Annotated in this window: 162 protein-coding genes, 6 tRNA genes, 1 pseudogene and 2 riboswitches (1 of these 171 cut by a window edge); of the genes and pseudogenes, 47 read left to right on the plus strand and 122 right to left on the minus strand. The window is 52.0% G+C overall.

Going from position 1 to position 173,700, the window contains the following annotated elements:
- The 3 genes from RSX24_RS05910 to RSX24_RS05920 form a co-directional block, all read left to right on the plus strand.
- On the plus strand, positions 1 to 535 hold the 3' portion of the coding sequence (locus tag RSX24_RS05910; RefSeq protein ID WP_343259958.1) for a DUF4179 domain-containing protein. Its footprint begins 1,187 nt before the window's first position; the window shows 535 of its 1,722 coding nt (coding positions 1,188-1,722); its start codon lies beyond the left edge, outside the window; it ends in the stop codon at positions 533 to 535.
- Positions 536 to 786: 251 nt separating this feature from the next.
- Positions 787 to 1,596 (plus strand): threonine/serine exporter family protein, encoded by an 810-nt coding sequence (locus RSX24_RS05915; RefSeq protein WP_438286773.1) that lies wholly within the window; start codon positions 787 to 789, stop codon positions 1,594 to 1,596.
- A gap of 17 nt (positions 1,597 to 1,613) precedes the next feature.
- A complete protein-coding gene (locus RSX24_RS05920; protein WP_343259960.1) occupies positions 1,614 to 2,066 on the plus strand; it encodes a threonine/serine exporter family protein in 453 nt (150 codons plus the stop codon).
- Positions 2,067 to 2,207: 141 nt separating this feature from the next.
- On the opposite strand, the gene RSX24_RS05925 is transcribed toward RSX24_RS05920, so the two are convergent.
- From RSX24_RS05925 to RSX24_RS05975, 11 genes are all read right to left on the minus strand, one after another.
- A complete protein-coding gene (locus RSX24_RS05925) occupies positions 2,208 to 4,055 on the minus strand; it encodes a transglycosylase domain-containing protein (RefSeq protein ID WP_343259961.1) in 1,848 nt (615 codons plus the stop codon).
- Between the two features lie 5 nt (positions 4,056 to 4,060).
- A complete protein-coding gene (locus tag RSX24_RS05930; protein WP_343259962.1) occupies positions 4,061 to 4,744 on the minus strand; it encodes a HAMP domain-containing protein in 684 nt (227 codons plus the stop codon).
- Between the two features lie 90 nt (positions 4,745 to 4,834).
- Positions 4,835 to 5,947 (minus strand): sensor histidine kinase, encoded by a 1,113-nt coding sequence (locus RSX24_RS05935; protein ID WP_343259963.1) that lies wholly within the window; start codon positions 5,945 to 5,947, stop codon positions 4,835 to 4,837.
- Positions 5,948 to 6,009: 62 nt separating this feature from the next.
- Complete coding sequence (locus tag RSX24_RS05940) at positions 6,010 to 6,753, minus strand: response regulator transcription factor (protein ID WP_339276744.1); 744 nt, start codon at positions 6,751 to 6,753, stop codon at positions 6,010 to 6,012.
- Complete coding sequence (locus RSX24_RS05945) at positions 6,740 to 7,678, minus strand: aminoglycoside phosphotransferase family protein (protein WP_343259964.1); 939 nt, start codon at positions 7,676 to 7,678, stop codon at positions 6,740 to 6,742. Before RSX24_RS05945 ends, RSX24_RS05940 begins: the two co-directional genes overlap by 14 nt.
- A 387-nt stretch (positions 7,679 to 8,065) precedes the next feature.
- Positions 8,066 to 8,524, minus strand: a complete 459-nt coding sequence (locus RSX24_RS05950) for a DinB family protein (RefSeq protein ID WP_339276743.1) — start codon at positions 8,522 to 8,524, stop codon at positions 8,066 to 8,068.
- A 183-nt stretch (positions 8,525 to 8,707) separates the two neighbouring features.
- Positions 8,708 to 9,640, minus strand: coding sequence for a YwqG family protein (locus tag RSX24_RS05955; protein WP_236415001.1), 933 nt, complete (start codon positions 9,638 to 9,640; stop codon positions 8,708 to 8,710).
- A 235-nt stretch (positions 9,641 to 9,875) separates the two neighbouring features.
- On the minus strand, positions 9,876 to 11,156 hold the full coding sequence (locus tag RSX24_RS05960) for an ammonium transporter (protein ID WP_343259965.1): 1,281 nt from the start codon (positions 11,154 to 11,156) through the stop codon (positions 9,876 to 9,878).
- On the minus strand, positions 11,153 to 11,572 hold the full coding sequence (locus RSX24_RS05965; RefSeq protein WP_339276741.1) for a hypothetical protein: 420 nt from the start codon (positions 11,570 to 11,572) through the stop codon (positions 11,153 to 11,155). Before RSX24_RS05965 ends, RSX24_RS05960 begins: the two co-directional genes overlap by 4 nt.
- A gap of 431 nt (positions 11,573 to 12,003) precedes the next feature.
- On the minus strand, positions 12,004 to 12,507 hold the full coding sequence (locus RSX24_RS05970) for a GNAT family N-acetyltransferase (protein ID WP_236415006.1): 504 nt from the start codon (positions 12,505 to 12,507) through the stop codon (positions 12,004 to 12,006).
- A gap of 116 nt (positions 12,508 to 12,623) precedes the next feature.
- Positions 12,624 to 13,706, minus strand: coding sequence for a peptidoglycan DD-metalloendopeptidase family protein (locus RSX24_RS05975; RefSeq protein ID WP_343259966.1), 1,083 nt, complete (start codon positions 13,704 to 13,706; stop codon positions 12,624 to 12,626).
- A 225-nt stretch (positions 13,707 to 13,931) separates the two neighbouring features.
- Here RSX24_RS05975 and RSX24_RS05980 point away from each other — a divergent pair, with 225 nt between their 5' ends.
- The 3 genes from RSX24_RS05980 to thrS all read left to right on the plus strand — a co-directional run bounded on the left by RSX24_RS05980 (position 13,932) and on the right by thrS (position 18,906).
- Positions 13,932 to 14,693, plus strand: a complete 762-nt coding sequence (locus tag RSX24_RS05980; RefSeq protein ID WP_339278346.1) for a response regulator transcription factor — start codon at positions 13,932 to 13,934, stop codon at positions 14,691 to 14,693.
- Positions 14,690 to 16,465 carry a sensor histidine kinase gene (locus RSX24_RS05985; RefSeq protein WP_343259967.1) on the plus strand — a complete coding sequence of 592 codons (1,776 nt, stop codon included), beginning with the start codon at positions 14,690 to 14,692 and terminating at the stop codon, positions 16,463 to 16,465. The genes RSX24_RS05980 and RSX24_RS05985 overlap by 4 nt, the downstream gene beginning before the upstream one ends.
- A 455-nt stretch (positions 16,466 to 16,920) precedes the next feature.
- Positions 16,921 to 18,906 (plus strand): threonine--tRNA ligase, encoded by a 1,986-nt coding sequence (gene thrS, locus RSX24_RS05990; protein WP_343259968.1) that lies wholly within the window; start codon positions 16,921 to 16,923, stop codon positions 18,904 to 18,906.
- Between the two features lie 15 nt (positions 18,907 to 18,921).
- On the opposite strand, the gene RSX24_RS05995 is transcribed toward thrS, so the two are convergent.
- The gene (locus RSX24_RS05995) at positions 18,922 to 19,785 is read right to left on the minus strand and encodes an SDR family oxidoreductase (protein ID WP_343259969.1); all 864 of its coding nucleotides are present in this window, start codon (positions 19,783 to 19,785) and stop codon (positions 18,922 to 18,924) included.
- 125 nt (positions 19,786 to 19,910) lie between these two features.
- Here RSX24_RS05995 and RSX24_RS06000 point away from each other — a divergent pair, with 125 nt between their 5' ends.
- Together RSX24_RS06000 and RSX24_RS06005 are read left to right on the plus strand one after the other, a co-directional pair.
- Entirely contained in the window at positions 19,911 to 20,456 is a 546-nt protein-coding gene (locus RSX24_RS06000) for a hypothetical protein (protein WP_343259970.1), read from the plus strand.
- A gap of 59 nt (positions 20,457 to 20,515) precedes the next feature.
- Complete coding sequence (locus RSX24_RS06005; RefSeq protein WP_343259971.1) at positions 20,516 to 21,253, plus strand: MBL fold metallo-hydrolase; 738 nt, start codon at positions 20,516 to 20,518, stop codon at positions 21,251 to 21,253.
- Between the two features lie 157 nt (positions 21,254 to 21,410).
- On the opposite strand, the gene RSX24_RS06010 is transcribed toward RSX24_RS06005, so the two are convergent.
- Entirely contained in the window at positions 21,411 to 23,939 is a 2,529-nt protein-coding gene (locus RSX24_RS06010) for a hypothetical protein (RefSeq protein ID WP_343259972.1), read from the minus strand.
- A 147-nt stretch (positions 23,940 to 24,086) separates the two neighbouring features.
- Here RSX24_RS06010 and RSX24_RS06015 point away from each other — a divergent pair, with 147 nt between their 5' ends.
- Positions 24,087 to 25,175 carry a M24 family metallopeptidase gene (locus RSX24_RS06015; protein WP_343259973.1) on the plus strand — a complete coding sequence of 363 codons (1,089 nt, stop codon included), beginning with the start codon at positions 24,087 to 24,089 and terminating at the stop codon, positions 25,173 to 25,175.
- A 117-nt stretch (positions 25,176 to 25,292) separates the two neighbouring features.
- Here the strand turns inward: RSX24_RS06015 and RSX24_RS06020 are convergent, their stop codons facing one another.
- Together RSX24_RS06020 and RSX24_RS06025 are read right to left on the minus strand one after the other, a co-directional pair.
- Complete coding sequence (locus RSX24_RS06020) at positions 25,293 to 26,021, minus strand: queuosine precursor transporter (protein ID WP_343259974.1); 729 nt, start codon at positions 26,019 to 26,021, stop codon at positions 25,293 to 25,295.
- Positions 26,022 to 26,299: 278 nt separating this feature from the next.
- Positions 26,300 to 27,697, minus strand: a complete 1,398-nt coding sequence (locus RSX24_RS06025) for an L-cystine transporter (RefSeq protein ID WP_343259975.1) — start codon at positions 27,695 to 27,697, stop codon at positions 26,300 to 26,302.
- Positions 27,698 to 28,033: 336 nt separating this feature from the next.
- On the opposite strand from RSX24_RS06025, the gene RSX24_RS06030 reads away from it, so the two are divergent.
- Complete coding sequence (locus RSX24_RS06030) at positions 28,034 to 29,734, plus strand: methyl-accepting chemotaxis protein (protein ID WP_343259976.1); 1,701 nt, start codon at positions 28,034 to 28,036, stop codon at positions 29,732 to 29,734.
- 213 nt (positions 29,735 to 29,947) lie between these two features.
- Here RSX24_RS06030 and RSX24_RS06035 read toward each other — a convergent pair whose 3' ends face one another.
- The 11 genes from RSX24_RS06035 to cobD all read right to left on the minus strand — a co-directional run bounded on the left by RSX24_RS06035 (position 29,948) and on the right by cobD (position 41,186).
- A complete protein-coding gene (locus RSX24_RS06035) occupies positions 29,948 to 31,525 on the minus strand; it encodes a cobyric acid synthase (RefSeq protein ID WP_343259977.1) in 1,578 nt (525 codons plus the stop codon).
- Between the two features lie 30 nt (positions 31,526 to 31,555).
- Positions 31,556 to 32,455 carry an adenosylcobinamide-GDP ribazoletransferase gene (cobS, locus tag RSX24_RS06040; protein ID WP_343259978.1) on the minus strand — a complete coding sequence of 300 codons (900 nt, stop codon included), beginning with the start codon at positions 32,453 to 32,455 and terminating at the stop codon, positions 31,556 to 31,558.
- A complete protein-coding gene (gene cobU / locus RSX24_RS06045) occupies positions 32,452 to 33,012 on the minus strand; it encodes a bifunctional adenosylcobinamide kinase/adenosylcobinamide-phosphate guanylyltransferase (protein ID WP_343259979.1) in 561 nt (186 codons plus the stop codon). The genes cobS and cobU overlap by 4 nt, the downstream gene beginning before the upstream one ends.
- Entirely contained in the window at positions 33,009 to 34,094 is a 1,086-nt protein-coding gene (gene cobT / locus RSX24_RS06050; RefSeq protein ID WP_343259980.1) for a nicotinate-nucleotide--dimethylbenzimidazole phosphoribosyltransferase, read from the minus strand. Before cobT ends, cobU begins: the two co-directional genes overlap by 4 nt.
- A gap of 66 nt (positions 34,095 to 34,160) precedes the next feature.
- The gene (locus RSX24_RS06055) at positions 34,161 to 34,958 is read right to left on the minus strand and encodes an ABC transporter ATP-binding protein (protein WP_343259981.1); all 798 of its coding nucleotides are present in this window, start codon (positions 34,956 to 34,958) and stop codon (positions 34,161 to 34,163) included.
- Positions 34,955 to 36,001 carry a FecCD family ABC transporter permease gene (locus RSX24_RS06060; RefSeq protein ID WP_339276715.1) on the minus strand — a complete coding sequence of 349 codons (1,047 nt, stop codon included), beginning with the start codon at positions 35,999 to 36,001 and terminating at the stop codon, positions 34,955 to 34,957. The genes RSX24_RS06055 and RSX24_RS06060 overlap by 4 nt, the downstream gene beginning before the upstream one ends.
- The gene (locus RSX24_RS06065; RefSeq protein ID WP_438286759.1) at positions 35,998 to 36,996 is read right to left on the minus strand and encodes an ABC transporter substrate-binding protein; all 999 of its coding nucleotides are present in this window, start codon (positions 36,994 to 36,996) and stop codon (positions 35,998 to 36,000) included. Before RSX24_RS06065 ends, RSX24_RS06060 begins: the two co-directional genes overlap by 4 nt.
- A gap of 214 nt (positions 36,997 to 37,210) precedes the next feature.
- Positions 37,211 to 37,364: riboswitch (cobalamin riboswitch) on the minus strand.
- 138 nt (positions 37,365 to 37,502) lie between these two features.
- On the minus strand, positions 37,503 to 38,195 hold the full coding sequence (locus RSX24_RS06070) for a histidine phosphatase family protein (protein ID WP_343259982.1): 693 nt from the start codon (positions 38,193 to 38,195) through the stop codon (positions 37,503 to 37,505).
- Positions 38,186 to 39,166 (minus strand): adenosylcobinamide-phosphate synthase CbiB, encoded by a 981-nt coding sequence (cbiB, locus tag RSX24_RS06075; RefSeq protein ID WP_343260069.1) that lies wholly within the window; start codon positions 39,164 to 39,166, stop codon positions 38,186 to 38,188. The genes RSX24_RS06070 and cbiB overlap by 10 nt, the downstream gene beginning before the upstream one ends.
- A gap of 41 nt (positions 39,167 to 39,207) precedes the next feature.
- Positions 39,208 to 40,008 (minus strand): adenosylcobinamide amidohydrolase, encoded by an 801-nt coding sequence (locus RSX24_RS06080; RefSeq protein ID WP_343259983.1) that lies wholly within the window; start codon positions 40,006 to 40,008, stop codon positions 39,208 to 39,210.
- Positions 40,005 to 41,186: a threonine-phosphate decarboxylase CobD gene (gene cobD / locus RSX24_RS06085; RefSeq protein WP_497198212.1), complete on the minus strand. Its 1,182-nt coding sequence runs from the start codon at positions 41,184 to 41,186 to the stop codon at positions 40,005 to 40,007. The genes RSX24_RS06080 and cobD overlap by 4 nt, the downstream gene beginning before the upstream one ends.
- Positions 41,187 to 41,546: 360 nt before the next feature.
- Here cobD and lplA point away from each other — a divergent pair, with 360 nt between their 5' ends.
- The 3 genes from lplA to RSX24_RS06100 all read left to right on the plus strand — a co-directional run bounded on the left by lplA (position 41,547) and on the right by RSX24_RS06100 (position 44,071).
- Positions 41,547 to 42,548 (plus strand): lipoate--protein ligase, encoded by a 1,002-nt coding sequence (gene lplA, locus RSX24_RS06090; RefSeq protein WP_236415038.1) that lies wholly within the window; start codon positions 41,547 to 41,549, stop codon positions 42,546 to 42,548.
- Between the two features lie 87 nt (positions 42,549 to 42,635).
- The gene (locus RSX24_RS06095; RefSeq protein ID WP_343259985.1) at positions 42,636 to 43,439 is read left to right on the plus strand and encodes a Cof-type HAD-IIB family hydrolase; all 804 of its coding nucleotides are present in this window, start codon (positions 42,636 to 42,638) and stop codon (positions 43,437 to 43,439) included.
- Between the two features lie 296 nt (positions 43,440 to 43,735).
- Positions 43,736 to 44,071: a DUF3139 domain-containing protein gene (locus RSX24_RS06100; RefSeq protein WP_343259986.1), complete on the plus strand. Its 336-nt coding sequence runs from the start codon at positions 43,736 to 43,738 to the stop codon at positions 44,069 to 44,071.
- 99 nt (positions 44,072 to 44,170) lie between these two features.
- Here the strand turns inward: RSX24_RS06100 and RSX24_RS06105 are convergent, their stop codons facing one another.
- Complete coding sequence (locus RSX24_RS06105; RefSeq protein ID WP_343259987.1) at positions 44,171 to 45,103, minus strand: DMT family transporter; 933 nt, start codon at positions 45,101 to 45,103, stop codon at positions 44,171 to 44,173.
- A 139-nt stretch (positions 45,104 to 45,242) separates the two neighbouring features.
- Between RSX24_RS06105 and RSX24_RS06110 the strand changes: the two genes are divergently transcribed.
- Positions 45,243 to 46,646 carry an aminotransferase-like domain-containing protein gene (locus RSX24_RS06110; protein WP_438286774.1) on the plus strand — a complete coding sequence of 468 codons (1,404 nt, stop codon included), beginning with the start codon at positions 45,243 to 45,245 and terminating at the stop codon, positions 46,644 to 46,646.
- A gap of 100 nt (positions 46,647 to 46,746) precedes the next feature.
- Here RSX24_RS06110 and clpP read toward each other — a convergent pair whose 3' ends face one another.
- The 8 genes from clpP to cysT all read right to left on the minus strand — a co-directional run bounded on the left by clpP (position 46,747) and on the right by cysT (position 53,788).
- Complete coding sequence (gene clpP / locus RSX24_RS06115; RefSeq protein WP_236415048.1) at positions 46,747 to 47,328, minus strand: ATP-dependent Clp endopeptidase proteolytic subunit ClpP; 582 nt, start codon at positions 47,326 to 47,328, stop codon at positions 46,747 to 46,749.
- A gap of 18 nt (positions 47,329 to 47,346) precedes the next feature.
- Entirely contained in the window at positions 47,347 to 48,276 is a 930-nt protein-coding gene (locus tag RSX24_RS06120; RefSeq protein WP_343259989.1) for an RNA polymerase sigma factor, read from the minus strand.
- Positions 48,277 to 48,368: 92 nt separating this feature from the next.
- Positions 48,369 to 49,163, minus strand: coding sequence for an MBL fold metallo-hydrolase (locus tag RSX24_RS06125; RefSeq protein WP_343260070.1), 795 nt, complete (start codon positions 49,161 to 49,163; stop codon positions 48,369 to 48,371).
- A gap of 177 nt (positions 49,164 to 49,340) precedes the next feature.
- Positions 49,341 to 49,787, minus strand: a complete 447-nt coding sequence (locus RSX24_RS06130; RefSeq protein ID WP_236415050.1) for a hypothetical protein — start codon at positions 49,785 to 49,787, stop codon at positions 49,341 to 49,343.
- A gap of 164 nt (positions 49,788 to 49,951) precedes the next feature.
- Complete coding sequence (locus tag RSX24_RS06135) at positions 49,952 to 51,019, minus strand: sulfate ABC transporter substrate-binding protein (protein ID WP_343259990.1); 1,068 nt, start codon at positions 51,017 to 51,019, stop codon at positions 49,952 to 49,954.
- 93 nt (positions 51,020 to 51,112) lie between these two features.
- Positions 51,113 to 52,177: a sulfate/molybdate ABC transporter ATP-binding protein gene (locus RSX24_RS06140; RefSeq protein ID WP_236415052.1), complete on the minus strand. Its 1,065-nt coding sequence runs from the start codon at positions 52,175 to 52,177 to the stop codon at positions 51,113 to 51,115.
- A gap of 1 nt (position 52,178) precedes the next feature.
- Positions 52,179 to 52,976, minus strand: coding sequence for a sulfate ABC transporter permease subunit (locus RSX24_RS06145; protein ID WP_343259991.1), 798 nt, complete (start codon positions 52,974 to 52,976; stop codon positions 52,179 to 52,181).
- Entirely contained in the window at positions 52,973 to 53,788 is an 816-nt protein-coding gene (gene cysT, locus RSX24_RS06150) for a sulfate ABC transporter permease subunit CysT (protein ID WP_236415054.1), read from the minus strand. The genes RSX24_RS06145 and cysT overlap by 4 nt, the downstream gene beginning before the upstream one ends.
- 311 nt (positions 53,789 to 54,099) lie before the next feature.
- On the opposite strand from cysT, the gene RSX24_RS06155 reads away from it, so the two are divergent.
- Entirely contained in the window at positions 54,100 to 54,501 is a 402-nt protein-coding gene (locus RSX24_RS06155; protein WP_343259992.1) for a secondary thiamine-phosphate synthase enzyme YjbQ, read from the plus strand.
- Positions 54,502 to 54,651: 150 nt separating this feature from the next.
- Here the strand turns inward: RSX24_RS06155 and RSX24_RS06160 are convergent, their stop codons facing one another.
- The 7 genes from RSX24_RS06160 to RSX24_RS06190 form a co-directional block, all read right to left on the minus strand.
- A complete protein-coding gene (locus tag RSX24_RS06160) occupies positions 54,652 to 55,254 on the minus strand; it encodes a TetR/AcrR family transcriptional regulator (RefSeq protein WP_236415056.1) in 603 nt (200 codons plus the stop codon).
- 5 nt (positions 55,255 to 55,259) lie between these two features.
- Positions 55,260 to 55,892, minus strand: coding sequence for a YigZ family protein (locus RSX24_RS06165; protein ID WP_236415057.1), 633 nt, complete (start codon positions 55,890 to 55,892; stop codon positions 55,260 to 55,262).
- A gap of 167 nt (positions 55,893 to 56,059) precedes the next feature.
- Positions 56,060 to 57,415 (minus strand): glucose-6-phosphate isomerase, encoded by a 1,356-nt coding sequence (locus tag RSX24_RS06170; protein WP_236415059.1) that lies wholly within the window; start codon positions 57,413 to 57,415, stop codon positions 56,060 to 56,062.
- A gap of 176 nt (positions 57,416 to 57,591) precedes the next feature.
- Positions 57,592 to 57,909 carry a pyrimidine/purine nucleoside phosphorylase gene (gene ppnP, locus RSX24_RS06175; RefSeq protein WP_236415061.1) on the minus strand — a complete coding sequence of 106 codons (318 nt, stop codon included), beginning with the start codon at positions 57,907 to 57,909 and terminating at the stop codon, positions 57,592 to 57,594.
- A gap of 53 nt (positions 57,910 to 57,962) precedes the next feature.
- Positions 57,963 to 60,005: a transketolase gene (gene tkt, locus RSX24_RS06180; protein WP_236415063.1), complete on the minus strand. Its 2,043-nt coding sequence runs from the start codon at positions 60,003 to 60,005 to the stop codon at positions 57,963 to 57,965.
- Between the two features lie 476 nt (positions 60,006 to 60,481).
- Positions 60,482 to 61,375 (minus strand): formyltetrahydrofolate deformylase, encoded by an 894-nt coding sequence (purU, locus tag RSX24_RS06185; protein WP_236415065.1) that lies wholly within the window; start codon positions 61,373 to 61,375, stop codon positions 60,482 to 60,484.
- Positions 61,376 to 61,396: 21 nt separating this feature from the next.
- Entirely contained in the window at positions 61,397 to 62,524 is a 1,128-nt protein-coding gene (locus RSX24_RS06190) for a deoxyribonuclease IV (RefSeq protein ID WP_236415386.1), read from the minus strand.
- A gap of 170 nt (positions 62,525 to 62,694) precedes the next feature.
- Between RSX24_RS06190 and RSX24_RS06195 the strand changes: the two genes are divergently transcribed.
- Together RSX24_RS06195 and RSX24_RS06200 are read left to right on the plus strand one after the other, a co-directional pair.
- Positions 62,695 to 63,162 carry a DUF2621 domain-containing protein gene (locus RSX24_RS06195; RefSeq protein ID WP_236415388.1) on the plus strand — a complete coding sequence of 156 codons (468 nt, stop codon included), beginning with the start codon at positions 62,695 to 62,697 and terminating at the stop codon, positions 63,160 to 63,162.
- Between the two features lie 175 nt (positions 63,163 to 63,337).
- Positions 63,338 to 64,237: a TIGR01777 family oxidoreductase gene (locus RSX24_RS06200; RefSeq protein WP_343259993.1), complete on the plus strand. Its 900-nt coding sequence runs from the start codon at positions 63,338 to 63,340 to the stop codon at positions 64,235 to 64,237.
- On the opposite strand, the gene RSX24_RS06205 is transcribed toward RSX24_RS06200, so the two are convergent.
- From RSX24_RS06205 to RSX24_RS06255, 11 genes are all read right to left on the minus strand, one after another.
- Positions 64,229 to 66,031, minus strand: a complete 1,803-nt coding sequence (locus RSX24_RS06205) for a DUF6382 domain-containing protein (RefSeq protein WP_343259994.1) — start codon at positions 66,029 to 66,031, stop codon at positions 64,229 to 64,231. The genes RSX24_RS06200 and RSX24_RS06205 overlap by 9 nt on opposite strands.
- Positions 66,032 to 66,062: 31 nt before the next feature.
- On the minus strand, positions 66,063 to 66,566 hold the full coding sequence (locus tag RSX24_RS06210; protein ID WP_343259995.1) for an A24 family peptidase: 504 nt from the start codon (positions 66,564 to 66,566) through the stop codon (positions 66,063 to 66,065).
- Between the two features lie 18 nt (positions 66,567 to 66,584).
- On the minus strand, positions 66,585 to 67,658 hold the full coding sequence (locus RSX24_RS06215; RefSeq protein ID WP_343259996.1) for a pilus assembly protein: 1,074 nt from the start codon (positions 67,656 to 67,658) through the stop codon (positions 66,585 to 66,587).
- Between the two features lie 27 nt (positions 67,659 to 67,685).
- Complete coding sequence (locus RSX24_RS06220; RefSeq protein WP_343259997.1) at positions 67,686 to 69,797, minus strand: hypothetical protein; 2,112 nt, start codon at positions 69,795 to 69,797, stop codon at positions 67,686 to 67,688.
- Between the two features lie 95 nt (positions 69,798 to 69,892).
- The gene (locus RSX24_RS06225) at positions 69,893 to 70,567 is read right to left on the minus strand and encodes a TadE/TadG family type IV pilus assembly protein (RefSeq protein ID WP_343259998.1); all 675 of its coding nucleotides are present in this window, start codon (positions 70,565 to 70,567) and stop codon (positions 69,893 to 69,895) included.
- Positions 70,551 to 70,739 carry a Flp1 family type IVb pilin gene (locus RSX24_RS06230; RefSeq protein ID WP_339276676.1) on the minus strand — a complete coding sequence of 63 codons (189 nt, stop codon included), beginning with the start codon at positions 70,737 to 70,739 and terminating at the stop codon, positions 70,551 to 70,553. The genes RSX24_RS06225 and RSX24_RS06230 overlap by 17 nt, the downstream gene beginning before the upstream one ends.
- An 11-nt stretch (positions 70,740 to 70,750) precedes the next feature.
- Positions 70,751 to 71,620 carry a type II secretion system F family protein gene (locus tag RSX24_RS06235; protein ID WP_236415081.1) on the minus strand — a complete coding sequence of 290 codons (870 nt, stop codon included), beginning with the start codon at positions 71,618 to 71,620 and terminating at the stop codon, positions 70,751 to 70,753.
- Positions 71,621 to 71,633: 13 nt separating this feature from the next.
- Positions 71,634 to 72,395, minus strand: coding sequence for a type II secretion system F family protein (locus tag RSX24_RS06240; protein WP_339276673.1), 762 nt, complete (start codon positions 72,393 to 72,395; stop codon positions 71,634 to 71,636).
- Positions 72,396 to 72,443: 48 nt separating this feature from the next.
- Complete coding sequence (locus RSX24_RS06245; protein WP_438286760.1) at positions 72,444 to 73,718, minus strand: TadA family conjugal transfer-associated ATPase; 1,275 nt, start codon at positions 73,716 to 73,718, stop codon at positions 72,444 to 72,446.
- Entirely contained in the window at positions 73,711 to 74,949 is a 1,239-nt protein-coding gene (locus RSX24_RS06250; protein WP_343259999.1) for a nucleotide-binding protein, read from the minus strand. Before RSX24_RS06250 ends, RSX24_RS06245 begins: the two co-directional genes overlap by 8 nt.
- 170 nt (positions 74,950 to 75,119) lie before the next feature.
- A complete protein-coding gene (locus tag RSX24_RS06255; protein WP_236415087.1) occupies positions 75,120 to 75,503 on the minus strand; it encodes a VOC family protein in 384 nt (127 codons plus the stop codon).
- 354 nt (positions 75,504 to 75,857) lie between these two features.
- On the opposite strand from RSX24_RS06255, the pseudogene RSX24_RS06260 reads away from it, so the two are divergent.
- Positions 75,858 to 75,977, plus strand: a pseudogene (locus RSX24_RS06260) (excalibur calcium-binding domain-containing protein); the annotation flags it as partial.
- Between the two features lie 353 nt (positions 75,978 to 76,330).
- On the opposite strand, the gene RSX24_RS06265 reads toward RSX24_RS06260, so the two are convergent.
- The 5 genes from RSX24_RS06265 to RSX24_RS06285 form a co-directional block, all read right to left on the minus strand.
- A complete protein-coding gene (locus tag RSX24_RS06265) occupies positions 76,331 to 77,197 on the minus strand; it encodes a DUF6612 family protein (protein WP_343260000.1) in 867 nt (288 codons plus the stop codon).
- 68 nt (positions 77,198 to 77,265) lie between these two features.
- Positions 77,266 to 77,688: a thiol-disulfide oxidoreductase DCC family protein gene (locus RSX24_RS06270; protein WP_236415091.1), complete on the minus strand. Its 423-nt coding sequence runs from the start codon at positions 77,686 to 77,688 to the stop codon at positions 77,266 to 77,268.
- A 126-nt stretch (positions 77,689 to 77,814) separates the two neighbouring features.
- A complete protein-coding gene (locus tag RSX24_RS06275) occupies positions 77,815 to 78,093 on the minus strand; it encodes a hypothetical protein (protein WP_236415093.1) in 279 nt (92 codons plus the stop codon).
- 162 nt (positions 78,094 to 78,255) lie between these two features.
- Positions 78,256 to 78,501: a zinc ribbon domain-containing protein gene (locus RSX24_RS06280; RefSeq protein WP_236415095.1), complete on the minus strand. Its 246-nt coding sequence runs from the start codon at positions 78,499 to 78,501 to the stop codon at positions 78,256 to 78,258.
- Between the two features lie 177 nt (positions 78,502 to 78,678).
- A complete protein-coding gene (locus RSX24_RS06285) occupies positions 78,679 to 79,098 on the minus strand; it encodes an organic hydroperoxide resistance protein (protein WP_236415097.1) in 420 nt (139 codons plus the stop codon).
- A gap of 428 nt (positions 79,099 to 79,526) precedes the next feature.
- Between RSX24_RS06285 and RSX24_RS06290 the strand changes: the two genes are divergently transcribed.
- A complete protein-coding gene (locus tag RSX24_RS06290; protein ID WP_343260072.1) occupies positions 79,527 to 80,819 on the plus strand; it encodes an Nramp family divalent metal transporter in 1,293 nt (430 codons plus the stop codon).
- Positions 80,820 to 80,925: 106 nt separating this feature from the next.
- Here RSX24_RS06290 and RSX24_RS06295 read toward each other — a convergent pair whose 3' ends face one another.
- A complete protein-coding gene (locus tag RSX24_RS06295) occupies positions 80,926 to 81,609 on the minus strand; it encodes an HAD family hydrolase (protein ID WP_236415099.1) in 684 nt (227 codons plus the stop codon).
- A gap of 222 nt (positions 81,610 to 81,831) precedes the next feature.
- Positions 81,832 to 82,227 carry a hypothetical protein gene (locus RSX24_RS06300; RefSeq protein WP_236415101.1) on the minus strand — a complete coding sequence of 132 codons (396 nt, stop codon included), beginning with the start codon at positions 82,225 to 82,227 and terminating at the stop codon, positions 81,832 to 81,834.
- A gap of 120 nt (positions 82,228 to 82,347) precedes the next feature.
- A riboswitch (cyclic di-AMP (ydaO/yuaA leader) is annotated at positions 82,348 to 82,508 on the minus strand.
- 313 nt (positions 82,509 to 82,821) lie between these two features.
- Here RSX24_RS06300 and RSX24_RS06305 point away from each other — a divergent pair.
- Positions 82,822 to 83,301 (plus strand): glutathione peroxidase, encoded by a 480-nt coding sequence (locus tag RSX24_RS06305; protein ID WP_236415104.1) that lies wholly within the window; start codon positions 82,822 to 82,824, stop codon positions 83,299 to 83,301.
- 201 nt (positions 83,302 to 83,502) lie between these two features.
- Here RSX24_RS06305 and RSX24_RS06310 read toward each other — a convergent pair.
- Positions 83,503 to 83,585, minus strand: a tRNA-Leu gene (locus tag RSX24_RS06310).
- Between the two features lie 389 nt (positions 83,586 to 83,974).
- Here RSX24_RS06310 and RSX24_RS06315 point away from each other — a divergent pair.
- The 3 genes from RSX24_RS06315 to RSX24_RS06325 all read left to right on the plus strand — a co-directional run bounded on the left by RSX24_RS06315 (position 83,975) and on the right by RSX24_RS06325 (position 85,862).
- Positions 83,975 to 84,676, plus strand: a complete 702-nt coding sequence (locus RSX24_RS06315) for an urease accessory protein UreF (RefSeq protein ID WP_339276665.1) — start codon at positions 83,975 to 83,977, stop codon at positions 84,674 to 84,676.
- Between the two features lie 263 nt (positions 84,677 to 84,939).
- A complete protein-coding gene (locus RSX24_RS06320) occupies positions 84,940 to 85,143 on the plus strand; it encodes an XRE family transcriptional regulator (protein ID WP_236415107.1) in 204 nt (67 codons plus the stop codon).
- Between the two features lie 62 nt (positions 85,144 to 85,205).
- Positions 85,206 to 85,862, plus strand: coding sequence for a PAS domain-containing protein (locus RSX24_RS06325; RefSeq protein ID WP_343260001.1), 657 nt, complete (start codon positions 85,206 to 85,208; stop codon positions 85,860 to 85,862).
- Positions 85,863 to 85,887: 25 nt separating this feature from the next.
- Here the strand turns inward: RSX24_RS06325 and urtE are convergent, their stop codons facing one another.
- The 5 genes from urtE to urtA all read right to left on the minus strand — a co-directional run bounded on the left by urtE (position 85,888) and on the right by urtA (position 90,718).
- Positions 85,888 to 86,583, minus strand: a complete 696-nt coding sequence (urtE, locus tag RSX24_RS06330; protein WP_236415110.1) for an urea ABC transporter ATP-binding subunit UrtE — start codon at positions 86,581 to 86,583, stop codon at positions 85,888 to 85,890.
- The gene (urtD, locus tag RSX24_RS06335) at positions 86,561 to 87,370 is read right to left on the minus strand and encodes an urea ABC transporter ATP-binding protein UrtD (RefSeq protein WP_236415112.1); all 810 of its coding nucleotides are present in this window, start codon (positions 87,368 to 87,370) and stop codon (positions 86,561 to 86,563) included. Before urtD ends, urtE begins: the two co-directional genes overlap by 23 nt.
- Entirely contained in the window at positions 87,333 to 88,424 is a 1,092-nt protein-coding gene (gene urtC / locus RSX24_RS06340) for an urea ABC transporter permease subunit UrtC (protein ID WP_339276661.1), read from the minus strand. Before urtC ends, urtD begins: the two co-directional genes overlap by 38 nt.
- Before the next feature lie 20 nt (positions 88,425 to 88,444).
- The gene (gene urtB, locus RSX24_RS06345; protein WP_236415116.1) at positions 88,445 to 89,350 is read right to left on the minus strand and encodes an urea ABC transporter permease subunit UrtB; all 906 of its coding nucleotides are present in this window, start codon (positions 89,348 to 89,350) and stop codon (positions 88,445 to 88,447) included.
- A 147-nt stretch (positions 89,351 to 89,497) separates the two neighbouring features.
- Positions 89,498 to 90,718, minus strand: coding sequence for an urea ABC transporter substrate-binding protein (gene urtA / locus RSX24_RS06350; RefSeq protein WP_438286775.1), 1,221 nt, complete (start codon positions 90,716 to 90,718; stop codon positions 89,498 to 89,500).
- Between the two features lie 287 nt (positions 90,719 to 91,005).
- Here urtA and RSX24_RS06355 point away from each other — a divergent pair, with 287 nt between their 5' ends.
- The 6 genes from RSX24_RS06355 to RSX24_RS06380 all read left to right on the plus strand — a co-directional run bounded on the left by RSX24_RS06355 (position 91,006) and on the right by RSX24_RS06380 (position 95,835).
- Positions 91,006 to 91,308 (plus strand): urease subunit gamma, encoded by a 303-nt coding sequence (locus tag RSX24_RS06355; RefSeq protein WP_236415119.1) that lies wholly within the window; start codon positions 91,006 to 91,008, stop codon positions 91,306 to 91,308.
- Between the two features lie 18 nt (positions 91,309 to 91,326).
- The gene (locus RSX24_RS06360; protein ID WP_339276657.1) at positions 91,327 to 91,713 is read left to right on the plus strand and encodes an urease subunit beta; all 387 of its coding nucleotides are present in this window, start codon (positions 91,327 to 91,329) and stop codon (positions 91,711 to 91,713) included.
- 5 nt (positions 91,714 to 91,718) lie between these two features.
- Positions 91,719 to 93,428, plus strand: a complete 1,710-nt coding sequence (ureC, locus tag RSX24_RS06365; protein ID WP_438286776.1) for an urease subunit alpha — start codon at positions 91,719 to 91,721, stop codon at positions 93,426 to 93,428.
- Between the two features lie 71 nt (positions 93,429 to 93,499).
- Complete coding sequence (locus RSX24_RS06370) at positions 93,500 to 94,195, plus strand: urease accessory protein UreF (RefSeq protein ID WP_343260003.1); 696 nt, start codon at positions 93,500 to 93,502, stop codon at positions 94,193 to 94,195.
- 40 nt (positions 94,196 to 94,235) lie between these two features.
- Positions 94,236 to 94,958: an urease accessory protein UreG gene (gene ureG, locus RSX24_RS06375; protein WP_236415125.1), complete on the plus strand. Its 723-nt coding sequence runs from the start codon at positions 94,236 to 94,238 to the stop codon at positions 94,956 to 94,958.
- Positions 94,897 to 95,835, plus strand: coding sequence for an urease accessory protein UreD (locus RSX24_RS06380; RefSeq protein WP_343260004.1), 939 nt, complete (start codon positions 94,897 to 94,899; stop codon positions 95,833 to 95,835). The genes ureG and RSX24_RS06380 overlap by 62 nt, the downstream gene beginning before the upstream one ends.
- A gap of 107 nt (positions 95,836 to 95,942) precedes the next feature.
- On the opposite strand, the gene RSX24_RS06385 is transcribed toward RSX24_RS06380, so the two are convergent.
- The 4 genes from RSX24_RS06385 to RSX24_RS06400 all read right to left on the minus strand — a co-directional run bounded on the left by RSX24_RS06385 (position 95,943) and on the right by RSX24_RS06400 (position 96,983).
- On the minus strand, positions 95,943 to 96,359 hold the full coding sequence (locus tag RSX24_RS06385; RefSeq protein ID WP_236415127.1) for a helix-turn-helix domain-containing protein: 417 nt from the start codon (positions 96,357 to 96,359) through the stop codon (positions 95,943 to 95,945).
- Between the two features lie 196 nt (positions 96,360 to 96,555).
- Positions 96,556 to 96,638: transfer RNA gene (locus tag RSX24_RS06390), tRNA-Leu, on the minus strand.
- Positions 96,639 to 96,655: 17 nt separating this feature from the next.
- Positions 96,656 to 96,731: transfer RNA gene (locus tag RSX24_RS06395), tRNA-Lys, on the minus strand.
- Positions 96,732 to 96,911: 180 nt separating this feature from the next.
- Positions 96,912 to 96,983, minus strand: a tRNA-Glu gene (locus tag RSX24_RS06400).
- 281 nt (positions 96,984 to 97,264) lie between these two features.
- Between RSX24_RS06400 and RSX24_RS06405 the strand changes: the two genes are divergently transcribed.
- Both RSX24_RS06405 and RSX24_RS06410 read left to right on the plus strand, forming a co-directional pair.
- A complete protein-coding gene (locus RSX24_RS06405; RefSeq protein ID WP_236415128.1) occupies positions 97,265 to 98,041 on the plus strand; it encodes a DeoR/GlpR family DNA-binding transcription regulator in 777 nt (258 codons plus the stop codon).
- 2 nt (positions 98,042 to 98,043) lie between these two features.
- Positions 98,044 to 98,931: a Cof-type HAD-IIB family hydrolase gene (locus RSX24_RS06410; RefSeq protein ID WP_236415129.1), complete on the plus strand. Its 888-nt coding sequence runs from the start codon at positions 98,044 to 98,046 to the stop codon at positions 98,929 to 98,931.
- A gap of 13 nt (positions 98,932 to 98,944) precedes the next feature.
- Here RSX24_RS06410 and RSX24_RS06415 read toward each other — a convergent pair whose 3' ends face one another.
- Positions 98,945 to 99,616 (minus strand): MgtC/SapB family protein, encoded by a 672-nt coding sequence (locus tag RSX24_RS06415; protein WP_236415130.1) that lies wholly within the window; start codon positions 99,614 to 99,616, stop codon positions 98,945 to 98,947.
- A gap of 170 nt (positions 99,617 to 99,786) precedes the next feature.
- Complete coding sequence (locus RSX24_RS06420) at positions 99,787 to 100,437, minus strand: flavin reductase family protein (protein ID WP_343260073.1); 651 nt, start codon at positions 100,435 to 100,437, stop codon at positions 99,787 to 99,789.
- Between the two features lie 156 nt (positions 100,438 to 100,593).
- On the opposite strand from RSX24_RS06420, the gene RSX24_RS06425 reads away from it, so the two are divergent.
- The gene (locus tag RSX24_RS06425; protein ID WP_343260074.1) at positions 100,594 to 101,286 is read left to right on the plus strand and encodes an ArsR/SmtB family transcription factor; all 693 of its coding nucleotides are present in this window, start codon (positions 100,594 to 100,596) and stop codon (positions 101,284 to 101,286) included.
- 86 nt (positions 101,287 to 101,372) lie between these two features.
- On the opposite strand, the gene RSX24_RS06430 is transcribed toward RSX24_RS06425, so the two are convergent.
- The 3 genes from RSX24_RS06430 to RSX24_RS06440 form a co-directional block, all read right to left on the minus strand.
- Positions 101,373 to 101,461: transfer RNA gene (locus tag RSX24_RS06430), tRNA-Ser, on the minus strand.
- Positions 101,462 to 101,468: 7 nt separating this feature from the next.
- Positions 101,469 to 101,544, minus strand: a tRNA-Asn gene (locus RSX24_RS06435).
- A gap of 143 nt (positions 101,545 to 101,687) precedes the next feature.
- Entirely contained in the window at positions 101,688 to 102,155 is a 468-nt protein-coding gene (locus RSX24_RS06440; RefSeq protein WP_339276648.1) for a SprT family protein, read from the minus strand.
- Between the two features lie 117 nt (positions 102,156 to 102,272).
- On the opposite strand from RSX24_RS06440, the gene RSX24_RS06445 reads away from it, so the two are divergent.
- Both RSX24_RS06445 and cmpA read left to right on the plus strand, forming a co-directional pair.
- Positions 102,273 to 102,629 carry a hydrolase/acyltransferase gene (locus tag RSX24_RS06445; RefSeq protein ID WP_236415134.1) on the plus strand — a complete coding sequence of 119 codons (357 nt, stop codon included), beginning with the start codon at positions 102,273 to 102,275 and terminating at the stop codon, positions 102,627 to 102,629.
- A 267-nt stretch (positions 102,630 to 102,896) separates the two neighbouring features.
- Complete coding sequence (cmpA, locus tag RSX24_RS06450; protein ID WP_343260075.1) at positions 102,897 to 103,040, plus strand: cortex morphogenetic protein CmpA; 144 nt, start codon at positions 102,897 to 102,899, stop codon at positions 103,038 to 103,040.
- 124 nt (positions 103,041 to 103,164) lie between these two features.
- Here the strand turns inward: cmpA and RSX24_RS06455 are convergent, their stop codons facing one another.
- The 6 genes from RSX24_RS06455 to RSX24_RS06480 form a co-directional block, all read right to left on the minus strand.
- On the minus strand, positions 103,165 to 105,387 hold the full coding sequence (locus RSX24_RS06455; RefSeq protein ID WP_438286761.1) for a Tex family protein: 2,223 nt from the start codon (positions 105,385 to 105,387) through the stop codon (positions 103,165 to 103,167).
- A 274-nt stretch (positions 105,388 to 105,661) separates the two neighbouring features.
- The gene (locus tag RSX24_RS06460; protein ID WP_343260005.1) at positions 105,662 to 107,851 is read right to left on the minus strand and encodes an alpha-galactosidase; all 2,190 of its coding nucleotides are present in this window, start codon (positions 107,849 to 107,851) and stop codon (positions 105,662 to 105,664) included.
- Between the two features lie 197 nt (positions 107,852 to 108,048).
- Entirely contained in the window at positions 108,049 to 108,399 is a 351-nt protein-coding gene (locus RSX24_RS06465; RefSeq protein WP_236415139.1) for a type II toxin-antitoxin system PemK/MazF family toxin, read from the minus strand.
- A 3-nt stretch (positions 108,400 to 108,402) separates the two neighbouring features.
- On the minus strand, positions 108,403 to 108,684 hold the full coding sequence (locus RSX24_RS06470) for a CopG family ribbon-helix-helix protein (RefSeq protein WP_290371439.1): 282 nt from the start codon (positions 108,682 to 108,684) through the stop codon (positions 108,403 to 108,405).
- 267 nt (positions 108,685 to 108,951) lie between these two features.
- Positions 108,952 to 110,139, minus strand: coding sequence for an alanine racemase (alr, locus tag RSX24_RS06475; RefSeq protein WP_343260006.1), 1,188 nt, complete (start codon positions 110,137 to 110,139; stop codon positions 108,952 to 108,954).
- Between the two features lie 519 nt (positions 110,140 to 110,658).
- Complete coding sequence (locus RSX24_RS06480) at positions 110,659 to 111,894, minus strand: DUF4367 domain-containing protein (protein WP_343260007.1); 1,236 nt, start codon at positions 111,892 to 111,894, stop codon at positions 110,659 to 110,661.
- 241 nt (positions 111,895 to 112,135) lie between these two features.
- On the opposite strand from RSX24_RS06480, the gene RSX24_RS06485 reads away from it, so the two are divergent.
- Positions 112,136 to 113,638 (plus strand): serine hydrolase, encoded by a 1,503-nt coding sequence (locus RSX24_RS06485; protein ID WP_343260008.1) that lies wholly within the window; start codon positions 112,136 to 112,138, stop codon positions 113,636 to 113,638.
- Positions 113,639 to 113,770: 132 nt separating this feature from the next.
- Here the strand turns inward: RSX24_RS06485 and RSX24_RS06490 are convergent, their stop codons facing one another.
- Positions 113,771 to 115,603, minus strand: coding sequence for an ABC transporter substrate-binding protein (locus RSX24_RS06490; RefSeq protein WP_343260009.1), 1,833 nt, complete (start codon positions 115,601 to 115,603; stop codon positions 113,771 to 113,773).
- Positions 115,604 to 115,739: 136 nt separating this feature from the next.
- Here RSX24_RS06490 and RSX24_RS06495 point away from each other — a divergent pair, with 136 nt between their 5' ends.
- A complete protein-coding gene (locus RSX24_RS06495; protein WP_343260010.1) occupies positions 115,740 to 117,005 on the plus strand; it encodes an MDR family MFS transporter in 1,266 nt (421 codons plus the stop codon).
- 151 nt (positions 117,006 to 117,156) lie between these two features.
- Positions 117,157 to 119,304 (plus strand): serine hydrolase domain-containing protein, encoded by a 2,148-nt coding sequence (locus RSX24_RS06500; RefSeq protein ID WP_343260011.1) that lies wholly within the window; start codon positions 117,157 to 117,159, stop codon positions 119,302 to 119,304.
- A gap of 167 nt (positions 119,305 to 119,471) precedes the next feature.
- Here RSX24_RS06500 and RSX24_RS06505 read toward each other — a convergent pair whose 3' ends face one another.
- Both RSX24_RS06505 and RSX24_RS06510 read right to left on the minus strand, forming a co-directional pair.
- On the minus strand, positions 119,472 to 120,533 hold the full coding sequence (locus RSX24_RS06505; protein ID WP_236415148.1) for a hypothetical protein: 1,062 nt from the start codon (positions 120,531 to 120,533) through the stop codon (positions 119,472 to 119,474).
- Between the two features lie 7 nt (positions 120,534 to 120,540).
- Complete coding sequence (locus RSX24_RS06510) at positions 120,541 to 122,373, minus strand: HSP90 family protein (protein WP_339278338.1); 1,833 nt, start codon at positions 122,371 to 122,373, stop codon at positions 120,541 to 120,543.
- Positions 122,374 to 122,705: 332 nt separating this feature from the next.
- On the opposite strand from RSX24_RS06510, the gene RSX24_RS06515 reads away from it, so the two are divergent.
- The 3 genes from RSX24_RS06515 to RSX24_RS06525 all read left to right on the plus strand — a co-directional run bounded on the left by RSX24_RS06515 (position 122,706) and on the right by RSX24_RS06525 (position 125,414).
- On the plus strand, positions 122,706 to 123,668 hold the full coding sequence (locus tag RSX24_RS06515) for an ABC transporter ATP-binding protein (RefSeq protein ID WP_343260012.1): 963 nt from the start codon (positions 122,706 to 122,708) through the stop codon (positions 123,666 to 123,668).
- Complete coding sequence (locus tag RSX24_RS06520; RefSeq protein WP_343260013.1) at positions 123,661 to 124,506, plus strand: ABC transporter permease subunit; 846 nt, start codon at positions 123,661 to 123,663, stop codon at positions 124,504 to 124,506. The genes RSX24_RS06515 and RSX24_RS06520 overlap by 8 nt, the downstream gene beginning before the upstream one ends.
- Before the next feature lie 113 nt (positions 124,507 to 124,619).
- Positions 124,620 to 125,414, plus strand: a complete 795-nt coding sequence (locus tag RSX24_RS06525; RefSeq protein ID WP_343260014.1) for a MurR/RpiR family transcriptional regulator — start codon at positions 124,620 to 124,622, stop codon at positions 125,412 to 125,414.
- Here the strand turns inward: RSX24_RS06525 and RSX24_RS06530 are convergent.
- Together RSX24_RS06530 and RSX24_RS06535 are read right to left on the minus strand one after the other, a co-directional pair.
- Positions 125,405 to 126,388 (minus strand): Gfo/Idh/MocA family protein, encoded by a 984-nt coding sequence (locus RSX24_RS06530; protein ID WP_236415399.1) that lies wholly within the window; start codon positions 126,386 to 126,388, stop codon positions 125,405 to 125,407. The genes RSX24_RS06525 and RSX24_RS06530 overlap by 10 nt on opposite strands.
- A gap of 34 nt (positions 126,389 to 126,422) precedes the next feature.
- The gene (locus RSX24_RS06535) at positions 126,423 to 127,436 is read right to left on the minus strand and encodes a Gfo/Idh/MocA family oxidoreductase (RefSeq protein ID WP_343260015.1); all 1,014 of its coding nucleotides are present in this window, start codon (positions 127,434 to 127,436) and stop codon (positions 126,423 to 126,425) included.
- A 239-nt stretch (positions 127,437 to 127,675) separates the two neighbouring features.
- Between RSX24_RS06535 and RSX24_RS06540 the strand changes: the two genes are divergently transcribed.
- Together RSX24_RS06540 and RSX24_RS06545 are read left to right on the plus strand one after the other, a co-directional pair.
- Complete coding sequence (locus tag RSX24_RS06540) at positions 127,676 to 128,962, plus strand: DUF5050 domain-containing protein (protein WP_236415158.1); 1,287 nt, start codon at positions 127,676 to 127,678, stop codon at positions 128,960 to 128,962.
- A gap of 159 nt (positions 128,963 to 129,121) precedes the next feature.
- The gene (locus RSX24_RS06545) at positions 129,122 to 130,738 is read left to right on the plus strand and encodes a helix-turn-helix domain-containing protein (RefSeq protein WP_343260016.1); all 1,617 of its coding nucleotides are present in this window, start codon (positions 129,122 to 129,124) and stop codon (positions 130,736 to 130,738) included.
- 49 nt (positions 130,739 to 130,787) lie between these two features.
- On the opposite strand, the gene RSX24_RS06550 is transcribed toward RSX24_RS06545, so the two are convergent.
- Entirely contained in the window at positions 130,788 to 131,363 is a 576-nt protein-coding gene (locus RSX24_RS06550) for a GbsR/MarR family transcriptional regulator (RefSeq protein WP_236415160.1), read from the minus strand.
- Positions 131,364 to 131,856: 493 nt separating this feature from the next.
- On the opposite strand from RSX24_RS06550, the gene RSX24_RS06555 reads away from it, so the two are divergent.
- Both RSX24_RS06555 and RSX24_RS06560 read left to right on the plus strand, forming a co-directional pair.
- Positions 131,857 to 133,056 carry a quaternary amine ABC transporter ATP-binding protein gene (locus RSX24_RS06555; protein ID WP_236415161.1) on the plus strand — a complete coding sequence of 400 codons (1,200 nt, stop codon included), beginning with the start codon at positions 131,857 to 131,859 and terminating at the stop codon, positions 133,054 to 133,056.
- A complete protein-coding gene (locus tag RSX24_RS06560) occupies positions 133,053 to 135,656 on the plus strand; it encodes a glycine betaine ABC transporter substrate-binding protein (RefSeq protein ID WP_343260017.1) in 2,604 nt (867 codons plus the stop codon). Before RSX24_RS06555 ends, RSX24_RS06560 begins: the two co-directional genes overlap by 4 nt.
- Before the next feature lie 252 nt (positions 135,657 to 135,908).
- Here the strand turns inward: RSX24_RS06560 and RSX24_RS06565 are convergent, their stop codons facing one another.
- From RSX24_RS06565 to RSX24_RS06615, 11 genes are all read right to left on the minus strand, one after another.
- Positions 135,909 to 137,294, minus strand: a complete 1,386-nt coding sequence (locus RSX24_RS06565; RefSeq protein ID WP_343260018.1) for an ABC transporter substrate-binding protein — start codon at positions 137,292 to 137,294, stop codon at positions 135,909 to 135,911.
- 242 nt (positions 137,295 to 137,536) lie between these two features.
- Complete coding sequence (locus RSX24_RS06570) at positions 137,537 to 138,361, minus strand: carbohydrate ABC transporter permease (RefSeq protein WP_343260019.1); 825 nt, start codon at positions 138,359 to 138,361, stop codon at positions 137,537 to 137,539.
- Positions 138,358 to 139,323, minus strand: coding sequence for a carbohydrate ABC transporter permease (locus RSX24_RS06575; RefSeq protein ID WP_343260020.1), 966 nt, complete (start codon positions 139,321 to 139,323; stop codon positions 138,358 to 138,360). Before RSX24_RS06575 ends, RSX24_RS06570 begins: the two co-directional genes overlap by 4 nt.
- Positions 139,324 to 139,626: 303 nt before the next feature.
- Entirely contained in the window at positions 139,627 to 141,444 is a 1,818-nt protein-coding gene (locus RSX24_RS06580) for an APC family permease (RefSeq protein ID WP_339276614.1), read from the minus strand.
- Between the two features lie 329 nt (positions 141,445 to 141,773).
- A complete protein-coding gene (rhaD, locus tag RSX24_RS06585; RefSeq protein ID WP_236415168.1) occupies positions 141,774 to 142,625 on the minus strand; it encodes a rhamnulose-1-phosphate aldolase in 852 nt (283 codons plus the stop codon).
- A 316-nt stretch (positions 142,626 to 142,941) separates the two neighbouring features.
- Positions 142,942 to 143,511, minus strand: a complete 570-nt coding sequence (locus RSX24_RS06590; protein ID WP_343260021.1) for a GNAT family N-acetyltransferase — start codon at positions 143,509 to 143,511, stop codon at positions 142,942 to 142,944.
- Positions 143,512 to 143,644: 133 nt separating this feature from the next.
- On the minus strand, positions 143,645 to 144,340 hold the full coding sequence (locus RSX24_RS06595; protein ID WP_343260022.1) for an MORN repeat-containing protein: 696 nt from the start codon (positions 144,338 to 144,340) through the stop codon (positions 143,645 to 143,647).
- A 165-nt stretch (positions 144,341 to 144,505) separates the two neighbouring features.
- On the minus strand, positions 144,506 to 144,793 hold the full coding sequence (locus RSX24_RS06600; RefSeq protein ID WP_236415172.1) for a hypothetical protein: 288 nt from the start codon (positions 144,791 to 144,793) through the stop codon (positions 144,506 to 144,508).
- 182 nt (positions 144,794 to 144,975) lie between these two features.
- On the minus strand, positions 144,976 to 145,464 hold the full coding sequence (locus RSX24_RS06605) for a DinB family protein (protein ID WP_236415173.1): 489 nt from the start codon (positions 145,462 to 145,464) through the stop codon (positions 144,976 to 144,978).
- 472 nt (positions 145,465 to 145,936) lie between these two features.
- Positions 145,937 to 147,163, minus strand: a complete 1,227-nt coding sequence (locus RSX24_RS06610) for an MFS transporter (RefSeq protein WP_343260023.1) — start codon at positions 147,161 to 147,163, stop codon at positions 145,937 to 145,939.
- Between the two features lie 699 nt (positions 147,164 to 147,862).
- Positions 147,863 to 148,105 (minus strand): hypothetical protein, encoded by a 243-nt coding sequence (locus tag RSX24_RS06615; RefSeq protein ID WP_343260024.1) that lies wholly within the window; start codon positions 148,103 to 148,105, stop codon positions 147,863 to 147,865.
- 106 nt (positions 148,106 to 148,211) lie between these two features.
- On the opposite strand from RSX24_RS06615, the gene RSX24_RS06620 reads away from it, so the two are divergent.
- Positions 148,212 to 148,424, plus strand: coding sequence for a helix-turn-helix domain-containing protein (locus RSX24_RS06620; RefSeq protein WP_343260025.1), 213 nt, complete (start codon positions 148,212 to 148,214; stop codon positions 148,422 to 148,424).
- A gap of 372 nt (positions 148,425 to 148,796) precedes the next feature.
- On the opposite strand, the gene RSX24_RS06625 is transcribed toward RSX24_RS06620, so the two are convergent.
- A complete protein-coding gene (locus tag RSX24_RS06625; RefSeq protein ID WP_343260026.1) occupies positions 148,797 to 149,132 on the minus strand; it encodes a YolD-like family protein in 336 nt (111 codons plus the stop codon).
- Between the two features lie 184 nt (positions 149,133 to 149,316).
- On the opposite strand from RSX24_RS06625, the gene RSX24_RS06630 reads away from it, so the two are divergent.
- Both RSX24_RS06630 and RSX24_RS06635 read left to right on the plus strand, forming a co-directional pair.
- On the plus strand, positions 149,317 to 149,541 hold the full coding sequence (locus RSX24_RS06630; protein WP_343260027.1) for a type II toxin-antitoxin system HicA family toxin: 225 nt from the start codon (positions 149,317 to 149,319) through the stop codon (positions 149,539 to 149,541).
- Between the two features lie 62 nt (positions 149,542 to 149,603).
- Positions 149,604 to 149,951, plus strand: coding sequence for a type II toxin-antitoxin system HicB family antitoxin (locus RSX24_RS06635; protein WP_343260028.1), 348 nt, complete (start codon positions 149,604 to 149,606; stop codon positions 149,949 to 149,951).
- Between the two features lie 75 nt (positions 149,952 to 150,026).
- Here the strand turns inward: RSX24_RS06635 and RSX24_RS06640 are convergent, their stop codons facing one another.
- The 23 genes from RSX24_RS06640 to RSX24_RS06750 all read right to left on the minus strand — a co-directional run bounded on the left by RSX24_RS06640 (position 150,027) and on the right by RSX24_RS06750 (position 173,607).
- Positions 150,027 to 150,758 (minus strand): N-acetylmuramoyl-L-alanine amidase, encoded by a 732-nt coding sequence (locus tag RSX24_RS06640; RefSeq protein ID WP_343260029.1) that lies wholly within the window; start codon positions 150,756 to 150,758, stop codon positions 150,027 to 150,029.
- On the minus strand, positions 150,751 to 151,215 hold the full coding sequence (locus RSX24_RS06645) for a phage holin family protein (RefSeq protein WP_343260030.1): 465 nt from the start codon (positions 151,213 to 151,215) through the stop codon (positions 150,751 to 150,753). Before RSX24_RS06645 ends, RSX24_RS06640 begins: the two co-directional genes overlap by 8 nt.
- Positions 151,216 to 151,281: 66 nt before the next feature.
- Entirely contained in the window at positions 151,282 to 155,703 is a 4,422-nt protein-coding gene (locus tag RSX24_RS06650; protein ID WP_343260031.1) for an LPD38 domain-containing protein, read from the minus strand.
- 14 nt (positions 155,704 to 155,717) lie between these two features.
- On the minus strand, positions 155,718 to 156,362 hold the full coding sequence (locus tag RSX24_RS06655) for a VgrG-related protein (RefSeq protein WP_343260077.1): 645 nt from the start codon (positions 156,360 to 156,362) through the stop codon (positions 155,718 to 155,720).
- On the minus strand, positions 156,338 to 158,143 hold the full coding sequence (locus tag RSX24_RS06660; protein WP_343260032.1) for a hypothetical protein: 1,806 nt from the start codon (positions 158,141 to 158,143) through the stop codon (positions 156,338 to 156,340). Before RSX24_RS06660 ends, RSX24_RS06655 begins: the two co-directional genes overlap by 25 nt.
- Before the next feature lie 53 nt (positions 158,144 to 158,196).
- Positions 158,197 to 158,703, minus strand: coding sequence for a stalk domain-containing protein (locus RSX24_RS06665; protein WP_343260033.1), 507 nt, complete (start codon positions 158,701 to 158,703; stop codon positions 158,197 to 158,199).
- 85 nt (positions 158,704 to 158,788) lie between these two features.
- Positions 158,789 to 159,511 (minus strand): hypothetical protein, encoded by a 723-nt coding sequence (locus RSX24_RS06670; protein ID WP_343260034.1) that lies wholly within the window; start codon positions 159,509 to 159,511, stop codon positions 158,789 to 158,791.
- Between the two features lie 9 nt (positions 159,512 to 159,520).
- On the minus strand, positions 159,521 to 160,918 hold the full coding sequence (locus RSX24_RS06675; protein WP_343260035.1) for a hypothetical protein: 1,398 nt from the start codon (positions 160,916 to 160,918) through the stop codon (positions 159,521 to 159,523).
- Positions 160,918 to 161,472, minus strand: coding sequence for a phage adaptor protein (locus tag RSX24_RS06680; RefSeq protein WP_343260036.1), 555 nt, complete (start codon positions 161,470 to 161,472; stop codon positions 160,918 to 160,920). Before RSX24_RS06680 ends, RSX24_RS06675 begins: the two co-directional genes overlap by 1 nt.
- A gap of 41 nt (positions 161,473 to 161,513) precedes the next feature.
- The gene (locus RSX24_RS06685; protein WP_343260037.1) at positions 161,514 to 161,657 is read right to left on the minus strand and encodes an XkdX family protein; all 144 of its coding nucleotides are present in this window, start codon (positions 161,655 to 161,657) and stop codon (positions 161,514 to 161,516) included.
- A complete protein-coding gene (locus RSX24_RS06690) occupies positions 161,650 to 162,195 on the minus strand; it encodes a hypothetical protein (RefSeq protein ID WP_343260038.1) in 546 nt (181 codons plus the stop codon). The genes RSX24_RS06685 and RSX24_RS06690 overlap by 8 nt, the downstream gene beginning before the upstream one ends.
- A gap of 12 nt (positions 162,196 to 162,207) precedes the next feature.
- On the minus strand, positions 162,208 to 164,910 hold the full coding sequence (locus tag RSX24_RS06695; protein WP_343260039.1) for a hypothetical protein: 2,703 nt from the start codon (positions 164,908 to 164,910) through the stop codon (positions 162,208 to 162,210).
- A 3-nt stretch (positions 164,911 to 164,913) separates the two neighbouring features.
- Positions 164,914 to 165,495, minus strand: a complete 582-nt coding sequence (locus tag RSX24_RS06700; protein ID WP_343260040.1) for a phage adaptor protein — start codon at positions 165,493 to 165,495, stop codon at positions 164,914 to 164,916.
- Positions 165,496 to 165,507: 12 nt separating this feature from the next.
- Entirely contained in the window at positions 165,508 to 165,927 is a 420-nt protein-coding gene (locus RSX24_RS06705; protein ID WP_343260041.1) for a hypothetical protein, read from the minus strand.
- 136 nt (positions 165,928 to 166,063) lie between these two features.
- Entirely contained in the window at positions 166,064 to 167,026 is a 963-nt protein-coding gene (locus tag RSX24_RS06710; protein WP_343260042.1) for a Mu-like prophage major head subunit gpT family protein, read from the minus strand.
- 30 nt (positions 167,027 to 167,056) lie between these two features.
- Entirely contained in the window at positions 167,057 to 167,476 is a 420-nt protein-coding gene (locus tag RSX24_RS06715) for a hypothetical protein (RefSeq protein ID WP_343260043.1), read from the minus strand.
- Between the two features lie 14 nt (positions 167,477 to 167,490).
- The gene (locus RSX24_RS06720; protein ID WP_343260044.1) at positions 167,491 to 168,453 is read right to left on the minus strand and encodes a hypothetical protein; all 963 of its coding nucleotides are present in this window, start codon (positions 168,451 to 168,453) and stop codon (positions 167,491 to 167,493) included.
- A 58-nt stretch (positions 168,454 to 168,511) separates the two neighbouring features.
- Positions 168,512 to 170,587: a portal protein gene (locus RSX24_RS06725; protein ID WP_343260045.1), complete on the minus strand. Its 2,076-nt coding sequence runs from the start codon at positions 170,585 to 170,587 to the stop codon at positions 168,512 to 168,514.
- Positions 170,584 to 170,805 carry a hypothetical protein gene (locus RSX24_RS06730; protein WP_343260046.1) on the minus strand — a complete coding sequence of 74 codons (222 nt, stop codon included), beginning with the start codon at positions 170,803 to 170,805 and terminating at the stop codon, positions 170,584 to 170,586. Before RSX24_RS06730 ends, RSX24_RS06725 begins: the two co-directional genes overlap by 4 nt.
- Before the next feature lie 222 nt (positions 170,806 to 171,027).
- Entirely contained in the window at positions 171,028 to 172,479 is a 1,452-nt protein-coding gene (locus RSX24_RS06735) for a terminase large subunit domain-containing protein (RefSeq protein ID WP_343260047.1), read from the minus strand.
- On the minus strand, positions 172,472 to 172,951 hold the full coding sequence (locus RSX24_RS06740; RefSeq protein ID WP_343260048.1) for a transposase: 480 nt from the start codon (positions 172,949 to 172,951) through the stop codon (positions 172,472 to 172,474). Before RSX24_RS06740 ends, RSX24_RS06735 begins: the two co-directional genes overlap by 8 nt.
- Before the next feature lie 51 nt (positions 172,952 to 173,002).
- Positions 173,003 to 173,218, minus strand: a complete 216-nt coding sequence (locus RSX24_RS06745) for a hypothetical protein (RefSeq protein ID WP_343260049.1) — start codon at positions 173,216 to 173,218, stop codon at positions 173,003 to 173,005.
- Positions 173,219 to 173,250: 32 nt separating this feature from the next.
- A complete protein-coding gene (locus RSX24_RS06750; RefSeq protein ID WP_343260050.1) occupies positions 173,251 to 173,607 on the minus strand; it encodes an Acb2/Tad1 domain-containing protein in 357 nt (118 codons plus the stop codon).
- Positions 173,608 to 173,700 lie beyond the last annotated feature (93 nt).

The raw sequence follows: 173,700 nt of genomic DNA on the forward strand, positions 1-173,700 counted from the left end.
CTGGGAAGCCCCCGATCAAGGGGAAGCCGCGGCATGGTATACCATTGAAAACGGTGCTTCCATCAAGGGCAAGCTAACCCTGCGCATCGGATCATATCCGATGAAAACAGTTCCCCGTTTTCGCTGGATATTCCACTGGAATAACAAAACTTACACAATGTACGCCCAATCACCTTTATATAGGCGAATGCATATGCTGAAGCAGGAACCCATTACGAGGAAGAGGTGTGCATTATGTCCGAAACGCCATCCACGCCGACAGCAGTCATTGTGTATCAGGCCCATACGCCATTGCTTCAATCGGTTCAACAGACGCGAAATGCGCTTCATCAGACCGTTCGCCAGTATACCGGTCGGAAGGTTCAAGTCCAGAACATTGACGGGCAAGTCTGGGAAGGCGTCATTGTCAGCGCCGACCGCGGCATCCTTTACCTTCAGGTTACGCCCATGCATGGATATCCGGAGCCGCGCGCGTTGTTCGGTCCAACCATCCTGCCTCTGGTGCTGTATGAGCTGCTGGTCATTACGTTGCTGATGTAATTGATGTGACGCCGTTTCTCCCCGACACGCCAGTCCGATCGCTCCGTCTCCGAAATGCAGCATTTCGGAGACGGGGCTTTTGGGGATGTAACAGCTGCTCAATCCTTCGGACAATCCCCAAGGATCAAACAAGGGGATGCAAAGCAGGCGCACGCATTCTTGGTTCACGCTTGAAATATGGTACAATAAGGTCGGCAACAGCCTCCTTATCCTATCCAGAAACGGAGCTTGATCCCGTTGAAATATATGCAATCAAAGCCTGAAACGTCTCTTTCAAATCCAAGGGAATCTACTCCCCCTGCTAATCATGCTGCAGAGCAGTCGCGCGTTATCGCCATATGCCTGCTTGCGGGCAAAATCATGCTGCAAAGCGGAGGCGAAACCTACCGGGTGGAAGATACGATGAAACGTATGGCGGCGGCACTGGGACTGCCCCATTCCCATAGTTATGTCGTGCCGACAGGCATTTTTTTCTCGGCGGACGCCACCGAACCGGCCAAGCTGATTCGCATTTCGGAACGGACGACCAACCTGTACAAAGTGTCTGAAGTGAATGCCGTCTCCCGCCGCATCGGCCAAGGGGAATTGACAGTGGAGGAAGCCTATGAGCTGCTGCAGCGGATCGAAGGACAACCTTCTTCTTATTCCACGGCCGTACAGTTAGCTGCTGCAGCGTTTTCCAGCGGTTGTTTTACAATTATGTTCGGCGGCACATGGGGCGATTTCCTGCCTGCCCTCTTGTGCGGCGGCGTCGGTTATGCCGCAGTCATCGCCTTTCATCGGCTCGTATTGGTCAAATTTTTCGCCGAGCTTAGCGCCTCGTTTGTCGTTGGCTTGCTCGCCTTTCTGCTGGTGTACATCGGCGCCGGACATGAGCGGGACAAAATCATTATCGGTTCGGTCATGCCGCTGGTACCGGGTCTACTCATTACAAATGCCGTGCGCGATCTGATGGCCGGACATCTCGTATCGGGATTGTCCAAAGGGGCCGAGGCGTTCCTGACCGCCTTTGCCATCGGCACGGGCATCGCAGTCGTATTTTCATTTTGGGCGTAACACGGAGGAATGCACGTATGCTTCAAGTTTTGGAACAAGCGCTGACCAGTTTTATCGCGTCCGCTGCGTTCGGCATCATTTTCAATGCGCCACGGCGCATGCTTCTCCACGGCGGCTTCGTCGGCATGATCGGCTGGCTAATCTATGTTGCGCTGGAATATGCCGCAGATGCCGTACCCGCAACGCTTGCGGCCACCATCGCGGTCGGCGTCATCAGCCAATGGTTTGCCCGGATGTTCCGGTCTCCCGTCATTATTTTCAGCGTCGCAGGCATCATCCCGCTCGTCCCAGGGGGGCTTGCCTACAACGCCATGCGCAATTTCGTGCAAAACGACTACAACACGGCCATGGAGATGGCCGCCAAAGCGTTGATGTTGTCAGGAGCGATTGCGGTAGGACTCGTATTATCCGAGGTGCTGAATCAAACCATCCGGCGGTTGTCCTCCAGGTCTGCGCACGCCAAACGATAATGTTTTTTTCGAAGCTTCACGCATGTCGAACAGCCCATACGAACAGATTGCCTTTCTGTTCGTATGGGCTGTTGTTGCAGCGGAATCTGTACAACAGGTTCAACACGGCACGAGAATCTCCTAATTTATGAAAAACGCGTTTTACGGCAGCGCACGCTTCATGACTGCCGCGAAGAGCTCTGCCGCATCGCCGCTGCCGGCCGTCATGTAATGGTCGCGATCCGTATGATCAAACCCCATCCATACAGCGGCTGTCCAACGATCCGTATAACCCGCAAACCACAAGTCCCGGTTCGCTCCCTGCCCGGCTCCGGAAACCCCCGCCTGAGTCGTTCCCGTTTTGCCTGCAACCGGATGACCGATTAGCCGGGCCCGTTTCCCTGTGCCCTGGCTGACTACGCGTTGCAGCATCTTCGTCATTTCCGCAGCAGTTCGGGAAGAGATCACCGATTTGTTTTCAGGCCGGTACTCAACCACTTTCTTTCCCTGAGCATCCGTAATATCGCGAATCAGATGCGCCGTATTGAATTTGCCTCCATTGGCAAATACGGCATAAGCTTGGGCCATCTTCAACGGTGATACCCCCTTATGGAGTCCACCGAGTGCAATGGACAGGTTCCGGTCCTCATTTCCCAGTGCGATGCCTAGCCGTTCAGCGAACTGTCGCGATTCATCCAGCCCGTTTTCGTTGACCAGCCATACTGCCGTACTGTTGATCGACTTCTCCACCGCTTGCATCATGGTCACGCTCCCGCGATAATGCCCTCCCGGGTTGCGGGGCTGGTAGCCGCCGTAACGAAGAGGTTTATCGGGCAGCATGCTGTTCGGCGAATACCTCCCGGATTCGAGCGCTGGACCGTACGCAATCACGGGTTTGAAAACAGAACCTGGTTGCCTGACATCCGCCGTGGCACGGTTGATGCCCCCTGCGACCGGATCGCGGCCCCCCATCATGGCTTTTACTTCCCCATTATGTTGATCCACGATAACCATACCCGCTTGCACCTGTTCATCCGCCCGGTCGTCCCGAAAACGGGACGAGTCCTGAAACACGCTTTCCATCGCAAGTTGGGCCGTATCGTCCAGGCCTGTGCGAATCGTCCATCCGGCATTCTGAATCTGTTCCTTGCTTTTGCCCGTCAACTGCGATGCTTCCTCCAATACCGCATCCAGAGCAGATATGTAGGCCGGTTCCCCATCCTCGTCCATTGCCGCCTTCGATGACGACGTTTCGTATTCGGCACGCTTTGCTTCTTCCATCTCTCTCCTTGTAATCAGGCCTTGCTCGTGCATAATGGTCAAAACGACGTCCCTTCTTTGCTCCGATCGCCGAGGGTCATCGACAGGATTGTAAATCGAAGGACCTTTGGGCATTCCAGCCAACGAGGCAATCTGTCCGATGCTGAGCTCGTTCAAATCCCTTACCCCGAAATATCTCCAGGCAGCAGCCTTCACGCCGTACTGCTGGCGACCCATATAAATGCGGTTCAGGTACATTTCCAGAATGTCATCCTTGGCATACCTCTTTTCGAGCGCAAAGGCAATGGACGCTTCATTCACTTTGCGAATGAGCGTTTTGTTGCCATTCAAATATAGGTTCCTGGCCAGTTGTTGGGTAATGGAACTCCCGCCCTGACTCATATCCATATGCAGCGTATTTTGCAGCAGCGCCCTGCCAATTCCGATGACGTCCATTCCATGATGACTATAGAAGCGCCGATCCTCCGTGGCAAGGAACGCATCGATGAGCAGTTTCGGCATTTCCTCCAAACGGGCATACTCCGCATATCCCTTATAGCCGGTACGCAGCTTCGCTACTTCTTCATCCTCCGCGTTAAGGATCGTCGTTGAAGAAACCTTGGATAATGCGGGCGGATTGCCGCGCACCACCACCTCACCGTAAATCAACATATAGGCGCAAGCCATCGCCATCAAAAACACGATTAGAACGGATACATCATAAATCCGGTACAACCAACGCTTGTGCATTCGTTTCAACATCCCGTGTCCCGATGCAGCGATCGTTCGCGAGCCATATCGTCTGCCCCCTGCCGCTCCGCGTCTTCCAGCGCATGTTGAAGCAGCACGCTCTGCTCATAGGCCAGCCGGACCCAATGCTGGATCTCCGCCTCATCACGACAACGTCCTTCCAACACTTCGGAGAGAGATGATCGAATTCCGTACAACGTAAGCTGCACAGGGACATTTGTCGTAGGGCCTGCATCCGCTACCGCGTCAACATGTTCAATTGGAGATGTATCCTCTGCATGAAAAGCTCCTTGCTCCTCTTGCAACCGATAAGCCACTTCATTCAGATCGGCGGCGATTTGCCGAAGCTCTCCTCCGCTCATCACTTCGATCGTCTTGGGCATCCTGCCGTGCGCCATATCGTGCGTGCCCCGGGCAATTTGCTCCAGATCGGCGCTAACCTTCTGGGAACGAATCCAAAAAAACAGCATAAACAGAACTGCCCCGCCTACAAAAAGAAACGGAGTTCTCCCGATGTGATTGATCACCCAGTGAACGATGCGGGACAACGATCCGTCCCCGACAAGTACATGACGATAAATGAATTCAAACGTTTGAGCCATGACAAACAGGAGCGCCGCACTGAGAAGTGCACTCGCTCCGCAAATGTATGCATACCTGCTCCTTACGCTGTCCATCCGTCTGTTCATTCAGGTATCCTCCTCCATAGCGTAGTCATTTACAACTCATGGATATAAAGATACCGGATGTTTCTTAACGAAGAAGCGGGGAACTTCTTATCATTTTCTTAAAACGAGCGGAAAACGGGTAACAAAATCCGTTCGACCGTTCTCGCTTGTCGCCATAATCGTGCCATGATGCAGCTCGACCATCGATTTGGCAATCGCGAGCCCAAGTCCTGTCCCACCCGTTTCACGCGAGCGGGATTTGTCCACCCGATAGAACCGTTCAAACAGACGAGGCAAGTCCTGGGCAGGAATCGGATCGCCATAATTGCTGATTCGCACCACGGCTTCGTTCTCTTTGGCAGCAATCGCGATCTCCACAAGTTTCCCTCTTGCCCCGTAACGTATCGCATTGCTGAGCAAATTCTCATATGCGCGCACCAACTCTCCCGGGGCCGCCTCAATCCATACCTCTTGCTGGTCGCCAACAAAGCTATAGGTCATGCCCGCCTCTTCCAGCATTGGCGCGAATTCTTCCGCAAGCTGCATCAAAAAAGGCCAAAGGTTAAGCGGAACAAAGGATAACGGCAATCCTCCCCCGCTTACGCGAGTATACTCGAACAAATCGTCAATCAACTTGCGCAGCGTCAACGATTTGTCGTATGCAATGCTGACGTAGTGACGAAGCTCAATTTCGTCCCGATAACGATCCTTCTCAATATACTCCAAAAATCCGAGAATGGACGTCAGCGGTGTCCGCAGGTCATGGGAAATGCCAGTAATCAGCTCATTTTTGGCAGCAACGGCGCTGCGTTCCTCCTGCAGCGACTTTTCCAGCCGCTCAGCCATCTGATTGATACTTGCAGCAACCACGCCGAACTCATCCGACGTCTTCACCTCAATCCGGTGGGCCAATTCTCCCTTGGCGACTTCCTGAATGCCTTCCGTAATCTCGTCCAGCACAAGCATAATTCTGCGCGTCAACAGAAAGAAAAACAACACAAAGCCGAGAACGCCAACCACAATCATGAGCGGGACGGACCCGATGTAGTTGATCAACCACCGAATTCCCCGTGCGGGGGCAGAATAGTTCGGATATGTTTGCGCTGCAAGTATGGATTGCACAATCAGGTTTCCCCCGTACAAAATGGCTGCTGTTAGAATGCCGCTCAGCAAAAAGGCATAGATGAACTTCCAGCGTACCGTATTTATCAACTTTGAATTCATGATGCAACTCCCTGCGCGTACCATTCACGCAACATTATACAAGCGACGGACGTGCCATTGTTTTATTGTGGTTTGATCATTTTATAGCCGACGCCCCACACCGTCTGGATGAATTTCGGATTTTTTTTGTCCGGTTCAATCTTTTCGCGAATTTTGCGGATATGTACCATCACCGTATTGCTTGATTCCATGTATTCTTCTTTCCAGACCTGTTGGTATATTTGCTCCATGCTGAGCACAGAGCCTTGGTGACGGGCCAACAATTCGAGTACCGCAAACTCGCGCGGCGTAAGATGAACCGGCTGTTCATCGACCCACACTTCATGCGTATCGGTATTGATGACCAATTCGTCGATGGTGAGCTCATGCTTCCTTTTTTCCCGGCCTTCATTAAATTGGTAGTATCTGCGCAGCTGCGATTTTGCCCGAGCCACGAGTTCCAACGGATTAAACGGCTTCGTGACATAATCGTCAGCTCCGATGCTCAGCCCCATGATTTTATCCATATCCATGCTTTTGGCGGAAAGCATGATGATCGGCATTTTTTGTTCCTCGCGGATCTTCATGCAGGCTTCAATACCGTCCATGTTGGGCATCATCACGTCCAGAACGATAAGATCCACCCGCTCTTTTCTTAGTTGCTCAAGCGCTTCGACCCCGTCATGGGCCGTAAGAATGCGGTACCCTTCGTTACCGAAATAAATTTCCATCAATTTGATGATTTCATGCTCGTCATCCACGAGCAAAATGGTTGCTGGCTCTGCCACGTCACTATTCCTTTCGTTCCACGATTCATGATGATTCATTATACCACCGGGGAACGATTCTGCGAAAATCGTCATGTTCCTCGCGAACCCGCTCGATCTTGGCCATCATGTCATCTGTTTCCTCCGGCTTCACTTGTTGAATCCAGACCACCGAGGAGACAAGCGCCATCGCCAAGTACAACGAATACAACGCCCAGAACGTCTCATCATGCCGGTTCCCCCCACAATAACCTTGCACTTGTCCAATGGCATAGGGAATGCTGGCTTCTACCCCGAACAATCCCAGTTTCAAAAACTCGTGTATCGGGTCGCCTTGATCAAAACGGCTAAAGTCGATGATCCCGGCTAATCTGCCATCCTTTACGATCAGGTTTCCAGGATGAAAATCATCGTGCTGAAACCGATCCGGACGATGTTTCATCAAATGCAAGCGGCTGTCAATAAAGGCCAGGATGGATTCATCCCGTTTCATCACGATGGGGCATTGAACATACTTCTCCATATAGCGTCGATGCTTTTTGCTTTTGCGGACAAACCATGATTCGGGCTGATCCCGAACCTGAAGGCGATGGAGCATTCTCAACTGCGCGCCGGCCTGCATTCCGATATCCCGTTGTACTTTCTCCGATAACCGGGGGAGTACGTCAGAAGCATCCTCGCCTTCAATATAGCTCAGTACCATATACCCTTGTCCCTCATCCAGCCTCCCCATCGCTACGGGTAACTGACTCATCACACCTATCTGCCTGGCACCGTGCATCCATTGAAATTCGGCCTGTTTCTTCGACTCTTGGCTCGAATCATAGGTACGTACAAGATACTGGCCCTGCGAGGGAACAGTCACTTTGAACTTCCGGTCCGGCGAGTACCCTTTCAAAATCGGCTCAATCGCCGTGGCCTGCCGTAATTCCGGCACAACCCTTAGCGCATCCAGCAATCGGTCATGTGAATTGCCCAGTTCCAAATCGATTTCCTCCCAACTCCGTTATGGTTCATTCAAACCCAATATATCTGCATCCTTGCCTATATAAACCGCAATAATGAATCACATCAAGGCACTGCGAGTGCAGTACCATTTCCGATCGTTGTTATCCCTGGATTTTCCAATCCCCTTTTTCTAAGGGAAAATCCGGTGAAAAGCCTACGCTTCCGAAGCAGCTTTCTTTCAGAAAGCTTTTAGACCGCTCCGCTTCTTCAGATTGGTTCTGCCTCTCCGTTAACGTGTGTATGTTTTTTGCGGTTTATATATGTACCAAATGATGTACCAACGTTATGTATTTACCTTTTCAAAATGAACGAATTCCCCTTTTCCGGAAGACCGAGAACTCCATTCCTCAAAAGACCAAGTTATTCATTGAAGAACCGCCACTTTCTGTTCCTTGCCGGTCAAAGCAAGCATGGTGTACAGCTGCCCCCTATGATGATAAAGGTGGCCCATGATTTCAAGCAGCCACTCCAGACGGCTATACGAGGCTCCCCAATACGATTCTGTGACCTTTAACAGGTCTTCGGTCGTAAATCGGCAGTATCTCAAGTGCAAATATGTCCTGTTATGCAAAAACGCCTTCTTGATCTCGTCGATTGTACGCGGGGAATTCGTTTCATAAAACGATTGCATCTGCGCAAGGGAGGCCCCTTCGGATATGTATAAGTCTGCTCGGCAGATCAAGGACATATGCGACAACAGCTCTCCCAAAGACCGCTTTCCTTCGATCGGAGTCATGGCCAGCTCTTCCTCTGACAGTTGATCGCAGATGTCAAGCAGCGAGTCTATTGCAGCATCAATATGTTTGAACACGGATTCTATCAACGCAAACACTTCCTTTTGTTACATTATACAGAACATACGATCGCATAACAATCAAAAATATCCCTCCTTTTTATATAAACAAAATCGCTTCGTTAAACACAAAGCCGGCAAAAAAAGCACCCCTCTCCCGTTAGACGGGATTAGGGGCGCTTTTGTTTCTCATTTCCGCTACGCCGCTGCACATCAGCTGGAATAAATCGAACAGTACGTACGTTCAAAACGGCCTGCCAGCAAATCTTCCTTGCGAATATAGAATTGAAGCTCGCCGCAGTCCCACCACTGAAAGCCGATGCCGTCATGGGTATCCATCTTCAGCAGCAGCAGCGTATCGTCCAACTCGCGTGCTACGCGCTGTTCGTCTCCATCAAAATGCGCCTTCAGCTTGCGCATGCATTCCTGCTCGTTATAATCGTACTCTTCTCCCAACAAAATTTGCAGCAGCGCCTGATGCTCCGCATCCGGATGCTGTCCGTCAGGATACCCGAACATGCCTCCCCAAGTCTGGTCGCTCGGGTGGTTCCAGTCGGATTCGAATTCAATGTACCTGTTAAACAGCTCCTCGCCCGCATCATCCTGACCGGATGACGGAACCGCAAGCGCGTTCAGCGCTTTCGTATCCACATAGGCATATGTAGGTAGTTCAAGATTAGGCAGCACGGTGACGCAGTGGGGCTCGAATTCAGTGTCCAGCGCGGTTTTCCCTTCCGGTGTGCGCCGATTCAAATCTTGAGTATTCGGCTCGTAAATGACACGATGCTCGATATTGTATGCCGGCTCATCCACGCCGATAAAAAAGTATAGCATCCCGCGCTCCGGCAAGCTCCCCCGCCCGTTATTCGGCGTATAGGGTGTAAGATCCACCAGATTCAACTGGGCCAAAAAAGTCATCGGAATTCCATCCTTGGTCACCGGCCACTCCATATCGTCCGGCAAATCAGGGTCACCTCCGGCACGCGAGTTCCCGGTTCTCCGGTACTCGTCCGGCGCGTTTGCATCGAGGCGAATTCCCCAACGTCCAGCGGACAACAAAAGATCAGCAGCGGCATCAAGACCGTAGTCCCCCAGCACTTGACGTGCTTTGCGGTTCAGACGCTCACATTGTTCAGGTTTAATCATTATGCTCCTCCTCCTCAGACTCAGACAAAGACATCCCTGGTGAGACGTATTCGGATTCCTACATGTATATTCTGGAGATTGCGTTTTTTTCCCTGCCTGGAGCAAAAAAAAGACCAACATCTATGAACTTCTCTATATACGCAGATGTGCCACAAGATTGGTCTTCTGTCAGAGAGCTCATTCGGACATTGGTCTTGGTTTCATTTCATGTATGTTCGGGCGCTATGTCTCGTCTTCAATCGGTCCGCCCGTTCCGATAACCGATAATATGTTCCTCTCCGTCCAGGAATTCATGCGACTGGTGAGCAGCCATGACGCCATGGTAGCTGATGTCCAGTCCAAGCTCCTCCTCCTCCTCGGTCGAGCGAACGGGAACAAGTTTACCGATCAGCTTCAGTCCAAGCCAGGTCATGATGAATCCCCATAACACCAAGGCGACTAGACCCAATGCCTGTACGCCAAGAAGCTTCCAGCCTCCGCCTGTAAAAAGGCCGCCTTCCGTGGCAAACAATCCGACGGCAATCGTGCCCCACATGCCTGAAACGGCATGGACCGGAAAAGCGCCCACCGGATCGTCGATCTTTCGCCGATCCAGCCAACTCGTGGCCGCCATCATAAGCAGGCCGGAGACCGCGCCGATCAGAATGGCGGCCAGATCGCCAACGAAAGCGCACCCTGCGGTTATGCCGACCAGCCCGGCAAGGGAGCCGTTGATGACCGAGGGGGCATCCGAACGGTTATAGCGGAACAGCGTGTAGAGCAGCGTTGACGCCCCGCCTGCCGCTGCGGACAGCATCGTCACGATGGCAATATGGCCGATGCGCACGTCCGTGGCGCTCAGCGTGCTGCCGGCATTGAAGCCGAACCAGCCGAACCACAGCAGAAACGCGCCGACGGAAGCCAGCGGCAAATTGCTCGGCAGCGCGATGGCACTTACGCCCTGTGCCGTATATTTGCCTTTGCGCGGGCCGATGATCATTGCTGCCGCCAGTGCCGAGAACCCGCCCAAGGCATGGATGACCGCCGAACCCGCAAAATCCTGCATGCCGAGGCTGCTCAGCCAGCCTCCGCCCCAGGCCCAATGACCGCCGATCGGATAGATCACTGCGGTCATCAGAATGATGTACAGCAGATATGCCCTGAAATGGATCCGTTCAGCCACCGCACCGGACACGATGGAAATGACTGCAATCGTGAATGCCGCCTGAAACAGCCAAAATGTCTCCAGCGATACAGGAACTTCCAGGTGAGAAAGATCGCCGTTCAGGAAAAAACCGGTGATACCCACAATGCCTCCGGCATCCGAGCCGTACATCAACCCGAACCCGATCGCATAGAACAGCAGCGTGCCGATCGTAATGTCAGCAAACACCTTCATAATAATGTTCACGCTGTTTTTATATCGGACAAAACCTGCCTCAAGCAGGGCAAACCCGCCCTCCATAAGCAGTATCATGGCCGCGCTGAGCACGACCCAAATCGTATTAAGGCCCGAGCCCAATATCTCTATCGTCATGCCTGTGCATCCTCCGTTTCCCTAAGCTGCAGAATTTCTCGGATCAAGTCGGGAGCAAGCTCGATTTCGTCCCGCTCGATGATGTCCGGATGCGCAATTTGCCCGGCAATTCGATCCAGTTCGCGGATACGCCGTTTGATTTGTTCCATCTTGCGGAACCGTTCCTTCACCTGTACCATATATTCGACAGCCTGGTGATGGGAGGCCGGCCTGCCCGTAAACCACTTGCGCACAGGAGAGAGGGATTGGTAAGCTATTTCCTCGGCCCGCCGTTTCTGTTCGAATTGCTCGATTTTAAGCTTGAGTGAGTCAATCTCATTTTCCTTTTTGACCTTAAGCCTTTCGATAAGGTACAATAAATCGGACGATGATATTTGCAATGCTGTATGGTGGTATACCTCATCAATTACTAACATGTCATGTCAGAACTCCTCACATATCAAGTCACTTGCTACCGATTATAAAATGCATAGACCTTACCGTCAATCTTTTTTTAGAGATGGTTTTTTTGTCGTTCCATGATTTTCTTGGATTTTTATATATCAAGCAGCACTCACTACAGGTAACAAGGTGAAATCGATGCTATATTGCTTTTCGTTTTGAGATTGCCCATAACTGCTCAAAATCTTCCACTTCAGACCGACCGCATAAAAGCTGACATACCTTCTCCCCTGTACTCTGTTTAAAGGCCTGAAAAACTCCAACATAACTTGCCTGTGATTCGGTAGGAACGGACGCATCTAACCTGTTTAACAAAGCAAATTCAGTACACGCAAAAAAGGCCACCGATCTCGGCGACCCTTCTTCCATGTTTATTTATCAACACCCCTCAGCGAGGGTGTCCTGCTTAAATCTTTTTGCCTAGAATCGCCAGATCCCGCTTCACGCCGTCCAGCACCGCAACCTCGGGATAATAGCCCCACTGCTCAAAACCATACTTGCGAAGCAGTCCCAGGCTTGGCTCATTATGACCAAAAACAAAACCGAGAATCGTTGTAATGCCCAATCCAGGGCACGCATCAAAAACCGTATTCAACAACCTGCCGCCAGCACCCAGACCACGGCTTTTCTCGTCCACATATATGCTAACCTCAACCGTACCATCATACGCCGGGCGTCCGTAAAACGAACTCAGGCTTGCCCATGCGACGACTTCACCATTGTGCTTCATTACCCATAGGGGGCGACGATCAGGGGTATGCTCCTCGAACCAAGGAATGCGCTGTTCTACCGTTACCGGCTCCAAATCGGCCGTGACCATACGGCTCTCAATGGTCGAATTATAAATCTCCACGATCCTCGGCAAGTCCTCAAGGCGCGCATATTCAATCTGCGCATGTTCCAGCTTCATCTCTACTCCTCCATCGTTCCAAATCAAACCTCTGATTATAGAGGATATTATAACGGAGAAAAGAAGCCGACGTCACCCTTAATCATCGGGACAGTGAACAAACGAATTTATCGAATTTACTCGGGCAGCCCCTGCACTGTGTTTCCCCGGGTCATCTGCTGACTCTGGTCTGCCCAACGAATGTTGATTGAACGAGAGGTAAACAGATCCGGACCGTCCGATACCTGAAAATGCAGATGAGCTTCACTGGAGTTGCCCGAGTTGCCAAGCTCGCCAATCTGGTCTCCCTGCTTGAGCTTATCTCCTTTTTTGACCGATATGCTGCCTTCCTTGATGTGTGCGGTGATGCTGTATTCTCCATGTCCATGGTCGATGACCACATAATTGCCCGCAGGCTCCTCAGCATTCATCACGCCCGGCGAGTTATCGGGAATATCGTTCTTGACTTCAACGACAGTACCGTCTGCAGCCGCGTACAGCGGCTCACCAAAAGCATAGTAGTTCTCGTTTACCGCTGCATCGCCTTGATAACTTAATTGATCTTTCATGCGCACAACGTCCAGCGCGTAGCGCTGTGTTTCATGCTCATAGTGGTAGTTGGACAAAACGTTGCTGCCTCCCCAGAAAACAAACCACTCCCCCTTTAACGGGAATTGAAACACAGTTTTGGTAAATTTAACGTCGGTATCCTCATGGGTTTCCAGCGGCAGAATGACCAAGCCAGCAATCTGGTTGTCCGCTGTAAAACTCACCTGTACCCCTTTGACCCCTGCCTTGTCCATCCAGGCACACTCCGTTAAATGGTCTATTTTTGCATCGACTACCTGATCCCAAGATGTCACCCCCTCCAGAAAGCTTTCGGCAGACGCCTTGAACTGCTCCAAGGTTACGACTTCCTTCATTTCAGGGGTAAACTGGTTATAAATTGCGTCCTTCGAACCGTTCATCAATAGTTCTATGAAATTGTCTGGCGTTACCATGGCGTCCCCTCCCGGATTTGCAGTCTGTTCCTGATTGATTTTTTCACTTGATTCATTCGGCCTGGATGTCTGTTCAACTGTTGGCTGCTCCGCCTGTTCGACCTGTTCGGACGTTACCGAATGACCGCAGGCAGACAAAATCAAACAACCTCCAAGCGCTATGGCAACCAACCCCCGGCTCTTGCCGTTCTTAGGGTACCCTTTGCACAACATGTTCATTGAGCTTGCAACCTTCCTTTCCGCTAATCAATCTACGTTTACGTTAAGTGTACAAAATGAATCTTATCCTTCGTCTAACTCTTCCTTACATCCAGCTAAACTCGTCATGCTTCCGACGTTTCATAATTAAGGTTCCGTTAAGACAGGAGGCAGCCCAAGAGGTCTTCCGAATGGTATGATTAGCAGTAAACGTCTTGAAAGTACGAGGAGGTCATTCATTCCATGATGAATCATGTCTCATTACTGCTTGTGGATGACGAACAAGCTATTCTGCATATGCTCAAAACCGTTCTGCTTAAAGAGCAGTTTCTGGATATCGATACCGTAACGACAGGCGAAGCCGCATTGGAAGCATGCAGCAGCAAGACCTATCATTGCATCGTGCTGGACATCATGCTCCCCGGCAAAAGCGGGCTGGAAATCTGTCCTTTTCTGCGGCAGGTCACCGATGCTCCCATCCTGTTTCTAACAGCCAAAACCACCGATTATGACAAATTAACCGGGTTCGCCGTCGGGGGCGATGATTACGTCATCAAACCGTTTAACCCTCTCGAAGTGGTGGCCCGAATCAAATCATTATTGAAGCGATACTTGCCTTCAAAAACAGCAGCAATTCCGGAACAAGGCGATTCTGACGTAATTGCGTCGTCTCCCGATATTCCAGAGGGGGTATATGACTTTGGACGATTTCAGGTGCTCGAACTGGCTGGCGAGCTTCAGGTTGAAGGACAAGCGGTATCCTGTCCGGCACTTGTTTTTCAACTGCTGCTCTTTTTTTGCAAACATCCCAACCGCATCTTCACCAAATCGGAACTATATGAACGGGTATGGGGCTCGGAAGCCATAAGCGATGATAACACCGTTATGGTTCATATCCACCGCATTCGGGAACGGATCGAAGCCGACCCTTCCAATCCTGTGTTTCTCGTCAATGTCCGCGGCCTGGGTTACAAACTGATTCAGCCGGACAATGGATCTCGTCCATGAGCATTCGCCGCAGGTTAATGACCCGATTTATCGGGATGCTTGCCGGGACGGTCGTTCTTATTATCCTGCTTGGTTCATTGGCCACGTACTGGGTCGTGCAGAAGGTAAATGAAGTGAATCTGGCGGATGATTTTGCATACAGCGGTCTTGACCAGTTGATCGACACCGCAGAGTTCATGCCGGATGGTACGATAAAGTATGATCCCAAGCTGCTGGAGCAGGTCGACAAAAATCAAGGATGGCTGCAAGTCCTGGACGAACAGGGCTACGCCATTGACGATTACCACACCCCGTCCGACGTGCCTGCTCACTATAAACCGGGAGAATTGATTGCATATTGGGAAGCCGAAAAACCGTTTCCTTATCAGCTCACCATCCTGATCCGTGAAAAAAACGGAAAGAACTTCACCCTGTTATACGGCGAACGGAATTCGGCCAGAGCCTTGCTGGATCAAATACGGCCAGATCATTCCTACACTAGCGGGAAGCTGGTTCTCAAACCCGATGCGCAGGAACTCATTTATTCCGCTAACGCTTACCTTCAAGTATTGGACGCGAGCGGACGCGAGCTCGTCTCCTATAACAAACCGGCCATGGGCGTGCCCAGCCAATACAGCCTTCAGCAATTGATTCTGCTTGTCCGTTATCCCGGTCGATCAGGCATATCCATGGCAACCTGGTACGATGAACAGAATGAAACCACCTGGCTGATCGGCGTACCCGGCGACCCATCATTGCCAGGCGACCAGAACCCCTACAATTTCATATTGGAGCCCACTTTGATCGTCTTGATCCTGTCCGTCATCGTTTTACTCATGTTGCTTGCCTTTTGGTATGCAAATCGTTTCGGTTCCCCCATGCTGCATATGCTCCAATGGCTGCAGCGCCTGGAGCGGGGACATTACGAAGAACCCACTGGAGCCTTGGGAGTGCCCCGGAGCCAACGCCGCAACGGAAAGTGGAAACGAAAATACCACGTGTATGCTGAAGTGCTTCACTCCATGCAGGCTTTGTCCCATACGTTGAAGCAAGATGAAGAACTTCGCAAACAGACCGAGTCGCTGCGGGAGGAATGGATTGCCGGCATCACGCACGATCTCAAGACCCCCCTCTCCTCCATTCAGGGGTATGCCCATATGCTTGAGGCAGAAAAGTATAACTGGACCGAGGAGGAAGTCAAGGAATTTGCGGGGATCATGCTGGATAAATCCATGTATATGGACAGGCTTGTGAATGACCTTGCAATGACCTATCGATTGCGCAGTGGGGGGTACCAACCTGACGTGGAGAATACTGACGTAAATACGTTGCTTCATGATCTCATCCAGCGCGCTGAACAAAACCCGGCATACGGGGAGGATCGTATCACATTCCAACCTTCCGAAGTGCCTGTGCATGGCCTTGTGCATATCCCTTCGTTTGAACGAATCGTGGATAATCTGACTGCCAACGCCCTTCTCCATAATCCGCCCGAGACCAAGCTCGTCGTTACTGTGCATCCCGGGGAACATACAGGTGCATTCAGCATCCAGTTTGCCGATAATGGACGAGGCATGAACCCGGAGACGGTATGGAAGCTGTTTGAACGTTATTATCGCGGTACGGACACAGGTACATCGGATGTCGGATCAGGTCTTGGCATGGCGGTAACCAAAGGGTTGATCGAAGCAATGAAAGGCCGGATCGAGGTACAGTCCGCTCCTGGTGAGGGAACGATCATTTGGTTAATATGGGACGAAAAATCAAAAAACAAATCGAACATTGCCCCTTGACCTTTCCATTTTCAGTCTATATAATCGACACTCAATAACACCTGTTCCAAAAAATTGAACCACATTCATCCCATGACCGACTTCGTCATGACCTGAATATATGGCAATGACCGGAGACATGATTTCGATTGCGTGCTGCCCAGAGAGAGAAGGGATTGGTGAAACCTTCTTCAGCGAACGGATCGAAGTTACCCCTCCGCAGCCGCGAGCTTGAACCCCGGCCTTTCTTCCGGAGCCTTCCGCAAGATCCAGCCGGCCGCCAGTAGAGTTCGCCGTCTGATCCCCGATAACGGATCCAATGAGGGTGATGAATAGACCTTGCTTGCGGCGGCTGGCCGCGGCGGGAGTTCATTGCCGAATCAGGGTGGAACCACGAGCCGAGCGCACTCGTCCCTTTTTCCGGGACGGGTGTTTTTTTGCGCTTCCAATTCTAATAAAATGGAGTGTGTTTCCACATGAGTCATTCACAAAAACAAGGCAATTCCGCCAGCCATTCACCGTCTTCGCTTTCTTCCAGCCCATCAGAGGGCCGCATCGAAATATATCTCAACCAGGCCGAGAGTCGCGTCTTTGAAGCAGGCGTTTCCGTCGGGGGCGTGGCCGCTTCCATCAGCACAAGCCTGGGCAAACAAGCCATCGGCGGGATCGTCAATGGTCAACATGTCGACCTGGACTATGTCTTGGCGCACCAGGATCGACTTGAAATCGTAACCTTGGACAGCGAAGAAGGACTTCGCCGGTATCGCCACACTACAGCCCACGTTCTCGCTCAGGCGTTGAAACGCCTTTATGGCGCAAGCCAAGTTAAATTGGGTATCGGTCCGGTAATTGAAGACGGATTTTATTATGACATTGATCTGGATCAAACGTTGTCCGTAAGGGATCTGGCCGATATCGAAAAGGAAATGCACGCCATTGTCCGGGAAAACCTGGACATCAAGCGCCGCGTGATGGATCGGGAACAGGCCCTCCGCTTGTTCGAGGAACATGATGAGCCTTATAAACTGGAGCTGATTCGTGACTTGCCCGCAGATATAGAGCTGTCGATTTACGAACAGGGAGAATTTTCGGATCTGTGCCGGGGACCGCATCTGCCTTCGACTGGCCGGATCAAAGCCTTCAAATTGCTGAGCGTGGCGGGGGCATACTGGCGGGGCAGCTCGGACAACAAAATGCTGCAGCGCATTTACGGCACTGCTTTTCCGAGCAAGGCCGCGCTGGAGGCCCATTTGGAAATGCTGGAGGAAGCCAAGAAGCGGGATCACCGCAAGCTCGGCAAAGAGCTGGAGTTGTTCATGTTCTCCGAGGAAGCGCCGGGGATGCCCTTCTACCTGCCCAAAGGCATGACGATCCGTACTGAATTAGAGCAATTCTCGCGCGAACTGCAGCTGCAGGCCGGATATCAGGAAGTTCGCACGCCATTGATGATGAACAACAGGCTTTGGGAACAATCCGGCCACTGGGATCATTATAAAGACAACATGTATTTCGCGGATGTGGACGATGACACATTTGCCCTGAAACCGATGAACTGTCCGGGTCATATGCTCATTTTTAAAAATCAACTGCACTCGTACCGCGAATTGCCCATTCGCCTGATGGAATTCGGCCAGGTGCATCGCCACGAATTCTCGGGAGCGCTGAACGGCATGATGAGGGTGCGCACATTCTGTCAGGATGACGCCCACCTCTACGTCCTGCCGGAGCAGATTGAAGACGAGATCAACCAGGCGATTTCGCTGATCGGGCGGATGTACGACATTTTCGGCTTCGATTACGCGATCGAGCTGTCCACAAGGCCCGAAGATTTCATGGGATCGCCCGAGCTGTGGGATCAAGCCGAACAAGCACTGCGAAACGTATTGGAACGCCGCGGCGTGAAGTACCGCCTGAACGAAGGAGACGGCGCCTTCTACGGCCCCAAAATCGATTTCCACATCCTCGATGCGCTGAAGCGCAGCTGGCAATGCGGGACGATCCAACTGGATTTCCAGATGCCCGAAAAATTCGACCTGAGCTATGTCGGCGAAGACGGCCAGAAGCATCGTCCAGTGGTCATCCACCGTGCGATCTACGGCTCCATCGACCGCTTCATCGGCATACTGACAGAACATTATGCCGGCGCGTTCCCGCTGTGGCTGGCTCCCGTTCAGGTAAAGCTGCTCCCGGTGTCCGACCATTATGCAGGCTATGCCATGGAAGTGCTGCAGCGGCTGCGGGGAGCCGGCATTCGGGCCGATGCGGATTTGCGCAGCGAGAAGCTGGGTTACAAACTGCGCGAAGCGCAGCTGCAAAAAGTGCCTTATTCGCTTATCGTAGGTGAGCAGGAAAAGCTGGCATCGGCGGCCTCCGTCCGTATTCACGGCCAAGGCGATCAAGGCATGCAAGACATCGAAGCCGTCATTCAGCAGATTCAGGCAGCCGTTCGCGCCAAAGCCTGATACGCCGCCGCACGGTTACAGCCGTTCTTCCGGCCCAAGGCCAACTTGCTGCTCGCTCCATGTCCAGAAGCGTTCGGCTTCCGCATCATTTAGGACGTGGGGCTTCAGCTCCTGTTCCTTTTCGCGGTAGAAATAAGCGCCAGAAATGCCCTGGACATCCAGGCTTGTTGCCAGATAGATCGCCGTTCTGGCCCCCTCTGCTGGCGTAAGGAAAAAGGGCAGTTTGCCCATAAAAGCCATGATGCGTGTGCCGAATCCGGTGTTCCGATTCACGCCGATGCGTGTGCCTACCGCGCCGGGATGCAGGCTGTTCGCCGTAATCCGGGTATGCGACAGCTTCCTGGCCAGGATGCGCGTGAACAGAATGTTCGCCAGTTTGGACTGGGCGTAACTTTTAATTGGATTAAACCCTTGGAGCAGATGAGGATCGTCCCAATGGATTTTGCCCGCCTTATAGGCACCGGAGGAAACATTGACGATCCTTCCCTGTTCCGCGGCCTTAAGCGGTTCGATGAACAGCAAGGTCAGCAGAAAATGCCCTAAATGGTTGATGCCGATGCATCGTTCGAAGCCATCCTTCGTTTCTTCGCGCTTCATCATGACTATGCCCGCGTTGTTCACCAGCACGTCAAGGGTGTCGTAGCGTTCGCGGAAGCCTCGGGCAAACCGACGAATGCTATCCAGCGATCCCAGATCGCACAGCATCAGCTCAATGTGGGTGGAGCCGGATTCGCGCAATGCTTCCTGAAGCGCCTGTCGGCCCCGCTCTTCGCTGCGGCAAGCCATGACAACGCGGTAGTTTTGTTTGGCCAGTTCAATCGTGGTCGCGAGTCCCATGCCGGAATTGGCACCGGTGACGATCGCCGCTTTTATGGACATGATTCGTGTACCTCCTGACCCCGAAGGTCTTATCGATTTGGCATAGCTTTATGCGGGATAGGCATTCGTAAGAACAATATGAGATAATGGAAGCATCGCATCCGGTTCATATGGGAGGACATGACATGCTGAGCAAAGAACAATTCAAAAAAATCAAAAAAGAAGCCAAGCTTGAGTTGAAACGACTGGAAAAGGAATACGCAAACCTGCGGCATACGGCCGAATCCCCCTTGCCTGCACGACAAGACGATTGGACGAACGAAGAGCTCCGGGAAATGGCCCGAAGACGTTTGCATCGCAGATATGCTTCCATCACCATCGAGTGCTGTACCATTGTCGAACACATGCTGCATGAGTTGTACCAGCAATCGTACCAACAGCCTTTCAATTCGGTCCAATTGATGAAAACTCCTGCCTACCGTTCCCGATCCAACATCGAGATCCTTCAGGCCGAATTGAAAAAGCAGCATATCTCCCCGGTACCGAAGCAGGAGTCGGAACGGCCGGATGAAGCCATCGTCCAGGTGTTTCAGTTGAGAAACAAGCTGATGCTTGAACATTTTGAATTCGATGCCGTCATGAAAGATGACCACGATGCCTCCCGAACCCTGGAGTGGATTCTCGATACGATGAAGGCATACAGGAAACAATTGAAATACCGGCCGGCATAACCGACGGCAGACTATAAACCTAACCAAGGAGGTGTGCCGGACCCCGCTCCGGAGAATCAATGAACAAACCCATTCCATCCCTGACCGTGCTTCAACTTCATATTCCTACTCCGGCAGGCCTCAATCCGATCCATCCTGTCCTGCTGCGCGACAATGACGGAATTACGCTCATCGATACGGGCATGATCGGACAATTCGCGGAGCTGCAAGCTGCGCTGGAACTGGAAGGCGTGCAGCTGTCGGATATCAAACGCGTTATCATTACCCATCAGGACATCGATCACATCGGCAACCTTGGCGCTCTGCTGGACGCCGTTCCCGGCTTGGAAGTGTTGGCACATGCGGAAGAAGTCCCTTACCTGAACGACGAATTGCCGTTGATCAAATTCACGCCGGAACGCATAGCACTGCTGCCTGCACCGATAGCCGAACTCGCTGATCAGCTGCTTGCGCAGCTGCCCGAAATTCAAATCTCCCGCGTCCTGCAGGACGGGGACATACTGCCGCTTCAGGGCGAGGACGGGATTCAGGTCATCCATACGCCAGGACATACGCCAGGGCACATCTGCCTGTATGTTCGCGATCAACATCTCCTTCTGGCGGCCGACGAACTCCGGGTGGTGGACGACGAACTGGTCGGCCCTGCGCCGACGGTTACCCCGGACATGCCTGAAGCGCTGCGCAGCTTGAACCGCCTGACTGGCCTCAAGCTGGACAAGGTACTGTGTTATCACGGCGGGGAATATACCCAAGACCCAAGCGGGCGCATCAAAGCTCTGGCCGAGGAAGCGCGGTAATCATCGCTTCGGCCAGACGATTTTATACGAATCGATCTGCGCATCTGCCGAAGAAGCCAAGTCCTCTATGGAGGGCTTGGCTTCTTCGCATAGTGCCGCCGCGCATAGGCAATAAAAATCCTACGTCGATCTGTCCCTGAAGGCGCAAATTCCGAAACTACAAGTCGTCCAGCGGCCCCTCTTCAGAATGTTCATCATCTTTGGCAAACTCGTCGTGAATTTCAATCAATTGTTTACCCAGTTCACTTTCTGCCCAATCCTCTCCCTTCTGCTCAACATATGTGTTATAAGCCCGGGTATACAGATCAGGGTTTTCCTGAATAAGTTTCATAATATTATTCCGGTAATGTTCTTTTGGCTTTTCCACCTCTGCAGCAATAATGTCCTCCAGAGCATCCTTCTGTCTGCCCAAGTATTGATAGAGCAAAGCCCGGTTATAGTAATTTACATCTTTTTTATTCTTTTTCATTTCAATAGACTTGCTAAATGCTTCCAGCGTCCTCTGAACCAAATAGTAGCGGTCTTCTTTGGAATCCTCGACATATTGGAGTTGTCTAATCAACGCAAGTCCCAGCATATTGTAGTCAGTGCCTCTAAGCTCACTTTTACCATTTTGAACGGTGTATTCGGCGGTATGAAGCATTTTTTTGGAAAGGCGCCGCTTCATTTGGGCATCTTCGCTTTGCGAATAAAGTCGTAACAAAGCCCTAGACCAATTTCTGCGGTACTCCATACATAACTGATCGGTCAAGTTAAAGCCTTTTTCGTAATATTCCGAAGCCTGCAAATACTTGCCCGTCTCAAACCACGCCTCCGCTGGAACGAAATAACAATCCGGATCGATTTCTATCGATTCCGAGGCTTGCTGCAATTTGGAGTCATAGGTTCGGACCTGGTCATCCCCCACTCTCAAATCAAGGATATCGTCGGCATAAGCCCGCACGAACTGTCTGAGCGATCTTTCCGTAACAGGTTCGGGAATAAGATCCACGAGACCGTCTTCTGAAATGATGGCAATAATGCATCCTGAATCCTTATGTTCCTTTTTCAAATGTTCAAGGTAGCGGTATGCCGAATTAAAACGCGCTCCCCGGCTGGAGTCACCTATATTTTCGTTGGCCACACCATCCAGAATAACGCCGATTGCATGACAGTAGGCTTCCGTATCACAATAAATGGCTCCATCAATCGCGCTCAAGTATTTAATGTATGCAGGCTCAAGTTCGGTTCGTAGAATGGGCGTAGATTGCTTTCTCAGACGTTTGACTTCCAATGTTGCAACAGCAGGCGCGGTAATCACAATCATCGTGCCGCTCTGCTGCTGCGTAGCTTCCAGGATGATACTGCCAAGTTTATCGATGCGCTCATCGTTGTGCTCAAATCTCTCATTCGGAAACACCGAGCGCACGATTCGCTCGAACGATTCAGGATCAAACTTTTCTTGCCGAAGCTCCGGATTTTTAAAGGATACACTTAGCAGTTTGACCGGAGTGACATGGTAATCCTGAGTCCGTTTAAACGTTTGGACCTTATGATCAAATACCAGATCATGATCCGTTGTGTCTCCCTTGCCAAGACGAAGCAACGAAAGCTCGTAGCTTGAAAGACCCTTGAACTCCAGTTTATATACCATATCCCTTAATTTTTTATCAGCATAAGCGCCCCAATTCACCCTGCCGATGCCATATATTCCTTCTCCATCCGATATCAAGTATAAGTCTTCTTCCTGGTTGGTGATCTCAAGCAACTTTCGAATGCGTCTGCCATCCTGCAGCGATATGCCCGTTTCCTCTTTAAACCGAATAACATAATTGATCAGTCCGGCATGTTGGCCCAACATCGAAGCCCTTAGCAGAAGCATGCAGCCGAAAGGGCTCTCACCCTCGTAAGTTTTATTGGAAATCTCCTCTATTCGGTCGATAAGCGTATTCATATAATACAACGGGTTGGGGACATCTTCCTCCAAAGAGGCGTCAGCATCATCTTCTCCCCCCTGAATTGCATTAAATATCTTCCCGATATACACTCGGCTCATTCTATGCAAAAACGAGATGACATTTTCGTTGTATTTCGATTGCAGCATGTCATTGTTCTTATACGGAATGGATACATTATAATAATCCGCAAAAAAATACTTCAGGGTCATATGCAGCATGGACTTCTTGGGAAAGTCGTAAAAAGACTCCCAAAGATGTCGACTGACATAATGGATGCTGGCTACGTAGATAAATCTGTAGAGTACCCCTTCCCATTGAAAATAAAGCTGTCCTGGATATAATATACGATTTGATGGATGGGAAGCATATGTCACCGGATCGGGGTTCGAATCTCCTTGTTCATCCATGGCAACTGACAGCAATTCCTCTTGCTCCAATTCCAGCAATTGATGTTGCCCGTCTTGAACGCAGACGGATTCCAAAAGCCACTGGAATAAATCTTCATTCTCATCCCAGGCCGTTACATTGTGCCCCAGTTTAGAGATCAACCCATCAATCCCGCCCAAGTCTTCCACCGACACTTTAGCATTATAATTTCTTTTAACCCGGCTAAAGTTCCATGCACTCTCTTCATCCTTCTGCACCATGGCGAATAATTTCAGTTCCAGATTGCTGTCCAACTTCTGCAAGATTTGTTCTAACTCTACATAAACCTTCTCGTGGATTCCGACTGTAAACGTTTTTCGCATATGTACTCCTTCACGCTTGTTATAGGCTCAACTCTAGTTTACCATAATATTTTTGCGCCCTTTCCCCATTGAAAGCAACTATTTGGGAATTTTGCGAACATCTCTTATAATAAAACGATGTACATATGAAAGGTGGACGTTCTAATCATGACATCAACCCCATTATCCCGCCTGGAAGCTGACCTGTCGGCGAACGGCCTTGATGCTGTCCTGATCACTGATCCGAAGCATATTTATTATTTGACCGGCTTTGCAAGCAATCCGCATGAACGCTTTCTCGGCCTGGTGCTCGCCCGCGGCGAGGAGCCGCTGCTGATCGTGCCTGCCCTGGATGCGGATGCCGCATCAGCCGCTTCTTCGGTCAAAAACATTGTAACGCACTCGGACACGGACAATCCATATCACCTGCTGCAACGTTATCAAGGCAGGCTGGAACGGATCGGTCTCGAAAAAGAATACATGACGGTATCCCGTTACGAGCAGTTGGCCGCCGCTCTCGGCTCGACCCGCTTCGAAGACGTCGGTTCGCTGCTGCGTGCGCTGCGCGTGAAGAAATCGCCGGAAGAAGTGGCCCGGATGCGCCATGCCATTCATCTGATCGAAGAGGTGCTGCGCCAAGGTCTCTCCCACGTACGTGCGGGCGTTACCGAAATCGAGCTGGTCGCCGAGATGGAATATCAAATGAAGAAACTGGGCGCCGACGGCCCATCCTTCGACACGATGGTATTGACCGGTCCCAAAACGGGACTGCCGCACGGCACGCCAGGTGACCGTAAACTCCAGCACGGAGACCTGCTGATGTTCGATATGGGCGTATATGCCGGGGGTTATGCATCCGATATTACCCGTACTTTTGCCTTTGGCGACATCTCGCCGGAGCTGAAAACCATCTATAATACGGTGCTTGCAGCCAACGAAGCGGCCATTCGTGCCGTGAAACCCGGCATTACCTGCGCAGAAGTGGACTGTGCCGCCCGCCAAGTCATCGAAGAAGCAGGATACGGCGAACGGTTTATGCACCGCGTAGGACACGGTCTCGGCATCGACGTACACGAATATCCATCCCTGCATGGACAGAACCAGGACATTCTGCAGGAAGGAACGGTGTTTACGATCGAGCCTGGCATTTATGTCAGCGCTGGCGGCGTGCGCATTGAAGATGACGTGCTCGTGACCGATACGGGGATTGAGGTGCTGACCAGCTATCCGAAAGAACTGCAGGTGCTCACGGACTAAAGCCTGATCGGCCCTTGACTCACTGGCGCAATCTGCATGCATTTCGCGTCAAATTGAAAAAGTGCCGCCAAACGACCGAATGCGTGGCATTCATCGTCTTGCGGCACTTTTTATGTTTTAGAACATGCGCGTGTCGTTCATGTCCTTGGTTTGAACCGGTGCAACCGGCTCGTCCTTGAACACGAAATTTCTGGCAACGTACAAGAACGGCGTCCCCACGGCGGTCAGCACGAATTTGATGACATACGTCGTCAGGAAAATCTCGATCCATACGTCCCATGTATAGATAAACGCAAACGCGATGGTGCAGAACACCAGCGTATCCACGAAAGAGCTGATGATCGAACTTCCGTTGTTGCGAATCCACAGCTGATTCCGTCCCGGAAACAGCTTGCGCAGCCAGGTATAAAGCCGCACGTCCAGGAATTGGCTGATAAAGTAGGCCGTCAGGCTTCCAAGCGCCAATCGCGGCAGCAATCCGAACAGGATCTCCATCGGTTTCTGGGCAAAATCCGTCGATGCCGGATCAAAGAACAATACCATTTGCATCAATACCGTGGTCATGATCAGCGTAAAAAATCCGAACCACACCGCTTTGCGCGCCTCGCCCGGACCATACCTCTCATTCAACAGGTCGCTGGTCAGGTACATGCTGACATACATCGTATTGCCTAAGGTCAGCACGATCCCCATAATATCAATCGTCTTCGTCACCTGAATGTTGGCAATGACCGTCGCTACGCCGATCCAGGCATACAGCCCTTTTTTGCCGAACAAACGATAACATAACAGGAAAAATCCATAAGTCACGAGAACGAACAGCGCTCCCCACCCTAAATTAAACATACTATTTACACTGCCTTCCTAGTTTTGATTACGCGGGATGGTTACGAACCGCGGCCCTGACCCCTTTGGCCAAAACATGAATTACTCTAACACATTTCTCCCGACTTGAACAGACTTAAATTCAACCAGCCCTTCCCTGCCGAACATCCTTGCGAAAAAAGCCGCCCTTCGGGACGAGTCCGAAAGACGGCTTGCTAACCTTGCATTCATGCAGCTGCGGTTTAACCTGAAGAATGGACTTGCCGATGATGCAGGCCTTCTTTATCGATTGATCCGGATCAGGCCTGAACGGCCGTGTCCAGATCTTGACCGCGATCGTTGTACGTGTTCTGATCGTTCTCTTTCAGAATTTTGCTGGATACGAGACCGGCGGTCATCGAATCGTTCACGTTCAGCGCCGTACGGCCCATATCGATCAGCGGCTCTACGGAGATGAGCAGGCCTGCGAGTGCAACAGGCAGATTCATCGTTGACAGCACGATCAGGGAAGCGAAGGTGGCTCCGCCGCCTACGCCGGCTACCCCGAAGGAGCTGATGACAACGACGAGAATCAATGTAAGGATGAAATCCCAGCTCATCGGGTTAATGTTCATCGTAGGCGCGATCATGACGGCAAGCATCGCCGGATAGATCCCGGCGCAACCGTTCTGTCCGATCGTTGCTCCGAAGGTCGCCGACAGGTTGGCGATGCCGTCCGATACGCCAAGTTTCTTCGTTTGAGTTTCCACGTTCAGCGGAATCGTTGCCGCGCTGGAACGGGACGTAAACGCAAATACAAGCGTTGGCAGCACTTTTTTCACATACGTGACAGGGTTGAAACCGAAGAGCGAAATAATGATGAGATGAATGATAAACATCACGATCAACGCCACGTAAGATGCGATGACGAACTTGAGCAGCTTCAAAATTTCATCCGGGTTCGTCGTCGCCGTCACCTTTGTGATCAACGCCAAAATGCCGTACGGCGTCAATCGGAGCACCAGCGTAACGATCCGCATGACCACGGCATACACCGCGTTGACCATGCTGCGGAACGTTTCCGCCTGCTCCGGTTTTTTGCGATCCAGCCCAAGCACCGCCACCCCGATAAACGCGGAGAAGATGACGACAGCCAGCGTCGATGAACGGCGGGCTCCCGTCATATCCGCGAACGGATTGGACGGAATGAACTCCAGCACTTGCTGCGGAATCGTCTGGTCCTGCACATCCACCAGTCGTTCTTCCATCTTCTGGCCTTGAGCAATCTCTTTCTCGCCGCCCTGAATGTCGATCGCCTTCAGATCAAAGGTGAGGCTGGTCACGATGCTGACGCTGGCCGCGATCGCCGTCGTGATCAATAGAATCGCGATGATGGAAAAGCTCATTTTGCCCAGGTTCTGCTTGCCCTTCAAATTCATGATGGCCGAGATGATCGACACCATGATCAGCGGGATAACGACCATTTGCAGCAATCGAACATAACCCGAGCCGACCAGATTGAACCAATCGACCGATTTGGCGATGACGTCAGAACCGGAAGGGTAGATCAACTGCAGCGCTACGCCGAATACGACCCCGAGCCCAAGTCCCGCAAAGACCCGCTTGGTGAAGGAAATATGTTTCTTTTGCATCCAGATCAGGACGCCCAGAAGAACGAGCATAACCGCTACGTTCAGAATGATTTGAAAAGTATTCATGGCTTGAATCCTCCCTTGAAAAATAATTCATTGCCGGGCAACCCGGCTAAGCTTCATGAAGCGGCGTAATCCATCATACTACAAAACAAACTATTCTGGTAGGTTTTTATTATTTAAATGTAACATGTATGTAATTAATCCCGTTATTTCTGAAAAAAAGTTGATCGATGATGAAAATTAGTATATTCAACCTCCGGTTAATTATGTAATATAGGTATATCCGCTTATTCCCATGATGTCCCAACTCAAACTTTAGGCCTTTTTTTATTAGGAAGAAGGTCTTGACCATACGGAAGAGCGTTTGTGTCAAAGAACATGACGTGAAAGGATGATCTTATGTTTCGAAATCGCACCGTTGCCGGGAAAATAAGAAGTACCCTGTTCCTTGTATTGCTGGTTGCTTCTTTGTTGTTCAGCATCAGTTTTTATTTTGTTTCCATGAACATTATCCAAAGCTACGTGATGCCTCAGTTCGACAAGGTGCTGGATACGTCGGTCCATGATATATATAAAAACACGTCGGCCTCCAAACTGTCGCAAATCCAAAGCGGGGGCTCGGGCTCGGACGGCGCAGCGTTAACGGTCGAATCATTCCTGACCCAAAAAGCCAAAGAGCATAATCTGGACGCGGCCTACGTCGTTGCCTTGAAAGATGGCACGGCAACGGTCGTTATCGCCAATACGGCATCGGGTATGAAAACAGGGGATTCGGTCAACGTCGTCAATGCCATGGAAGAGGCGGTGCAGAACAAGGACGTTGCCATCAGCTCCGTATATAACGATGCCTTTGGCGTACATAAAGCAGCATTCATTCCGATCTCGGGCGGTAATATGGTCATGGCCGTCAGTATGGATGCCGAGTTTATCCAGAGCAAGATCTCCCAAATTTTCTGGCTGTGCCTGGGCATTACCGCACTTGTCATCGTTCTGGGATGGCTCATTTCCAGCAGCCTGATCAAAAGAATCACGACGCCGATCATCAAGCTCGTTCAGCACAGCAAACAGGTAGCGCAAGGCGATCTTACGACAGAGCTCAACATCAAAGGCAGAGATGAAATTGCCCAATTGGCTGCAAGCTTCCAGGTGATGACCCATAATCTGAAAGAAATGATCAGCCATGCGCTTGCGACTTCCTCCGAAGTCGTCGACGGCTCCAACGACCTGCTGCAGCGGGTCGAGTCCATGTCAGGCATGGTCAAAAACTCCAGCCGCTCTGCGGTGGAAGCCGAGAAAGGCAGTGAGAGCATCGCTTCCAGCGCCTCCGAAAATGCACGGGCCATGGAAGAAATCACGCAAGGCATCATGTATATCGCATCATCGTCTGCCGAGGTTTCCGAACAGATCGGCGATGCGGCCGGCGAAGCCGTCAACGGAAACCGGCTGGCTCAGGATGCGGTCGAGCAAATGGAGCGCGTAGGCCAGACCGCTACCGAATCGCTTCGTTACGTCGAAACCGTGAATGAACGTTCCATCGCAATCGGTACGATCGTTACCTCGATCTCGGTCATTACGAAACAGATTCAGATGCTGGCCCTCAACGCTTCCATCGAAGCGGCGCGCGCAGGCGAGCACGGGCGCGGATTCGCCGTCGTTGCCGGCGAGGTCCGCAAGCTTGCCGAGCAATCGAAACAAGCCACGGAGGAAATTTCGGATTACCTGGCTACCATTCGGGAAGATGCCGAGCGTTCGGTGAATGCCATGAATCGCGTGACGGAAGAAGTCGGATCGGGAACGCAAGTCGTGCAGCAGGCAGGGGCCGCATTCAAACAACTGAACGAATTGATCCAAAACGTCAATTTGACCATCCAGAACGTTTCTTCCTCTACCCAACAGGTATCTGCAGGAGCTGAAGAAGTCAGCGCCTCCGTGGAAGAAACGGCACAAATTACGTCGAGAGCCCGTCAGAGCATGCAGCAGATCGCTGCCACGGCGGAAACCCAGCTCAGCGAGATGGATTCCCATGCCAATACGGTTCGTCATCTGCATGAACAGGCTGTCGAACTGCAGGCTGCCATGAAGAAATTCAAAATCGACTAACTCTCTATAACTCACCCTGTCGGTTCATTGCTGAATCATATGAACCAGTATAGTCGGATATGCAACTATAAACACCCCCATGGGAGGCGCTTGCCTGCAAGGCAGCGCCACCTATGGGGGTGTTTTTTTCATTAAGATTTATATACTTCCGTGCATTTCACATTAAATACCGTTATGATTGCGAGAAAATGATCATGCCCGATCTTCAACCAGTCAGACCTTCTCTCCCATGCCCATGATTTCATAAACCCGCTTCATGTCCAAAGCCGAACGCACCGAGTCTGCGACCCGATCAAATTCCTTTTCCTTCTGCTCCCTGGCGCTATAGGTCTTCTCCAGCGATTCGAGCCCTTTGGCTTCGCGCAGCCCGTTCAGCCAGGCTCGCCGGAAGCGGTCGCTCTCGAACAGGCCGTGAAGATACGTTCCCCACACTCTGCCGTCCTTCGTACCCCAGCCCTCCATGAATGGTTGACCGTCGGCATGTTGGATTTCAAACAATGCGGTGACCTGATCAGGCCGGTTGCATTCAGTGACACCCATATGGATCTCATACCCCTCAACCGGCAATGCGGTATCCGTACTTTCATGGCTCGCAAGTCGAATGGGATGCTGTTCCAGCACCTGTCCCGCTGCCCTTACCGTCTGTTTCCGCTGGAGGAACGTGGTCGACAACGGCAACCATCCGAGTCCCTTTGCTTCCTGTACCTGCCCCGCTTCAACGGCGAACGGGTCCTTGAGATGCTCACCCAGCATCTGGTACCCGCCGCATATGCCTACAAGCTGTCCATGCTCGCGCGTTACGTGACGGGCAATGGCTTGCTCCAAACCCGATTCGCGCAAAAACTCCAGATCGCCAATCGTGTCTTTGGTGCCTGGCAACAAGATCGCGTCAGGCTGTCCAAGTTCCTCCGGAGAAGTCACGAACCTGACATTGACGTCCGGCTCTTTCGACAAGGCATCAAAATCGGTAAAGTTGGAAATGCGCGGATAACGGATCACTGCAAGATCCAGTTCCTTGTGCTCCGATTTGCCGTGGCGCAGCGAATCGAGCACCACCGAATCCTCGGCCTCGATCTGAATGTCCCTGACGTAAGGCAGCACGCCGAGCACCGGAATGCCTGTCCGCTCTTCCAGCCAGTCCAGTCCCGGCTGCAGCAGGGACAAATCGCCGCGGAACTTGTTGATGATAAAGCCTTTGATGCGCTGAACTTCGTGAGGCTCGAGCAATTCCAGCGTGCCCACGATCGAAGCAAACACGCCGCCGCGGTCGATATCCGAGATCAGAATGACCGGGGCATCCGCCCAACCTGCCAGATTCATGTTGACGATATCCCGGTCCTTCAGGTTGATTTCCGCCGGGCTGCCTGCGCCTTCCATCACGACAATGTCGTAAGCCGAACGCAAACGATCAAGTGCCTCCAGCACCGTCCGCTTGGCTTCCGGCAAAAAGTGCTGCCGATAATCCGAAGCGCTCATCTGCGCAAAAGGCACGCCATGAACCACGATCTGGGAATGCATGTCCCGAACCGGCTTGATCAGAATCGGATTCATGTCGGTTGTAGCTTCGATTCCGCAAGCCTCGGCCTGCGCCCCCTGCGCCCGCCCGATCTCTTTGCCGTCGTGCGTGACGTAAGAGTTCAGCGCCATATTCTGCGACTTGAACGGTGCCGGACGGAAACCGTCCTGCTTGAAAATGCGGCACAATGCCGTCGTAATGACGCTTTTGCCCACATCCGAGGCCGTTCCCTGCAGCATGATGACCGGCGCTGTATGTACCTCTTTTTCTACCATCTTTCCCACCCCGGCTTTCATCTTGATCAATCAGTTTGCAAGCGAAGCCCAGAACAAGCCCTGCAGCAGGCTTAATACAATCAAAAGCGCCGTCTCCAGCAATTCGTTCATCGCTCCGTACGTATCCCCGGTCAAACCGCCCAACCGATCGCTGATCCGCCCGGCAACCCATCTTCCGAGCAGATGACACGCCAGTGGCAACAGCATGGCGGCGAGCACCGGATAAAGCCACCACGAATGTCCCGACATGCCGCCACCGATCAGGCCATGATGAGGCTGAGTATACCACGCGGCGACAAGCGCAATTAAACCTGCCACAACGGTTAGCCAAGCAGCACGCGCCGTTGCCCGCCGAAGTTCTCTCCGTTCGCCCAAGCCGGCAAACAATGCGGCCAAGCCGTCATCAGCTCTGGCATTCGGCCAGCCCGATATCGCACATACCATGAACCAACGGCTCCAAATCATGGGCAAAATCAATAGCGGCACGTATGCCCAGCGGCCTTGGGCAATGAAATCGGCCAGCAGCGCCGCTTTCATCATCAACAGCAGCACGCAGGCAATGACACCCATGGCACCGACGCGGCTGTCCTTCATGATCTCCAGCATGCGTTCGCGGCTGCGATAACTGAGCAGCCCGTCCGCCGTATCCATCCAGCCGTCCAGATGCAATCCGCCAGTGAGCCACACCCACAGCGTCAAGGTCAGCACAGCGGCGGGCAGGGCCGGCAGCACTGTGCCGAACAAGGCTCCGCCAAGCCAGACGGCAAGGCCGATCGCCGCCCCGACGAGCGGGTAATACACCACGCTTTCCCTTAACAAAGGAGGAGCAAAATCAAGCTGCATCCGGACGGGAAAACGGGACAGAAACTGAAAAGCGGCGGCGGCCGCCTGTTTTTTGCCATATGGATTGGCGCTGCTGCCTTTGCTCATAATCGGTACTCCTTGCTTTTCAACTCAACGGCAATACCTACGGTAACCAGGAACACCTCGCGGCAAATTGCGGCAACCCGCTGATTCAATATGCCCGCCAGATCCCGGTATCTTCGCCCCAAGGGATACTCCGGCACGATGCCGTCGCCGACTTCGTTGGTTACCAGCACAAGCAAGCCGGGATACGCGCGAATCGCCTCTACCAGGGCATCCATTCGTGCCTGCAGCACTTGTTCGGGTTCATGCTCATGAGCAAGCAGCTCGTTCGAAAGCCACAACGTCAGGCAATCCACCAACACAGTTGGCGCGGAAGTACCTGCACGGGACTGGCCCATCTGAGAGATCCATTCGGGCAAATCCAGAGGCGCCTCCACCGTATGCCATAAATACCCGGCAGCCTCGCGTTGCTTCTGATGCATGCGGATGCGTTCCCGCATCTCGTCATCATAGGCTTGGGCCGTGGCGACATACCAAGCTTCCGAAGAGCGGTGCATGACGAGACGCTCCGCAAACGAGCTTTTGCCACTTCTTGCGCCGCCTGTCACAAGAACGCTCATCGTGTTCCCTCTCCTTGAGCTGAAGATCCGTCCGAGACGCCTGCGCTTGCAAAGGTAGCCATCTCATTGAGGATACGGCACGCCGCATCGATCAGATGCAGGCTGAGCACCCCGCCGGTGCCTTCGCCGAGCCGCATGTCCAGGTCCAGCATCGGCTTCAGATCCAATTCGCGCAGCAGTGCCGCATGCCCGTTCTCGTGGGATGTATGGGAGGCGATCATGTACTCCTTGCTCAGCGGAGCCAACCGGCTTGCGATCAGCGCGGCTGCCGTAGAAATGAAGCCATCCACGACGACCGGACAGCCATGGGCGGCTGCCGCAAGAATCACGCCGACAAGTCCGGCGATTTCCAAACCGCCTACTTTGGAGAGCACGTCGAGCGGATCGTCGCCGTTCGGCGCATTCACGCTCAGCGCTTGCCCGACCACGGCCGCCTTGCGCAGTACGCCCGCATCATCCATGCCCGTTCCGCGCCCTACCGCCGCAGCAGGTGCAATGCCGGTCAAGGCACATACAACGGCCGCGCTGGCCGTTGTGTTCCCGATGCCCATCTCGCCGGTAACGAAAAGACGCGAGCCTTTTTCAACCTCCGCATGGACCACGTCCACGCCCGTAATGATGGCCTGAATGGCCTGTTCGCGGGTCATCGCTGCCCCTTTGGCCATATTGGCCGTGCCTTTGCGAATGTTCCGCGAAACGAGACCCGGATGTTTCAGGTCTGCATTCACGCCAATGTCAACACACACGACTTCCGCACCGGCATGGCGCGAGAGCACGTTCACCGCCGCTCCGCCCGCCAAAAAATTCATCACCATCTGCGGCGTCACCTCTGCCGGAAACGCACTGATGCCTTCCTCGACAACGCCATGATCGGCAGCCATAACGATGACGGATCTGCGTTCAAACGAAGGGCGCACCTCACCTGTCATGCCAGCGAGCCGAATGACCAGTTCCTCCAGTTTGCCCAAGCTTCCCGGCGGCTTCGTCAGCATATCCACGTGAGCTGATGCTTTTGCGGCCGCTTGAGCGTCGATCCCTTTGATGTTATTGATGAGCTGCATCAGCAGCTGTTCGTTTTCCATTCCATCCAGCACTTCCTTCTATACTAGAATTAGGACCATGACAGCCCGACTATGATTGCAATGATGCTACTCTGGCTTACGACGCAGCAGCAATTGAGGCAGACCGCTGTCAGGATGCCGGACCATCGCCGGATCGACCCTAAACAGCTTCCGGATGTGATCTTCCGTCATCAGCGCTTCAGGCGTTCCTGCTCCGGCACATGCTCCATCACGCAATGCCAGCATATGATCGCAAAACTGTGCCGCCAGATTCAAATCGTGCAGCACGGCCACGATGGTAATGCGATTCCGTTTACGCCATGCAGACAGCAATTCCATGAATTGCAGCTGGTACTGGATATCCAGAAATGTCGTCGGTTCGTCCAGCAGCAGCAGCCGCGGTTCCTGTGCCATCACTTTGGCCAGCGCTACCCGCTGCCGCTGGCCCCCGCTGAGTGCGTTCAGCGGACGATCCGCCAGTTCCGTCAGCTCCAGCTCAGCAAGCACGCGTTCCACGATAGCATCCCCATCCGCCGAATCGCGTCCCATCCAGTTCTGGTAGGGGTACCGTCCCATCTCCACCACGTCCCTTACAGGATACGAGATCGAGGGCAGCCCGTCCTGCTGCAATACCGCAATCATGCGCGACAGCTCTTTGCGACCGTAAGAGGCAATGTTCTTCCCTTCTAACAGGATGCTGCCCGTATTCGCTTGCTCGGTTCCAGCCACCAGCTGCAGCAGGGTGGATTTGCCGCTGCCGTTCGGACCGACCACTCCCCACCATTCCCCTTCCTGGACGCTCCAGTTCACGTCATGCAGGGCATGATGGGAGCCATAGCTTTTGCTTGCGCCCTTCACTTCGATCAGAGGTTGGTTCCCGCTCACGGCATCATCCCCTTTTGCAGCTTTTTGTTGCGGTGCAGCAGGTAGGCGAAGAACGGTGCTCCCACAAATGCCGTGACGACGCCGAGGGGAATCTCGGTCGGTGCCAGCAAGGAACGGGCAATCGTGTCGGCCCATACCATGAAGATCGCACCGCCTATGGCGGAGAGCGGCACCAGCAGACGGTAATCCGGGCCGACGATCAGCCGCAGCATATGCGGAATGACCAAACCGACAAAACCGATCACGCCCGACACCGAGACGGCCCCAGCCGTCAGCAGCGTACCCACGCCGAGCACCGTCAGCTTCAAACGGTCGACGCGAACGCCGATGTGGGCAGCCTGTCTTTCGCCCAGCGCCAAAATGTTCAATGAACGCGCTTGGCTCCACAGCACGAGCAAACCAAGCAGGAAATATGGGAAAAGGATGGCCGTATACGACCATCCACGCAGTGCCAGACTTCCCATCGTCCAATATATAATTTCGTTAATCGTTTGTTTGGACATGGTGGACAGGAAGGATACGACCGCTCCCAGGAAACTTTGCATCACCACGCCGGCAAGAATGAGGCTGTGCGTCGGGATTTTGCGGCCTTCGCGCGCCAAAGCCAGCACAAACCACAAGGTCAGCACTCCGGTCACGAAAGCAACCAACGGCAGCGTCCAGACGCCGATCAGCGCATATTGCAGGCCGAAAAAGATCAACACGGCTGCCCCCACCGACGCTCCGGACGATACGCCAAGGGTGAACGGGTCGGCCAGCGGGTTGCGCAGTACGCCCTGAAATCCAGCGCCGGCCACGGCCAATGCTGCGCCGACGAGAACAGCGAGCAGTACCCTCGGAAGGCGTACCTTCCATATGATCTGTTCCGCTGCAGTCGTCCAATCCGGAACGATCCGGTCACCCAACCATGGAACGTGATGCAGAATAATACCTGCAATATGCCGGATCGGCAGCGAGACCGAGCCGATGCCGGTGCAGATCAGCACGGTCAGGACAAGCAGCACCATGCCTGCTGTGCCGTACACTGCAAGTTTGCGGCTCATTGGAACAAGTCAGGATAGACCGCCTTGGCCACTTCCTTCAAGCCTTGGGTCACGCGAGGACCTGGACGAGTCAGCAGATTGGCATCCAAACCGATGACCTGATCGTTTTTGACGGCTGTAATTTGATCCCAACCGCTGCGGGCCTTGATGATTTGATCCAGTGTTTTGGAGTCTTCCACCACGTCGTCCGCGTACAAAATCACATCCGGATTGGCGGCGATGATGTTTTCTTCGTTGATTTCATTCCAGCCTGTCATGTCGGAAGCGACGTTCGTAGCACCGGAAAGCGTGATGATTTCATCCATGAACTCGCCCTTGCCCACAGTCCAGCCTGGGGAGAACTCCACATAAACTTTTTTCTTGTCTTCCGGTTTCACCGATTTGACCGCTTCCGTCACGTCAGCCACATCTTGTTTCATCTGTGCGGCCAATTTCTGGGCTTCTGCCTGACGGTCCGTAATTTTGCCGAACGTTTCGATGTTTTTGATTACGTCATCGACCGATTTCGGGTCTGTTTTGAAAATGGTGATACCCAAGTCGCGCAGCTTTTTCACGGCTTCCTCGCTCATCGAAATCCCCGTTACCACGAGATCGGCATCCGCTGCAATGATCGACTCTTCGTTCGGCTTGGACACGCCGCCCATCTTCGGTTTTGTCGTCGCTGCTTCCGGATAATCGTCGAAATCGGATACGCCCACGATCTGCTCGTCCAATCCGAGCGCGAACAGCGATTCCGTTTCGGCTGGCGATACGGAGACGATCTTTGTCGGCGCCTTTTCAAACGTAAACGACTCGCCCGTTGCATCGGTCACCGTGAGCGGATACTGCGTTTTAAGGTCCGTCTGCTCCTGTTCCTGGGATTGCCCCTGTGCCGGCTGCTGCGTGCCTGCGCCTCCTTCGTTGTTCGTTGTTGCCGCTCCGCATCCTGCGAGAGCGAATGTCAGCATCGCTGCGCTCAGCAGGGACGCCATGCCTTTCCATGTCGTGAATCTCATGATTGGATTCTCCCCTTTTTCTGTGTTTGGTAGATCGAAGACTGTGCTTCCGCCCGTGTCTGTCCCTTGAATGGCCGTTTCTTGAAAAAAAATCCCCGATCCTTGCGATCAGGATCAGGGATAACGTCTCGCATATGGCGATCCGCGCACGACAGCACAAGGCCGCATGCATGGAGCATTGCCCGAAACGCTGTCCTTTCCTCGAAGGAACACCGATGGTTAAACGCCCTGGGCAGGCAACCTGACTTTCCACGCCGAATCGGCTGGATTACAGTGGCGGGACCGTGCCGGATTTGCACCGGCTTCCCCTGTTTTACCCGTTTGCCCTCTCCGGATCGTCCGCACGGACGCCGTGATTTTCGGGACTAACGGGTCCCATGGTCGTTAATATTGCATCCCCATTCAAGTGGGTGTGCATCTGCTGCCGAACGCCTTCGCCAGCTCTTGAAACGATGCTTGTACCGAAGCCACACTTCTGTTGTGATTATAGGTGATATCGACCGTGCTTACAACCCGATTTCGGGAAAAGGAAGGCGGATTGCCTTCCGTCCGTTCCGCGAACATTCCAATTGAAGCCGGATCGCTTGCCCCGGAATGACCGAAACGTCCCAGAACGCCTGACCTGGCAGCAGGCGAGTCAGCATGTATCGAATGACCCCGCCATGCGCAATGACCAGATCTTTCGTCTGCGCTGTTGTCGAATCACCAGTTCTCTCATGCCGGGGTTCCGCCCATATTACTTCATTCAAAAAATCATCGATCCGGGCCGCAAACGATGACCACGGTTCCCCGCCGGGCGGAGTTACCGTTTGCGGTGAATCGATCCATTCCCGGTAACGGGCCAAATGCTTCAGTTCCTCATAGGTCCGCCCTTCCCATTCGCCAAAATGGATTTCTCTCAGCCGGGAGTCCATGTGGGCTTGCCCTGCGTGCAAGGGGGCGACCCATTCCAGCGTCTGGCGGCAGCGAAGCAGATCGCTGCTATGGACCGATCTCCACTCGATGCCGACCAAATGCTCGCGCAGTGAGGCCAGTTCCTGCTCCGCTTCAGGCAGCAAACCGATATCGGTATGGCCGAGGTACCTCTTTTCCGTGTTCCACGCCGTCGTGCCGTGACGAACCAACCATAATTCTTTTTCCCATCCATCGTATGTCCCTTGCTGATCTTGTTGTTCTCCCCGTCTTGTCATCATGTCCATAACAACGAGCCTCCGTAGAACCAGATCAGCAGGTTGACCAAAATGCAGAGCAGTACGAACGATCCGGCCGACCAGAACATCAGGCGCGACGTGCGCACGATGTCTTCGGCCTCCATTGGACGAGTGGGCTCACCCATATATGCACGAAACGAAGCTACGCCATGGTAAACATTGTGCCCGCCAAGCCGAATGCCCAGCGCTCCGGCAACAGCCGACTCAGGAAACCCGCTGTTCGGACTTGGATGCAATCGTGCATCCCTGGAGACCATGCGTGCCGACTGCCTTGCGTCCAGCTTCATGACCCAGGCGCCCGCGATGAGCAATAAGGCCGTGATCCGCGCCGGAATCCAGTTGGCCCAGTCGTCAAGGCGTGCCGAGGCCCAGCCGAGATGCATGTACTTTTCGTTTTTGTAACCAACCATCGAATCCAAGGTGTTAACGGCACGATAGGCCATGGCCAGCGGAGCTCCTCCGATCAGCGCGTAGAACAGCGGGGAGACGATGGCATCGACGATGTTTTCGGCCACCGTTTCCACTGTCCCGCGCACGATCTCCGGTTCCTCCAGATGCTCGGTATCCCTGCCCACGATCATGCCGAGCGAACGTCTGGCTCCCGGAAGGTCGCCTTGCGCCAAATGGCGATAAACCTCCATGCCTGCATCCTTCAGTCCTTTGGAGGCAATGGTGGTCGCAATCAACAGGATTTCGGCCAAAATGGCAAGCAGCGGATGAATCAGGCCCAGCACGATGAGCAGCAACCAGGTCAGAATAAAAGCACCGCCGGCAATCACGATCGGGAACCATAATCCGGCCATTTTGAGCCCTTGATCGGAATGAACCTTGGCACGGATCCATCGTTCCAACGCCGTAATGCCCTTGCCCATGCCGATGACCGGATGAGGAATCCAGCGGGGATCACCGATGCAGCGATCGACGATGTATGCCGCCAGCAGCACCCCGGCACCCGTCATGCCGGTCCATACCGGCCAAGAAGCGAACGCGAATATGTTTGTCATCGCGGTTCCCCCTCCTGCCGCCGGTTCCATTTCCCTGCCTCAAGGCTCTCTTTCACCGTGTCATATACCAGTCTGCCGATGGCTGCGCCCATGACCGTTGCCGTACCCGCGTATTGGACCAAAGGTTTGTCTGCATGATCCTGCCGGACGGCGAGCACGATGGCATCCGTCGTTGTCCCCGTCGCCGACAGTCCGTTGTCGGCGTCCCGCACGCCGCAATCGGCCAGCGCCGCAGCTTTTGCTTCCACAGCAGTCTGTACGGCATTGACCATTGCTCCCGGCGTCATGCGCCCGTTCACCCACAACATGATGTTGATGGTGCCCGGCACATAAACGGCGTACCGGATCGAATTCTCCTCCGCTTCGTTACCGCACGCATCAAAGACGAGCCGGTCCGAACCGGCACGGGCAGCATTGGACACACCTGCGGTTGTGCAGCACAGCAGTCCGAAATCCGATCCGTCCCATTCCTGAATGGACGTATGCTGCAGCTTGACCGCTGTCAGCAAACCGGAACACAGATCACGCGGCTCCTGCCATTCGGCCAGCAGCCGTTCGATGTCCCTCAGAGGATCATCACAGCGGTAGTGCTTGTCGACGTAAATGTTGAACACGCGGTCCAGCTCCGTCATGCCTCCGCCAACGATCGCGCTGGACAGGGCCGGCACGGGAGAAGGCACGGACGCTTTGACATGACGCTCATGAATCGTAACGCGGAGGCCCGGCCAAGTCACGGAATCATACGAGGTCCCCTCCGCGGCAAGGTTACCCTCCACATCGCGAAACGGCAATGTCATTGGACGCCCCCCCCCCCCCCCGATTTTTGAACCGGGTCGGGTCCATCTTCGATCTGCTCATCCGTCCCGACCGGTTCCCCCGTTTTCGAAGTTTGGGCGGTTATTATGCAGCCCAGCGCTTCGATCAACCGTTTGTTGGACGGCTCGTCTTTAACCGCAATGCGGACATGACGCTCCGTCAGACCCGGATACATCGCACAACTGCGGATGAGGATGCCCTGCCCGCCAAGCGTCGCCTGCATGGTGGCAGCAGTCCACGGATCGGGCAAACGGACGAGCAGGAAGTTAGCCTCTCCAGGCGTTATCTCACAGCCATATCCTTGCAAAGCATCACTCAGCCGCCTGCGTTCCAGCGCAATCTGCCGCAACGTTTCCCGTTCGAACGACTCTCCGCTGCGCAGGCAGGCTTCCCCGGCAATCAGCGCAAGGCCGTTGACGCTCCACGTCACCTGCTTGGCTGTCATTGCCTCGATCAGTTCAGGCCGTCCCAAGGCATAACCCAAACGCAGTCCGGGTATGGCATAAAACTTGGTCATGGAGCGGATGATGATGACCTGCGGAAAATCATGCAGCCTTGCCGCAAGCGAGTGACGCTTCTCCGCCGGAATAAAGTCCATGAAGGCTTCGTCCACGACGAGCACCGCACCCGTATGCCCAGCCTTGAGAGCCAAACGTTCAAGTACGGCCACCGGATACTGCACGCCGTTCGGGTTGTTCGGCTGGCCCAGGAAGAGCATGTCCACTTGTTCCAGCAATCGTTCGATGTCCTCCGTCTCGGCCCGCCAATCCAGCTCTTGCCGTCCACGAACGCTGATCACTTCTGCTCCGAATTGCCGGGATAGAGCGGCATACTCCGAAAAGCCCGGTTCCACGGTTCCCACCCTGCGGGGAGCCAGTCCAAGCAGCAATAAGGCCATGTTCTCCGCCGCGCCGTTGCCTACGGATATACAATCCGGAGCGACCCCCAGCCTGCTGCCCAAAGCGGATTTCAACGCGCGATGTCCCGGATCGGGATAGCGCAGCACCGCATTCAAACCCTGTTCCAATGCACGGAGCACTTCCGGCGGCGGACCCAGGGGATTGATGTTTGCGCTAAAATCGAGAAAATCGGCGGGATCTCCCCCGAAACGGGATGCGGCCGTCTCCACGTCCCCGCCATGTCCGAAAACTTCAATGATATCGGTCATTCTGTCCGTCATCCTTTCTATGTATCCAGTTTATTATGGCGTCCGGGCAAGGTGTGGTCAACGCCGAATTGTCCGATCTGAGCCTGCTTCTTTGTGTGTTTTTACATGATTCAGTGTAAAATAACAAAATATGATATCTCCGTTCCTCTTCTTTTCGTATGGACCGATGAAGCCGTAAAGAGTATGGCGATTCTTATCGCAACGGCTGTTCAAGAGAAGTTTTCCGGTAATTTCTGAAAGCCATGCGCGGTTTACCATACTTTCTGATATGATAGTAGAGGAGCTTCGGTTCCGCGAGAATCACTACATAAGGGAGATTTCTCCCTCACATACATTAATGGAGGAATGACCATGCTGTTTGTCGACAACCAGGGCATCACGGATCCTTCGGTAAACCTCGCCATCGAGGAATACATCCTGAAGCATTTGCCGATGGACGACAGTTATTTGCTGTTCTACATCAACCGCCCTTCCATCATCATCGGAAAACACCAGAACACGATCGAGGAAATCAACATCGAGTACGTTCAGGATAACAACGTTCAAGTCGTGAGACGTCTGTCGGGTGGCGGTGCCGTTTACCATGATCTCGGCAATCTTAACTTCAGCTTCATCACGAAGGATGACGGCCAGTCCTTCCACAATTTCCGCAAATTCACCCAGCCTGTCGTCGAAGCGCTCCATGAACTTGGCGTCAACGCCGAATTGACCGGACGGAACGACCTGCAGGTGGGCGAACGCAAAATTTCGGGCAATGCCCAGTTCTCCACCCGCGGCCGCATGTTCAGTCACGGCACGCTGATGTTCGACTTGAACCTGGATCACGTACAGGCTTCCCTGAACGTCAATCCCGAGAAGTTCAAATCCAAAAGCACCAAGTCGGTCCGCAGCCGCGTCGCCAACATTCGCGAGTTGATGAGCAGCGACATGACGATCGAAGCGTTCCGCGGCGAATTGCTGCGCCACATTTTCGGTATGGAGCCTAACGAAGTTCCGCAATACCATTTGACCGAGAAGGACTGGGAGAAAATCAACGAAATCTCTGCCGAGCGCTACAAAAACTGGGACTGGAACTACGGCCAATCGCCGGAAAGCAATGTGAAGCATTCCCGCAAATTCCCTGTCGGCATCATCGATCTGCGCATGAACATCAAGGACGGACGCATCGAAGACATTAAAATCTTCGGCGATTTCTTCGGCGTAGGCGACGTGGCGGACATTGAGGACATGCTGCGCGGCAAGCGTTACGAGGAAAGCGACGTGCGGGAAGCTCTCAAGGACCTTGACGTCAAGCATTACTTCGGCAACCTGGAGCTGGAAGATTTCATCGGCCTGATTTTCCTGGAAGAGTAGCACGGAGCAACATTACCCTGCAAAATAAAACGGAATTAACAGATTCGATTCACCTCATCATGCACAGATAAAAAGGAGAGAAACCGGATGACTTACAAACTGATCGCCATCGACATCGATGACACCCTGATCAACGACGACAAAGAAGTGACCCCTGCCACGCAAACCGCATTGGAGCAAGCCGTTGCTCACGGCGTGGTGGTTACGCTGGCCACCGGCCGCGCTTACGCCTCCGCTCAAGCGTTGGCACGCCAAACGAAGCTGAACGTGCCGATCATCACGTATCAAGGCGCACTGGTCAAAAACCTGCTGGATGAGCATGTGCTCTATGAGCGCTATGTTCCGCAAGACGCTTCCCGCAAGCTGTTCGACTACTGCCTGGAGCATAACCTGCACCTGCAAACGTACATCGACGACAAGCTGTATGCCCGCGAAGAGAACGACAAGCTGCGCGATTATGCCAAACTGAATGGCACGCAGTACCACATCGAACCGGACTTCATCAAAGTGATCGAGCAGAAAACGCCGAAGCTGTTGATCATCGACGAGCCGGATTATTTGGATAAGGTGGCCGCAGATCTACGCGAACTGCTCGGACCCGAGGTGCACATCACCAAGTCCAAACCGTACTTCCTGGAAATCATGCATCGCGAAGGAACCAAGGGACATGCCTTGACCTTCCTGGCCGAGCATTTCGGCCACAAGCTCAGTGAGTGCATCGCCATCGGCGACTCGTGGAACGACCACGAAATGCTTGAAGTTGCCGGATTAGGCGTGGCCATGGGCAATGCGATTCCTGCACTGAAAGAACTGGCCGATTACATCACGCTGAGCAACAACGAAGACGGCGTAAAACACGTTATCGAGAAGTTTGTGCTGAACGCGGAATAATTGCCTGGCAGAACATCTTCCCTTTCATGGCCCCGATTGTTTACAGCAATCGGGGCCATTTACTTCATCCAACAAAAACAGCCTGAAATGCGCAGCGGCGCATCAGGCTGTTTCCCCTTTGTAGAGATCTTTTCGGGCCTTATCGATAAAACACGGCGGTCGTAATGACCTGACTGGAATTCAGAATTTCGGAAGGCAGGATATAGGTAAGCCGATCTACGCTTGTACCGCCCCATAGAAGTTCTTTTCCTGTGCCGATTGAACATGTATGATTTATCCATAGAGGTGATAGAGTCATGAAAATCAGCAAAGGAAAATTAGTTATCTTCCTGTTGTTTGCTTTGATTCTCGGAATATTTTCATTTTTATGGAATGTCCAAAGAAGTAGGGAAGCAGAAGTACAAGCCTATCTCGTTGACGTCAAGGGATACAGCAAGGCAGACATTCTAGCCAGTGACACCCATTTCGGCAAAGCGCCGCTCGTTAACACCGAGGTCATATTCAAAGATGAACCAAACGCAAGATATTTCTATAAAAAAGAGAATGGTGCTATATTTCAATATAATAGCGCACCCGTAAATGGGGTAAATCCCGATTATTCATATAAACACCTTGAACCAGTTCAACCTTAGTCAAGCATTGCACCGGAAACGCAGAAGCCCTCTCCTATCTTTGTGAACAAATAGGAGAGGGCTTTTCTACGCGGACAAAAGCTTATAAGGGTTTAACTATCATCCAACCCGTGCTTTGAATTGTACTTTTTGAATCCCTACTCGCAATGCGGACATCACCTTGTCGTTCATGGCAAGCAGGCCGGAAACGATCAGCACGACGCCCGTCCACGTCATCCAGCTGACATGCTCGTTATAGAGCACCGCGCCCAGAACAACGGCGATTGGCGGGGAGATATACAGCCAGGTCGCCGGGAACAGCGGATTGGTGCGCGACATGATCCAGTAGAACAGACTATGCCCCACCATTGAACCGATCACCGTTAAATATAACAGGGACAGGATTGCAGGCTGCCAATCCAATGTGCTTATGCTCATCTTCCAAGGCTCGGTTACAGCCGAGAGTCCCAAAAGCAGCACGCCCCCGTACATCATTTGCACGGCATTGATGGCCACCGGATCGCTGTCACTGAACTGGTTAATGACCTTTTTCGAATATAACGCCCCTGCCGAATAACATAATTCTCCCACCAAAACGGCAATGCAGCCCAAGAGCCACAATGCACCTCCCCCGAACGATATGCCTGGCAGAACGACCAGCACCACCCCGCCAAAGCCGACTAAGTACCCCGCCACGATGCGAAGCGATGTTTTTTGCCGTAACAGCGCGGTTTGCATAATCATGATCATGAGCGGCCCCGTCGCCGACAAAATGGCACCTACGCCGGAACTGACATATTGTTCAGCCCAATACAGCGTCGCAAATGTGCCAAAGGTCAATCCCATGCCTGTTAACAGCATTTCTTTCCGCCACAACAGGGAGAGCTTCACGCGTCCTTTCAGCCACATCCATGCAAACATCAGCGCCCCGGCGGCCACAAACCGCAGTCCTGCGGACAGAAAAGGCGGAAGCCCTGCCTCCACGCCAATTTTGATCGCCAAAAACGTCGTACCGAAAATCAAACACATTATCGCAAATGCTGCCGCTACCATGCCAGCCCCTCCTTCAACTTGTTCACCATCATACCTTACCGTCAACAGAACAGAATGAAGAAAACAGAACAGTGACCTGCCGTTTGGTGTTACAATGGACTGCAAAAGGAGCGTGGGCGGGTTGGGCAAAGCCATTTTGATGTCTGATAACAGTCTGAAACTGTATGAGCAAGTCATGCATTATCTTGTTGTACGCATCGAAGCCGGTGAATGGGCGGAACATGAAAAGATGCCTTCCGTACGCAGCTTGTCCGAACAGCTCGGCGTTCACCGGCTGACCGTGTTCAAAGCCTATCAGGAGCTAAAGGAGCGCGGACATGTATATGTCAAAGACAAAGCGGGTTATTTCGTCAGCCCGACCGATCCCGCTCCGGTGACCGACCAGGCGGATGACCCTGCCGTTTCGGCGTGGCTGCATTGGGATTCGCTGGCACGGGTACAGTCGCTTGAAGCCGACTTCCAGTTTTCCAAATCGCTGATCGATCCGGCCCTTCTCCCTAATCTCTACTGGGGAGAGCTGATGCGGGAGCTGCTGGACCAATATCCGCGGCTGCTCGGAACCTACTCGACCATTCAGGGAGATCTGGAGCTGCGAAGCGCGCTCGCCGCTCATTTGACGGCAAAGGAACGATTCTATGTCTCGGCGGATGAAGTGCTGATTGCGACAGGCGCGCAGCAAGCCATCGACCTGATTGCGCGCAGCCTCATCCGGCCCGGCGACCGTGTCATGGTGGAACGGCCGACCTACGGCCCCGCCATGGAAATTTTTCGCAAGCAAGGGGCGCGGCTGGTTTTTGCGGACATGCATGACGAGGGTTATGATATGGAACAGATCGAACGGCTGATGCGCCAAGAGAAACCCCGGCTGTTCTACCTGACGCCGACGTTCCAGAATCCGACGGGATTGAACATCGGGGCCGAGCAGCGCAAACAGCTGCCGGAATTGGCAGAACAGTACGGCTGTTTCCTGTTGGAGGACGACAGCACCTACGACATCTATTTCGGCGAAAAACCGCCGCCGCCCATTTTCACCTACGATACGACCGGACATACGCTGTACATTCGCAGCTACAGCAAATATGTCGTACCGGGCCTGCGCATCGCGGCCATCATGTGCCGGCCGCGCTTCATGCCCGGGCTGCTGGCCATCAAAACGCTGGCGGATAACGGCTCCCCGCTGCTCAACCAGAAGCTGTTTCTCCGCTATTTCCAATCGCCGCGCATGCACCAGCATCTCTCCAAGCTGCGGACCGCGATCCAGATGCGCATGGAAGTGATGGAGCAATGCCTGCTGGAAACGGATTGGGTATGGACCAAACCGGAAGGCGGGCTTAATATTTGGGCAGAGCTGCCGGAAGGCATCGATACGGGCCGTTTGCTGCACCGATGCATGGAGCATTCGGTGGCATTCGTGCCAGGCACGGTGTTCGACCCTTCTGACGCAAGCGCAAGCCGCAAGCTGCGGCTCTCCTTCTCCTACGCGCACGAACAGCAAATCCGCGAAGGCATGGGTCGGCTCATCGAGCTTGCCCGGAAAGCATGAAACGTCCTGCTTGCGCTGCACGATAAACAAATAACCCGAATGGTCCGGTTATCGCGACCCCTCGGGTTATTGTTATGGTTGAAGCGTCTCCGTTCCTTGATCAGGTTCCGGAAATCACCTTGTCAATCAATCCATACTCCACCGCTTCCGCCGAAGTCAGGAAGTAGTCCCGGTCCGAATCCTTCTCGATGCGATCCAGCGGCTGGCCCGTGCGATCTGCCAGCAGTTGGTTCAAACGCTGGCGGTGCTGGATGATCCGGTTCGCATGAATCAGCATATCCGACGCCTGGCCCCGCGTGCCGCCATGTGGCTGGTGGATCATGATCTCGCTGTTCGGCAAAGCCATCCGTTTGCCTTTGGTGCCTCCGACGAGCAATATCGTGCCAAAGCTGGCCGCCATGCCTGTGCAGATCGTGGAAATATCGGGTTTCACAAACTGCATCGTATCATAAATCGAGAACCCGGCTGTAACCGAGCCTCCCGGACTGTTGATGTACATCTGGATATCTTTGTCTGGATCCTCTGCGGTCAGAAACAACAGCTGTGCCACGATGGCATTCGCCATCTGGTCCTCGATTTCCCCGGACACCATAATAATGCGATCTTTCAACAATCGGGAGTAAATATCATAGCTGCGCTCTCCGCGGGCTGTCTGCTCCACTACATATGGTACTACGTTCATGCCTGTCGCCTCCTCGGTTTATGCAACCATGCAGACGGCCGAGCCTGCCCCAAACATGCGCGGAGCATCCTGGCCATGCAGCACAGGCTGCATCGTTTGAGACGGCAGAGCCTGCAAAATCGTGCCGGCGACGGCCATCGGGTCATCGCTCCGGTTCAGGCACAGATCGATTAGCGCCACAGCATCGCCGGTGCGGAACGCCCTCAAATAGCTGCGCAGCTGCTCTGCGCCTTGCTCATTTTCCCGCAATCCATAACCCGGGCCGGCCGACGGATCGTCGGAACCCGAATCATGCAGCCTTTGCCTGATCTTTGCAAGCGCGGCTCGAGCCCGGCTCAGGGCAGCTTTGACCGCTCCCTCCGTCGTATCCAGCAAATCCGCTGTCTCTGCCGCCGTATATCCCAACAGATCCCTTAACATATAAATGACCCTTTGCCATGGCGGCAGACCGTTTACCAGTAAACGAACCGCCAGCTCCAGGTCTTCAAATCGTTCTTCGTGCTCCGTGTCCGCAAGCAGCGGTTTCAGGCTGTCCAGCTTCCGTGACAAACGTGCACGCTTGCGAAGCTGATCAATCCATGTATTTCGCGCCGTGCGGACCAGATAGGCCTCCCAGTTCATTTCCGGGTTCGCATCCTTCTGCCCGGCATATGGGGAGGACCATGCTTTAAGACACGTTTCCTGCACCAGATCTTCCGTCTCCCAGACGGAACCCGTCAGCGTCATGCAATAGGCATACAATGAACCAAGCGATTCGGTCAGACTTGCCGCTGGCGCTTGGTTTATGCCTGTCTCCTGCTGCGCATTCCCGGTCGAAATTCCCGGATCGCCAGAAAATGCAGACATTGTGACCGGTTTGGTGCCGTGGTTCATATTTCGGTTGGCATTTCGCTTTTGTTCATCAAGTGGTCTGTTGATTCTGCAATCGACGGACTTCACAAAGGCCATGTAAGGGGCCCCCCTTTGTTGGTTCCTGATTGGTCTTACATCTTGTAAACGAACAGCGGTCCGCAAAGGATACGCAGATTAGCGATTTTTTTTCAACAAGGTTCCGTTCCCTTATCCAACGTTATGGTCATTCCTGCACGAGCCAGCGTAATACCGCCAGGCAAGCCGTAATCTTTCCTTAGATCCACATCATGGGACATGTGGGTGAAATAAGCATGCCCCGGCTTTACCTCGCCGAGCAGCTCTTGCGCTTCGCGCATATCGTACACCGAGCGTGTGGAGAATTCCGCCTGCTCATGCACAAAGCTCGTTCCAAGCACCAGCACGTCCAGATCGTGCAGCGGTTCCTTTTCGTTCGGCTTCAAATCGATGGCATCGGAGCAATAGGCCCAGCGGTACCCTTCCCGTTCCAATCGATATGCATAAGAATATCCGTTTTTGCCGTGGCACACTTTCCATGAAAAAATCTTCCATCCACCCAGCTCAATGCCCTCATCCGTTTCCAGAAAGTCCATATGCCTGGACAGCCACGGAAATTGACCTTGAATGACCGCAATAACTTCGCGCGGTGCATACAACCGTCCTTTAACCCCAAGCCAGCGGCATGCATCGGCCCATTCCGGCAAACCTCCGATATGATCAAAATGCGCATGGGTGACCAGCAGCGTATGCACCATTCGGAGATCCAACCCTTCCATCTGGGACCGCCAGTCCGGTCCGCAATCGATCAGGATCCTGCTCTCATCATCTGTACCGTGAAGCAGCACGGAAGATCGCCTGCGTCGGTTGATGCCTGTGCTCCGGGCTTCCATGCAAATCTCGCACTCGCAGTATACGCGCGGAACGCCCATCGCATCACCTGTGCCTATAAATGTCAGCCGATTCATCCAACTCATTCGTATTCCCCTCTCGTCACGTCCATCTTAACTACTGTTGATTATATGTCATCCTCGCTTTTTTGCAAAAAAAGACCACCCTGATGCGGTACCGCTTCCGCATCGGGATGATCCTCTGACTCTTCGCGAATAACCTTGCTATGTATTGCTGCTTGCCGTTACCTGAGACTATGCCAAGGCGCGCAGTTTCAGCGTAAGCTCCTTTCCTGCGGGCACGTCCACGGATTCCGCGACGATCCAATTGCTTGCCAATCGCCGTGCCAGTATTTCGGCTTGTTCCGGCTTCAGGCGCAAACCGGTCACGATGCCTTCTCCTACGGTGAAGTCTTGATCGGCCTTCAAACCAAAGGCTTTCTCCAGCCAAATGCCGAGTCCACCACGAGTATTAAAGGTCATTCGGTACCCGTCCTTCACGGCTTCTTCCAGACGCTCGCCATGCTCTGCAGCATAGGACAGAAACTCGTCGTACACGTAATAATCGTCAGCCACTGTATCGAAGCCGGACGCGTTCTGCGTCCGAATCGCCTCCAGTATGGCCGCATCCGACATGCCGTTGATGCGTGCATGCTCCACGCGGATCGCCGTGCTTTGTGATAATTTGACTTCAGTATTCATTCCATTCACACCTTCCTGTAATAACGCTATGTTCATCGTCCCGATTCATTATAGCCTGTTCGTTCCGTCAGGTACAAAAAATGCCCCGACCGCAGCCAAACGACAAAACCTCCAGCGAGGTGCTGGAGGCTCCATGATGATCCGGTATGATCCGACTGCCGCTTCTATAGGCCTGCCAGCACCTGGTACCATACGCCGCGTTTGGAATACAGCGTATTCCGAACCTCATCCCATCCGCCAAGGTAGTCGATGTCGAACAAACCTTCGGGAACCGGGAATTCGGATGCCGTCTCCGCAAAAACGTCAGGGTCGACCGCACGAAAACCGTGCTTGGCGAAAATGCGCTGCGCTTCTGGTGTACGCAGATAGGCCACAAAAGCTTCCGCCAACTCGCGTTTTCCGTTTTTGTCCGCGTATTTGTCCACGACGACCGCCGGATTTTCGATCAGGATCGTATCTTTCGGCACCACGATATCATACTTTACTCCTTTGGCAATCCGGGCGAGCAGCTCATTCTCGTATGTTACGATGACGTCGCCCACGCCGTATTCGAAGGCTGCCATCGACGACCGGCCGCTCTTGTCCAGCGATTCCACATTTCGATGTACCTTCTCCAGAAACGCCTTCGCGGCCGCCGGGTCTTTCTTGCCTTCCTGCTCCTCCGACTGTTTCAATCCAGCGCCGTAAATGGCATTGATGTCCCACTGGGCTCCGCCTGACGTTTTGGGGTTAGGATACAGCACCTTGACGCCGGGTTTCGTCAAATCTTCAAAGTCCTGAATGCCGAGCGGATTTCCTTCGCGCGTGCCCAACACCACGATGGAACGCGTGATCATGCCGTTGTAAGGTGACTGCTTCCATTCAGGCTCCACCAGATCCGCTTTGACCAGCTTGTCAACGTCGCCTTCCATGGCCAAAAGCGCGACATCCGCCTCGAATCCGCCCACGATGGCTCTCGCCTGTGTGCCCGAAGCCTCGTAGGATTCCTGGAAATGAACGGTTTTGCCCGTCTTGGCCTTCCATTCCTCCTGAAACTTCGGCAGCAATTCCGCCATAGCATCTTTGACGACGCTGTATGCCCCAATGACCAGCGTATCCGATTTCGCTTCTGCGGAGGAGCCATCCGCTGCTTCGCCTGTTTCCTGCCGGTTGCTGCAACCTGCCAGCGCGCAGACCAACAACAATAACAATGCGGCATATACCAGAGCGATGCTTTTTTTCCTGGTCTGCATGTACAGTCCCTCTTTTCAAAATTCAGCTTAGTTGACTGCTCGCAATCACATATGGTTGTCGATCGGTTACTTGAACCGAGCAATCATTCATCCCTAAATCATGACCGGCATCGGATCTTCCTTGAGCGCATTTTCCACAACCCAGCTGTCCGAATCGTTGAACAGATAGGCCCGATGCACCAGCACCCGGATCTCCTGCCCGATCTCCAGCGTTGTTTTCTCCAACGAGCGGTACGTAATGAGCTTGTGGCCTCGCACTTCCACTTCAACCATCCATTCGCTGCCACGGAAATGAAGATGCTTTACGGTACCTTTTTCCGTTGCCGACAGCATCGTGAATTCGTTCTCGAGACCGATCTCGATATATTCCGGACGAATCAGTGCCCGGGTAGCTTCTCCTTGCGCCGCTCGTTCAAAACCTTTAAGCTCGGCAGCATTCTCAACCACGGTCGATTCGCCGATAAACGTAGCCACAAAAGGGGTCTGCGGGTTTTTGTAAATGTCCCACGGCGTGCCCTTCTGCTCGACCCGTCCCTGACTGATGATCATGATCTCGTCCGCCACCTCGATGGCCTCATCCTGGTCATGGGTAACAAAGATGGACGTAATGCCTACGCGCTCGATCAGCTCTCTCAGCCAAGAGCGCAGCTCCTGGCGGATCTTGGCATCGATGGCGGCGAACGGCTCATCCAGCAGAAGCAGCTGCGGCTCCGGCGCCAACGCTCTCGCAAACGCCACGCGCTGGCGTTGTCCGCCGGACAGCTGGTGCGGATAACGCTGCTCGAACCCTTTGAGTCCGGTCAGCTCGACCAGTTCCATGACCCGATCGCGAATTTGCGCTTTGGGCGTCTTTTTGACCTTGAGCCCGAAAGCGATGTTATCGAATACGGTCATATGCTTGAATAACGCGTAATTCTGGAATACGAATCCGATGCCGCGCTCCTGTGGAGGCAAATGATTCACCACGTTTCCGTGAAAACGGATCTCTCCGGAGTCCGGGCTTTCGAGGCCGGCCAGCATGCGCAAAATCGACGTTTTGCCTCCGCCGCTCGGACCGAGCAGGCCGATCAAGTGACCTTTGGCAATATCGAACGAGACATCCTTGACCGCATGAAACTGACCGAAATGTTTGTTCAGATTCCGAACCTCAACATGCATCTCAATGCACTTCCTTTCGCTTCTTGGCCCATTCCATGATGAGCAGTAGTAATGCGGAAAACGTTACGAGAACCAATGCCACCCCGTTGGCGGCCGAAACGTTGAAGTTTTCGACGTCCTGATAGACAAGCGTTGTTGCGGTTTGCGTTTTGTTCATGATATTGCCGGATACGACAAGCACGGCCCCGAACTCGCCGAGAGAACGGGCCACGGTCAACACCAGCCCATAAATGACGGCCCAGCGGATCGAAGGCCAGGTCACGCTCCAGAAGGTTCGCCAGCTGTATGCCCCCAGGGTAGATGCAGCCTCTTCCTGTTGAGAACCCAATTCCTGCAGCACAGGCATCACCTCGCGGACCATGAGCGGAAACGTGACGAACAGCGTCGCAATGACCATTCCGGGGAAAGCGTAGACCACGTTGAAACCGATCCCCTCAAAAAAACCGCCCATGATGCTGTTCGGTCCGAGCAGCAATACAATCATCAATCCGCCGATGACAGGCGATACGGCATATGGCAGGTCCACGATGCTGTTCAGCAAACCTTTGATCCGATCGCTGAGCCATCCTGCACGAACCAGATAGATCGCCATCATGATGCCGAACAACGTGTTCAGCATCGTGACAACGAGCACGACCAGCCCTGTCATCATTAGCGCATGCAGCGCTTCAGGCCGCAGCAGCCCATCCAGCAATCCTCCGAAACCATCTTCGAATGCACCGATGATAATCCGTCCAAGCGGAATAATCAGCAAAATAATGAATACCAGAAAGGTAAGTCCGATCAACAGTCTTCTCATCTTCTTCTCCCCCGCATCTGCACCAGATTGATCAGCCAGAGGATCAGAAATGACAGTGTTAACAGCAGCACCGAGACGGCTGCCGCTCCGGTCGGATTATCGCTCTCGATTTCCCCGTAAATAAATACGGAGGCGGTCAGCGTTCTGCCCGGGATGTTTCCCGCCACGAGTACGACGGCCCCGAATTCGGCAAGGGCTCTGGAGAAAGCGAGCATGCCTCCGCTAATCATGCCCGGCAGCATCGATGGCAGAATCACCTGCATAAAGGTACGGGCCTTGGATGCTCCCATCGTATAGGACGCTTCTTCTTCAGAAGGATCGATTTCCTCCAGCAAAGGCTGGACCGCACGGATGACAAAAGGAAAGGTCACAAACGTCATCGCGATGACGATGGCCGGCTGATGAAATACGATTTGGAACCCGAGCGATTCGGCCAACTTGCCGATGGCGCTTACCGGACCGAGCAGCAGCATGATCATTAATCCGCCCACCGCCGTCGGGAGTGCAAAAGGCAGGTCCACCAGACTGTTAAGCAGCGATCTGCCCCAGAAACGGTAACGCGTGAGCACCCAGGCAACCATCGTGCCGATAACCACGTTGATCAGCGTAGCAATCACCGCCAGCCGTATAGTCAACAGCACGGCTTTCCAGGCAATCGGGTCCATCACGCTTTCCGCAAAATTGGCCCATCCCTCAGAGAATGAGTTCACGTAGACGCCAATGATCGGAAGCACGATCAACACTATGAAATACAACAATACGGTACTGCGGAATCCCCAAGTCCATCCTTTATGACGAAGAACGGTATTCATTACTGCATTCCCTCCCAGCCTCCGGCTTACTCCGGTCGGCGCTCTTTCCGCTGAATACAACGATTTCCCTTAGTTGGTTTTTATTCCTTTAATATTATTCCCATTAGTCTACTTGGTTTTGACTTATCTGATACTTTACCAGTTTACAGTACAGGTCGTCAATGCTTTTTCGAGAAGAATTGCTGGGGTTCAGCGGTTTGTTTCAACGCTCTGGATTAAGGTACAATTTGAGTATGTAATAAAGATGATCTGTCTTATAAGCAAAACCATTTCAAATCGTGGATATGTAAATGAAAAGGAGTGTCACCACCATGCTGCAAACGATGAATCTGTCCACAACAAGACGGGACGAAATGAAGGATATTACGCGCGAGGTTGAGCAGGTTGTCCGCAGAAGCGGCGTGCAGTACGGCACCGTGCTCGTCTACTGCCCGCACACGACGGCAGGCATTGCCATCAACGAAAATGCGGATCCTGACGTAAAACACGACGTGCTGCTGCGCCTGGATGAAGTCTACCCTTGGGAGCATCCGCAATACCTGCATGCTGAAGGAAACACCGCTTCCCATCTTAAATCCATAACGACCGGACCTTCACAAACGATCATCATTCATGAAGGGCGGTTGCTGCTGGGTCGCTGGCAAGGCATTTACTTTTGCGAATTCGACGGACCTCGTTCCAGGGAATATTTTATCAAAATCATGGAGGGCTGAACAAACACGAACAGGCGGTCCGCCCTCATTCGGGCCATAAACCGCCTGCTCTTTTCTTTTCTGCATATTAACTTTCGTAAGATAACGTAATAAAGAATTAATGTTATGACAATTCACCGCCCTGAAGTATGAAGTGTGACGAAAGCGCCATTATTGGACGCCAGGCTGGTGTTGAAGATTGCGGCATAACACTTTTACATGTGTCAGAGCTGCTGCTTCGATCTCGGCAAACGTCAATCGGTCTTGTATATAGTAAGAGATAAATCCATGCATCGACAGAAACAATGTCCTTGGCACACATTGAATGTCTTCCTCCGGGCAGCCTTCCTCTTTCATGTATTGGCGCACAATGGAGGCAAACAATTCGAAGCAGCGTCCCTGCTCCGTCCTGCAATAAGACAATAATTCCTCATCCCGAATCATAAACATGATCTCATACTGATACGGATTTTCCAGCGCAAAACGAATGAACTCCATCATGATCTGCTCCACTTTGGTCAACTCGCTCGTTCTAGGCCTGACCATGGCTTGCAGCAGCAGATGTCCCAAGTGGTTGAAATCTTCAACCACGATGGCATAAAACAGTTCTGCCTTTTCCTTGAAATGGTAATACAGCGACCCATGACTATAGCCCAGATGCTGGCCGATGCTCCGCATCGAAATGGCGCGGTATCCTTTGGTTATAAAAAGATGCCTCGCCGCCTCCAGTATCCGCTCCCTCGACAACTCCTGTTCGACTGCTCTTCTAGCCATATATTTTATTCCCCTTCAATAAAATAAAGCCGCTGTCCCTCCGTGACCCGGGATTGCCCTTGCGTCAAATCCGTGATCCAGGCGATGAATGCCTCGGTCTCACTATCCGGCGGAAGACAAGTCAACGTAACCTTATCGGTAAAACTCGTTTCACCTGTACGGACTTCCCGGCTCCTTAATTCATTCTCCACTTTGCCCAGCCACGTGTAATCCAGCTCTACGAATACTTCGCGATGCAGAACCCGCGTAATTCCTTCTCCTGCTTCGATGGCTGCAACCGCACCATCCGTGTATGCACGGATGAGCCCACCGGCGCCGAGCATGATTCCCCCGAAATAACGCGTGACAACGATGGCCACATTTTTCAATTGCTGGTTCCGGATGACTTCAAGAATCGGCTTGCCCGCCGTACCGCTCGGTTCGCCGTCATCGGACTGCTTCTGAATCTCATCCCGCTCGCCAATCATGTAGGCTGAACAGTTATGCGTGGCATTCCAATGCTTTTTCTTGATTTCATCGATAAAAGCAATGGCCTGTTCTTCAGTCTCCACCGGCATGATATGCCCGATGAAACGCGACTTCTTTATGACGATTTCCTTGTTTCCCGGTCCGCGGACCGTACGATAACGTTCAAGCATGTCGTTCCAACTTTCTGATTTGATCCATTTTACAACAAAGCAGTTCCCCGCGTAAACGCGGACGAACTGCCCTGTGTTCACAACATCGGACCTCGGCAGCCGAAGCTGCCTAAATCCGGAATGCTGTTCCATCCTTTATAACCAATCTATATGAGCAAAACGATGAATTATTCGGAAAGTCTCGCTTCCAGCGCTGCTTTCTCTTCTTCATAGCCTGGTTTGCCCAGCAATGCAAACATGTTTTTCTTGTAAGCTTCAACGCCCGGTTGGTCAAAAGGATTGACACCCAGCAGATATCCGCTAATGCCGCATGCTTTTTCAAAGAAGTATACCAGATAACCGAACGAATATGGAGTCATATCCGGAATGTTGACGATCAGGTTTGGCACTTGGCCGTCCGTATGCGCCAGCAACGTTCCTTGGAATGCTTTTTTGTTGACGAAATCCATCGTTTTTCCTTCCAGGAAATTCAGTCCGTCCAGATCGTCCGGATCGGCTGCGATAGAGATGTGTTCCGCCACTTCAGCAACCTGGATTACGGTTTCGAAGATATTGCGGCTGCCTTCCTGGATAAATTGTCCCATGGAGTGCAGGTCTGTCGAGAAGTCGACGGAGGCAGGATAGATGCCTTTGAAGTCTTTACCTTCGCTCTCGCCGTACAGCTGTTTCCACCACTCGGACACGAAATGCAAGGATGGCTCATAGTTTACGAGAATTTCCGTGCCTTTGCCTTTGCGATACAACGCATTACGAACGGCTGCATATTGGTAGGCTTGGTTTTCGGCTACGTTCGGGTTGCTGTATTCTTTGGAAGCGTCAGCCGCGCCCTGCATCATTTCTTCGATGTTGATGCCTGCAGTCGCGATTGGCAGCAATCCGACAGCCGTCAGCACGGAATAGCGTCCGCCCACGTCATCCGGAATGATGAAGGACTCATAACCTTCTTCATTAGCCAATTTTTTGAGAGCGCCGCGCTCTTTGTCCGTTGTTGCATAAATGCGTTTACGAGCTTCTTCTTTGCCGTATTTTTTCTCCAGTTCAGCGCGGAAGATCCGGAAAGCAATTGCTGGCTCCGTTGTTGTACCGGATTTGGAAATGACGTTCACGGAGAAGTCTTTGCCTTCGATCAGGTCCAGCAGATGGCTCACATAAGTGGAGCTGATGTTGTTGCCTGCAAAATAAACTTCTGGCGTTTTGCGTTTTTCTTTTGGCAAATTGTTGTAGAAGGAGTGTGTCAGCATTTCGATCGCTGCGCGTGCACCAAGGTAAGAACCACCGATACCGATTACGATCAGTACATCGGAGTCGCTTTGGATTTTGGCGGCTGCCTTCTGGATGCGGGAGAACTCTTCTTTGTCGTAAGCGGTTGGCAGGTCGATCCATCCCAGATAGTCGGAACCCGTTCCTGTACCGTTATGAAGCTGCTCATGTGCCAGGCGGATCGGTTCAGCAAAATAATCCACTTCATGCTGGCCTACAAATTGCAGGGCAGTGCTGTAGTCAAAGGTCACTTTTTTAGCCATGATATTAAACCCTCCTGATTATATGTGTTTGGTCCGTTTCAATGAATCAACTTAGCATTAGGATACTGCAAATCCACGGGGCTGACAAGCTTGCGAAACCAACTTTGTCATCCGGCAAACGAAGTAAAAAGGGTAAACCGGACCTTGCTCGCAAGGCCCTGCTTACCCTTATTGTGTTATTCCGCCGGGTACGAGCAGCAATAATCGGTAACGCTGCGTATCTCCAGTTTGAATTTGGAATTGGCAGGCACATGGAATGTGGCTTCGCCTTGAATCTCCAGCCAGTTTTCCTCGCCCGGGAGCAACACTCTCAGGTCGCCGGACAGAATCTCCATGATTTCGCGGGAATCCGTACCGAACTCGTAGCTGCCTGGAAGCATGATGCCCAGAGTGACTTTGCTGCCATCTCCCAAAATTACCGTTCTGCTGGTTACTTGGCCTTCATAATAAATGTTGGCCTTTTTAACAACGCTGACTTGATCAAACTGTGACATTCGTACCCGCTCCCCCTGAAGTTAAATAGACGTTATCTTAAGCGCTGTGGTTATTACAGCAATGCTTTTACGCGGCTAACCACGTTTTCCACAGTGAAGCCGTATTCTGCGATGACGCGGTCTCCAGGCGCGGATGCACCAAATGTGCTGATTCCGAGAATGTCGCCTTGGTCGCCAACGTATTTTTCCCAACCCATCGGGTGAGCCATTTCAATCGCCAGACGTGCTTTGACATCAGGCAGCAGGACGGATTCTTTGTATGCTTTGTCTTGTTTGTCGAACAAATCCCAGCTCGGCATGCTGATGACACGAACTTGAATGCCTTCTTCAGCCAGCGCGGCTTGAGCTTTGACAGCCAGCTGCACTTCGGAACCTGTAGCGATGATTTGAGCAACGGCTTTGCCGTCTTTCGCATCAGACACAACATAAGCACCGCGTTTTACGTTCTCGCGTGCGCCTTCTACCGTTCCTTCGAGGATCGGCAGGTTTTGACGAGTCAGCACCAGCGCAACCGGGTTGTTTTTGTTTTCGAGCGCATAAGCCCATGCTGCGGAAGTTTCATTGCCGTCAGCCGGACGGATGACCGTCAGGTTAGGAATGATGCGCAAGGAAGCCAATTGCTCGATTGGTTCGTGAGTCGGTCCGTCTTCACCAACAGCGATACTGTCGTGAGTCAGAACGTACGTTACAGGCAGACCCATCAGAGCTGCAAGGCGTACAGCCGGACGCAGGTAGTCGGTAAATACGAAGAACGTACCTCCGAATACTTTTACGCCGCTGTGCAATGCCATACCGTTCATCGCAGCAGCCATGCCGAACTCGCGGATACCGAAGTAGATGTTGCGACCGGAGTAATCTTCTGGCGTGAAGTTGGCGATGTTGTTCAGGTGTGTCATTGTGGAGCTTTCCAGGTCGGCAGAACCGCCTGTCAGATAAGGCAGGTTAGGTGCCAGACCGTTCAGGGCGTTACCGGATGCCACGCGTGTGGATACCGCTTTGTCTGTGGCCGCGTATTTAGGCAGATCGCGATCCCAGCCTTCAGGAAGTTCGCCGCTGATTGCCGATTCGAACTGAGCTGCCAGCTCAGGGTATGCTTTTTTGTACTCGGCGAATTTCTCGTCCCAAGCTTTGTTTGCCGCGATGCCGCGCTCTTTCACTTGCGCGAAATGGTCGCGAACTTCAGCAGGCACGTAGAAGTCCTCTTCGTATACCCATTTATAGAATTCTTTGGTCAGTTTGGCTTCTTCCGCACCCAGTGGGGATCCGTGCGTACCGCCGTGGCCGCCTTTACCTTGTTTGTTCGGGCTGCCGTAACCGATCACGGTTTTCACTTCGATCAGTGTAGGACGAATGCTTTCCGCTTGTCCTTCCTGGATTGCTTTTTCAATTGCAGGCAGGTCGTTGCCGTCTTCAACGCGCAGCACTTGCCAGCCGTATGCTTCGAAACGCTTCGCGATGCTTTCGGAAGAAGACAGGTTCAATTCGCCGTCCAGCGTGATGTCGTTGGAGTCGAACAATACGATCAGTTTGCCGAGGTGCAGGCGTCCGGCAAGCGAAGCCGCTTCATGGGATACGCCTTCCATCAGGTCGCCGTCGCCGCAGATCGCATACGTATAATGGTTAACTACATCAAAATTGTCTTTGTTGTAGGTTGCGCCGAGTTGTGCTTCAGCCATAGCCATACCTACAGCCATTGCAATCCCTTGGCCGAGTGGTCCTGTCGTAGCATCAACACCCGCAGTGTGCCCGAATTCCGGGTGACCAGGCGTTTTGCTTCCCCATTGGCGGAATTGTTTCAGTTCTTCCATAGGCAGGTCGTAACCGCTCAGGTGCAGCAAGCTGTACAGCAGCATGGAACCATGTCCTGCGGACAGCACAAAACGGTCCCGATTTACCCATGTCGGGTGAGCCGGGTTATGTGTCATCGTTTTAGCAAAGAGCTGGTATCCCATCGGAGCGGAACCCATCGGCATGCCCGGGTGTCCGGATTTTGCCTTTTCGATGGCGTCAATCGCCAGTGTACGAACCGTCGTGATCGACAGGTTGTCGATTGTGCTGTTTACGTCCTTTTGAATCGCTTCGTTCTTGTCAGTCATGGTTTGTCCTCCTCATGTCTTTAGATAAGTCGGGTGCGCAAGCGAATCCCTCTCATCATACAAGCAAACCGTATATAACAATAAGTAAATCCGCTTGAGTGTTTCATTTTGACTTATTCACTTTTGTATTGTATCACTTGGCGAGGCGCTTTTCCATAACCTCTTTTCGGCGAACAGGGAAATTCGGTCGTTGGAGATCGTGAAAGTGGCTTCCGCTCAGCTTTGGGGCGCAAATTGCCCGCCATATACCAAATTTGCCCAGACCATGCCGATCCCCTTACATTCCTCCACAACTCGGATCGCCCCATGCTTCCATCGGATGAAGTATAACCCGAAACCGGAAAACCATACTCTTTGTGGAACAATGCCATAAAAAAAGACGAACTCCCCTCTCAATGAACGGGAGCCGCCTTCAACAGCCATTATGCATGGCTTTACAATTGCAGATTAATCCTGCACAGCACTAAACTATAAGGTTAAAAAACGACCGTTTTATTTTCGTGAACCAGCACCCGGTCCTCCACATGCCACTTCACTGCCCGTGCCAGCACGACGCGTTCAATGGTGCGTCCGATGCGTTTCAATTCGTTCACGTCGTCACCATGGCTTACACGCTGCACATCCTGCTCGATAATCGGTCCGCCATCCAACTCTTCGGTAACATAATGCGCCGTCGCTCCGATGATTTTTACGCCGCGCTTGTATGCCTGAGCATACGGTTTGCCGCCGACGAACGCCGGAAGGAACGAATGATGAATGTTAATGATCCGGTTGCGATAATGTTCAATGAACGTTGGCGAGATGATTTGCATATAACGCGCAAGAATGATCACGTCGATATCGTCGCCGATGACTTCCAGCTGGCGTTTTTCCGCCTCGGGCTTGGTCTCTGCGGTAACCGGAATGTGATGGTACGGGATACCGAAAGATTCCACGTAATCTTTCATATCCAAATGGTTGCTTACGACCAAGGCGATATCGGCATCCAGGTCCCCGGCCTGCCATTGCCATAACAGCTCCACCAGGCAGTGGTCTTCCTTGGATACAAAAATGGCGAGTTTCTTTTTGCGGCTCACCGCCGTCAACGTCCATTCCATCCGGAACTTGCCTGCCACTTCGGCGAAGTCTGTCTCAAGCTTGTTCAAATTGTCAGACAATTGCGGCAGATCGAACTCGACGCGCATGAAAAACATGCCTCCGGCCGGGTCCATCGTATATTGGTCGGACTGAACGATGTTTGCACCGTGCTGGTGCAGGAAATGCGATACGGCTGCTACGATTCCGGGTCCATCCGGACAGGAAATGAGCATCCGCGCCCGGTCGGCGCGGTTTTGTTGATCAGGACGTAATTGTTTGGCATGAATCTCCATCGGGTACTTTTCCTCCTTAAATTAAGCCGTGACGAGCAGCTCTTTGCCGGCCAGCCAGGCGATCAAACGATGATTCAGTTGTTCCTCGCTCAAATCCGGGAACAGGGCAGATTCCGTCACCATGTCGTACAGGCGCTCCAGCGGCTCGCGCGGATCGGCCTTCTTAGCTTTGGCATCATTTTTGAGCAAGTTCCATACATCGAGAATATAAGAGCGCGGATTGATTTCCTTGCCTTCGAAGAAGTGATGCAGCTGCTCGACTTCAGCCAAAAATGACTGGCCGAAACGGCCGGCAACATCACCGCGCAGCAAAGCGATTTCCACCTCATACATCGGGCGCTGCGTCTTGGCATCTTTGCCGATCCACGGGGTTTCCAGAATGAACGGACGCCCCTGAAGCTTCTCGTGATGCACAACCCGGTTAATCGCTTCGAACCCGATCCATCCCGAGCCGATCGGGGTGTGGCGGTCCTTGCGTGCGCCCACCGGATTTTTGCTGTCATTGATATGCATGACGGCAATGCGATCCAGTCCGACGATGCTGTCGAATTGTTCGAGCACGCCGTCCAAATCTCCCACGATATCGTAGCCTGCATCGTGAATATGGCATGTATCCATGCAGATCGTCAATCGTTCGTTATGCTTGACCTTTTCGATAATCTGTGCGATCTCTTCGAAGCTGCGTCCCATCTCCGTGCCTTTGCCGGCCATCGTTTCCAGAGCGATATTGACATCCGTCTCCTTCACGCCGTCCAACACCTCGTTCAGGCCTTGAGCAATGCGCTCAATGCCGTAATGCGCATCCTTGTCGGTGAAAGCACCGGGATGCAGCACGATATTTTTCACGCCGATGGCATGCGTCCGCCGAATTTCTTCCTGCAGGAAGCTGACGGCCAGCTCGTACGTATTTTCTTTGTAAGAGCCCAGGTTAATGATATACGGCGCATGCACTACGATTTCATCCATGCCCGCAGCCTGCATGGCCTGTTTGCCTTCTTCGATGAACATGGATTCAATGGGCTTGCGGCGCGTATTCTGCGGAGCACCCGTATATATCATAAACGAACTTGAGCCGTACGAGGACGCCTCATTCGTTGCACTCAATAATCCCTTGTCCGAAAAGGACACGTGAGAGCCTATTTTAAGCATCATTCATCCCCCTTTGTTTGAGTTATCCCCTATTCTAACGCGATTATCGAAATAAATCTAGAAATGCGATATAATTCGGAATACAGGCTATTTTTAACAGCATTCCGGAACATGGGTAGCGGAGGGTTTCTTTCGCAAAATTCAATGAACCGAGGTGACCTTTTACAGTGATGTTCGATCCACTTGTTTTGACGCTGGCTAGCAGCTCGCCCAGCAACTGGTTTATGAACACGATCGCATTTTGGACAGTTATCCTGTTAGGCAGCATGTGTATCGGCGGTTTTTTTATGATGCGCAAATTTCTGAAGGTATTGCCCAAAGCGGACGGCAAGTCCAAGCTGGATTGGCAAAATCACTGGGTCGAAACCAGCCGGCATTTATGGACGGACGACGCCAAAGCCTTTTTGGATCAGCTGGTGGAGCCGGTGCCCGGACCGTTCAGGGACATCGCGAAGCATTCCATTGCGGCTGAAATCGGCAGAATCGCCATCGAAAGCAAAGCTTCCGAAGTCACCCGCGACCATTGCATCAAGGGATATATTATCGCCACGCCCAAGCGGGACAATAAGTTTCTTGTCCGTTTTTTGCAAAAAAACGAAATTGATTATTCGCGTTACGAACATTTGATGAACAAATGAAAAAGGATAAGGTTTTAAGAACGTCGCTTTTTGGTGACTCCTCATGATAAACGAATAGAATCCCACACAGGCTCCGGCAGGTCAAGTTTCAGTTCATTCTTACCGATCGGGGCTTTTTTCCAATGATCGTTGTTGTTGAATACCTGCGATAGATACGCAAAAGGGAGTGCCCACTATGAAAATTGCCATCTGCGGCGGAACCGGATTTATTGGAAGCGCATTGACGGATTACTGGCTGAAGTCCAATCACCATATCATGATCATCACTCGAAAGCTGCCGGAAAATAAACGAGCGGCATATCCGAATCTGGAATATGTATCCTGGGAACAGCTTGAAGTTCAGCCGGAACGTATGGAGGGCTTCGATGCATTGGTTAATCTTGCGGGAGAAACGTTGAATCAACGCTGGACGGGCAGCGCCAAGATGCGGATTCTGGAGTCGCGCGTAACGACCGCAGCCAAGGTGGCCCGCCTCGTGTCTTCGCTTGAACGCAAACCGGAGGTGGTCGTGCAGGCTTCTGCCATGGCGATCTATGGAACATCGGCAACGGAAACCTTTGACGAGGACAGTCCCCTTCATGCAGCGGATTTTCCGGCACGCGTTTCGGAACGCTGGGAAGCCGCCTCCAAGGAAATTAAAGGCACAAGGCTTGCCTTCATCCGGATCAGTCTGGTGTTGGGTCACAAAGGGGCTTTTCCACTCATGAAGCTGCCCTACTTGGTTGGATTTGGCGGCAAACTGGGCAGCGGCAAGCAGTGGACGAGCTGGATTCATATTCACGATATGGTGAGGCTTATTGATTTCACGGTGCAAAACAAAGCCATTTTCGGTCCGGTAAACGCGGCTGCACCGCATCCGGTAACGAATGACGAATTTGGAAAAACCATCGGAAAGGTCTTTCGCAGGCCTCATTGGTTTCCGGTACCGGGCTTCCTGATCCAGGCACTGGTAGGGGAAATGTCTATGCTTGTGCTGCAAGGGCAGCGTGTCATTCCCCAAAAGGCGCTGGATCAGGGTTTCCTGTTCACTTATCCGACGCTGCAAGAAGCGTTGGAAGACCTTAAATTACACTGATTGGACCGCTCGGTAGGTGTAGACGGACTCTGCCAAAATGAAGGAATCTCCGTCATGGAGCGGATATTCCTTGTAAGGGGCAAGCAGCTGCCCCTGAAGGACCGTTCCGTTCACGGAACCGAGATCTTTAATGGCATAACCGGTTTTGTTCCTGCTCAGTTCAACATGCGCACGGGATACTCCGACCGCTGCGTCAACCCACTGTACCATGTCTGTCGACCTTCCAATAACAAACGAGGCTCCCCTTATGTCCATCCGCTCGCCCGGCTCCCCTGCAGGGGATCTACGCTCCAAATAATACAGGGGCAGTCCCGTGTCTGCGCCTTTGAAGCCGCCGGCTTCTTTCATGGATTGCAAATTGACGGTAGCTTCTCTGGACACGTCAAAACGCATGCTGTTCTCTGTGGATGCTGCCGAATCCTGTAACTGTTCTTTGTCCGAAAAATGCGGGTGCGGCAAATCCTGTACCATGCTTCCCTGCCGACGATTATACGGCATATCCATGCGATGAACATTCGTGTTCAGATGCGGACCTTCCGGGGCGGCGTCTGACCCCGGCAATGGATCTTGCAACTTGCTGGGGTCATCGCTTCGGCGGGCTGTAAACGGACCTGCATGGCCTGCTTGATTGTTCCAACGCCAGCTTTCCTGAAACATCTCTTCTTCGCCGCCGCTTTCCCGTTGGCGTTTACCCAGGGCAGGAAACGAAAACCTCCCTCGCCCTTTCCACGCCCATACTGCTGCCCCAAGCAGGATGATGCTCAGAGCGGAAGATACCATCATTTCCATCTGTCCGGGCTGTTCCATGTAAATGAATCTCCATATCAAAGCCATGCCTACCATGCAGCCCAAAGCGATGTATGTCACTTTGGCAGACCCCGCATCTTTACTTTCGTCATCCACGTCCGTCTCAAGGTTCTGGTCCTCACCTGAATCCACAGAGCTTCGCTTGAACATCCTCTTCTTCGAGTCATGGTTGGATGGCTTCTCCGATTCTACGGCAGAACGCTCGCCGGATCGCGGCAAAAAGGGCTGCGGCTGTCCCGTTTCCAAAGCTGAAGACATTATGCCTTTGCGTTTGAACAGGAAAGACTCCGGCTCCGATTCCAAACCTTGATGCGTGCCATGGGACACAACATGAAGCTTCGCCTCCATTCCGGACACGGCAGCCGGATGAACGGAGGACGCAGTTGTCTTCTCTGGATCATCCTCGCTTTTTTGCCCGTTCGCATACAATTCCAGCAACAGCTCCCGAAGGTGCCTGATATCCCAGCTCTCTTCATGGCATAACTGGAGCACGCGCTGAATCCCTTCACCCTGCAATTGCTGCACATGGGCCATCAAACGGATAACAAGCTCCCGAAATTGCTGAGGTATATCTGTCTGGACTGCATCCTGGATCGGAACGTAAATCATGCCGATTCCCCCTTGATCGAGCGACCCGTTAACGAACAAATAATCCTCCTGCAGAATAAACTTGCATGACTCCAGCATATATTGCCTGCTCTCCAATAGCGTGTCTGCGATCTGGAACAACAATCCGTACAGCACGTGAAGTTTGATCTTTTCCGTCTTCAACGCATGGGAGAGCATCTTGAATCCCGCGATATCATATTGAAGAGTCACCTTAAGATCCACTTCGCGGATATGGACCGGCAACACTCTTGCAATGCGATTGGAGGCCAGCATTCCGACCTGCACGCTGCTTAACTCGTCCATCCGCAACCCATTGGGCCTCTCCAGCACCATGAACACACCGCCGTTGCGAACAAAATCCCTCGTCAATCCAAACATCGTTCTATTCCTTCCTCCTTCCTCAGCCGATCTACATCAAATATAAATAAGTGCTGACAAATCCGGGCAATACCGCCAGCATAAACGGAAATTTCAGCGTTTTCCCCTTGCCGACCAGCCTGATCGAACCCAATAGGAAGAAGCCGGCCAGGCCGCCAACGATGCTGCGAAATCGCCTTGCCGCATCTTTTCGGAACAACACAATGACAAGCCCGATCGCGCCCGCATACAACACGGAATAAACGACGACATGAATGCCGAACAACAGCCCGGTCCAGGACCCGATTGCTCCGAATAGCTTCACATCCCCCGCGCCCACGGCACCGATGGCATACATCACAAACAGAACTGCAAAACATACGGCAAATCCCGCGGCCGAGAAGAGCAAGCCATCCCAGCCGCCCCAAGCGGCATGTGCCGCCGTCCCCACCAACATCGCAGGCAAGGTGAGACGATTCGGAATCTTCATCGACCGAATATCGGTGACGAAGGCTGCCATTACGACCAGGCCGCAAACCAGATAAAACCATTCCATGCTCCGCCCTCCCTTCAATCATTTGGATGCCACGTCAAAACTGGTTTCGGTCACTGCGCCATCGGCCGTCTCGACCACAAACGTCCATGTGCCTTCCGTCGTCCGGGTGCCGACGAACCAGTTCCATTCGATGACACCATTCTCGTCCGCCGTGGCCCAACCGATGTGTTTGGCCGTGCTCTGGCCGGATTTGTAAAAAATCGTAAGGTTCGCGCTTATCCCGGGGTCCACCTTGACTTTCACCGTGGCTTTGTTGCCAACGTACGCCGGCTCCGGTTTGGACAATACAACCGCTGCTGAACTTGCCGAATTAGCCCCCTCACCGGAGCCGCCAGAGCCTTCTCCCGTATCTCCAATCCATGCACGTTCGGCCGCGGCAGCCTGGATACGTAACGATTTGCCCAAAAAAGGAACCTTAACGGGAAGCTCATAACTCAATTCCACCATAAAATAAGGATTCTGCTTATTGCGAAGATCGGGAAGGGAAATACCGTTCACGTGAATTCGTTCATAATCAAGGACACGTTCATTAATGAAAGGTTTAAGCATCGGTTTTACCGTTGGATCAAGCACCGATTCCAAAACGGAAGTTTTGATTTCCTGTAAAGGCTGTTCGCCGCGGGCGGCTGCCGCTCGAACCCAGTCGTTGAGAGGCTCGGGAAGTGAAGAAGCGTATTTTTCCGCCCACTCCTCCAGAGACAGCCCTGGCAGTTTCCAGCCTCCCCCTTCATCCCCACCTCCGGCCGAATCGCCGGGCGAGAACGCGAGCGAGACCGGATAGATCTGGGCAGCCAATTGCTTCACCGCCTCGCCCGCCGTACTTTGCAATGAAGTGGAAATAAGCGTCATCTGCACGATATATATAAGGAACATGACGAAGAAGAGAAATACCGGCAGCACCAACGAAGCCTCCAAAACGATGCTCCCCTGCTCTTGGGGCAACGGAGCCATTGGCATGTTTGCCCGTAATGATTTCCTTTGATCCTTCTTCCGCCAAATCGTAAGAGTCCAGCGCAAGTGCAGCTTCCCTCTCATTCGCCATGCCTTGCCCGACTGCTGAAATTGCTGCTTTCGATGGAGTTGCTTGTCCATGTTCCCTCCATGGAATCATCATTAAATTTAATAGGAATAATCCGCTCGGCGTTCCACGAACAATCGTCCGTCTTCCACCTGTTCCTCACTGCCCATTACGGCCCCTATGCTTCGCACAACGCCAGGCAAAAACCATAATCTGATACTGCTGCGCGTCGATCCCGCTGCATAGGTTTGCTTTTCCTCCGGATTCACCCCGGTATTCCATCGGATCAAAGCGAGCATTCTGGACATTTTGCGTTCATTGTTGCTATGCATCAACAAAAACAGGCGAAGATGATCCCGGTATGTAAGTTTGATCTTGATCATTTTGGACAACTCTACGCTGCCTTCCTTGGCCAATGTGAGCATGTCTTTGATGGCATGAGTAATGCCATGCAGTATGGCGGCAGACAATACAAGCAGCGGATTCCCAAGCTTGCTGTTTTCGATCAATCCCTCTGCCGTACGAATGGCAAGCCTTATACCGAATATTTCCGCGTATGCCGCAGCGATGTTGCCTGAAGAGTTGTGAAAGCCGTAGATGATATATTCCAACTCCTGATTTTTCAAGTCAAATACGTCGCCCGCTCCTCCATCCCCTTCGGTCCATCCGAGCAATTGCCCGAAATCCGTCGAATTAAAGTAAGCCAAAGCATATTCATTCTGGAACAGCTCATCTCCCAGATTGTCGAGCAAGCCTGACATGCCCCCGAACAAGCTGTCCATGCCGCTCATCGCATTGCCGCCGGACTCGTACGGATCACCTGCGATTTCCGCCTTTTCCGAGGTACTGGCGCCCGCCTGATTAAATGCAATGTTGGCATTGTAAAACTTCTCCAACGATTTGAAAGCCTCCGACGAAGCCGAACCGCCGTTTTCGATCCGCGCCAACACGCGCCGGACCTCCTTCAATTTGCCTTTGGACTCCTTGTCATTGGCTTTGCGCTGCGCATCGGACCCGCGACCGCTCTCCAGCTCGCGTTTGCTCTGGAGAATGACATTGGAAGCGCCATTGCGCACAAAGCTGTCCATATAACGCTCCGTCGCTTGGCTGGCTTGTCTGACTGCCTGTTTAATCGGAACACCGTGCTGGGAAGTCACGTTGCGAAGCTGGTTGTTAAGTTCTACGCCAGCCTGTCTTACTTGAGTAAAGTCAGATGTCTGCGCGCTGACACGCTCACCCAATCGGTCAAACAGACCTTCCTCCCTTACCAGTTCGGAAGCAAGGGAACGTGTATCTCGCGCCTCGTTCCCGTTTCCGGTGGAGCCGGGACTCTGGCCCGGCAAATCGGAATTGCCCACTTTGTCATATTCGGCATTCTGCAGACGATTCTGCCCTTCGGCAATGACCCGTTTCATTTCTTCATTGATGCTGCGGGCCTCTTCGATTTTGGTGATCGCCTCCGGCAAGTTCGTCTGATGCGCTTGGGTCGAGGACTGCAAGCTAGCACTAATCCCCATCACTACATTGTTCACGCCCGAACGATATCGCCCCAACTCCGAGATATATTGCTGTTCCAGAAGCGGCAGCCCTTCATCTGCTGTTTTTTTGCTCCAGAAGTCGGTATAACGTGCTGCTGCCTCGGCGGCAGTAACAGGCGCTTCCTCAAGCATTTCGTCGTAAATGGCCCCGTTTGGCGGATTCATGACAAGTTCCGGCAGGCCCTTCAGCTTCGCCGCGGATTGTTCCTGTATTTCGATGGCCTCGTCCAGCAGTGCCTCTCGCTTGTCGTACAGCTTCTGCAGTTTTTTGAGCAAATCCACCGTATGAGCCGCTTCCTTCATCTCTCCCGACATCGGTTTGAAGCGGTTGATCACTTCGAGGGTAAAGTCGACGGGAGCCCGGTACTTCATGTCTTCCTGGATTTGTCGATTGAAGATGGCATACTTGCCCAATTCTCGTTCCATGCCAAGAGAAGTGGTGTCCCACTGAATATCAAGAATGGGAAAGGCGTCCTTCACCGCCGAAGGTTTCACGCTATCGTTCAGCACTTTGGCCATCATATTTTCCCCGCTGCTATCTCCGTATCCGAATAGCCCGTATTCCCGAAGCGCAGGGTCATATGCCGACATTACAGACCTCATCGCAGCATGCGTCATCCGTTCAACCTGTACCTTGAAAGCCGCAATGCGCGCATAATCGATAAATACCGCCATGAACATATACACCCCCGCCAGAATCAATATTAAAAACAGGGTGACTGCCCCTGATTCGCCATCTCTTTTTCTGAACAGCAGAGCCTCCTCCTTTGCTACTTTTTGCCGTTCCCGAAATGCTGAATGACTTGCCCCGCTTCTGTTGCTGCTTCTGCGGCCGCTCCGCCCCTGCTTTTAAACTTAGCAGCGTAATAGCGGGCCAAATCCACCGTTCGAATAAACTCGACAGGCTCAACCACGGCGGAAGCACCTTCGGTTTGTACCTCATCGCCCGAATCAAAGAGAAAAGAGGGCAACGGCAATGAAATAACCTGGTTAAGACGGACCGTGACTTTCCGCTGCAGCAGCGAATTCGCGTATTCGATCGTGCCGGTCATGCCAGAGGGCATGCTCTGTACGGCTTGAGCCAATTTTTGCTCGGCAAGCCCTTCCCCCTCGCTGGATGGTATGGAAACCTTCGTCACGTTGTCGGCTCCCGCCCAGCCGAATAAAGCGCCCAATAACTGATCATCTTTCAAACGCCAATACAAACCGTCAACATCTGAAACAGCATACTCGCCTGTCAAGGCTTTTTTGTGGCTGTTGTCCCAACTGTAGGCCGCACGCTCCGAAGCGGCATAGGCATGCTGATTCAGAAACGTTCTTTGGTACATGTACATGCCAAAAAACAAGATCAATGCCAACACAAAGAGCAGCACAGGAAAGACCAGGGAGGCTTCGATGGTGAAGCTCCCCTCATCGTTCCTGAATCGTCTATTCGAAAAATTCATTGCTTTTATCGCTGACTTGACCAAGCAGCCTCGTTACCAAAGCTTTGATCTGATCCTTGAAAATCAGAGCGATGATAATAATGACGCCAATAATCAGGATCAGTTCCAACGTCCCCAAACCATCTTCTTCCTTCCAAAATCCTTCGATTTTTCCTCGTGTCCATTCCAGCATGCCGATTCCTCCTACATATTCATCATCATAAAAGCAGGTGCCCCGATCATGACCACGATCGCGAAAAAGATCACCACCATCGGAAACACCAGTTTGGAAGAGGCCTGCTCTCCCCTTGCCCGACTGACTGCCTTACGCTTCTCCCACAGTACGTGTGAAAGATCACGCAGCGCCAACACAAAGTCACCTCCTCCACGCCGGAAATTCAGCAGTACGGTCGTCGTAAAAATCGTGACCTCCTGAACCCCGCAGCGTCGGCTGAACTGCTCGAAAGCCTGGTGAAACGAATATCCGTTATTCCAATCCGCAACGGTTCTGCGCAGTTCGTTATATAAAGGATGATCCCGATTGCCCTGACTGGCTGCGCAATGTACGATGGATCGCTGAACCGTTTCTCCCGCGCCGACCAATAACACGATCCGGTTCAACAGTTCCGGCAGCTCCATCAGCATGTCTTGGTCCCTGCGCTGCACTTTCGCATTCAGGTCTCTGTAGAGCGCAAAGGGCAGCAGCATTGCCATAATCAGTCCACATGCCATTCCCCCGATTCCGATGCCTTCAATCAATGACAACAGGCACCCCAATATGAGCATCAGCCATGCATACGCCAGCATTTCGGCACAATAAAGCATTGTTTTCTCGCCGCTGTGCTGGACGCCGTATATTTTCTGAATGGCATGCTGCATGCGAAACATCAACACAGGCAATCTTCGTACCGCATCGAATCGTTCCAGCAAAAAAAGAAACGGACCATGCAGCTGCTTCAGCCTGATTCCGGGCATGTCCAGCTTGCGCAAATGTCGATACGCCCTTCCCCGGGCACGATCGAGCACGATCCATCCCAAACACAGCGCTCCGCCTGCAAATACGGGTATCAACATTTCGATCTCACCCCTATACCTTGATATCCATAATGCGCGTGATCCACAAATAACAGCCGGCAAGCATCACCAAAGCTCCGGTAGAGATCAGATACCCCATGCCGCTGTAGAGCGGTGCCATAAAGTCCTTGGCGGTGAAATTCAAAAAAAGGAGGAAAATGAACGGTGCGGCGAACATTGCCTTGGATTCAAACCGTTTCTGGGCCACCGCAACCATGATATCCTGCTGGATATCCAGCTTCTCCCCGATCACGGCCGACGTGCGTCTCACCACCTCGACCAGATCGCCGCCTGTCCGCTTGCAAGTAATGAACACGTCCGCAAAATTGGTGATATCCTCGATCCGGGCACGATCGGCAAAGTCCTGCAGCGCTTCTTCGATCGGTTGGCCGTACTCCATCCGGGTGCGCAATATCGTGAATTCCCGAATCAAATCCGTATCCGTTTCCGGATTGAGCATGCGCAAATCTTCGACGGATTCCCGGAAGCCGTTCTCTACCGATTTTCCCGCCGCAAGCGCGGACGACAACGCATACAGCGCTTGTTTAAAGTGCAGGCCGAGCGTCGTTCTTCTGCGGTCCAGCAGCACTTTGGTCCAATAACGGGGCACCCCGAGAGCCCCGACTGCCAGCACAATCCCGGCAATCCAGTGATGATAGAACAACAGACCTACCCCAAAGAACAACAGTCCGCTGATCCCAATACAGCTCCAGCGCTGCCTTCGAGATAACACCAATGTCGTATAATCCGTAAGTGTTTGTTTGGCTTCATCCACCGAAACCACCTCTGATTAGTAGTTTATTTACGTTGTTATATGATCTGTTCAGCCAGGAATCGGGTTTCGCTGTGCGTACTCCTCCAACCATTCTCCATAACCCGCCATCTGCACTTTATGTACTTGCTTTAACTTCCCCACTTGAACAAGACCACCGACAATCTTTCCATCCTGCTCTCCTTTCTCCTGGAAACGGAACAACGGATGAAGCATCACTTCCCCCTCATGCATGCCTGCAACTTCACTGATTTCCGTTACGCGGCGGGAACGGTCGCGAAGCCGGGACAAATGAACAAAAATATCGATGGCCGAGCTGATTTGCTGCCGCACAACGGAAATAGGCAGATCGGCGCCGCTAAGCACCATCGTCTCCAGTCTGCTGATCATGTCAGCCACATTATTCGCATGGGCGGTACTTAAAGATCCGTCATGCCCTGTGTTCATAGCCTGCAGCATATCCAACGCTTCCGCTCCCCGAACCTCCCCAATCACGATCCGGTTGGGACGCATGCGCAGCGACGACTTGATCAAGTCGCGAATCGAAATTTCCCCTTTGCCTTCCGTATTGGCATTGCGCGTTTCAAGCGATACCAGGTTGGGCACGGTCACGATCCGCAGCTCGGCAGAATCTTCGATCGTAATAATGCGCTCATCGGCAGGGATGAACTGGGACAGCGCATTAAGAAACGTCGTTTTTCCCGAGCCCGTTCCGCCGCCGATGAAAATGTTATATTTGCTGCGGACCAATTGCTGCAGCAGTTCTGCGGCTTCTTCATGCAATGCTCCTTTATCGATCAGGTCCGACATGCTCATCGGCTCGCTCGGGAATTTCCGGATCGTCATGGTTGGCCCTTTAAGTGCGATTGGGGGCAAAACGATATTGACCCTTGATCCGTCCTTCAATCTGGCGTCAACAATGGGAGACGATTCATTCACGATCCGGTTGACGCCTGCAACGATCATCTGGATGATATCCTCAAGCCGCTCCGTGGATTCGAATTCCAATGGCACGCGCTCTACCTCTCCGGCTTTTTCCACAAAGATCTCCCTATGGCTGTTAATCATGATTTCCGTGATCTCCGGAGAATCGACCAGCGGCTGCAAAATGTCCAGTCCGCGAAACGAATCATACAGCCGCTTGACCAAGGCATGTTTTTCCCCTGAAGTCAGTTCTTCCAATTGAGCGTCGGACAGCACCCTGCGTTCAATGGATTGCCACAGCTCCTCGTCTCCGGCAGCGGAAGTCAGGTTCAAACCTGCCCTGACTTCATTGCGCATGGCCTGGAACAGGTCTTCACGTTCCGGGACGATCATTTTAACCATGGCGTACCTCCGCCATTGAAGGAGCGAGTCCTTTGATCCGCGAATGGTCATCCTCGTCAGGCAGCAGCATGGCGCATACCTGCCTGATTTCACGCTGGAAGATTGGAGAGCTGAGCAGCACTTCCTCTTGACTGAGCTGTTTCCAGGAAGGAATCCACGGAAGAATCGCGTCCAGTCGTAGATCAGCACGGGGAAGGGCATTTATCATGCGGCCCTGGACCTTGTTGGCAATAAACCTGGCACGTTCCATCACGCTCTCGTAACGTTCCGGATGAATTCGTTCCATATGTCTCATCCATTCTCCCCAGCGGTACAAGGAGGCAAGTTCGTCCTCAACGAGCCATACAAGCGTGTCCGCCGCTTCAAATACAGCCTCGCTGCGCCCATCCCAACCCGAGTCGCCATCCGTGACGATCACGTCATACCGACCGCAATCCACGGCATGCTGCATCAGCGCTTTGGCGTCCTCGCAGGACATTTGCAGCAGTTCTTTGCGGTTGTTCGGCGGCCAAAACATGTCTGCCTTCAATGCGTCATGGCGAAACACATAATCGTCCAGAGCCCCTCCCTGTTTGGCTGAAGCATTCTGCTTCTCCCCTCTAGCCCCGGAATGCTTCTTGCCAGCCTTCAGGTCGTATAACAGCCGCGACAAACCCGATTCCGCTTCGGCATACCGAGGATGGCTCCGCAACAAGCCTTTCTCCAGAAACGGCATGGTGCTGTCCAGCGTCTCCAGATTGAGATACAGCACCGCATATCCCGCAACACCCAATTGTTTGACCAAATGCATCGCTACCGTTGTTTTGCCGCAGCCTCCGGAAGCCGATACCACTCCTGCCAAAAGGGTGCCGCGACCCGCCTTCAGCTGTTTCTTCCGCCGTGGTTGGCGGCAGGCATTCAAGGCCGTATCCAGCAGTGCAGGCAAAGGTTGATACTTTGCCAGAAGCTTCTCTTCCTGTACCCCTTCCTTTCCTTCCCCAAGCATCAACCATGGGATTTCTCGATCATGTTTCGCCCGTTCCAGCCAGGGCTGCAGAAATGCAGGCTCCGCAATGACCAGATCAGGCATCTCCCTGTCTACCTGCTCGTACATGTACTCCCTGAAAGCTTCCTCATTCGAAAACGCCGTAAAACGGATATCCGCGGCATATGCGCTTTCCCGCACATAATCCAGCCAGGCGTCAATATACTCTTTGTCCCCGGAAGCAAGAACCGCCTTCAGAACACCCAATATGCCTTCCCTCCCCGAAAAGCACAAAAAACACCGCCCATACAATTGCACAAACCGCATGCAATGTAAGGACGGTGCTTCCGTCACGTGCTATGAATTTATCGATAATATATCATACAATTTCTGGATGATCAAGTGATTTGTGAAAAACCGGAAATTACGCTTCCCTTTTACGAGCCGTAAGGAGCGCCGAACTCGATAATGTTTCGATCCGGGTCCAATATGAAAATTTGCGCAAATCCGGCAACGCTGTCCGGCCTGGCCTCGTATTCGACCCCCTGTTTCTCAAGCCACTCCAACGTTTCCTTGTGGCTCTTCACCCAAATCGCGAAATGGCCATCCGTCGTATCGATGCCGCCCTCCCGCAGCGTATGCCCCTGCGGATGCTGCAATAGATGAAGCTGCTGGCTGCCGATGGCATACCAAGTGCCCGTTGAACGGAAAGGCGGACGCTCGATCTCCTGCAGTCCAAGCACCTCCGAGTAAAACCGCTTTGCAACCTCCAGGTCGCGCACGGCCAAACTGACGTGGTGAATATGCGAAAAATGAATCATTCCCGTTTCCCCCTCCTCTTTCTTTCCCTTGCCGGATCTCCCTCGGGTTATGCAAACATGATGTTCAAGCCGATACACGAATATACCATAGCATAACATAATGATTCTTCGCCAGAACCGAGGTTTGCTCAAACAACACCAAACACCCCCTGCTGATTGAATAAGTTTCCTTTTTCTTTGTTATAACCTGTAGTTCGATAACCTTCTTTTTGGTAAAATAGCTTTGTAATTCACTTAAACGATGAAGGGAGTATATGAAGGATGAAAAAGAAATTGGTCTTTACCGTGTTAGCTGCTATTCTGGTTGCCAATGTTTCAGTCCAAGCTATGCCTAAAGTTGAAGCGAAAAAAGTGTACTACAAAAACTGTGCTGCCGTGAGGAAAGCCGGGAAAGCACCGCTTTATAAAGGAGAGCCAGGATACCGTAAAGCCCTGGATCGAGACGGAGACGGCGTAGCTTGTGAAAAGAAATAAGTAAACAAGGTCCTAAGTATCCGTCCCCGTTTTTCAGCCTAAAGTTGAAAAACACAAAGAACAAAGCTGGCTTAAGGTTGCACCTGAATACATAGCTGGTCTCAAGCAAGGATAGAAAAACCTCGAACAACTTGTATACTTCTCTAGACGGATCATCGAACGAGAAGCATATACCATATATAGCACTCCGGATCGGGGTGCTTTTTATGTCCGCAAACCATCCGGAACGTTGCAGGCAGAAAGCATTGAAAATACGAAAAACACCCCTCGCAGAGCAGCGCAAAAACGTACATTTCCTTGCGCTTTCTCCTTAAAGGGATGCATCTCTAAACCTTCCGGATTGATTCAACTCGTTACTTCGCGCTGTCCAGCACTTCCTGAGGAACCTCGATGTTCTCCACGGTGTTGTGGTTGCTGAACGTGCTGGTCATTTTCATGTCCATCTTCATCTTCTGACCCTCTTGCTCCATGTTCATGACCATGTTGAGGTCTGTTCCCGTTGGCAAATATGTTTCTTGGTTGACCATGTATTTCATGGTCATGCTGGTGATGTCCATTTGATCGATCATCGTTTGCATTTGCGGGTCTGTCCCGTTTTGCTGCAGAACCGATTTGGCCAGCTCCTTCACATTGTCCCCGGACACCGTAGCGTTGATGACATAGTTGTCGCCCTCGGCCGTAATTTTCGTGTCTTCCGTGATCGATTTGAACTGCTCCAGCTCCTGTTCCGGATTGACGCTTGCTTTCATTTGCTCGATCAGCGGCTGGGTTTGCTCTTCCGGAATGGTCACCCACTGTTCGCCCACCTGCGAATAGATGCCATCGTTAGTAAAATACTGCTTGATGGTCTGCGCTTCCTGACCGGGCATTTCCACCTTCATTTCCTGGTAAGCCGTCAATGGATCTTTGATGACGTCCATCTTGATGCTTGTCGTTAACTGCTGCTCCTGGCTCTGTTCGCCGGCTTCGACGCTAATGTTCTGCTGAATGCTTGCTTCGGAGGAAAAGCTCTTTAATGTCTTCGAAGCTTCGCTCGATTTTGCAATCAATTCGTCCAACGTAGGAACCGCCGCTTCCTGTTCATTTACTGCGGCATTATTGCTCGTTGGATCGTTGTTTGCCGCTGTTTCTGATGCATCATTGCTTCCCGCCTGACCTCCGCATGCAGCCAAGCTTAGTGCCATCCATGCCCCGATAAGTACTGTCGTCCATTTCTTCAAATGATTATACCTCCAAAATGTATGATTTCCCCAATCATTACCCTGTCTTTCCTCATTTCAAACCCATTTCACAGAAAACGATCCTTGATGTCCGGTGAAGGAAGCATGCACGTCTCATCCTTGCCGAACCAGCGGTACCGATTGCGGGCAATGACGCCATATACCGCATCACGCAGCGGCCTTGGTATGATCACGAATCCATACAGCAGCGGGTAAGGAAACTTCAGGCCTTTGGCAAGCTTCAGCGCGGCAGTAGAACGCGTGTAATACTTCCCGTCTTCAATCAGCACGAATGTATCCATGCGATCGACCGGAAGCCTTCCTTGTTCAAGCAATCTTTTGGCCACATCCGATTGAAGCGAGGCGAAATGGTACTTTCCTTTCGGGTCGCGCTTGATGATCCATTTGGTGACTCCCTGACAAAAGTGGCATACGCCGTCCACAAGCACGATGGGATGCTCCTGTCGTTTTTTCGATTCATGTTCGGACATTTCCTCAACCTCCTCCAGCTATTATAGAAGCTGTGCACCGCTCGCGATGCATTTAAAGGTACATGTTCTTCCGTTCATATAGAAAAAGAGCGCAGGCTTGCGCCCACGCTCGTATCTGCCCGGCAATTACTCGGCAATTGCCTTTTCTACCCACTGGTCATCCATCATTTGTTGATGGAGGTCTGCTGCATACTGGTCCATGCATTTGCAAATGAAATCTTTGCGGCATACTGGACAAGGCGTTTTCTGCAGACGGCTGATGTTGGTCAATTTCCATTCCGGAGTACGGGAATAGAACACGCGGCAATGGGTGCCGTCCACCAATTTCATCGTAAACTCGTACAATCCGTCTTTTTCGTTTTTGCTCGCGATTTGCAATGTTGCAATGCTCGGTCTATAAGACATGGAGATCACCTGTCAATTCAAATTTGTTCCTGCATTAGCTTTCTCAGTACTCAAACATATTAAAGAAATTTTAGCTTAATGTCAACTCGCCTGCCATGCCGCATTGCCGGGATCTCCATATCAGAAACGCGGGCGCACCGGATCTCTTCACGGGAAGCCTCATTAACCCCCGAACAAAATATCCAGAATCGTCCCGACCTGGCCTTGCTTTTTGCCTTTCAACACGCTTGGGTCAAACACCTCGACATAACCGCAGGAAGAACAAGAGACGAACAAATAATGGTTGTGCTGGATATCGAACACTTTGCTGAGTCCTGCTCCCGACATGGACACTTCCTTGATGTCGCAATCCGTCCCCCGACATTTCGAACATACGAACCGGCGCTCAATCATTTCTTCAATACTCATCAAGCGTTCCCCCTCTTCTTTTCTGGACGTCGGATCAGACAGGTTTGGGTTTATGTAAAAAAGTACGATATGCATCATGCCATTTCCTGCTATGAAATGCTTATTGTTGAAAAACAGGACCCTGCCGGATTGCGGCAGAGCCCCCGATTCGGATCCGATGTTAAAGTTCGCCCAGCGTTATACCACGTTCAACACAACGTCGATATTGCCCCGGGTCGCCTTGGAATACGGACAAAATTCATGCGCTTTGCGAGCCAGCTCCTCCGCTTGGCTGCGTTCGATTCCTTCCATATTGACGTCGAGGCGGACCGCCAGCTTGAAACCGTCGTCTTCCGGGTCTTTGCCGATCGAAACGTTGCTGGTGACGACGACGTCCCCAAGCTTCACTCCTGCCTTACGGGCCACATTGGCCAGCGCACTCTCGTAACAGGCTCCGTAACCTGCTGCAAACAACTGCTCCGGATTCGTACCTTCACCGCCTGATCCGCCCAATTCCTTAGGCATGGCGAGCTCATGTTTGAGCACTCCGTCCGAAGAAGCTACCGAACCCGTGCGTCCGCCTTTAACTGTTGCCGTTGCCGTATATAAAGCCTGCATCGATGATCTCTCCTTTAATATGGTTAGTATTATCGCTTATGTTCCAATTAAACCGCTGAGTCGTTTTGAAACGTTATTCATCGCTATTCCGGTTCTGACAGCATCGAATGGGTTAACCTATCGTCTGAAACACCGCCCGCCTTCTTTGCAAGCCGCCAACTATTCCTATCCATTCTTTTTTGTTTGGCGCCACCCCAGAAAAATTGTCCTTTTACACAAAAGTTGCACTAGACAAAAATATTTGAAGGTGTACAATGTAAACAACGACATATCTTTTCGGACATAAGCTTCTCGTCATTCCAAACCTTCATTTCATCGAAACTATAGATAATCGTTATTAAATCCATTAAAAGTCAGGTGATGATTCCATGAGCAAAAGAAATCCATTCCACACCTCTTCAGCCGAACAGCTTGCAGCAGCAGGCGCGATGCCTTCCCTCGGGGAAGCCCATAGTTCCATGAGAGTGCCCAAAAACGCGGCCTGGTGGAAAAAATTCCTCGCCTTCGTCGGCCCGGGTTACATGGTTGCCGTCGGATATATGGACCCCGGCAACTGGGCGACCGACATATCGGGAGGCTCGCAATTCGGGTATACGCTCCTGTCGGTAATCCTCATTTCGAATCTGATGGCGGTTGTGCTGCAAGCACTCGCAGGCAAACTCGGCATCGTTACCGGACGCGACCTTGCCCAGGCTTGCCGCGAACGGTTCAGCATGCCTGTAGTCATCATGCTGTGGTTGTTATGCGAACTCGCGATCGCTGCAACCGATCTCGCCGAAGTGATCGGGTCGGCCATCGCCCTGAAACTGTTGTTTAACATTCCGATGCTGTATGGCGTCATCATTACCGCAGTGGACGTGCTGCTGGTCCTGCTTTTGCAAAACAAAGGTTTTCGGGCCCTTGAAACGCTCGTCATCGTGCTGATGGCCACCATTGCCCTCTGTTTCGGCATCGATCTGTTTCTCGCCAAACCGGACATGGGCGGAGTGCTGCACGGCTTTGTACCCAGCGCGGAAATTTTGCAAAACCCAGCCATGTTATACATCGCGATCGGCATCATCGGGGCTACCGTTATGCCCCATAACCTGTATCTGCATTCGTCCATCGTACAGACCCGCCAGATCGAGCAGACATCCCGTGGCAAAAGAGAAGCAATCCGTTACTCCACCATGGATTCCACGATCGCTTTGACGCTGGCCCTGTTCATCAATGCCGCCATTTTGATCGTGTCGGCGGCCGTTTTCCACAGTGCAGGCATGACGCAGGTCGCCGAAATCGCCGATGCCTATCACCTGCTGACGCCGCTGCTGGGCACAACGATCGCAAGCGTTCTGTTCGGCGTTGCCCTGCTTGCTTCCGGCCAGAATTCCACGCTGACAGGAACCCTGTCCGGACAGATCGTCATGGAAGGTTTCCTGAACATCCGGATTCCCGCCTGGCTGCGCAGGCTGGTTACACGGCTTATTGCCATCATCCCGGCCGTCATCGTTACCGCCATTGCCGGCGAACACGGTACCGAGGAACTGCTCATTCTGAGCCAGGTCATTTTGTCTTTGCAGCTGCCGTTTGCCGTCATCCCGCTGGTCATGTTTACGAGCGATAAAAAAAGCATGGGCGAGTTTGCCAACAAATCATGGCTGAAAATAGCATCCTGGTTTATTGCTGGTATCATCGTCGTCCTGAACGTGTACCTCATTATCCAGACTTTCGCACTCCTCTAAAAAAATAAGGCTGATCGTCGCAAGCACCGGAGTGCCTGCACGATCAGCCTTTTCTTCGATGAAACGGAGGATGAACACAGCATTATAATGTAACTATTAATGAAACCTAATCCTCGCCAGGCAAAAACAGCGGCAGCAGCTGCTCCAGCGATTCAACCGTCCAGTCCGGCTGCTCGTCCGCCGAGCGTTCAGGCTGAAACCTTCCGTAACCTTGCAATATGCGTACAGTGCGCATGCCCAGTTTGCTTGCCGGAACGATGTCGTTATCGATTCGGTCCCCAATCATAACAGCCTCATCAGGCTCGCATTCCGCCTGCTTCAACGCTACCGCGTATAATCCGGGATCCGGTTTGGATACGCCCTCTTCTGCCGAGCATGCCAGGACGTCCACGTATTTGCGCAAGCCATACCTTTCAAGCCGCTCTTCCGTGCCCAGGCTTTGATTGGCAATGATGCCGATCCGATAACGGCCGGATAACGCATGCAGCACACGCTCCGCAGCAGCAAAAGGATGCTCCAGCTCCTTCCGGAACTTCAGTTTTTCCTGAATCCGTGCCCGGTGCTCCTCATGATCGATCAAGGTACGAATAGCTACCCGCATCGGCCACTGCTCGTACTTGCTGTAACATTCGACAAAGATCTCGCGCACCTTTTCGATGTTCACATGATACCCGAGCATTCGGGCTTCCCGCACAAACTGGCCGATGATGTCGTCCACCGGCTCCCACTCATCCACCAACGTATCCCCAACATCAAAAAACAACCATTTGATACCACCAATATCCGGCACGTTACTCCTCCTTGCTCACCTTGAACGCATCCTCCCAATCATCAACGCGAGCCTCATCCCGCGAATCTTTTACCATTCAAAAGGTCGCTGTTTTCAGGCCCGTCTTCCAACATTAAAAAAAGAAGACCCGTATCCAGAAAGAGTCTTCTTGGTTTTTCACACATATAATTAAGCTAATTATAACAGCCGCCCAACATCGGATCAATCACCAACAGCCCGCCCTTATCCGTTGAGCAGAAATCCGACCTCTCCATTCATCGAATACACGATCCGATCGGCACCCATACCGCGATAAATGCCTTTGGGATGGCTCTGTTCCGTAATGACGCACAACGTCTTGGATGTCCACGATCTGCAGATTTGCAGATAGCGGCAGGTGAGATTAAGGCTGTTCTCAAAAATAAAAACATTGCCCACATTTCCCTGCGGCAGAAACCACTTTTGCGCCGATGCCGTATTCATGCGAATGACGTTCTCTACGCCGATCCGCCGCAATTTGCGTTCTTCGCCCGCACTGTTTGTCAGCACGGCAAAAGGTACCTTTTTGTACATCAACAGCTTCACAAATTTGCGCCCTGCTTCATTCGGGGCCGTGACCAAAACCATCTCGTTATCCATTATTCGTTCCTCCCTCTGACGTGAAAAGACAACAAAAAAGAAGCGTGGGGGACCAAGGCCGCCCGAACGCTTCTTCAATCCATGACAAATAACATTCGCCACGAATAACGTACGGCTTGTTGCCTCTCCCTTTAACGCTTACGAGGTTAGCTGACGGATTCGGGCGCGAGAGTCGCCCTATTTCCGGCATAGCCGGAAAATTCACCCCATAGATGCATCGCATCCGATTGGTTCCCCCGTTTTCCATTCCGACCGGAACGGAAACTCAGCGATTAAAAACATCGTTCATGTTATCGATATGAATCATACACCCCTGACAAGTCGGTGTAAAGTCGGTGCAGCTCTCCGAAAAGGCGGATTTATGGCACTTTGCTTTAATGAGATCGCTTACATATATACTAATCTCCACCTTTCTCGTTTAAACTATCTAATTCTCGCTCTGGTAGAAATTCCACATGATAACGGAAAGGAAGAAACAAGACACTGGCATCCCAAATGATTCCAATTATAATTTTGCATTAATTAATTGCATCAAATATAATAGAGATATAAAAAGATCACCGCATCGATACTACTCATTTGGAGGCGAATATTATGTCCATCTACGATTACAAAGTGAACACGCTTCGTGGCCAGGAAGTCGAAATGTCCCAATACCGCAACAAGGTCCTGCTGATCGTCAACACTGCGAGCAAATGCGGCCTAACCCCGCAATACGAAGGCTTGCAAAAGCTGTATGACAAGTTCCAGAACAGCGATTTCGAAGTATTGGGGTTTCCAAGCAACCAGTTTGCTCAGGAAAAGGGCTCTTCCGACGACATCGCCGAATTTTGCCAGATGAACTATGGCGTCAGCTTCCCGATGTTCGAGAAGATCGACGTGAACGGCAGCAGCGCCCACCCTCTTTTTCAGCATTTGACCAAAGAAGCGCCAGGCCTGCTAGGATCGAAGGCCATCAAATGGAATTTCACTAAATTTCTGGTCGACCGGGACGGCCGCGTGCTCAAACGTTATGCTCCCCAAACGACGCCTGATCAGATTGAAGCCGATATTGCGGAGCTGCTGCATCAATAACAACATTTCAACAGAGATGGATTGATGTCACGATGCATTCATTTTTCATAAGGTCATCCCCTTGAAGAACCGTGTTGCAGCCCGGAAAGGCTTTTCGAAAAATCGGTGATGCAGCACGGCTTTTTTATGCCTTTTTGCAGAAAACAAAAAAAAGAAGCATTCCGATGATCGGAATGCTTCTTTTGTTCTACTTCATTATAATGCGGTCGAGAGGACTCGAACCTCCACGGGCGTACGCCCACTACCCCCTCAAGATAGCGTGTCTGCCATTCCACCACGACCGCATGTCGTATTAGCGGCAACAAAAATGATTATACAGGGTTTCAAAGGAAAAGTAAAGCTATTTTTAACATTAAATTTTGGTGCCGAATGTATCGTCATTTTCCAACATCATATTGCATAAGATGGTATCTGATTTGAACATTTCGCCATCATTTTATTTTCGGTTCTGAAGCAATTCCGAACAATTACATAACATAATATTAACACGGTAAGGATAATAAAATAACATATTTTATTTCACAAATCAAAAATACAGCTTACCATTGACAAAACGCAGACATTTGTGTAAATATATATATCATATAATTCGGATTTTTACCGATATAAGTGATTTAAAACCTGCAACAAAGTCATATTATATGACACAAAACGAACATAGGAGGCGAAAATGGTGAACCGAGGAAATAAGCTGCTCGATTATGTCAAACTGCTTGATTCCTCTATCCAGGTCGGAGGCTTCACCCATTTCTTCGGCATGGATACGCACATCCAGGATGGGAACATTCGCAATGCCGCTGATCTCGAATCGTTCATGCGTTGTCAGATGCATCCCAGCATCACCCGCCTTGAAGGGATGGCCATCAAAGGCATCTATAGTGCCGCCGACCAAAACGACACCTGGCGGCTGGCACTAATCGACAAACTCGTACATGTACAGCGCACCCCTGCCAACCAACGAGAGCAAGCGAGCTCCATGGGCAAAAGGCTGATCAAACTCGCACACGCCCTCCATCCATGGATTGATTTTTCTCCGCTTGAAGACACTTTAGCCAAATACGAATCCGTCGGCTGCCTCTCGACAGTCCACGCATGGGTCAATCACCACCTCGGCATTCCCGTCGAGGACGCTGTACAAGGTTATCTCCACTCAGCCATGAGCGCGTGCATAACCGAAGCCGCCAGAACTCTTGCCCTGGACGGCGATGCAAGCCAACAACTGTCTGCACGCCTGGCCGCAGACCTTGACCAGGAATGGGCACTGGTCAGCGCTTCCTCTACCGATGGACTTTCCCCTTCCGTCCCGACGTCCATCAAATCGCTTTTTCCCAGCTTCCACATGCTTGGAGCAGGCCTCCACGCTTTCAGGGCATAAACTCGCCTTCTTTTCTCCTCCAACTTCATCCACATGCCAAAAAAAGCACGCCGTCCCCAGCCGGCGTGCTTTTACCTTTCTTTCATAAAGACTAAAAAATACGCAAGTTCGTCATAAAACACTAAAAATAGAACTTTTTTACGTCTTTTTTAATTGTTACATGACGCAAATACGTATATAATTATCCATACAGCTCGCATTTACATCCATTCTACAACACAACAAGCCTGCTGAAAACTATGTTGAACTGAAGGTGAACCCTTTTGAACAAAAAGAAACCGGTGACGCCGTTTGGTTGGGCAATTAAACGAAGGCTGACCGAACTGCAAATGGATCAGAAAACATTTTGCGAAATACACGGTATCCCGCCATACCGCCTGTCCAATCTCATTCACGGAACGCGAAAAGCAACCCGATTCCGCCATCAGGTCGCAGACATTTTGCAAATTCCGGACGAGCTGCGCTGACCTTATCGACCTTTTTCTCCAATCAATGCCATTATCCTATATTACAAGGAGGGTCTTATCCCATGAGTTTTACCGTCACCGAACTGGAAAGATTGTCTTTCCAGTCCATGCGCCATCAGCTTGTCATCGTGGACCAACATTGGAACATTCGAAGCTGCAACGAAGCGTGGCTTCAAGACCTCGGACAACACCGAAACGGACCCAAGCCGCATTCATCCACCAACCGGATGCATCCCGAGAAGCTCCCGCACTACCTTCAATGGTTAAGGTCTTCGGTCCCTCAGGAAGAATCGATACGCATAACGGCCATCATTCGGCATTTGCAGCACATTCGCCAGCCTGCGGAAAGCAGCATCGCTTACGAGATCCCCGTACATCGGGACGCAAAGAAGAGGTGGTTTCGCATGGAACTCACCCCTCTCATTCTGACATCTGTTTCACGCTGCCTCGATCTCTCCCTGATCGCACACACAGACATCACTGAACATAAACAGACGGAATTGCAATTGAAGCAAGCCTTGGCGGAAGTACGTACACTGCGAGGGATGTTGCCCATCTGTGCCGTTTGCAAGCAAATCAAGGATGATCAGGACCATTGGAACTCCATTGAGAGTTATTTGGAGAAGCACACCCACGCCGAATTCACCCACGACATTTGCCCCGACTGCATCCGGCGGCTATATCCGGAGTACATGAACAGACTCAACAGACTCTCCTGACACCCGGGATTCCCCAACCCTCAGCCTATACCGACAGATGGTGCTCGAATTGGGACATATCCAGCTCGTTCGGAGAACCCTGCAGCGCAATCATGCCTTTGTCCATGACGTAAATATAATCCGCGGCGCCTCGGACAAAGTCGATGCTCTGTTCGACCAACAACACGGATATGTCACCTTTCTCCCTGATCCCCAGTATAGCCTGGCGGATATCTTCCACAATGGAAGGCTGAATGCCTTCGGTCGGTTCATCCAACAGCAGCAAGCCCGGCCTGGATGCCAACGCTCTGGCGAATGCCAATTGCTGCTGCTGGCCTCCACTCAGGTCGCCGCCCTGGCGGCCATACATCGTTTCCAGCACAGGAAACATGGCCAGTACATCTTCCGGGAACTCCTTCCTTCTGCCAGGGGCCGATTCAAGCCCCAGCAGCAGATTCTCCCTAACGGTCAATTGCGGAAAAATGTCGCGCCCCTGAGGCACATAGCCGATGCCAGCCTTCGCCCTTTTCGCAGAATCCAAAGAGGTCACGTCCCTCCCTTGCCAAAGGATATTGCCCTTCCGCGTTTTGAGCAAGCCCATCAACGTTTTCATCAGCGTGGTTTTGCCCACCCCGTTCCGCCCCATGAGACACACGACCTGTCCGGGTCGAACCTCAAGATTCACCCCTCGCAATACATTCGACTCGCCATAGCCGGATTCAATGCGTTGCAGAGACAGCATGCTCATCCCTCCTTTTGCCCAGGTAGACTTCAGCCACGATCGGGTCTGCCTGCACCTCCTCCATCGTGCCTTCCTTGAGCAGCTTGCCTTCATGCATGACCGTCACCTTCGCCGCATAATTCCGCACAAACTCCATGTCATGCTCGACCACGACCACTGAACGCTCGCGTGCAATCCCCCTCAGAAGTTGACCCGTTTTATCCGTTTCTTCATCCGTCATGCCGGCAACAGGCTCATCCAACAACAACACCCGAGGCTCCTGCAGCAATAACATGCCAATTTCCAGCCATTGCTTTTCTCCGTGGGACAGCGCTCCGGCACGGGCATGGACACGATCCTGCAGCCCTACCTGCAAGATGACTCGTTCCATCGCCGGTTTCATCTTCCCATGGCGCCGAATCCCCAAAGCCTGTAACGGTGAACGACGCACTTCAGCCGCCAGCGCCAGATTTTCCTGAACCGTCAACCCCGCGAAAACGGACGGTGCTTGGAATTTGCGTCCGACGCCTTTGCGGACGATCTGATGTTCTTTCAACCGCGTCAATTCCGTACCGTCATGCATGGTGACACCTCCGGAAACCGGCTTGGTTTTGCCGCAGATGACATCAAGCATCGTCGTTTTACCCGCCCCGTTCGGTCCGATCAAGAAATGCAAATCCTGCTCATGCAGCTTCAAATTCATGCCGTTAACCGCCACGAAACCTCCAAACGCAACGGTGACATCTTTGGCTTCCAGCACGGCTGCCGGTTCAATAGACTTCCGGCTTTTCCTGACTGACAGGGACATGAGCAACCTCTCCTCTCCGCTTCATCATTCGGGCCAGGCGGCGATATACGCCCACCAACCCATTCGGCATGAACAGAACAACAGTGACGAATAATCCACCGAGAACAAATAACCAACCTTCCGGATAAGCCTCGCTGATCCCGGTTTTGGCCGCATTCAGCACCACTGCCCCGATAACAGCTCCGATCAGCGTCCCCCGTCCGCCAAGAGCTACCCATAGCACCATTTCAATGGAAGGAACAATGCCCATCATGGAAGGCGAGATAATGCCTACCTGAAGCACAAACAGCATTCCGGCGATGCCAGCCAGCGCCCCTGACAACACAAAAGATAATGTCTTGTAACCCGCGGGATCATATCCCAAAAAACGCACCCGGTTCTCTCCGTCCCTCGCCGCCTCCAGCACTTGGCCAAAACGGCTGTTGACCACGCGTCTGCAAAGCACGTAGGCCAGCACCAGCACCGCAAGCGTGACATAATACAACACGATCGTCGTTCCTGGCGAGTGCAGCGCGAACCCAAAGATCGAGTAAAATCCGGTAATGCCGTTCGTGCCTCCCGTCCACTCCTGTTTGCCCACAAAAAGAGTAACCGTGATCAATACCAACGCTTGAGTAAGAATCGTAAAATAGACACCCGAAATCCGGTTGCGAAACGTGAACCAGCCGAGCACAAAGGCAAGCAAGGCCGGGAGCAAAATCCCTAGCGCAACCGCCGCCGGAAATGACCGGAACGGTTCCCAAAACCAAGGCAGCTCGCGCAGCCCGCTCCACCCCATGAAGTCAGGCAGCGACGTGCCGCTCGCCTGAAGTTTAAGGTGCATGGCCATCGCGTATCCGCCAAGCCCGAAAAACACCCCATGCCCCAGACTTAACACTCCGCCATATCCCCAGATCAGGTCAAGCCCTATGGCCAAAATGGCGAGCGCCAGAAACTTAGCCAGCAGGCTAAGCCGAAATTCGGTTGAAATGAGCGGTGCAAGACACATCAGGAGCAATGCGACCGCCCAGACGATCTTCATTTTCGCGTTGCCTGACTTGAGAAGTACCTGCATAAGTTAACCCCCTTTTCGCATCAATCCAAGCTCCGGGTTCTCACTGCAACAAAGCCGCGTGGTTTCCATTGAAGGAAAGCAACAATACATGCAAAGACAAGCACTTTGCCGATCGAAGCCGAAGTATACGTCTCGAACAGCGTATTGAACACCCCGATCCCCAGCGCGCCGAGTACGGTGCCGACCAATTTGCCCACGCCACCCAACACGACGACCATAAAAGCATCGACGATGTAATAGGTGCCCAGCGAAGGTCCGATCGGACCGATCAGCGTCAATGCGCAGCCTGCAACGCCCGCAATTCCAGAGCCTATGGCGAACGTCAATCCATCCACGCGTCTGGTCGATATGCCCAGGCAGCCCGCCATGCTTCGATTTTGCATCACCGCTCTCATGCGCCGCCCCGACGAAGTGTGGTAAATATAAAGATACATACAGAGCAACACAACGATCACCAACGCAATGATAAACAGCCGTTTGTACGGAAATACGATACCTTCCGAGACAACCCACCCGCCATTCAGCCAGGATGGGCTTGACACCCCGACATTAGGCGCTCCAAAAATCGTTCGGGCAAGCTGCTGCAGCATCATGCCCACGCCCCAGGTCGCCAGCAAACTATCCAGAGGCCGCCCGTACAAGTGGCGAATCAGCACCGCTTCAAGCAGCCAGCCGACGAAGGCGGCAGCGCCGAACGCCAAAGGCAGTGCCACGATAAAGTACGCCTCGAACCACCCTGCAGGGGCATAGGACACAAACAAATTTTGCGTCACGTACGTGGCGTAGGCACCAATCATGATCAATTCGCCATGCGCCATGTTAATGACGTTCATGAGCCCGAATGTAACCGCCAGCCCGAGCGCAATCAACAGCAGGATCGAACTCACGCTCAGGCCGTTGAACAGTTGCAAAATAAACATATCCATGCTTCTCACTCCCCATGCGATAAGGCTTTCCATAATGGCTGTGAACCGCTCTTGAATAACGCGACACCGCTTTAATTCGATGCGGAATAAGGGTGTATTTATCACCCTCATCCACACTAAAGAAGGCAATAATCAGTTACTCTAATGTTATTGGCTGCTGAGCGAAGCTCCCCATTCATACGTTTTCAGGTATGGATCCGGTTTGACAGGATCACCCGAATTCCACAGTTCCTTGAACTGTCCATCTTCCTGCACTTCTCCGATGCGCACCGTTTTGTAAATATGCTGATTCTCGCCATCCACCGTCACTTTCCCTTCCGGTGCATCGAATTCCAGCCCTTTGGCAGCTTCTCTGACTTTCTCCACATCCGTACTTCCGGCTTTTTCAACGGCGGCTTTCCACAAATAAACGGCAACGTAACCCGCTTCGATCGGATCTGCGGTGACCCGGTCCTGTCCGTACTTCTCTTTGTATTTCTGCACAAACGCTGCATTTTCCGGCGTATCGGTCGTTTGATAATAGTTCCATGACGCCAAGTGACCTTTCAGCACATCCGCGCCGATGCCGCGAATTTCCTCTTCAGCCACGCTCACGGACAACGTTGTCATCTTGTCGGCCGTCATTCCGGCATCTTTCCATTGTTTGAAGAACGCCACATTGCTATCGCCATTCAGCGTGTTATATACAATGTCAGGTTGTGCCGCTTTGATTTTGCTAATGATGGTGCTGTAGTCGGTGTGCCCCAGCGGCGTGTACTCCTCACCCACTACTTCACCGCCTTCGGCTTCAAGCTGGGCTTTAATGATTTGATTGGCCGTTTTCGGGAATACGTAATCCGAGCCTAACAGATAAAACTTCTTGCCCCGGTTCTCAAGCAACCACGTAACCGAAGGAACGATCTGCTGATTGGTTGTGGCCCCCGTATAAAAGATGTTAGGGGAAGATTCCAAACCTTCGTATTGCACGGGATAAAACAGCAAGCCGTTGTTCTGTTCAAATACCGGAAGCATAGCCTTGCGACTGGCGGAAGTCCACCCTCCGAACACGGCAGCCACCTTATCCTGCTGCAGCAGCTTTCCGGCTTTCTCCGCAAACGTCGGCCAATCCGAAGCGCCATCTTCCACGACCGGCTCGATCTGCTTTCCAAGCACGCCGCCTGCCGCATTGATTTCTTCGATGGCCAGCATCTCGGCATCCTTCACCGACACCTCGCTGATCGCCATCGTTCCGCTTAAAGAATGAAGAATGCCTACTTTGATCGTATCCTCCGCGGATACCGCTTCGCCTGTTCCGGAAGTCGCTGCCGACTGCGGAGGTTCTCCCCCTTCTACACATCCCGTCAAAGCAATGACCATCCCTAGCAACATGCCCCACCATTTGAACGAACTCTTTTTCAATAGCCTGCACTCCCTTTTTTGGTCTATTGACGAACATTACGGACTCACAGCTCTAAAATGTTCGTTGCTCCAAATTATGGTTGCTCCGACTTAGTATGTCAATAAATCTAACATAATTTTATTTCAACCGTTCCATTTCATGCATATTTCTAAGATTTCCAGAAGGTTATTGACAAAAAACACCACCTGTGTGAGTATATTTAACACGATATCATTTCGTTCACATCAGAAATAATCAAGGGAAAGGTCGGATTGCCTTGCACTGGACAGAACAGGAAAAAGAAAAACTCCTGATAACCGTAGCTGCCAACCTCGCCCGCGAACGCAAAACCCGCGGCTTGAAGCTGAACGTGCCGGAAGCCATTGCACTGCTCACTTCCGAGCTGATGGAACGCGCTCGGGACGGGATGAGCGTAGCCGAGTTGATGCGGTATGGCGGAACGATCCTGACTCGCGAGGATTGCATGGAAGGCGTCCCCGACATGGTTCCCGAGGTACAGGTCGAAGCTACATTCCCCGACGGAACCAAGCTGGTTACCGTGCATGAACCCATACGTTGAGAAAGGCAGGAGAATGCCATGATTCCTGGTGAATACCGATTGAAACAGGACGACATCGTGTGTCATCCCGACCGCCCGACGCTCCAACTTATCGTATTGAACCGTGGCGACCGGCCCGTTCAAGTGGGCTCGCATGTACACTTCTATGAAGTGAATGCCTCCCTGGACTTCGACCGCGCAACAGCCTTCGGGCATCGGCTTCACATTCCGGCGGGTACGGCAGTCCGGTTTGAACCCGGAGAAGAAAAACCCGTCGAACTCACTACCTTTGGCGGCACACGGCATATTCACGGCTTTAACGGGTTGACCGAAGGCTCCTTGGCGTGTCCCCCCGATCCCGGGAAGCTCAACGCTTTCCTGCAAACCTTTGCCGACCCTGCGAACAACGGAGGCGATCCCTCTTGAAAAAAATGAGCCGGGAACAATACGCCTCCATGTTCGGCCCCACAACAGGGGATGCCATCCGTCTGGCGGATACGGAGCTTTGGGCCGAGATTGAACACGATTACGCCGTTTATGGCGACGAGAGCAAATTCGGCGGCGGCAAAGTGATCCGCGACGGCATGGGGCAGTCCGCCTCGGCACTGCGCACTGACGGCACGCCGGATACCGTCATTACCAATGCCGTCATTATCGACCATTGGGGCATCGTCAAGGCCGATATCGGCATTCGGGACGGCCTGATTTGCGCCATCGGCAAATCAGGCAATCCAGATACGATGGACGGCGTCCATCCGTCCCTGATGATCGGGGCCTCCACGGAAATCATTGCCGGAGAAGGCCTCATCGTGACGGCAGGAGGCATCGATACCCACATCCATTTCATCTGCCCCCAGCAAATCCAAACCGCCCTCTCTTCGGGAGTAACCACGATGATCGGCGGCGGGACGGGGCCGGCAACCGGCACAAAAGCGACAACGTGCACGCCTGGAGCATGGCATATTCATCGCATGCTCGAATCCGCAGAAGCTTTTCCGATGAATATCGGCTTTCTGGGCAAAGGAAACAGCTCCAGCATCGCACCGCTCGTTGAACAGATCGAAGCCGGGGTCATCGGGCTCAAGCTGCATGAGGACTGGGGAACGACGCCAAGCGCCATCGACGCCTGCCTTACGGCCGCAGACAAGCACGACGTGCAAGTCGCTATCCATACGGATACGTTGAACGAGACCGGTTTCCTGGAAAACACGCTGGCAGCCATCAAAGGCAGAACCATTCATACCTACCACACAGAAGGCGCCGGCGGCGGGCACGCACCGGATATCATCCGGGCAGCGGGAGAGTCTTATGTCATCCCCTCTTCAACCAATCCAACACGTCCCTACACACGCAATACGGTAGAGGAACACCTCGACATGCTGATGGTCTGCCACCATCTGGACCCGTCGATTCCGGAAGACGTTGCTTTCGCGGACTCGCGGATTCGTCCGGAAACGATCGCTGCAGAGGATATTCTGCATGACCTCGGCGTGTTCAGCATCATCAGTTCGGACTCCCAAGCCATGGGACGTGTCGGAGAAGTCATTATTCGCACCTGGCAAACCGCGGACAAAATGAAGAAACAACGCGGCAAGCTGGAATTATCCGCAGGCTCGCCTTCCGACAACGACCGAATCAAAAGGTACGTGGCCAAATATACGATCAACCCGGCCATTGCCCACGGCATCAGCCACCTTGTCGGTTCCGTCGAAGCCGGAAAACTGGCCGATCTCACCCTTTGGAGCCCTGCCTATTTCGGAGTCAAACCGGAAATGGTCATTAAGGGCGGCATGATCGCTTTTGCCCAAATGGGCGACCCGAACGCTTCCATTCCGACACCGCAGCCCGTATTCGGGCGGCCGATGTTCGGTTCCTACGGCGGCGCTCTGGCCAAAGGCTCGATCACGTTCGTCTCCCAAGCAGCAGCAGAGGCCGGCATCAAAGAAGCCCTAGGATTAAACAAACGCGTGGAAGCGGTCAAAGGCTGCCGCTCGGTCAGCAAAAAGGACATGATCCACAACGATGTGACCCCGGTCATCGAAGTGGACCCCGAAACCTATGAGGTACGGGCCGACGGGGTGCTGCTGACATGCGAACCGGCGGAAGAACTGCCCATGGCACAGCGATATTTCATGTTCTGATTCTCACGCGCATACACGGAGGTTGGCGGGATCAATAGATGAAACGTTACTTTCGGGGAGGGCATCGACTTATGATGCATCACGGCACCAAACTGTTGCGTTATGTGCAACTGCTGGATTCCGCATTGCCCATCGGTGGTTTTTCCCACTCGTTCGGCCTGGAAGCATATACTCATGACGGCACCATTCAAACGACGGCCCAGCTGGAACAATTCATTCGCAGCCAGCTGCATTCCAGCCTCGTCAGGTTTGACGGACTTGCCATCAAAGGCGTATATCAGGCGATCGATCTGGAGGATTCCGGCTTGCTCGCCCTGATCGACAAACAAGTTCACGCCCAACGCGCACCGCGCGAGATACGAGAAAGCGGGCATAAAATGGGCAAACGCTTGCTGAAGCTGGCGCGATCCTTATACCCGTGGATGGACTTTTCCCTGATCGACGAAGCGGTGCGGGACCATGGCGCCTATTGCGGATTCACAACGATTCACGGATACATTAACCATCGATTGGAAATCGGGTTGGACGAGGCAGTGACGGGGCATTTGTACACCAGTGTCAACGCATACGTTAACAGCGCCTTGCGCCTCCTGCCGATCGGCCAGACCGAAGCGCAGACGCTCATTCACAAGCTGTTGAACGACATTGAATCCGAATGGAGCAAGCTCCGGCACGAGGCTCCAGAGCAGATGCACAGCTTCGGCATCGCCCAGGAAATTTACGCCATGCAGCATGAAACACTGCCTGCCCGTCTGTTCATGTCCTGAAATCTTTTATCCATATCCATTATCCAAGGAGGAGTCAGTTATGTGTGGAGGAGCAAATCATACGCACCATCCGGAGTGGGAGCGCAAAGCTTTTGATCGCAGCCGTCCCATGCGAATCGGAATCGGAGGTCCTGTAGGATCGGGCAAAACCGCGCTTGTGGAAAAACTGTCCAAGGCGCTTCGCACCCGTTACAGCATCGCCGTCATCACGAACGACATCTACACGAAGGAAGACGCGGAAATTTTGCTGCGTCAGAACGCTTTGGCACCCGAGCGCATTATCGGCGTCGAAACAGGCGGCTGCCCGCATACCGCGATCCGCGAAGATGCTTCCATGAATTTCGAGGCGGTGGATGAACTGATCGAACGTTTTCCCGACCTGCAGTTGATTTTCATCGAGAGCGGCGGAGATAACCTGTCGGCTGCATTCAGTCCGGAACTGGCCGACGTATTCATTTACATCATCGATGTGGCGCAAGGGGAAAAACTGCCTCGCAAAGGCGGTCCGGGCATTACCCGTTCCGATCTGCTATTGATCAACAAAACAGACCTCGCTCCTTACGTCGGCGCCAGTCTCGAAGTGATGAAAGAGGATACCGAACGCGTCCGTGAAGGCCGCCCTTATGTCATGTCCAATCTGATGAGCGGCGAAGGCGTATCCGAGATCGTGCATTGGCTCGAACACCAATACATGGATGACGATGCTGCCGCTGCGCATCTGCATTCGCACAGCCATGACCACGGTTCGGCACACACTCATTGATCCCGTTCCGGAGATGCAGGCAACCGAGCCCGAACCAGCGCAGCCGATAACAGGCGCCATCACGCGCCGCAGCGAGCTCCGGGCCGGCTTTGCTCTTCAGGGCGGGAGAACGGTCATGATCGACCGCTATTACAGCGCCCCGCTCCGGTTCAGCCGCTCCTTCCGCCCTCACGGAGGCGGAAACGGGTTATGCGTGTATACATCGGATGTCTCGCCTGGCGTTTTGAACGGGGACGTATACCATTCGGAATGGCATCTCGGGGAAGGTACCCACGTCATGTTAAGCAGCACGTCCGCAACCCGATTGCACCCCACGCCTTCATTGCCATCCTCCGTGAAGCATCATTTCACGCTGGAACAAGGGGCCGTTCTGGAATACTTTCCGGAAGGCGTCATTCCGTTCAAAGGTAGTTCTTCCACACTTACCACCAGGTTCGATCTGCGAGAAAACGCCGTTCTGGCGTATGCGGATATTTGGGCTGCCGGGCGCGTTCATCGCGGGGAACTGTTCCAATTCCAACGTTACGACAGCCTGACCGATATCCGGTTGGGCAAGCAGATCGTCGTCTGGGACCGATTCGGCCTCGCCCCGGAGCGGGACGATCCAACCGAGTCCGCCGCATTGATGCATTACACCCATACGGCCGCATTGTGGATGATCGCTCCCGGACTCGGCTCTGCTGAATTAGAACTGGTTAGGCAGAGATTGCCGCACGGAAGCCGCATCCTGGCCGGTGCGAGCATGCTTGCCGCCGGCGGAATCGGCGTCCGCATGCTTGGCATGGCCGCCTGGGAATTGCAGGAGCAATGCCTGCTTCTCTGGAATGCGGTTCGCCCGGCACTGCTCGGCAGCGAAATGCCTCCTTTCCGCAAATAACTCGGATGATAGGATGCGACAGGCAGATACGCATCCGGGCATGAACAGCGAAAAAAACCTCTGAACAGCATCAACGTCGTGTTGACCTGTTCAGAGGTTTTTATGATTCAGATCGATTCATCTTCCGTTCGATCCTCTTTCTTTTCAAGGAAGCCATCCCCGGAATGACGACCTTCTTTGGCCTTGCGATACCGGGTAAATTCAATATATTCGCTGATGAAAGACTGTTCTTCAGTCGATAATTCGTTGTCCTGGCAATCCAGTTGCCGCAATACGTCAAAAAAATAATCCTCCCGCTTCTCCCGCACCATCGCTTCCTTCGACGGCCGTCCGATCATAAGCCAATCCAGGCTCACATCGAAAAACGACGCGATCTCGATCAACTTGTTCGTACTCGGAATAGACTTGCCGCGCTTCCAATCCCCCAGATTGCCCGTGCTGATCTTCAGCTGCTGACAGAACGCCTTCTTGGTCATTCCCCTTTCGGCAATCAGTTGTTCAATTCGTTCATAGATCGACTGCATACAAGACCGCCTTCCAACCTTAGTAATCATGAATCCCTCTGCTCTGCTTTCCATCATCTCATGGGCCACACATTAAACAATATTATACCACAATCTGCCTGATCACTCAGCCCACCCCTAAGCATGTTGTACAAAAATAAAAAAGACAGGCTCTCATGTATACACATGAAAACCTGTCTTCGTTAATACTTATGTATGCGGTCGAGAGGACTCGAACCTCCACGGGCGTACGCCCACTACCCCCTCAAGATAGCGTGTCTGCCATTCCACCACGACCGCATATTCAAATGTAAAACTGGTGAGCCATGAAGGACTCGAACCTTCGACACCCTGATTAAAAGTCAGGTGCTCTACCAACTGAGCTAATGGCTCTTGCTGTAAAACTTCACCGAATGCGCCATATCACTTATGGAAAAGCAATGACCTTTTGTGAAGCAATGACCCGTAGGGGATACTCTCACTTCGTTCGAGACTGCGAAGTCTGTGCTAACGAGGCTTATCCTCCGACGAACCTTTGGGGTTCTCACCCCTTGTGTTGCAATGGAATTGCAATGACCCGTAGGGGATTCGAACCCCTGTTACCTCCGTGAAAGGGAGGTGTCTTAACCCCTTGACCAACGGGCCTTGTTAAACTCTGTCGTTCTTGGCGACAAGATAGAGTATATCATAGAATTCCAGAGGTGTGCAACACTTTTTTTGAAAAATAAATTTTAATGCCATAAAACAAACAGATTCGCTCTACTTCAATCCACATTAGTGTTATCCGCAACCACTGAATATGTAAAAACCTTATTAAAAAACCTTACAATCACTTATAATAGCTTATAACATTGCAAATATCATTACGAAAACTTATAATTGAGCTATCATATAAATTAGTCATCCCCATTAAGGAGGCATCTTGTTTGTTTCAAGAAGAACGCCTGCAGCTCATTATCGAGCATCTTCGCAAGCATAGCCGAATTTCCGCGGACGAGATCGTAACCCTGTTCGACGTTTCCCGAGATACGGCCCGCAGGGATCTGATCAAGCTTGAAGAGCAGGAGGCCATCATCCGCACGCGCGGCGGCGCAATTCTTCCCTCGCCTCCACTCGAATTCAAATCTTACAAGGAACGCCTGCTCCATGTTTCCGAGGATAAACGCGCCATCGGCAAACTCGCGGCAGCGCTTGTGCGCGAAGGCGAAATTATCATTCTGGATTCTTCAACCACGGTTCAGGCCTGTGCGGAGAATCTGAACGGCAAATCCTGCACGGTCATCACCAACTCCATGCACTCGGCCGATCTGCTCTCCAACCATGCCGCAGTGGATATCCGCCTGCTCGGCGGCAAGATCAACAAGGACCAACGCTATGTTTATGGCGCCTCCGTGATCGAAACGTTATCCCGCTATTATGTAGATAAAGCTTTCATCGGCATTGGCGGCCTTACCATGCAGGGCTTCAGCGCCTCTGAAGAAGAAGGCAAAATCAAATACCAAATGATGCAGGCAGCCAAACAGGTGATCGTGCTTGCCGATCATTCGAAATTTGACAGGCAATACGGATACCGCTTTGCCGACTGGTCCCTCGTGGACGTGCTGATCACGAATCAATGGCCTTCCGCAGACTGGCTGGCTTTCCTCGAAGAACAACAAGTCGAGATTCTCATTCCTGAACCCATCAAAGAAAAGGAGCTGTAAGTATGATCAAATTGTTTGCAACCGACCTGGACGGAACGTTATTGAACCGCAATAGCCAGGTGAGTCCCGAAAATGCGGCTGCGATTCAGCGCGCCAAGCAAGAAGGGCTTGAAGTTACGATTGCCACCGGCCGCGTCTATTCCGACGTGATCAACATTAGCCGTGATGGCGGCATCAAAACCCCTGTCATCGGATCCAACGGCGCCACCATCCATGACGAGAACGGCGAGCGCATTTTCCATCTTCCGCTGGACCGCGAAACGGCAGCATCGGTCATGAAATGGCTGGAGGAGAACGAAATTTATTACGAAGCCTCTACCCAACAGGGCATCTACGCCCCTTCCAACCACCATGCGCAAATCATGGCCGACATGGAACGCCTGCTCGACACGACTCCTGACGAAAACCTTAAACATATGATTTCCGGCATTAAAAAACACTATGCCAAAAAGGACCATTTCCGCGTCAATTCTCATCAGGACATTCCGGCTGAGGCTTTCATTTACAACATCATGGCCTTCTCGCTTGACCCGCTTCAATTGAAAAAAGGACGCGAGCACTTCGCCTCCCGATCGGACGTAGCCATGGTTGTGTCGGCCGAACACAACTTCGAAATGCAGCATCCCGACGTTTCCAAAGGAAATGCCTTGGCAAAGCTCGCCGAGCACTTCGGCGTTTCCATGAGCGACACGGCAGCCATCGGCGACAACTTCAACGATGTGTCCATGATCGAAATGGCCGGGCTTGGCATTGCCATGGGCAATGCCGTGGCCGAAGTTCAGGATCTGGCCGATGCCATTACGTTAACCAACGTGGAAAACGGCGTTGCGCATGCAATTCACTGCGTGCTTGACGGCAAAACGATTTCCCGTCCCGAAACCGTCATTTAACCTTTAACCCCGGCTATTTCAGCTCGATGGAACGCACATGCGGCACATCGGAAAGCAATGCAAGCAGCCGTTCTCCCTGATAAGGACCCGGCAGTTTAACGACAAACTCAAGCGTAGTCTCTCCAAGGAGACCTGCGCTTGTTTCTTTTTCTGCCCGGAAACCCGTCACCGCAATCCCCTCTTGCCCCAGCAGGGACAAGACGCTCTGGAGCGCAGCCCCTTCCTGATCCAAACGGATCGTCAACGTTTCCGACCTGGCGGATACGAGCCAGCGCGCTTGCCGATGGAGCAGCATTTGCGCAATGATGATGAGCAGCGTCACTCCGGCACCCGTCCAATATAATCCCGCACCCATGGCCAGACCCATGCCAGCCGTTGCCCAAATGCCTGCGGCCGTGGTGAGTCCACGCACCGTTTGGCGCTGCGTAAAAATCATGCCGGCGCCGATGAATCCGACCCCACTTACTACCTGTGCCGCAATCCGGGAAGGATCCAGCGACAGGTTGGTCCAGCCGGATTGATCCTGGAATCCGTATTTGGATACAACCATCATCAGCGCTGCACCTACAGCAACGACAAAATGCGTGCGGATCCCCGCTTCTTTCATCCGATTTTTCCGTTCATATCCAATGAACACACCGCACAGACCGGCGAGGACCACGCGCATCAAATATTCCCATTCCATCGCCATCCATCCTTTCGTATCATCTCGAAACAACGCCAACAAGGCGGACATCCCATCTCAAGTATGTATATGCTTACATTCATCATCCTTTACTAATTACCCCATTTTCAAAATACTTAAAAGACGAGGACCTTCGTCGGCCCCCGCCCTCTCTTCTTTCTTACGTCCGATCACTTCCTCGCCCTAAAGCTCTCTCCATGCTTCTCCCCGAGTCCGTAGTAGTGCCGAAAATTATAAATAAGCGGATTCCATCTTTCCGGATCAATATGGTCATGAGCAGAGATGATCCCCGGATGGGCATGTACCATTAGCGCCTTAGCTTCAACAATCGCCATAAACGGCGTATGTTGGGGTATGCGAATATGCTGCACCGAGGCTTCGATTTGGAGCGCGCATTCGGCGATCCGATCAGGACGAACTTCTGCCGAACGCTGTGACGTAAACCCCGCAGCCTCGAACTTGTCCGAGCAGAATCGATATCCCATTTCCGCTTTTTCCTCAGGAACCGGACTTTTGCCTGTATACTTTCCCAAAAGCTCAACCTGTCTCCATAAGGTGGCATCCGGCAAATTAATAACACATTCCTTATGCCTGCTCAAGTTATCGAAAGCCTGCCCTTGAACGCCTAACCCAAGCACGACGCAATCTCCCAGAGCCCATGACGACGATAACGGGGATATGTTGGTTGACCCGTCCTCATTCAGCGTGCTGAGCAGCAGCACGGGTGTGCCATAATATAAAATATTCGGGCGGATCACTTCATGAAGCTCCACCGATTTTTCATGAAAAGTCCTGGTTTCACAGCTGTTGTTATGCTCCATATGCTCCTTCAGGTAGCGATGTCCCATGTATCCTTCCTCCATTCCATCCTTCAAAAACGACTTCTTTCATAGCGACGACATGCATCCGACCTTCGGGGCAGATTTTTCGTGCCTGATTGCATTGTAATACGGCAATTGTTCAGTTATCATCGAAGTATGAATGCATACCCTAATATTTCAGCGATTGCATCATTAATCGCGGACCCCAGTCGTGCCGTATTTATGGAAGCCTTGCTGGACGGGAGAGCATTGCCTGCCGGCGAACTCGCTTATATGGCGGGGGTGACTCCCCAAACCGCAAGCAACCACCTGGCCAAATTGGTAGAAGGCGGATTACTCGTTGTGGAACGTCAGGGAAGGCATCGGTATTATCGCCTGGCCAGTCATGACATTGCCTTTTTGATCGAAACGATGGCAAGCATCGCCCCCCCTGTCTCCGTACGTTCCCTCAAACAATCCGATCAGCTGCAACAGCTTAGTTCCGCCCGCACCTGTTACAATCATCTGGCCGGAAAGTTGGGTATCGCCCTCTGCGACGCCTTGTTGCAGAAAGGCTATATCGTGGACGATGGCCAGAACAAGGATTATCACATTCCAACGAAAGGATATGAATGGTTTGAGTCGTTCGGAATCGACCTTTCGCATCGATCCGGAACGCGCAGAGCAATCGCACGCAAGTGCCTGGATTGGAGCGAACGCAGGTTCCATATCTCCGGCTTGCTCGGTGATCAACTGGAACGGCGACTGGCGGAGCTTGGATGGACGCGCCGCAAAACAGGCAGCCGTGCCGTCGAAGTGACGGAAGAAGGCAAACAAGGCTTGTCAAACGTGCTCGGAATCATATGGTGAATCAAAAATAAGAAACTAAAAAATCCTCTTCACGTGAATCGTTAACCGATTCACGTGAAGAGGATTTGTATTTTGTATATTCAGTACGGAGAGAGAGGGATTCGAACCCTCGCACCGCTTACGCAGTCTAACCCCTTAGCAGAGGGTCCCCTTATAGCCACTTGGGTATCTCTCCAAAGAAATGGCTCCCCGAACAGGACTCGAACCTGTGACAACTCGATTAACAGTCGAGTGCTCTACCAACTGAGCTATCAGGGAATATTTTTAGTGGATAAAAATAATTTAACATGATTGGCTTGCCAAGTCAATAACGTTGACACTGTTTTAAACATTTTTTTGTAGCATTTTTCTCTTATGAGACAACTTCCGCTTCTTCTTGTGTCCGTATCCGCGCTCTGCAATCATGACGGCATGTCGCGCAGCTCCAACTTTCCCGTGCAGCGTCCGCAGCGATAACGCTTCGGGTCCATTTTGCGTTTACGCAAGTATTCGGTGCCACAGCTTTTGCAAACCAGTTTATAGCGATAAGGCAGCGTCTTTCTCCCCATCCCGTCCGGCAGGGACTGGCAGAACCGGGAACCTCCCACTTTTTGCAGCAATGCCTTGAACTCCGGATCCCGATGACGATAACCGCGCCCCCGGATATGCAAATGGTAGTGACACAGCTCATGCTTGATAATTTTTTCGACCTCTTCCCGTCCGTGCACTTCAAGCTGACGAGGATTGATCTCGATCCGGTGGCTTTTCAGCATGTATCGTCCGCCCGTCGTCGACAAACGAGGATTGAATAGCGCCTCATGCGTAAACGGGACTCCAAAGTGCTCCAGAGACACCTGCTCGATCCATTGCTGCAATTCGTCATTCTCCACTGATTTCCTCTCCTTTGGTGCAGGCCAATCTTTTTGTTTGCAAGCATACCCTTGAATTGTAACCGTTTCGTGGGCTACACTGTCAAGTAGAATGTATGAGGGGAGCTACGACTCGTTATGCCGAAAATGCGTTACGTCATTTTGCAACAGGCAGGGCACCTGCAATTTGTGGAGATGCCGGCCGATTATGCCTATCAATTGAGTGCGCTCAATCTGCGCCTGCACAAGGAAATCGACAAACTCACGGCTGCAGATGTACCCGAACTGCCTCGGGCCGTTGCGGAATGCGACAATCTTGATTTGCTGAGCGAGCAATGGGTGATCGTTTCCGGGATGGATTACATCAACGCGCTGGAGCAGAGTTTTGCCAGTCTGAAAGAGAACCATTACCCGTTGATTGCGCTTCTCACCGAAATTCGTGCGCTGCAAGCTCAATTGGAGCAATGGTACGAGGAAGAAGCCGAAGCGCTCTGATCGACTCGTATACACCCATAGGCAGAATACCCAACCTGAAAGTGCATTTTCCCCAACCGGAGGATGCGCTTTTTTGCGCTGTATGGCCCAACGTCGCTCATCTTGTATGCATGAACTCCAAGAAAAGCTTTCACCTGAACCGAGCAGCTATGAGGAGCTATGCTGGCATTGAATTTTCCAACGTTCATGCCCGGGTTATTCCGCACGGGTCAGGCTATAGCCACATATGCTAACGTACAGATGAAAACGCAAGAGGAGGAGATACCCTTGCCCCAATGGCTTTGCAATCAACTGATGCGGGCATTCCACAAAAAGGATAGCCGCCAGATCAAACTCCTGAACGAATGCTGGTTCTTTTATCGGAACAAACCGAGCAATAGCGTATCTCGCAGCGCAGACAGTGAAATGTGACGAGCCCTTCACGGGCGCAGCCCGCTTTTTCGTTCGGACCGGTCGCGGAACACAACGAAGCCCATACATGACAAAAACAGCCTCCCCGGAAAGGGAAGGCTGTTCTCTGTGCGTGGTGTGCCGATCATGAGGACTGCTGAACCGAAGCCGGCTTTTTCATGGTCAGTCCAACGCGGCCTTTTTTGACATCCACGTGAAGTACCCACACCGTCACATTATCGCCTACGGATACGACATCCATCGGATGTTTGACATACCCGTTGCTAAGCTGCGAAATGTGGACAAGCCCATCGCTCTTAATGCCGATGTCTACGAAAGCGCCAAAATCGATCACGTTGCGCACCGTACCTTGCAGCTCCATGCCTGGCACCAGATCTTCGATTTTCAGGACGTCCGTGCGGAAAATCGGCAGCGGCATCTCTTCGCGCGGATCGCGGCCCGGACGCTGCAGGCTGTCCAAAATGTCGCGCAGCGTAGGCACGCCAACGCCCAGCTTGGCAGCCAATTGCTCCGGATTTTGCCGGGAGAGCAATTCCGACAATTCTTTGCTGCCCAGCTTGTCCAGACCGATGTTCAGCTCGGCGAACAACTGGTCGACCACCTTGTAGGACTCAGGATGAATCGGGGTGCGGTCCAGCGGATTGTCTCCTTCGCCGATGCGCATGAAGCCGACGCACTGCTCATACGTTTTCGCGCCCAGACGCGGCACTTTCTGCAGCTGGCGGCGGTTCGAGAAGCGCCCGTTCTCTTCACGGAACTTCACGATGTTTTTCGCGATGGTCGCATTCACGCCAGCCACGTAGGACAACAGCGAAGGCGAAGCCGTATTGACGTCGACCCCGACATGGTTGACCGCCGATTCGACGACAGCTTTCAAGCTCTCCTCCAGTACTTTCTGGGAAACATCATGCTGATACTGTCCGACGCCGATCGCTTTGGGATCGATTTTGACCAGTTCAGCCAGCGGATCCTGTACCCGGCGAGCGATGGAGGCCGCGCTCCGTTCTGCCACGTCCAGATCCGGGAACTCCTCCTGGGCGAGTTTGGAAGCGGAGTATACGCTCGCTCCAGCCTCGTTGACGATCAGGTATACCAGGTTGTCGTCCCCGTTCTCTTGAATGATCTCGGCAACGAACTGTTCCGTTTCGCGCGATGCCGTACCATTGCCGATGACGATCAGACCGATGTCGTACTGTTTAATGATGCGATGGAAGACTTCCGCAGCTTCGCGTTTTTTGTTGTTCGGCGGCGTCGGGTACGTGACGGCAACCTCAAGCAGTTTGCCCGTATCGTCCACAACGGCCAGCTTGCAGCCGGTCCGGTATGCCGGGTCCACGCCCAGCACGCTTTTGCCGTGGATCGGCGGTTGCAGCAGCAGGTTGCGCAGGTTGGCCGAGAAGACGGAAATCGCCTGGGCCTCGCCCTTCTCCGTCAGCTCTGCCCGGACTTCGCGTTCGATTGAAGGAGCAATCAGCCGTTTGTAGGCATCTTCGATGACGGCGCGCAAAATATCCTGCACGGCGGAAGCGCCTTTAATGATCTGGCCTTCCATGTGACGATGGGCCGACTCCGGCTGGACTTCAAGCCCGACCTTGAGAATGCCTTCGCGCTCTCCGCGGTTAATGGCCAGAATCCGGTGCGGCGGCATTTTTTTGGCCAGCTCGCGATAGCTATAGTAGTTCTCGTACACGGATTCCTGTTCCGCATCTTTCGCTTCGGAAGTCAACATGCCATGATCAAGCGTATATCTGCGAATCCAGGCGCGAATTGCTGCATCGTCGGCCACGTTCTCGGCAAGGATATCCTTGGCTCCCTGGAGTGCGGCATCCGCATCGTCCACCCCAAGCTCGGCATTCACGTAACGTGCGGCTTCCTCCGCCACGTTCCCTTGTTTCGGTTGAGCCCAGATCCAGGCCGCGAGCGGCTCCAAACCTTTCTCCTTCGCCACGCTGGCACGTGTCTTGCGTTTCTGGCGATAAGGGCGGTACAGGTCTTCCACTTCCTGCAATTTGACCGCCTTCGTGATGGACGTTTTCAATTCCTCGGTCAGTTTGCCCTGTTCTTCGATGATGCGGATGACTTCGACTTTTCGGTCTTCGAGGTTGCGCAGGTATACGATGCGTTCTTCAATCTGCCGCAGCTGGTTTTCGTCGAGCTCGCCCGTCATTTCTTTGCGGTAACGGGCAATAAACGGAATCGTATTCCCCTCATCCAGCAGCTCCGTGGTTGTACGGATCTGTTTGAGCGATAACGACAGTTCCTTCGCAACTTGTTTTACAATACGTTCATGGCGTTCAGCCTTTATTTTCTCTTCATTCATTTCCATAACCGTTTCCTGTTCAGACAAATCCAATCCCTCTTTCCTTCCTGAATCGTACAGATCAGGCTATGTTCGGGGCAGCCGCGCTGCTGTAATCCCATATGTAACCTGCCACTTGAACAGGTTTCCCTTTTTTATATTATCACAAAATTCCGTGCAGATTTCCAGCAATCGTGCGCATAGCAAGTTCTTACAGCTCAGAACCAACCCCAATCCCTTTCCCGGCGACCGCAAAGAAGGGCCGAAACACATCTTCCAATGCATTTCGGCCCTGTTAGGATCGGATGGTTTAATTTAAGCCTCAAACACGTTCGAAGCGGAACATTTCGCTCAGGTAATCTCCTTTGGCTGCACCAACCGCAATGCCGCCATACATCAGCGCATCTCCGGTGAACGTTTCGGACCCGCCTTTCAAGCGATAATCCGCTTCCGGATCAAGCCCTTTCAGCTTCAGGCGCTGCAGCGGCGCATTCGGCTCGGACAGCACGCGGAAGTAAAAGACGACAACCTCGCTTCCGTCCGGCGACGTGAACATCCAGGCCGTTTCGTTGCCTTCGAACGGGCTGAGGAGACGACGGAACGTACCGAACTGGATCGTTCCGCGAATTTCCTTGTACAACTCGACCTGTGCCTTCACGATTTCATTCTCTTCTTCGGTGAAGCGAGTCAGGTCGAGTTCGTATCCGAAGTTGCCGGACATGGCTACATGCCCGCGGATTTCCAGGGAAGTGATCCGGTTCACCTGGTGATTCGGAACAGCAGAAATATGGGATCCCATCGAGCTTACCGGATATACGAGGCTCGTTCCGTACTGGATGCGCAAACGCGAGATGGCATCCGTGTTGTCGCTGGTCCATGTTTGCGGCATGTAATACAACATGCCCGGATCGAAACGGCCGCCGCCGCCCGAACAGCTTTCGAACAAAATGTGCGGGAACGAAGACGTGACGCGTTCCATAACGTCGTACAATCCAAGCATGTAGCGGTGAGCCGTCTCGCGCTGGCGATCCGCTGGCAGCAATGCGGAACCCACTTCGGTCATGTTGCGGTTCATATCCCATTTCACGTAGGAAATCGGGGCAGAGCCCAGAACGTCGCTGAGCATGCGAACAATTTCGTCACGCACGTCCTGGCGGGAGAAATCCAGCACGAGCTGCTGTCGGCCTTCGGTGCGGCGACGGTCAGGAACATGCAGGCACCAATCCGGATGCGCCTTATACAGCTCACTGTCCGGCGATACCATTTCCGGTTCGAACCAGAGCCCGAACTGCATGTCCAATCCGGTTACCCTGTTGGCCAGATCCTCCAGGCCGGCGGGCAGCTTGCTTTTATCCACGAACCAGTCACCCAGCGAGGAATTGTCGCTGTCGCGATGGCCGAACCAACCGTCATCCAAGACGAACAACTCAATGCCGAGCTTCTTGCCCGCTCGGGCGATCTGCTCAATCTTGTCCGCATTGAAAGCGAAATAAGTCGCTTCCCAGTTGTTGACGAGCACCGGGCGCTCCGCATTGCGGAACCGGCCGCGCGCCAGTCGTTCGCGATAAAGCTCATGAAAGGACTGAGACATGCCGTCCAAACCGGTATCCGAATATACCATCACCGTTTCCGGCGTCTGGAACGCTTCCCCGGAGTCCAGCTTCCAGCTGAAATCGAACGGGTTGATGCCCATGGACAGGCGGGTGGTTTTGAACTGATCCACTTCAGCCTGCGCCGTGAAGCTTCCGCTGTAGACAAGGCTGAAGCCGTACACCTCGCCATGATCCTCGTCGGTGCCCGGCGTCAGCAGCGCCAAGAACGGGTTCTGCTGATGGCCGCTCGCACCGCGGCGGCTCTCCACGCCTTGCATGCCGGAAGCCAGCGCTCTGCGCACCACGTCGCGCTCGCGCGTCCACGCACCGGATAGGTGAAGCAGTTCGTATTGGTCATGCGGAAAGTCAACGGACATGCTGAGCGCGCGCACGAGGTTTACCGCGGTAGCGCTGTCATTAATGACCCGCATGGAACGCGTAATCGCGTTGAACTTGTCGAATGCCGTGTAAGAAAGCTCGATGCGCACGCCTGCCACGCGATCTTCCAACTCGATCACAAGCGTATCGGCTTCATCGGCCGATTCCACGTAAGTCGCTGGCAAGCCTTCCAGCACGGGTTTGCCTTGCTCCAATCGATGACCGACATAAGTAAACTCGGTAATCATCGATCCGTTGGCCAGCTGCAGCTGCACGGACGGGTGGCGGAAATCGCTCGTTCCATATACCGGCAGTTCCTGCGCCAATGTATCGAATGAAATGGTGCGATCTTCCGGCACGGGGTTAGGGCTGAACGATGCCCGTTCCGTGCGAACGTGAAGCCAGCCCAGATCGGTGTCTCGCAATTTTTTGCCGTAATACAGATGCACTAAATGCCCCGAAGGCATGACCTGAAATACGTAGCTTGCCTTGCGGGTCTGCAGATGAAACTGAAGCTTGTCCGGATTGATCAAAATGCTCATATGCTTCCTCCACTCTGTATATCTTTCTCGTAAACGGTTTCTCCGGTACCATTATAGCGAAAACCCTTTAATTGTTCTACGCTTTCACAACGCTTGATGAAGCTGGACATGCAAAGAGCGCACAGCCCTCTCTAAGACGGCCGTACGCTCCCTTAACAAACTGCGGTTATGATAGTGTTCTTCCTGGGAACCGCATTTCAAAAATCGATCAGCCCTATGCTGATCTGCAATGCCTCATTGACCAGCTTCATGGTCTCCTCGTCAAGATGGGTAATCTTGTCGGTCAGCCTTTGCTTGTCAATGGTCCGTATTTGTTCGAGCAAAATCACCGAGTCCCGATCAAACCCATGTGCCTCCGCATCAATCTCGACGTGCGTCGGCAGCTTCGCCTTCTGAATCTGGGCGGTAATGGCCGCCACGATGCAGGTTGGACTGAATCGGTTGCCGATATCGTTCTGGATCACCAGAACCGGTCTGACCCCGCCTTGCTCGGAACCAACAACGGGAGAAAGATCCGCAAAAAAAACGTCACCGCGTTTTACGATCAATGTCTACACCCCGCTAACTAAGCGGTCCAGAGTGCTGTCCGCATCTTCCTCCGCGTGAAAGGCCTCGCATGCCATGGTTAGATTAATCTTCGCCATCTCCATGTACCCGCGCTGCATCGACTCGCGAATATAACGCTTTTTCCGCTCTGTCAAATACAGCTTCATGGCCTGCCTGATCAATTCGCTGCGGTTGGAATTCTCCATCGCGACGATGCCATCCACTTCCTGCAGAAGATGATCAGGCAGACTGATCATGATCCGCTTGGTGTTTTGCAAGTTGGCCACCTTTCTTCCACCCCCAAAAACCATTCGCCATTGTGTTCCAGTATTGCGTTTTTCCAGAACTTTTATACAAAGGAATATATATGCCCCCAGTATATCAAGTATGCTGTACTCCATTATAAACCGGGCAGGCATTATTCGTACAGGTCAGACATCCTTTTACAGGATTTACATCCTCGGATCGTTCCAAAGATAAGATTTCGGGACGGGATGACATTATTCCTGCCGATTCGGAAAAAACTTTGCTGGAAATATAAACCTTGCGAATGATTAGGTTGTCAAAAGGGGGTTGATGCTGGCAACTTCTGTTCCACCGCGTGTATATACGCGCGGAACGCGATGCGCGAGCATGCAAATCACCTCGTAGTTGAGGGTACCGAGTTGGGAAGCGACCTCCTCTGCGGAAATGGTCTCCCCATGCTGATGGCCGATGAGAACAACCTCTTCGCCGGCTTGAATGTCTTCCGCTTCTTCCGCGAAAGCTTGCAGCGACACCATGCATTGGTCCATGCAGATCGTGCCGACAACGGGAACGCGGCGACCGCGTATAAGCACCTGCGCCTTGCCCGTCAGCATTCGGGAGAATCCGTCTGCATAACCGATCGGCAGTGTCGCTATTCGTTCATTGTCCTGCGTTACATAACGGGTTCCATAGCTGATGCCCCAATGGGACGGCAGCGTTTTGACCAGAACCGTTTTGGTTTTCAGCGTCAATACCGGCGAAAGTTTCACGGCCTGATGATTCACCTCGGCGGATGGATACAGCCCATAGAGACTGATTCCGACCCGTACCATGTCATAAGACAATCCGGGAGAATCGATCGCGGCCGCGCTATTCGCCGTATGTAAGATCGGGATGGTGCATCCCTGATTTCGCAGCGCATCCACCACGCCTTGAAACCGTCGATACTGCTCCAGGGTATACGTTTTGTCTTCTTCGTCTGCTTTGGCATAATGGGTAAACATGCCCTCCAGCTCTGCCTGCGGCAAATCGGCCACTTCCTGGACGAAAGCCACCGCTTCTTCCCCAGGCAGCAAGCCCAATCGGCCCATGCCGCTATCGATCTTGATGTGCACTTTGAGCCTGCGGTCGCTCAGGCCCGGGTCCAGACTGCGAATGGCCTCGAGCACCTCCCTGCTGAACAGGGTGATGGTCACGTTATGCTTCCAGGCCTCCACGATGCCTTCCGGCGGAGTATATCCCAATACAAGAATCGGCAATGTAATGCCATGCTGCCTTAATTCAAGCGCTTCGTCCAGAAAAGCAACGCTCAGATAATCAGCGCCGATTCGTTCCAGTTCTTTGGCCGTCTCCACTGCACCATGGCCATAGGCATTTGCCTTGACGCATGCGAGCAGCTTCATGCCTTGCGGCAATGCCGCGCGGAAAGCTTCTACGTTGCTGCCCAGATGGTCCAAGTTAATTTCCGCTTGGGTCGGCCGATATTGTCGTTGCACGTTCTTTCACCTTCTCCAATCTTCTTAATCCGCCTCATGTCAGTTTCCATCGTAATGCCCAAGCATGTGACTGTCAAATCAACGACGGAATACGAAGGCAGCACGGCTGAAAACGGGTGGGGTTTCACAGGAAGGGCGCCTCTCGCCTGCTTGCATTTTATCCGCCCTCTCCCTTATACACATACCCGTTTCTGGCTGCTCGTAAGCGTGCCTGCTTCAATGTGGAGCGGCCCTTCCTTTTTCCAGAGCATGTTCATGTTTCCCTAATTGCATTTAACCGGGATGCTGGTTTCAATACACCCATACTTTCAATTATATGCGGGTTTCGGATCGCGAGTGTGGCCTGCAGGAAAAAATAGCGCCGATTTCTGTCCTAAGCGGATGAATACCTTTTCTCCATCACGTCACACTTTCAAAAATCCGGACGAAGTCTATATTATGAACCCAAAAAAAGCACCGGAGAACCACTCCCCGATGCTTCTTAGCATGCCTAATGACAAATCTCCTATACCCTCAGACCTATTTACCCGACTGGTCCTGCATCGACGTGGCGATCTTCACCATCTCAGGAACAGGCAGGTCACTGCTCGTAATCCGGTATTCAATGCCGTCATTCATCCATGTAAGCGTCTGCAGCGCATCTCCGCTTAACATGCCGACGGTGAATCCGAGATCAATAAGCGTCGATGGCGCGAGCGATACGGCCCGGTCCTGCGGTCTTGCTTCAAAAATGGTGTAATTGTACATTCCTTCGTAACGCAGCATGACCGAGTAATTTTCCGATTCATCCAAAATTTGATCGTCCTTGAACTTGACGCCTTCCGGAGCATATGTCGGCTCGATGACACCGAAGCTTCCCGCGTCTTCCGGTAAGGCAGTGGTCGTTTCTTCCGCGCCTTCATTGCCGGTAGACGGCTGCTGTTGGGCTCCTGCCTGATTTCCTTCGGAGACGCCGGTTTGACCATTCACGGACGTTCCTCCCGATTCGGATGCCGCACCTTCGCCAGGTGCCGTTTGCGGATTAGCCTGCTCGTTACCTGCGTTCTGGCCATCCTGCGTCTTACCGTTTTCCGTTTCTGTTGTGCCGCCGGTGCTGGTACCGTTCTGTCCTTTCTCTCCCGTGGCAGCCGTCATGTTGCGCTGCATGTCGAACGCGTCCTTGCCGAACTCGGCTCCGAATTTGAAACTGTCGAATTTGACGTCTACGACGACGTTCGCACTGGCATCCGATACTTCCACCTGCTGTGGCGCGTAATCGCCTTTATGGAGCCATATTTTTTGACGGACGAGCGCAGGGGTGTTGTAGCTGGCCGCCACATCAAAAACATAGCTTTCTTTTTCATCGGAGAACTGACGGGTCGAATCTCCCGTAATGCTGCGAATCAACGTTTCATACAGATAGACTTGTCCCTGGTTGTCCGGCCAATTGCTCTGGAAACGGAAGCTTTTGTTCTGGCTTGGCGTCAGCACGAAGACACCTTCGTCGTTGCGGAGCACGATCTGGGTAATATCCTTTTTGGCGTTGGTGAGCGCGATGCGATAATAAGACGGTTTCTGATGCCATACCTCGACCTTGTACTGCTGCGGCGTGTCTCCGGTATGTAGCGTCATGACGCCTGATCCCTGATAACTTTTCATCTCACCCACGACTTCATTCAAATCTTTGACCACGGCTGCCGCATCCTTTTTCCCGCAAGCGGCAAGCAAGACCGAGAAAACCAATACCATGGCAAGCATCCATGATATTCGGCGCATGACATCATCCCCTTTAGCACATGTTTTCACTTCGGGATTGTGCGTTCGGCAGAACCCCTACTTGATTAGTACATGTCTATGAGGGACTTGTTCGATTTATGCGGACTGGTTTGACAAGCCTTCATCCCTTTTCGTATTGTCGGTGATCAGGCACAAATCGGTCTCGGGAAGGATGCAATTTCCAATGGGAAGAGGCATAGTGGACGTGGGGAACAAATTCATGTAAACGGAGGGATTCGAGATGTCTATCGCAACGAACTCCACATTGCTCGACGGATTGGACGAATATATCATCCAACAGCTGCAGGAATGGAAAACGGCCGGTTTGGCCTTAGCCGTCATACATAACGATGAAATCATTTGGAAAAAAGGCTACGGTTACCGCGACGTAGAATCCAAAAGTGAGGTTACACCTGAAACACTCTTTGCCATCGGTTCAAGCACCAAAGCATTCACCGCAGCTACGGCAGCCCAGCTTGTCGATCAGGAGCTGCTGAAATGGGATACCCCCGTTAAAACGTATATGGAAGAATTCCAAATGTTTGATACCATGGCTGCGGAACGTATGACCATCCGAGATATGTTGTGCCACCGCTCCGGCCTGCCGAGACATGAAATGGCTTGGTACAATTCGGGCCGTACGAGAGAAGAGCTTATCTACGCTTTGCGGTATCTGGAACCCAATGAAGATTTCAGAAACAAATGGCAGTACCAGAACCTGATCTATATGGCGGCTGGCTATCTCGTGGGACACATCAAAGAAACCGAATGGGAACAGTTCGCTCAGCAGTACTTGTTGGATCCGTTAGGCATGGCGTCCAGCGTATTTTCGGTTCAGGACATGCAGCAAAAGGAAGACTACGCCTATCCGTATATAGAGAAAGACGGGAAGTTAGAGCGCATGCCGTTCCGCAACATCGACGCTATTGGCCCTGCAGGCTCCATCAACAGCAACCTGAGCGACATGATCGCCTGGCTGCGATTCCAGCTGAACCAGGGACAATTCGACGGCCAGTCCTTAATTTCCAAAGAGCAATTTGCCGTCATGCACACGCCGCACATGCCATGCGACTCTCCATTCCAAGGCACCGAAATGCCTGTATGTACCTATGGTCTCGGCTGGTTCATCGAGCCTTATCGCGGACATATGATGATTCATCACGGCGGAGCCATTGACGGCTTTGCTTCCCAAGTGGCCTTTCTGCCGGAACAAAACATCGGAATTGTTGCGCTCAGCAATACGCAAGGCAGCGTGGTGCCTTACACGGCGTCGTTCCGCGTCGTGGATTTACTGCTTCAACTGGATGTCGTGGATTGGAGCGGCAAAATGCGAAAAATCATGGGCGGCGAACCGGCCGAACAGGATACGGATGCCATCGCTCCTAGTGCCATCACTTCCACAAGCAAGGAGCCGGAACAAACCGACAAAGAGGAGACGCCAACATCGTTCACCCTTGAACGGCATGGATCTGCCTATGAAGGCGTTTATGTTAACCCCGGGTATGGCGAGCTATTCGTTCGCCGTCGGGAAGACGGACTGGAAACCTATTTTAACCAACTGGAAATGCCGATGACCTATTCCGGAAACGAAACATTTTCGGTGGAGCTTCCGTTATTGGGGTTAACGGTGACAGCGACGTTCGAAGTGAGCGAGGACGGGCATGTACAATCGGTTTCTATTCCCTTGCTGATGGAACCCGGCACGAAGCCGATTGTATTTGTCAAACAGCCTAAGCAATCCTGAACCGCGAAAAACGATGGGGCTCTGGCCGAGCCCCTTTTTGATGCCCAAAATCATCCATGTATGTACTTCCGGTTTCATATTTCAAATAAACCACAACCGAAATCACAAGCGGGGTATCCATCCAGTGATTCATTACCATAACGGGATATACGCCGGATAGCTCTCCTGCCTGCTTTCGGCATCCGGGCTGCGCTTCACCCATAATCGCCTCAGGTCCGGCATCCCGTAACCGACCACCCTGTAATCTCGCAAGGATGCATGGTGGGTGTGCTCTTCCCGGAAACTGTACATGGGCAGCAGCAGTGCCTCGCGGATCAGCATTTCTTCCAGCTCGATCCATCCTTGCATTCGCTCGTCCTCGTCCCGAATGCCGACGACCCTGCTGCATTGAAGCGCCAGTGCTGCCCGCCACGCATCGTCCATCGCAATCAGGAACAACGTGTTTCGAAACGTGTACATGGTCAGCAGGCTTAACATGACATGTTCATCAAACAACTCCCCCGTGTAGATCAGGTCATGCTCTCCGAAATCGTGGTGGTAGACCGCCTTGACCACATCGCCGGGCTCGATGTTTATCTTTAGTCCGACGCGTTCGCACCGATCGGCAAACCAAGCCATGTCGATTTGCAATTTATGGCCGTCCTCCACCCAGACGCTCACCGTTTCCCCCGCATACCCGCTGTCACGCAGCAACGTTGCCGCCCTCGCCAAAGATCCATCCACACCTTCATCATCCATGGGACTCATTGCGGACTGTTCCCCCAAGCGACCGCGAAACAGGCTATAGGCAAGCCGGGTATTCTTGTCCTCCATCTCGTTATCCAACGCTTGCCGGCTTAACAAATATCTGATCGCAAGCCTGAATCTGCGGTCCTGCTGCGGCCCGGGCTTGCGCATGTTAAACGTCATAAAAACTCCGCCCTGCGCTTCATACTGCACGGCTCTCCCCTGACCATCGGGAAACATGTCCCGCTTAATGGCCGATTCCACCAACGGCTCCCCTGAAGGAAGCCGAGGAAGCTGCCATAACTCAACCCGATCTATGTAAGCACGCCCTTTGAAATACCAAGGATTCACATCTAACGCCAGCAGCTGCGGATCGTTGCGAACCAAACGGTACGGACCGGTTCCAACCGGATTTAACGGATCGAAATCCACGTCTCTCGGCAAAATGGAGGCAGCGATGCTGCTCATCAAGTCCGGAAACATGAAATGGGGCCTGCTTAACCGGAATCGTACCGTGAGCTCGTCGTAGGCAACAATGCCGGCAATATCCCCGAACAACCATCTGCACGGATTACTGCGGTCTGCCGCAATCCGCTCGAACGTATATTTTACGTCCTCCGCATCCAATGACTTGCCATGGTGAAAGCGCACGCCCTTGTGCAAATAAAAGGTCCATTCCGTCCCATCCGCATTGCTCTCCCAGGCAATGGCCAGGCTCGGTTCGCAGCGCTCGCGTTCGGCATTGTAACGTACCAGCCTGTCAAACACTTCTCCCACGATTCCGGCTTCCGCCCACATGGCCACTTGCGTTGGATCAAGCGTCACGAACGGCGTTTCTTGGGGAATGCGCAGCGTATCCATTCTGCCTTCGCTACCCACCGCAGACCGAAAGCCAAAGTGATCGCCGAGTCGCTGCAGCACATCGTTTCGAATCGCAAAAGGCAGACGCGACGCCAGCTCATAGGCTTCATCGAGCCTGTTGCCCTGCATGAGTTGCTCAAACCTCTCTCCCGCGGCCGCCCGCAGAGGATAGCGGAACACAAGCTTTGATTTCTTGCCTCTCCCTCGCTCCGGGCTCCACTCGACCCATCCTTCCCGCATGAACCTGTTCATGATCAAGTTCATATTGCGCATCGTGCAGCACAAGCAATCGGCAAGCTCTCCAGTCGTACTCGCACAACTCTCCCCATCCGCTACATTCGAAAACTTCAAACGCAACCGAAGATAATGATCGATCATGTCCACTGAACGTTTCCTGCCTTTCCCCTGACTCAAATAAAATACGAAATTAAACTCGATGCTTTTACGGTTTTTCTTCAGGTTTTCATCCATTATACTCGGGAAATCAATATGACCCAAGGAAGGAACGCATACCATGAAGTACTCCGATTTGCATCGCAACATCCGAATTCGCATCATCACCGACTTTTTTACCGATCTGACGCAAAAATCCATCCTGCCGTTCATGGCCATATACCTGAGCGTTCGACTGGGAGCGAGTTGGGCCGGGCTATTGCTCACCGCCAATATTTTGCTATCCATGCTGGTGAGCCTGGGGGCTGGGTACTGGTCCGACCGGATCGGACGTAAAAAACTGATGGTTTCCGCCCAATGCATACAGGTTTTCGCCCTGTTCTGGATGGCGGCGGCCAACTCGCCTTGGCTGGACTCCGTCTGGTTGACATGCATCATGTTTACATTCAGCAGCGTAAGTTCGGGCGTTAGCATTCCCGTTGCCAATGCCATGATCGTGGATGTCAGCAGCGAACGGGAACGCCAGTATGTTTACGGCCTTCAATATTGGACCACGAACGTGGCTATCACGTTCGGCGCCTTGATGGGCGGCCTGCTGTTCGAAACCAACCGATTCCTGCTGTTCGGCCTGGTACTCGCCGAAAGCGTGGCAACGCTGGCCATTCTTGTCACCTTGATTCACGAAACGATGGAAACACACTCCCATTCCAATGTTCCCGTTTCGCGCAAACGGAGCAGCATGTTCTCCACGTATGGAGATGTGCTCCGCAATCGGCGTTTCATGACATTCTTTGCTGCAACCGTACTGGCCGTAGCCCTTGAATTTCAATTGGATAAGTATATCGCCGTGCGCCTGAAAAATGAATTCAGCGCCCAGCTGTTTCACTGGGACATCACGGGACTGCAAATGTTCAGCTTCGTTTTGGCCATCAACACCGTCCTTGTAGCGCTCATCGCCCTGCCCTTTTCCAAGTGGATGCATCGCTATTCTTCCCGGTCTGTCATGACGGTTGGCATGGTGCTGTATACGTCGGGCTTCGCCTTGCTCGCCGTCAGCAACTGGGCGATGCTTCTTATTGCGGCTGCGGTGGTTTACACGATCGGCGAACTGATGTATTCGCCCGTCCAAAAAGTCCTTTTGGCCGGCATGATCCCCGATACGAACCGTGCAGCCTATATGGCCGCCGACAGCATGAGTTACAACGCTGCCGCCTTAATGGGAAGCATCGGTTTGTCCATCGGCGCGATTCTGCCCTCATACGCGATGGCTTGCTTGTATCTACTGATGGGACTGGGAGCGCTCTGCTTATTCCGAAGTTCGCTGGATCGCCAAACGTTCACTTCAGGCAATTCAGGCAATTCATCGTCCGGAACGATGGCGTCATAAACGCAAAAAAGAATCACGCTGTGGACGCCAGCCGCGCACTCTTGCACAACGATTGATTTTCTCCCGAGAAATTTACGTGAACCAATCCAGGCATTTGGACGTAATACACATGAAGGAACAATTTCCCAAACCAATTCAAGGGAGTGTTTACATGCATCAATCCACACGAAGGAATCGCTTCAAAGCCACTACACTGACCAGCGCGCTCATGGCTGCAATGCTTTCATTCAGCTTATGGACGCCGGCGGTTCATGCGGAAACCGCGCAAACGCCGGGACAGGCTGCCACCGCAGCGTCCCAGCAAAACAAAGCCACCGCGCTGACGGCGGAATCGGCAACCTCGTTTTTAGACAAGTTTTTTGCATCGCCTGAAGCACAGGCCCAATACGTCGGAGCATCCGTCGTTGTTGTCAAGGACGGCAAGATTCTGGCTGAAAAAGGGTATGGTTACGCCGATGCCGAGAACCAGACGGCCGTTAATCCCAAGAGCACGCTTTTCCGGATTGCCTCCGTCTCCAAAACCTTTACGGCTGCAGCGGTAATGCAGCTGGCGGAACAAGGGAAAGTCGATTTGCAGGCCGATTTTCAGACTTACGTTAAAGGGCTGGAGTTCAAAAATCCGTTCGACAAACCCGTAACCGTCGAACATCTGCTCACCCATACAACAGGTTTCGAGATTCGCGATCCTCAGCAGGAAGACCTTCACGCGGACTTCGAGAAAATCGTATCGATGGAGGATTACGCCAAAGAGCACATGCCCCCTGTCGTTCGCGAACCGGGGAGCTCCTACATGTACGACAACTTTTCGTTCCTGCTGCTCGGCATGATCGTGGAGAATGTGAGCGGCGAACCGTTCGAGACCTATATGCAAAAGCATATTTTCGAGCCGCTCGGCATGGATCACAGCAGCTTCCTGCTGAATGGCGAACGCCAGAAACAACTGGCGACGGGCTATGACGCGACAAGCAAGCCGCTTGACATATACACGCTCTCCCCGACGCCGATGCCGCAAGGCGGCATGCTGTCCACGGCCGAGGATATCGGCAGCTTCATGATCGCCTTCCTGAATGGCGGGATCAAGGATGATCAGCGCGTATGGAAAGAATCCACCATCAACAGTATGGAGCAATACCGCTCATCGATTCATCCGCTGCTGCCCAATACGACCTACGGATTCGAAGCGCCATTTCAGCTTCCGGGAGCAGGGAGCAGTTCCAAAATCATCACCAAGGCAGGAGACCTGCCCGGCTTCAGCTCTTATCTCTTCTTTATTCCTGAGCAAAATACGGGTGTCTTCCTGACTTACAATCAAACCGGAGCTTTGCGCAACCTGTTCTACCCGGCCTTTATCCAAACGTTCTTCCCGCAGTACGCAGAAACGGCCAAGCTTGAACCGTTCACGCCGCAATCGGGCGAAGAGCTGCAGCGCTTTACCGGTCTGTATGCCGACCTGCGTCTCAGCACGATCGTCAGCAAATTGAACGGCGGGGGCGAAGAGGCTGGAAAACTGAGCATCTCGGATGCATTCCTCGGGCCGCGCACGCTGATTCAGGTCGGAGACCATCTGTTCAAGGACGAGATCACCGGTCAATTTACCGCTTTCAAGGAGAATGCTGACGGTACCGTATATATGAAAGAGCCTTACCTCAACCCGATGGGTTATGAGAAAAAAGGCGAAAAAGCCCAAGGATTCCGGGATGTCCGTCCGGACAGCCCTTACGCCGAGGCAATCTATGGCCTGCAATCCCTCGGACATTACGAAAATGACAAAAACGCGGCTTTCCAACCGAAAAATACGGTGACCCGCGCCGAATTCATCGAAGACGTGCTGAAAATGAGCGGCTTGTCTGCCAGCAAAACGGCCCCTCCTGCAGACAGCGATTGGGCTGCCCATCCGGCAGCAGGTTACATTCAGCTTGGTTATGAGGCCGGCATGATCACCGGAGCCGATTCGAAGCAATTCAAGCCGGACCAGGCCATTACCCGTCAGGAAGCGATGGTCATGGTATGGCGCTCGCTGCAAAAGCAATATCCTGCCGAACTGTTTGAAGATATCCGACTGGCCGGACATATCGACGAATGGGCTGCGCCTGCCATCCGCATGATGGTTGCGCTGGGCCTTCACGGACCGGAAGTGAAGGTTCTGGAGGATGGATCGGTCGATGTCCTTCCCCGCAAGCCGTTGATCCGTCAGGAAGAAGCGGCGATCATGTACCAGCTGTTCACGCAGCCGACCGACAAGATCGTGTCCGAGTTGATGAAACAGCAGCAGCCGGCCGAAGAGGCCGCTGCTTCCTGATTCCAGGAAGCAGATGCTGCGTGCCAGCTCTTAGCAATAGAAATGGGAACAAACGATTTATAGAACATGACCAAACAGGCTTGTTCGAAGGGCGAAACCGTCGTCCTTCGACAAGCCTGTTCTCTTGTATGATCAGGGCATACGCTGCCCGCCGCTCGAGGGTAAAATTAAATGTTGGCGATCAATGCGGATACATGCCGGTTTCCGTTCCGTTGATTCAATTTGTCCGCAATGGTCTCCGCTTCCTTGGCGAATACGTCAGCCAATCCTTGCAAATCGGAGGCATCGCCATCGTAATGGAACGATGTCGGAAGGCGCAGGCGATAGCCTTGGGATTCATCGGCCCAACGCTTCAGCAGCGCTGCGGCATTGGCGTAAAATATCATTCTGGCCGTCGGATCTTCGTGATCCACCGCCAGTGGCGCCGTCTGTTCCAGCACGTCGATGCCTGCCGCAGGATTGGTACGTGCCAGGTATCCCATTTGCTCGCCAAAACACTTCACGAAATCCTTGTTTCCTTTGGTCAGACGATAGCCTTTTTTCTGGTGTTTGTCCGCTTCTCCCTGCCGGTTCAGGCGATACAGCGGCATCAACAGGCGCGACAATGTAAGATGCGGAATCTCGGCACAAGACATTCTGCCCGACAGAATCGGCTTCGCCGCTTCGATTGCCTTTTCGTCGTCACCCATCAAATTCCAATAGCGTACGATTTCGTTCTGTTCGCAGGCCGCGCAATCGCTCATGTAATCACTGTCGGCCGCCGTGAATTTGGAAAGACATCGCGTAGCTTCTTCCAAGTCGCCCAAATCCATGGACAACATGAACCGATAGTACAGGTACGATCGTTCGCTGTAACCGAAAGACCGGAAACGGCGACCGAAATCCTCCAGAAGCTCCATGATTTTTTCGCGCGATATTTCAGGGAAGTTGGAGATCGTTCCGAGAATCCATTTGTAGGACCACATCAGTTCTTCCTCGTCGTAACGCTCCGGGTCGCCGTCGAACTTGCCCAGCTGCCAGGAAAAGGCGATCAGCGCCTTCATCGGATAACCGCAGAACGTAGCCGTCTCCACGATTTCCGCTCGCGCTTCGTATGCCTCTTCTTCCATGCCGTTGATATCCGCGATCCTCGCCGCTTCCTCCAACAGCCCAAGCTTGGCCGCACCGTTCGGCAAACCGTGCGCCTCCATCATCAAATCTTCGAAATCCATGTCCATTTCCAGACTCATCGCCGACTCACTCTCCCTTATCTTTCGTGTTGGCCTGCAAACCCCAATCGATGAAGCGAATGATGCCTTGGTTAAGCACGGCATGCTCTTGCCGGTTCATCGCGTAGTGGCCCATCATGAGCGCATTCACGTACAACATCTCAATGGCCAGCGGTGTCATCTGGGGATCAGGCGACGTAAGCACACGCTGGATGACCGGATTGCTCACGTTCAAGTAGAGCGTGGAGTACCCCGCCGAATTCATCGCTGTAGACAATGAGCCCAGCACCGAAGAGAACAAGTCCGTGCTCTCCTCGCTCGCCTTTTCCAATGCGCGGAGCGTTGAAGTTTCCTTGGACAGCGTGAACAGGACGGGAAGGTCGCTCGGTTTGAAGCCTTTGACTTCTGCCCGGCACCGGAAACGCTGCAAAGCGGCATCGGCAAGACGCAAAGCGTCGTAATATCGGTCCCGCTCATGCGGAGGCACGTCGATGAATTTCATCGATACCTCGTCCGGTTGAAGCTGTTCCGTGTGCGCGGAAGGTACCGCTAAAGGCAGGGCCGCCATCAGGTCGCTGTCATAGATATAACCACCGTTCACGACCAGCATGGATTGTGCTGCCGCCACATGATGGATCTGGCGATATTCATCCACGGACCCGGTATAATACAACGTCTCTTCCTCGTCCAACAGTTCACCGAGTTCCCGGTGTCCCCTTGTTGTCTCGAATGGCAGCCAGCGATGGACCATGGCGTAAAATTGTTGATCCTGCACCGCCAACGCCTTCATGGACAATGCATGCAAACGAATAAGCTTCTGCAGCCGTTCCGGATGGTTCGCAGCCATGTTCGCAAGGCCTGCCCGAATCGCGTCACCGAGTTCCGAACGCACCTGTTCCAATTGATCGTTCTCGTAGAAATGCTCCCTGGAAGCGGTGGGCTGCAATTCATCCGTCCAGATCAGGCATTTGACGAAAAAGGCCCAATCCGGCAAAATGTTCTCCGCCTTCTCCGATACCAGCATTCGTTTCAGGTACACACGGTGCGAACGTTTGGCGTTCAGATTTACGGCATGCGGCAGTACGTATGCAATGCCGGCTGTGCGTCCGGACGCTGTTGTCAGCGGAATGAATTCCTCGAACCGTTCCCCCAGCAAACGTTGGCCAAATGCAAGCACCTCGGATTTGCGTCCTGCAGCGAGTTCGGGGTTCGCCAGCCATGCGGGCGATTCGGCGTTGATCACATGCCGCTGCCCTTCATGCTGCAAGGTAACCGGGTAAGGCAGCAATGCCCCATAATAAAATAGCGACTCCTTGACGTACTCTGCATCGAAATACGCTGCCCCTTCGGGAGTGCACCGAAGATACACTTTCGTCCCTGGCGACAATGACGTGTCTAACCGGCGAATCGTGTACGTGCCGTCCGGCTTGCCGCGCCATTCCATGGAAGGCCCGCCCTTTGCGGACTGGGTCAGCATCACGATTTCGTTGCTCACCATGAAGCATGACAACAGTCCGATGCCGAAACGGCCGATAAAGGACGTTTCCCCGTCCAGCAGCGCTTGGCGGCCACGCTTCGACGACTGCCCGATCATGGCCAGAAATTCGTGAATGTCGGCCTCGGTCAACCCGATTCCGTTATCCTGCACCGTCATCGTCAGCTCCGTTCCCGTTCCGGTCAGTTCCACGCTGACTTCGCCCCGATGGCCCGGCTCCGCCTCGCTTCGTGCCGTAATCGCATCGGTCGCATTTTGCATGAGTTCGCGCAGAAACACTTTGGGGCTGCTGTATAAATGATTCGATAAAATCTGGATCATGCCGCTCAGATTGACCTGAAAGCGGTACTCATTGGATGATGCCATACGATTCACCTTCCCGAATCCTCCACACCGATGCATCCATGTTTAAACCGATGTGTTAGACGAAATAATTCGTTTTGAGACGTCTCTTATGCTCATGAAGCGCTCAAAGCAAATGGATGCCCACCAACATGAAGAATGCCTCTTATAACAAGGATACATGGTACGGCACCCGTATAAAACGAACTTGAGACCCGATTTCGCGCCGGAAAATACGTGCAAATGTTCGCTTTTTGGGGACTATAGAAGGACAAAGTCGATCTTTTTTTCCATTTGAACGAAAATCGGGTCCTAAACGTACTATTTTAAAATTCAGATCATACCCGATTATGTTCTTGCAAAACCAACACAACCATCGGGCAGGTCGGGAAGACGGCGGTGACATCATGATCGAGGTATGCAATATTTCCAAACAATTCGAGATCCATCGGGCGCTGAACGATGTCAGCTTCACGATCAAGCAGGGCAGCGTGACAGGGCTCATCGGTCCCAACGGATCGGGTAAAACTACGCTGATTCGCATTATGAACGGGGTGCTCGGCGCATCCGCAGGCAAAATCAAGATTGGCGGTTTGGACCCGTCAACCGATGCGGAGAAGGTGCTGGCCATGTGCGGCACGCTGACGGAACAGAGCGGATTGTACGAAAATATGAGCGGCCGGGATAATCTGCTTTTTTTTGCGGAGGTTTTCGGCGTCAAACAGGCCGCCGCACGTATCGATGAACTTGTTGCTCTTTTCGAGCTTTCGGAATATGTAGATCGGAAAGTAGGCACGTACAGCACAGGCATGAAAAAACGGCTGGGACTGGCCCGAGTGCTGCTCCACTCCCCCTCCATTCTGTTTCTCGACGAACCGACGAACGGTCTCGATCCGGATGGAATTCAGATGGTGCTGGGCATCATCCGGCGCCTCAATCGGGAGGAAGGCATCACGATCCTTGTGTCTTCCCATGTACTGTCCCAATTGTCGGCCGTATGCGATCATTACATTTTCATGGAGAACGGCTGTAAAGTAGAGGAAGGCACCGAGGAAGACATCGTAAACCGTTATCTGGGGCGGCCCAAAGTGGAAATCGAAGCCGACCTGCCAGGCGGGTGGCAAGCATTCAACTTGCCGGGGTACTCTCTGGAAATCCTGACGCCTCGTAAAGCCATATTCCAATTGGAGTCACGCGAACAAATACCGCGATTGCTGCGAACGTTAACCGGAATTGGCGAGGTTTATCAGTCCCGGATTATGGACAGCGACCTTGAGAGTGTTTATTTTTCCATAAGGGAGGCTCACCGTCATGAATAGGAACGCTCACCAAAACCGGGCGCTTCGCGCACTGGTCCGTAAAGACATACGCGCCATTACCGCCAGTGTACAACTGTGGCTGCCGATGCTGATCGTGCCTCTCATCATTGGAGTAGCGATGCCCGCAGCTTTATTATGGCTGGCTTCACGCCTGGATCTGCGCGAGATGGGTAATATGGGGGCGGTCCTGGACACGCTCGATGCCTTGACCGCTTCGGGACAGATCCCTCAGCTCGCGCATATGGCGACCGATAATCAACGGATCGTCTATTATTTGGCCCTTTATATGTTTGCCCCGCTGTTTCTCATCATTCCGGTAATGGCGTCCAGCATTCTGACGGCGAACAGCTTTGCCGGCGAGAAGGAGCGTAAAACGCTGGAAGGACTTCTATTCACGCCTGTGAGCATGAACACGTTATTTACGGCAAAGGTGCTGGCTGCTCTGATTCCTTCTATTGTTTTATCATGGGCAACCTTTCTGATCTTCGGCGTGATCGCCAATGTGATCATGTATCCGATGTTTGGACAAATCATGTTCCCCAACCTGAATTGGATCCTCCTGATCTTATGGGTGATTCCGCTGTGCAGCCTGGTCGTCATTTTGCTCAATGTGCTGATTTCGGCCAAAGTACGAGGGTTCCAGGAGGCTTACCAATTGGGGGGCGTCGTCGTTCTCCCCTTGCTCGCCCTGATCGGTGCCCAGGCTACGGGCATGCTGCTGCTTCGTCCCTGGCTGCTCGCCGTCATCGGTGCGGTATTGCTGTGCCTTTGCTTCGTGCTGCTGCGCCTTGTCTCAATGTGGAATCGTCGCCAGCAGCTTGCAGAGAGCCAGATCTGACTTCGGGACCGACATGTCCCGCGCCTGGACTTGATTGAGAAACTGTATGAGGCGCGGTATGATAAGGGGACATGAAGCTGGAGACGGCAAGACGACGGAGAGGATTGGAACCCATGTTACTTCTTCAAATGAAATACGCGCAGCATTTAACGACACAGGAAAAGCACATCGTGGATTATATCCTCCAGCATCCCGAAGCCGTCTTCCATTCCACGGCCCAGGAGCTGGCTCATTTAACCTTTACAAGCTCATCGACCATTGTCCGCTTATGCAAAAAACTGGGTACCAAAGGGTACCCGGACTTTCAGTTGAAGCTGGCGCTCGAAACCGTGCAGGCCCCTTCCGCCATCGCATCGCCAGAGGTGCAGACGCCGGAGTTCGGGAACGTGCAAACCGCGATCGAATCCGTGCCATACCTGTATCAGCAAGCCGTCGCCGAGACGCGGCGGATGTTGAACGGCGCCGTGATCGAGCGCATCGTGGGGACGCTGAAACAGTCCAGCCGGATCGATATTTACGGAAGCGACGTGAACTATGACGTGGCGCGGCAGGCCTGTACCAAATGGAATGAACTCGGCCTGCCTGCCATTGCCCACAATACGCCGAACAGGCACTATTTGAATACCGTGCACGCCGGATCGGCTACGGTATCCTTTGTCATCTCCCACACCGGCGAGAATCCTGCCATGATTGAAGCGGCGAGCCTTCTGAGCGGCAAACGGATGAACGTCATTGCCGTGACCGGCAACAATGATTCGACGTTGGCAAAGCAATGTGATGAAACGCTGCTTACTTACGCATACAGCGACCAACTGCGGCTTAGCAAGATGTCCTCCATGCTTTCCGTCATGTACATCTTCGACATCCTGTACATGTGCAGCATCGACGAGTCCGATAATCAGGCCTGATCGGCTGCAAATCGAATGCCTGCGTCCTTGCGCGCACTCGTCAGCACGCTCATGACGGATCGGCTGTGCGCCAGCAGTTCATGGCAGCGCTGTTGATCTCCGCTTTCGTAAATGTCCCGGAACGTCTCCCACTCGTAGTAAAACCAGTTCTTCCGGTTTTGGCGGTTCAGCTCTTCGGTTTTCTCGCCGATCTGCACCTTGATTTCCCGGCACCCATTGGCGCCGCCGACGACCTGGATATATCCCTTCTCGCCCTGAATCAGCACGAAATTCATGCTGCTCGTATCCTTGCAGCCCACGCATTCCGCAATGAAGTCGGGATATTGAAGCACGGCTACGCCTGACGTGTCGATCCCGTTGGCGTGTTTGTTCGCCGTATAGGTCACGGATTCCGGAGCACCGAACATTTTCATGACGAAATGAATGTTGTAGATGTTGATGTCCATGATCGCCCCGCCGGAAAATTGCGGATTGAATACGTTCGGCGTCTCGCCTGCCAACAGCTGGTCGTATTTTCGGGAATATTGGCTGTAGTTGCATTGAATGAATTTGATATGGCCCAGCTTGGGCAATTGTTCCTGCACCGCCGCGTAGTTCGGCAAATGGATGTTGGAGATCGCTTCGAAAAGGAACAGGTTTTTCTGTTTGGCAAGGGCGATGAGCGATTCCGTTTCGGCCAGGTTGGACGCAAACGGTTTCTCGCAAATGACGTGTTTGCCATGCTCCATTGCCCGGTATGCTTGTTCATAATGAAGGCTGTTCGGCGAAGCGATGTATACGGCATCCACATTTGTATCAGCAAACAGCGCCTCCAGATCGGTATAAACAGAATCCACCCCGTACTTGTCGGCCAGAGGCTGAGCCGTCTCCCGCTTGCGCGAATACATCGCGGTACAAGTTACTCTCTCCACTTCGCTGATCGCTGCCAACATGGCATCCACGATGCTTCCGGTGCCGATCGTTGCAATGTTCATCATGTTCTCTTCACTCCTGATCATTCATAATAATTTATGCTTGAGCCTGTTTGGCCACTTTTACCCCTTGCTGCAAAATGTCCAGGACGTACAGAACCTCGTCATCCTTGACCGGCTTGTCTGTCCCATGCCGTATTGCCACGAGAAGCTGTTCATACAGGATGCCGTAATCCGTTACTTCCGACGGAACCTTTTCCGTGCGGGAATTCCCATCATCGTCGACATAACGGAGCGTTCCCCAATTGGCTTCGTCCTCCGGCTCAAACGAAACGACGGTCGGTCCATGCTCGTTCTTGTGCTGGTGGCCGCTGCTGTATTTGACGAAGCTGCCCCGGTCGCCGTGAACGACGAACTTGGGATGCTCGATGCTGACGAGCATGCTGCACTTGACGGTCATTTTGGCTTTGCCGTAGCGAAAATCAATGTCCACGTAATCATCGGACTCGCCCGGATAAGCAAGGCTGCGGACATCGTAATCGATCCGGTCTGCCCTGCCGAACAGGGAGATCAGCTGATCGATGGGATGCACGGCCAATCCGTGCAGCATCGTGAATCCCGGTTTGACCCAGGCTGGCCTGAAATAATCGTAGTGCGATTGAATTTCAACGATGCTGCCAAGTTTGCCGCTCTCCATAACTTTTTTCAACGTGAGAAAATCCCCATCGAATCTGCGGTTCTGATTGGCCATGGCAATCAGGTTTTTCCGTTCTGCAAGCTCAAAAATACGGCGCGCTTCTCCCGAGGTGGAGGCAAAAGGCTTCTCCACAAGCACATGCTTGCCATGTTCAAGCGCCAGTCTGGCATATTCGAAATGGCTGTCCACATGGGTCGCCACAACGATCAATTCGATGTCCTGATCCGACAATACGGCGTTCAAGTCGCTCGTGAATGCAATATCCGGATAATACGCTTCACGCTCCATATCCCCGACGCGGTCCTCCTCCCGGCGGAAGATCGTTTTTACTTTAATCCCTTCTCTCCCTGCCAAGTAAGGCAAATGGTAGTTTACGACCGCGTTTCCGAACCCAATCATGGCGATATTCATCATTCGCTTTACTCCTTATTCGCTTGATATCGCCATGGTACCAGCACGGGGTCGGTTCGGGGAATGCTTTCGGAAGGTATTGGCCGCAGCGTGCATAGATTCTCTATATGTGTCCAACAGAATGAAATCGAATTTCATTCCAAAAACATTTCCCGCGTTGCTCTAACATTTTTTCCATAGATTACCGATATATTTTAAGGTATTATATACATACATTGCGAACGAAGGGTGAAGATGGGTCTATGAAAAAATGGTCTTTGCGACTGCAACGAACGATGTGTGCCGTGCTGATGGTTTCCCTGTTTGCCACAGCAGCACTGGTAAGTGGAGGTAAAGCGCAAGCGGCATCCCTTAGCCAATCAACGGTATATTACGATTCGGACGGCGTGCTCTACAAAGTATCCGGAGACGGTTCCGGCACGACGGAAGTATTGCTCGACTTTAAAGGATCTGGGCTTCAAGCAGCCGGCTCCTACCTCTATTACACGGAAACCGCAACGTCCACGACGCTGCACCGGGTGAAAAATGACGGCTCACAGGACGAGAGCGAAACTTTTGCTGAAGACGTACTCGACTACGCTACGGATAACGGCTTCATTTATTATCTTGATTCCAAGGGTGCCATCTACCGTACCAACGGAAACAGCGCTCCATCCACGGTCCAAAAAATCGCCGACCGGGCGAATACGGACTTCCCTCTGCTATATGTAAGCAAAGGCAGAGTCTACTACAATGCAGTAATTAACGGCAAAACGTACGTTGCTTCCAAAGCTACAAACGGCAGCGGTTCCGTTCAATCCATTGCAGCGGGCGCCGTGGAAGACAGCTATTTCATCAACTCAACCAAAAACGCACTGCTTATGATGGTCAATACCGATGAGTACGAAACGGTCTACTCGACCAACGCCGTCGTTATGTATTCCGTCAACTACAGCACCGGCAAAGGCAAAGCCGTCAATCCGAAGGCGAAGCTGGACGTTAATGCCGCTTATTCCGGCGGTTGGGCAGGCAATCTTTACGTTTACAACAAAGGCATCAAGCTGGACAGCAACAAGGATTACAACTATGCTACAGGCAAAGCCTTTGCACTGACCACGGCGGGTAAAACGATGCAGCTTCACAGCAAAAGCGTGCGTGAAACAACGATGGTCGGTACGGACAAAGTCATCATTATCGATGCGGACAAAAAAGCCTACGGCAAAACGGTATCGGCCAGCAAAGTCACCAAAACGGCCAACCTCAACCTCAGCGGCGTGAACTCTCTCGGTTCACAACTGACGAACGCTTCGCCAACGCTGGCCTACATCTCCAACTATAATGGCATTTACGCCGTAAATACGGCGCTCAAAGTCACCAAGCTGGCCGGGGAAGAATGGGATTATTATCAATTCGGCAACGAAGTTCCAGGCGTATTTTACTTGAATGCCGATGATCAGTTCCGCCTTTACCATGTGCAAGCGAACGGCACTGGCAAAAAAGTGCTCAGCGAAGTGTACGCCGACCGCATTTTGTTGGCAACGCCTAACTAAAGAAGACTGATCTCGATCCATGAAGGATACCCTGAACCATCCGTGTTCAGGGTATTTTTGTTTTTCCGGGGCTAAGTTCGGCAATAAAACTAAAAAACGCCTTCCATTTGAGAATGATAATTGTTATCATTAAGAAAATGAAATCAAAGGATGGTCCGTATGACTGAACAGCTTCCCTTCATTTCCAAAACCTCATCACTGCCGCTTCTCTCATCCATGTGCCGTGTACGCCGTGGGGAGAATTTCCGTTTGCACGAACAAGCCGTAACCCGGCCCATGCTTTGTCTTGTTTTGCAAGGAGAAGGTATTCTGGTATTGAATGATAAGGTACATGCGGCTCGGGCCAACCATTTATTTTTCCTGGAAAGAGGCACAACGCTCGAGGCGGCTTCCCGTACTCCGATAGAGTGCATTTTGCTGAGCATGAACACCGTAAGGCTGAAGCAGGTACGCGGTGAATGGCACATGCTCCCCCATCCCGAGTTTCCGCTTCACTGGCCGACCGGGAGGCTGCGCGTGCGTCATGAGTCCCAATCCGTGCAGCGTTTCATTCGGCTCCATGAAGCTTATCGCGGGACACGGCAACAAGAGCACTGCATCAGCGTCCACAGCCAACTGCATGAATTGCTGCAGCACTTGTCGGAACACCGTTTGGAAGACAACCTTGAGAAGGTTGATCTTTCCTTGGAACACAGCATTGCATATATGCAACGATATATGAGCGAAGGAATCAGCATGGAACAACTGGCCAAAATGGCAGGATTGACCGCCAGCTCCTATTCACGCAGCTTCAAGAAGGCCAAAGGCATTTCTCCCACCGACTACCTGAACCGGATGCGGATCGACGAGGCCAAACGATTATTGAGCCAGGACAAACAGACCATCAAGGACGTGGCCGAGTCCGTAGGCTATGGCAATGAATATTATTTCAGCCGCAAATTCAAGCAGAGCTTCGGCATGGCACCAAGTTTATATATGAAGAGGAGACAATTGAAGATAGCCACGGTCTCCACCATCCATCTCCAGGATCATCTTTCCTCCCTTGGACTGGAAGCGGCAGCAGCCCTCGGCGTCTCAAAGGAACGGGAACAAGGCGACGTCGATCAATCTCGTCAGCTTATTGGGCTGCTTGATCGATTGCGTCGGACCAAACCCGATCTGATCATCGCAGACCATAACCACAGCTTCTTTCGGGATCGACTGAAAATGATCGCGCCTACCGTGTTCATCGACCCGGCACTGGATTGGAAGGAAACCCACTGGCGTGTCGCCGAATTGGCGGGGCAAGAAGAACGAGCCCTGCAAAATCTCAAACAATTGGAATTTCGCGCACTGGATGTGAGCAAAAGGCTCCGCCAGCATTTCGGCAGGGAACGTGTAACGTTGCTGCAAATCACGCCCTATTGCATTCGTATCCAAGGCGGCCTGGAGCACCCGCTGAACGAACTGCTGTATCATCGTCTTTGCCTGCAGCCTGCAAGCTTAACCCAGCCCAACATTCATGCATGGGTTGAATACACGGCCGACAGTATTCCTTTGCTGGACACAGATCATTTGCTGCTGCTCCGCTCTCCTGAACAGGCGGGCAGCGAGAAAATGCTCAGACGCCTAAAACAAACTGCGGCCTGGAACCGATCTCCAGCCGTTCTTCAGGGAAGCGTACACGAGATCCAGGACTGGATGCGAATGAGCCGAACCCCTTCGGGCCGCCAGCAAATTCTAAACGAACTTGAACAATTGGCTGACCGACATGTAGCACTCTTTCAGGCCTATTAAATGAAAAAAGGCACTCTCCTTTGAACGGAAAGTGCCTTTTTCGTGTGCGCTAGGACCGATCTTTGACTTCCTCACGCGGAACCAGCTTATATATCTCTTCATCCTCCATGGCATCAATCAGGCGATCCAACCATTTATAATAAGCTTCCGCTTGCAGCATTTTGCCCCTGTCCTGTTCCAGAATACGCAGAAGCTCCGCATCCGTCTCTTCGTTCAGCGTATCCGCGAGCCGGTTCAATTCCTCGATCGACTTGCGAAACACCTGCAGGTTGCTCTCGACCGCTTTTCTCCATTTAATGACGAAATAATCCGTAAATGTTTGATACCAATCATATTCGACCTCATACAAATCTTTTCGCGAACCTTTGCTCCACACTTTGTTTACCATTTTCAGATCCAGCAGATTCCGTACGCCGGTGCTCATGCTCGTTTTGCTCATTTCCATTTCCCGGCCCATATCATCAAGGGTCATCGGTTTGTCTGCAAAAAAAAGCAATCCATACAAGTGTCCCGTGGACAGCGTAACGCCGTATAAATCCATGTTGCGCCCGATGGCTTCAATGACGCGCTTACGAATTTTAAGAACGGTTGCCTGCTGTTCTTCTTGCAAATGGTCCAAGCTCATGCTTGCAACCTCCATTCTGAACATTCCAGTCTTGGCAAAATCAATGCAATGTCGGAAATCATCCAGCTTACATGGGAATGCATTCGACAGGACATTCTATATGCCAGAAGCAACAATACCGAATGCATGTTAAGGGCAGATTTCCATATTGCTGTGCCCATGACTATTGTATAACCCCAAAAAAAGCTTAGATTCAGCTCATTGTCTATTGTAGGAGTTGCCTTATCAAATGTAAAGAAGCCTTATTTGCCATAATAATGAGCATCAGGGAGCATTTCGGAGAGAAACTTTGTACAGTTTTTACTGTACAAACATTATGTACTGTTTGTTCGTTTGATATACAGTTTGTTTATTTGTTAGAATATTAACGTTACCCAGAAAGACGGGAAGCCAAAGCAAAACCGGATTTCGTGGCTAGGCTCGCAAGTGTATGGGCTTGCGTATAGCTGCAGGCCATTCGAAGTGCACAACACATCAGAAGGGGTGAAGGCAATTGACCATACTTGAAGTAAGGAACGTAAGCAAACTGTTTGGTCCCCACACCGAACAAGGATTGCAACTGCTTGAACAAGGTTGGGGCAAGGAAAAGTTGGCTAAAGAGAAACAAATTACGGTTGGTGTCAACCGGGTCAACATGGAGATTAACCAAGGAGAGATTTTCGTCATTATGGGACTGTCCGGGAGTGGTAAATCCACCCTGGTTCGCATGTTTAACCGTCTGATCGAACCGACGTCGGGAGAGATTCTCGTTCATGGCAAGGATTTGCGCAAAATGAACAAGGAACAGCTTCGCGAAGTACGCCGGAAGACGATCAGCATGGTATTTCAGAAATTCGCGCTCTTCCCTCATCGCACCGTGCTGGAAAACGTGGAGTACGGTCTTGAAGTCCAAAAGGTGGACAAAAGCGTACGCCGCGAGAAAGCCAAAACCTCATTGGAGCTGGTTGGCCTTAAGGGCTGGGAAGACAAAATGCCCGATGAGTTGAGCGGCGGCATGCAGCAGCGTGTCGGTCTGGCTCGCGCACTCGCTAACGATCCGGAAGTACTGCTCATGGACGAAGCGTTCAGTGCACTCGATCCATTGATTCGCCGGGATATGCAGGATGAATTGATTGAGCTTCAGGATAAAATGAAAAAAACGATCATCTTTATCACCCATGACTTGGACGAAGCGCTGCGCATCGGCGATCGGATTGCCCTCATGAAAGACGGCGCCGTCGTACAGATCGGTACTCCGGAAGAAATCATGATTCAACCGGCCAACTCGTATGTGGCCCGCTTCGTCGAAGACGTGGATCTGTCCAAAGTCCTCACGGCTGCCCACGTCATGCGCAGGCCCGAAACGATTACGCCGGACCGCGGTCCGCGCGTTGCACTCGAATTGATGCGCGAACGAGGCATTTCCAACCTGTTCGTCATTGACCGAGCGAAAAAGCTGCTCGGCGTCATTACCGCGGAGGACGCTTCGCGTGCCATGCGCGAAAACAAAACGCTCAATGATATTCTGATTACCGACGGGCCGCAGGTTGCGCCGGAAACGTTGATTCACGAGCTGTTTGAAATTACAAGCTCTTCCCAGGTGCCTCTTGCCGTCGTGAACGAAAACGGCCGCTTGCAAGGCGTCATCGTTCGGGGAGCCCTGCTTGGTGCGTTGAGCGGTGAAGTAACGAAAGAGGAGGTGCCCGGAGAATGATACCGAAAATTCCACTGGCATCGTGGATTGAAGCCATTGTCGACTGGATGAGCGATTCGCTCTCCGGCCTGTTCAATGTCATATCGACGGTGATCGGAGCGGTTGTCGATTTCTTTTCGGGATTGTTTTTGCTCCCGCATCCGCTGCTGTTCATTGCCATCTTGGCCGTATTGGCCTATCTGGTAGGCCGTCTGCCGCTTACCCTTTTCACCATCATCGGTTTCTTGCTGATCGAAAACCTCGGGTATTGGACCCAATCGATGGACACTCTGGGGCTTGTCATTACCTCGGGCCTGATCTCGATCCTGTTGGGCGTTCCGATCGGAATATGGCTGGCATACAGCAAAACGGCGGCACGCATCATCACTCCGCTGCTGGATTTCATGCAAACGATGCCTGCCTTCGTTTACCTGCTGCCTGCTGTTACGTTCTTTAGCCTGGGCGTCGTTCCAGGGGTTATCGCTTCAGTCATTTTCGCCATTCCGCCAACGATTCGTTTGACCCATCTGGGGATCAACCAAGTATCTGGCGAACTGGTGGAAGCGGCCGATGCGTTCGGTTCCACCTCCGGGCAAAAGCTGTTCAAGGTGCAGCTTCCGCTGGCACTGCCTACGCTGATGTCGGGGGTCAACCAAACGATCATGCTGTCGCTGTCCATGGTCGTGATCGCCTCGATGATCGGTGCGCAAGGCATCGGTGCAGAGGTATACCGGGCCGTGACGCAGCTTCAGATCGGTAAAGGTTTCGAAGCCGGGCTTGCCGTCGTGGTGCTGGCCATCGTGCTGGACCGATTTACACAAAACCTGTTTATGCCTGGCCGGAAGAAGTCTTCCCGCGTATCGTCGAAGCAAAAAGCGTGGATTACGGTAGCTGCCGCAGCGGTCGTGCTCATTGCCGGATTCTCCCAATATTTCGTTGGTGGAAATACGTCTGACGGGGGGAACACATCGGCTAACACGGTTGGTAACGAGGTTAATTACCAAATTATCGGTATCGACCCTGGGGCAGGCATCATGAAATCCGCGAACAAAGCGATCGATGATTACCACTTGTCCGACTGGACGCTGGTTGAGGGATCGGGTGCTGCCATGACGGCCACGCTCGACAAAGCGTACAAAAACAAAGAACCGCTCATTATTACCGGTTGGACGCCGCACTGGATGTTCAACAAATACGACCTGAAGTACTTGGAAGATCCGAAAAAATCGTTTGGCGATGCCGAGGAAATTCATACCATTGCCCGCAAAGGCCTGAAGGATGATCATCCGGTTGCCTATGAATTCCTGACCCGCTTCAATTGGACCTCGGACCAAATGGGCGAAATGATGATTGCCATTCAGAATGGCACATCTCCCGAGCAAGCGGCGCAAGATTATGCAGAGAAACATGCCGATCAAATTAATGAGTGGACGAAAGGCCTTGCTCCGGTAAATGGAGATTCGTTCAAACTGAGTTACGTCGCTTGGGATTCCGAAATCGCGAGCACCAATTTGCTGAAATACGTCATGGAAAACAAACTCGGCTATAAAGTCAATGCGCTTCAAGTCGAAGCAGGACCGATGTGGACCGGCGTTGCTTCCGGAGATGTCGACGCTTCGCCTGCCGCATGGCTGCCGCTCACCCATGCCGATTATTGGGCGCGTTACAAAGACCAGGTCGACGACCTTGGCGCCAATATGACTGGCGTCCGTACCGGCCTTGTCGTCCCATCGTATATGACCGATGTCAATTCGATTGAAGATCTGGAGACAGGAGCCGCTTCGTCCGGCTCCGCCTCCGCTCCTGCCAATGCGGACATAGCAGCGAATGTAGGAGATGCAGTCAGCCATCAGATTATCGGTATCGATCCGGGAGCAGGCATCATGAAGTCTACCGCCAGCGCGATCGAAACGTACGGGCTGACCGGTTGGAATCTGGTTGAAGGCTCCGGTGCCGCTATGACGGCGACGCTGGATAAAGCCTACAAAAACGAGGAGCCGATTATCGTTACCGGTTGGACGCCGCACTGGATGTTCAATCAATATGATCTGAAATATTTGGATGATCCGGATAAAGTGTACGGGGATGCTGAAGAAATTCATACGATTGCCCGCAAAGGCCTGAAGGACGATCATCCGGTTGCCTACGAATTCCTGTCCCGCTTCAATTGGACGTCAGACCAAATGGGCGAAATGATGATCGCGATCCAGGACGGCACCACACCTGAGCAAGCAGCAAAGGATTATGCCGGCAAACATCCCGAGCAAATCGCCGAATGGACCAAAGGGTTGACTCCCGTCAAGGGGGATACGTTCCGCCTTGGATATGTTGCATGGGATTCGGAAATCGCCAGCACCAATCTGTTGAAATACGTTTTGGAAAATGATCTGGGCTATAAAGTCACCGCGCTGCAAGTAGAGCCCGGACCTTTGTGGACCGGGGTTGCCACCGGGGACGTGGACGCTTCCCCGGCAGCCTGGCTGCCGCTGACGCATGCCGATTACTGGGCCAAGTACAAAGACCAGTTGGACGATCTCGGCACCAACATGACCGGCGTCCGTACGGGCCTCGTCGTTCCAAGCTATATGAACATCAGTTCCATTGAAGATTTGAAGCAATAATCCGCTATGCAAAAAGCCATTATGCATATGTCCTTCTATGTTCTTCATTCATTACGCAAACAAGCTGCTCCTATCCAGGAGCAGCTTGTTTTGCATCGTTCGACATTTTATCGGTACATTCTAAATTCACTTACGGTTAATTCTGCATTTCTGCTGCAGACATCAGCAGCGTAACCACTTCCGCACGCGTTGCCTCCGCAAACGGATTAAACCTGTTGTTGCCTGCCACATCCATCCTTCTTTTCAACCTGCTTATTTTTTCACCGTTGCGTTGTACTGTGCAATCTTCTCCGTAATCTGCTTCGCCGCCGTATCCAATGCTTCCTGAGGTGTGCCTTGACCGTTCAACACGGCTTCGATCGCGCCTTCGACAATTTGACGGGCTTCGGGGAAAACGCCCATCACCGCGCCGGAAGTTGCCGTCGAATCCACGGAAGCGTGAAGTTGGTCGACTGCTGTCTGGAATTGCGGGTACTTCGCCATATTATCCTTTAATACTTGCTGGTCGTAGGCTGCTGTCGTAATGGGGAAGTATCCTGTCGCCACGCTCCAGTTCGCTTGCACTTCAGGTGTTGCCAAATACTTGATGAACTCCCATGCCGCTTGCTGCTGGGCTTCGGATTTGTTGTTCATGATGTACAGGCTGGCTCCGCCAACGACAACGCCGCCTTCTTTTACATCAGATGGACGCGGCAGGAAGCCTGTTCCCAGTTCAAATTTGCCTCCAACCTTCTCCACAATACCACGCAAGGAAGCCGTTGAGTCCAGCGTCATGCCGATCTGCTCCGCGGCAAAGGCCGCTGACGTATCATCCGTGCTGCGTCCGAGGTTGGCCAGCGTTTTATCGTCGATCATTTTTTTCCACCAAGTCAATGTTTTTACACCAGCTTCGGAATTCAGCAAAGATTCGGTTGCAGCTTCGCTTCTTCCGTTGCCGTTGTTAACATAATCTGCATTCTGGTTGGCAAAATACTGCTCCATGAACCAGCCGTAGATCGCCATGGAAGCTCCGGGCTTGCCGTTCTGGGACAGCGCTTTGGCCGCCTGTTCGAACTCTTCGTATGTTTTTGGAGGATTTTCCGGGTCCAGTCCGGCTGCTTTGAAGGCATCCTTGTTGTAATACAGAATCGGGTTGGACGTATTAAACGGCATCGCATTCAACTTGCCATCAATGGTGTAATAGCGAATGATATTGGGTTCCAGCTTGGACAGATCGAAGTTTTCCTTGTCGATGAACTGCTGCACCGGCGTGATCATGCCGGAATCGATCATGAATTTGCTGCCGATCTCATACACCTGGATAATGTCCGGACCGCTGTCCGACCCCATCGACGCTTTGAGTTTGTTCAAGCTTTCATCGTATTTGCCCTGATAAATCGCTTTGACCTGAATGTCCGGATGGCTGGCGTTGAAATCGGAGGCAAGCTGGTTGATCGCCTTCTCCCCTGAACCCGACATGGAATGCCACCAAGTCAATTGAATCGGATCGTTGTTAGATGCCGCAACCGTATCCACTTGGGCACCTCCGGAGGTGGTGGCTGTATCCGTTTTTCCTCCGCATGCGGAAATGACCAACATGAGTGCTGCAAGCATGAGTGCAAACGTTCCTCTTTTTTTCATACGTACGTTCTTGTTCATGTTCTCTCTCCTTTTGGGCCCGTTCAAAATCAAAGCTTGGAAGCCAGCACGAGTAGACGTTCCGAATCGAAATCGTTCTTCCGATCGCTGTTGTCTCCAGATTTCCCTGATTTATTTTCTGCTTCGGCATGAAATTCGGAGACAAAGGCGAACGCTCGCGCTTCTTCAGAATCGATCTCGTTTTCTCCACTACTCCTGGCTTATAGCCGCACCTTGTTGAACGTCCCATTTTTTTATTTTTATTAACCCTTGAGCGCACCGGCGGCCATTCCGCGTACCAGCTGCTTCAAGCCAAAAATCAACAGCAATAACGATGGGAGAATGACCAATGCCGTTCCTGCAAACACCAGATTCCATGACGTCGATTCCTGAAATTCCAGCATGGAGATCCCGATTTGCGCGGTGCGCATTTCCGGAGTGTTCGTGACAAGCAATGGCCACAAATATGAGTTATACATGTTCAGAAACGAGTAGATCGCCAGGGTGCCAAGTGCCGGACGCGATAAGGGAAGCACATGGGAAATGAAATAACGAACATGGCCGCATCCATCCATTCTGGCCGCTTCGAACAATTCTTTCGGCAGCTGCATGAAAAACTGTCTGAGAAGAAACGTGCCAAACGCCGTAGCCAGAAACGGCACGGTCAATCCTTGGTACGAATCCAGCCAGCCCCAGCTGCGGACCGTCAGATAGTTGGGGATCATCGTCACTTCCCACGGAATCATCATGGTGGCCACGAACAGGCTGAACATGATGTTTTTGCCCCTGAATTGCATTTTGGCAAAAGCATAAGCCGCCATGCTCGCCGTAACGAGCTGTCCCAGCATCGTAACGCCGGAGACGAGAAACGTGTTTCCGATAAACGAACCGATCGGCACGATCTCGAACACTTCGGCGAAATTGGACAAATCCACAGATTGCGGAATGATGTGCGGCGGATACGCACTGGCATCCTCCGGGCTCATGATGGCCATGAAAAAGGTGTACATGACGGGATACAGCACCAACGCAGCGCAGATGGTCAACACGATGTACAGCAGCGTTCTGGTCGTCCACGACGCTTTCATTGGTAATGCACCTTCCTTTCCACCCACTTGAATTGGATCAGCGTCAGCAGCATGATCACGGCAAACAAAATGAGCGCTTGAGCACTGCCTGTCCCGAAACGGAAATTGATAAAGGCTTCTTGATAAATCGAATATACGAATACGTTGGTACTGTCCATCGGACCGCCACGGGTCAGAATGTTGATCTGGCCAAACGACTGGAACGCACCGATCATCGATACCACAGTCACGAAAAACAGAGTGGGCGACAGCAGCGGCATCGTTATTTTTCGAAACGTGAGCAGCGCTCCGGCCCCATCGATTTTGGCGCTTTCGTAGATCTCGTCCGGAATGCCCTGCAATCCGCTGGAAATGATAATGTAGTTGAAGCCCAGGTTCATCCAGATGGTCATGATGGAAATGGAAAACAAAGCCCAATCCGGGCTGGTTAACCACGGAATCGGTTCGATGCCTGCCTTGCCAAGAAGGTAGTTAAGCATGCCAAGCGTCGGGTGAAACAGGAACTTCCAGATGACCGCAGACGAACCTACGGACAGGACCACCGGGAGCGAAAAAACGAATTGAAACATGCGCATGCCCTTAAAGCGGTTGTGCGTAAGAGCTGCCAGAACAAGTGCAGCAAAAATGCCTGTCGGTACAGTCAACAGAACAAACAACAGCGTTACTTTCATTCCTTGAAAGAACAATCCCGACTGAAACACGGCCTTGAAGTTGTCCAACCCGACAAATGCTGCAATCTGCCCGGTCGGATCCGTGGAATGAAGGCTCAAATACACGGACTTGAACATCGGATAAAACAGAAACACCGCAAACAGAAGCAGCGATGGCGCCAAGAAACCATAAGCCAGCAGGTTCTCACGCAGTCGTTGCACGCGGAGCGAAGCCGTGCGCCGCTGTTCTGCTGCCTCGGAAACGCGTGCTCTGGACGTTGGCAAGCTGATCCGTTTGTCAAGCTCACTCATCGGATGGTCTTCCCCCTTGATTTACCTTTCGATATGAAGTTAAGCTCTTAACCCTGCTTTTTAGTCTAAAAGGAAAATGTCACCGGACAATTTCTCCTAAATCAAGTTCATGTTAACGATCAACTGTAACATTTACTAAATCATGGATAAAATAAGGACATATGTGTTCTGCGGACATGAACAAAAAAACCGCGCCAGCTCTGAATAAGCAGAGCCGGAGCGGTTTTGCATTGTAAATGGAAGATAAATCAGCAAGGTCGAATCCGAATGAACCGTTTTTACAAACTACGACATCACTCATGTTTATCGATGAAGATGATATGGCACTGTCGTTACGATCACATCCTTGTAATTAATCAGGTATGCGCGAATCATGAAACTGGTCTGGTTGTGAAGCACGTTTTGCCACCAATGCTTTGTAATGAATTGCGGGATCAGAATGGTGATGTGGTCCGTTTCTGCCGTTTTCCATTCCACCGTATCAATGAATTTTTTAAGCGGGCCCATGATGCTGCGATATCTGGATTTGACCACGACCAACCGTACGCCGGGGTTCCATTCTTCCCACTTCCGCTCCATTTTGCGAATCGCTTCATCGTCAAAGCCAATGTACAGCGCCACCACGTTATCCGACATCGTCTTTGCGTAACTAATCGTGTTCATGACCACGCGCGTAATGCCGGCTACCGGAATCACGATGGTGTTACCTTTCGGGATCGGTTTCTCCTCCGCAATGTTGATTCGCAATTCGTCCGCAATGTTGCAATAGTGGCGATGAATGCGCATGAACACGTACACCACCAGAGGCAGGAAAATGAAGATGAACCACGTTTGCGTGAATTTGGTAAAAATAAAAATCAGCGTGATGGAAAGCGTGGTCAGCATGCCGATCGTATTGACCAACAGTTTGACTCCCCAGCCCTTTGGTTTGACTTTGATCCAGCGGATCATCATGCCAAGCTGCGACAGCGTAAACGGAATGAATACGCCGACCGCATACAGCGGAATCAGGCTTTCCGTATTGCCTTTGAACCCAACGACGAGCAAGGCGGACATGACGCTGAGAAAAATGATGCCGTTCGAAAAGCCCAACCGGTCGCCCCGGACCATGAACGCATGCGGCATATATTTATCCTTGGCCATCATGAAGGACAGCAGCGGAAAAGCGGAATATGCCGTATTCGCCGCCAGGAACAAGATGAGCGCAGTCACACCCTGAATGATAAAATACATCGTTCCCCGTCCAAATGTAGATTCGGCGATTTGGGAAATAACCGTTGCTTTGGGGTCAGGCTTCACTCCGTAAGCAAAAGCTAGCAAGGTGATGCCAATGAACATGGCCCCCAGTATACATCCCATAAGCATAAGCGTGCCGGCGGCGTTCTTCTCGGCAGGCTGTTTGAAGTTCGGGATGGCATTGCTGACTGCCTCCACGCCGGTCAAGGCTGAGCAGCCCGAGCTGAACGCCTTCAGCAGCAGAAACAGGCTCACATGGGATAACGTGTTTCCAAACTCGGGAGCGGCCGCATGAACCCCGCCCGTAAAATATTTGATGCCCCCCGAGATGATCAATATCGCGATGGAGAAAATAAACAGATAGATCGGGATCGCCAGTACCGAGGCCGATTCCGTAACCCCGCGCAAATTCATGATCGTCAAAAACAAAATCATGACCAGCGCGATGATCACGCTGTAATCATGCAGCGCAGGAAATGCCGACGTAATGGCGTCCGTGCCTGCGGACGAGCTGACGGCCACCGTCAGGATGTAATCGACAAGCAGCGATCCCCCTGCAATCAGGCTCGGCGTTGTGCCCAGATTATCCTTGGCCACAATATAGGCGCCGCCGCCCGTTGGATATGCAAATATGGTTTGGCGATATGAAAAAATCAATATGACGAGCAGTCCGAGAACAGCCAGGGAAATAGGCACCGAATACCATAAGGCGGCGAATCCGGCCGCAATCAACACCAGCAAAATCTGTTCCGTGCCGTAGGCTACGGAAGACAGCGCATCGGAGGAAAGGATGGCGAGCGCCTTCCATTTCCCGAGCTTTTCCGCATCCAATTCAGTGGATTTCATCGGTTTGCCGATCAGGACTCTTTTCATTTTGCCAAACATAATCATGACTTCCTTCCGTCTTTCATGTGTGGAGCATTGTTATTATGCAAAATCGCCGTGCCGATGACAATATGTCATTTCACCCGGGATTCGCCAGCGCGCGATAATGCATTCTACGATTCAATAATGAATAACAAAGCCGATCTTTATGCACAAATCAGAGTTTTTTGGTCCAAAACGACGTTTGCTTGCCTGAAAATGAAAAATAGCCTTCGGCTTTTGCGTTCACCGAAGACCATCCTAGCGTATTGTTTGCCATTCTGGAAAAACCTATGCTGTTCAAGTGCTGAAGAACGCCTGTATTTTCGTTCAGACGAGTTCCTCGAGGATTACAGGGCCACATTCAAAATGCCCGGCCGAGGCGTAACCCCAAAAGCCTTCGCAAGGTTGGCAAGCTGTTCATCCGTGATGCGTTGTTTGATCTCATGGCCTGCGACAAGCATGTATACCTGTGCCGCCTTCTCGATCGTTTCAATCAAACCAAACGCCTCGTCAATCGTTGTGCCTGTACCGAAGATGCCGTGCTGCGGCCAAATGACGGCGTGAAATTGTTTCATTTTTTCCGCAGTCGCCTGGCCGATCTCGTTCGAACCAGGTACCATCCAAGGGATGATGCCGACGCCATCCGGGAATACCACCACACATTCGGTACACATCTGCCAAAGCGTTCTGGTGAATCGGCTCTCGTCAAGCTCATGGATGAAAGTCATTGCAAGCACGTTGGTTGCATGGTTGTGCATGACGACCCGATGATTCGGGTCTGCCTTCAATCTCTCGATATGGCTCATAAAGTGCGTCGGCAATTCGCTCGTCGGGTTTGCTCCTGACTTGAAGCCCCACAGCACTTCCAGCTGCTGTCCATCCTGCGATACGCGCAGCAGTCCAAGATTGCTTTCGGGATCGGCAAGCACGTTTTTGAAATATTTGCCCGAAGCGGTAACGATAAAATATTTTCCTGCCAATTCTTCGACCGAAAAAGCCGGTTTGATCGTGCGAAGCACCTGATGGATATCGACATACCTGGCTACTTCTTCCTCATCAAGCAAATAGCTGACATTGCCCCCATTGCGTTCATCCCAGCCGTTTTTCCACATATGCTGCGTAATTTCCGCCATTTCGCGGACAAATGGAATGTCCCAGCCGGCAACTTGCGCGGGGTCATGCTTAAAGATCATGTTCATGATCGTTCTCTCCTTTATTTGTTCATCGAATGAAAGTTCACGGCACTTCACGGACGAATACGTTCCTTTTTTCACATTCATTATACCTTTGTTTATCTTTATAAGTCAATCGATTTATTATTTATTTCGTTTTATTTATCTTTGTTTATTTTTGTTTTTGACGTTTTTTTGAAAAACGGATAAAAAAATACCTCATCGGCATCCGACGAGGTCAGTCACACATCTATCTAACACGAGAAGGGGTTTACAAAATCTATCTTACCCCCGCTACCTTAATAGAAGCTGAAAACGACATAAAAAAAGCATAAAAACAATGTTAACTATAACCCAACCGGCCACGATCTCCAACCCGTTCAGATTGCTTATCGCTGTTCAACAAGATGTATGAAGGGTGCATCTTGCCCGTCGGCTCATAAAATTCCTCGCCCTGGTAAGTGAAGCCAAGTTTGCGAAGTACCTTCCCGGAACCGTCGTTAGCCGGATGATGACCGGCAAATAACGCTTCTGCCCCCTTTTGCGTGAAGGCATAGTCAATCACCGCCCTGGCCGCTTCCGTGGCGTAGCCTTTTCCCCATTGATCCCGGGTTAGATGAAAACCAAGCTCGAATACCCGCTCTCGATCTTCATACGGACGAAGGCCGCAGCACCCTACGAACTGGCCTGATTCTTTCTCGAAGATGGGCCAATATTGTATCCCCAGCTCCTGTTCGCGTTTTACTTCCTGTTCGAGGCGTGCCTCCACCTCATCCTCGCTTAAATAACCTTTGCTGCTGATCCATTTGCCCACTTCCGGATCTTCCCATAACGATGCGGCGAGCGCATAATCCTCTCTCGTCCAGGTCGAGAACGCCAAGCGTTCCGTTTCAAGAAAAACAGTACGTTCCATAATGAATCCCTCCTACTATTTCGGCAGCCGTGAACGGCTGTCTATACCAAAAATTACGTCGATTCCAGGCAGAATAAACAGTGGTTCATCAACAATTCGATTGGCGCATGCCATCAGGACGGCCCTTCACGTTTTACAATGATCTTGCCAATTTTTCAAATCGATCAATGACGGGTTTGATTTCTTTTTCGATGGTTTTAATGAAAGCGGCAAATTGTTTTTGGTCAAACTCATCGCCAACGCCCACATCCTTATAGATCTTGCCTTTCTGATAAGTAAAAGCGAAGAAGTAGCCTTCCTTTAATCCTGTAAGAATGCCTTCGGCGCCGCCCATCACTCGAATGGTTTTATTCGGATCTTTATATGTAAAATTATAAGGGGGATCTGCCATCAAAAAATGCTCCACCTGATAACCGCTAATCCACTTGTCTTTGGCAAAGTTTCCGATTTGGAGACTCTCTCCCATCATTTCGCCCTGAACCGTGATATCTGTAGTTAATAACGTTCCTTGTCCCTCTTTTTTATCGTTCTTCCAACTGCCCTCATATTTGACCGTTGTGATTTGTTCATTATCCTTGGTTACCGATTTATACACACCCTCGCCCGAACGTTTTCCCTCTACCCAATCTCCCTTGTAGCTTTTACTGTAACCCCAGCTCATCGTTCCATAACCATGCGGCTTGCCGTTGCTCGTTTCTCCGTAGTATACAACCCCGCTGCCGTAGTCCAGCATACTCATTTTGGAAGCTGCCAGCGCTTTTTCGGGAGATGCTGACAGCGAAACAAACAGGATGACTCCCAACATGAACAGAAATAGATTTTTCAACATTCTAACCTTCCTTTTCGTCATATTCAAGGTATCTCCATTAATCTACAGACTGAAAGCCAATAGATGGAAGAGCTTTCATTATCCTTGAGCTTCAACCAAAAAAACAAGCCCCTGCCGGAACTTGTCCGTGCAGGGACTTGCTTGTCTACCTATACACCATTCAAATCAGAATTCGGCAATTGCCACTTGAATCGTGCCGGTAGCGGCGCCGAGCGCAGTCGTCAACAAACCAGCCACGAGCAACCCATTAACGGTAATCGTAAGACCGTTTCCCGCAGGGATTGCAAACGTCACACTCGGACCATCAACACGCGTAATGACCAGATTTATTGATGCAGGTCCAACGTTGTTCACGGTCACGCTGGCGTTGATACCTCCCGCCAGGCTCTCGTAATACGATCTGCCGACGTTTGCGGCAAGGGCGTAAGTTTGTTGTGGTAAAAGGATGGCCATCGAACTCACCTCCTCTTGTTTTGATAATGCATTCTATGCGCCGAATCTATAATTGCAGCGGTAAATGCACGTGTCGTTACGTCCATTTTTCATAGACCTGCTAGATTTATAATAAAATTAATAAAAAAACCACCGGCTTATCCGGTGGCTTGCAGCTATGGATAGATTGTAAATCGGCGTGCTTAGGCATACAGCATGAAGAAGTTCAATTCGTGTCCAAGCTGTTTCAAATAGTTGTACAGCTGGGAACGGTGATGAAACACATGAGTCAACGTCTCAATCTGCCATTGGGCTTGAAGGTGCCCATGCTCCATGTAGAATGCTTTCGTGGAACGATTGAGGTAATCCTCTTCGCTTAGCGAAACGATGTAATCCTTGTACGCCTCGAAATTCCCCCACAACGCCGCTTCAACCTTTTCAACGTCCTGCATACCGGACAGCCGATTCTCGACCTCTCCTACCTCGGATTCGGACTTTTCCTGCATGATTGCCAGATCGGATGCGGTGATTTGCACAAAATGGTGAACCAACTCGACCAAGGAGCGCATATTATCCTGTGGACGGTACGCCCAATCCTCGGGACGAATCAAACGAATCAGCGACGCGCCTGTTCTGATGCCTAACTCCAATTCTCGCAACAAATGATCCCTTACTTGAAACGTTCCACTCATGAACAACCTCTCCTTTTCAGGTTTAACTTGTTTTAATCAAAAGTATAGTGAATGAAAACCATTTTATTTCTCCGTTAACATGTGGAAGTTTTTGCGGTTTATATAAAATGATACCATACTGCACTCGAAGCGCGTAAACCCATAAACAAAAAAAGTGCCCTGCCGGATGATCCGACAGGGCCAATCACACATCTATTTTTCACACGAGAAGGGGTTTACAAGATATATATTAAAGCCCGAACCTTAAATGATTCTGAAATCCACATGAAATTTGGATCAAAAAAGAGGGGAGATGTGATCCATAGAACACACCAATTAGCACCATACTAGCTGTTATGATTCTTTTGCGTTAATCAATGCATTCATTATTGTTACCCCCTTCTGAATTCACAGTTTTCTTGTTCGCAGGATCGCCTGTGATTTAGGAAGGGAGGACTATATGAAGAAGTAGCTATGCATGTATCTCATCGTATTAGTCCCTTTCAGCTTTTTTGTCTAATTCTCGGATGGAGGGAAGAGATGCACATAGTATGGCAATTCCGATGATGACAACCCCCGATAACAGAAACCACATGTTAATGCCAACTCGATCCGCGAAAATACCGGACACGATCAATCCGATCGGCATGGCAAAGGATACTAGGCTACCCAGCAGGCCAAATACCCGCCCTAAATACTCAGGTTGAATCTTCTCCTGTATGAGCGCCATCTGTACACCGTTATAGAACGGACTGGATAAGCCCATCAAGACACTGCATAGAACAAAAACGAGATAGCCATTGATCGGCAATAGGCCAGAAATGAATAAGGCACTCCCCATTAATGAAATGGAAAACACGATGCTCAGCGCACGGTTTTTGAATCCGCCCCATGCCCCAAGCAACAAGCCGCCTACCAGCATGCCTACTGCGAAGGCGATTTCCACAATAGAAGCATGGGTGGCCGTGCCTTTGAAATAGCTCATGCTCATTAATGGGAACAAGGCATTGATTGGCATAAAGACAAATGCATACAGCGCACCGATCCAAAGCAATGCGAATAATCCCTTCGATTCTCTTAGTACACGATAGCCATCTTTGACTTCTTCAAAAAAGTTGCTTGTGGCACTTTCTGCTTGCAGCTTTTGATTAGGTATAGTCACGACCGCCACCGTGGTGCAAGCGATCAATGCACCCAACACATCGATGAGAATAATGGCATTCAGCTCCCATGTCGAATATAGAAAAGCTCCGATTGCAGGGCTGATAATATAGCTTGCCGACTGTACCGATTGGCTGTATCCCGCGCACTTCGTCAGTTGATCCTCTGGAACCAACAACGGCGTCACTGCACTCAAAGCAGGTGTGTGAAATGCGGTACCAATACTACGAATTAATAAGACGAGCATTACTACCCATATTGGTAGCTCGATTGTAAGTGCGACCACTGCCAAGGCCACACCTGCGGCAGCAACCATAAGGTCTGCTCCGATCATGACCAGCTTTCGATTCCAACGGTCAACCAATACTCCGATCATGGTACCCAAGATAGCTTGAGGCAAAAACCCTACCATAGTTGCAATAGCGAGCACCATTGCAGATCCTGTCGTGTCTGTAAGATACCAAATAATTGCCATTTGCAGGGCGGCGCTTGTAATGAGTGAAATGGCCTGGCCGGCCCATATCGTAAAGAAACTACGTTTCCATCTTTGTGTATTCATATTCATTCTCCCTGTATCTTTTATTGGTTATTTGTTTTCGGCAATAAAAAATACAGATCCAAACCACTATGCGGGCTTAGATCTGCATTCATCACGAATTAGGACACGGCGATACAAGGCATAGCCAAAATAAGCTATCCAGATCGTAATCTATGTCTCACCATACGTAAAAATAAGCAGCTCAAAAAAAGCCCACAATTGTGTGGAAGAAAAATCCGCTTTTTTATTGCCAGCTTATCGAATACGCATGGAATGTGTCATAGATAACGTGCCTCCTCTTATTTAATGAGTTGAATGTTACCATGGAGTTCTTTAGATGTCAACCTAAACAGATTTTGTCCCTTTTGTCGCAGAGGGAGCATCTCTTCCGACTGATGCATTAAGATCAAAGCCGGAAATATTATCCATAAAAACCCTCTAAAAATAAAAGGCACCATAGAGTAGATATCTACTCTATGGTGCCTTTTATTTAACACAATATGGGCAATCAGGGTTATCCTGAGGAGAAATCCTTGCTACGCAAGGGTTCAGTCCTCATGTTACATCATGCCGCCCATTCCGTAATAACTGTAATATCTATAACTACGTGCTAATGAAGTACCGATTTCAAGCCAGTTATCACACTTCCACTGTAATATCTTTCTGTTGCGTAGCCTCCAGTTAACTAGAGTTGGTTAACAAACGGTTAGCATGTTAACATTAACGATGATAATTTTTCCCTTCATTATATCCCTCTAAGTAAGCGAATGAACAAATCAATTCTGTCTTTTGAATATAAAGCTCCTCAATTTCGTTAAGCTCATCTCTATTAACACCAGGCAGATCCCATAGATTCTTGAGTAACAACGACAATCTTCGATGTGGTATGTCATCCTTTATCTCGCACTTCTTCATGACAACATTAACTTTTTCTGGGATTCCGTTATTAGCAGATTCAATCATGGCAACTACTCCTCTGGATGTATTGTGTAACAGTTTACCTAAATAAATGAAAATGATATAATCGCTCCGAAGTAATTAATGATTTAACTCTAAAGGAGCATCTGAAGTGAAAGTCTCCCGCGGGAGATGCCGACTGAAGATATTGCTCAAAGAACGTGACATGAAACAGATCGATCTGGCCAGGAAAACAGGGTTCAGCCGACATCTAATTTCGAACTGGGCGAATAACCATGATAAAATGTCGGCTGACGTAATGATAAATATTGCGTATGCCCTCGGATGCCAGATGGAGGAACTGTATGAGTTACACTTTGAGTGAGCCGTCGGCTCTCCTCGGGATAATTGTTTGGTTGAGCAATACATTTAGATGATGGTTCTCTCGACTATGTAGCTTGTGAAAATAATACCTTTTTCCTACGACAATAGCTGTCATATTATGTCGATCTACCCAAAGGTAAAACTTGACATCAACTGACGTCACTAAACCACGTACTCCTAATAGGTAAAGTTATACCTATTATTATAATAGGAACACCAGTTCTTGTATAGCGAACATACAATCTGTTATTTTGTCGAATATATGCACAGTATAATATGGAAGCTGCCGGATCTGCGTAGTTTATTGGGATGATTTTTGGCTGATTACAGGCAAAAGAAATCCGCTGGGATCTCTCCCTGCGGATTTGAATGGTTATATGGACGCACTGATAATGTTCTTAAAGGGGATAAAGCTGTAGTCCTCTTCACCGCGCACAAACTTGATTTCTTTTCTTTGCTGATCGATTCGATCAACCACCCCGCGCATAACCATGTCATCGAAAGGATCAAACACTGTCAACGTGACCGATACACGTTCCTGGTATGATTCCATCAGTACCTGCCCAATTAGCTGCCACTCCTGTTCATCCAGGACCGGCTTTTCCTTTCGATTGAGTTCGTGCATGTGGCCAAGATAGGCTTCACGGTGCTCAGGAAGAATCATACGTGAACCCTCAAAAATGCCATTGTCATACAGTTTTCCGCTCATATGTACCTCCTATGTAGCTGTTCTTCATAAGGAACATTCGTTCCCATTATATGCGAACTAACGTTCTTTATTCAATGGAAAATAAAAGAGCAGGAAGTTTGAGCCATTCCTGGTCGAAAAATAAGATATCAAACCACTTGCATAATGGTACTATATATGGTACTATATGTGTAGGAGGTGAGACATGGCTAGGATAGAAAAACTGGTCCAGAAAATGAAAGACCGCCCGAGTGGGATCCAGTATGGTGAGGTTGCCAAGGTACTCCGGCATCACGGTTACGAACTAGTGAGAGTTAACGGCTCACACTGTCATTTCCGAAACCAAGCAGGAGACTTAATCACCATCAAAAAGGATCAGCCACTCAAGGCGGTATACGTCAAAGACGTACTGGATCGGATTGGGGAGTAGCACCTCCCCTTTCCTTACCCTCATGATATCCTAGCCGATTATTAATGGCAAATCATAGCCACATGAAAGATTTAGCATATTACATGGCACTCCCGTATACGATACAGATCAGACCAATCAAGGACGAGAGCGGCGATTATTTCTATGCCACTGTCGCTGAACTGGACGGGTGCCAAAGCACCGGTGAGACGTATGCGGAAGCTTACGAAAGCGTCCGTGAAGCCATGGAAGGTTATCTGGAAGTGAAGCTGGAGCACGGCGATCCGATCCAGGAGCCTTTGAAAGATGATGAGTTTAGCGGCAAGTTTAATCTGCGGGTACCGCGTAGTCTGCATCGGCAACTCTCGGAACGAGCTGCCGCCGAAAATGTGTCATTGAACCAGTATTGCCTTTACAAGCTGAGTAAATAACAAAAAAAGGACCTCACCAGCGCTATGGCCAGTGAGGTCCTTTTACCGATTCTTTCGGATTTCCTTCATTTTACATTATGATTTAGGAGTCGTCAACGTTGCAGTTTTTGTTGCCTGATCCCAATTAATCTTGGCGCCAGGGATATTGTCGCCTGCTGCTCGCAACGGGATAAGCACTGATCCGTTGTTAAGGACTGCGCCCTCTATCTCCTTCCCATTGACAATGGCTGTGACGCTATCCTCTGTTTTGGCTGGACTCGCTTTTTTCGTTGACAACCCCAGGTATGACGCAATACCTTGGACATGGCCGTCAATGATCGCATCGATCACACTGGCCAGCTTCAAACGATCAGCGTCCGCCGTCACATCAACAAAGAGGTTTTCTGTCAGGACCGCTGGCATCTTAGATTCGCGGACCATGTGCAGGTTCTCTGTCTTCTGGCCTCGATCGATTCCGCCCAACTTGGGCATAATGGCCTTGTGTAATGCGTCCTGAAACTTAATGCTCCCCTGTGAAGCAGACGTATACCTGAAGGACTCGAAGCCCCCCTTGCCCCCGCCAGCGTTGCAATGGACGGATACCAGAATGTCAGCACCCGCTGCGTTAGCCTTTGCTGTCCGATCGCGAAGCTCCAGGAATACATCCGTGGATCTGGAGAGGAGCACCTGCACGTCCTCATAACCAGCTTCCAATCTCTCTTTGATCCCGAGCGACACTTTCAACGCGATATCTTTTTCCTGAATCCCGTTAGCCACCGCTCCGGGGTCTTTACCTCCATGGCCCGCATCAATCCATACTTTACGCATTTTTTCCATCCCCTTTATCTTTGATTTGCTCCAATGTCTCTCTGATCTTAACGGGAAACACAACGCCAAGCTTGCTCAGGTTTTCCGCAATAGACAGACCCTCACGACCACCGTAAAAGAAGATGGCGATTGTCCGAAGAACCGGCGTTTCTGGTTGCAACCATTGGTCCAGCATGACAGCCAGGCCAATTACGATCAGCACCACAATCTTTCGGATCCCACCCCAGAACATCACATCTGAATTAACCGTCTTGCTCTTGATCGCTCCGCCCAGACCCGTTACATAATCGATGGCCATCGCGAACAGAATAAATTTCAGCCCCGGGTCCCAGCCCCCTAAAAACTCAGCGATGAACAATCCTGCTGCAGCGACGACGCCTCCGAACATTGTTTCTTTCCCCGTTGTTCCCACCGCAGCCGTAGCCACATGGGTGATATAGTCTCTGATTGGATTCAACCTAATTCCCCCTCAAGTATCTTCGTTTTATATAAAAAAGCCCTCTGGTGACAGAGAGCTGAATACTTAGTTATTTGGAAGAGCCGATCGCGAAACCTCATTGCGTTTGGCAAGCAGAGGCTCGATCTGATCTCTCTTCTGCTTCGCACTCAGGTTTGGATCTGCTTCGATCGCGCGGATCTGCTTATTAATATCGCTCATTTGCTTCGTCGCATTCTCCAGCTCCTTGAGCTCGCGCTCTTTGTCAAACGGTGTGCCGTTGAGTTTGGCCGAAGATTTTTCCTTGGACAACTCGTCCTTGCGGGTATATAGCTTCTCTGTAGCCTTCGTAGACTGGAGCGGATCAACGAGAAAAGCTTTCAAGAATGGACGCTGTTCTATGCGCTTCTCAGGTGCTGCGGGTCGATCAATAGCGCCGACCCCTTTCAAAATACTGTCGATCGCTGAGGTGGCGTATGTTCCGAGTCCCGCCGTCAAACCCTGGATCGTGTTATCCATGATTCGCGGTGACGAAAAGTTTTTGAACATTCCCTTTTCCCCAGTCACTTTGGACATTATGCCTGCCAAGAGCTTTGCCACCTCCGTAGTCCGTACCGGATCATATTGGTCCTTGTATTCCAGGCCCTGTTCCCGCTGCGGGATGATGGCTCCCTCGCGGAAAAACGAGTAATTGGCCATCCCCTCAATGAATGGCCACAAAGCAGTGATCTGCATAGGCAAAGCCGCATCGCTGAATGTACGCCGAAGGAAACCGTCGAACGCTTTCGGATCCTTATCCAGGACAAACTGTGCAGCTCGTTCTGGGAGATTCGCAAAGATTGGAGCGATGTCGAACGGTTTCGGAATCCGGGCCACCATGTCTGTCCCTGGAATGGCAATCAACCAAAACGTATCCCGCATCCAATCTGGTGCATCGGCGATAGTCTGCTTCTGCGTCTCGTTAGCAAACTGACGGTTCGCCCCGATGATGGCCAACGTTGGCAGAGTTGTGGCCACAAACATCCTCGTCGTCGTGCCGATCGGGTTTTCCTTGATCGATCGGATCAGCTTACTTTTCCCCTGAATATTCGCATTGAGGAATGCAACGATCTTGTTTGCCTGGCGAACACTCGAACCAGCACGGGCAAAGTCCATCAGGTCCCGTGATCGATACGCTGCCTCCTGCTTACTCACCCCTTGCCTCAGAGCTGCCCGGTACTCGCCGACTTTTGTCGCAGATTCCGTGGTGTCCGTGATGGCTCGCAGCATGTTGATAAAAGCCTTACCCGTCAATACGTTCACAAACTTTTTGCCTGGTTTCTCCCGGAGCACGGCCTGAAGCGCCTTCTTGTGTACCTCGCGGTCCATGGAAAGCACGTTGCCATACGCGCCCAGATTATCGATCCACTCCTTGTAAAGTGGACCTTTCTTGATCGACTGGATCAACCCAGCAGTAAAGTCCGTGATCGGGTTAAAACCACTCTTACTGGTCACGTATGCCTGCAGAACGTCCCGCATGGGGTTCCGAAGCGAAAACTCAGGCGTCAGCGTTGCACCGGCACGGAGCAGGGATGCAGGCTTGGCCAGAATGTTAATGATCATAGCGGACGATTCTTTGTCCAGGTTCAGCATAGCCCGGTATACTTCGGGCTCCACCTCATACTTGACGTTTTCGCCATTTACCTTGACGTTTACCACGTTCTTGCGATCAACCTTCTCGTCTGGATCCAATTTGCGAATAAAGTTTGCCTCTGGATCCAGATCAGCCAAGCGCTTCAGCTGCTGAGCTACCTTATTTCGTTCGGCGGCATTGACACTCTGGAAGATATTTTTGACCATGTTGATCATCGGATCGTCCACTTTGCGTTCTGATCCCTTCAACGATTTGATCGGACTGGCCACATTGGCAAGCGATTCAGACATGCGACCGCCAAATCCCTCTGGTGTCTCGTCAAAGGCACGGAACAATGGAATGTAGTTTTTCCACCGATCATTGAGTACATTGGCCAGATCCTTGCTGACCACGCCGCTGTCCACAAGCTCCTGCAGCATATCGCGATTGAGCTGCACTAGCTGTTGACGTGCAGCTTCAAGCGGCGTGTTCTCATATTTCCGGATCACTGCGTTAATCTCCGCATTGGTGAATCCGGATTTATAATTCGCCGCGTTGACATCTCGCGCATGCACTGCAACAGCATAGTTCCCCAGTTCATCGGCCGTATAACCGGCTTTCTCTGCCTGGTTGATGATCGGCGCAAGCTTATCCTTAACGATCTGGTTCGCTCGCTCAGGCGTCCCTCGGAACAGACGGGCCATCTTATACAAACTGTTCTCAGCTCCAGCAACAAAACCTCTGACTCGCTTCTCTAACTCTTCCAGTGCAGAAAAGTCGTCCATGAATTGAGTCCGGACACGTTCCCATTTCTTCGCAAACGGGGTGTCTTTCTTCTTTGTGTCGCGGCTCACTTTGCGGGCAAAGGTTTCAGCGTCGCCGGATCCGGACTCGTTGAATGCTTTGGCTGCCTGCCCCTCTTTCGTGGCCAGACGCTCCTGTTTTCGAAGCTCCTCCTGGGCCAGCCGATACACACGCTCAGCCGAGGGGCGGAATTGTTCGCCCAACTCCTGGACCATTTCCTCTGTCCAGTCTGCAAATTTGATCGTCCCTTTACCCATCTTAGCTGCGCCGATGATCGCATAATCTCCCCACTCCGGTAATGGGTTGGAGTTAATATTCCCTCGGCGCTTCGCGATCCGTGCACGGGCAGCCTGTTCGGCCTCATCCAGGAAGTTGTAAACGCGGTCCCGAACACGAGATTGCTGCACGGATTCCACTACTTGAGCCGCCTCTTGTTCCACTCGCGTTGTGAGCTGCGGGTGAGTCGAAGGCTCGGCGGCACGAGGCGTACCTGCAGCACGCCCTGGGCGGCTGAAAAGGAAATCCTCGGACGATGGTGCTGGCACAGAAGAAACAGACTGTTCGGCCTGGTACTTCTTCACGGCTTCTGTACGCGGATTAGCAGAGCCCCCACCGGTGTTGATTACCTCGACATCACGGGCAGCCCCTGAGCGCTCTGGGCGCTGGAAGGCCAGACGCTCCTGGGTAACTGCAGCATCATTGGCCACGCTCGGCCGCGGCATGCGGTCCTCCAGACTCTTCACGGGTAAAGCTGTGCCGTTTTGCTCCCGGATCGCTTGTGTCTGCCTGGCTCGTTGCAGCAGATCTGGCGTTACCTCTCGACGCGTGCTGGCATGAGCCAGGTCAATCAATTCGGACAAGCTCGGGTCATTTCGATTGGCCATTGAAGCCCAAAGACCTTCCAGCTCTTCTGCTTCTTTACCAGGTGTAAAACGAGTCTCATTGGCCACGCGCATGAGGTCCTCGAACTTTTGCTTGTACGCGTTTGGCGTGCGTACCAGGCGGCCGACCGTAGGCCCCGATAATTGCCCCGCTGGAAGGCTTAGCGGCTCAGCTCCTGGCGAGGTTTGGTTACGTCTTTGTGCCGCATTCAGGCGTTCGTCACCACGGCCAAGAGGCAGCGCTAAGATTTCCTCAGCCTGCCGAACCCCTGTATTTCCCTTTAGCTTGGTCAGGGCTGTACGTAAACCTGCACCAATGCCGGCAATGAGCAAGTCACCTGCAGCGCCCAGACCTGCGCCAAGGGCTGCATTGGTTAGGACATCACTATTGCTGTGATGACCTTGCACAAGCCCCATAGCCGTGTTACTGACGGCCCCTGTCGCAGCTCCTCGCAAAGCTGTTTCAGCCACACGATTTGCCGTTGTGGGATTAACCCGTGGAAGGACTTTATTGATTCCGCTGCCCACAAGGTTCGTCAGGTTGTTCCCGGCACGCGTTGCCATTGCACCACTTGCGGCGCGCCAAGGTGCTGTAATCAGATTACCGCCGCCCGCAGGGTTAAAGCCTGCACCAAGAAATCCACCAGCGATCCCCGTAATATCCGCCACCCGGTCTGCGGCAGCGCTACCTGTGGACGCTGGAGCTGCCGAGGGCGTACCAAGCAACATCCCTCCGCCGGTGCCGACAGCCCGGGTGATAAAGGAACCTGCTTTGGTGCCATACGTTAAGTCATTCATCAGATTACTGAATGGGGCCACAAACGCAGCGAACGGACTTTCCCGAGCGCTCGCTGCAATTTTGCCCTTATTGATCTGGTATTGCGTTGGCGTTGGAGGCCCCTGGAATGGAGCCACCTCAATGCCAGTAGCCTGTTCATATGTTTTAATAGCCTGGCGATTACCACCAAGAGCACCCATCAATGTTGAATTGTTGAAGATGTCTGGTCCCGTTTGAGTGAGCGCAGGCGGCAAAGATGACTTGAGCTCGTCCATCGATTTTTGACTAGCGATGTATTGCTTAACAGCCTGTGTCCGGGGATTGACTGGAGCGCTCGGTGGTTGCAGGTTAAGTGTGCCGTTTAGGGCAGCGTCGCGGATCTCCATTGCCTTCTTGCGCTGTTCCTCTGTAAATTGTTCAAGTCTTGTCGCCATGCGACTCCCTCCTTCTACAGCATACTTAAAGCATCTTGTAATTCACGTTTAAATCGGTCGGCTACGGCAGCCTGAATTTTTTTGGATGACGACTTGAAGTATTTGGCGCCGTTGTTGGCTCCACGTTCTGCATACAAGCGCCGCAGGATCTCCTGATCAGACATCATCGGAGTAATGCCTGCGTTTTTGATCACCCTCAACGCCCCACCCTGTCCGTGCTGTACAGCCGTAGACCAAAGGGCCGCCTGCACTGCGGACGATCTTTTGTTTACATCCAGACCTGTATTTTTCAGGACCGATTTGGCCGTCGGGTCGTAAAATACTTGCTTGGCGTAATTATGCTGGTACTGCGAGAAGTTCTTATTGGACGCAGCCACCTGTTTCCACGCAACATCAAAACCAGAAGATCCCACAGGATGTGACACCAAGGTTTTATACGCTGATGGATCTACGTTTTTTAGATACTGTACGAAGCCTTTGGCCGAGCCTTGGTTCGCGGTGAACTGATAAATACCATAGCTGGCCCCGCCGTGATCGCCTTTGGTTCGAGCGACTGTACCAGCATTTCCACTTGATTCGTATTTGGATGCTAATGATCCGATAATAGCTGCTCCGGCGGCGGCACCGGAGCTAGTCAGTTTCCCGACGTCACGCCGTATTTCTTATCAAGCTCTTGGATATCCTTCTGGGTCAACCCCATAGCTAGAAGGACTTGATCATCTTGCCCGACCGGTAGGCCGAAGCCTGTAACCTGCTGATAAATTCGATCTTTTGTAGCTGAGTCTGTTGGCGGAACAAACTTGTCATTCTCATCCACGAATTGTGATTGCAGAGCACTCAATACCTGGTTCGCACTCATGCCGCTGTATTCAGCAGCCTGGCCGCCTCCCATCCCAAGCCATGCACGAGCATTTTCATCTTCGCTGATGGAGAGCATCGCGTTACGGTATGCGGCATCATCCTGCTGCTGGAGCTGGGCCAGTGCATAGTTAAGTCCAAACTGACGAGCATTCTCCTCAAATTGCGCCGACCACTGGCTGTCTGCCACGGCGTCACGCGCTTTCTGGTATGCAAATTGTTCCATCGCGAAGTTGTTTTGCCACGCCTGCTGACCTTCCGTAAAGTCCTGCTGACGGTTCTGCATGCTCTGCTGGAATGCTTGATTTTGTCCAGCGAGAGTAAGAGGCGTATTTGAATTGGCAGCCTGACGCGCCAGTCCTGTCCAGTCGTTCTGCGGCGTGATGATCCGACCGGATGCATCCATATACATACCGGCAGCCGCCAGGTTAGCTTGTCTATTCGCCAAATCCATTTGTTGGCCTTGTACTGTCCGGATACCTGGATTCACCTTAGTAGCATTGGCACGGCTAACATTAGCTCCATACTGGCTCGCATCGATGCCCATGGATGTTAACTGGTTACGAATAAAGTCCGCTTGTTTGCTCAGTGCAGCGCGATCCTCAGCCGTGATCCCTTTAGCTTCTGCTTGTTCCTTCAAGCTGAGCAAGTTGTTAATGGCGTCACGTGCTGCTGTCGGAAGATAAGTCCCTGTGACAGCAGCCTCCTGCAGAGGATTCTGGAAATACTCCTGATTCTGTAGACCGTACAAACTGCCTAAGTTGCCGATCTGGTCCTGACCTACGCCATAGTTCATTTGCTGGATCTGCAGATTACGATTAGCGTCATCGGTGTAACGTTGGTATGCCTGCTGCATCAAAGTCGGCACCAGATTATTCGCGATGCTCTCCATGGCGCTCGTCCCGATCTGGTTGGCCACGGTCTCACTCCAGGACGATTTCCCTTGCCCTGTTGCCCGGAGACCGGCATTCGTATCAGCCTGCTGGTTTGCGACGTTCTTTTTCGCCTCTGCCAGTTGAGCCTGATACGCTGGATCCGTTGCAGGGTCATAAGAAAAGGCTTCTGGCCCGGTGAACTGATACTGCCCTTGAGTGCCGATCAGACCGTTGATTCGGCTCAACGTTTCCTCCGTTCGGCTGCCTGGAATAGCAAAATTGTTCTGCTGTGATGTAAGGACAGGGGACGCCTGGACATTTGAAGCGGCTTGCGCCATAGGGGCTTGATAGCCCAGATTGACATTGAGGTACTTCTGTTGTGCTGACACGTCCAAACCTTGGTTCTGTCGGTTTGTGATCGTGGCCAAAGTCCGAGCAATCTCGCTTTGCCGATAGGCATCATCGTTCTTGATTTGAGCCTGGTTGGACGTAATGCTCTTGCGCCCTGCTGTGTTGGCTGTGGCATAGTTAATGCCGCCGTTCCCCAAATTCGGGGTGCTCGGCGCATTAGCAGCCCCGGTGACGATTGGCGTTTTGTTTAACGATTTGACACTGCCAGCCACAGAAGGGGCAAAGCTCCCTACAGTGCCGTTGACGGCGATCGGATCTTTCTTCTTTACGACGGTGCCTGTTGTCTCGTATGCCATGGTGCACCTCCTTATAAATGAAAAAGGACCCCTTCTAGGAGTCCGCAATTTATTTATTCTAACGCCTCAAGCTGTGCTTCGAGATCAGCGAGTAACGCTTGTTGTTCAACCAAAGTTGCCTGGCGCATTTTCAGGAAATTTTCTTCCCCTGCACTATCTTTTGTTGGATCATTAATCACTGACTCACTTGCTGCAATCAACTTCTTTGTATCAGATATCCGTTGTTTTATATCAACGATACGTGCCTCTAGCTTAGCCTTCTGTTCTTCCACACTCGTCCCCTTTCCAGGAGTAGTTGCAGTCGCGGCCGTTTTCTCGTCCAGGATGATCTTTTTGTTCTGCATGCTCACGTCATAGCCGGCAGCTTCCCCAATTGCACGAACCGGTGCGTAGCTTTTGCCGTCAATAATGATTGCAGTGTCCAAGGTCTGTCCATTCAGTTCCACGACCGCTTCTCCTTGAATCTTTTTACCAATCAACGACTGGATATCGTCCGCGAAAGCTGCTCCAGCAAGCGTGAATAAGGCACCAGCAAGGAAACCAGCAACATACTTTTTCATGTACATTCTCCCTTATACCATTTTCCACCAATATACCACAGCTTTCGTGGGACCATATCATATTTGCTCCATATCGTATCGTATATCAGCCGCCTTCCAGCGCTTCGATACGGTCATAGATTTCACGCAATTCAGTTCCGAGTGTACGACCAGGATTGTCGGCATAAATCTTATCCCAGTTCGTGAAATTCATTTGAGCAGCATTTACAAAAATTGTGCCGCCTGCCTGTAAGCCTAGTGCTGTATCACTTTCAAAGATCGGATATCCAATGAGATTATGAATCCTACCTCGGGCGGTTCCTGCTACAGTGAAACGTAATGCCGGCGATCCGCCGTAATCAGGTTCAATCACAACACTATTATTCGCATCATTGAAAGCCCCAAACACATTACCCGTGGCGCTCATTTCACAACGCGGATATGCATTACGCCTTGTGGCAATGTATGACCCGTAAATCTCGATCGACTCGATCAAACCTGAAATGATATGCCCCAGGTTCGCGGTGATCGCGGACAACTCATTAACGGTGATTTTATCGGCCGTCACTGCACCTGCCTGGATCTTCTCGGTCGTGATGGCCCCAGCTTGAATTTTGTCCGCCGTGATTGCCTCGGCTTTAATGTTCCGAGCCTCGATCCCTTCGGCCCGGATGTTGTTTACATCCAGCGTGCCGTTGATCATGAAGTCGATATCTTGCAGGCTGCGTGCAATTTTGTTGATGTTGTCTTTAAGATACGCCTTAACTTCCTCCAGATCACTGAATGTAGGCGGGTTCCGGAATGCTGGTGCTACGTCTTGAATTCCCATGTTTCCTCCTTAATAGAGCGGCAGTTGCCGCACCTGTCTTGTAATTTCATGCAGCCGGATCCACCCTGTGCCCTCCAGTTTAATCCGAACCGTGTTCTCCAGGGCGAACTTCCTCACAGGAATGATGATCCGCTGTGCAACAGTTGATGACGCCGTGACTGTACTCACTAGATCCCAGCTCTCTCCAGACGCCTGGCTGGATAGGCTGATATTCAGCGTACTTCCCACTGCCATCTCAGCCACAATCCACATCTTGAGCCAGCGTTGCCGTTGCGCAATAGACTGGTTAGTGAACGGCTTGGTCACTGCCTTCCAGGCAATTGCTCCTGAGATATCTGTGGTGCCGCCCAGTTTCAGCACTTGGCCTGTAGCTGTGCCGATGTACAAATCTTGGCCGATCGATGCATAACAAGTAGGCACCGGTGTAACCCAGCGTGTCCATGTTCCAATGCGTGGATCATATACCAGCGTTTCGCCGTTTTGCGTACTAAAGTATTGCCGGGATCCGTCCGACCCAGCAGCACTCGTTGTGCCGATGTTGCCATAGTACGTTCGAATGACGTCGCTGAATCCCTTGTCTGGCAGTGCCGCCGCCGAGTATTCATATATGCCTGACTTGTGCATGAAACTCAGTGATCCTTCGCGCGCCGTAACAGCGTTGTTGCTTGCTACACCTTCGTCGTCGGTGACCACACGGCTGTTAAAATCGGACGGTTGACCACCCATCAGCAGGTGAATAGATGATGGCATACCGATTGTCAGGCGGTACAGGCTGCCCGATAACATATTTATGTCTTCGCCATGCGATGACTCAATTGTCTTACGGTAGCTGTCCTGTTGGTTCCCAGCGAATGTATTCCAGTTCTCCGGCTGGTCCAGCGCAGATGACCAAAGCTCGTTGCCTACGGCGCACCACAGCCTGTTTTGATACGTGGTGATGTATTTACCATTCGAGGGCGCTCCGCTCAACACAGATACCGTAGAACCGTTGTACTTGCGCATGGAGTCAACCCCATTGCACCCGATCAGGTTTACACCGCCCAAGTTTCCATCGAAGTTGGTAAACGACCATTCAGCAGACGTATTCAATCCACTGGCAAGCGTTGTCCAGGCATTCCCGATTAACCGGCGCCACGTACCGTCGCTGAATACGGCATGCAGCTCACGTCCTCGCCATACTCCCATGCCAAGTACGCGAGTCCCAAATGCGCCTTGGATGGCGTATCCGGGTCGCGTAGAGATGGCTGGATAATCGTCAGTGGACAAATTCTGCAGTTCCGTAAAATAACTGTCCTCAATAGAGTATGGATCGTAAGTGTTCAGCCCCCGGAACTCTCGGATGGGAATAGGCTGCATCATGCCGTTAAGTGGTTGGTTCTGCGACGCCTGATACTGTATTGGCTTCATCACGATGCACCTGCCTGATAGTTCTGAGCAGCCACGTTCCACGCAGCTTTGTACTGGTTCTCGTAATTGGACGCCTTTGTCATGTCGTCCTGGCTGCTGGCCAGCATCGATGCCAGCGCAGGGATGAACGTCCAGTGGTATTCCTCCGGGGCATCCGGCGGCACAGTTAGCGCCGTAGACGTGAACAAGGTTGTGGCTATTCGCCGGTACCGCAAAAATCCTTTCAGATTACTATACGGTGCGGGGAATAGGGAAAGCGTCTTTGTCACATCATCAAAAGAATAGGCATTCTGTGCCGGCGTCACGTCGTCCCGATCCAGACTCTTGTACGGGAACATGCCGATCATCATCAGGTCAATATTTTTCTGACGTACATCAGCCGGCAGAACATAATCCCCTTGCCCTGTCACGCAATCGAATTTTGCAATCTTCGGGATCTTCACGACATTGAAGAAGTCTTGATTCAGCGCATTCAACCAGATCACTTTATCCCCGATCGGCACCTCATTCGGAACAAGCATGTCTGCTTCGGAGATAATTTCATTTATGTTCACGGGATCAGCTCCCCCTTATTTCTTAAGGTATCCCCTAATGCTTATACCTCGTATTTCTGATCAGTGATTTGCTCGAATTCGTCCGGAGTGATAACCCCGAAGGAAACATACTGCTTGAGCTGCGGCTCCTTCGCCCATTTCTTTTCATAATAATATTGGAGTCTTTCGAAATCGGAATTAAACATTTGCCTCGTCTCCCTTCGGTTGTGTTTCCATGGATAGCACCCGCAATTCCAGACCAACAATTTGCGCGCCCAAAGCTTCGTTTTGCGCCTTCAGGTCTGCACTCTCCAGTTCCCGCGTAACAATCTGCTGACCCAAGATTTCATTCTGCTGCTTCAGCTCTAACGCTTCCAGTTCGCGTTGAACCAGTTGCTCTCCGATCCTGTCCATTTCGGAAGGCCCCACAGGATGTGGCTTGGTCAGTTCGTCAATCTCTTCCTGGCTTAGCCCCTCAGACCATAGGTCAGGAAACTTTTCCTGTGGTCCATCTTTCAACGCTTCCTGGTACGCTTCCCACGCCTCCAAGTCAAAGCGTGGCCGGAACAGACCAGCAGGCGCCGGCACGCCGACCAGATAACCGGCAATCTCTCTTTCTTCTTCCTGATCCTCTTCCGGAGTTTCAGGCTCAGCATAAAAATGGACGACACCGGAAAAGGCATCGTCCACCAACTCATCCTCCAAATAGAGTCCGTCTGTATTTACTTTAGGTACGGCTTTCATGTGATCCCTCCTTTATTGTTCTGCTAAGAATGTTATCCCTTCCAACGTTAAGAACCCGTTTTTTATGTTCACAGCTGGTTGAACTTGTCCGTCAGGTAAAATGTTTAAAGTTCCTGCTGTTATCCCTGTTCCATCGGAACTTGTAGCTGAGACAGCAGGTACGGCGAGTGCTTTATCGTGAGGTCGATATCCTTTGGGAAATATGAAAATTGTCGCAGCAGAGCCTGATTTAATGAAGCCTCTGACGTGAACCACGTTGTTAGCGTCTTTGTAAAATTGTGCTGTTCTGAACATGCTTCCGAAGGCTACCCAACCGTTTAGCAGTGTCGGAGCAATCCAAGCTGGATTATCCTTCTCAGCCTTCTTGCTCTCAAGCACCGATATCCGTGTTATGTTCTCCTGAAGCGTTCGAACAGTATCCAGCAACAGTGCCTTTTCGTTCTCGGCATATGTTCCGTCAAAGGTGGTAGACGGATATTTGTCCAGCTTCAGGTATGTGACGCTGTAAGCTGCGGATGGATCGTATTCATTTGTGGGCAGATAAGCCCGATATTTTCCGTTAGCGTAAGAATCTGATACGATTTTCCATGCAGAGTCTTTTTGTCCGTTCTTATAAACGGCAAGGATTGCATTTGTTTTAAATTTCAAAAGGCTGGTCGCTGCATCAATGTTGTTTATGACTGCGTACCCGCTACTAACAAACGGCTTAACGCTCTCACGCAGGACAATCCCCGTGCCTACCTCAACCTGATTATCTCCCTCGAAGAACGTCAATTGCCCCTCAGACGTGATCGACTCGACGACTGGCGTAGCAAGCTGGTATAGGAGTTGGTATGGTGTGTAATTGGACGCCTTTGTAACTGGCAATACCGCAGTCGATCCAAAGACCATAGTTCCACCTAGGTCATCCCGCCAATATTTTGTACCACTTACATACGTATTACCGTTGGCATCGCACATACGCCATCCCATGAAATACGCTTTAATCTCATCGGCTGTAGGAGTATAGGCGTCTCCCCACCCACTATCCTCTGATTTAATCGAAATGAACAAATTACCGGTAGTTCCTACTCCTATAGCATCGGGATTTGTAGATGTAGGAATAACACTCAGCTTATTTCCGTTATACTTTGTTGCGATATAAGAAATCGGGGCATATCCTGGGATAACAGCGGTCGCACTGACATTCTTGAACCCAGAACTTGTTCCGGTGTAAATCCAACTTAATGATCCATCCAATACAACCTTACGCCACTTCGCCAATGTGAAATACTGACCGTCTCGCTCAAACACCATATCCGGGTTGGCTCCGGTGTCTGGATGGGCGTGCAGTTCCGTTTGCAGGGCAAGCATGGTGTCTTCACGCGGGAGAAACGGTAATGCTGTATTGCCAATATTGAGCACGGGATTTTTGAAAGTCACTGGCTCCAGTGCATCACTAGCACGGTACATAAGAACCTGAATGATAGCCGCACTCGCAGGTGTTGTGAACGTAATTTCATCGGCATGAGTAAATCGCCCAAACGGGGCGCCAGCCGTTGCGTCAAGCGAAGTACCATCAGCGCTAAAAGCGTTTAAACCAATTTGACCGACCCCGCCGGAATCCACTTGAATAGTATAGGTTGTGCTCGGCAAAACAGGCACTCTTACTCCAAGAGATACAGCGTTGGTGCCATTCCCCAAAAACACCAATTCATAAGGAGCATTGGACGAGTATTTCGCTGCCGTCGATGGATAACTCCACTCATAAAACGGCGGCAGCAGATTGAGGCCATATCGGATGACATACGGGTTAAGTACGCCATAGATACCGATTTGGCTTTGGTAGTTAAGCTCGGTATGGCCTTGTAGGCCAGCAAGCCGAAACGCTGCATCCTGTTCGGCACTAACGACACTAATACCCGGCTGCAGCGTAACAGCCTTACGTTCAGGGGTGTCTATTCGTTCTGTAATCTCATGAAGCAAGGACTTATCTGCCGAACTCATCAGCCCGCCTTCAGATACCGTGGCAGAGGGAATAGGATCAGCTCCATATTCAGTATGCGTAGGTCCGTGTGGCCCAGGGGCTGCACTCCCGGTGGCTGTTACTGTTAACTCTTTATTGTTGGGATTCGTGGTAATGGTAATACCAACACCACCAACAACGGACAGGGTATCAGATGGATCGCTGGCCACAACGTTATTCACTTGGGCAAATGCGTTTTGATTCACTTCTGCCCCTTCTTCAATCCCATTCAGCTTCAATTTGTCGGCAGGGGACATCAGCCCCTTGCTTGTCGTGGTGGCCTCGGTTGTTTCTGCTTTACCGTTCCAAGTTGCTTTCTCTGCATCAGTAACGAAGCGGTTTGATGCATCTTGAGCGATAATAGACGGCGGGTGTGTAACAGGGTGAACGTAATGGTTCGCCTCATTCTCAATCCCATTAAGCTTCTGCTTATCTGCAGCAGACATAAATCCAGGCGTCGTCGGTGTGGCGTTTGGATGCGTGTGATTACCAGCGGCTTTGCTGTTCCAGTTATCTTTGTCTGCCTGCGTGACATGAATAACGGTATTTTGGATATGCGCTGTAAAATCAACATTCTGCTGATCCGTGTATTCTTTGGCCTCTTCCAGCGCCTTGTCTGCTTTTTTCTGGGCTCCCTGCGGTGTCTCCCATTGGGGCGGTTGCCCCCCTGCAATGTCGGGGCTGGTATCTCTCCAAGGATATCTGCTCATGCTTTACCACCTTTCATCCACGGAATACCGTTCATAGCCATTGGAAGCCGATTGATATTCCGTATAAAGCTGAATGTACTTGTTGTTATACTCCTCTGCCTCATTGCCGCTTGTGATTTCCCTCAGCACCCCGTACACCAGGAGCATGTCGTAATCCGGATCAAAGCCGGTTTCCCCGTCCATATCCTGCAACCTCAGCGGGTACAGTACGGGAGCATGAAAGATTTTGATACCGTACGGCACGTCTGTATCAGGCGTCGGTACAATACCGATTTGTCCCGCCTGAAAATAGTGGTATGGCTTAATCGATGCGTTGTGAAACTGCCGGAGCGGCAGCCGGACATACACATCATCACGCAGCATAGTCACCTCTGTCACGGCACTTTGAGGGCATGGCAATGTGTATGCCGGCTGATCTTTAACCAGATCAATCGCAGTGCAAACCGTCTCGGATTGCTGCTGAGCTGACCCTAGGTTACGCAACAGCCGATCCCGCACTTGTGTAATCTTGCGCAGGATCGATGCCGGTGACAGTGTGTGCGGCGACTTTTCGATGATCTCCTCCACGATGTCGCTCACCTTCATGTCTAATCCTCCCTATGCGTTTTCCAATGCAGTAATACGTGCATTAAGCTCAGCGAGAATAGCCTGTACGTTCGTTGCCGTACCAGGGGCGATTGCTGTAGCTGTAATTGCCGACGCGGCGTGGACATGGTTACCCGCTGCGGCCGTTGAAGCCGTTGTGCCGATCGCTAAACTGGATGTCCCTGCTCCGATCGCTGTGCGGGCCGCAGCTGCGGATGCTGCTTTCAGAACAGCCTTACCCGTGTCTGTGGCATCAGTGATGTCGTTCGATGTGATTGGTCCGGATCCCCCACCAGATCCCAGATCGATCGGTGTTCCGGTCTCATCAACAAAGACAACGTAATCAGCTTCCCTCTTTTCGGGAAGTCTTGGCGCTTCGGCTGCGGGAATTACCTTCTGATAATTCGGCATTCTGCTGTGGTTCAATGGCACTGTCATTACCTCCAATCAATTTTTCAAGCAGCTGATTCGTGCGCTGCTGCTCCTTATAGATCGCATTGAGTGCGTCCAATTCGTCGCGAAACATGATACACCTCCAAAGTAGAAAAAGAGGGGCCGGAGCTCCCTCTTATTCCTGTACGTTATGGCCGAAAATAAACGAGTAGTTGGTGAACCCGTAAGCCCAGCGGCCGATCGCTTTGAACTTGGAAACCTCTGTATCGAAGTCGGTCAGTGTACCGTTCTCGATTCTCCGTCTCCACTGCCAGATGTTGAACTGTTTCAGACGGGCAGAGTCAGCCGCGAACCAGTTCTTACGTTTGCTCGCAGGAATGAACGGATTGACAATGACCTTGATCGTACCTTGGTACATGTTGACGTCGAAGTGATTGCTTCCTGGCTCAAACTTCGGAAGATCCGCATCTGGCAAGCCTGCAATCTTGAATGCAGGTCTCGCATTGTAAGGGGCAACGATCAGCGTATCTGGGATAACGGCCATCGTATCACCACGATCATCAACCCATTCCTGCATCTTCACTGCGGTTTCATCCCACGTGTCAATATTCAATGGGCTGTTACCCAAGTTGGACTGCACGTCCTTGCTGTTCGTCGGGCTGTATGGGTGATCTGCTGCGAACAAAGGCTTGCCGTCCGGGCCTGCATATTTATCGATGCGACCGCGCCAGTTTGGACCCGTGGTAGCAAAACCGTTATTCAGGAACTCGACCGCCTGCATCTGTTGTGTTTTATACACGGATCCAGACAGGGACTTAATTCGGCGAGTAATCTCGGAAAGCTTCAGGTCATCAATAAAGTCGCGTTCGATGATACGGCCGTCGGAGAATTTACGGTTCTTGATGATTTTCTCCCACAGCTCATCGATGTCCTCATAATGAACCTGATTATTCGAGTGGCTCCATTCTTCCATGGTTCCCTCGCTGCCGGCTCCAGTGTACGACTCCATCGATTTGTTGGAAGTTGTCACATTGTACAACAGCGGAATGAAGTCCTTTTTGTTTTTCATCTCCAAAGCGTAGAGCTCCTTATAAATCGGCTCCAGAACCTTCGGATCCCATCTCAATGCCGTTTGCATAGTTTAATCCCCTCTCTGTTCTTATCTGAATTAGGACAACTGACGATTCTTTACTTTGAACCGTGCTGTCTTTTTGTTGTCGTTGATTTCGAATACGGCAAGAGATCCACCCGTCACCGTAGCCGCATCGGCGGACAGGCCGTCAGCAGCCAGTGCAATCTCATTGGCTCCTGTAACGAAGCCTGCAGCAGCCGTGCCTGTGAATGGCCCCTCATACCAATCGCCCTCACGGGCCAGAATGAACTCCGTCTCTTGGTCTTTGCCAGCCTTCACGTTGGTTGTGAGAAAACCAGCGATGGCGTCAGTTGGGCCAGCTTTGGTTACACGGCCTGCAACGATCTTAATCGCTTCGCCAGCAAAACCTGCCTCATCATCCGTCATGAGTTGCGACGTGATCCGTGTCGGATCCTTACCATAGTCGTTGTATACGTACTTAAATCCCTGTGCCATTTCGCACTACCTCCCTATTCAAAATTCTTCGCGTATTTCTGCGCCCCCGCTGGGTCCAGCCCGAACATGGCGAATGCCGAACGCAATTCCTGCGGTGCCTGTGGTTCCAGACTGCCTGGGGGATTGGTTTCCACCTGGGATCGCTTATTCAGGCGCTGGTTCTTGATGAACGCCTGCTCGGCTTGCTTGCGGGTCTGGGCGGTCAGCGTATCCCGGTGAACAAGCTCATAGGCATCGATTGGGTCGTATCCACGCTGGATCCGTGCCTGCATGTCTGGAGTAAGCCATGGCGCCGAGGTACCATCTTCGGAAACCTCATTGGCCAAAGCGGGGTACTTCCGAAAGAAGGCTTCCCACGCCTCAACTTGCTGTTGTTGCTCGGCCTGCTGTGTTTGCAGAGCTTGCGCTTGCTCTGATTGTTGAATCAGCTCCCGAGCTTGTTGCAGAAGCGGATGCTGCTCCAGGTATTGATCCAGGGCATCCGGGTCGATCCCAGCATTCAGCGCTTCCTCTCGAAGGTTCTGCTGCAGACTGTCGAACTGGTCCTTCTGCTTCTGGGCAGCTGCCTGCTCAATTTGGTCCAGGTTAGCCATCAGATCGGCATGATCCTTGTATCCTTGCTGGCGTGCAAGGCGATCAAGAGCCGCCTCATACTGCTGGTTCCGTCCCTTAATCTTGTCGTAGTTCATGCCTTTTTCGACGTAGTCCCTGACCTGATCATCGGGGACCAGAGTTTCCTGGCCGTTATACTTCACCTGCAGGCCTTTGACTTCCGTTCCTGGGGCTGGATCTATGGCAGGATCCTCTCCCGGTTCGGGATCATCCTCATGCTCTTCTTCTAGGTCATCGCCTTTGGGATCTTCGCTTTGTGGATACTCGATCCCAAAGGCCTCGTAATATGCGCGGATCTCCTCCTCGCTGGTATGTTCCTGTTGACCTTGCTCCTCTTCGCTATGGCTGGCGTTTGGAATAGTCATGTCGTATTTCCTCCTCATCCGCTATGGCTGGCGGCAGAATAAATAGGCCAGAGGATTCTCACCTTTGGCCTGGTTGTTGCGGCTGCATGAGCTGGCTGGCTACTTTTGCCGCATCCAAATTCATCTTCTGTTGTTTCAACCCCTGTTCAAACTCCCGATCGCGTTGCTCACGCTGCGCCTGTTCTCCGGTTAGCTGACCAAGCTGTTGCTGCATCTCTTGGTTCTGCTGACTGAGCTGCTGTACCTGAGCCTGTGCTTCCTGGGCTTGCTGCTGAGCCTGCTGGAACTGTTGCTGTATTCCGTACTCTTCCTCGATGCGGCGCTTGATGACGTCCATCGGCTCCATACGCCCAGTCTGGATAACGAAACGAACCGCTTCTGCATCAACCAGGGGGAGCTGCGTAATCGGGTCACGCACGTTCATCAAGTTGAATACAAGCTGCAGCCAGTATTCGCGGTCCTGGGGTTTGTCCACGCTGATGTTGACCAGGATGTCAAACTCAGGAACAAACTCCTCGTCGACTGGAAATGCCTCTGGTTGCTCTTCTCCGGTCTCCGGATCAATCAAGGTGTTTCCAGTCTCATACTTGGTTTGGACGCGGGAAACGATAGAATTACGGCTGATCGTGACGGAACGCCCAGTCACTCTAGCAACCCGCTCCGTCGTGTAAAACTGTGCAATCAGTTCCACGTACTGAGCGAACACCTCTTCCAGCGCTTCCTGAATCATGTCAGAAGCCGTATTAAGACGCGTACCCGCTGCAGCCATGAGAGCCTTGGCTTGCTCACCGCTGGTCACCTTACTGCTGGCCTGGCCGTTGGAGCTGTCAAACTGGCCCGGGATCTTCTGCAGCATTTCGTCATAGTAGTTCAGACCATTGAATACCGTTGCCGGCACATTGACACCCTGCAGCTCCTTCACGGCATTCATCCGTCCAGGGGCGACTGGAAGCATGGCACCTGGCATTCCGCGTTGTTCCTGCCAAGTGCGGGGACGTGTGATGGCTCCTTCCTCATAAGCAATGGCAGGACCGCCCATCTTGGCCGACGTCTCGATCGCGATCTCGGCATATTTGTTCTTCATGATCTGCGGCTTGATCATGTCCCGAGCAAACCCTTTGCCCCAGGCTGAACCTTCTTCGGGGTAAAGTGTACGGGCCGTGAACGGATACTCGCCGTGATCATACACATATGACTTGTGCTCCAGCATGACGCCAGACGTGGAGATGTAGATGCAGTGAACACCTTCCATATCTCCTTTTGACTTGGCCAGTAACTCTGATGGGTCGGTACCGAGGGCAAGCGCCTCCTCAGCCAGATCCTTGAACAGCTCTTTGTCCTCTGGAGTCATCATCTTTGGCAGGCCTCGATACCAGTACTCGATCAAGCCGGACGTCTTGTCTGTGCGGTGATTCTGGCTTTCGGTGGTATCGTCAAACACGTCAATGTCGGCAGATCCGTTATCCGGCTGCACCTTGGCGCCCTGCTTTGGCCAACGCTTGCGGAAATACTCCAGCGGCTGCCGGGTATGCACGATGATGGCAGCCATCTGCTGCAGGTAAATGAAATCATGCACACGCGGATCCGGGAAAAATGTGGCCAAGTCCACCGGCAGGATATCGTTTCGGCCTGTGTATTTGTTCATGCCTCTTCCACCTTCGACCGTAGGGTCGTAGATCGTCTTATAGATCAGCGGGCCGTGGATGACCATACGCCTCACTGCGCGCATATGCTTTTGTTTGAACTTGATTTTGCGCAGCTCATATGGCATGAAGTCGTTCAGGTCTCGTGCCTTCTGTTCGTCGCCTGGTTCTGGAGCAGTGAAGTCTGGATACGGCATCCACCCCGCCAGCTTACCCACGATTGACTCGAGCTGGCTGAACACGATGTTGTCCACGGCATCCGGTCTGCGCTTGGATGCGGCCTCAGTCCGAAGACCGTGCCAGTGGTCTCCCATGTAAAACCGCTGTTCCTTGCGCCAGTGTTCCTCCACCGGCTGCCTGGCCGCTTTGAAGATTTGGTAATCCTCGTCCACCATATCCCAGATCCGCTGCTGCTCCGGCGTGTTGGGGTTCGTGGAATCCGTCGCATCCTGAGCAGTGAAGATCCCCTTCACCTTATCTATCAGATTCATTCCTTATCACCTTCGATCGGATCGTCATACCAGCTTAGTCGCTCAGGTGGATCATCATTCGGAGGCCGTTCATGCTGGACCTTCGACGCCAGATACTCGCTGTGATTACGAGCAACCAGCCGATCCGTCAGATCCTTGATGGCCTTGTCCTGCTCACGCAGCTGCAATACCAGGAAGCCCACGACCACCACAATAATAACGGCGAATACAATTTCCATTTTTCACTCTCCTGTCTGCATAATCACTGCATAAAATCCCTGCTGGTTCAAAATGTAAAATAGCGTAACCATGCGTCTTTGCGGGTCGTTGCATAAACGATGCATAAAGGGTTCAGCCACAAACACGAATAAACCCTTATGTACCAAGGGTTTGAGGTGTCGGACTATTGCACAAAATCCCGGATTTGGAACACATGTCTTGCATAAAACATGCATACGGAATTACCAGAAGCCCTCGACTTCTGGCAGATCGTCATCGTCGTCGCTGTCCGCAGAATATCGATCAGGGATGGACTCCGGGTTTGCTCCCCACGCCTCTTCACCCTTGCCTGCTGTCGGCTGGCTCATGACCCAATAGCGCAGCGCATCCGGGATATGGTCCAGTGCATGATCTGCCACGTCCTCCACCTTATGCGGATCGTGCATCATGGCCGGGATCGCTTCGATTGCTTTGACGCACGTACTGAATATCTTGAGCTTGGCCGTTTTGTAAAAGTTGCCAGTCACCCAATCCACTTCATCCGTGACGTGAAGCCATTCCCTCAGCCGTTTCCAACCGTTGACGCGTTCCTTCTTCGCCTGGATCAGAGGTACATCCTTCTGAGCGAAGATCTCAGCAGGCGTAATGTTCTCCGTCTTGGACTTATTCCAGAATGAGGTATCGGCCACGTTGTACTCATACCGTTCTCTCACTGGACTGTTCAGCCTGGTGATCTCCACCTGTTCACTGGTCAGGAGCTTGGTCTGCGCCAGCTCACGATAGAGATATCCGGTACCGTCAGGCGCCAGCGCGATCCACAGACAGACAAACGGATCAGTATAGCCTTCATCCAGGGCTCGGTACTTCTTCCACTCTCGCGGGATCTCGAACGGATCCACAACGTGAACAGCTCGGCTGAACTCACTAAAGTACTGACCAGCAAATACATCCCAATCTCCTTCAAGCAGCTGCTTCCGCTCAATGTCAGGGAGAGCCAGCAATCTTGCCAAATAGCCCGGATCCGATTGGACCAGAGCCTGGTTGTCATGAACGTTTGCGGGGATGAATATCCGGCTGCGGATGATCGGTTCGCCGGCATTGGGCGTTCCGTCTGGCCAGTACAGCGTATTTCCCTCGTCGTCGGTCTCTGTGATATGGTGAACCGTTTCAGCAGGACCGATCGAAACAAAACGCTTCTTCACCCATGTATGGCCTACGCCGCCTGGGTTCGTTGTACTCTTAACGTATCGGGGGAATGGCTTGCTACCCCGAAGCCGGGACAGCATGTACAGATACCACTTTTCCTCGAACTGGGTTAACTCCTCCCATCGGATGACGTCATACTCTGCGCCTTGATAGTTCGTATAGTTGGCGTCATTATCCCAATACGCCAGCTCGATTACGGATCCATTGATAAACGACCATTCATACTTAGACTGGTTGTACTTCCCAAGCTCTTTCGGGAACACCTGCAGCGTCCTCGCAATGATGGAACGCTTGAGATCAGGAAACGTCCGTCGGAAAATGATCTGACGGCTGCCCGGATACTGCATGGCGTATTTCAGCGCGTCCCAGATCGTCGCCTCAGACTTACCGCCGCCGGCAGCACCGCCATACAGGATCTCATCAGCTTCGGTTTGGTGGTAAACCTGCTGCCGAGGCTGCGGCTTATACGGGATGATAACCTTACTCATCTTTGCTCATCCCCGCATCAAAGATAACCTGCATGGATCCAGTCACATCGGCGTCAACCTCTTTCTTGTCACGCCACAACTCCGGCCTGCGGTTCTTGAGCCAGAAGATCTGAGCCGTAACATCCGGCTGAACTTCCTTCGTTACGCGCTTGGTCTCCACCATAACCGTCTTGTATTCGCCTGTTTCTTGGTCAAGCTCTTTAGCTGCTTCACGGGTAACCTCATCGTATCGGTAGCCCAGTGCACGTTTGAATAGGGCATTCTCGACCTCGATGTCGGCAACCTCTTGGCCTTTTTTTAAGGCTTCCGCCAATTCCGGAAATTTGTTTTTATACTCAGAAAAAGAGGACATCGCCACGCCGAGTTTGCGCGCAATGTCCTCCTGGATCATACCGTCTCGCGTCCAAGCCTCGATCTGCAGGAGCTTGGGTTCCACGTGAGAATGATATTTAGTTTTCCGCCCTCCTGCCATATCGTTCAGCTCCTTTATGTATTTTGGGCACCACGGTTGGTGCCGATTAATCTAATCACTTGATGCTACAGAAACCTTTTGCTCGTCTTCGTAATCCACATATTTCACTTGGATCCACGGGATAAACGTCTGTTTGCCGTTAAAGTTCGAAATTACGATCCCGAACTCATCCACCGTATGCAACTGCCGGTTCTCAGCCGCGTTACCGTCTTTGGTGAACACAGTAACCTTGCTCCCGATGTGATCCACGATATTTGCATGCGCCATGGTACTCACTCCCTTTTGTTTTAATTAATCCGTTAAACCGTGTGGGTCCCTTCCACGCCGCGCACTTCACGGCTCATTGTTCGTTTACGCAACCACAACAACGACTCTTCCAACTTGGTTATGGCCATGGCGTTATCTCGACAGCGATAATCACTGTTTTGGAATCCTTCCAGTCTGGCTATAACCATGGCGATCAGATCCTCGTTCATAACACCATTGATCCCCGCTTCTTTGATCGGGCCTTCCTGGAAGTTCACTTCTGCAAGCAGACCGCCCTCTACAGATCGTACCTCGAAGTGATGCGGCGCATTAAAGCTATAGTCCTTTTCGTGAAACACCTCAGTGTATTTGGTTGTGACAAGACCGTTAATCAACTGCACTTTTTCCACTTGGATCTCTCCTCAAAATCAGGACCACCCGTCCAACGGGTGGTTTGCTCTTGGGGTATAACCCCTTGTTGCCAAACTGCGCCTAAAGACGCT

It is taken from the genome of Paenibacillus hubeiensis, assembly GCF_032334105.1.
Classification (GTDB): Bacteria; Bacillota; Bacilli; order Paenibacillales; family Paenibacillaceae; genus Paenibacillus; species Paenibacillus hubeiensis.

Bases quoted from the DNA above. Each gene is read 5' to 3' on its own strand.
- RSX24_RS05915 (WP_438286773.1), top strand. From the start codon at position 787: ATGCAATCAAAGCCTGAAACGTCTCTTTCAAATCCAAGGGAATCTACT.
- RSX24_RS05920 (WP_343259960.1), top strand. From the start codon at position 1,614: ATGCTTCAAGTTTTGGAACAAGCGCTGACCAGTTTTATCGCGTCCGCT.
- RSX24_RS05925 (WP_343259961.1), bottom strand. From the start codon at position 4,055: ATGCACAAGCGTTGGTTGTACCGGATTTATGATGTATCCGTTCTAATC.
- RSX24_RS05930 (WP_343259962.1), bottom strand. From the start codon at position 4,744: ATGAACAGACGGATGGACAGCGTAAGGAGCAGGTATGCATACATTTGC.
- RSX24_RS05935 (WP_343259963.1), bottom strand. From the start codon at position 5,947: ATGAATTCAAAGTTGATAAATACGGTACGCTGGAAGTTCATCTATGCC.
- RSX24_RS05940 (WP_339276744.1), bottom strand. From the start codon at position 6,753: ATGAATCATCATGAATCGTGGAACGAAAGGAATAGTGACGTGGCAGAG.
- RSX24_RS05955 (WP_236415001.1), bottom strand. From the start codon at position 9,640: ATGATTAAACCTGAACAATGTGAGCGTCTGAACCGCAAAGCACGTCAA.
- RSX24_RS05960 (WP_343259965.1), bottom strand. From the start codon at position 11,156: ATGACGATAGAGATATTGGGCTCGGGCCTTAATACGATTTGGGTCGTG.
- RSX24_RS05965 (WP_339276741.1), bottom strand. From the start codon at position 11,572: ATGTTAGTAATTGATGAGGTATACCACCATACAGCATTGCAAATATCA.
- RSX24_RS05970 (WP_236415006.1), bottom strand. From the start codon at position 12,507: ATGAAGCTGGAACATGCGCAGATTGAATATGCGCGCCTTGAGGACTTG.
- RSX24_RS05975 (WP_343259966.1), bottom strand. From the start codon at position 13,706: ATGAACATGTTGTGCAAAGGGTACCCTAAGAACGGCAAGAGCCGGGGG.
- RSX24_RS05980 (WP_339278346.1), top strand. From the start codon at position 13,932: ATGAATCATGTCTCATTACTGCTTGTGGATGACGAACAAGCTATTCTG.
- RSX24_RS05985 (WP_343259967.1), top strand. From the start codon at position 14,690: ATGAGCATTCGCCGCAGGTTAATGACCCGATTTATCGGGATGCTTGCC.
- thrS (WP_343259968.1), top strand. From the start codon at position 16,921: ATGAGTCATTCACAAAAACAAGGCAATTCCGCCAGCCATTCACCGTCT.
- RSX24_RS05995 (WP_343259969.1), bottom strand. From the start codon at position 19,785: ATGTCCATAAAAGCGGCGATCGTCACCGGTGCCAATTCCGGCATGGGA.
- RSX24_RS06000 (WP_343259970.1), top strand. From the start codon at position 19,911: ATGCTGAGCAAAGAACAATTCAAAAAAATCAAAAAAGAAGCCAAGCTT.
- RSX24_RS06005 (WP_343259971.1), top strand. From the start codon at position 20,516: ATGAACAAACCCATTCCATCCCTGACCGTGCTTCAACTTCATATTCCT.
- RSX24_RS06010 (WP_343259972.1), bottom strand. From the start codon at position 23,939: ATGCGAAAAACGTTTACAGTCGGAATCCACGAGAAGGTTTATGTAGAG.
- RSX24_RS06015 (WP_343259973.1), top strand. From the start codon at position 24,087: ATGACATCAACCCCATTATCCCGCCTGGAAGCTGACCTGTCGGCGAAC.
- RSX24_RS06020 (WP_343259974.1), bottom strand. From the start codon at position 26,021: ATGTTTAATTTAGGGTGGGGAGCGCTGTTCGTTCTCGTGACTTATGGA.
- RSX24_RS06025 (WP_343259975.1), bottom strand. From the start codon at position 27,697: ATGAATACTTTTCAAATCATTCTGAACGTAGCGGTTATGCTCGTTCTT.
- RSX24_RS06030 (WP_343259976.1), top strand. From the start codon at position 28,034: ATGTTTCGAAATCGCACCGTTGCCGGGAAAATAAGAAGTACCCTGTTC.
- RSX24_RS06035 (WP_343259977.1), bottom strand. From the start codon at position 31,525: ATGGTAGAAAAAGAGGTACATACAGCGCCGGTCATCATGCTGCAGGGA.
- cobS (WP_343259978.1), bottom strand. From the start codon at position 32,455: ATGAGCAAAGGCAGCAGCGCCAATCCATATGGCAAAAAACAGGCGGCC.
- cobU (WP_343259979.1), bottom strand. From the start codon at position 33,012: ATGAGCGTTCTTGTGACAGGCGGCGCAAGAAGTGGCAAAAGCTCGTTT.
- cobT (WP_343259980.1), bottom strand. From the start codon at position 34,094: ATGGAAAACGAACAGCTGCTGATGCAGCTCATCAATAACATCAAAGGG.
- RSX24_RS06060 (WP_339276715.1), bottom strand. From the start codon at position 36,001: ATGAGCCGCAAACTTGCAGTGTACGGCACAGCAGGCATGGTGCTGCTT.
- RSX24_RS06065 (WP_438286759.1), bottom strand. From the start codon at position 36,996: ATGAGATTCACGACATGGAAAGGCATGGCGTCCCTGCTGAGCGCAGCG.
- RSX24_RS06070 (WP_343259982.1), bottom strand. From the start codon at position 38,195: ATGGACATGATGACAAGACGGGGAGAACAACAAGATCAGCAAGGGACA.
- cbiB (WP_343260069.1), bottom strand. From the start codon at position 39,166: ATGACGGGTGCCGGGGTGCTGCTGGCGGCATACATCGTCGATCGCTGC.
- RSX24_RS06080 (WP_343259983.1), bottom strand. From the start codon at position 40,008: ATGACATTGCCGTTTCGCGATGTGGAGGGTAACCTTGCCGCGGAGGGG.
- lplA (WP_236415038.1), top strand. From the start codon at position 41,547: ATGCTGTTTGTCGACAACCAGGGCATCACGGATCCTTCGGTAAACCTC.
- RSX24_RS06095 (WP_343259985.1), top strand. From the start codon at position 42,636: ATGACTTACAAACTGATCGCCATCGACATCGATGACACCCTGATCAAC.
- RSX24_RS06100 (WP_343259986.1), top strand. From the start codon at position 43,736: ATGAAAATCAGCAAAGGAAAATTAGTTATCTTCCTGTTGTTTGCTTTG.
- RSX24_RS06105 (WP_343259987.1), bottom strand. From the start codon at position 45,103: ATGGTAGCGGCAGCATTTGCGATAATGTGTTTGATTTTCGGTACGACG.
- RSX24_RS06110 (WP_438286774.1), top strand. From the start codon at position 45,243: ATGTCTGATAACAGTCTGAAACTGTATGAGCAAGTCATGCATTATCTT.
- clpP (WP_236415048.1), bottom strand. From the start codon at position 47,328: ATGAACGTAGTACCATATGTAGTGGAGCAGACAGCCCGCGGAGAGCGC.
- RSX24_RS06120 (WP_343259989.1), bottom strand. From the start codon at position 48,276: ATGGCCTTTGTGAAGTCCGTCGATTGCAGAATCAACAGACCACTTGAT.
- RSX24_RS06125 (WP_343260070.1), bottom strand. From the start codon at position 49,163: ATGAATCGGCTGACATTTATAGGCACAGGTGATGCGATGGGCGTTCCG.
- RSX24_RS06130 (WP_236415050.1), bottom strand. From the start codon at position 49,787: ATGAATACTGAAGTCAAATTATCACAAAGCACGGCGATCCGCGTGGAG.
- RSX24_RS06135 (WP_343259990.1), bottom strand. From the start codon at position 51,019: ATGCAGACCAGGAAAAAAAGCATCGCTCTGGTATATGCCGCATTGTTA.
- RSX24_RS06140 (WP_236415052.1), bottom strand. From the start codon at position 52,177: ATGCATGTTGAGGTTCGGAATCTGAACAAACATTTCGGTCAGTTTCAT.
- RSX24_RS06145 (WP_343259991.1), bottom strand. From the start codon at position 52,976: ATGAGAAGACTGTTGATCGGACTTACCTTTCTGGTATTCATTATTTTG.
- cysT (WP_236415054.1), bottom strand. From the start codon at position 53,788: ATGAATACCGTTCTTCGTCATAAAGGATGGACTTGGGGATTCCGCAGT.
- RSX24_RS06155 (WP_343259992.1), top strand. From the start codon at position 54,100: ATGCTGCAAACGATGAATCTGTCCACAACAAGACGGGACGAAATGAAG.
- RSX24_RS06160 (WP_236415056.1), bottom strand. From the start codon at position 55,254: ATGGCTAGAAGAGCAGTCGAACAGGAGTTGTCGAGGGAGCGGATACTG.
- RSX24_RS06165 (WP_236415057.1), bottom strand. From the start codon at position 55,892: ATGCTTGAACGTTATCGTACGGTCCGCGGACCGGGAAACAAGGAAATC.
- RSX24_RS06170 (WP_236415059.1), bottom strand. From the start codon at position 57,415: ATGGCTAAAAAAGTGACCTTTGACTACAGCACTGCCCTGCAATTTGTA.
- ppnP (WP_236415061.1), bottom strand. From the start codon at position 57,909: ATGTCACAGTTTGATCAAGTCAGCGTTGTTAAAAAGGCCAACATTTAT.
- tkt (WP_236415063.1), bottom strand. From the start codon at position 60,005: ATGACTGACAAGAACGAAGCGATTCAAAAGGACGTAAACAGCACAATC.
- purU (WP_236415065.1), bottom strand. From the start codon at position 61,375: ATGGAGATTCATGCCAAACAATTACGTCCTGATCAACAAAACCGCGCC.
- RSX24_RS06190 (WP_236415386.1), bottom strand. From the start codon at position 62,524: ATGCTTAAAATAGGCTCTCACGTGTCCTTTTCGGACAAGGGATTATTG.
- RSX24_RS06195 (WP_236415388.1), top strand. From the start codon at position 62,695: ATGTTCGATCCACTTGTTTTGACGCTGGCTAGCAGCTCGCCCAGCAAC.
- RSX24_RS06200 (WP_343259993.1), top strand. From the start codon at position 63,338: ATGAAAATTGCCATCTGCGGCGGAACCGGATTTATTGGAAGCGCATTG.
- RSX24_RS06205 (WP_343259994.1), bottom strand. From the start codon at position 66,031: ATGTTTGGATTGACGAGGGATTTTGTTCGCAACGGCGGTGTGTTCATG.
- RSX24_RS06210 (WP_343259995.1), bottom strand. From the start codon at position 66,566: ATGGAATGGTTTTATCTGGTTTGCGGCCTGGTCGTAATGGCAGCCTTC.
- RSX24_RS06215 (WP_343259996.1), bottom strand. From the start codon at position 67,658: ATGGACAAGCAACTCCATCGAAAGCAGCAATTTCAGCAGTCGGGCAAG.
- RSX24_RS06220 (WP_343259997.1), bottom strand. From the start codon at position 69,797: ATGGCGGTATTTATCGATTATGCGCGCATTGCGGCTTTCAAGGTACAG.
- RSX24_RS06225 (WP_343259998.1), bottom strand. From the start codon at position 70,567: ATGAATTTTTCGAATAGACGATTCAGGAACGATGAGGGGAGCTTCACC.
- RSX24_RS06230 (WP_339276676.1), bottom strand. From the start codon at position 70,739: ATGCTGGAATGGACACGAGGAAAAATCGAAGGATTTTGGAAGGAAGAA.
- RSX24_RS06235 (WP_236415081.1), bottom strand. From the start codon at position 71,620: ATGTTGATACCCGTATTTGCAGGCGGAGCGCTGTGTTTGGGATGGATC.
- RSX24_RS06245 (WP_438286760.1), bottom strand. From the start codon at position 73,718: ATGGTTAAAATGATCGTCCCGGAACGTGAAGACCTGTTCCAGGCCATG.
- RSX24_RS06255 (WP_236415087.1), bottom strand. From the start codon at position 75,503: ATGATTCATTTTTCGCATATTCACCACGTCAGTTTGGCCGTGCGCGAC.
- RSX24_RS06270 (WP_236415091.1), bottom strand. From the start codon at position 77,688: ATGTCCGAACATGAATCGAAAAAACGACAGGAGCATCCCATCGTGCTT.
- RSX24_RS06275 (WP_236415093.1), bottom strand. From the start codon at position 78,093: ATGTCTTATAGACCGAGCATTGCAACATTGCAAATCGCGAGCAAAAAC.
- RSX24_RS06280 (WP_236415095.1), bottom strand. From the start codon at position 78,501: ATGAGTATTGAAGAAATGATTGAGCGCCGGTTCGTATGTTCGAAATGT.
- RSX24_RS06285 (WP_236415097.1), bottom strand. From the start codon at position 79,098: ATGCAGGCTTTATATACGGCAACGGCAACAGTTAAAGGCGGACGCACG.
- RSX24_RS06290 (WP_343260072.1), top strand. From the start codon at position 79,527: ATGCCTTCCCTCGGGGAAGCCCATAGTTCCATGAGAGTGCCCAAAAAC.
- RSX24_RS06300 (WP_236415101.1), bottom strand. From the start codon at position 82,227: ATGGATAACGAGATGGTTTTGGTCACGGCCCCGAATGAAGCAGGGCGC.
- RSX24_RS06305 (WP_236415104.1), top strand. From the start codon at position 82,822: ATGTCCATCTACGATTACAAAGTGAACACGCTTCGTGGCCAGGAAGTC.
- RSX24_RS06325 (WP_343260001.1), top strand. From the start codon at position 85,206: ATGAGTTTTACCGTCACCGAACTGGAAAGATTGTCTTTCCAGTCCATG.
- urtE (WP_236415110.1), bottom strand. From the start codon at position 86,583: ATGCTGTCTCTGCAACGCATTGAATCCGGCTATGGCGAGTCGAATGTA.
- urtD (WP_236415112.1), bottom strand. From the start codon at position 87,370: ATGTCCCTGTCAGTCAGGAAAAGCCGGAAGTCTATTGAACCGGCAGCC.
- urtC (WP_339276661.1), bottom strand. From the start codon at position 88,424: ATGCAGGTACTTCTCAAGTCAGGCAACGCGAAAATGAAGATCGTCTGG.
- urtB (WP_236415116.1), bottom strand. From the start codon at position 89,350: ATGGATATGTTTATTTTGCAACTGTTCAACGGCCTGAGCGTGAGTTCG.
- urtA (WP_438286775.1), bottom strand. From the start codon at position 90,718: ATGTTGCTAGGGATGGTCATTGCTTTGACGGGATGTGTAGAAGGGGGA.
- RSX24_RS06360 (WP_339276657.1), top strand. From the start codon at position 91,327: ATGATTCCTGGTGAATACCGATTGAAACAGGACGACATCGTGTGTCAT.
- ureC (WP_438286776.1), top strand. From the start codon at position 91,719: ATGAGCCGGGAACAATACGCCTCCATGTTCGGCCCCACAACAGGGGAT.
- RSX24_RS06370 (WP_343260003.1), top strand. From the start codon at position 93,500: ATGATGCATCACGGCACCAAACTGTTGCGTTATGTGCAACTGCTGGAT.
- ureG (WP_236415125.1), top strand. From the start codon at position 94,236: ATGTGTGGAGGAGCAAATCATACGCACCATCCGGAGTGGGAGCGCAAA.
- RSX24_RS06380 (WP_343260004.1), top strand. From the start codon at position 94,897: ATGCTGCCGCTGCGCATCTGCATTCGCACAGCCATGACCACGGTTCGG.
- RSX24_RS06385 (WP_236415127.1), bottom strand. From the start codon at position 96,359: ATGCAGTCGATCTATGAACGAATTGAACAACTGATTGCCGAAAGGGGA.
- RSX24_RS06410 (WP_236415129.1), top strand. From the start codon at position 98,044: ATGATCAAATTGTTTGCAACCGACCTGGACGGAACGTTATTGAACCGC.
- RSX24_RS06415 (WP_236415130.1), bottom strand. From the start codon at position 99,616: ATGGAATGGGAATATTTGATGCGCGTGGTCCTCGCCGGTCTGTGCGGT.
- RSX24_RS06420 (WP_343260073.1), bottom strand. From the start codon at position 100,437: ATGGAGCATAACAACAGCTGTGAAACCAGGACTTTTCATGAAAAATCG.
- RSX24_RS06425 (WP_343260074.1), top strand. From the start codon at position 100,594: ATGAATGCATACCCTAATATTTCAGCGATTGCATCATTAATCGCGGAC.
- RSX24_RS06445 (WP_236415134.1), top strand. From the start codon at position 102,273: ATGCCGAAAATGCGTTACGTCATTTTGCAACAGGCAGGGCACCTGCAA.
- RSX24_RS06460 (WP_343260005.1), bottom strand. From the start codon at position 107,851: ATGAGCATTTTGATCAATCCGGACAAGCTTCAGTTTCATCTGCAGACC.
- RSX24_RS06480 (WP_343260007.1), bottom strand. From the start codon at position 111,894: ATGCGCCGAATATCATGGATGCTTGCCATGGTATTGGTTTTCTCGGTC.
- RSX24_RS06485 (WP_343260008.1), top strand. From the start codon at position 112,136: ATGTCTATCGCAACGAACTCCACATTGCTCGACGGATTGGACGAATAT.
- RSX24_RS06490 (WP_343260009.1), bottom strand. From the start codon at position 115,603: ATGATCGATCATTATCTTCGGTTGCGTTTGAAGTTTTCGAATGTAGCG.
- RSX24_RS06495 (WP_343260010.1), top strand. From the start codon at position 115,740: ATGAAGTACTCCGATTTGCATCGCAACATCCGAATTCGCATCATCACC.
- RSX24_RS06500 (WP_343260011.1), top strand. From the start codon at position 117,157: ATGCATCAATCCACACGAAGGAATCGCTTCAAAGCCACTACACTGACC.
- RSX24_RS06505 (WP_236415148.1), bottom strand. From the start codon at position 120,533: ATGAGTCTGGAAATGGACATGGATTTCGAAGATTTGATGATGGAGGCG.
- RSX24_RS06510 (WP_339278338.1), bottom strand. From the start codon at position 122,373: ATGGCATCATCCAATGAGTACCGCTTTCAGGTCAATCTGAGCGGCATG.
- RSX24_RS06520 (WP_343260013.1), top strand. From the start codon at position 123,661: ATGAATAGGAACGCTCACCAAAACCGGGCGCTTCGCGCACTGGTCCGT.
- RSX24_RS06525 (WP_343260014.1), top strand. From the start codon at position 124,620: ATGTTACTTCTTCAAATGAAATACGCGCAGCATTTAACGACACAGGAA.
- RSX24_RS06530 (WP_236415399.1), bottom strand. From the start codon at position 126,388: ATGAACATTGCAACGATCGGCACCGGAAGCATCGTGGATGCCATGTTG.
- RSX24_RS06535 (WP_343260015.1), bottom strand. From the start codon at position 127,436: ATGATGAATATCGCCATGATTGGGTTCGGAAACGCGGTCGTAAACTAC.
- RSX24_RS06540 (WP_236415158.1), top strand. From the start codon at position 127,676: ATGAAAAAATGGTCTTTGCGACTGCAACGAACGATGTGTGCCGTGCTG.
- RSX24_RS06545 (WP_343260016.1), top strand. From the start codon at position 129,122: ATGACTGAACAGCTTCCCTTCATTTCCAAAACCTCATCACTGCCGCTT.
- RSX24_RS06550 (WP_236415160.1), bottom strand. From the start codon at position 131,363: ATGAGCTTGGACCATTTGCAAGAAGAACAGCAGGCAACCGTTCTTAAA.
- RSX24_RS06560 (WP_343260017.1), top strand. From the start codon at position 133,053: ATGATACCGAAAATTCCACTGGCATCGTGGATTGAAGCCATTGTCGAC.
- RSX24_RS06565 (WP_343260018.1), bottom strand. From the start codon at position 137,294: ATGAACAAGAACGTACGTATGAAAAAAAGAGGAACGTTTGCACTCATG.
- RSX24_RS06570 (WP_343260019.1), bottom strand. From the start codon at position 138,361: ATGAAAGCGTCGTGGACGACCAGAACGCTGCTGTACATCGTGTTGACC.
- RSX24_RS06575 (WP_343260020.1), bottom strand. From the start codon at position 139,323: ATGAGTGAGCTTGACAAACGGATCAGCTTGCCAACGTCCAGAGCACGC.
- RSX24_RS06580 (WP_339276614.1), bottom strand. From the start codon at position 141,444: ATGTTTGGCAAAATGAAAAGAGTCCTGATCGGCAAACCGATGAAATCC.
- rhaD (WP_236415168.1), bottom strand. From the start codon at position 142,625: ATGAACATGATCTTTAAGCATGACCCCGCGCAAGTTGCCGGCTGGGAC.
- RSX24_RS06590 (WP_343260021.1), bottom strand. From the start codon at position 143,511: ATGGAACGTACTGTTTTTCTTGAAACGGAACGCTTGGCGTTCTCGACC.
- RSX24_RS06595 (WP_343260022.1), bottom strand. From the start codon at position 144,340: ATGTTGAAAAATCTATTTCTGTTCATGTTGGGAGTCATCCTGTTTGTT.
- RSX24_RS06600 (WP_236415172.1), bottom strand. From the start codon at position 144,793: ATGGCCATCCTTTTACCACAACAAACTTACGCCCTTGCCGCAAACGTC.
- RSX24_RS06605 (WP_236415173.1), bottom strand. From the start codon at position 145,464: ATGAGTGGAACGTTTCAAGTAAGGGATCATTTGTTGCGAGAATTGGAG.
- RSX24_RS06610 (WP_343260023.1), bottom strand. From the start codon at position 147,163: ATGAATACACAAAGATGGAAACGTAGTTTCTTTACGATATGGGCCGGC.
- RSX24_RS06615 (WP_343260024.1), bottom strand. From the start codon at position 148,105: ATGATTGAATCTGCTAATAACGGAATCCCAGAAAAAGTTAATGTTGTC.
- RSX24_RS06625 (WP_343260026.1), bottom strand. From the start codon at position 149,132: ATGAGCGGAAAACTGTATGACAATGGCATTTTTGAGGGTTCACGTATG.
- RSX24_RS06630 (WP_343260027.1), top strand. From the start codon at position 149,317: ATGGCTAGGATAGAAAAACTGGTCCAGAAAATGAAAGACCGCCCGAGT.
- RSX24_RS06635 (WP_343260028.1), top strand. From the start codon at position 149,604: ATGAAAGATTTAGCATATTACATGGCACTCCCGTATACGATACAGATC.
- RSX24_RS06640 (WP_343260029.1), bottom strand. From the start codon at position 150,758: ATGCGTAAAGTATGGATTGATGCGGGCCATGGAGGTAAAGACCCCGGA.
- RSX24_RS06650 (WP_343260031.1), bottom strand. From the start codon at position 155,703: ATGGCGACAAGACTTGAACAATTTACAGAGGAACAGCGCAAGAAGGCA.
- RSX24_RS06660 (WP_343260032.1), bottom strand. From the start codon at position 158,143: ATGGCATACGAGACAACAGGCACCGTCGTAAAGAAGAAAGATCCGATC.
- RSX24_RS06665 (WP_343260033.1), bottom strand. From the start codon at position 158,703: ATGAAAAAGTATGTTGCTGGTTTCCTTGCTGGTGCCTTATTCACGCTT.
- RSX24_RS06670 (WP_343260034.1), bottom strand. From the start codon at position 159,511: ATGGGAATTCAAGACGTAGCACCAGCATTCCGGAACCCGCCTACATTC.
- RSX24_RS06675 (WP_343260035.1), bottom strand. From the start codon at position 160,918: ATGAAGCCAATACAGTATCAGGCGTCGCAGAACCAACCACTTAACGGC.
- RSX24_RS06685 (WP_343260037.1), bottom strand. From the start codon at position 161,657: ATGTTTAATTCCGATTTCGAAAGACTCCAATATTATTATGAAAAGAAA.
- RSX24_RS06690 (WP_343260038.1), bottom strand. From the start codon at position 162,195: ATGAAAGCCGTACCTAAAGTAAATACAGACGGACTCTATTTGGAGGAT.
- RSX24_RS06695 (WP_343260039.1), bottom strand. From the start codon at position 164,910: ATGAGCAGATATCCTTGGAGAGATACCAGCCCCGACATTGCAGGGGGG.
- RSX24_RS06700 (WP_343260040.1), bottom strand. From the start codon at position 165,495: ATGAAGGTGAGCGACATCGTGGAGGAGATCATCGAAAAGTCGCCGCAC.
- RSX24_RS06710 (WP_343260042.1), bottom strand. From the start codon at position 167,026: ATGCAAACGGCATTGAGATGGGATCCGAAGGTTCTGGAGCCGATTTAT.
- RSX24_RS06715 (WP_343260043.1), bottom strand. From the start codon at position 167,476: ATGGCACAGGGATTTAAGTACGTATACAACGACTATGGTAAGGATCCG.
- RSX24_RS06720 (WP_343260044.1), bottom strand. From the start codon at position 168,453: ATGACTATTCCAAACGCCAGCCATAGCGAAGAGGAGCAAGGTCAACAG.
- RSX24_RS06725 (WP_343260045.1), bottom strand. From the start codon at position 170,587: ATGAATCTGATAGATAAGGTGAAGGGGATCTTCACTGCTCAGGATGCG.
- RSX24_RS06730 (WP_343260046.1), bottom strand. From the start codon at position 170,805: ATGGAAATTGTATTCGCCGTTATTATTGTGGTGGTCGTGGGCTTCCTG.
- RSX24_RS06735 (WP_343260047.1), bottom strand. From the start codon at position 172,479: ATGAGTAAGGTTATCATCCCGTATAAGCCGCAGCCTCGGCAGCAGGTT.
- RSX24_RS06740 (WP_343260048.1), bottom strand. From the start codon at position 172,951: ATGGCAGGAGGGCGGAAAACTAAATATCATTCTCACGTGGAACCCAAG.
- RSX24_RS06745 (WP_343260049.1), bottom strand. From the start codon at position 173,218: ATGGCGCATGCAAATATCGTGGATCACATCGGGAGCAAGGTTACTGTG.